Consider the following 225,330-nt stretch of genomic DNA (forward strand, 5'->3'; position numbering starts at 1 on the left):
ATGAAGATGGAGCAGCCGCTCACCGCCCACAAGGACGGCACCGTCCGCGGCCTCGCCGCCGAGGCCGGGACGACCGTGTCCTCGGGCCACGTGCTGTTGTCCATCGTCTGAGTCGTCTTCTGAGCCGCTCCCTGCGCGACTCAGCGCGGTCGGCTTCTCGAGGTGGGTCGCGCTCCGCAGAGCGAGTCGCGTCGCACTGCCTCGAATCGCTGACACGCGATTCTCGGTCGCGCGCTCGACCCGACGGTAGCGGCGGCCCGACGAGCGCAACGCCGCGCCCTCCACCCCGCTGGTCGAGTAGCCCCGCAGGGGCTCATCGAGGCTGCATCCCCTCTGCTCGCAGCGCCGGCCTTCTGACGGCCGTGGATCTCGATACGCCCGCTCCGCGGCCTACTCGATCACCAGGCACCGGACACGCACCTCGTCGGCCCGACACCCCGCTGGTCGAGTAGCCCCGCAGGGGCGCATCGAGACCCCACCCCTCCGGCGGGCGGGCCGACGAGCAGCAACCACTGACGGCGGATCTCGATACGCCCGCTCCGCGGCCTACTCGATCACCAGGCACCGGACACGCACCCTCCACCTTTCTCAGCGAAGGACGAGGGCGCGATCGAGAAACGCGTGTCAGCGTTTCTCGACAGCCCGACGCGACACGCTCCGCGGAACGCACCATCTCGACAAGCCGACTGCGCGGAGCCGCGCGGGGAGCGGCTCCGCGAGAGGCGCGGCCGTCGGCTTCAGCCGACGATGTGCATGGCGCGCGCCGCCTCCGAGATGGAGCCGGTGAGGCTCGGGTAGACGGTGAAGGCGCGGGCGACCTGGTCGACGGTGAGGCGGTGCTCGACGGCGAGGGCGAGGGGGAAGATCAGCTCGCTCGCCTTCGGGGCGACGATGACGCCTCCGATGACCGTGCCGGAGCCGGTGCGGGCGAACAGCTTCACGAAGCCGTCGCGGATGCCCATCATCTTCGCGCGCGGGTTCGCCGCGAGCGGCAGCTTGTAGATCTCTCCCTGCGCGATGCCCTCCTCGATCTCGCGCTGGCTCCAGCCGACCGTCGCGATCTCGGGCTGCGTGAAGATGTTCGCCGCGACGTTGCGCACCTCCGTCGGGTTGACCGCGTCGCCCATCGCGTGGAACACGCCGGTGCGGCCCTGCATGGCGGCGACGGAGGCGAGCGGCAGGAAGGTCGTGCAGTCGCCGGCCGCGTAGATCGAGGGCACGCTCGTGCGCGCGACGCGGTTGACGCGGATGTGACCCGACTCGGTGAGCTGGACGCCGGCGTCCTCGAGGCCGATGCCCGCCGTGTTCGGCACGGAGCCGACCGCCATCAGGCAGTGCGAGCCCTCGACCACGCGGCCGTCGGACAGCACGGCCCGCACGCCCTTCTCGGTGCGCTCGACCCGGTCGGCGCGCGACTTCGAGAGCACGACCATGCCGTTGCGCTTGAAGACGTTCTCGATCACGGCGGCGGCGTCGGCGTCCTCGCCGGGCAGCACCTGGTCGCGCGAGGAGATCAGGGTGACCTTCGCCCCCAGCGCGCGGTAGGCGGAGGCGAACTCGGCGCCGGTCACGCCGGAGCCGACGACGATGAGGTGCTCGGGCACCGACTTGAGGTTGTAGAGCTGGGTCCAGCTCATGATCCGCTCGCCGTCGGGAGCGGCGGTCGGGAGCACACGGGGGCTCGCACCGACCGACACGACGATGGTGTCGGCCTCGATGCGGTCGAAGTCCATGCCCTCGCCGCCGGCCGCGGTCGAGACGATCAGCGCGTTCGTGCCGTCGAGACGGCCGTCGCCCTGGATGATCTTCACGCCGTGGTGGACGAGGTTCGCGCGCATGTCCTCCGACTGCTGCCGCGCGAGGCCGAGGAGGCGCTTGTTGACGGTGGCGAGGTTCACGGCGACCTCGGGCCGGACCGGCTTGTTCGTCTGCTCCGAGCGGGTGAAGAACTGCACGCCCAGGTCGGACGCCTCGCCGATGGCGTTGGTCGCCTCCGCGGTCGCGATGAGGGACTTCGACGGGACGACGTCGGTGATGACCGCGGAGCCGCCGACTCCCACCCGCTCGACCAGGGTGACCTCGGCGCCGAGCTGGGCTCCGGCGATGGCGGCTTCGTAGCCACCGGGTCCTCCTCCGAGTACAGCGATCCTCTGCGCGCGCTCGAACTCGTAAGCCATGGCTCCATCATCCCTTCTCGCTGGGAATCCGCCCAATCGCCGAGCGTCCGGGGAGGCGGGCGCTCCGCTGCGCACCCTGGATAGGGTGGGTGGATGGCCGACCAGATCCCGAATCCGCTCGATTCCCCCGCCGCCGATCCGTTCGCGATCGCCGCCGACGCCGCCTCGCAGATCGCCGAGGCGACCGGAGTCGAGAGGCACGACATCGCCCTCACCCTCGGCAGCGGCTGGGGCAAGGCCGCCGACCTGATCGGCGAGACGACGGCCACGGTCGACGCCTCCGAGATCGTGGGCTTCTCGAAGCCCGCCGTGCACGGCCACGGAGGCACGCTCCGCTCGGTCCTGCTGCCCACCGGCAAGCGCGCCCTGATCATCGGCGCCCGCACCCACTACTACGAGGGCTACGGCGTCCGGCGGGTCGCGCACAGCGTCCGCACCGCCGCGGCGACGGGTGCGTCGGTGATGATCCTCACCAACGGCGCCGGAGGCATCAAGGAGCACTGGACGCCCGGCACACCCGTGCTGATCAGCGACCACATCAACCTGACGGCCGACTCGCCGCTCGAGGGCGCGACCTTCGTCGACCTCACCGACCTCTACTCCTCGCGCTTGCGCAGCCTCGCCCGCGAGACGCGGGCCGACCTCGACGACGGCGTCTACGTGCAGTTCCGCGGCCCGCACTACGAGACCCCCGCCGAGGTCCAGATGGCGCGGATCATCGGCGGGCACATCGTCGGCATGTCCACCGCGCTCGAGGCGATCGCCGCCCGAGAGGCCGGGATGGAGGTGCTCGGCATGTCGCTGATCACGAACCTCGCCGCGGGCATCCAGAAGACACCCCTCAGCCACGAAGAGGTGCTCGAGGCGGGCCGGAACGCGGAGGACGACCTCGCGCGCCTCCTCGCCGGGATCACGGGCGCCCTGTGACGGGCGATGTCCGGGCCCTGGCCGAGGACTGGCTCGCGCAGGACCCCGACGCCGAGACCCGGCAGGAGCTCGTCGGCCTGCTGCAGGCCGACGACGCCGGCGACCCGGCGGCCAGGACCGAGCTCGAGGACCGGTTCGGCGAGCGGCTCGCCTTCGGCACTGCGGGCCTCCGCGGCGCGATCGCCGCGGGCTCGAACCGGATGAACCGGGTGCTCGTCTCGCAGGCCGCGGTCGGCCTCGCCGATCACCTCCTCGCGCAGGGCACCGGACGACCGGTGGTCGTGATCGGCTACGACGGCCGCAAGAACTCCCGGGTCTTCGCCGAGGACTCCGCGGCGCTCATGGCGGGCGCCGGGGTCGACGCGGTGCTGCTGCCGCGCCTGCTCCCCACTCCGGTGCTCGCCTTCGCGGTGCGGCACCTCGACGCGGACGCCGGCGTCATGGTCACGGCGAGCCACAACCCGCCGCAGGACAACGGCTACAAGGTCTACCTCGGCGGCTCCGACGAGGGATCGCAGATCGTGCCGCCGGTCGACTCCGAGATCGCGGAGCGGATCCTCGCCGTCGCGCGCGACCGGCGCGTTCCGGAACTGCCGCGGGGCGAGTACCGGATCGCCGACGAGTCGGTCGTGGCCGCCTACATCAGCGCCACGGCCGCGGGCGGACACCAGAGCGCTCCGCTCCGCGTCGTCTACACCGCGATGCACGGTGTCGGGTGGGAGACGGCGCACCGCGTCCTCGCCGCCGCGGGCTTCGACGAGCCGGCGGTCGTGGTCGAGCAGATCGATCCCGATCCGGCGTTCCCGACGGTGGCGTTCCCCAATCCGGAGGAGGACGGGGCGCTCGATCTCGCCTTCGCGACCGCTCGCTCGGGCCGTGCGGACCTGATCGTCGCCAACGATCCGGACGCCGATCGCTTCGCCGCCGCGATCCCGGACTCCTCGGCGTCCGACGGCTACCGGCGGCTCACGGGCAACGAGGTGGGAGCGCTGCTCGGCTGGCGGGCGGCCGAGGCCGCGCGCCTCGACGGCCGCCCCGGTGGCGCCCTGGCCTGCTCGATCGTCTCCTCCCCCGCACTCGGTGCGGTGGCGGCCGACTACGGGCTCTCGTTCGTCGAGACGCTGACCGGCTTCAAGTGGATCTCGCGGGTGCCCGACCTCGTCTTCGGCTACGAGGAGGCGCTCGGCTACCTCGTGAATCCTGCGACCGTGCGCGACAAGGACGGGATCTCGGCGGCACTCGCGTTCCTCTCCCTCGCGAGCTCGCTCGCCGAGGAGGGCCGGACGATCGCCGACGAGCTCGACGCCTTCGCCGAGCTGTTCGGCCTGTTCGGGTCGGCGCAGATCTCGATGCGGGTCACTGACCTGTCCGAGATCGCGCGCATCATGGCGCGGCTGCGGGCGGAGCCGCCGTCGGCCATCGGCGGGCTGGCCGTCGAGCGCTCCGAGGATCTGCTCGCCGCCGGAGGTGCACTGCCGCCGACGGATGCGCTGCGCTTCACTCTCGACGGCGCGCGCCTCATCGCGCGCCCGAGCGGCACCGAGCCCAAGGTGAAGCTCTACCTCGACGCGTGGTCCTCCGCTCCCGATCCCGCTGCGCGCGCCGCCGCCGTCGACTCGCGCCTCACCGCCCTGCGCGCGGGCGCCGCGGAGCTGCTGCGCTGACCCCGCGCTGGCTCGGGAGTCGGCGGCGCCTCTGGCAGGACCCGGTCCCGAGCCTGCTGGTCGAGTAGCCGCACAGCGGCGTATCGAGACGCCACCTTCGCCAGGACGGCGAGCTCGCAGCTCCTCCTCCTGACGCCGGTGGATCTCGATACGCCCGCTGCGCGGGCTACTCGATCAGCAGGCACGGGTCGAGGCTTCCCTGGCCGCAGGCGGCGCCAGCAGCGCTCCCGAGCGCAGGGTGGAGCGCGCCGAACGAGAAACGCGTGTCAGCGTTTCGAGGCCGCGCGACGCGACTCGCTCCACGGAACGCACCACCTCGACGAGCCGACCGCGCTGAGCCGCGCAGGGAGCGGCTCAGAAGAGAGCACAGTCAGCCGAGCGCCTTCTCGATCTTCGCCGTGATCTCGGTCTGGTCGAGGTAGTTGTCGATGACGACGATCTCGGCGAACGTCCGGCCGATGCGGTCGACGAGTTCGCCCGAGGTCAGGATGACCTGGGCGTCGGCGGCGAGGGCGTCGACCGAGGCGAGGTCGGAGGCGATCACCTCCGCTTCGAGATCGAGGGCTTCGAGCGCGCGTTCGGCGCCGAGCTTCAGGATGGCCGAGGTGCCGATGCCGGCTCCGCAGAGCGTGATGATCTTCATGAGCTTCCTCCGTGGTCGGGGGCGTCGCCCGTGAGGACGGCGTTGATGCTGCGGGGTGTCCTGGCCGCGGCCAGGGCGCCGATCGCATCGGGTCGGCTGAGGACGTCGGCGAGCCCCGAGATGAACCCGACGTGTCCGTGCGCCCGGGTCGCGGCGATGCCGATGACGACCGACACGGGGTCGTTGGTCGTGTGGCCGAAGGCGACGGGCTCGGCGAGGGTCACGACCGAGAGCCCGTCGGCGAGGACGTCGTTGCCCGGGCGGGCGTGGGCCAGCGCGAGGCCCGGTGCGATGACGATGTAGGGACCGAGCACGTCGATCTGCTCGACCATGCGGCGCGAGTACGCCGGGTCGACGGCTCCGCTGCGCTCGAGGGCGCGCCCCGCCTCGAGGACGGCCTCGCGCCAGCTGGCGGCGGGGTGCCGCAGCGCGATGGCGTCGTCGGAGAGCGCGTCGAGCGGCACGGTCAGGCCGCCTCGAAGCCGGCGCTGATCGTCTCGATCAGGTCGCGGCGCTCATCGAGCGGCAGGAACGCGGCGTGCGCGGCGTTGAGCTGGAAGACCTCGAGGTCGTCGAGGTCGTAGCCGAACGCGTCCGACAGCAGAGCGAGCTCGCGGCTGAGGCTGGTGCCGCTCATCAGCCGGTTGTCGGTGTTCACGGTGACGCGGAAGCCGAGCTGGTAGAGCAGGTCGAAGGGGTGGTCCTCGAGCTCGGTGCCCCACGCGGCGACCGCGCCGGTCTGCAGGTTCGACGACGGGCTCAGCTCGAGCGCGATCTCGCGGTCCTTGACCCACTCGGACAGCTCGCCGAGCGTGACGTAGCTCGCGTCGTCGTCCTGACGCTCGATGTGGATGTCCTCCGCGATCCGCACGCCGTGCCCGAGCCGGAGTGCGCGGCCGTCGAGCAGTGCGGAGCGGATGCTGTCGAGCCCGTCCGCCTCACCGGCGTGGACCGTGGCCGGGAAGTGCGCGGCGGCGAGGAGCTCGAACGCCGGACGGTGCAGCGACGCCGGGAAGCCCGCCTCCGCCCCCGCGATGTCGAAGCCGACCGCGCCGCGCTCGCGGTGGCGGAGCGCCAGCTCGGCGATCTCGAGCGAGCGGTCGGTGTGGCGCATGGCGGTGATCAGCTGTCCGACCCGCAGCCGCGACCCGTGGACGGCCGCCTCCTGGACTCCCTGCTGGATCCCCTCCTGCACCGCCTCGACGGCGGCATCGAGGGTGAGGCCCTCGCGCTGGTGCTGCTCGGGTGCCCAGCGCACCTCGCCGTGGACGACTCCGTCGGCCGCCAGGTCGAGGACGAACTCGCGCGCGACGCGCTCGAGCGACGCCGCGGTCTGCATGACCGAGATCGTGGTCTCGAAGGTCGCCAGGTAGTCGACGAGCGAGCCGGAGTCGGCGGTCGTGGTGAACCAGGCCCGCAGCGACTCGGGGTCGGCGGCGGGCAGCGGGAGTCCCGCCGCTGTGCCGAGCTCGACGATCGTCTCGGGGCGGAGACCGCCGTCGAGGTGGTCGTGCAGCGAGACCTTGGGCAGGTCGTCGATGAGGATCCCCTCGCCCGGAAGGAGGTACTCCTCGGTGGTGTCGGTCACGGTGCTCCTCAGGTCGACGGCTCGCCGACCACCCTAGGGCTTCGGCCGCCCGGCCTCACCCGGCGGTCGCGTCCGGGGTGGTGTCCGGCTCGCCAGATCGGCTCAGGCGATGCGCTCGGCGACCAGCGGGCCGCCGTCGAGGACGGTGTCGCCCTCGTCGCCGATCCGGTAGGCGCCCTCGAGGGCACCCAGCGCGCGCTCGAACCGGGCCGGTTCGTCGGCGGACAGCGTGAAGAGCGGCTCGCCGGCGCGCACGCGGTCGCCCGGCTTCGCGTGCAGGTCGATGCCCGCAGCGTGCTGGACGGCGTCCTGCTGCCGCGCCCGGCCCGCACCGAGGCGCCAGGCCGCGATGCCGAAGGGCAGAGCCTTCTGCTCGACCAGGACACCGTCCCGCTCCGCGACGACCACGTGGGTCTCGCGGGCGACGGGCAGCGCCGCGTCCGGGTCGCCGCCCTGAGCGCGGATGACGGCACGCCAGGTGTCCATGGCGGCTCCTCCGTCGAGCGCGCCCTCGACGTCGGCGTCGGGCAGCCCGGCGAGGGCGAGCATCTCGCGGGCGAGCGCGAGAGTGAGCTCGCGGATGTCGGCCGGACCGCCGCCCGCGAGCACCTCGACGGACTCGCGCACCTCGTTCGCGTTGCCGATCGCGAGACCGAGCGGCACGTTCATGTTGGTCAGGAGCGCGGTCGTCTTCACGCCCGCGTCGTTGCCGAGGTCGACCATCGCGCGCGCGAGCTCGCGCGAGCGCTCGATGTCGACCATGAAGGCGCCCGAGCCGAACTTGACGTCGAGGACGAGCGCGTCGGTCCCCTCCGCGATCTTCTTCGACATGATCGACGACGCGATCAGCGGGATGGCCTCGACGGTGCCGGTGATGTCGCGCAGCGCGTAGAGCTTCTTGTCGGCGGGAGCGAGGCCGGAGCCGGCGGCGCAGATCACGCCTCCGACCGTGCGCAGCTGCTCGAACATCTCGTCGTTGCCGAGCTCGGCGCGCCAGCCGGGGATCGCCTCGAGCTTGTCGAGGGTGCCGCCCGTGTGGCCGAGGCCGCGACCGGACAGCTGCGGCACGGCCACGCCGAAGGAGGCGACGAGGGGCATCAGCGGGAGGGTGATCTTGTCGCCCACTCCGCCCGTGGAGTGCTTGTCGACGGTGCGCTTGCCGAGGCCGTCGAAGTGCATCCGCTCCCCGCTCGCGATCATCGCGAGGGTGAGGTCGCGGATCTCGTCGCGGTCCATGCCGTTGAGCAGGACGGCCATCGCGAAGGCGGCCATCTGCTCGTCGGCGACGTAGCCGCGGGTGTACGCGTCGATCAGCCAGTCGATCTCGGCGGTCGAGAGGCTGCCTCGGTCGCGCTTGGTGCGGATGATGTCGACGGCGTCGAAGCTCTCGACGGGGGCGGTGGTGCCGGTCATGGGGTCCTCCGGTTCGGGTGGTCGGCGGCGGGGGTCATTCCCCCGCGTACGCCTGCAGGGTGCGCGGGCCGAACGCGTCGGGGATGACCTCGTCGATCGTCCGCAGCCCGGAGACGGTCTCGAGGACCATCCCGTCGGCCGAGTGCTCGAAGAGGAGCTGGCGGCAGCGCCCGCACGGCATGAGCGTGGCGCCGTTGCCGTCGACGCACGTGAAGGCGACGAGGCGGCCTCCGCCCGTCATGTGGAGGGAGGAGACGAGCGCGCACTCGGCGCAGAGCCCGATCCCGTAGGAGGCGTTCTCGACGTTGCAGCCCGAGATCACCCGCCCGTCGTCGACGAGCGCCGCGGCGCCCACGGGGAAGTTCGAGTACGGCGCGTAGGCCCGGCCCATGGCGTCGAGGGCCGCGGCACGCAGCGCCTCCCAGTCGATGTCGGTCACGACGACTCCTCTCAGGATTTCAGGTACGGCTTGCCGGCGGCGGCCGGGCCGCGCGACTGACCGACGAGGCCGGCGACCGCGAAGATCGTGACCACGTACGGCAGCATGAGCATGAACTCGCTCGGCACCGGCGAGCCGATGACGCCGAGCACGTTCTGCAGGTTCGTCGCGAAGCCGAACAGCAGCGAGGCGAGTGTCGCTCGGATCGGGTCCCACCGCCCGAAGATGACCGCGGCGAGCGCGATGAAGCCCGCGCCGGCCGTCATCTCCTTGCCGAAGGCCCCGACGGCGTCGAGGGTGTAGTACGCGCCGCCGACGCCCGCGATCGCTCCGGCGAGCGAGACGTTCCAGAACCGGGTGCGCGCGACGTCGATGCCGACGGTGTCCGCGGCCTGGGGGTGCTCGCCGACGGCGCGCAGGCGCAGGCCCCACTTGGTCTTGAAGAGACCCCACCACACCGCGAAGATCGCGAAGTACATCAGGTAGACGATGACCGTCTGGTTGAAGAGCACCGCTCCGACGATCGGGATCTGGCTCAGGACCGGGATCGGCAGCCGGTCGAACTTGACCGGGGAGTTGAAGGTCGTCGCGTCGGCCGTGAGCACCTGCGAGTAGAGGAAGCTCGTGAGCCCGGTGACCAGCACGTTGAGCACGACGCCGACGATCACCTGGTCGACCAGGTACTTGATCGCGAAGGCGGCCAGCACGAACGAGACCAGCACGCTCGCCAGCATCGCGGCGAGGAGCCCGAGGACGGGCTGACGGGTCAGAGAGCCGACCATCGCCGCGGTGAAGGCGCCGGCGAGCAGCTGGCCCTCGATCGCGACGTTGACGACTCCGACCCGCTCCGAGATCACTCCGCCGAGCGACCCGAAGATCAGCGGAGTGGCGAGACCGACCGTGCCGAGCAGGAGGCCGGAGACGGGCAGTGTCGCCCCCGCCGAGGCCCACACGAGGAAGCCGATCAGGAACACCAGCGCGAACACGGTCGACAGCCAGAGAGGAATCTTTCGCGCGGCCCGCGCCATGAGGAACGCGAGGACCGTCAGCCCGACCGTGACGAGGGCCACGACGATCCCGGTCGCCCGGGTCGGGAACGGGATGTCGGGCAGCGCGAAGAAGTCGTTTCCGGCGGCGAGGCGGAACGAGCTCGTGCCGTCGCGCCCGAGGAGCACGAAGAGCACGACGGCGAGCAGCGCGAAGACGCCGAACGCGATCGGGGCCTTCCAGCTGCGGATCGCGACGCGCGAGGGCGCGGCGGAGGCGGTCACGGCGGTCACGCGGACACCTCCGAGGTGCGGCGCTTCGCACGGCGCTTCGGGGCGACCCCGGGCGTCGGGAGGCGGAAGATGGCGCGGACCAGGGGCGGCGCCGCGATGAAGAGGACGATGAGCGACTGCACGACGAGGACGACGTCGATCGGCACACCCTCGGCGGCCTGCATCGAGTACCCGCCGGCCTTGAAGGCGCCGAACAGGATCCCGGCGAAGAAGACGCCCCACGGACGAGAGCGGCCGAGCAGCGCGACGGTGATGGCGTCGAAGCCGATGCCGGCGTCGATGCCCGAGGTGAAGCCCGTGGTCACGGTGCCCATCACCTGCGCGCTCCCGGCGAGGCCGAGGAGTCCGCCCGAGAGGAGCATGGCCCACACGTAGCTGCCCTTGACGTCGATGCCGGCGACGCGGGCCGCGTGCGGGTTCTCGCCGACCGCGCGGAACTTGAAGCCGATGCTCGACCGGGTGAGGAGCCACCAGACGAACACGGTCGCGAGGATCGAGAAGACGAAGCCGAGGGTGAGCGAGTACCCGGAGCCGAGCAGGTCGGGGAAGACCGCCGTCTCCTTCATACCCGGCGACTTCGGGTTGTTCGAGCCCGGGGCCTGCAGCGCACCGGGTGTGCGCAGGAGGTAGGACACGAAGTAGAAGGCGACGTAGTTGAGCATGATCGTGAGGATCACCTCGTGCGCCCCGGTCCGCGCCTTCAGCAGTCCGACCAGGCCGCCCCAGAGCGCCCCGCCGAGGATGCCCGCGGCGAGCGTGATGACGAGGTGGACGCCCCACGGCAGATCGAACGAGAAGCCGACCCAGCCGGCGCAGGCCGCCGCGATCAGCATCTGGCCGCGACCGCCGATGTTGAACAGGCCGACACGGAACGCCAGGGCCACGCCCAGGCCGCCCGCGATCAGCGGAGTGGCGAACGCGAGCGTGTCGGTCAGCGGCTTGATGCCGTTCGCGAAGCCGTCGCGGCGGAAGTTGTAGACCGAGCCCTGGAACAGCGACGAGTACGCACCGGCGACCGACTGCCAGACCGCCTGCAGCGTGTCGAGCGGGCGGGCGAAGAAGTAGCCGGAGGCGGCCTGCACGTCCTTGTCGGTGGCGGCGATGAGCACACCGCCCGCGATCAGCGACAGCAGCACGGCGAGCACCGACATGAGCGCGGTGCCCGACAGGATCTCGCGCAGGACCCGCGACGCGCCGCTCTCGATCGGGCCGGGGCGCGCCTCCTGCCCGGGCTTCTGACCCGGCTCCAGACCGGGCGCCTTCTCGGACTCGGCGTCGGGGTCGACCGACGGCAGTTGCGCGTCGCTCACGCCGCCGCTCCCTTCTCGGCGGGCGACTGCCCGGCCATCATGAGTCCCAGGACTTCCCGGGGCGTGTCGGCGGGGACGATGCCGATGATCCCGCCCTTGTACATGACCGCGATGCGGTCGGCGAGCGCCGCGACCTCGTCGAGCTCCGTCGACACGACGATCACGGGGACGCCGGTGTCGCGCGTCTCGACGATGCGCTTGTGCACGAACTCGATCGAGCCGACGTCGATGCCGCGGGTGGGCTGCGCCGCGATGAACAGTCGCAGCTCGCGGCTGAGCTCGCGGGCGAGCACGACCTTCTGCTGGTTGCCGCCGGAGAGACGGCCCACGTGGGTGCCGATGCCCTGGGCGCGCACGTCGAACTCGCGCACGCGCTCCTCGGCGAAGCGGTCGAGGTCCTTCAGCCGCAGGCTGAGCCCCTTGACGAAGGGGCCGCCGTCGCTGCGGTCGAGCATGAGGTTCTCGGCGATCGTGAACTCGGCGACGAGACCGTCCTCGGTGCGGTCCTCGGGGACGAAGCCGACTCCGGAGTCGAGCACGCGGCGGACGGTGAGACCGTCGAGCCGCTTGCCGTCGAGGGTCACCGAGCCCTCGACGCGCTCCTGAAGCCCCATGATCGCCTCGGCGAGCTCGGTCTGACCGTTGCCCTGGACACCGGCGATGGCGAGGATCTCGCCGCGGCGCACCTCGAAGGAGACGTCGTCGACGACGGCCTGCCCGTTCGCGTCACGGACGGTCAGAGCGCTGACGACGAGAGCCTCGTCGCCGGCGCGGGCCGGCTCCTTCTGCACCGTCAGCTCGACGGCACGGCCGACCATGAGCGAGGCGAGCTCGGCGTTGCTCGCCGTGGGAGAGGCCTCGCCGACCACCTTGCCGAGACGGATGACGGTGATGCGGTCGCCGACCTCGCGCACCTCGCGCAGCTTGTGGGTGATGAAGACGATGGCGGTCCCCGACGCGCGCAGCTGGCGCATGATCGCGATCAGCTCGTCGGTCTCCTGCGGAGTCAGCACGGCCGTCGGCTCGTCGAACACGAGGACGCGGGCGTCGCGCGAGAGGGCCTTGATGATCTCGACCCGCTGCTGCACGCCGACGGGGAGGTCCTCGACGATCGCGTCGGGATCGACGTCGAAGCCGAAGCGATCGGAGATCTCGCGGACCCGCGCGCGGGCCGCGGCGAGGTCGAGACGCCCGCCCGCCCGGGTCTGCTCGTGACCGAGCATGACGTTCTCGGCGACCGAGAACACGGGGACGAGCATGAAGTGCTGGTGGACCATGCCGATGCCCGCCTTCATGGCGTCACCCGGCCCCGAGAAGCTCTGGACCACGTCGTCCAGGAGGATCTCGCCCTCCTCGGCCTGGTACAGGCCGTAGAGCACGTTCATGAGCGTCGACTTGCCCGCGCCGTTCTCGCCGAGGAGGCAGTGGATCTCACCGGGTTCGACGGTGAGATCGATGTGATCGTTGGCCACGAGTGCGCCGAAGCGCTTCGTGATGCCCCGGAGTTCGAGCTTCATGGGACCAATCTAACTTCGGCGCGGGCGGTACGGCCGCCGGAGGGAGCGGCACGGGGAGTGATCGCGGAGCGGATGCCTGTGGAGGCGCCCCGCTCGAACGCCAGAGGCCGGCCGGCTCCGAGATGCTCTCGGGCCGACCGGCCTCTGGCGGCTGCCGCTAGGAGGCGGCCGGAGCCGACGGCGACTCGACGGTGATCGAGCCGTCGATGATGCCCTCCTTGATGCTGTCGAGCTCGCCCTGCAGGTCGGCCGACACCTTGGACTCGAAGTCGTGGAACGGCGCGATGCCGACTCCGTCGTTCTCGAGCGTGCCCACGTACGGGGTCGCGTCGAACGCGTCGGCGCCCGCGGAGCTCGTCACATCGGACGTGCCCGCCTCGATCCCCTTGAGGATGGAGGTCAGGTACAGGTCGGCGCCGTCCGGGTAGGTCTCGTAGAGGTCTGCGTCGACACCGACCATCGCGATCTCCTTGCCGGAGTCGCGGATCGCCTCGATCGCGGACTGGAAGATCGGCCCGCCGACGGGGAGGATGACGTCGGCGTTCTGGTCGATCAGCGACTGCGCGGCCGACTTGGCCTCGACACCGGCGGCGAAGCCTCCGGTGAACGAACCGGTCTGCGCGTCGACGTCCCAGCCCACGACCTTGACGTCGGCGCTCTTCTGCTCGTTGTAGTACTTCACGCCGTCCGCGAAGCCGTCCATGAAGATGGTCACGGTCGGGTACTGCGCGCCACCGAAGGTGCCGACGACGCCGGTCTTCGAGTACGAGGCGGCCGCGTAGCCGGCGAGGAACGCCGACTGCGAGGTGTCGAAGGTGATCGGCTTGACGTTCGGCAGATCGATCGACGCGTCGTCGATGATCGCGAAGTCGATGTCGGTGTTCTCCTCCGCCGCGGCCGACGTGGCCTCGGCGAGCGCGAAGCCGACGGTGATGATCAGGTTGCAGCCCTGATCGACGAGGCTCGTGATGTTCGGCGCGTAGTCGGTCTCGGACTCCGAGGTGACCGTCTTCGGCGTCACGCCGAGCTCCTCGGACGCCTTCGTGAGGCCGTTGTAGCCGAGCTCGTTGAACGACTTGTCGTCGAACCCGCCCGCGTCCGAGACCATGCAGGGCAGGAAGTCGCCGCCGGCGGCAGCGCTCGAGTCGCTCTCCTCGGGGGCGGAGGCGCAACCGGCGAGAAGCGCGGTGACGCCCAGAGCGGCGAGACCGCCGAACGCAGCCTTACGCGTGGTGATAGTCAAGATTCGTCCTCCAAGATTCAGCCCGCGCGACCAGCGCAGCAGGCGTCGATGCCCTCACGTTACAGAGTGTGACGGAATGCTCAGCCGCCCCTGAGGCCCATCTCCGGAAGCGTTACACAGTGTTGATCTTGCGGAGGAGGCGCGAGCGCCTCCTCCGCCGCGGTCGGCTCGGGGAGGGGGGCGGGTGGGTGGAGCGTCCTGCGTCGGGCTGGCGGGAATCGCTGGCACGCGATTCCCGATCGCGCCCTCTTCCTTGAGCGGCACACCTCAGCACGCCGACCCGTCAGGGCGCACAACAGCACGGGTCGCGGTGTGCTCCGCGCTGCGCGCGATCGGGTGCTGGACAGGTGCACAACTCCGCGCTGCGCGCGATCGGGGGCTGGGCAGGTGCAGGGCTCCGCGCTGCGCGCGATCGGGTGCCGGAGAGGTGCACAACTCCGCGCTGCGCGCGATCGGGTACCGGACAGGTGCACAACTCCGCGCTGCGCGCGATCGGGTGCCGGACAGGTGCACAGCTCCGCGCTGCGCGCGGTCGGGGGCTGGAGGCGGGGGGCGGGAGGCGGGGGCGGGAACGGCGAAGCGCGGCGCCTCCGGGGGGAGGGCCGCGCTTCGGGAGGTGGGGTGGGGCTAGAGGACGTCGGTGCGGCCCGAGAGGCGGAGGGCGTCGACGACGCCCTTGACCTTCTGGGCGTTCTCGGTCGTCGTCACCAGGAGGGCGTCGGGGGTGTCGACGACGACGATGTCCTTCACGCCGATCAGGGCGATGAGGCGGTTGCCGCCGCTGACGACGATGCCGGTCGCGGAGTCCGCCAGGACCCGGACGTCCTCGCCGAGGATCGCGAGGTCGGAGCGCAGACCGCTCGCGTGCAGCTTGGCGATGGAGGCGAAGTCGCCCACGTCGTCCCACGAGAAGTGCCCGGGGATCACGGCGAGCTTGCCCGCCGCGGCCGCCGGCTCGGCGACCGAGTAGTCGATCGCGATCTTCTCCAGGCCCGGCCAGATGCGGTCGACGACCGCGCCGCGCTCGGGGGTGTCCCACGCCTCCGCGAGCTCGAGGAGACCCGCGAGCAGCTTCGGCTTCGAACGGCCGAGCTCCTCGAGGAGGCGGTCGGCGCGGGCGATGAACATGCCCGCGTTCCAGAGGTACTGACCGCTCGCCACGTACTCGCGGGCCGTGTCGGCGTCGGGCTTCTCGACGAAGGAGTCGACGGCGAGCGTGTGCGCGGCGCCCTCGATGCCGAGGTGGTCGCCGGTGCGGATGTAGCCGAAGCCGACAGCGGGCTCGGTGGGCGTGATGCCGATGGTCGCGATGTAGCCGGCGTCGGCGGCGACGACCGCCTCGGCGACGGCGTCGTGGAAGAGCGGCTGGCCGCTGATGACGTGGTCGGCGGCGAAGGAGCCGATGATCACTCCGGGCTCGCGGCGCTCGAGGATCGCGGCGGCGAGGCCGATCGCGGCGGAGGAGTCGCGGGGCTCGCTCTCGAGGACGACGTTGAGGTCCTCGAGGTGCTCGAGCTGCTCCTCGACCGCGGCGCGGTGCGCACGGCCCGTCACCACCATGATCCGGTCCGCACCCGAGATCGGCGCGAGACGGTCCCAGGTGTCGCGGAGGAGGGTCTGGCCCGAGCCCGTCAGGTCGTGCAGGAACTTCGGCGCGTCGGCCCGCGACAGCGGCCACAGCCTCGACCCGATCCCCCCGGCGGGGATCACGCTGTAGAAGCGGTCGAGCGGGGCGCGGCCATCGGTCTCAGGTGGTGTCATGTCCGCAGGATACAAGGGCACCCGAGGGAGACCGTCCGTTCACCCGGCCGCGCGCCGTCGTTCACACGGGCCCCGTAGCGTCCCGAGCGTGAGAGTCGCGGTCGTCACCGAGAGCTTCCTTCCGTCGTTGAACGGAGTGACCACGAGCGTCCTGCGGGTGCTCGACGAGTTCGCGGCGCGCGGCATCGAGGCGCTGGTGGTCTGCCCCGCCGCGGGAGCGCCCGCCTCCTACGCGGGGCACCGCGTCGTGGAGCACCCCGCGATCGCCTACCGCGACTTCCCGGTCGGCATCCCGACCCTCGCTCTGACCCGCGAGCTCGCCGACTTCGCACCCGACGTCGTGCACGTCGCCTCCCCCTTCTTACTGGGGGCACGCGCCATCGCCTCCGCGGGCCGGCTGGGAGTGCCCAGCGTCGCGATCTACCAGACCGATGTCGCCCGCTTCGCCGCCCGCTACGGCATCCGCGGGGCCCGCGCACTCGCCTGGAAGGTGATCCGGCAGATCCACGCCGGAGCCGACCTGACGCTCGCCCCCTCGAGCAGCGCGCTCGACGACCTCGCCGCCGCCGGCATCGAGCGCACCGCGCTCTGGGGGCGCGGAGTGCAGAGCGACCGGTTCCACCCGCGGATGCGCTCCTCCCCCTACGCGCTCGATCTGCGAGCGGCACTCCCCGACGGGGACGCTCTCGTGGGCTACATCGGCAGGATCTCGCCGGAGAAGCGGGTCGAGAGGCTCTCGGCCCTCACCTCGCTCCCGGGAGCCGAGATCGTCGTCGGCGGCTACGGCCCCTCCTCCGCCCGCGTCGCCTCGCGCCTCGGGACGCAGGCGCGGATGCTCGGGCGACTCGACGGCGAACGACTGCCCGCCACCTTCGCGGCGCTCGACGTCTTCGTGCACACCGGCACGGAGGAGACCTTCGGCCAGACGGTCCAGGAGGCGCAGGCCTCGGGCACCGCGGTGGTCGCGCCGCACGCCGGCGGGCCGACCGACCTCATCGAGCACGGCGTCGACGGGCTCCTCTACGCGCCCGAGAGCGACTCGGACCTGCGGAGGCAGGTGGAGCGGCTCGTCCGCGACCCGGGGCTCCGCGCCCGCCTGGGCGAGGCGGGCCGGCGCCGGGTGCTGCACCGCACCTGGAGCGCACTCACCGACGAGCTGCTGCTGCACTACGAGACGGCCGGCGCCGCCGCCGCGATGGCACCCCGCAGCTAAGGCTCGCCTAAGCCGCGGATGTCTGTGGGGCCGCCTAGAATTCGAAGGCGAGTTCCTCGCGCTCCCCCGCCCCGCCCGCGCCTCCGAGACGCGGATCAGGTCAGGCCGAAGGAGTCCACAACCAGGGAGGGTTGTCCGTGTCAGTTCAAGCTGCTCAGACCCTCGCACCCCGGAAGCAGGGGAAGATCCGGCGTCCGGCCGGCACCCTCTACCGCGGTCGCGAAGGCATGTGGTCGTGGGTGCTCCACCGCATCACCGGTGTCGCCATCTTCTTCTTCCTCCTCGTCCACGTCCTCGACTCGGCTCTCATCGCCGTGAGCCCCGAGGCCTACAACGCGGTCATCGGCACGTACAAGAACCCGATCATGGGTCTCGGCGAGACGGGTCTCGTGGGAGCGATCGCGTTCCACGCCCTCAACGGCCTGCGGATCATCCTGGTCGACTTCTGGAGCTGGGCGACCCGCAACCAGCGCGTGCTGTTCTGGGTCGTCATCGGCCTGTGGGTCGTGCTGATGCTCGGCTTCGCACCCCGCCACCTGATCAACGTCTTCAGCGAGTGAGGTCCCAGTGAGCACCGTCGCTTCCCCGCGAACCCCCCACACTCCGACCCGCTCCTCCGGCACCAACTGGGAGAAGTGGGGATGGATCTACATGCGCGCCTCCGGCATCGTGCTGATCGTCCTGATCTTCGGGCACCTGATCTTCAACCTGCTCCTCGGCGACGGCATCAAGGCCATCGACTTCGGGTTCGTGGGCGGCAAGCTCGCCAACCCGTTCTGGCAGTGGTGGGACGTCCTGATGCTGTGGCTCGCGCTGATCCACGGCGGCAACGGCATGCGCACGCTGGTCAACGACTACGCCACGTCGCCGCTGCTGGCCCGTGCCTTCAAGGGCGGCATCCTCGTCGCGGTCGTCTCGCTGATCGTCCTGGGCACCTGGGTCGTCTTCGCGTTCGACCCGTGCCCGCCCGGCGCAGACCCGTCGCTGCTGGCGTCGTTCTGCTCGGCCTGACCCCGTCGAGCCGCGCCACTCCCGTCCACGTCCCTCCCTTCCCGCACATCGGAGCATCTCCCCAGTGAGCACACCAGGCCACACCCACGGCGGCGCAGACCAGAGCGCCTTCACGCAGACCGTCGGCCCCGACGGCGTCCACTACCACCAGTTCGACGTGGTGATCGTCGGCGCCGGCGGTGCCGGGATGCGGGCGGCCATCGAGGCCGGTCCGAAGGCGAAGACCGCCGTGATCTCGAAGCTCTACCCGACGCGCTCCCACACGGGAGCGGCGCAGGGCGGCATGGCCGCCGCCCTCGCCAACGTCGAGGAGGACAGCTGGGAGTGGCACACCTTCGACACCGTCAAGGGCGGCGACTACCTCGTCGACCAGGACGCGGCGGAGATCCTCGCGAAGGAGGCCATCGACGCGGTCATCGACCTCGAGAACATGGGCCTCCCGTTCAACCGCACCGAGGACGGCAAGATCGACCAGCGCCGCTTCGGCGGTCACACCCGCGACCACGGCAAGGCCCCGGTGCGCCGGGCCTGCTACGCGGCCGACCGCACGGGCCACATGATCCTGCAGACGCTGTTCCAGAACTGCGTCCGCCTCGGCATCAACTTCTACAACGAGTTCTACGTGCTCGACCTCGTGATGACCGAGGTCGACGGAGTGAAGAAGCCGTCCGGCGTCGTCGCCTACGAGCTCGCGACCGGTGAGCTCCACGTGTTCCAGGCGAAGGCGATCATCTTCGCCACCGGCGGCTTCGGCAAGATCTACAAGACGACGTCCAACGCGCACACCCTCACGGGCGACGGCGTCGGCATCATCTGGCGGAAGGGCCTGCCGCTGGAGGACATGGAGTTCTTCCAGTTCCACCCGACCGGACTCGCCGGGCTCGGCATCCTCCTCACGGAGGGAGCGCGAGGCGAGGGGGCGATCCTGCGCAACGCCTCCGGTGAGCGCTTCATGGAGCGCTACGCCCCCACCATCAAGGACCTCGCGCCGCGCGATATCGTCGCCCGCTGCATGGTCCAGGAGGTGGCGGAGGGGCGCGGTGCGGGCCCGCACAAGGACTACGTGCTGCTCGACTGCACGCACCTCGGCGCCGAGGTGCTCGAGACGAAGCTGCCCGACATCACCGAGTTCGCCCGCACCTACCTCGGCGTCGACCCGGTCGTCGAGCCGGTGCCCGTGATGCCGACCGCGCACTACGCGATGGGCGGCATCCCGACGAACGTGAAGGCGGAGGTCCTCTCGGACAACACCACGGTCGTCCCCGGCCTCTACGCCGCCGGCGAGTGCGCGTGCGTCTCGGTGCACGGCTCCAACCGCCTGGGCACCAACTCGCTCCTCGACATCAACGTCTTCGGCAAGCGCAGCGGCAACAACGCCGCCGACTACTCCAAGACCATCGACTTCACTCCCCTGCCCGCCGATCCGGCCGGTGCGATCCGCGAGATGCTCACCTCGCTCCGCTCCGCCACCGGCACCGAGCGGATCGCCTCGATCCGCAAGGAGTTGCAGGACGAGATGGACAAGAACGCGCAGGTGTTCCGCACCGACGAGTCGCTGAAGTCGGTCACCGACACGATCCAGCGCCTCCGCGACCGGTTCCGCAACATCTCGGTGCAGGACAAGGGCAAGCGCTTCAACACCGACCTCCTCGAGGCCGTCGAGCTGGGCTTCCTGCTCGACCTCGCCGAGGTCGTCGTCTACTCCGCTCGCAACCGCAAGGAGAGCCGTGGCGGTCACATGCGCGACGACTTCCCCAAGCGCGACGACGAGGGATACATGCAGCACACGATGGCGTACCTCTCCGGTGACGCCCACTCCTCCGATGCGGGCGACCACATCCGCCTCGATTGGAAGCCCGTCGTGATCACCCGGTATCAGCCGATGGAGAGGAAGTACTAGCCATGTCGACCGCTACCCTCGAGCAGCCCTCCGCGGCCCCCGCGGCACCGGAGGCGTTCACCGTCACCTTCATCATCCGCCGCTTCGACCCCGAGGTCGACGCCGAGCCGCGCTGGCAGGACTTCGACGTCGAGATGTTCTCGACCGACCGCGTCCTCGACGCCCTGCACCGCATCAAGTGGGACCAGGACGGCTCGCTCACCTTCCGCCGCTCGTGCGCGCACGGCATCTGCGGCTCGGACGCGATGCGGATCAACGGCCGCAACCGCCTGGCCTGCAAGACGCTGATCAAGGATCTCGACATCTCGCAGCCGATCTACATCGAGGCGATCAAGGGCCTGCCGCTCGAGAAGGACCTCGTCGTCGACATGGAGCCGTTCTTCGCGTCGTTCCGCGAGGTGCAGCCGTTCCTGATCGCCAACACCCCGGCGCCCAAGGGCAAGGAGCGCGTGCAGTCGGTCGCCGACCGCGCCCGCTTCGACGACACCACCAAGTGCATCCTCTGCGCCGCGTGCACCTCGTCGTGCCCGGTGTTCTGGACCGACGGGCAGTACTTCGGCCCGGCCGCCATCGTCAACGCGCACCGCTTCATCTTCGACTCGCGCGACGACGCGGGTGGCGCGCGCCTCGACATCCTCAACGACAAGGAGGGCGTGTGGCGCTGCCGCACGACCTTCAACTGCACGGAGGCGTGCCCGCGCGGCATCCAGATCACGCAGGCGATCGCCGAGGTGAAGCAGGCGGTCATCCGCGGCCGCGCCTGATCACCCTCGGCTCGCAGAAGCACCTTCGGCTCGTCAGAATCCTCGGATTCGACGAGCCGAACGTGTTTCCGCGAGCCGGAGATGGTGTTGAGGTTCCTCCACAGGAGCTTCGCTCCTCATCTGTCCCCGGAACAGAGAGCGCGCGAGCCACGAAGGTGCCGGCGCCGCCAGAGTCGGCGCATGCAGTACGGCGTGCACCACATCGGGTATCTACGAGCCATCGGAGTCGATGCTCCGACAGCAGTGCGCCGTGGCGCACTGAAGCGGATCCGGCGGGGCTGGTACGCCTCGCCGGGCGCTTCCGACGAGGAGCTGCGCGCGGCCGACGCTTGCGGCTCCCTGACCTGCATCTCGTTGCTCGCCGAGGCCGGTGCCTTCCGTCCTCCGGACGACCGCCTGCACCTCGCGCTCACCTCGAGCTCACGCCCTCGGCCGCACGCCCTCGACTCCGACATCGTCACCCACTGGAGTCACCGGGTCCGGGAGGCTGAGTACCGCTCGATCCGGACGACACGCGAGGAGGCCCTCGCGCTCGTCGTACTGTGCCAACCGCTCGAGTACGCGATCGCCGTCATCGACTCGTGCCTGCACCTGCGCCTCATCGGCGCCGATCAGCTGGAACGAGTCATCCGTGCTCTGCCTCGTCGCTTCGTCGGTCTCGCTGCGCTCGTCGACGCCCGGGCGGAGGCGGGGACGGAGTCGATCACGCGCGTGCGGCTGCACTTCGGAGGGATCGGGTGCGAACTGCAGGTCGAGGTCCCGGGCCTCGGACGAGTCGACATCGTCATCGACGGGTGGTTGATCCTCGAGATCGACAGTCGCGCCTGGCACGACGACCAGCGGTCGTACCAGAGGGACCGCCACCGCGATCGCGTAGCGGCGGAGCTCGGGTACACACCCCTCCGACTCACCTACGCGGACGTGATGCACGACTGGCCCCACACCCTCGACGGCATCGTCGCGGTGCTCCTCCGCGGCCGCCCGCGCTGAGCCGCCACCTCCGGCTCGTGGAAACACCCTCGGCTCGTCAGGACCGCCGGATTCCGCGAGCCGAAGGTGCTTCGACGAGCCGGAGGTCCCCCGGATCCAGGTTCGGCTCGTGGAAACACCCTCGGCTCGTCAGAACCGCCGGATTCTGCGAGCCGAACCTCGTTCGACGAGCCGGAGGTCCCCCGGATCCAGGCTCGGCTCGTGGAAACACCCTCGGCTCGTCAGAACCGCCGGATTCTGCGAGCCGAACGTGATTCCACGAGCCGGAGTCGGTGGCCAGCACGTGCGCCGCGACCGGCGGCGGGCGGCCCTACGCTGGAGCCATGACGGAGGCGGCGACCGAGACACCGCGCGGCATCCCGGCGCTGTTCGAGCGGCTCATGAGCACCCGGCCGATGCGCGTGTTCCTGCACTACTCCGAGACGGGCGGGCCGCTGTTCGCCTCCGGGCTCGCGTTCCAGGCGCTGTTCGCCGTCTTCGCCGCGCTGTTCGTCTTCTTCGCCGTCTTCGGCTTCTGGGTGCGCGACAACCCGATCATCCGGGAGTCGCTGCTCGGCCTCCTCACCCGGTCCGTTCCCGGGCTGATCGGCGAGGGCGAGGGCTCGCTGGTCTCGATCGACACGCTGCTCGACTCGTCCATCCTCGGCTGGACCGGAGTCATCGCCGCCGCGGGCCTGCTCTGGACGGCCCTCAACTTCCTCGGGAGCCTGCGCCAGGCGGTGCGGATCCTGTTCACGCTCCCCGGCCCGACCACGCTCTTCGTGCTCCTCAAGCTCAAGGATGCGGGGCTCGCCCTCGTCTTCAGCGCGGTACTGCTCGTCTCGGCGGCGCTGTCGGTCTTCTCCACCTCCTTCCTCGACGTGGCGTTCGACTTCCTCGGCATCGGGAGCGACTCGGCTCTGAGCAAGGTCGCCGGTACCGCGATCGGTCTCGTGATCATGCTCGCGCTCGACACGGCGACCCTCGCGGGGTCCTTCCGCATCCTCTCCGGCATCCCGATCCCGTGGAAGAACCTCTGGGTCGGCGCCCTGATGGGCGGCGTCGCCCTGGGCGCCCTGAAGATCCTCGGGACGCAGCTGCTCGGGGGCGCCTCGCGGAACCCGCTGCTCGCCTCCTTCGCCGTGCTGATCGGTCTGCTGATCTGGTTCAACCTCGTCTGCCAGGTCGTGCTGATCGTCGCCTCGTGGATCTCGGTGGGGATGAGCGACGCGGGCATCTCCGCCCGCAAGCTGACACCGGAGGAGCGGGAGCGCGAGCAGCAGGAGCAGCTGCGAGCCGCCCGCCGCACGCTCGCCGAGGCCGAGCGCGAACGACTGCGCTCGGCGCTGCCCGAGGCCTCGCTGCTCAAGCGCCGGCGACTCGAGAAGCAGCTGGCGCGGCTCGAGGAGGAGCTCGACCAGCCCGCCGCGTGATCTCGCGCAGTCCGATGCCCGTCGGACTTGTCCGTTTGTGTTGACTTCCCACACGAACGGGTCTAAAAAGATGTAAACGCAGATCCGAGGTCGGCAACGACACCGCGGATCGCGAGCATCATCACGGCGAGACGACGGAGTCCACATGTACGCACCGGAGCGGCACCAGGCGATCCTGGACCGTGCCCGCTCGGACGGGCGGGTCGAGGTCCGCGACCTCGCGCAGTCCCTGGCGGTCACGCCCGAGACCATCCGCCGCGATCTCACGAGCCTCGAGAAGCGCGGCCTGCTGCGCCGGGCCCACGGAGGCGCGATCCCGGTCGAGCGGCTCGGCATCGAGCCCGAGGTCGCCGCCCGCGAGGGCCACCTCGCCGCCGAGAAGGACCGCATCGCGACCGCCGCCCTGGCCGAGGTCCCCGACGGCGGATCGATCGCCATCGACGCCGGGACCACCACGGTCCGCCTCGCAGAGCTGCTCCCCCTGGACCGCCGGCTGACGGTCGTCACCCACTCCCTCCCCGTCGCGATGGCGCTCGTCGGCCGGCCCAACATCGATCTCCACCTCCTCGGCGGCCACCTGCGCGGAGTCACGCAGGCCGCGGTCGGTCCCTGGGTCACCCAGGCGATCGCCTCCGTCTCGGTGGACGTCGCCTTCATCGGCACCAACGGCATCAGCCGGGAGCGCGGGCTCACCACCCCCGACCTCGACGAGGCCGTCGTCAAGACCGCGATCATCGCCTCCGCGCGACGCGTCGTCGTCCTCGCCGACCACTCGAAGTTCGGCCGCCAGGACTTCGGGCACGTCGCCCCGCTGTCCGCGGTCGACACCGTCATCACCGATCGCGAAGTCGACGACGAGCTCGCCGACGACATCGAGTCGGCCGGCCCGGAGGTCGTCCGCGCATGATCGTCACCGTCACCGCCAACCCCAGCATCGACGTCACCCTGTCGACCAGCGGCTTCACCCTCGGCGAGGTCAACCGCGCGCACGACGTGCGCCGCGACCCCGCGGGCAAGGGCGTCAACGTCGCCCGCGCCCTCGCCCGCAACGGAGTCGAGGCCACCGCGGTCTACCCGGCCGACGCCTCCACCGGTCTCGACCTGTCGACGATGCTCGAGGCGGCCGGCGTGCGCTCGGCCAGCGCCTCCATCGCGCAGCCCATCCGCACCAACATCACCGTCGTCGACGACCGCACCGGTCGCACCACCAAGATCAACGAGCCCGGCCCCGCCGTGACCCCGGAGGAGGCCAAGGCCCTCTCGCAGCTCATCTGCGACCACGTCGTCAGCGCCCCGCGCTGGCTGGTCGCGTGCGGCAGCGTGCCTCCCGGGCTCGGCGACGACTTCTACCCGGCCCTCGGCCGGCTCGCCCTGCACTTCGGCGTCCCGCTCGCCGTCGACACCTCGGGTGCCCCGCTGACCGCGATCATCGCGGCCGGCACCGCCACCCTGGTGAAGCCCAACCTCGAGGAGCTCGAGGAGCTCCTCGGCCGCTCCCTGCCGACGGTCGGAGACGTCGTCGCGGGAGCCCGTGCCCTGCTGAAGCTCCCGGACGCGCGAGCGCTCGTCAGCCTCGGCGAGCACGGCGCCCTCCTCGTCACGACGCAGTCGTCGTGGTGGGCGGGCGCCCCCGCCGTGGTCCCCCTCTCGACCGTCGGCGCCGGCGACAGCACGCTCGCGGGCTACCTGTCGGCGACCGACGCCACGGAGGCGGAGCGTCTCGCGACCGCCGTCGCCTGGGGCACCGCCGCCGTCCAGCTCCCGGGCAGCGAAGCCCCGGGACCCGATTCCCTCCGCCTCGGCGACGTCACCGTCGTCGAGAACCCCGATTCCCACCTCCCGATTGGAGAACTGAGCGCATGACTGCTCTCACCGAGGCGTCGACGGTCATCGTCGACCTCACCGCCGCCACGAAGGACGAGGCCACCGCACAGCTCGCGAAGACTCTCGCGGACGCCGGCCGCGTCACCGACCTCGACGGCTTCCTGGCCGACGTCCGCGACCGCGAGGCGCAGATGGCCACCGGCATGCCCGGCGGCATCGGGATCCCCCACGCCCGCTCGTCGCACGTCGTCTCGCCGAGCGTCGCCGTGGGCATCGCGAAGCAGGGTGTCGACTTCGGCGCCCCCGACGGCCCCGCCGACCTCATCTTCCTGATCGCCGCGCCCGACGGCGCCGACCAGGCCCACCTCAAGATCCTCGCCCAGCTCGCCCGGAAGCTGATCCACGAGTCCTTCACCGGGTCCCTCCGCGCCGCGACCAGCGGCCAGGAGGTCGCGGACATCATCGCCAGAGAGGTCGTCGTGTCATGAGGATCGTCGCCGTCACCAGCTGCATCGCCGGCATCGCCCACACCTACATGGCGGCCGAGGCTCTCGAGCAGGCCGCCAAGAAGAAGGGCTACGAGATCCAGGTCGAGACCCAGGGCGCGGCCGGCTCCGACCCCATGTCCGACCAGACGATCGCCGACGCCGACGTCGTGATCCTCGCCGCCGACCTCGAGGTCCGCGGCAAGGAGCGCTTCGCCGGCAAGCCGACCCTCGAGGTCGGCACCTCGGAGGCGCTCGCCAAGGCAGCGGAGGTCATCGACCGCGCCGTCGCGACGGTGCAGGACGCGCCCGCCGCGGCTCCCGCCGCCTCCTCCGACGCCCCCCGCTTCGTCGCGGTGACCAGCTGCATCGCCGGCATCGCGCACACCTACATGGCGGCGGAGGCGCTCGAGCAGGCCGCGAAGAAGCGCGGCTACCCGATCCACGTCGAGACCCAGGGCGCCGCCGGCTCCGAGGAGATGACCGCGGGCGACATCGCCGCGGCCGACGTCGTGATCCTCGCCGCCGACCTCGAGGTGCGCGGCAAGGACCGCTTCGCCGGCAAGCCGATCCTCCAGGTCGGCGTCGCCGAGGCGCTCGCGAAGCCCGACGAGGTGCTCGACCGTGCTCTCGCGCTGCGCTCCGCGAAGCCGGCCGGTGCCGCTCCCACCCGAGCCGCCGCCGCACCCGCGCCCGCCGCCGCACCGAAGAAGGTCGGCGTCGGCACGCGCATCCGCCAGAACCTGATGACCGGTGTCTCGTACATGATCCCGTTCGTCGCGGCGGGCGGTCTGCTGATCGCGCTGTCCTTCCTCTTCGGCGGATACCAGATCGTCAGCTTCACGCCGCAGCAGATCATCGACAACGGCTTCGACGCCTTCAACATCACCGACTGGGCCGGCGTGATGTTCCTGATCGGAGGCGCGACGTTCGCGTTCCTGGTCCCCGTGCTCTCGGGCTTCATCGCCTTCGGCATCGCCGACCGCCCCGGCATCGCGCCCGGATTCCTCGGCGGCGCGGTGGCGGTCACCGTCGGCGCCGGCTTCCTCGGCGGACTCGCCTCCGGCTTCATCGCGGGCTACGCCGCGCTCTACATCTCGCGCATCAAGCTGCCGGCGGCGTTCAAGTCGCTGATGCCCGTCGTGATCATCCCCCTGATCGCGACCTTCATCACCGGCTTCCTGATGTTCGTCGTCCTCGGCGCTCCCCTGCGTGCGCTGAGCGAGGGCCTGTCGGCCTGGCTCTCGGGCCTCTCGGGCGGCAACCTGATCATCCTGGGCATCATCCTCGGGCTGATGATGGCGTTCGACATGGGCGGCCCGGTCAACAAGGTGGCCTACGCCTTCGCGACCACCGGTCTCGCCTCCGTGCCTGCCGACGGCGATCCGAACTCGGTGCAGTTCAAGGTCATGGCGATCGTCATGGCCGCGGGCATGACCCCTCCGCTGGGCCTCGCTCTCGCGACCTCGCTGCGCAAGCGCCTCTTCACCGACGCGGAGCGCCAGAACGGCAAGGCGGCGTACCTGCTCGGCGCGTCCTTCATCTCGGAGGGGGCCATCCCGTTCGCGGCGGTCGACCCGCTCCGCGTGATCCCCTCGGCGATGATCGGATCGGCCGTGACCGGCGCGCTCGTCGCACTGTTCGGCTCGACCCTCCGGGCCCCGCACGGCGGCATCTGGGTGACCGGCCTCGTCGGCCAGCCGCTGCTCTACCTCGTCGCGATCCTCGTCGGAATGGTCGTCACCGCGATCTGCGTCATCATCGCGAAGAGCATCAAGCGCGCCCCGGTCGTCGCCGAGGTACCGGAGCCCGCCGCGGCCCGCGCCGTCGCCGTCTGATCGGCCGACTCCCCGAACGACCGTCCTGAGCGGTCCTGCCGGCGGTCCCACCCGCTGTCGCCCCTTCTTCTCCGAGAGGGACGGCAGCAGTGGGACCGCCGGCTGTGCTCGTCGTCCGCGGCGAGCGGGAACCGCCCCGGAGGAGCAGTGTCGGCTGCTCCAAATAGACTGACACGGTGACTCGCAAGCCTCTCCGCATCGCCACCGTCAACGTGAACGGCGTCCGCGCCGCCTACCGCAAGGGCATGGGCGACTGGCTCGCCGCGCGCGACGTCGACATCCTCGCCCTGCAGGAGGTCCGCGCCTCCACCGACGACCTGACCGGGCTCCTCGGCGATGAATGGGACGTGCTGCACGACGAGGCCACGGCGAAGGGCCGTGCCGGAGTCGCGCTCGCCTCGCGCAACCGCGCCGCGATCCACCGCGTGTCGTTCGGAGCCGAGGACTTCGACTCCGCCGGCCGCTGGCTCGAGGCCGACTACGAGGTGGGCGACCGCACGATCACCGTGGTCTCGACCTACGTGCACTCGGGCGAGGTCGACACCCCCAAGCAGGTCGAGAAGTACAAGTTCCTCGACGCCATGAAGGAGCGCCTGCCGCAGCTGCAGGAGCACAACGAGCTCGCCGTCGTGATGGGCGACCTCAACGTCGGCCACCGCACCCTCGACATCAAGAACTGGAAGGGCAACGTCAAGAAGGCCGGCTTCCTGCCCCGGGAGCGCGCCTACTTCGACGAGTTCGTCGGCGCCGAGGGCGACGACGACTACAACGCCGGCGGAGGCTTCGGCTGGGTCGACCTGGGCCGTCGCTTCGCCGGCGAGGTTCCCGGCCCCTACACGTGGTGGTCGCAGCGCGGCCAGGCGTTCGACACCGACACCGGCTGGCGCCTCGACTACCAGCTCGCCACGCCCGCGCTCGCCGAGCTCGCCCGCTCCTACGAGGTCGACCGGGCGGACGCGTACGACACCCGCTGGTCGGACCACGCTCCCGTGGTCGTCGACTACGCCCTCTGACCCTCTCCCTCCCCCGCGGCCCCACCGCTGCGAACCCGACACCTCGAGGCCTTCGATGACCCCCAGCACCCCGGGCGCCAAGCCCGTCATCCTCTCCGGCATGCAGCCGTCCTCCGGCTCGCTGCACCTCGGCAACCACATCGGCGCGCTCACGCAGTGGATCGCGATGCAGGAGACGTTCGACGCCTACTTCTGCGTCGTCGACCTGCACGCCATCACCGTTCCGCAGGACCCGGAGCAGCTGCGCGAGCGCACCCGCGCCACCGCGGCCCAGTACATCGCGGCGGGCATCGACCCGGAGCGGTCGACGCTGTTCATCCAGTCGCACGTGCCGGCGCACGCCGAGCTGGCGTGGGTGCTCAACACCCTCACCGGCTTCGGCGAGGCGAGCCGCATGACGCAGTTCAAGGACAAGTCGGCCAAGCAGGGCACGGAGGCGGCCTCGGTCGGCCTCTTCACCTACCCGATCCTCATGGCGGCCGACATCCTGCTGTACCAGACCGACGCCGTCCCGGTCGGCGAGGACCAGCGGCAGCACCTCGAGCTGACCCGCGACCTCGCCGCGCGCTTCAACTCGCGGTTCGGTGAGACCTTCACGATCCCGGAGCCGCACATCACCCGCGAGACCGCGAAGATCTACGATCTGCAGAACCCCGGCGCGAAGATGTCGAAGTCGGCGGAGTCCGACGCGGGACTGCTCAGCGTGCTCGACGAGCCGAAGGTCACCGCGAAGAAGATCATGCGCGCCGTGACCGACACCGAGTCGGAGGTGCGGTTCGACCGCGCCGAGAAGCCCGGCGTCTCGAACCTGCTCACGATCTACTCCGTGCTCGCCGAGCGCACCGTCGAGTCGCTCGAGCAGGAGTACGCCGGGCGCGGCTACGGCGACCTCAAGAAGGGTCTCGTCGAGGTCGTCGCGGCGACCTTCGACCCGATCCGCGCGCGCACCGCCGAGCTGCTCGCCGACCCGGCCGAGCTCGACCGCATGCTCTCCCGCGCGGCCGACCGCGCCTCCGAGACCGCGGAGCGCACGCTCGCCGCGGCCTACGAGCGCGTCGGCTTCCTCCGCCGCACCCGCTGACGTGAGCATCCGCGTCGCCCTCTTCGATCTCGACGACACCCTCTTCGCGCACGCTCACGCGGTGCGCGAGGGCATCGTCGACCGGGTCTCGGCACTCGGGGCGCCCTACACGGCGGCTCGAGAGGACGTGCAGCGGCGCTGGTACGAGCTCGAGGAGAAGCACTACCACCGCTACCTCGCCGGCGAGCTCGACTACGAGGGACAGCGCCGGGCCCGGGCGACCGCGTTCGCTGCGGAGTCGGGCGTCGACCTGTCGCCCGAGGAGGCGAGCGCGTGGTTCGCGGCCTACCTCGAGCACTACGTGGCCAACTGGACCTTGCACGACGACGCCCTGCCGACGCTCGACGCTCTGGACGCCTCCGGGGTGCGGATCGGCGTCATCACCAACGGCGATCTCGACTTCCAGCAGAACAAGGTGGAGCAGCTGGGCCTCACGCCGCGGATCGAGCGCCTCGTCGCCTCCGGGGAGGTCGGGGTCACGAAGCCCGACGCGCGCATCTTCGAGGTCGCGTGCGAGCGGTTCGGAGTCGCTGCCCAGGAGGCTCTCTACGTCGGCGACCGGCTCACCACCGACGCGATCGGCGCCGCCCGCGCCGGCCTCCGCGGCGTCTGGCTCGACCGCGTCGGCGGCCCCGAGCACCGTCGCGCCCTGCCCGAGGAGGCGGTCACCCTCGGCGTCCACCGCATCGGCTCGCTCGACCAGCTTGCGCGCCTGCTCTGACAGGGCGCGCATCGGCTGCTGACGGCGGCGGGTCTCGATAGGCCCCTGCGGGCCTCCTCGACCAGCAGGCAGCGGCGGGGCTCCCGAACAGCCTGCCGACGCCCCGGGAACGCCGAAGCGCCCCGGCCCGACCCGAAGGTCGACCCGAGGCGCTCCCCCGTTCAGCGACCGGACAGTCACCGATCAAGGCCGAGGCGAACGGCGAGATCGCGTGTCAGCGATTTCCCCTAGCCGGACGCGAGACGCTCTCTGGAACGCGACCACCTCGACGAGCCGACCGCGCCACGGCGGGCGATGACCGCCGTGGAAGGCTCACACCACGTCTTCGTCGACCCAGTCGAAGGTCTTGGTGACGGCCTTCTTCCAGAGGCGGTACTGGCGGGCGGCCTCGTCCTGGTCCATCTGCGGGGTCCAGCGCGAGTCCTCCTGCCAGTTCTGGCGCAGGTCGTCGAGGTTCTCCCAGAAGCCCACCGCGAGGCCCGCGGCGTAGGCGGCACCGAGCGCGGTGGTCTCGGCGACGACGGGGCGGACGACCGGGACGCCGAGGATGTCGGCCTGGAACTGCATGAGCAGGTTGTTGGCGATCATGCCGCCGTCGACCTTGAGCTCCTGCAGCGGCACTCCGGAGTCGGCGTTGACGGCGTCGAGGACCTCGCGGGTCTGGAACGCGGTCGCCTCGAGCGCGGCGCGGGCGATGTGGCCCTTGTTCACGTAGCGCGTGAGGCCGACGAGCGCACCGCGGGCGTCCGAGCGCCAGTACGGCGCGAAGAGCCCCGAGAACGCGGGGACGAAGTACGCGCCTCCGTTGTCCTCGACCGTGGCGGCCAGCGCCTCGACCTCGGGGGCCGAGCCGATGAGGCCCAGGTTGTCGCGCAGCCACTGGATCAGCGAGCCGGAGACCGCGATCGAGCCCTCGAGCGCGTAGTGCACCTCGCCGTCGCCGAGCTTGTAGCCGATCGTGGTGAGCAGACCGTTCTTCGAGTGCACGATCTCGGTGCCGGTGTTGAAGATCAGGAAGTTGCCGGTGCCGTAGGTGTTCTTGGCCTCGCCCGGATCGAACGCCGCCTGGCCGAAGGTCGCGGCCTGCTGGTCGCCGAGGATGCCGGCGATCGGGACCTCGCGCAGCAGCGAGGACGCCTCGACGTGGCCGTAGACCTCGGACGAGGAGCAGACCTCGGGGAGCATCGACTTCGGGACCCCGAAGGCCTCGAGGATGTCGTCGCGCCACTCGAGGGTCTCGAGGTCGAGGAAGAGCGTGCGGGAGGCGTTGGTGACGTCGGTCTTGTGGACGCCGCCGTCGGTGCCGCCGGTGAGGTTCCAGAGGACCCAGGTGTCGGTGGTGCCGAAGAGCAGGTCGCCTGCCTCCGCCTTCTCACGGGCGCCCTCGACGTTCTCGAGGATCCAGACGATCTTGGTGCCCGAGAAGTAGGTCGCCAGCGGCAGGCCGACGATCGACTTGAAGCGGTCGGCACCCTCGTCGCCCGCGAGGCGGTCGACGATCGACTGGGTGCGGGTGTCCTGCCAGACGATGGCGTTGTAGACCGGCTTGCCCGTGGTCTTGTCCCAGACCACGGCGGTCTCGCGCTGGTTGGTGATGCCGACGGAGGCGATGTCGTGGCGGGTCAGGTCGGCGCGGGAGAGCGCCTGGCCGATGACCTCGCGGACGTTGTTCCAGATCTCGATCGGGTCGTGCTCGACCCAGCCCGCGCGGGGGAAGATCTGCTCGTGCTCCTTCTGTCCCGTCGAGACGATCGAGCCCTTCTTGTCGAAGATGATCGCGCGGGACGACGTGGTCCCCTGGTCGATAGCGATGACGTAGTCAGCCATGAGTGATTACTCCTTCGTAATGGGGATGAGGTGGGTGCGGATCAGATGATCGGCAGGAGCGCGGTCGACGCGAGACCTGCCAGCACACCACCGACGACCGGTCCGGCGACCGGGACCCACGCATAGCTCCAGTCGCTGGAGCCCTTGCCCTTGATCGGCAGCAGCGCGTGCGCGATACGAGGGCCGAGGTCGCGGGCCGGGTTGATCGCGTAGCCGGTCGGTCCACCGAGCGAGGCGCCGATCGCGATCACGAGGATGGCGACGGGCAGGGCCCCCAGCGCGGCGAGTCCGCCGTCGCCCTGACGTCCGCCACCGAAGCCGATGACGACGAAGACGAGGACGAAGGTGCCGATGACCTCGGTGACGAAGTTCCAGCCGTACGAGCGGATGGCCGGGCCGGTCGAGAAGACGCCCAGCTTGTTGGCCGCGTCGGGCTCCTCGTCGAAGTGCTGCTTGTAGGCCAGCCAGCAGAAGACGGCGCCGATGATGGCACCGATCAGCTGGGCGAGGATGTACATCAGGATCGAGACGATGTTGACCGGCACGCCCGAGCCGAACTCGGTGGCTCCGCTCGCGACCAGACCGAGGGTGACCGCCGGGTTGAGGTGGGCACCGGAGTTGTACGAGACGATCACACCGGCGAAGACAGCGAAGCCCCAGCCGATGTTGACCATCAGGAACCCGCCGTTGAAACCCTTGTTCTTGACGAGAGCGACGTTGGCGACGACGCCGCAGCCGAGGAGCACGAGCATCGCCGTCCCCACGACTTCGCTCAGGAAGACCACTCCGAGATTGTCCACGTTGACCTTTTCCTCTGATTAGAACGGACGCACGCGGGCGTCCGCAGCGGGCATCGATGCCCGACGTGTGTGAAGTTATCCGCGCCTCGACGCTCCGACAAGGAACGACGCGTGCACGTTTGTGCGTAAAGACGACGGGAGCCCCGGTTCGAGTCTCACCTCGATCGGGACTCCCGTCGTTCTGCGCCAGCCGCCGGGTCTAGGACGCCGGGACGGCCGTCGGAGCCTGGACGGAGGAGCCTCCGACATCGACGCCGTTGTACTCCTTGAGGTGCGCGATGGTCGCGTCCACCTCGGAGGCGCGAGTCGCCTCGTCCCAGCCGAGGACGGCTCCGGTGTGCTCGGCGAGCTCCTCGAGGAGCTCGCGGCTCAGACCGCCGGTGAAGGCGTGGTTGGTGCGGCGCATCACGAGGTCGATGAGGTGCACGACGCTCTCGCGCTGGGCGAGGTAGCGGATCTCTCCGGTCGTGAAGTCCTTGTCGAAGTCGAGGGCCTCGTCGTGTCCGTCGGCGAGGGCCTCGATGACCTCCTGCGCGCGGGTGCCGTAGCGCTCGAGCAGCTGCCCGGTCCGGGCCGAGGAGAGGCCCGAGCGGTGCTGGCTGATCCACTGCGCGCGGGACGCGTCGGTGCGGGGGAAGCCCTTGCCGCCTCCGATGGGCGTCTTCACCGTGGAGACCCGGCGGGTGACGCCGATCCGCTTGAAGACCTCGTTGGAGAGGTGCTCCGAGAGGGCGCGGAAGGTGGTCCACTTGCCGCCGACCAGGCTGAGCACGGTCGCGCCGCCCGCTCCGGGGAGCGTGGAGGGCTCGATGCGGTAGTCGCGGGAGACGAATCCCGGCGCCTCGTCGTCGTGGCGGGGCAGCGGGCGGATGCCCGAGAACTTGAAGACGATCTGCGAGCGGTCCACGGGGATCGAGGGGAAGACGTGGCTGACCAGCTCGAAGAAGTAGTCGATCTCCTCCTCGGTGCAGACGGCCGGCTTGGTCGGGTCGGCGTCGATGTCGGTGGTACCGACCATGACGCGGCCCTTCAGCGGGTAGATCAGGACGATGCGGCCGTCGCTGTGCTCGAAGAACATCTCGCGACCCTCGCAGGCCTCGACCAGCTCGGGGTTGTCGAGGACGATGTGGGAGCCCTTGGTGCCGCCCATGAACTTCGTGGTCGTGCCGAGAGCCGTGTTGGTGAAGTCGGTCCACGGGCCGGACACGTTCACGACGATGTCGGCCTGGAAGGTGAACTCCTCGCCGCTCTCGCGGTCGCGGAGGACGACGCCCTTCTCGTCGGCGCCGACGGCCTCGACGTAGTTGGCCGCGCGGGCCTTCTTGCCGCCGATGAGCGCGTCGTGCAGCACGTCGAGCGCGAGGCGCTCCGGCTCGTGCACGGAGGCGTCGAAGTAGGTCGCCGTGTACTTGATCTTCGGGTCGAGCTTGGGCAGCTCCGCGAGCGAGCGCTTGCGGCCGTGGAACTGGTGACGGGGGACGGTGCCGCCGTCGCGCGAGAAGAAGTCGTACAGGGTGAGTCCGACCTTGATCAGCAGCGCGCCGCGCTCCTGGGGGGCACCCGACTTGTGGGTCAGGAAGCGCAGCGGGGCCGCGAGGATGCCCGAGAAGGTCGAGTAGATCGGGATGGTGGTCTGCAGCGGCTTCACGTAATGAGGAGCGATCTTGAGCAGACCGTTGCGCTCGTGCACGCCCTCGTTGACGAGCCGGAACTCGCCGTTCTCGAGGTAGCGGATGCCGCCGTGGATCATGTGGCTCGAGGCGCTGGACGCCCCCGAGACGTAGTCGCCGCGCTCGACGAGGGCGACATCGACGCCGTTGAGAGCCAGCTCGCGGAAGGTCCCGATGCCGTTGATGCCACCTCCGATCACGAGAACGGTGGCGCGGGGGTTGTCGCGCAGGGCGGAGACGCTCTCGCGGAGAGCGGTGTTTCCGGGAGTTCCGGCAGACTGTGCCACTTCGTACTCGCCTTCGTGTCGTAGGAGCTTCGTCGAGGCCTTCACGCAGTGTCCATCTCTGGGGTGGACGGTTGATATCGCGGAGGAATACAGCCATCCTTGACCCGACAACACATCCGGTCAAGACGGGTGGAAATACGTGCAAGGAGCGGCAATGACCCCAGTCCGACCGGTCGTCGAACTCGACGAGACGACGCACGCCACCCACCCGGACAAGACGCGGGACGCGCTCCGGGCCGCGCAGCTGTACTACATGCAGGATCTGACGATGGACGCCATCGCGCACGAGCTGCACACGTCCCGCTCCTCCGTCTCGCGGCTGCTCTCGCACGCTCGCGCGACCGGGCTCGTCGACATCCAGATCCGCTCCCCCCTCGACCGGGCGAGCGCGCTCTCGGCCGAGGTTCGCGCCCACTACGACATCACGGCGCACATCGTGCCGGTGCCGGATCACACCAGCGAGATCGACCGCCTCGAGCGGGTCGCGCTCTCGGCCGCGCGGATCCTCGGCCAGTTCATCGACTCGAACATGATCGTCGGCATCGCCTGGGGCTCGACGATGAGCGCGATCAGCCGGCACCTGATCGCGAAGGAGACGCACAACACCCAGATCGTGCAGCTGAACGGCGCCGGCAACACCGAGACGACGGGCATCAACTACTCCAGCGAGATCCTGCGGCGCTTCGGCGACGCGTACGCGGCGAAGGTCCAGCAGTTCCCGGTCCAGGCGTTCTTCGACGACCCGCTGACGAAGCAGGCCGTGTGGCGCGAGCGCTCGACGAAGCGCGTGCTCGAGCTGCAGCAGCGGATGGACGTCGCGCTGTTCGGCCTGGGCTCGCCGTTCGCGGCGGTGCCGTCGAAGGTCTACATCGGCGGGTACCTCGAGTCGAGCGACTTCACCTCGCTGAGCGCCTCCGGAGTGGTCGGCGATGTGGCGACGGTCTTCTACCGGGCCGATGGGACGTGGGACGACATCCCCATGAACGAACGTGCAAGCGGTCCGGACCTCTCCACCGTGCGCCGCGCGGCGCGCCGGATCTGCGTCGTGTCGGGCTCGTCGAAGCTGCCCGGACTGCGCGGGGCGCTGGCGGCCGGACTGATCACGGACCTCATCCTCGACGAGGGCACGGCGCGCGCGCTCATCTCCTCCTGACCCGGCCGCGGGATCTCGCCTGCCTGCTGATCGAGTAGCCCGCGCAGCGGGCGTATCGAGATCCCCCTGTCTCCAGGAGACGCGGACATCCCGCCGATCTACTGAAGCTGGTGGGTCTCGATACGCCCCTACGGGGCTACTCGACCAGCAGGCTGGGGGCCGGGCGCAACCTTCTCCCTCACCGCGGTGACGCGAGCGGGGGTCAGGACTCGCGGGCGTGGGCGTCGAGGAACTCGTACACCTCGGCGTCGTCGATCCCGGGGAAGGTCCCCGAGGGTAGGGGAGCCAGCACGTGCGCGTGCAGGCGCGCGCTCGGCCAGGCGTTGCCGTCCCAGCGCGCGGCGAGCTCGGCGGGAGCACGGCGGCAGCACGACTCGTCGGGGCAGCGGGAGAGCTCGCGGCGATCGGTGTCGCGGCCCCGGAAGAACCGCGCCTCGGCGAAGGGGACGCCGACCGTGATCGAGAACTCCTCGGTCGCGGTCGTGCCGGTCTGCGACGCCGACCAGAAGGTGCCGGCGGGCGTGTCGACGTACTGGTAGTACTCCGTCGTGCGGTTGGTACGGGTGAAGGCCGACCGCGCCGACCAGTACCGGCACACCGTCTGGCCCTCGACGGCACCGGTCACGTCCGTCGGCAGCGGCAGACCGTCGTTCTCGTACGCCTTCTGGATCGAGCCGTCGCCGAGGACCCGCAGGAAGTGCATCCGGATGTCGAGGTGCGAGGTCAGCAGGTTGGTGAAGCGCAGGGCAGCGGCCTCGTGCGTCACGCCGAAGCCGTCGCGGAAGTCCTCGACCGAGATGTCGCGCTCGCGCTTCGCCTCCTGGAGGAACGCGACGGCGGGCTCGAGCGGCATCAGGCAGGCGGCGGCGAAGTAGTTGATCTCGAGGCGCTGGCGGAGGAAGTCCGCGTAGGTCGCGGGGCGCTCGTGGCCGAGGAGGCGGTGCGCCATCGCCTGCAGCGCGAGCGCGCGCAGTCCGTGGCCGCCCGGGATCGAGGCGGGCGGGAGGTAGATCCGCCCGTTCGCGAGGTCGATCACCGAGCGCGCCGAGTGCGGCAGGTCGCCGACGTGGATGATCTCGAAGCCGAGGTGCCGCGCCATCTTCGAGACGGAGCTGTGCGTGAGGGCGCCGCCGCGGTGCCCCACGGTGCGCAGCATCTCGCCCGCCACCGCCTCGATCTCGGGCAGGTGGGCGTTGCGCTCGCGCAGCTGGAGGCGCTGGGCGGTGTTGGCCCGGCGCGCCTCCTCCGGTGTCGCGCTCGCCTCGCTCTTCCGGCGGGCGAGCTCGCGGTACACGCCGAGGAACGCCTCCAGGACCGGCGTCGTCAGGGCCTTGTTGACCTTGAACTCCTGCAGCCCGAGCGAACGGTAGAGCGATCCCTTCTGCACCCGCGCGAGCTCGATCTCGAGCGCCGCCCGCTCGCTCGGGGGCTCGTCGGAGAGCAGGGCGGCCAGCTCGACGCCGAGCGCGGAGGCGAGAGCCTGCATGAGCGAGAGGCGCGGCTCGCGGCGACCGGTCTCGATCAGCGAGAGCTGACTCCCCGACACGCCGACCTTCTCGGCGAGCCGGCCGAGCGTCAGGCCGCGTCGAGTGCGGAAGTGGCGGATGCGCTGCCCCAGCAGGGCGGCGTCGGTGCCGGCGGTATCGGTCACGGCGAGCTCCAGTGGTCGGTTGTGACGGAGGCGAAAAAACAGCGGTTCTTGACGGACTTCGGCCCGGAAATACGCCCTGATCCTCCCGCATTCTTGCTTCAGGCGCCACCGGGTGCCCCTCGACCGCCGTGACAGCGGGCTCGAGGCAGACTCCCCACCCGTCGACGACGACAGCCCAGAAAGCGGAGCCACCATGAGCATCTTCACCAACACCGTCCGGCTCGAACCGGCCACGATGACCGCCCCGACCGCGGTCCCGGCACCCACCGTCCCCGCCGCTCCCCTGGCGCTGCGCCGCTGGGTGCGCGAGATGGCGGCGGTCCTCGAGCCCGACGCGATCGAGTGGAGCGACGGCTCGCCCGCCGAGTGGTACCGCCTCACCGGCCGCATGGTCGAGGAGGGCAAGCTCATCGCGCTGAACCCGGAGTGGCGGCCCGGCTCGTTCCTCGCCCGCACCGACCCCGACGACGTCGCCCGCGTCGAGGACCGCACGTTCATCTGCACGAGCGACGATGCCGACGCCGGCCCGACGAACAACTGGCGCGAAGCCGCCTCGATGAAGGACGAGATCGCCCCCTACTTCGCCGGGGCCATGCGTGGCCGGACGATGTACGTGGTCCCCTTCTCGATGGGCCCGGTCGGCGGCCCGCTGTCTCAGCTGGGCGTGCAGCTCACCGACTCGGCCTACGCCGTCCTCAACATGCGGATCATGGCCCGCGTCGGCGCCGCACCGCTCGCCGCGTTCACCGAGGACACCGCGTTCGTGCGGGGTGTGCACTCGGTCGGGTTCCCCCTCCGCGACGCGGACGGCACGACGCGCGAGGACGTCGCTTGGCCGTGCAACGAGACGAAGTACATCACCCAGTTCCCCGAGACCCGAGAGATCTGGTCGTTCGGCTCCGGCTACGGCGGCAACGCGCTGCTCGCCAAGAAGTGCTTCGCCCTGCGGATCGCCTCGGCGATGGGCCGCGAGGAGGGCTGGCTCGCCGAGCACATGCTGCTCATCCGCATCGTCTCGCCCGAGGGCCGCCGCTACCACGTCGCCGCGGCGTTCCCGAGCGCGTGCGGCAAGACGAACCTCGCGATGATGCAGCCCGCGATCCCCGGCTGGCGGGTCGAGACCCTGGGCGACGACATCACCTGGATGAAGAAGGGCGAGGACGGACGGCTCTGGGCGATGAACCCCGAGACCGGCTTCTTCGGCGTCGCTCCCGGAACCGGGCAGTCGTCGAACCCGAACGCGGTGCACACCCTCTGGGGCAACACGATCTTCACGAACGTCGCGCTCCGCGAGGACGGCGACGTCTGGTGGGAGGGCCTCACGGACGAGACTCCCGAGCGCCTCACCGACTGGCGCGGTGAGCCGTGGACCCCCGCCTCCGGCACCCCGGCCGCCCACCCGAACGCGCGCTTCACCGCCCCGGCCCTGCAGTGCCCGTCGCTCTCGGAGGACTGGGACTCGTTCGAGGGCGTTCCGCTGGACGCGATCGTCTTCGGCGGACGCCGGGCGAGCAATGTGCCGCTCGTGACGCAGGCCACCTCGTGGCAGCACGGGGTCTTCATGGGGGCGACGATCGCCTCCGAGAAGACGGCCGCCGCCGAGGGCACCGTCGGCGAGCTGCGCCGCGACCCCTTCGCGATGCTGCCCTTCTGCGGCTACAACATGGCCGACTACTTCGCGCACTGGCTCTCGGTCGGCGAGGACCTCGGCGAAAGGGCTCCGGCGATCTTCCAGGTCAACTGGTTCCGCAAGGGCGCCAACGGGTCCTTCCTCTGGCCGGGCTTCGGCGAGAACGCCCGCGTGATCCAGTGGCTCGTGCGCCGCATCGAGGGGCTGGCGGAGGCGCGTCCCAGCGCGATCGGCGACCTCCCCATAGCGATCAACACGCACGGGCTGAACCTGCCGGCCGAGGTGAAGGAGGAGCTCTTCTCGGTGCCGGTCGAGGCGTGGCTCGACGAGTGCGATCTGACGGAGCAGTTCTTCGCGCGGTTCGGCGACCGCCTCCCGGCCGCCCTGACCGCCGAGCTGACCGCGCTGCGCCTCCGCCTGCTCGCCGCCCGGCTGCCCGTCGCCGCCTGACACCCTGAACCAGCCGGCATCCGTCGGCTCACCCTGTGGCCCGCGGAGGGGACATCCCCTTCTCGCAACCCTCTCCGCGGGTCCACTCCCCCTCCTCGATCGATGGACGTCATGGACCGCATCACCCTCCGCTTCCTCGCCGCTCCCCAGGACGCGACCGCCGACGGCACCAGCGCCCAGGCCGGCCGTGTGCTCGAGTGGATCGACAAGGCCGGCTACGCCTGCGCCGTCGGCTGGAGCGGCGGCTACTGCGTCACCGCCTACGTCGGCAACGTGCACTTCACCCGGCCCATCGTGGTCGGCAACCTCATCGAGGCGAGCGCGCGCGTCATCCACACCGGCCGCACGAGCATGCACGTGCTCGTCGAGGTCGCCCAGGCGGATCCGCGCACGGGACGCTACGAGGAGGCGACGCACTGCCTCCTGATCTTCGTCGCGGTCGACGAGGAGAAGCGGCCGCGCACGGTCCCGGAGTGGCGGCCGCGCTCGATCGAGGACCTGGCGCTCGCCGAGGGCGCCGCCGCCCGCATCGACGGGCGCCGAGCGCTGCACGAGGTGATGCGCGCGCAGGAGTACACGTCCGCGGGCACGGGGCCTCGGATCGTCTTCCGCTTCCTCGCCGCGCCCGGCGACGTGAACTGGGGCGGCAACGCGCACGGCGGCATCGTGATGCGCTGGATCGACGAGGCGGCGAACGCGGTGGCGCAGGGCTGGACCGGACGCGACGCCGTGGCCGTCTACTCCGGGGGCATCCACTTCTACCGGCCGGTGCGCATCGGGCACCTGGTCGAGGTGGAGGCGCGGCTCATCCACACGGGACCGCGCAGCATGCACCTGGCGATCCACGTGCGCTCCGGCGATCCGCGCACCGGCGAGCTCGAGCTGACGACGCAGTGCATGAGCGTGTTCGTGGTGCGCGGCGCCGACGGCTCGGCCGAGACAGTGCCGGCGCTCGCGCTCGAGGCCGACGAGGACCGGCGGCTCGACGCGCACGCCCGCGAGCTGATCCGGCTGCGCGCGGAGCTGCCTCCGCTGCCGATCGGTATCGCGGCGGCCTCGGTGCGCTGACCTGTCCCGGCGATAGGGTCGAGCCGTGACCCTCCCGATCCTCGTCGTCAACGGCCCGAACCTGAATCTGCTCGGCACCCGCGAACCCGAGCTCTACGGCTCCGACACGCTCGCCGATGCGGAGGCGCTCGCCGCCGATCGCGCGCGCTCCCTCGGTCTCGGGGTCGAGGTGTTCCAGAGCAACGCGGAGGGGGCGATCATCGACCGCCTGCACGCGGCGCGGGGCACCGCCTCCGGGATCGTGCTGAACGCCGGGGCCTACACGCACACGTCGATCGCGATCCGCGACGCCGTGCTCGCGACGGAGCTGCCGATGGTCGAGGTGCACCTCAGCAACGTGCACCGCCGCGAGGAGTTCCGCCACCACTCCTACCTCTCGGACATCGCGGTCGCCGTCATCGTCGGCGCGGGCATCGCCGGGTACGGCTACGCGGTCGACGTCCTCGCCCGGCGCCTGGAGGCCGCGACTCCCCAGGCGTAGCGTCGGGGGCATGACACCCTCCGATCTCTCCCGCTCCTTCGGCACCGCCGTCGACGCCTACGACCGCGGACGGCCCGGGTACCCGGACGACGCGGTGGACTGGCTGGTCGCGCACGCGCCGTCGCGGGCGGCGGGGGCCTACGTGCCCGAGCGGGCGCGGGCGGCGGGTGCCGACGCCTCCGACCGGGTGCGGGTGGTGGATCTCGGGGCGGGGACGGGCAAGTTCACGGCCTCGCTCGTCTCCCGCGGACTCGAGGTGACGGCGGTCGAGCCCGACCCGACGATGCTCGCGCGGCTCGGCGAGAACCTGCCGTCGGTCGCGGCCGTGGAGGGGACGGCGGAGGCGCTGCCGCTCGCCGACGCCTCCGTGGAGCTCGTGACGGCGGCGCAGTCGTGGCACTGGGTCGACGCCGAGCGGGCGAGCGCCGAGGTGGCGCGGGTGCTCGTGCCGGGAGGAGTGCTGGCGCTGGTCTGGAACATCCGCGACGAGTCGGTGCCGTGGGTGCGCCGGCTCGGCGAGGTCGCGGGCTCCTCGGCCGCCGAGCGGTTCGAGACGGTGCACCCGCCGCTGGGCGCGGCGCTCGAGCGGATCGCGTACGCCGAGTTCGACTGGTCGTTCGAGCTGGACCGCGCCTCGGTGCTCGACATGTTCGCGTCGCGGAGCTACGTGATCGCGATGCCGGAGGAGGAGCGCGCGGCGACGCTCGCGGCGGTGGCGCGGGTGGTCGACGAGGAGTTCGGCGCGCAGGCGCGCGTCGCCGTGCCGTACGCGACGCGGGTGACGATCGCGCGGCGCGCGGGCTGAGGACGGGCCCGCACGCCCGCTGATCGAGTAGGCCGGAGGTCGAGGACCTCGGACACGTCTGCGGGTGTCGGAGGGTCTCGATACGGCCCTGCGGGCCTACTCGACCAGCATGCGGGAGGCGCGTCAGACCTCGTTCGGGTCGCCGCCGACGCGACCGGCGCGCTCGAGGGCGGTGATCGCGTCGCGCTCGTCGGAGGTGAGCTCGAAGCCGAAGACGTCGATGTTCTCGGCGATGCGGGCCTTCGTCGACGACTTGGGGAAGACGATGTGGCCGCGGTCGAGGTGCCAGCGGAGGACGACCTGCGCGGGCGTGACTCCGTGCGCCTCGGCGGGGCCGGTGATCACGGGCAGCTCGAGCAGCGGGTACTTGTTCTGGCCGAGCGGGCCCCACGCCTCCGTCGCGATGCCGTGCTGGGCACCGAACGCCGTCACGGTGGGCTGCTGGTGGTAGGGGTGCAGCTCGATCTGGTTGACGGCCGGCACGACCTCGGCGGCCTCGAGCAGGCGCTCGAGGTGCGGGACGAGGAAGTTCGAGACGCCGATCGAGCGGGTGCGACCCGACTCGCGCAGCTCCTGCATCGCCTCCCAGCTCTCGACGTAGCGGTCCTGAGCGGGCTTGGGCCAGTGGATGAGATAGAGGTCGACGGAGTCGAGGCCGAGCTTGTCGAGACTCGCGTCGAGGGCGCCGGGCGCGGTCTCGCGGCCCTGGTCGTCGTTCCACAGCTTCGTGGTCACGTAGAGCTCGTCGCGCGGGATCCCGGAGGCGGCGATGGCGCGGCCGACGCCGACCTCGTTGCCGTAGATCGCGGCGGTGTCGATGTGGCGGTAGCCGATCTCGAGCGCCTCGGAGACGATCCGCTCGGTCTCCTCCGGATCGACCTTGAAGACGCCGAAGCCGAGCTGCGGGATGGTCGTGCCGTCGTTGAGCGTGAGGGTGGGGATGCTGGTCATGCCTCCACCCTGCCGCGAACCGCCGACATCCGACACCGCCTTGCGCCCGATGCGGGGCCGCTGATCAGGGCGACTACCCTCGAAGGGCGCCTGAGCGGGCGCACCGATCCACCCGAGGAGCACCACGTGAGCATCATCGCGGCCGCAGACGGCTCGGCACTGGGCAACCCCGGCCCCGCCGGCTGGGCCTGGTACGTCGACGACGAGCGCTGGGCCGCCGGCGGCTGGTCGCACGGCACCAACAACATCGGCGAGCTGACGGCCGTGCTCGAGCTGCTACGCTCCACGGCCGGCGAGACCGAGCCCCTGCACATCCTCTGCGACAGCCAGTACGCCATCAAGGCGTGCACCGAGTGGCTGCCGGGGTGGAAGCGGAAGGGCTGGCGCAAGGCGGACGGCAAGCCGGTGATGAACGTCGAGATCATCAAGGCGCTCGACGAGGCGCTCCAGGGCCGCGCCGTCACCTTCGAGTGGGTGAAGGGGCACGCGAACCACCGGATGAACGAGGCCGCCGACGTCCGCGCCCGCGCCGCCGCGACCGCCTACCAGCGCCGTCAGCCGGTCGACCCGGGTCCGGGCTGGCCGACCGCGCCCGCCCAGGCTCCCGCCCCGGCCGTCGACGAGACTCCCGCCACCCTCTTCTGAGCGCGCGAGGGGTCAGGGGAGGTGCAGCACTCCCGTCGCGATGAGCTCGCGCACGGGGGGCAGCACCGACTCGAGCACGGCCGCCTCCTCGACGTGCAGGAGCGAGGCCACCGCCGCCACGATCGCCGCGAGCGACAGCTCGCCGTCCGAGGCTCCCACGACCGCGGCGACCGCCGTGTCGACGTCCTCCACGCGGGCGAAGCCGCCGCCCTGCCGCAGCCGCAGCACCGTCGGGTCGTCGTTGCCCGGCCAGTAGTGCCGCTCCTCCGTCACGTCCCCCGCGACCGTGAGGGCGAGGCCGGTGAGCGCGTCGTCGTCGAGCGCGGCCAGCGCCTCCGCCGCGTCGAGGCAGTGCGCGAGGTGCCCGCCGAGCCCCGCAGTGGCGAAGGCCGCGTCGATCCGCTCGAAGCGCCGCAGCGGCGGGCGGGGCGTCGCGGGCAGGCGCAGCGTCACGTAGCCGAAGCCGACCCCCGTCACTCCGCGGCGCTCGAAGTCGCCGACCCAGGCGTCGACGAGCTGGTCGAACTCCGCGCCGCGGGTGGTGCCTCCGTCGCGGATCCACGTCTCGGCGTACACCGCCGGGTCCTGCCGCTCGCGTTCGACGATCCAGACGTCGAGCGGAGACGCGGCGGCCTCGATCCACGCGTCCAGGCCCTCGGGGCTCGGCTCGAGGGCCTGCGCGAGCGGGCTGCGCACGTCGTCGAGCCAGCCGCGCACGCGGTCGAAGGCGTCGGCCGACTCGCGGTACTCCCAGTTGCCGAGCAGCTGCGCGACTCCGCCCGGCACGAGGTGGTCGGCCGCCCCGACGATCACGCGGTGCACGATCTCGTCGCCCTCGAGGCCGCCGTCGCGGTACTCGTAGGAGGGGACGCCCTCGGTGCGCGGCGTGATCACGAACGGCGGATTGGTGACGATGTGGTCGAAGCGCTCGCCCGCGACCGGCTCGTAGAGGCTCCCGAGCCGGAACTCGATGCTCTCGATGCCGTTCAGCGCCGCGTTGAACGCGGCGAACGCGAGCGCCCGCTCCGAGATGTCGGTCGCGACGACCCGCTCCGCGTGGCGGGAGGCGTGCAGCGCCTGGATCCCGCAGCCCGTGCCCAGATCGAGGACGCTGCCGACCGGCCGCTGGATCATCAGCCCGGTCAGGGTGAGGCTCGCGCCGCCGACTCCCAGGACGTGGTCCTCGGAGAGGGCGCGGCCGAGCGCCAGCTCGCCCAGATCGGAGGCGATCCACCAGGAGGCGGCGCCACGCAGGTCGACGAGGTCGTACGGCCGCAGATCGATCGCGGCGGTCACGACGGCTCCCGCCTCCGACTGCACCAGGCCCAGGGCGATCGCGCCCTCGAGGCCGAGCGACGCGAACGCCGCTGCCGCCGCCTCCGTCGCGACCGGGTCGGCGAGGAGGAACAGCCGCGCGAGCGTGGCGAGCGGCGCGGAGTCGTCGGCGAGGGCGCGCCGGGCCGGGACGCGGTCGCCGCGGTGCAGCGCCTCGCCCGCCGCCTCCCCCCACAGCTCGCGGACGGCGTCGACGCCGTAGCGGGCGCGGGTGAGATCGTCGCGGAGGAGCGCCAGGAGCGCGCGGTCGAGCTGGTCTGCAGGCTGCACCGGACCATCCTCGTGCACGGGCGATCGAGAGGACGTCCGCCACGAGCGCCTCTCCGGCTTCTCGGCGTCGTCGTGCGGCACCCGGTCGTACGATCGGAGCATGCCCCTCACCGGAGAATACGAACCGAGCACGTCCGCCTGGGCCCGCGAGCAGGCGGAGCTGTACGAAGCCACGAACGGCGCGGAGGGCAATCTCCTGCGCGGCAAGCCGATCATCGTCCTGACCACGGTCGGCTCGAAGAGCGGCAAGCTCCGCAAGACCGCCCTCATGCGCGTCGAGCACGACGGCGAGTACGTCGTGGTCGCCTCGAAGGGCGGCGCACCGGAGCACCCCGTCTGGTACGGCAACATGCTCAAGGAGCCGCACGTCGAGCTGCAGGACGGCGCCGAGAAGAAGGACTACACCGCGAGCGTCCTCGAGGGCGAGCAGCGCGCGATCTGGTGGGAGCGCTCCGTCGCCGCCTGGCCCGACTACGCGACCTATCAGACGAAGACCGACCGGGAGATCCCGCTCGTGCTGCTCACCCCCTGGTCCTGATCACACCCCGTCGACGCGCGCGGCGATGAGGTCGAGCACCCGCGGATGCGACAGCAGCGCGAAGTGCCCGACGACCGAGACCGCGATGTTCTCGCGCGCGCCGACGAGCCGGCTCCCGCCCGGGATGTACTGATCGCGCATCCCGTAGATCGACGTGATGCGGGAGTCGGCGTCCCGCTCGGCGAGCAGCGTGCGGATCACGGGGCGGTGCGGGGCGAACTCCCGCAGCGCCCGCGCCGGGGCGATCCGGGCGAGCGGCGACCCGTTGAACGGGGTCGAGACCGCGATCATCCGCTCGATCCGCCGCTCGTCGCGATCGTCGACGACCATCATGTGCTTGCCGATCAGACCGCCCTTGCTGTGCGCGACGACCACCACCCCGCGGAGGGCGTTCTCGCGCAGGTACTCCTGGCCGAGTGCCGCGGAGGCGACGATCGGCCGCGTGTTGTAGCCGAGCGCCGGCAGCACGTGGATCGGGTGACCCGCCGCGTGCAGGCGGTCGGCGATCGGCTGCAGGAACTGCCAGGTCTCGTAGACGCCCGGGATGAGCAGCACGGGCGCCGCGTCTCCGGAGGCGTAGTGCGACACGTCCCAGCCGTCGCGGAGGTGCGCGAAGCGGGATCCGTAGGCGTAGCGGTAGTCGCGGAGGTAGGCGCGGCGCATCGAGGTGGAGCGTCGCGGGCGCCCGGACTCACGCGCCGGCATAGGCCTCTTCGAGTGTGCGGATCTCGAGGCGGTTCATCGCCAGCATCGCCTGCATGGCCCTGGAGGCGCCCTCGGGATCCGGCCCGCCGAGGAGCGATCCGAGCACGCGCGGCACGATCTGCCAGGAGAGCCCCCAGCGGTCCTTGAGCCAGCCGCAGCGGCTCTCCTGCCCGCCGTCGGCGACGAGCGCGTCCCACAGCCGGTCGAGCTCGGCCTGGTCGTCGACCGCGACGACGATCGAGACCGCCTCGGTGAACGGGAACCTCGGCCCGGCGTTCATCGCCTGGAAGCTCTGGCCGTCGAGCTCGAAGCTCACCGTCAGCACCGTGCCGGGCGACGGCGAGCCCTCGGGCAGCACCTGCCTGTCGAGGATCCGGGAGTTCGGGACGAGGCTCGTGTAGAGCTCGGCCGCCTCCCCCGCCCCGTCGTCGAACCAGAGGAACGTGCTGACTGCGCCCATCGGAGTCTCCTTCGTCGTCCCAGTGTGGTGCTGCCGCAGGCCTGCGGGAAGCGCGACTCGGTCGTTCCGGTCCGGCCGGCAGCGTGAGCCCCGGCTCCGAGCGGCGACCCTCCCGCAGACGCTCGAGAGACCTCAGAGCGGGTTCACGCCGAACGCCGCCGCGAGCTTGTCGATCTTCTTGGCCCGGCCCAGGCGCGGCAGGTCGCTGCCGTCGCGGATGACGCGGCCGCGCGCCTCGAAGTCGTCGAGGAAGTCGCGCGCCCAGGCGACGTCCGACGGGGTGGGGCTGATGACCTCGTTGATGACCGCGAGCTGCTCGGTGTCGAGGCACAGCTTGCCGGTGAGGCCGAGCGAGACGGTGAGCGCGGACTGCTCGCGCAGCACCGGGTGGCTGTTCGAGACGGTCGGGCCGTCGATCGGGCCGGGCAGGTCGCCGATGCGCGAGGCGACGACGAGGCGGGAGCGGGGGTACGCCATGGCCAGGTCGTCGGCGCTCGTACCCGTGTCGCGGCGGTAGTCGCCGCTGCCGAAGGCGAGCCGGAAGCAGCCGCGGGCGCGGGCGATCGAGACCGCCTCCTCGATGCCGAGCGCCGACTCGACGAGAGCCAGGACGGGGGTGGACCCGCCGAGACGGTCGAAGGTCTCGGTGACGTGCTCCGCCGCCTCCGTCTTGGCGAGCATGACGCCGGCGAGGCCCGGGAGGCCCTTCAGCGCATCGACGTCGTCCGACCAGAACGGGGTCGAGTGGTCGTTGATCCGCACCCAGGCGCGCTTGTCGCCCTTCAGCCACTCGACGACATCGGCCCGGGCGTCGGGCTTCGCCTTCGGGTCGACCGCGTCCTCGATGTCGAGCACGATCTGGTCGGCGCGCGACGCGTGAGCCGCGTCGAACGTCTCGGTGCGGGTCGCGTTCACCAGGAGCCACGAGCGCGCGATCTCGGGGGCGACGTCGCGCCCCTTGCGGACCGGGGCGGTGGTGGTGGGGATGGTCGACGTCACGTGGGTGTGTCCTCTCGGTGGCGCGGTCCTCGCTCCGCGAGCCCCGCCGCCGAGCGACGGTGCCGGGGTCCAGGGTAGCGGGAGCGGCGCGCGCCGGGCTCAGAGGCCCGCGCGCTCCGCGAGGCCCTTCACGAAGGCCGCCTGGCCCGCGTGCTGGATGTCGTCGTCGACGACCGAGACGAGGCGGACCGCGAGCGTCACGGGCGGGTCCCAGCGGGTGTCGACGACGCGCGGCAGGTCGTCGTCGTCGATCGTGCCGAGGTAGGCGAGTGTCTGCTCGTGCACGGCGTCGACGTACTCCGCGAGGAGATCGGCCGGCAGTGCGGCGAGCGCCGCCACCTCGGCGGGCGACTGGCCGTAGCCGCTCGCCTCCGGTGCGAACGGCAGCCCGGAGCGCTCGTGGAACCCTCCGGCGGTCCAGGTCTGCTCGCGCTCCGCGAGCGGCGCGAGGTGGTCGTCCTGCACCCGGGTGAGGTGCCAGATCAGCCAGGCGGCGGAGTTCGCCTGCGGATCAGCGCGGTACGCGAGCTGCTCGGGGGTGGCGTCGTCGAGGACGGCGTGCACGGTCTCGTGCACCCGTCCGAAGGCGTCGCGGAGGAGGTCGATGGCTGCACTCATCACGTCAGTCTGCACCCGGCCCCTTGCGGCATGCTCCGAGGCGAGTGCCGGATACTCGCTCGGGTGACTCCCGGAATCCCGAACCTGGCAACGAAGCCGTGGCTGTCCTCCTACGCGGAGGGCGTCCCCACCGAGATCGATCCGCCCACCCAGACGCTCGTCGATCTGCTCGAGGACTCGGTGGCCCGCTACCGGCGCGGCACCGCGCTCGAGTTCTTCGGCGCCGAGACGAGCTACGCCGAGCTCGGCGAGCAGGTGGCGCGCGCGGCGGAGGGGCTGCGCCGCCTGGGCGTCCGGTCCGGTGACCGCGTCGCGCTGGTGCTGCCGAACTGCCCGGAGCACGTGATCGCGTTCTACGCGGCGCTGCGGCTCGGCGCGATCGTCGTCGAGCACAACCCGCTCTACACGCCGCGCGAGCTGCGCCGGCAGTTCGAGGACCACGGCGCCCGCTTCGCCGTGGTGTGGGACAAGGTCGCCGACGTCGTCGCGTCCATGCCCGCCGATCTCGGCATCGAGCGTGTCGTCTCGGTCGACATGACGGAGTCGTTCCCCCTCGCCAAGCGCCTCGCGCTGCGCCTCCCGCTGCGGAGGATCAGGGAGACGCGGGCGAAGCTCACCGCGCGGCCCCGCTCGAAGACGCTCATCCCGTTCGACCGCCTCCTGAGCGGACGCCGCCTGTCGCGCTCGCACCCGCGACCCTCGCTCGGCGACATCGCGCTGCTGCAGTACACGAGCGGCACCACCGGCACTCCGAAAGGCGCGATCCTCTCGCACGCGAACCTCCGCGCCAACGCGATGCAGGGTCGCGCGTGGGTGCCGGGCCTGCGCGAAGGGGACGAGACCTTCTACGCGGTGCTGCCGCTCTTCCACGCCTACGGGCTCACGCTCTGCCTCACCTTCGCCATCAGCATCGGTGCGAAGGTCGTGCTCTTCCCGACCTTCGACGTCGCGCTGGTGAAGGCGGCGGCGAAGTCGTCTCCCCCCACGTTCCTGCCCGCGGTGCCGCCGGTCTACGAGGCGCTCGCGCGCGCCTCCGAGCGGGGCGAGCTCGATCTGCGCAGCATCCGCTTCGCGATCTCGGGGGCGATGGGCCTGCCCGTCGCGACCGTCGACCGCTGGGAGCGCGCCAGCCGAGGGCTGCTCGTCGAGGGCTACGGCATGACCGAGTCCTCCCCCGTCGCGCTCGGCAACCCGGTCGGCCCGACCCGACGCCCCGGAACGGTCGGAGTGCCGTTCCCGAGCACCGAGATCCGCCTGGTCGACCCGGCCGACCCCTCCGTCGACCGCGGGGCAGGCGAGTCGGGCGAGCTGCTGCTGCGCGGACCGCAGGTGTTCCAGGGTTACTGGAAGCGGCCCGACGAGACCTCGGAGACGCTGCTCGCCGGCGGCTGGCTCCGCACCGGCGACATCGCGACCGTCTCGGCCGACGGCTTCGTCACGATCGTCGACCGGGCGAAGGAGCTGATCATCACGGGAGGCTTCAACGTCTCGCCGTCCGAGGTCGAGGGCGTGCTCGAGTCGCACCCCGATGTGGTCCGCGCGGCCGTGGTCGGGCTCCCCCGCTCCGACGGCGGGGAGAGCGTGGCCGCCGCGGTCGTCCTGCGCCCCGGCACCGCCGTCGACACCGAGGCGCTGCGCGACTTCTGCCGCGTGCACCTCACTCCGTACAAGGTGCCCAAGCGCGTCGACATCGTGACCGAGCTGCCGACGTCTCTGATCGGCAAGGTGCTGCGTCGCGAGGTGCGACGTCAGCTGATGGACTGAGGAGGATCGCGTGGCGAGGATCGTGCAGTACCGCGGGATCGGCGGCCCCGAGGTGCTCGAGGTGGTCGACGCCCCGGAGCCCGTGGCGCCCGCCGACGGCGTCGTCGTCGCGATCCGCGCGGCCGGGGTGAACCCGATCGAGTGGAAGATTCGCTCGGGGCTGCGCCCCAGCCCTCCGATCACCTCGCCGCGCCGTCTCGGCGCCGACGGGTCGGGAGTCGTCACGGCCGTGGGCGCGGACGTCACCGGCTGGAGCACCGGGGACGAGGTGATCGTGACCGGCGCGACCGGGACGTACGGCACCTCCGTCGTCGTGTCGCCCGGCGCGCTCGACGCGAAGCCCGCGGGGCTGGGGTTCGAGGAGGCGGCGGCGCTCGGCATCCCGATCGGCACCGCCTACCAGGCCGTCGTCTCGCTCGGGGTCGCGGAGGGATCGACGTTCGTCGTGCACGCGGGCGCCGGAGCGGTCGGGCAGGCCGCGATCCAGTTCGCCCGCGAGCGCGGCGCCACGGTGATCGCCACGGCGAGCCCGGCGAACCACGAGCGGCTGCGCGAGCTCGGCGCCGTGCCCGTGGCCTACGGGCCCGGGCTCGAGGAACGGCTGCGCGACGCCGCACCCGACGGGGTCGACCGCGTGCTCGACGCGGCGGGCACCGACGAGGCGATCGCCGCCTCCCTCGCTCTGGTCGACGACCCGCAGCACGTGGGCACGGTCGTCGTGGGCGCGCGAGCGGCCGAGCTGGGCATCAGGGCCTGGATGGGCGGCAGCCCGGAGCCGCTGACGGACGAGGAGCAGCGCCTGCGCCGCGAGGCGGTGCCGCACGCCGCCCGGCTCGCCGCCGAGGGCAGCTTCTCGGTCGAGATCGGGCCGCGCTTCGCCCTCGACGACGTCGCCCAGGCGCATCGGCTGAGCGAGGACGGGCACGTCCGAGGCAAGATCCTCCTGGTGCCCTAGAAGCGCCTCACCGTCGACAAGGAGCCAGCTGTGCCGGATGACGCCACCACCCCTGTGATCCTCCACGGCGCGCGGACCCCGTTCGCCCGCTTCTCCGGAGTGCTCGCCCCGCTGTCGGCGGTCGAGCTCGGGGCCGCCGCCGTGCGAGCCGCCCTCGAGCGCTCGGGGGCCACCGCGAGCGACGTCGACGCGGTGATCCTCGGGCAGGTGCTCCAGGCGGGCGCCGGGCAGGGCCCCGCACGGCAGACCGCGATCCGCTCGGGGATCGGCTGGGACGTGCCGACCGTCACGATCAACAAGCTCTGCCTCTCGGGTCTCACCGCGGTGATCGACGCGGCACGCCTCATCCGCACCGGCGAGGCCTCGGTCGTCGTCGCGGGCGGGCAGGAGTCGATGACCGGTGCCCCGCATCTGCTGCTCGGGTCCCGATCGGGCATCGGAGTGGGCGCGCGACCCCTCGAGGACGCGCTGCTGCGCGACGGGCTGCTCGATCCCTTCGACGACCGGATCATGGGGCGGGTCACCGACGACGGGAACGCCGAGCGGGGCATCCGCCGCGAGCGCCAGGACGCCTACGCGGCCCTCTCGCACCAGCGGGCCGCCGCCGCCCGCGCCTCGGGCGTGCTGGCCGAGGAGATCGCACCGGTCTCCGTACCGCAGCGGCGGGGCGCCGACCTCGTGGTCTCGGAGGACGACGGCATCCGGCCCGGTACCACGGTCGAGATCCTCGCGGGTCTCGCACCGGCCTTCTCTCCGGAGGGGACGATCACCGCGGGCAGCTCCTCCCCGATCAGCGACGGGGCGGCCGCTCTCGTCGTCGTGTCCAAGGGGTGGGCGCAGGCTCGCGGGCTCCCGTGGATCGCCGAGATCCTCGAGCACGGGCAGGTCGCCGGGCCCGACAACTCGCTGCACTCCCAGCCGTCGGCCGCGATCCTCCGAGCCCTGTCGCGCCGGGGCGCCGAGGTCGCCGATCTCGACCTGATCGAGATCAACGAGGCCTTCGCCTCGGTCGTGCTGCAGTCGGCCGACGACCTCGGTGTCGCACCCGAGCGGGTCAACGTCGACGGAGGCGCGATCGCGCTCGGTCACCCCGTCGGCGCCTCGGGTGCCCGACTCGCCCTGCACCTCGCGCTCGCCCTCCGTCGCCGCGGCGGCGGCCTCGGCGTCGCGGCGCTCTGCGGTGGTGGCGGACAGGGCGAGGCGCTCCTCCTGCGCGCCTGACAGGGCCGGCGGCCCGTCATCGGCCCCGCATGGCCGCCAGCCCTCGGCCTCGCGGGGAGAACCCGAGGCCGACCAGCGGGATGAGCGCGGCGAGCGCCAGCAGTGCTCCGACATCGCTCGTCGCGAGCTGGAGTGCGAGCGGAGTCCAGGGGAGGACGACCGCCGCGGCGCCCACCCCGATCAGCAGACCGACTCCCGTCTGCAGCGCGGTCTCGACGGCGAGGGCGAGCGCGAGGCGCGGGCTCGAGAGGCCGAGACTGCGGTACAGCGCGAGGTCTCGGCGTCGAGCCAGCCAGGTCGCGCCGATCCCCATCGCGCTGAGCACCGCCCCCAGAGGGGGCCCGGCCGCGGAGAGGCGTTCGGCGAGGCGGGTGTCGAGCTCTCGCTCCTGACCGAGGGTGGGATCGAAGGGCGCGGTCGTCGTCTCGTACTCGGCGGGGAACCACGAGACGGCGATCGCTTCCACGCCCGCCAGAGCCTGGTCGTCGGCTTCGACCAGGCATTCGACGACCGTCCCGGACGCGGGTTCGGCGAGGACGACCGCTCGGTCGAGGAAGGACATGCGCGGCGAGGCGGCGGCCACCTGATCGATCTGCGCCGACCGGGTCTCGCCTGCGACGACGAGGCCCGCGAGAGTGCCCGGGCCGTCGAGTCCTGCGCGGGAGGCGAGGAGCACTCCCGCCACCGCGGACCTCGGCATGTCGCGACGGAGGGAGTCGCCCGGCCAGACCACCTCCGCGTAGCCCGGTGTCGCCGTGACGAGAGTGACCGACAGGCCGTCCGCCGAGGGCACGGTGGCACTCGAAGTGACCCCGCCCGCGCCGACCACACCGGAGACGGAGCGGAGCGCGTCGCACCGGTTCGCCGGAAGGGGGAGGCGGTCCTTCGCCGAGATCGTCAGGACGGTGGAGCCGGCGAGGACGCGCTCCGCCGCCGCCGACTCGATGGCGCCGACGTCGGCCGCGGTGAGTGCCGGCACCAGGAGACCCGCGAGGAGCGCGCTTCCCAGAGCGACCGCGCCCAGCGCCGGCTGCCCTACGACGGTACGGACCGCCTCCTGCGCGATCACGCCGAGACGGAAGCGGCGCCGGTCAGCCATGCCGTGCGGCCGGAGGTCCGACGAGGCGCCCCGCGTCGATCCGGATGATGCGGTCGCACGCCTCGGCGACGACGGTATCGTGGGTGGCGACGACGACGGCAGCGCCCGCCCCGGCCGCACTCATCAGGGAGCCGATCACCAGGGACCTCGAGACCGCGTCGAGCGCGGCGGTGGGCTCGTCGGCCAGGATCAGGTCGCTGTATGCGGCCATCGCCCGCGCCACGGCGATCCGCTGGCGCTCACCTCCCGAGAGCCGGTGGACGATCTGCCGGGCGAGGTGGTCGGCTCCGAGCGCCGTCATCACCTCCCACGCCGTCGCCTCCGCCGCGCGGCGGGAGGCTCCCGCGGAGAGGGGGCCCAGGGCGACGTTGTCGAGGGCGCTTCGGCGCGCGAGCACCGGGGTCGACTGGATGATCCAGGCCGACCGTGCCGCGGGCACCGTCTTCAGGACGCCTCGCGTCGGCCGGAGGTCACCCGCCATGATCCCGAGGAGGGTCGACTTGCCGGCTCCGGAGGGACCGACCAGGGCGACGGTCTCTCCGGCATCGACGGCGAGGGTCACATCGAGGAGGATCGGGAGGGACCCGAGGAGGACGTCGACTCCGTCGAGGGTCACGAGCACGGTGGGGCGCCCGTCCTGCTGGAGACGAGCACCTCGTCCTTGGCGCTGAGCGGGCCCGAGACGGTGCTGCGTCCGAGCGCGCTGGACTCGACGGTCACGGCGATGCGCTCCCGGGTCTCCTCCGCCCCGCGCCGGACCAGACAGGACGTACCCGACTCGCCCTCCCCGATGGCGGTGCTCGGAACCACCCAGGTTCCGGCCGTCGGCTCGGCGATCAGCAGGGCGTCGACCCTCGTCCGAGTGAGATCGATCATCCCGTCGAGTGCCTCCCACCCGGACGGATCGACTCCGAGACGGTCGGCAGCGAGGGGCAGCTCCCGCCCGCCGACCTCCAGCCGCTCCCCCGCTGCCGCGACGACCGCGCTCTGCACTGTCGCCGCGGCGCCCTCGCCCGCCTCGGACGCTCCGATCGCGTCGAGCAACGCGGTCGAGAGAGGCGGCCGACTCGTCACCACGACCTCTCCCGCGCCGGGAGCGGGCGCTCCGACGCGGAGAGTCGAGGTCGCGATACGCGTCTCGGCCTGCGGCAGGAAGACGACCCAGGCGGGATCGAAGGACTCGAGCGTCTCGGCGTCCGGCACCCCCAGCTCCTCCGCCAGGGCGCGCACTCCCGCGAGCGTCCACGCCGTGAAGTCGTCCGAATCGGAGGCGGGGAGATCGCGACCGACGAGGAGGCGATTGAGCGCCGCGACGTCATCCCCGTCATCGCCGCGCCTGAGCTCCCTGCCGAACGGACGACCCGACGCGACCGCCGGCCTGTCGATCCCGCCGACGGTCGCCACGATGTCGCCGTCGCGGAGGACGGCGCCCGGCGCGACCCCCGTCGCCTCGACGATCCCGCTCCAGGCCGGAGCGTAGAGCTCGATGGCAGCGCTCCTGCCGACGACGACGGCGACCGTCCGCCGCGACGCGGCTGTGCTCGCCCGCACCGGCGACCAGACGTCGATGCTCGGCGTCAGCCTCGCCGTTCGAGTCGACTCGGCGAGCACGATGTAGCCGCCGATCGGCAGCGCGATCCAGGCGAGCAGACCGAGCACGAGGAGGGCGCGGACGACGCCGGTCCCCGAGACGACCGGAGCTCGCCGCGTCACCCCTCGCGTCACGTCAGTACCCCACCGAGAGCGACGTCATCTCGGGGTAGAGCCGCGTGGCTTCGCTGAGCACGCAGTCGACCGCCTCCTCGGACTCGGACTCGCCGACGGAGTCGACGAAGTCGGCCACGTCAGTCTCCTCCCCCGTCACGGCCAGCCCCTTGCCGCGCAGGCACTCCGCGGCCGCCTCCGCCAGGGGAGCGTCCATCACCTGCGGCTGCGACAGCTCGTAGGCCTGGGCGACGCTCGTTCGGTACACGGCCTCGCACTCGTCGATGTCCGCGAGAGCGGCGGTCCGCTCGTGCGTGCCGATATCGGCGGTGGACTGGTAGCGCACCCCGTCGACCGGACTGATCTGCGGACCTTCGACCGTCAGACCCCTGTCCGTCAGGCATCGGGCGTAGAGGACGAACGATGCGTCGTACTCCTCGAAGGTCACGACGCCGTCCTCGAGGAACGCCGCCTGCTCTCCGTGCCCGGCGTCGCGCTCCTGGGCCGCGAGTGCCTCGACCTGAGCGGACGACATCGCCTCGTGACCGACGGAGTCGCCGGGGGCCCCTGATGCGCAGCCGGTGAGCGCGAGAAGAAGGGCGCCGACTCCGGCCCTGGCGGCGAGTGATCGCCGCATCAGGTGTTCCGCGAGTAGCCGCCGTTGATGGTGTGATTGCCGTACACCGTCGCCGACTGCGACCTCGACATGCTCGCCGTGACGCTGCCCCAGTTGTACTGCCACGACCCGACGGAGGCGCCGGCGATGGGGCGCGCTCCCGCGGTCTTGTTCCCCCAGCAGTAGCCGTCGAACGAGGTGAAGGCGTTCGCCCTGCCGTTGTTGCCGTCGCTCCGGTAGTAGTAGGTGCCGACGTTGCACCCGCCGCTCGGCGTGACCTGGCTCGATCCTGAGCCGTACGCGACAGCCGGAGTCGCGGCGAGACCGGCGACGAGTGCTGCGGCGGCGAGGGTGACGAGAGCTGTGCGAAGGGACCGATCAGACATGTTTCCTCCTTGGTGCTGAAGCGAGCCGATGCCGCTCCGAGGTGAGTAGTGCTCGAATCGTAGGACCCACACTCCCATACCGAGATGGCTCACGGTTCTTCTGTGGATGACTCGTCGTTGGATCGGCCTGTGGAGGAGGAGCGATCCGGGCGGAGTGCTCCTGCGCCGGTGAGGCCGCCCCGGATACGCTCGACCGATGAGCATCCTCAGCGCCGACGGCCTCGCCTTCGTGACCGACCGGCACCTGGCCACCCTGTCGACACCGTGGCAGCAGGGGCGACTGCACGTCGTCGCCGTCGGCTTCACCTACGAGGAGGGCGTCGTCCGCGTCATCACCTCGCGCGAGAGCCAGAAGGTGCTCAACGTCCGCCGCGGCGGCACCGCGACCGTCAGCCAGGTCGACGGGATCCGCTGGCTGAGCCTCGGCGGGCCGGCGACGATCGAGGAGGAGCCGGAGGCCGTCGCGCACGCGGTCGAGCTCTACTCGGCCCGGTACCGCACGCCGCGCCCCAACCCGCTCCGCGTCGCCATCCGCATCGACGTCGACTTCGCCCTCGCCTCTTCGGGCCTGCGCGCCTGATCGTGACTCGAAGCGATGCGCTCCGAGCAGCGGGCGGCACGTCATCCTTGCGCACCTACCGCTACGTGCGCCTCGCTCTCCTCGCCTCCGTCGTCTTCCTCTCCGTCGCGGTCGCGCAGCAGATCGTCGCAGGCGTGCCGTTGCGCTCCATCAGCGCGCTCTACTACACGCCGGGCCGCTCGGTCTTCGTCGGAGCCCTCTTCGCTGTGTCCCTCGCTCTCGTGGTGCTGGCAGGGAAGAGCCGCCGACGGTTCCTGCTGCTGCTCGCCGGGATGACGACGCCGGTCATCGCCCTGGTGCCCCCACCGCTACCGAGCGGCGAACTGCGCGCCCTCACCGGGTCGGGGTGCCCCTCCGGCATGGACCGCTGCCCACCCCCCGAGGCGACCGACGCCGCAGCCGTCGGCGTGCTCTCGTATCTCGTGGTCGCCGCGCTGGTGCTGACGGCCTCGATCGTGCTCGCGGCGGCCGAACGCAGGCTGGACCGCGCTCTCGCTGTCCGCACGGTCCTGGCGATCGCCCTGCTCGTCGCGCTCGGTGCGTGGTCGCCCTACCCCTCGTTCGACTACCTCGGACACTACGCCGCGGCCGCGCTGTTCTTCTTCTTCATCGCCGCAGCGGCCGGGGTGCATTCCGCGGCGCTGCCGGAGGAGGGAACGAGAGGGCCCGGATCGGCTCGCTTCCACTCGATCTCGAACGGCGTCCTGTCGGTGCTGATCTCAGGGGTCGACGTCGCGCTGGTCCTCCTGGTGCTCTCGGGTACCGCGGAACGGGTACTCGGTCCTCAATGGCTGCTCATCGGTGAGGCCGCGGGGCTGGGACTGTTCGCCGCCTTCTGGGTGCTCCAGACGGTCGAGAACTGGAATGAGTCGAACGCAGCGGCACGCTGAGACGCGGTCCTCGCACTCGTCGCCCTACCCTTCCTCCCCCCTACGCGGTCTCCAGACCCTCGAGAACGCGGACACCGGACGCCTCCCTTCGCTGCCCCCCGAATGCGGCGCAATATCTCGCACGGCAGGGTGAGCTGTCAACCTCCGTTACCCCGCGGAAACGCGGATCTACGGTCGGAACCGACGACGACGCTCACCCCACACCCCTACGGACGGACCCCCTCCGCCCGCTCTGCAGCGACGTCTCAGCGCGATCCCATCCCTCGACGAAGAAGGAAGTCACATGATCGACAGCACTGCGATCGACAGCATCATCGGTTCCCCCGTCCACGGCTCCGACGGAGACAAGATCGGCTCGGTCGAGCAGGTCTACGTCGCCGACGAGACCGGCACCCCCGTGTGGGCCACGGTCCGCACCGGACTGTTCGGCACCTCGGAGTCGTTCGTCCCGCTCGAGGGCGCGTCGTTCGACGACGGCCGCCTGAGCGTCGCCTACGACAAGTCCTTCGTGAAGGACGCGCCCCGCATCGACGCCGACGGCGCCCTCAACGCCGACGAGGAGGCGGACCTCTACCGCTACTACAACCTCACCGGTGCGGCCTCGGCCTCCGAGACCGAGAACGTCGACAGCGCGGCCGGCTTCGGCGGCGCCGACGCCGACCTCGACGCCGCGCGAACGACCGGCATCGACACGAACGTCGGCCACGACACCTCCGGACCCACGACCGACGACGCGATGACGCGCTCCGAGGAGCAGCTGCACGTCGGCACCGAGCAGGTGGAGGCCGGCCGCGCGCGCCTCCGCAAGCACGTGGTCACCGAGCAGCAGACCGTCACCGTCCCCGTCAGCCACGACGAGGTCCGTGTCGTCCGCGAGCCGATCACCGACGCCACCGTCGACTCGGCCACCGCCGGGCCGGAGCTGAGCGAGGAGGAGCACGAGGTCGTCCTCACCGAGGACCGCGTCGTCGCCGCCAAGGAGACCGTGCCCGTCGAGCGCGTCTCGCTCGGCACCGAGACGGTCACCGAGAACCGCCAGGTGACCGAGGACGTCAGCCACGAGGAGATCGAGCTCGACGACGACGGCGTGACCCCGCGCCGCTCGACCGACGGTCACTGACGACCCCGCAGTACACCACGCCGCAGCGGCGGGGGCGATGAGCGCCTCCGCCGCTTCGGCGTCCAGCACGTCCCGGCCGCGGAGCACCCCGCCGGGAGGACCACCGAGGAGAACCGTGTCCCAGACCAGCACCGAGCGCGAGCAGACCGCCCCCGACCCGGACGACGCGCGCAAGCCCGACGGACCGACGGAGGTCACCGCGCGCTCCTGGGGCTACGTCCTCAAGAAGACGCTGCGCGAGTTCGGCGCCGACCAGTGCACCGACCTCGCCGCTGCCCTCACCTACTACGCGGTCCTCGCCCTGTTCCCGGGGCTCCTCGCGATCGTCTCGATCCTCGGGCTCTTCGGCCAGGCCGAGTCGACCACGAGCACGGTACTCGAGCTGGCGGGCGGCTTCGTCTCGCCCGATGTGCTCGACACGATCCGCGGCCCGCTGCAGGAGCTGACCGCCTCGAACGCCGCGGGCGTCGCCTTCGTCGTCGGTCTGCTCGGCGCGCTCTGGTCGGCCTCCGGGTACGTCGGCGCCTTCGGCCGCGCGATGAACCGCGTCTACGGGATCGACGAGGGCCGCCCGGTCTGGAAGCTGCGCCCGACGATGCTCGGCATCACCCTGGTGACCGTCGCGCTGCTCGTCGTCGCCGGCCTGATCCTCGTCCTCAGCGGACCGATCGCCGAGACGATCGGCGACGCCATCGGCCTCGGCCAGGTCGCCCTCACGGTCTGGAGCATCGCCAAGTGGCCGGTGCTGATCGTGATCATGGTGGTCATCGTCGCCGTGCTCTTCCACTGGTCGCCGAACGTGAAGCAGCCGAAGTTCCGCTGGACGAGCCTGGGGTCGGTCCTCGCCCTCGTCGTCTGGGCCCTCGCCTCGGCCGGCTTCGCCTTCTACGTCGCCAACTTCAGCAACTACAACAAGACCTACGGCGCGCTGGGCGGCGTGATCGTCTTCCTCCTCTGGCTCTGGATCACCAACCTCGCGCTCCTGTTCGGCGCCGAGTTCGACGCCGAGCTCGAGCGCGGGCGCCAGCTGCAGGCGGGCATCGAAGCGGAGGAGGTCCTCCAGCTCCCGCCGCGCGACACCCGCCTCAGCGAGAAGAAGGCGAAGAAGCACGCGGAGGACGTCGCCGACGGCCGCGAGCTGCGCGAGAGCGCCGGGAAGCCCTCGACGTGAGCGACCCCGTCTCGGTGATCCGCTCGGAGGAGCGGCTCGAGGTCACGACGGTCCGCACCGCGACCGAGCGCGTGCGCATCCGCCGAGTGATCGTGACGGAGGAGCGCACGGTGACCGTCCCCCTCCGCCGCGAGGAGCTGGTCATCGAGCGCGAGCCCCTCGACGGAGCGGTCGGCGACTCCCCCGCCACCGACCCGATCACGCTGATCCTGCACGCGGAGGAGCCCGTCATCACCACACGCGTCGTCCCGGTCGAGCGCGTCAGCGTGATCGTCGACCGCATCACCGCGATGCGGACGGTGACCGACTCGGTGCGCAAGGAGCGCGTCGACGTGCAACGCTCGGTGTCCGCCCTGCTCGACGAGAACGCGGAGTAGGTTGGCCGGACGGGCGCCGCATCGCCACGACATCCGACGTGCACCAGCGAACGAGAGGCCGGCCATGCAGATCGACGACGAGCAGCAGCTGAAGCAGAGACTGGGCATCGACTCGTGGAGGAACGTCTCGAGGGACTCGTTCATCGACTTCGCGACGGTGCTGCCGAGCGTGAGCGAGGAGCTCGGCCGGAGGATCCTCGAGCAGTTCCCCGACTTCAAGGCCCTCGTCCTCGATTCGCTCGTCGGCCTCCGCGATCAGGCGGCGGAGGGCACGAAGGCGAACTGGCGGAGCCAGAAGAAGGTCCACAGGGCCTTCGCCGAGTACCGCGAGATGCTCACCCGTGAACTGGACCGCGAGGACCTCACCTCCGAGGACCGCTTCGCCGTCATGCGCCTGTTCTCGATGGCCGTCAACGACGAGGCGCTCAAGGACACCGAGCACAAGGAGTTCGTGCTCCGGGCTCTGGGCATGGTCGCCACCGTCGGGATCGTCGCGGTGACGGCGGGAGCCGCCGTGCTCAGCGGCCGGGGCGGCATCGGCGGGCGCTCCTGAACGGCGGCGTCCGCCCGCCACCGGCGGCTCCGACCCTGAGCATCCGGGAACGCAGAAGGCCCGCTCTCACGAGCGGGCCTTCTGCGGTAGTGGTGGATCCGAGGGGATTCGAACCCCTGACCTCTTCATTGCGAACGAAGCGCGCTACCAACTGCGCCACGGACCCGTGCCCTTCGAGCCGTCACCGGCCCGAACAACTCGTCAACACTAGCACGCGACGAGACGGGGAGCAGACGCCGCGTCAGGCTCCGCGACGGCGCTGCAGCGCCTGGTCGAGGTCGATGGCGTCGACGCCCTCGACGACGCCCATCGCGGCGAAGCGCGACGACGGGCGCGGAGCCTCGGGGGCCGGCGCCGCGGCGCGGGGGGCGCGGATCGGGGCGACCTCGGGGGCGGCGGCCGCGGCCCGCTGGGCGAGCTCCGCCTCCGCCGCTGCGGCGCGCAGGCGCTCGACGGCGTCGATGGAGGCCATCGCGCTGGCGGCGACGGTCCCGCGGGAGAGGTACAGGGGCTTCGGGAGCGGCTGCGGGGTCCAGCGGGCCTCGGCGGTGACGGGCGCCTCCTCCTCGGCCTCGGACTCCTCGGCGAGCTCCGCCTCGAACACCTCGGCGCGACGGCGGGCGATCTCGCCCGTGTCGGTGGCGACCGCAGCAGGCGCGGCCTGGCGGCGCCGGCCCGGCGCGAGCAGGATGAGCGTCCCGAGACCGGCCGCGAGCAGGAGCGCCCCGACCAGGGGGACCGCGCCGGTGCCGCCGAACGGCAGCATCACGAGCCCCACGAGTGCCGCGACGAAGCCCACGAGCACCGTCAGCGCCGCGCCCTGACGCCAGCGCAGCGCGCTCGGGCCCGTCTGCGTGCTCCGCCTCGTGCTCGCGGCCGCCCGCCGCAGCGCCTCGCGCGCCGCCTTCTCCGCCTGTGCCAGCTCCATCGCCTGTGCCTTCTCTTCGGCTCGTCGTCGTGTCTCGGTCACCCGGAGCCTGCGCTGCTGCAGCGCGACCTCTCGGGCCGTCGCCTCCGCACGCACGTGCTCGGGCACCTCCGCGGTCTCGGCGAGGATGCGCAGCGTCTGCTGCAGCCTCACCGCGTTGCGCTCGGTCGCGTTGTACGACCGGCGGCGCATCCACGTGGGGATCAGGTAGGCGACCCACAGAACGGCGGCGAGCGCCCAGACGACGCCCCCACCCAGCCAGTCGCTACTCATGGAGCCAACGCTAGGAGTACGCGGAGCTCCCGTCCGTGATTACGGGTAGGTGTGTCCGTGCGGATCGCGGATCAATCGGGCCCCCGAGGAGGGGAGGCCCGCGCCGTCGGGCGGGCCGGAGAGCCCGGAGCGGCGCGAGGCGCGGAGGTCGGCGTCGCTCGGCACGCCCACCTCGGCCGGCACCTGGCCGTCGAGGTAGCGGCGGAGGACCCCGCGGGGCACCTCCTCCGCCACGAGGGCGAAGCAGAAGTGATCGCGCCAGTCGCCGTTGATGTGGATGAACCGCCGGCGCAGACCCTCGTAGCGGAAGCCGAGCTTCTCGACCACGCGCAGGCTCGGCCGGTTCTCGGGGCGGATGCAGATCTCGATGCGGTGCAGACCGAGGTCGAAGAACGCGTGATCGGTCGCCAGTGCCACCGCGACGGGGGTGATGCCGCGACCGGCGAACCGCTCCGAGACCCAATAGCCGATGGAGCCGGAGGAGAGGGACCCGTAGCCGATGTTCGACACGTTGAGCTGGCCGGCGAGCTCGCCGTCCCAGTCGATGAGGAAGGGGGCTCCCCCGCCCGCCCGGGCGTTCTGCTGCAGCGCCCGGATGCTCGCTCGCACGTCGAAGGCCGCTCCGCCGCGGGGGTCGGACGCCTCCCACTGCCGGAGCCACGCGCGATTCGCGATGAGCTCCCGCTCGAGCGGACGGGCGTCCCTGACCCTGATGGGGCGGATGGTGACACGACCCTCGGAGAGCGTCGGTATCGGCAGTGGCATGAGCCGACCCTACTGCGCCGCCGCGGCCCGAGAAGGGGACTGGACTCGCGGGCGTTCCAGAGGGTCGTGGACGACGACGAACGGCCGGGATCCCGCCTCTCGGCAGCGGATCCCGGCCGTCCGGTCGCGTCTTGACGAGGTCAGAGGGTGGCGGCGAACTCCTTCAGCCACGGCTTGAGGTCGACGCCGAGGTCCTCGCGGTCGGAGGCGAGCTGCACGATCGCCTTGATGTAGTCGAGCTTGTCGCCGGTGTCGTAGCGACGGCCGCGGAACACGACGCCGTAGACGCCGCCGAACTCGGCCGGGTCCTGCGCCATGCGCTCGAGCGCGTCGGTCAGCTGGATCTCGCCGCCCTTGCCGGGCTGCGTCTCCTCGAGGACGCCGAAGACGTCGGGCTTGAGGACGTAGCGGCCGATGATGGCGAGATTCGACGGAGCATCCTCCTTCGAAGGCTTCTCGACGAGGCCGGTGATGCGCACCACGTCGTCCTCGTCGGTCGCCACGACAGCGGCGCAGCCGTAGAGGTGGATCTGGTCGGGGTCGACCTCGAGCAGGGCGACGACCGTGGTGTCGCGCTGCTCGGCGACCTCGATCATGCGGGTCAGGAGGGGGTCGCGGGCGTCGATCAGGTCGTCACCGAGGAGCACGGCGAACGGCTCGTCGCCGACGTGGCGCTGCGCCCGCGAGACCGCGTGGCCGAGGCCCTTCGGCTCGCCCTGGCGGACGAAGTGCACATCCGCCAGATCGCTGGCGTACTGCACGTGCGCGAGCTTGGCGTCGTCCAGCTTCTTGGCGAGGTTGTGCTCGAGCTCGGGGACCGAGTCGAAGTGGTTGGCGAGTGCGTTCTTGTTGCGGCCGATGATCACGAGGACGTCCTCGAGGCCGGCGTTCGCCGCCTCCTCGACCACGTACTGGATCGCGGGCTTGTCGACGACCGGCAGCATCTCCTTCGGGATGGCCTTGGTCGCCGGCAGGAACCGGGTGCCGAGACCGGCGGCGGGGATGACGGCTTTGCGGATTCGAGTGCCCATGGGGCGTCATCGTAGCGGAGGCGGTGGTCGAGGATGTTTCCACTGTCCGGTCGCCGTCGGGGGTCCGCGTACCCCCTTTCTCCGGGTCACGGACCCCCGGGGCGGGCGCACGACAGGCGCCGCGGAGCCCCGATCTAGACTGAGCGCATGCCCGCCGACATCACGCACGAGAAGCGCGCGCTCCGTGCCGAGCTGCGCGAGCGCCGACGGACGCAGACCGCGACCGCCCGCGAGCACGCAGCGGCCCGCCTCACCGAGCATCTGATCGAGCTGGCCACCCGCACCGGCGCCACCTCGATCGCCTGCTACCTCTCGGCCCCCGACGAGCCGAGCACCCGGCCGTTCCTGGGCTGGGCGGAGGGCCACGGCATCCGAGTGCTGTTCCCCATCTCCCGCCAGGACGGACTCCTCGACTGGGCGGTCGGCGACGGCCACACCGAGACGCAGGGCCTCTTCGGCATGCCGGAGCCGGTCGGCAAGCTGCTCGGCCCGATCGCCATCAACGACGTCGACCTGATCATCGTCCCGGCCGCCACGGTCGACCGCCAGGGCATGCGGATGGGCTGGGGTCGCGGCTACTTCGACAAGACGCTCGGCTCGATGGAGAAGTGCCCGCCGGTCTACGCGGTCGTCTTCGACAGCGAGTTCGTCGACCACGTGCCGAGCGAAGTGCACGACCAGGCCGTCGACGGAGTCGTGACCCCCTCCGGCATCGTCGACCTGCGCCGCTAGACCTCCCTCTTCCCCTGATCCGCCCTCCCGAGGAGCCCCCCTGTGCCCACCTACTCCTACCGCTGCACCCAGTGCGGCAACGCCTTCGACATCCAGCAGAAGTTCACCGACGACACGCTCACCGAGTGCCCGAGCTGCCAGGGGGCGCTCCGCAAGGTGTTCAGCGCCGTCGGCGTGACCTTCAACGGCTCGGGCTTCTACCGCACGGACTCGCGCTCGTCGGAGTCGAAGCCGAGCGAGAAGTCGTCGGGCGAGAAGTCGTCGTCGGGCGAGAAGTCCGGAGGCGCCGCCGCGCCGGCCTCGACCGCCGCGGCGTCCAGCGGGTCGGGTTCGTCGTCCTCTTCTTCGTCGTCGTCCTCGTCCTCGTCCTCGTCCTCGGGGTCCTCGAGCTCGGGATCCTCCTCCTCCGGGAGCTGACCCGACCCCGACCACCACCTCCGCCCGCCGGCAGAACGGAACAGACCATGATCAACGGCTTCAAAGAGTTCATCCTCCGCGGCAACGTCATCGACCTGGCTGTCGCCGTGGTCATCGGCGCCGCGTTCACCACCATCGTCAACGCGATCGTCACCGGGATCTTCAACCCGATCATCGGCGTGCTCTTCGACGCGTCCTCGCTCGAGGCGCTGAACTGGACCATCCGCGAGGGCACCGGAGGCGAGGACCCGACGGTGATCGCCTACGGCTCGGTGATCTCCGCGCTCATCCAGTTCGTGATCGTCGCCTTCGTCCTCTACTTCGCGTTCGTCCTCCCGATCAACCACCTGAAGAACGCGGCCTTCAAGAAGAAGATGGACGACGCCCCCGCCGCCGAGGACAAGGCGCCGACCGAGCTCGAGCTCCTCGCCGACATCCGCGACCTGCTCGCCAACGGCGGCACCGCCACCACCGCCAACTCGGGGAAGCACGTCGACTGATCCATCTCGTCTTCTTTCGCCGGAGGCGGAAGAAGACCGCGGTCGGTTTTCAGAGGTGGGGCGTTCTGCAGAGCGTTGTGCGGACGGCGCGTCCGAAACGCTGACACGCGTTTCGGACGACGCCTACCCCTCAGGCAGGCTCGACTCACGGCCTTCCGAGGGGCCGCCTCGGCGGAGAGGTCTGCGAACACCTCTCCTGGAGGTGAGGATCTCGATACGCCCGCCCCGCGGGCTACTCGATCAGCAGGCAGTCCGTAGACAGTCCGACCGCCCGCCCACCCGCCCGCTGGTCGAGTAGCCCCGCGGGGGCGTATCGAGACCCACCACCGCAGGCGGGAGAGCCGGCGGCCCCCTCTCCTGGAGGTGAGGATCTCGATACGCCCGCCCCGCGGGCTACTCGATCAGCAGGCAGTCAGCAGACAGTCCGCCCGCCCGGCCCGCCCGCTGCTCGAGTAGCCCCGCAGGGGCGTATCGAGACCCACCACCGACAGCGGGAGAGCCTGCGGACCCGTCCACTGAAGACGGGGATCTCGATACGCCCACTCCACGGGCTACTCGATCAGCAGGCAGTCCGCAGACAGTCCGCCCGCCCGGCCCGCCCGCTGGTCGAGTAGCCCCGCAGGGGCGTATCGAGACCCACCACCGCCGGCGGGAGAGCCTGCAGATCCGTCCACTGAAGACGGGGATCTCGATACGCCCACTCCACGGGCTACTCGATCAGCAGGCAGTCCACCGACAGTCCGCCCGCCCAGCCCGCCCGCTGGTCGAGTAGCCCCGCAGGGGCGTATCGAGACCCACCACCGCTCGCGGGAGAGCCTGCAGATCCGTCCACTGAAGACGGGGATCTCGATACGCCCACTCCGCGGGCTACTCGATCAGCAGGCAGTCCGCAGACAGTCCGCCCGCCCGGCCCGCCCGCTGGTCGAGTAGCCCCGCAGGGGCGTATCGAGACCCACCACCGCCGGCGGGAGAGCCGGCGGACCCCGCTACTGGAGGTGAGGGTCTCGATACGCCCGCCCGCGGGCTACTCGATCAGCAGGCAGTCCGCAGACAGTCCGCCCGCCCGGCCTGCCCGCTGGTCGAGTAGCCCCGCAGGGGGCGTATCGAGACCCACCACCGCCGGCGGGAGACCCTGCAGATCCGTCCACTGAAGACGGGGATCTCGATACGCCCACTCCGCGGGCTGCTCGATCAGCAGGCACCGGAGACCCTGCCCGCCGGACCCCTCTCCTGAAGGCGGGGATCCCGACGCGGCTCGATCAGCGGGCGCAGCGGTCAGTAGTGCGGCGGCACGTCCTGACGCAGGCGGGCGTCGTTCGGGCCGGTGTCCGGGCGAGCGGGCGGCGCCTCCGGATCGGGGATCGGGGTGTCGTGAGGCGACGGATCGGTGCCGGGCTTCGCCGGCAGGGTGGCCCGCCGGCCGCCGCGCGACCGCCGCAGCGGTCGGTCGGAACCGGCGGGCGACAGGCCCTCCCCCACGGTCAGTCGCGCGGCAGCGGCGCGATCGGCTGCGTCTCGTTCGGGCCGGCACCCGCGGGCACCGCGATCGGACCGGTGGACGCCTCGTCGGTCGGTGCGCCGATCAGACCCGCGACGCGCGCGGCCACGGCCTCGGGGTCGGCGAACAGCTCGAAGTTGTGCACCCGCAGGTAGTGCCAGCCGAGGCGGCGCAGCAGCTCGGGACGCAGCCGCAGCGACACCCGCAGGCTCTGCGTGCTGACGTCGCGGTCGGTCTCGACGACGACCGCGCGCGTCCCGTGGGCCGCGACGAGCGCGAGCTTGCCCTTGTGCCCGATGTTGACGCGGAGCCCGCGGCGCTCGAGGCGGGCGGCGAGGTCGACGAGCATCGGCTCGGAGTAGTCGTCGCGGTCGCTGGGCTGGACGCGGTCCTCCGCCTCCTGCAGCACCTGCGCGAGCGCGACCATGCCGTAGCGCATGCGCGACTCGTCGATGTCTCCCGGACGGAAGCACGAGACGATGTCCATCGAGCGCCGGGCCCGCGTCATGCCGACGGCGAGCAGGCGCTCTCCCCCGGGCTCCGCGAGGGCGCCGAAGTTCGACAGCAGGCGGCCGTGCGGCGTGCGCCCGTAGCCGATCGAGAAGATGACCCGGTCGCGGCTCTGCGCGACCGACTGCTCGAGCGTGACCACCGCGAACGGCTCCGGCCGGTCTCCGAGGATGAAGTCGTTGAGGTCGGCGCGCTTGGCGAACGCGGTGAGCACGGCCTGCTGCACCCGCACCGCGTGGCGCGGGCTCGCGGTGATGACCATGAGCGACTCGCGCGGGCGGATGACCGCGTGCTCGAGGACCAGCTCGACGACCTTCGCGACCTCGGCATCGACGGACTCGACGGCTCCGGAGTCGTTCTCGGGCATGCCGTGGCCGCTGGCGATGTAGTGGAACCGGAGCGAGTCGTGGCCGAGGAACGAGCCGGCCCACGGCAGGGAGTCGATGCGCCCGCCGTAGAAGCGGCGGTTCACGAGCTCAGCCAGATCCTCGCCGCCGGCCCGGTAGCTGCGGGTCAGGGTGACGGTGTTGAGCAGCTCGCCGAGGCGGGCCAGCGCCGACTGCGCGTGCAGAGCCTCGACATCGGTGCGCGATGCGGCGTTGCCGAACTCGACCGCCTCGTCGACCCGCAGGCCGAACGGAGTGGGGGTCTGCGTGACGGGGTCGCCGAACGCGACGATCTGCTTCGCGCGGCGGATCGCTCCGACGTTCTCGGCGAGGGTCGTGGCACCGGCGTCGACGAGGAACACCGCGTCGAACGTGGTCTCGGTGCCGATCCTGTGCACCTCGTACGGCGAGGCGAGCCAGGCCGGAGCGAGCACCCGCGAGAGGTGCGGCGCCGCCTTCTGCAGCTCCTGGGGCGTGGTCGCCGCCTCGGTGCGCAGCAGCGCCCGCAGCGCGTCGCGCTCCTGGGGCCAGTCGACGAGTCCGATCTTCCAGGTCTCGGACAGCTTCCAGGCGAGCAGCTCGGCGCTCGAGGCGGCGTGCGCCTCGTCGACGAGCTTGAAGTCGGCCTCGAGGCGGTCGAGCACCCCGGTGTTGCCGCCGAGGAGCGCTCGCTCGTCGGTCAGCATGATCTCGAGGGCCGAGCGCCACCAGGCGAGGTCGAGCTCGATCGCGACCAGCTCCGCCGGCACGTGGCGGCGCGAGAGGTCGGTCAGCAGCGGGTCGAGGCCCCACTCGCGCAGCGTCGAGAGGAGCGTCGTGCGCTCCTGGAGGTTCGCCAGCACCTCGCTGTCCTCGGCGAGACCCGAGACCATCGAGAGCAGCTCCGCGAGGGGCAGCGACGCGAGCTGGCTGGTGCTCCCCAGGCGCCCCAGCGGCTCGTCGAGGCGCCCGAGCTGGTCGGAGACGTGCTGGAAGGCGACCTGGACGTCGGCCACGCCGACCGGCACCTCGGGAACGGTGCCGGCGACCGCGTAGCGCTGCCACAGCGTCCGCTGCTGCTGCACCCGGCGCAGTGCCGCGTTGAGGTCGGTGACGTGGGCACCCGGGCGCATGTACTCGCGGGCGAGCTTCTTGAGGCGCCGGCGGTTCGTCGAGGACATCTCGGCGGCGTCGCGGCGCGGCGACGTCGCGACGATCAGGTCCTGGATCGAGCGGTCGAAGACGGCGGGCTGGAACTTGTCGAGGGTGTCGCGGACGTCCTGCAGCAGGCGCAGGTAGATGCCGAGCTCGGCGACCGACTCGAACGGGCGCATCCTGGTCTGCCCGATGACGTCCTGCGCGCGGTCGAGCAGGCGCGGCAGGTCGCGCAGGTGCAGGCGCTTCGCGAGCTCGTGCGCGGCCTCGGCGTCGGCGGTCGACTCGAAGTGCGCGCCGTACCAGGGCGAGTCGCCCGGTCCGTAGCGGAACTCGCCGAGGCGGGCCGACTCGATGAGCATGCGCGTCGCCTCGGGGCGGCTGTGCGCGAGGGCGGTGACGGCGCGGCGGTCGAGGCGGGCGGTCGTCGACGGAGGCGTGCGCAGCTGCGAGAGCCGCGCCAGCTCCTCGAGGGCCTGCAGCGCCGACACTCCGAAGCTCCCGTCGCGGCGCGAGAGCGCGCCTCGGTAGTCGAGCAGCACCTTGCGCAGGCGCAGCAGGGCGTCGTCGATCTCGCTGACGGAGGGGCGTGCCGCCTTCTCGTTGCGACCGATCGACTGGATCAGGTCGCGGCGCAGCGTCCGCGGGCCCACCGCGATGCCGCCGAGGCCCGCCGAGAGCAGGCGCTGGTGGATGCTGTCGAGGCTCGAGCGACGGGCGCTGACGACGAGGACGCGCTTGTGCTGAGCGGCGAGGGCGCCGATCGCGTTGACGATCGTCTGCGTCCCGCCGGTGCCGGGGAGCGTCTTCACGACGAGCGAGTTGCCGGCCGCGATGTTCGCGATGACCTGCTCCTGCTCGGCGTCGGCGTCGAGCAGGAGGTTGTCGGTCGCGGGAGGACGCTCGTCCTGCGGGATGATCGACGCCACCTTCTGCGACTGCTGCAGGGCGCGCTTCGCGGCCGGGTTGCCGGCGACGGCGTCGAGCACGGGGTGCTCGAGCATCCGGGCGTCGCGGAGCATGTCGCCCGCGACGTCGGCGAAGCTCGACACGACGAGGCGGGGGTGCACGGCGAACCACGGCAGGTGCGACGTCGACCCGCGCAGCTGGTCGATGACCGGCTGCGGCTTGAAGACGCCGTTCTGCACGGCGAGCTCGACGAACTGCTCGGGGTCGATCGTGATGCCGAACTGCTGCTTCAGGGCGCGGGCGAGCTGCGGGTTGAAGTAGGGCTGGCCCTTGAGCTTCAGCTCGAAGTCGCGGCCGTAGCGGCGGATCGCGAGCGGACGCAGGAGGACGGGAGCGGTGAACTCCGTCTCTCCAGCGCGCCACTGCGCGAGGCCGATGGCGAGGTGGACGCCCTCGATGCCGCGCACCGAGCGCAGCTCGATCCCCTTGTCGGTGATCGCCGCCGCCGCGTTCTTCGCCGTGCGCAGAGCCAGCTCGTCGCGGATCAGCGAGGACAGGAGCGTCGTCTTGCCCGAGATGAAGGGCGGCAGGCCGCCGGGGTGCGTGGTCGAGAGCTCGATGCGCGTGCGCGGCGAGTCGACGAAGTGCAGGAGCGGCGAGGGACCGCCGACCTTGGCGAGCTCCTCGCGCCACGACTGCCACACGGGGTCGGCGACGTTGCCTCCCTGATAGCCGGCCTCGCCGCTGGTCACCTGACCGGGGGTGGTGGCGGTGGGCGGGAGCTGGAGGGAGGACGCCTCCCGCGGGTCACCGGATTCGGGTGAGGTCGCCACCGGTCCGGCTCCTGGGAAATCGTCGACACGTTGCACACGGACACCCTAAACCGGGTACATCCGAAAGACCGTAGCGACGCGGAGGGGCGTCGATCCTGTCCTGGGGAGCGGGCGTCAGAGCGTCCAGGCGGCCAGCGGCGGCGCGATCTCGACGCGGCGCTCGCCGTCGACGACGCGGATCCGGCTCGCCGCACGGTCGTGTCCGCCGGCGCACGCGACCGCGGTCATCACCAGCTCGGCGTGGTCGCGGGTGAGGTAGCCGAGGGCGCTGCGCAGGTCGACGGGGCGGCCGGTCGCGAGCGAGAGCGCGATGCGCACGACCGCCTCCTCCGACAGATCGAGGAGCCCCGCGTGCGTCTCGAGGAGGGCGAGGTCGACGACCGGCGAGCCGGCCGCGCCGCGGACCCAGGGGTACCCGAGGCGGAGACAGCCCGCGCGGGCGAGGAGCTCCTCCGCGACTCCGAGCGCCGGGCCGGCGACGGCGGGCCTCGTCGACGCGATCACTCGGCGACCTCCCGGCGCTCTGACGGGCGACGGGCGAGGACTCGCGCACCGACCGAGACCGCCGGGGCGAGGACGCAGAGGGCGCCCGCGAGCAGCGGAGCGAGCCAGCCGAGGGTGCTCACGCTGTCGACGTCGGGGCCGAGGTACTGCCACTGGGTGACGGCGAAGACGAAGAGCGAGTAGAAGGCGAGGGCGACGCCGGTGAGCGCCGAGACGAGGTCGGCGGGGCGGACGACGCGCCGCTCGGCACCGTCGAGGTCGGGCTCGAGGTCGTCCGCGGGAGCCGGAGGCACCAGCGGCAGCGTGCCGGTGGTCGGAGAGATGCTCATGGAGTCGAGACAAGCAGCCCGGACCGGGCGACGGCGTCCTCCGCTGGCATGACGCCGCGCGACTCCGGGAGGGTGTCGACGCTGTAGGCGCGCTCCACCGGCCTCCGCGACAGCGGCGACTGGAAGCGGAGGAGGTAGCCGTCGGGATCGGTGACGAGGACCTGGCGGACGCCCGCCTCCTCCTCGCCCACCCGGTACCAGCGGGTCTCGGGCGGCGCGAAGAGCTCGATGCCGGCCGCGGCGAGCGCATCGGCGATCGCGTCGGCGTCGGCGACGCGGATCTGCAGGTTCAGGCCGCGGCCGAGAGGACGCTCGAGCGGCGCGGTGATCCAGTCGCGGGTGAGCCCGATCCGGTCGAGCATCACGTGGGCACCGCCCGAGACGAGGTAGGCGAAGCCCTCCTCGGGACGGGAGTAGCGGACGGTGAAGCCGCACGGCCCGCACCAGAAGGCGAGGCTGCGGTCGAGGTCGCCGACCAGCAGCTCGGGGACGAGGTCGGGATCGGAGTCGGGCACGGGACCTCGGATCAGTCCTTCTTGGTGCGGCCCGGCAGGAGCAGGAGGCCCGAGACGCCGACGACGATGAGGAGGATCGCGACGACGGTGACGAAGGAGGCCAGCGCGAGCACCGGCATGATGATCGTGAGCACGCCCGCGATCACCGAGGCGATGCCCGCCGCGATCGGCAGCCATGCGGGGCCGGCGACCGTGCGTCCGCTCGTGATGCTCGAGACGCCGTCGAGGATCCAGCCCACACCGATCACCAGGCCGAGCACGCTGAGCGACTCGAACGGGTTCGAGAGGCACAGGATGCCGGCGACCAGGATGAGCGCGCCGAGGAGCCCCGCGACCCAGCGGACGCGCGCCTCCAGCCGCGACGCGGTGAACGCGAGCAGGAGGCGGAACACGCCCGCCGCGATCAGGTGGATGCCGAAGACGATGGCGACGGTGAGCAGCGTCGGCCCCGGGATGAGGACGCCGATCACCCCGAGGACGATGGCGATCAGGGAGACGCCGATGATCCAGCCGCGCTCGACGGCGGTGCGGGACATCGTGGGCGCGGGGGTGGTCTCGGACATGGAGTTCCTTCGCGTCGGAGGGGGCTGACACGTCGAACGTTAGGGCACGGGGACGCCGCCCGACACGGCCTTGCGCGCGTCGGCTCCGACCGCGTCGCCTCCGCCCGGGCGGGCCCGAGGGCCCGTCGAGCACCTGGTCAGTGCCGGCGGCCGGCCTTCGCGGCCCGGTGGCGACGGACGCTGCGGAGCACCAGCAGCAGGAACAGGACGCCGATCGCTCCGTAGATGATCGCGTCGAGCACCCCGGCGTACTGGTCGACGAGCTCGTACTGCGTCCCGAGTGCGGCGCCGAGCCCGATCAGCAGGCCGTTCCAGACGCCGGAGCCGAGGATCGTGAGGCCCGAGAAGAGGAGGAGGTTCATCCGCTCCGATCCCGCGGGGAGCGAGATCAGACTCCGGACGCCCGGGATCAGCCGGCCGAACAGCACCGCCCAGGTGCCGTGACGCCGGAACCAGCCGACCGCCTTCTCGAAGTCCTCGCGGTCCACGAGGGGGAGCTTGGAGAGCAGGCGGATCGAGCGCTCGGTGCCGATGCGGTAGCCGAGCCAGTACAGGACCAGCCCGCCGAGGTAGGCACCGAGGGTCGCGGTCACGATCACGAGCACGAGGTTCATCCGCCCCTGCTGCGCGAGGAACCCCGCGAGCGGCAGCACCAGCTCGCTCGGGATGGGCGGGAACACCGTCTCGATCAGGGTCAGCAGACCGACGCCGACCTCGCCGAGCGCGGCGATCACCCGGGCGGCGATGCCGACGAGTCCGGAGAGCTCGTCGATGCTGTCGGAGGAGGAGGCGGTGGCCAGGGACGCCGGGGCGAGGGCGAGGGTCGCGATCGTCATGACTGAGAAGCTACTCAGTGTCGGGTGTCCTCACCTGGGAATCCGGCCGCACCGGTCAGGGCGATCCGGTCAGGATGACGTCGCCGGAGTCCTGCACGCGGACCTCGACAGCCGCGATCTCGGCGAGGGCGAGGCCGGTGGCGAGGGTCGGGTGCATGGTGCTGCCCGGCGTGCTGGTCCACGATCCGACGGGCTCGGTCGCGCCCGACGTGTCGGTCACGTACATGACGTAGCCGACGCCTCCCGGGTACGAGCCGGTGTCACCGGCCGGCGCGCCCCAGCTGCAGTCCATGTCGATCCGCGTGCCCCACTCCTCCGAGACGAACTGCACCGTCGCCTCGACCGGCACACCGGGGGCGCTCGCCAGCGAGACGGTGGCGCCCGCGGTCTCGACGGACGGGAGCGACGGGCCGACCACGAGCGGGAGCGCGAGGGCGGCCGCGGCCGAGACTCCGGCCGCGGCGAGGACGAGACCGGCGATCCTCCAGTGCGTTCGCCGGCGGACGGAGGCGGCGGTCGCGGCGAGTCTCGGCAGGAGCGCGGGCGGCGCGGCCTCGAGCCGGCGCTCCTCGGGTGCCTCGAGCAGGCTCAGAGCCTCGTCGTGCGGGAGGTGGGCGAGCAGCCCCGGCAGGGGGACGAACTCGGCGAGCCCGTCGCGGCAGCCCCGGCACGCGCGCAGGTGCAGCTCGTAGGCCCGGCGGTCGCTCGCCGAGAGCGCGCCGAGCAGGTAGGCCGCGTCCCAGTCGCGGTACTCGTCCTCGTGCTGGATCTCGTCGCTCACAGCTCGGTCACCCCCCGCTCCTGCAGGGCGAGCTTGAGCGCCCGCATCCCGTAGTGCATCCGCGACTTGACCGTGCCGGGAGCGATACCGAGCAGCTCGGCGATCTCGCTGACGCTGCGCCCGCCGTAGTAGGCGTGCACGATGACGGCGCGGTGGTCGTGGCTGATCCCGCTCAGCGCGTCCGAGAGCAGCCAGGCGTCGAGCACCTGGTCGGTGCGGTCGGCGTGCGCGCGCTCGGGGACCTCGTCGGTGCCGAACTCGCGGGCGTGGCGGGCGCTCCGGCGGTCGTCGATGACGAGGTTGCGGGCGACGGTGTAGAGCCAGGAGCGGGCTGCGGACTCGCCCTGAGCGAGGATCTCGGGGTGCTTCCAGGCGCGCAGCAGCGCCTCCTGGACCACGTCCTCGGCGAGATGGCGGTCTCCGGTGAGCCGGAGGACGAACCTCCACAGCGCAGCGGAGTGCTCGTCGTGCAGCGCACGCAGCATCTCGGCCTGATCCTCGGACATCTCCACCTCTCTCCTTTCAACGTAGCGGGGGGCCCGGCGGTTCAGTCCGGGGCGCCCGGTTCGCGCCGGCGCGCCCACTCTGGTACTCCGGGTACGGTGACCTTCCCCGATGCCGCCGACGCCGCGCGCGTGCGCACCTTCCTCCGCGACAACCGCGGCCACATCCTCGACGACATCCGCCACCTGGTCATGATCGAGAGCCCCAGCGACTCGCTGGAGGCGCTCGAGGAGCTGCACGCCTACCTCGTGCACTGGGTCGGCGAGCGCCTCGGCCACGCGGCCGAGGTCGAGCACCTCCGCGAGCAGGACGCTCCGCGCGCCACCAGCTGGACCTTCCAGGGCTCGTCCCCCGGCCGCGGCGCCCGCGGCTCCCGCCCGTTCCTCGCGCTGCTCGGCCACTACGACACCGTCTGGCCGCTCGGCACCACCCGCTCGTGGCCCTTCGCCGTCGACGGCGACCGGCTGAGCGGACCCGGCACCTACGACATGAAGGTCGGCCTCGTGCAGATGGTCTGGCTGGTCGCGGCGCTGCGGCACGCGCGCCTCGACCACCCCGCCGTGCGCCTCGTGGTCAACGGCGACGAGGAGGTGGGCAGCCTCTCCTCCCGGGGGTTCCTCGAGCGCCAGAGCAGGGGGGCGGAGGCGGCACTCGTCTTCGAGGGCGCCATCGGCGACGCGGTGAAGACCGCGCGCAAGGGCATCGGCAACTTCGTGGTCGACATCGTCGGGGTGGAGGCGCACGCGGGGGTCGAGCCCGAGAAGGGCGCGAGCGCGATCCACGAGCTCGGCGAGCTCATCCCCCGCATCCTGGCCATCGCACGGCCCGACGCCGGCACCACCGTCAACATCGGGCTGGTCGGCGGTGGCCAGCGCGTCAATGTCACGACCGGGCGGGTGCGCCTCGAGCTCGAGGCGCGGATCCGCGGCTCGGCGGAGGCGGCGCGGGTGGAGGCCGAGATGAACGCGCTCGAGGCGTCGGACCCGCGGATCCGGATCGAGGTGCGCGGCTCGTGGCAGCGCCCGGTCTTCGAGCGGACGGCCGCCGTCGCGGCGCTGTTCCGCCGCGCCGAGCGGATCGCGCGCACCATCGACCTCCCGCTGACCGAGACCGCGGTGGGAGGCGCCAGCGACGGCAACCTGATCGCGGCGCTCGGCATCCCGGTGCTCGACGGACTGGGCGCTCCCGGCGAGGGTGCGCACGCCCGCGGCGAGTCGGTGAGCATCGAGGGGATCCTCGAGCGGATCACCCTCGCCTCGCTCCTGGTCGCGAGCTTCGCGGCCGAGGCCGACGACGAGAGGACACTCCGATGACCCTGTTCGAATCCCGCCCGGTGGGCGTCGTGATCGACGCCCCGGCCACCGAGGTGTACGACTTCGTCGTCGACCCCGCGAACCTGCCGCTCTGGGCCGAGGGACTCGCCTCCGCGTCGGTCGAGGAGGCGGACGGCCGCTGGTTCGCCGACTCGCCGATGGGGCGCGTCGAGGTGCGCTTCGCTCCGCGCAATCCGTTCGGCGTGGCGGATCACGTGGTCACGCTGCCCGACGGGACCTCGGTCGACAATCCGCTGCGGATCCTGGTGAACGGCGACGGGGCGGAGGTCGCGTTCACGGTCCGCCGGCGGCCGGGGATGACCCTCGACGAGTGGGATGACGACTGCGCGCGCGTGGCCGACGACCTCGAGACGCTGCGCCGGCTGCTGGATCGCTCCTCCACAGGCGACTAGACGCCCCTGATCGCGGACTCCGGCCGATCGGCCGCCCCGGCGGGGATAGATTCGATGCACCGTCGGCGCTCCGGCGCCACTCCGCGCGAGAACGAGGGATGCGATGACCTCTCCCGAACCGTCCGTCCGCCCCGCAGGCGGCATCGAGCTCAACGGGCTCGACACGATCCAGGAGTCGGAGCGGCACGGCCGCCCGCGCGACCTGTTCTGGCCGTGGTTCGCCTCCAACGTGTCGGTGCTCGGGCTGAGCTACGGCTCGTTCCTGCTCGGCTTCGGGCTCTCGTTCTGGCAGGCGACCGCGGTGAGCGTGGTGGGCATCGTGCTCTCCTTCCTCTTCTGCGGGTTCGTCGCGGTGGCGGGCAAGCGCGGCTCCGCCCCGACGATGGTGCTCAGCCGGGCGGCCTTCGGCGTCGACGGGAACCGCCTGATCGCGGTGATCTCGTGGCTGCTCACCGTGGGCTGGGAGACGGTCCTCGCCTCGCTCGCGGTGCTCGCGACCGCGACCGTGTTCGAGGAGTTCGGCTGGGACGGCGGCGTGCTGACCAAGGTCGTCGCGCTGATCGTCGTCGCCGCCCTGATCGTGGTCGCGGGGATCGCAGGCTTCCGGCTGATCATGCGGCTGCAGCTCGCGATCACCATCGCCACCGCGGTGCTCACCGTGGTCTACGTCGTCCTCGTGCTCGACCGCATCGACCTGGACGCGGTGGCGAGCCTCCCCGCCGGCTCGGGCGCATCCGTCATCGGCGGCCTCGTGTTCATGATGACGGGCTTCGGGCTCGGCTGGGTAAACGCGGCGGCCGACTACTCCCGCTACCTGCCCCGCACGGCGCGCACCGCGGGCGTGATCGGCTGGACCACCGTCGGCGGCGCGGTCGCGCCGGTCGTGCTGGTGGTCGTGGGCCTGCTGCTCGCGGCGTCGTCGAGCGATCTCTCGGACGCGATCGCCGCCGACCCGATCGGCGCCCTCGCGAGCATCCTGCCGACCTGGTTCCTGCTCCCGTTCATCGTCGTGGCGCTCCTCGGGCTGATCGGCGGCGCGGTCATGGACATCTACTCGTCGGGCCTCGCGCTGCTGAGCACCGGCCTCAAGGTCTCGCGCCCGGTCGCCGCCGGCATCGACGGCGTGCTGATGGTGCTCGGCGCGATCTACGTGGTGTTCATCGCGGGCGACTTCCTCGGCCCGTTCCAGGGCTTCCTGATCACCCTCGGCGTCCCGATCGCCGGCTGGCTCGGCGTGTTCCTCGCCGATCTGGTCCTCCGCCGCCGCGACTACGACCAGGAGGCGCTCTACGACTCCCGCGGGCGCTACGGCAGCGTCTCGATCGCTCCGGTCCTGCTCGTCGTGATCGGCTCGGTCATCGGCTGGGGGCTCGTCGTCAGCTACGCCCCCGGCTTCGAGTGGGAGGGCTACCTGCTCGGGCCCATCGGCGGTCGCGACGGCGCGTGGGCGGGGGCGAACCTCGGCGTGCTGGTGGCGCTCGTCATCGGCTTCGCGGGCACGCTCCTGCTCTCGCGGTCGGCCGTGCGCCGGCAGGAGCGCGACGCATGAGCCTCCTGGTCGCGATCGACCTGCAGCACGTCTTCGCCGATCCGGAGTCGCCGTGGGGTTCCGGCGAGTTCGCCCGGGCGGCGGAGGGCACCCGGCGCCTGATCCCGGCCTTCGGCGAGCGCGTCGTGACGACCCGCTTCGTCGCGCCGGCCGAGCCGACCGGCGCGTGGATCCCCTACTACCGCGACTGGCCGTTCGCACTCGTGCCGGAGGGCGACCGTCTCTACGAACTGGTCGACGGGTTCGAGGGGCACCGGACGGTGACGGCGACGACGTTCGGCAAGTGGGGGTCCGAGCTCGAGTCAGCCCTCGACGCGTCCCGCGAGCTGGTCCTCACCGGCGTCTCGACCGACTGCTGCGTGCTGTCGACGGCGCTCGCCGCGGCGGACGCGGGAGTCCACGTGAGGGTGGTGGCGGACGCGTGCGCGGGCGCCTCCGAGGCCGACCACCGGCGGGCGCTGGACGCCATGGCCCTGTACGCGCCGCTGATCACGCTCACGACGGTCGACGAGGTGCTCGCCGGCGCCGGCGACCGAGGCTGACCGGCGGAGTCGCCGCTCGCGCGATCGCGTGCGCACGGCCTCTCACCCCGATGCCGCGCGACGCGGCATGATGGCGGCATGTCCTCCGACAACGGCCGCGACAGCGCGGCGCCCCGAGTCCTCGTCATCGGCGAAGCGCTGATCGACATCGTCGAGCGCGACGGCGCGAGCACCGAGCACGTGGGCGGGTCTCCCGCCAACGTCGCGCTGACCCTCGCCCGGCTCGGGCGCGAGGCGACGCTCGTCACCGACATCGCCGACGACACCCGCGGCCGGCGCATCGCCGAGCACCTCGGCGCCTCGGGGGTCGAGGTGCTCCGCGGCGACTCCGAGCGCACCTCGACCGCCCGCGCGGTGCTCCGCGAGGACGGCTCGGCCGAGTACGTCTTCGACCTCTCCTGGAACCCGCCCGCCGCGGACCCGACCCGGGCCTCCCACGTGCACACCGGGTCCATCGCGGTCTACCTCGAGCCGGGCGGCTCCGCGGTGCTCGAGCTCCTCGAGGCGCTGCCCGCCGGCGTCACGGCGAGCGTGGACGCGAACATCCGCCCCGCCCTCGTCGGCGAGCACCGTGACGCCCTCGCGCGCTTCGAGCGCGTCGCGGCGGCCTGCGAGATCGTCAAGCTCAGCGACGAGGACGCCGAGTGGCTCTACCCGACGATGCAGCTCGACGAGGTGCTGACGCGCCTGCTCTCGCTCGGCGCGCAGCTCGCCGTGGTGACCCGCGGCGCCGACGGGCTGCTGCTCGCCTCCGCCGGCGCCCGGGCGACCGTGCCGGCCGCGCGGATCGTCGTCGCCGACACGATCGGCGCGGGGGACTCCGCGATGGGGGCGATCCTCGACGAGGCGTTCCGTCAGGGCCTGGGCGCGCCGAACGGGATGCTGCTCGACGAGCCGTCGCTCCGGGCGATCGGGCACTGGGCGGCGCGGGTCGCCGGCATCACGACGTCGCGCGCGGGCGCGAACCCCCCGACACGCGCGGAGGTCTGAATCGGGTCGTTGCCCGCGGGCTCGGCCGGGTCGATACTGGGCGCGTTCCCGACAGGAAGGCGCCCCATGTCCACCAGTCTCAGCCCCTACATCGGCTTCCGCGACAACGCTCGCGAGGCGATGGAGTTCTACCGATCGGTCTTCGGAGGGGAGCTGCAGTCGAGCACCTTCGCCGACTTCCACGCGAGCGAGGATCCGGCCGAGCAGGACCTGATCATGCACTCGCAGCTGACCACGCCGAACGGCCTGATCCTGATGGCGTCCGACACCCCGAGCTCGATGACCTACGAGGAGGGCTCCCGGATCACCGTCTCGCTGTTCGGCGACGACGACGCCGAGCTGAGCGGCTACTGGGACTCCCTGGCCGACGGCGGCTCCGTCTCGATGCCGCTCTCGGACTCGCCGTGGGGCGACCGGTTCGGGATGCTCACCGACCGCTACGGAGTGAACTGGATGGTCAACATCGCCGGTCCGTCCGCCTGACGCGTCCCGATCGCCTCCCGCACAGGCGCAGAATGGAAGGGCCGCCTCGAGTCGGGGCGGCCCCACCCTCTGACGAAGGCTGCAGATGACGATCACGCTCGGGTACAAGGCATCGGCGGAGCAGTTCGGGGCGCGTGAGCTCGTCGAGCTCGCGGTCGCCGCCGAGCGGCACGGCTTCGAGAGCGCCGTCGTCTCCGACCACTTCCAGCCCTGGCGCCACACCGGCGGCCACGCGCCGTTCTCGCTCGCGTGGCTCGCGGCGGCCGGGGAGCGGACGTCGACCATCCGCCTCGGCACCTCCGTCATGACTCCGCACTACCGCTACAACCCGGCCGTGATCGCGCAGGCCTTCGGCACGCTCGGCGTGCTCTACCCCGACCGCATCATGCTCGGCGTCGGCACCGGAGAGGCGCTCAACGAGGTCGCCACCGGCTACCAGGGTGCGGGCGAGCAGACCTGGCCCGACTTCAAGGAGCGCTTCGCGCGCCTGCGCGAAGCCGTGCGCCTCATGCGCGCCCTGTGGGCCGGCGACCGCGTCACCTTCGACGGCGAGTACTACTCCACCCACGAGGCGTCGATCTACGACAAGCCCGAGGACGGCGTCCCGGTCTACATCGCCGCGGGCGGCCCTGTCGTCGCGAAGTACGCCGGCCGGGCGGGCGACGGCTTCATCTGCACCTCCGGCAAGGGCATGGAGCTCTACACCGAGAAGCTGCTCCCCGCGGTCGAGGAGGGCGCGGCGGCCGGCGGGCGCGACTCCGCGGGCATCGACCGGATGATCGAGATCAAGCTCTCGTACGACACCGACCCCGCCCTCGCGCTCGAGAACACGCGCTTCTGGGCGCCGCTGTCGCTGACTCCCGAGCAGAAGCACTCCCTGACCGACCCGGTCGACATGGAGAACGCCGCCGACGAGCTGCCGATCGAGCAGGTCGCCAAGCGCTGGATCGTCGGCTCCGACCCCGACGAGACGGTCGCGCAGATCAAGCCCTACGTCGACGCCGGCTTCACCCACCTGGTGTTCCACGCGCCGGGCGACGACCAGCAGCGCTTCTTCGACGCCTTCGAGCGCGATCTGGCGCCGCGACTGCGCGCGCTCTGAGCCGCCCGACCTCCTCCCCCGCCGACTCCGCGTCGGCCGACCCCTCCGGAAGAGCCGCATGACCGCCCCCACGGCCGACGTCCTCGCCCGCCTCGCCGAGGGCGAGCCGATCACGCGCGCCACGGCCGAGATCCTGCTCTCGGCGCGCGGCGCCGATCTCGACGCGCTCCTGGACGCCGCGGGGCGCCTGCGCGACGAGGGGCTCGCCCGCCGCGGCCGCCCCGGCGTGATCACGTACTCGCGCAAGGTCTTCGTCCCGCTGACCAAGCTGTGCCGCGACCGCTGCCACTACTGCGTGTTCGTCGAGACTCCCGGCGGCCTCGCCGCCAAGCGCGAGTCGACGTTCATGGAGCCGGAGGAGATCCTCGAGGTCGCGCGCGCCGGAGCCGCGCTCGGCTGCAAGGAGGCGCTGTTCACCCTCGGCGACCGCCCCGAGGACCGCTGGCCGGTCGCGCGGGCCTGGCTCGCCGAGCACGGCTACTCGTCGACGCTCGAGTACGTGCGCGCCATGGCGGTGCTCGTGATGAGCGAGACGGGCATGGTCACGCACCTCAACCCCGGCGTGATGTCGTGGGCCGAGCTGCAGCGCCTCCGGCCGGTCGCGCCGTCGATGGGCATGATGCTCGAGACGACCGCCGGTCGGCTGTGGTCCGAGAAGGGCGGCGTGCACTACGGGTCTCCCGACAAGGACCCCGCGCTCCGCCTCCGGGTGCTCGAGGACGCCGGCCGCAGCCGCATCCCCTTCACCACCGGCGTTCTGCTGGGCATCGGCGAGAACGACGCCGAGCGCGCCGACGCGCTGTTCGCGATCCGCGAGTCGCACGAGCGCTGGGGTCACGTGCAGGAGTGCATCGTGCAGAACTTCCGCGCGAAGCCGCGCACGGCGATGCAGAACGAGGTCGACCTCGAGCTGCAGGAGTACGTCGCCAACGTCGCCGTCGCGCGGCTGGTCGTCGGCGCCGACGTGACGATCCAGGCGCCGCCGAACCTGACCGACGAGCAGGAGCTGGGGCTGCTCATCCGCGCCGGGATCGACGACTGGGGCGGCGTCAGCCCGCTGACCGCCGATCACGTGAACCCCGAGCGCCCCTGGCCGAACATCGACGACCTCGCGCGCCTGACCGCGAACGCGGGGTACACGCTGCACGAGCGTCTCACCGCGCACCCGCAGTACCTCCGCGACGCCGCGACCTGGATCGACCCGCGCGTCGAGCCCTACGTGCTCGCGCTCGCCGACCGGGAGTCGTGGCTCGCCGACGAGGCGGCCGCGGTGCTGCCGCGGGCGTACCGCGAGTCGCTCGACGCGCCGACGCGCGTGCAGGCTCCGACGCTCTCCGCTGTCCTCGCGCGCGCCGCTCTCGACCCCGCCGGACTCGACGACTCCGACTACCTGGCCCTGCTGGCCGCCGACGGCGACGACCTGGAGGCGCTCGCCGCGCTCGCGGACGACGTGCGCCGCGAGGCGGTCGGGGACGCGATCAGCGTGGTCGCCAATCGCAACGTCGACACGTCGCTGTGGGGCGCGGGAGGTCTGAGCACCGAGCGGCTCGGATCCCTCGCCGACGAGGCCGTGTCGCTCGGCGCGACCGAGCTCTGCCTCCAGGGCGCCCTGCCGGCCGAGCACTCGGGCGACGACCTCCTCCTGATCGCGCGGACGCTGAAGGCGCGCCAGCCCTCGCTGCATCTGCACGCGTTCCGGCCGGCCGAGATCCTCGACGCCGCTGCGCGGACGGGGCGCACCGTGCCCGCGATGCTCGCGGCGCTGCGCGGAGCCGGAGTCGACTCGGTCCCGGGCACCGCCGCGCGGATCCTCGACGACGACGTCCGCCGCCTCCTCAGCGAGGGGACGGACCCGAGCGTCGCGGCCTGGCGGGAGTCGGTCACCGCCGCCCACCGCGCCGGGCTGCGCTCGACCGCGACGATGGTCTACGGCCACGTCGAGACGCCGGAGCAGCAGATCGCGCACCTGCGCACCCTCGCCGGGATCCAGGACGAGACGGGCGGCTTCACCGAGTTCATCGCCATGCCGTTCGTGCCGGCGGAGGCGCCTCCCGCGGTCGTCCGCGCGACGCGCGGCGGGCCGACCCTGCGCGAGACGCGGGCCGTGCACGCGGTGGCGCGCCTCCTCCTGCACGGCCGCATCGCCCACGTGCAGACCGCGTGGACCAAGCTCGGACTGCACGCCTCGCAGGTCCTCCTGCGCGGCGGGGCCGACGACCTCGGCGGCCTGCTGCTCGACGGGTCGACCCCCGAGCTGGGCGCGGAGGCGCACCGCTCGCTCGACATCGCGACCGTGGCCCGGATCGCGGGCGAGCTCGGCCGGCCGTGGCGGCAGCGGACCACCGACTACGGGAGCGTCGCGGCCGAGCGGGTGCTGCGGCCGGTCGTGCGACCGCTGCTCCCGGTGCGCGAGTCGCGGATCCGCCGCGTGTCATGACCCGGCGCGCCGAGTTCCTCGAGCGCCAGGCCTCGGTCGTCAGCGACGAGTCGATCCTCGTCGGCGGGCGTCCCGTCCGGCTGCTCACCGCGGGGCGTCCCGACGCGTCCGTCGTGCTCCTGGTCACCGGGCCGGGCCGGGGCCTGCAGGACGACACGGCCCTGCTGCTCCCGATGCTCGCGCGTCGGCGGAGGGTCGCGGCCCTCGATCTCGAGGGGCTCGACGATCACGCGGGCGCGGTGAGCGCGGTGCTCGACCACCTCGGCGCCCGCGAGGCGGTCATCATCGGCCACTCGCTCGGCTCCGCGGTCGCGATCGCCGCGGCCGGGGCCGATGCGCGCGTCCGGGCCCTCGCCCTCGTCGCCGGCTGGCTGCGGCCGACCGAGCGGCTCGTCACGCTGGCCCGGCTCTGGCGGACGCTGCCTGCGGAGGCCCGCGCGGATCTCGCGCGCCTGGTCGCCGTCCGCTCGCCCGCCGCGCTCGGCCCCGGACACCCCTCGCCGCTCGCCGTCGACTCCGACCTGCTCGTCGAGGCCGCCCGCGCCGACTCGAGCGCGGCGGCCGGTCGCCTCCGCATCCCGGTGCTCGTGGTCGGCTGCACCGCCGACTCCGTCGTGGGTGTCGAGGGCGCGGAGGCGCTGCTCGGTGCGATCGACGACGCCCGGTACGCGGTGGTCGACTCCGGCCACGCGGTACTCGCCGAGCGCCCCGCCGAGCTGCTCGCCGTGCTCGAGCACTTCCTCGCCGACCCGCGGCGCGACCCGGCAGGCTCCGTCCTGCCGCGGATGAGGGTCTGATGGACGTCGACGTCCTGATCATCGGCGCCGGGTTCGCCGGGATCGGCGCCGCGACCCGCCTCGCGCGCCGCGGCGGCGCCTCCTTCGCGGTGCTCGAGCGCGCCGAGCGCGTCGGCGGGACGTGGCGCGACAACGACTACCCGAACGTCTCGTGCGACATCCCCTCGCACCTCTACTCGTACTCCTTCGCGCCGGAGCCGGACTGGTCGGCCTTCTACGCGCCGGGCGCCGAGATCCAGGGCTACCTCGAGCGGGTCGTCGAGCGCGAGCGGCTGACCGCGCACCTGCGGCTCGGCACCGAGGTGCTCGAGATGGTGTTCGACGAGTCGTCGCGGCGATGGCGCGTGGACACCTCGCAGGGCGAGTGGACCGCCGCGGTGCTCGTGGTGTGCGCGGGGCGGCTGTCGGAGCCGCGGCTGCCGGCGATCCCGGGGCTCGACGCGTTCGCGGGGCCGGCGTTCCACTCCGCTCGCTGGCGGCACGACGTCGACCTCGACGGCGCGCGGGTCGGCATCGTCGGCTCGGGGGCGTCCGCCGTGCAGATCGTGCCGCACCTGGCCGAGCGGGCGGCGTCGGTCGTGCTCTTCCAGCGCTCGGCGCCCTACGTCGTGCCGCGGCGCAACCGCGAGTACCCGCTCGAGGAGCGCCGGACGCTCGCCCGCGTGCCCGGCGCGCTCGAGCGCCTCCGCGAGGACCTCTTCTGGCGGGCCGAGCTCGGCTTCGCTGGTCGCGTCGGCGTGCCCGCCGCGATCGACCGGCTGCGAGCGGAGGCGTTCGGCCACCTCGCCGGGCAGGTCGCCGACCCGGACCTCCGCGCCGTGCTCACGCCCGACTACGAGATCGGCTGCAAGCGGGTGCTGCTCTCGGACGACTACTACCCCGCGCTGACCGGGCCGCACGTCCGCGTGGTGCCGAGCCCCCTCCGCCGCATCGAGGGCTCGTCGGCGATCGGCGACGACGGGGCCGCCCACGAGGTCGACGTGCTGGTCTTCGCGACCGGCTTCCACTCCACGCGACCGCCCTTCGCCCGCCGGATCCGCGGCCGCGACGGACTGCTGCTCGCCGACCGCTGGGCCGATGGGATGTCGGCCTACGACTCGACCACGGTCCACGGCTTCCCGAACCTCTTCGTGATCAACGGGCCCAACGCGAGTCTCGGCCACAACTCCGCGATCCACATGATCGAGACGCAGATCGACTACGTGCTCGCCGCGCTCGATCACCGGGAGACCTCCGGGATCGACGTGCTCGAGGTCACCGCCGAGGCCGAGGCCGCCTCCGTCGCGCGGGTGGATGCGCTGAGCGCCGACACCGTCTGGACGAACGGCGGCTGCGAGAGCTGGTACGTCGACGCGGCGAGCCGCCGCCTGACCCTGCTCTGGCCCGACTTCGCCTTCGCGTTCCGCGAGGAGCTCGGGCGCTTCGACCCGGCGGCGTACGCGCCGGCCTAGGCGCGGGCACTCGTCCACCCGGTCCGCGCCCGGTCGATCCGTCGCGGACGGCCTGTCCGACCGGCCGGCGGGAGCCGTTCGCGACCGATCGATCGCCGCGCGCGGCCGTCACGCGCGATCATGGAGGCACCCGCTCCCCGCACGACAGGACTCCGCATGCCGTCCGATCCCTTCGCCGCCCCGCCGCCCCCTCCGCCGCTCGACGAGCGCGCCGCCGCCGCGTTCCTCCGCGACCGCTACGCCGTGGAGGGACCGCTGCGCGAGCTCGGCAGCAATCAGGACCGCAACGTGCTGGTCGGCGACCGCCTCCTGCTCAAGATCGCGAACCCGGCGACCCCGCTCCGGGTCGTCGCCGCGCAGACGGAGGCGGTGGCTCGGCTCGCCGAGCACCTGCCCGACCTGCGCCTGCCGCGCGCCCGCCCCGACCGCGACGGCCGGGCCCTGCACGAGGAGGGCGGAGGCGTCGCTCGGCTGCTCGACTTCGTGCCCGGCCGTACGCTGTCCGGCTCGGGCTACCTCTCCCCCGCCGTCGTCCGCGCGATGGGGACGCTGGCCGCGCAGGTCGATCTGGCGCTCGCTGTGCAGCCGCTCGACGACCTCGACGAGCCGGGCCAGTGGGATCTCCGCCGGGCGGTCGACGTCGTCGACGCCCTGATCTCCCGGGTCCCGCGGCGCTCCGCGAGGGTGATCCGCGACGCGGTCGCCCAGGCGCGCGCGGTGGTGGACCCGCTCGCGGAGGCGCTGCCGGTGCAGCTGATCCACGGCGATCTGACCGACGACAACGTCGTGGTCGACGGCGGTCCGCTGCCCGACGGAGTGATCGACTTCGGCGATCTCGGCGCGGGCTGGGCGGTCGGCGAGCTGGCGATCACGATCTCCTCGCTCCTGCACCACGCCGACGCCTCGGCACCGACGGTTCTCCGCGCGGCGGCCGCCTACGACGCCGAGCGCCCGCTGTCCAACCCCGAGATCGAGGCGCTCTGGCCGCTCGTGATCCTGCGCGCCGCGGTGCTGGTCGTCAGCGCGCACGACGTGCTCGCGCAGGACCCGGGCAACGACTACGCCCGCGAGAACCTCGAGCACGAGCGCCTCATCCTCGAGCGCGCGACCGCCGCGCCGCTCCCGGTGCTGCAGGCGCTCGTCCGCCGAGCCCTCGGACGCGAGACCCCGGCCCCGACCATCGCCGGCACGACGCCCGCGCTCGGCATCGATCCCGTCGTCGTCGACCTCTCCCCCGAGAGCGCCCTCCTCGACGGCGGGCGCTGGCTCGACGACGACGCCGAGAGCACCCTCGCCCGAGGAGGTGACGCTGTCCTCCGCTACGGCGAGCGCCGCCTGACCCGCGCCCGCCCGCACGCGGCGCACGAGCCCGCGACCACCGCGCTGGGCGTCGAGGTGCACCTCGCCGAGCCGTCGGCCCTGGTCTCGCCGTTCGACGCCGAGATCGTCGCCGCCGCTCCCGGCAGCGTCACCCTGGTCGCCGCCGACGTCCGCCTGGTGCTCAGCGGAGTGGAGACCGCGGCGACCGGCACCGTCGCGGCGGGCGATCCGCTCGGCACCGCCTCCGGGATCCTCCGGGCCCAGGCCCTGCCCCTCGCGATCGACGATGCGCCGTTCTTCGCCGAGCCCTCGTGGGCCGACGCGTGGCTCGACGTCCTGATCGACCCGACGCCGCTGCTCCTCGGCCGCGAGCTGCCCGCCCCGCGGCCCGACCGCTCCGTCCTCGAGCGCCGCGTCGCGCACCTCGCCGACGTGCAGGAGCACTACTTCGCCGAACCGCCGACGATGCTGCGCGGCTGGCGCGAGCACCTGGTCGACGACTCCGGCCGCGTGCACCTCGACGTGCTCAACAACGTCTCGTCGATCGGGCACGGGCATCCGCTGCTCGCCGAGCGCGTCGAGCGGCAGTGGCGGCTGCTCAACACCAACTCGCGCTTCTCGTACCCGGCGATCGGCGAGTTCTCCGAGCGCCTGGCGGCGCTGCTGCCCGAGGGTCTCGACTCCGTCCTCCTCGTCAACAGCGGGACGGAGGCGACCGATCTCGCCCTGCGCATCGCCCGCGCCTGGTCGGGCCGCGACGACGTCCTCGCGGTCCGGGAGGCGTACCACGGCTGGTCCGGGCTCTCCGACGCCGTCTCCACCTCCGTGGCCGACAACCCCGACGCGCTCGCGACCCGACCGCCGTGGGTGCACACCCTCGACGCGCCCAACAGCTACCGCGGCACGCACCGCGGCGCCGACGCCCACCGCTACGCGACGGAGGCGGTGGAGCGCATCCACGCGCTCGCGGCGGACGGCACTCCCCCGGGCGGGCTCATCGCCGAGACCTACTACGGCAACGCGGGCGGCATCCCGCTGCCGGACGGCTACCTCGCGGCGGTGTACCCGGCCGTCCGCGCGCACGGCGGGCTCTGCATCGCCGACGAGGTGCAGGTGAGCTACGGCCGGCTCGGCGAGTGGTTCTGGGGGTTCGAGCAGCAGGCCGTGGTCCCGGACGTGGTCGCCGTCGCGAAGGCGATGGGCAACGGGCATCCGCTCGGCGCGGTGATCACCACGCGCGAGATCGCCGAGCACTACCGCTCGCAGGGGTACTTCTTCTCCTCCGCGGGAGGCAGCCCCGTCAGCTCGGTGGTCGGCCTCACCGTGCTCGACGTGATCGAGGGCGAGCAGCTGCAGCAGAACGCGTCCGTCGTCGGCGCCCACCTCCGGGCGCGGCTCGAGGAGCTGGCCGAGCGGCACCCGCTCATCGGCGCCGTGCACGGACACGGCCTCTACCTCGGCCTCGAGCTGGTGCGCGACCGCGAGACGCTCGAGCCCGCCACGGAGGAGACCCGCGCGATCTGCGAGCGCCTCCGCGAGCGCGGCGTGATCGTGCAGCCCACCTCCGACCGTCAGTGCGTGCTCAAGATCAAGCCGCCGCTCTGCTTCACCGCGGAGAGCGCGGACTTCTTCGCCGACCAGCTCGACGAGGTGCTGACGACGGGGTGGTGAGTCCTCCCGGCTGCGCCGGGCGAGGCCGCCCAGGGTAGGCGCCGGAGGCCCCGCCCACCAGCGGTCGCCGGGCGGCGGAGGCGCCGGGATAATCGGAGGCATGCGCGAAGACGACGATGTCGATCTGGTGATCGACGCGTGGGCCGACGCCCTGCCCGATCTCGACTTCGCTCCCCTGGACGTCGTCTCGCGGCTGCGGCGCCTCAGCCCGCGCGTGCAGGAGATCCGCCGTCAGTCCTTCGCCGCCAGCGACCTCGCCCCGTGGGAGTTCGAGCTGCTCTCGATCCTGCGGCAGACCGGGGCGAGCGGCGTGACCCCGTCCGTCCTCTCCCTCCGCCTGGGCATCTCGAGCGGCAATCTCGCGAGCCGCGTCGACCGCCTCGGCGCCCGCGGTCTCGTGGTGCGCGAGCAGAACGCGGCCGACTCGCGGAGCAAGATCGTCTCGCTCACCCCCCGCGGCACCAAGCGCGTCGACGAGGCGATGCGCCACCTCGTCGCCGCCGAGAGCGAGATCCTCGCGAACCTCGACGGCCGGCAGATGTCGGTGCTCATCGAGTGCCTGCGCACCATCAGCGACACCCTCGACCACCTCGACTGACACCCCGAGCGGCGATACTCGAGGGATGCGCATCCTGGTGGTCGACGACGAGGTGCGCTTCGCCGACGGCGTCCGGCGGGGGCTCGAGGCCGAGGGCTTCTCGGTCGATCTGGCGCATGACGGGGTCGACGGGCTCTGGCGCGCGCGCGAGACCGCCTACGACGCGCTCGTCGTCGATCTGATGATGCCCGGGCTCAGCGGGTTCGCCCTCTGCCGCACGCTCCGCGACGAGGGAGTCTGGACCCCGGTCCTCCTGCTGACGGCCAAGGACGGCGACGGCGACCAGATCGAGGGGCTCGACGCCGGCGCCGACGACTACGTCGTGAAGCCGCTGGAGCACTCGGTGCTGGTGGCGCGCCTCCGGGCCCTCGTGCGCCGCGGCCGCCCCGAGCGACCCGTCGTGCACCGCCTCGGCGATCTCGTCATCGACCCGACGGTGCGCGAGGTGTCGCGCGGCGGCGTCCCCGTGCGGCTGACCTCGCGCGAGTTCTCGGTGCTCGACTTCCTCGCCCGCAACCGCGATCGCGTCGTCGCCAAGCGCGAGATCCTCGAGGGGGTCTGGGACGACCAGTTCGACGGCGACATGAACATCGTCGAGGTCTACGTGGCGCGGTTGCGCGCGAAGCTCGACCGGCCCTTCGGCACGGAGTCGATCACGACCCTCCGCGGGGCCGGCTACCGCCTCGTCGAGGGCGGCGGTGCCTGAGCGCGGCCGGCGCGAGTGGAGCATCCGCGTGCGCCTGACGGCCTTCGTCGCCGCGGCGATCCTCGCGGTCCTCGTCGTGGGAGCGGTCGCCTTCGTCGGGCTGCTGCAGCGCTCGCTCGTCGACGCGGAGGCGTTCACCGCCGGCCAGCAGGCGTCGCAGATCGCGAACGACACCGAGAACGCCGGCCGCCTCCCCCGGTACAACGCCGACGAGGTGGTGATCCAGCTGCAGCGCGAGGGCTCGGTGATCGCCGTGGCCGACGACGACTTCGTCTACGCCGTGCCACTGCCCGTGGCCGACGAGCCGACGATCACGAGCATCGGAGGCACGCGGTTCGTCGTGCGGTCCGCCGGCCTCCAGCTCGGTGCCGACCCGCGCGAGACCGTGGTCGTCGCGCGCACACTCGCGGGTGCGGACGACGCCGCGGCCTCGGCGGCCGCGCTGCTCGCCGTCGCCGTGCCCCTGGTGACCGTCGTCGTCGGCGCGCTGGTGTGGTTCGTCGTCGGCCGGTCGCTGCGGCCGGTGGAGCGCATCCGCTCCGACGTCGAGGCGATCGAGACCGCCGATCTCGAGCGGCGCGTGCAGGAGCCGCACGGGCGCGACGAGATCGCCCGCCTCGCGCGCACGATGAACGGCATGCTCGAGCGGCTGCAGCGCTCGCAGACGGCGCAGCGCGCCTTCGTCTCGAACGCCTCGCACGAGCTGCGCTCTCCCGTCGCCGCGATTCGCCAGCACGCGCAGGTCGCCCTGAAGCATCCGGGCGCGGTGCCGCTCGCCGAGCTCGCGCAGGTCGTGGACGACGAGGCCGAGCGGATGCAGGCGCTGGTGGCGGGCCTCCTGCTGCTCGCCCGTGTCGACGAGGGCGCCCCCGGTGCGGAGGAGGTCGACCTCGACGATCTCGTCCTGCTCGAGGCGCGACGCCTGCGCGCTCTGGGCGTGGACGTGCGGACCGACGGCGTCGGGCCCGCCCAGGTGCTCGGCGACGAGCTGCTGCTGCGCAGCGCCGTGCGGAACGCGGCGGACAACGCGCGCCGGCACGCCGCCTCCGCCGTGGCCTTCACCGTGTGCCAGCGCGCCGGAGAGGCGGTCGTCTGGGTCGACGACGACGGCTCCGGGGTCCCGGAGGAAGACCGCGAGCGCGTCTTCCGCCGCTTCGAGCGGCGCGACGACGCCCGCGCGCGCGACACCGGCGGCACCGGGCTCGGGCTGGCGATCATCGCCGAGGCCGCGAGGGCGGGCGGAGGCTCCGCCCGGCTCCTCGACGCGCCGCTCGGCGGGGCGCGGCTCGAGATCAGGCTCCCGGTCGCGCACGACGTCGACTGAGACGGCTCCTCTCGCGCTGCTCGCCGATGTCGCACGAGCGGCAGGCTGTTCAGGCTGGCGAAAGGCGCCGCCCCGCAGGCTGTGCCCGTGGAAATCCCGGCCTACCTCCGTGTCCTCTGGCACTACCGCCCCGCCGTCCTGGGCGCCGTGGTGCTCGCCGTCGTCGTCGCCCTCGTCGCCCACTTCGATCTGAAGGACGGTGCACTGGAGTACCGCGGCGACCGCGAGTACAGCTCCGGCGTGACCGTGCTCCTCGGCGGCGGGCCCCGCTCGCCGTACGCCGCCGCGGCCCCGGGTGTCGAGGCGGAGCCGGGGACGAGCGCAGCGCAGACCGAGGACCTCAGCGCCACAGCGGCCGTCTACGCCTATCTCGTCAGCGGCACGGCCGTGCGCGCCCAGGTCGCTGACCGCGTGGGCCCGCTCGGCGAGCGCGAGAGCATCGGAGCCGTCCGCCGCACCTCCCAGCCCTACCGGACCGAGAGCAACCCCGGCCGCATGTCGCTCCCCATCCTCACGATCATCGGCACGTCGCTCGACCCCGACCGGGCCGTCGAGCTCTCGCGCGCCACGGTCTCCTTGTTCCTCGACGAGGTCGCGCAGCAGCAGGACGCCGACGGCATCCCCGCCGACGCCCGCGTGACCCTCACCGTGACGGACGAGGCGGGCGCGGTCGCGGGGGATCTGGGCACGGTCGCCCTCCCGATCGGAGCGACCGGGCTCGCCGTCTTCGCCCTGGCGATCCTCGCGATCCTCGCGGTGCACAGCCGGCGGAAGCGCGGCGTCGTCCCGCCCCGGGGCTCCGAGCCCGCCGACACGGACCTCGAGGACGAGCTCGCCGCGGCCCTCGAGCGCGAGGGCGCCGCCGTCCGGGGAGCGCACCGCGCACTCTCCGGACGGTGACCGAGTTACTCCGCAGATGTCGGGAGGTCAACCCCGTTCGCGCATCCCGTCTCGCGACATAGCGTGAGTGAGCGCGGTCGAGGCGGAAGCCACCCGCGCACGATGCACGCGAAAGAGCACCATGACACAGATCCCCATCATCCAACCCGCGCGATGGAGCCGGAACGGAGTCAGGATCGTGGTCGTCCCCGGGGCAGAGCTGCCCCGGTTCCGCCTCGAGATCGACCCCTGCCTCGCCTCCGACCCGCGCCTCGTCTCCGACGCCCTCTTCACGACCGTCGAGGAGGCCGAGCGCGCCGCCGAGGCCGCGGCCGCACGCCTGATCCGTCCGCTCGCCGTCAGCTGACGAGTCCGTCGAGCGGCCCGGTCGGCAGCGCGATCCAGCCCTCGGCCTCGGCCGCCTCGCGCAGGTGCTCGGGCACCGGCAGCGTCTCGCCCAGGGCGTGCGCGCGCGCGTTCAGCGCGGCGATCACCGCATCGAACGCGTCGTTCGAGCGAGACATCAGGGCGAGCACACCGGCGGAGGCGTCGAGCCACGGCGCCGCTCTCCGTAGCGCCTCGACGGCGAGCGCGACCGCCTCCGGTCGCGTCTTGTAGCCGGTCGTCTCGATCCCCCAGTGCCGCAGCGCCGCCGCCGGGTACGCCTCGACGAGCCGCCCCGCACCCGAGCGGTCGACCTCCTCGCCCGCGGCCGCGAACGCGTCGAGCAGCTCCGCGCAGCGCATCGCCGTCATGCCGAGACGATCGGTGGAGACGCTGAGCGGCCAGCGGCCGGTCACCTCGCGGGCGGCGCGATCCGTCTCCCGGTACGCGAGGCGGCGGCGCCAGTCGCGGCCGGCGAGCGTGCGCGGAGCGATCTCGCGGCGAGTGTGCGCCGAGACGAACGCGGCGAACTCGAGCGGCCAGCCGAAGGCGCAGTCGATGCCGATCGTCGTCGCGGGCCGCGAGAGCGCGACGATCTCGTCGTCGCCCGCGTCGAGCGAGAGCGAGAGCACCCGCGCGCGTCCGTCCCGCCACTCGAGGGCGGCGAGCGCCGTGCGGGCCGGCTCGGCGGCGAGGTCGACACCGATGGTCAGCATCGGATCAGGCTAGCTAGGCTCGGGGAATGACGCCGCACCCCTCCGCCGCCGGACCGCGCAGAGGCGTCGCGGCCCTCCGGATCGTGGTCGCGCTGACCGTGCTCACCGCGGTCGTCGCGACCGCCGTCGACACCGCGTCGCGAACTCCCCTGCTGCCGTTCAACTTCTTCGGCTTCTTCACGATCCAGGGCAACATCCTCCTGGCCGTGCTCCTGCTCGCGACGGCCGTGACCGGGCGGAGTCTGGCGATCGCCCGCGGTGCCGCCACCGGCTACATCGTCGTCGTCGGCCTCGTCTACAACACGCTGCTCGTGGGTCTGGCCGGCGGAGTGGCGCTCCCCTGGGCGAACACCGTCATGCACCTGCTCTTCCCGATCTACGGACTCCTCGACTGGATCCTGTTCGCCGACCGTCCGGCCCTGCCCTGGCGGCGCCTCTGGATCGTGATCGTCTATCCGATCGTCTGGCTCGTCGTCGTGCTCGTCCGCGGGGCGACCGACGGCTGGGTGCCCTACCCGTTCCTCGATCCGGCGAACGGCTACGGCACCGTCGCGGTCTACGTCGTCATCATCGCGGTCGCCTTCCTCCTCTCCGGCGCGCTGGTCTGGGCGCTGAGCCGCGTGCGCGTGCTCCGGCCCACGCGATAGAAAGCCCCCTTCTGGGGTCAATCGCGCAGGTCCGCTCGGATTCGCGCTCCCCTAACGTCGGCAGCGGCGGCCCCTACCGCCGACCCCCGACCGAGAGCGGTTCCCCATGCGACTCCCCCTGCCCACATCGCCGCGCCGCCCCGGGAGTCGCCGCCTGCGCGCTCTCGCCACCGGCGCCGTCCTCGCCCTCGCGGCGGCACTGGTGCCCACCGGCGCCGCCTCAGCCGCCACGGGGCCCCTCTCGGTGCTCAGCCTCGGCGACTCGATCACCCAGGCCTACGGCACCTGCGGCCAGTTCGCCGACTGCCCCCGCAACAACTGGTCGACCGGCACCAACACGACCGTCGTCTCGTTCGCCTCGCGCCTGCGCACCGCGAACCCGGGCACCACGGTCACCACCGCGAACTTCGCGCAGACGGGCAGCCTCGTCGCCGGAGTCCCCGCCCGCATCGACGCGGCCGTCGCCGCGGGCGTGCGCCCCGACGTCGTCACGCTCCTGATCGGAGGCAACGACCTCTGCTCCGCCAGCAACCCCGTCGCCGCCGACGGCTACACGATGACCACCGCCGCGACCTTCAGCACCAACGCCAGCGCCGCGATCACCAAGATCCGCACGACCTGGCCCAGCGCGAAGATCGTGCTCTCGTCGATGCCGAACGTCGCCGCGGAGTGGGCGGTCGTCAAGGGCGGAGTCGGCTCCGTCATCTGGGCCTCCGGCAAGCTCTGCCGCACGACCCGCGGGGTGAGCGCCACCGGCGGCCGCCTCAGCACCGCCGCGGCCGCCGCCTCCGCGACCGCCGCCAAGACCCGCACCACGCAGTACAACAGCGCTCTGCAGAAGGCGTGCGCCGCCGCCGGCCCGCTCTGCGACTACGACGGAGGCGCGCTCACGGCGACCCCGGTCACGAAGGCGCTGATCGGAACGGTCGACTACTTCCACCCGAGCATCGCCGGCCAGGCCAAGATCGCGTCGGTGCAGTGGAGCGCGTCGAACTTCGCGACGACCGGCTGAGCGAGACGCCGGGAGGTCAGGCGTCCTGCGGGCGCTCGCCCTCCCGGCGGCGGCGCTGCTCCTCGGCGAGACGCGCGTAGTGCGCCTCCTCGCGCTCGAGGTCGGCGAGCTGCTCCTCGGTGCTCTTCGCAGCCGGGCGCATCACGATCGTGGGCGGCGGCGTCTTCGGGCGGCGTAACCGCGTCCTCTGCCCACCGGGCACGAAGGAGGCGCCGTCGCCCTTCTTCCAGTCGTGTCCGAGCACGAACCACAGCGTCACGCCGATCAGCGGGATGAAGACGATCAGCAGGATCCAGAAGATCTTGGGCAGGTTGCGGACCACATTGTCCGGCTGACGCACGACATCCACCAGCGCCAGCACCATCAGCACGACGGTCAGCAGCGAGAACAGAACTCCCATGCGTTCGAGGGTACGGTGCGCGCGCGCTGAGCACCCTCGAAGTGCGCGAGACGGTGCGGTCCGCAGGCGATCGTGCGGTCTGCAGGCGACAGTGCGGTCTGCAGGCGATCCGGCCTCGCCGCTCGACGTCGCGCGGCGGAATCGGCCTTCGGACTCGGATCTCCTGCAGATCGAACGCGCGGCCGCCCGTGACACCATCGAGAGATGACCGAGCCGACCCCCGCCAGCACGGCCGCCCCCGAGCCTGCGCGACACAGGCGCCTCACTCCGCGCCGCCTCGCCCTGATCGCCGGCGCCGTGCTCACGATCGCCGGCCTGGCCCTCGTCGCCCTGATCCCCCTGCAGTACTGGAGTCTCGCGCAGCAGGGCTTCGACGCCGTCTGCACAGCGAGCGTCGGTGGCGTCCCGCCCGGCGAGGGCACCCTCGTGGGCGGATCATGGTCGTGGTGGCCGCTCGGCGCCTCCTGCGAGTGGCAGGCCCTCGACGGCAGCGAGCTCGTCGAGCAGCCCGACTGGTCGAGCACCGCGGTCGCGATCACCGGGGCCGCGATCCTGCTCATCGGGCTGGTCACGCTGCTCGTCGCCGCGCTGCGTCGCCGCCGCTGACCGCTCAGCGGTCGAACAGGTTCCCCAGGTCGCCGAGCCCGGGCATCTCGAAGTTCGACCCGAAGTCGGACACCTGCTCGCCGAGCCCCGACACCTGCTCGCCGGCCCCGGACACGAACTCGCCCGCCCCGCCGGTGATGTCGCCGAACTCGCCCAGATCGCCGAAGCTCCCGGTCAGCCCCTCGAGGTCGACACCCTGCAGCAGCGGCCCGGCGACACTGCTGAGCACCGCGCCGCCCGCGACCGCCGCGAGCAGGCCGCCCGCAGCGCCCAGACCGACTCCGGCGACCGCTCCCACTCCGGCGCCCGCGAGAGCACCGCGAGTCCCCGGCGTCGAGAACATCTTCTTGAGGAACCCGGGCTGCTGCGCCTCGCCCCGCGTCGCTGCGCGCGCAAGGTCGTCGGGGTTCGACGACCGCGGCTGCTCGTTCGCCGGCAGCTCCTCGCGCAGCCGCGCCTCGACCTGACCGCGCTGCGTCGGCGTCAGCTTCGCGAACGCGTCGCGGTGCACCTGCTCGAGCTGCTCGGGGTCGGCGGTGCGGAGGAGGTAGTCGTAGCGCGCGATCGCGGCCCGGTCTTCCTGGGACACGGCGGGCTGTCCCGGTCGTGCGTCCTGCGGGCGCACCGGGGTCCGCGGCGTGCCGTAGGCGGGAGGGGTCTGCGCCGGTCGCGCGTCGCCCGTCACCTTGTCGGCGGCGGTGCGCACCAGGTCGCGCCAGTCGGTGGTGCCGCCGCTGCTCGACGACCCCTTCGAGTCGAGCGCCTTGGACGCCATGCCGATGACTCGCTTGAACATGCTCACAGAGAACCTTCCGTCGGGTATCAGTCTCGATCATCCCGGCGGAGCCTGAGCGGAACCCGTCCGGAAGCCCTCCGGATGCTCGGAGACGCCCCCGTCCTGAGGCCCCAGGTCCACCTCCGCCGAGGTCGATCCGTCGCGAACGGCTCCCTCGAGCGCGGTCGGACAGCCGTTCGCGACGGATCACTGCCGCGCGCGGCCGACGAAGCACTCCCGATCGACCCGAGCGCCGCGGCCGATCGGTCGGATCCTGCGGCCGTCCGGTCGGGCGCCGCCCGCGTGCCTCCGCCAGGCTGGCTGCATGCCCTCGACCGCGTCCGTCCCCGTCGTCCGCCCCGATCAGGCGACGAGGCGCTTCCCCTACATCCCGCTCATCACCCTGATGCTCCTGAGCTTCCTGCTCGTGACCGCCGAGTTCCTGCCGAACGGCGTCCTCACCGAGATGGCGGCCGGTCTCGACGTCACCCCCGGGCAGGCGGGCCAGACCGTCACCGTGACCGCGCTCGTCGGCCTGATCGTCGCCCCCACGGTCGGCCTGATGTTCCCCCGGCTCGACCGCCGCACCCTCTTCATCGGGACGGCGATCGCCGCCGGCGCGTCCAGCGTGCTCGCAGGCCTCGCGCCGAACCTCGCCCTGGTGCTGCTCTCGCGCCTCCTGCTCGGAGCGGCCATCAGCGCCTTCTGGTCGATGTCCATCACCGTCGCCGCCCGCGTCGCAGGCCCGGACCGCGTGGGTCGCGCGACCATGTTCACCAGCGCCGGCCTGTCGCTCGCGACCGTCGCCGGAGTCCCCCTCGGCGTGATCCTCAGCGAGCTCGTCGACTGGCGGGCCGCCTTCGTCCTGATCGGCGTCCTCACCGCCGTGCTCGCCGTCCCCCTGCGCCTGCTGCTGCCGCGCGTCCCCGCTGCGCCGGCCGCCGGCCTCGGCGTCCTCCTCGACACCGTGCGCCGCCGCGGTGTGCGCCAGGGCTTCGCGGGCCACATCCTCGTCGTCCTCGGCCACTTCCTCGCCTACACCTACATCCGCCTGGCCCTCGAGCGCACCGAGGGCACCGACGCCGCCACCATCGTCGCCCTGCTGGCGCTCTTCGGCGCGGGCGGCCTCGTGGGCAACATCGTCATCGGCTCCGTGATCGACCGCTCCTTCGCGTTCTTCGGCATCGTGGCGCCCGTCGCGATCGCGGTCGCCGTCGGAGGCGTCCTGCTGCTGCCGGGTTCCGTCGCCGCGGTCGCGGTGGCCGTGTTCGTCTGGGGCTTCTTCTTCGCCTCCTGGCTGATCATCGTCAACACCTGGGTCGGCCACCGCATGACCGACCGCCTCGAGGCCGGCGGGAGCCTCGTCGTCGTCGGCTTCCAGGCCGCGATCGTCGTCGCGGCCGGCCTCGGCGGCGTCCTCGTCGACGCTGTCGGTGTCGAGACCGACTACGTGATCGGCGCCGTCCTGCTCCTGGTCGGTGCGGCCCTCTTCGGCTCGTCGAACCGGACGCGCACGGCCTGAGCGCTCACGCCGCGCGTCGTGCCGTCCGCCACTGCGACGGCACGACGCCGACGTGCCGTCGGAAGGCCCGGCTGAACCCGTCGTCGGAGGAGTAGCCGAGCGCCCGCGACGCCTCCGAGACGCTTCGCCCCGCCTCCAGCAGCTCCTTCGCCCGCCGCATGCGCACCTCGGTCACGTAGCCCGCGGGCGTGCGCCCGAACGCCGCCCGGAACCGCTCCGTCAGCACCGTGCGCGACATCGCGCCGACGCTCGCGAGCTGGTCGACCGTCCACTCCCGGCCCGGCTCGCCGGCCACCGCCGCGGCCACCCGGTCGAGGTAGACGTCACCCGTCACCGGAGGCACGCTGCTCGCATCGCCGAACGCCCACGCCCGCACCACCGAGAGCAGGACCGTCCGCACCATCAGGCGGCAGATCACCGGGTCGCCCGACCGTGCTGACCCGTCGTACGCCGGCCCGAGGGTCGCCGCGAGCGCCGCGGCCGCCGGCTCGAGCCGCGCGAACCCGCTCGCGAACACCAGCCCCGGCAGCGAGCTCGGGCACGATGCGGTGTCGAGCTGCACCTCGACGACGGTCAGCCGAGCACCCGACACCGACGCGAGCGTCGCCGTCCGCCGCCCGAACGTCAGGAGCGCGTCCCCCGCCAGCAGGGTTCTGGGCACGGAGGCGGCGACCGCGTCGCCCGCGCACACATCGAGCGCGCAGGCGGTCCCCTCCGGCGCGAGCGCCGTGACCTCCCCCTCGACGACGTAGACGAGCACGACGGTGCCGGCCGCGAGCACGGTCCGCTCACCGGAGGCGAGGGTCGCGCGCCGGATCGCCCCGAGCGTCACGTCCAGCGAAGCAAGGACATCCTCGAGCACTGCCGGTTCGATCGTCATTCTCGAGGCAACGCGCACTGCTCCGCCGCCATTCCGGAGTCGCGCCCGCCCGGGACACCCCGTCCGAGGGGACCGCACTACCCTGGCCCGATGAGGCACGCCAGCATCCCGACGGTCCTCGGCGACCTGCTCCTGGTGGCCGACGGCGACGCCCTCGCCGGACTCTACTTCCCGGGCCACCGCTACCCGCCCGCGGCCGGATCGATAGGCGACGAGGACCCCGCGGCCGCGATCTTCGGAGACGTCGCGCACCAGCTCGACGAGTACTTCGCCGGCTCGCGCCGCGCCTTCGACGTCCCGCTCGCCCTGCACGGCGACGACTTCTCGCAGTCGGTGTGGACGACCCTGCGGGCGATCCCCTTCGGCGAGACGACGACCTACGGCGCGATCGCCCGCGCCCTCGGCAACCCGCATCTCGCCCAGCGCGTCGGCCAGGCCGTCGGCCACAACCCGATCTCGATCATCGTCCCCTGCCACCGCGTCCTCGGCGCCGATGGCGCCCTCACCGGATTCGCGGGCGGTCTCGCCCGCAAGCGCCACCTGCTCGACCTCGAGGAGCCGGATGCGGTGAGGGCCACCCGCCTGTTCTAGACGGCCACCGGTCCGGACGACCCGGCTCGGACCCCCTGCGATGGGAGGCGCGCTGCAGACGTCCGACGGTTAGCGTGAGCACATGCGCACACCCGCCACCCTCGCGCTCAGCGCGCTCGTCGCCTCCTCCCTTCTCTTCGCCCCCGCCGCCGCGGCGGCCACCGCCACCAGTACAGGGCCCGTCGACGGTGGCACCAGCGCCGGCGACCCGTACTTCCCCGGTCTCGGCAGCACGGGCTTCGACGCCCTCTCCTACAGCCTCTTCCTGAAGTACGACCCGGCCTCGCGCGCCCTCGGCGGCCGAGCGGTCGTGACGCTGACCCCGACGCAGGACCTCCGCTCGTTCTCCTTCGACCTCACCGGCCTGACGGTCTCCAAGGTCTCGGTCAATGCGCGCGCCGCCGTGGCCACGCAGTCCGGCGACGAACTGACCATCACTCCCGCGCGCACGCTCAAGAAGGGCGTCCCCGCGCTCGTGAGCATCGAGTACGCCGGCACGACCGGCAACCCGGTGGACGACACCGGCGCACCCTTCGGCTGGTGGTCGACCAGCGACGGCGCTCTCGTCGCCAGCGAGCCGAACGGCGCCTCCACCTGGTACCCCGTCAACGACTCCCCCGCCGACAAGGCGCTGTACTCCTTCAGCATCACCGTTCCGCAGGGGAAGACGGTGGTCGCGAACGGCGTCCCGATCGGCTCCCCGATCACCGCGAAGGGCTGGACCACGTCGAGCTGGGTCGAGACCAGCCCGATGGCGAGCTACCTCGCCATGGTCAACATCGGCGACTACGACCTGGTGACCTCGAAGAAGGGCGGCGTCACGACGATCGACGCGATCGACCGCGACATCACCGGAGACACCAGGGTCCAGACCGAGGCCGCCCTGGCGAAGCAGGGCGAGATCATCGACTTCTTCGCGGCGACCTTCGGGCGCTACCCGTTCCGCTCCGGCGGCGCCGTGGTCGACGACGAGCAGATCGGCTACGCGCTCGAGACGCAGGGCCGCTCCTTCTACTCCGGCGGGGCCGACGAGACGACCGTCGCCCACGAGATCGCGCACCAGTGGTACGGGAACAGCGTCACCCCGGGCGTCTGGTCGGACATCTGGCTGAACGAGGGCTTCGCGACGTACGCGGAGTGGCTCTGGGAGGAGCACGCCGGCCGATCCACCGTCGCCGAGTCGGCCGGGCAGATCGCCGCGATCCCCGCCGAGGACGAGTTCTGGTCGACGAAGGTCGCGGACCCGGGCGCGACCGGTCTGTTCGACGGCCCCGTCTACGCCCGCGGTGGGCTCTTCCTCGTCGAGCTCCGCGACGAGATCGGTGCGGAGGCGTTCGACACGATGCTCAAGCGCTGGGCATCCGAGAACCGCTACTCCACGGTGAGCACCGGCGACCTCGAGGACCTCGCCGAGGAGATCTCGGGCCAGGACCTCTCGGCCTTCTTCCAGGCCTGGCTCTACACCCCGGAGAAGCCGGCGGGCCTCTGAGACGGCGCGGCTCGCTCGTCACGCGCAGCACTCTGCAGGACACCGCCTTCCAGGCCCTCGCGGGCGCTCTGGGCGGAGCGACGGCCGCCGCCGCGCCTCGATCCACCTCGTCGAACGCGACTGCATCCCGGAGTGCACCGCTGACCAGGTGCTGCATCAGCACCTCGACCGGCTGACCCTGCTGGGTGGCGAGCCGGTGCCGCCCGAGACCTCATCGACCGGAGGCTCCGGCGGTTCCGTGCCGTCCGCTCCGGCACGATTCCTCACGGCGACTCTTCGGTGCCCCTGTCTGGAACCAATCAAAAAAGATGGGAGCGCGCGCTGGTGGCCGCCAGGACTGGAATCAACAGGGGTGACGAGCCTGAAACGGTGGCTCCCCCGGTCGGCGTGCAGGCCCTCCGTCAGCGCCAGGTGCGGCTTTCCGACGAGCAGAAGGCCAAGCTGGCAGGCTGAGTACCTGGCAGGCGGGAACATCCGCCAGCTCGCCACGTCGTGGGGCGTGAGCCGGGAAGCGGTGCGCTCCGCGCTCAGGCAGCAGCACATTCCGGTGCGACGGGTGACACTAACTCCTCGGCAGCTGGCGGATGCTGCGGAGCTGAAAACACAGGGCAGGTCAGAACCAACTTGGTTCGCTCTACGGCGTCGATCCGAAGACGATGAAGGCGAGGCTCCCGGCTCGGGCTCGAGAATCGGAGTAGAGGCAACTGCCGCTTTGCTGTCGTCACGCACATAGGCAGGCTGCTCCATCTTCCACCGGACGTACGCGAGCACCGCACGGACGAACTTCTTCTTGTCGATGCGCTGCGCGATGGGCACGATCCTCACGTTGCTGGACGCTCCCCCGCCGCGCTTCGAGTCGTGCTGCTTCGCCTCCGAGACAGACGCGTAGGCCGGTGGTGGGGATCGGTGCCGGCCAACGACCTCCTCGCGCTGCTCGTCCGTGATGCCGTGGGCACGGGATGCAGTGATGAAGGCACCCTCGATCAGCTTGAAGCTCTTGACTGCTTCGTTGCGCATCGAGGGGTGGGCTGCATCGAGCTTCTTACGGTGCTCGAGGAACTCCTGCTCGCCGTAGTCACGGCCTGTGGCGTAGTACTCGTGGAGATCGAACTGCTTCGTCGGCTCGAGCAGCGCGAAGAAAATCTGCAGACTCTGGTCTTGGAAGACAAGGCGAAGGAATTGATGGCGGCGGAAGTACTCAGCATTTGTAACCCTTGGCATCTACACAACCATTCGGACCGCCCCGCCAGCCTCAGTATTGGTCCAGTTTGAGTACTTTGGTCCGTCGGAAGCGGGCGGACTCACAGGTTTACGCATTTTCACACTGACTGGCACCGGAAAATCGACACCCATAAGGATGGCCTCGCCAGGAACAAGCCCGGGTAACAACTTGGTTGCCGAATGATCTAGTTCGGCTGCAGCCTGCTCGACACGTTGGCGGTCTCGACCGTCTGCAAGGCGGTGCACAATTGTCATTCCCACCTGGCTCAGTACGCCTGCTGGCAAGTCTCCTGGACGCTGAGTAGCTACGCAAACCGTCAAGCCGTATTTCCTGCCTTCTTTCGCAATGGAATCGAAGGCGTTCAAGCGCGTGCTTGCAAAATCATCTCCGACAGTAACATCGAAGAACTGATGCGCTTCGTCAATGGCAACTACGACCGGTCGTTCTTTAAACTTGTTGCCTCGCGCCTCAGCGAGAAGAGCTTGGCCAATGATATTTACTACGATCTCCCTCAGGTTGTTCGCGAACGTGAGATTCTTGAGCGAAATGCGAAGTACATGCTCCATCGGGTCTTCCACCCAGTCTCGTATGACATCAACCGCATTTTCAGTGCTTTCCGAAGAACTTATAACACCCATTATCTCCGGGATTTGCACCAGATCATTAACCCGGCTTATCAACGACGAGACATATCCGAGCTCGTTGTTATTCACATTGCCGAAGTTTCCACCTTGTGACCCCGGAGGAAAGACACATTCGAGAGCGATTTGGTCCGCGAGCTTAGTAAAGTCAAAGGGTGCGTTCGCGCCTTCGACTTGTTTCGTGTATTTTGCAAGTGCTCCTCGGAACGTCGCCGAAGGGCGCCCGGACTTACTTACTACTCCAGTTCCATCGACTATTGGCGCGTGCGCGGCAGTAGCACTGGCGTCGCTTTTTATCGCTTCGATTAGCCGCAATGAACGCACCGCTTCTCGCAACTTCGGCAACTGTGTCCCCGATGAAGGATTAAGGAAAGCGTTTCGATCTGATTCTCGCATCATATAGTGCGGGAGCCCGACAAGACGAGTGCCCTCCGGCTCATCCACAGCAGACCCAAAAGCAAGATGAGTTGCCGTGACTCCTAATGTCCTAAACTCTCCAGTGGCGTCAATCAGAATCATCTTCCCAAACGAATCCGCAACTCCTTCAACTAATCGCGCTAAAGTCCAACTCTTTCCAGATCCTGTTGCTCCAACTACTGCAAGGTGGCGTCCAAACAGCCGAGACATGGGTACCGCTACCGGAACCGACTCGTCAATAGAAAGTCTACCGAGCTCGAGACTCTTCTCATCCGCATGCACCCCTGCACCGATCACCGCAAGGATCGATTCTGAATTCGCTGCGTACACTGCGTCACCGATCTTTGGGTAACGTGCAAGCCCGCGGTTAGATTTGCCGTCTAGATAGAGGGTTGATAGAAGTTGTATCCTTCCCTCTACCTGAACTCGCCGATCCAGTTGTGACACAACATCATCTGCGCGGCTGGGCGGTGTACCAACCCTGAGCAGACGGCCAAACGCCGCAACGCCCCCTACATCAATTAATACGAACTCGCCCACCTCGCCGCGTCCAAGGTACTCTCCGAAATGTGAGCGAGGCAGCTTATTAGCGGCAGTGAAAGCGACGTCAGCAAACGAACCCTCAACCTGAAATATGTGACCAATGCGTCGCTCAGCACTGAACGGATGAGTTTGCATACTCAAGTCCGGCCTCCAGCCGCCAGTACCCGCAGTGCGTGTGCTTCCCGCTCTTCTTTCGCAGGGGTATCAGGGAGTAGACGCACCAGTTCCTCAAATGTCGCAGCCAGAAGAGTAATCCGACGATCTCCCTGATCGACGAGCCGCTCGATCCAACCGAGCGACGCTGATCGACCCGCCGCTCGTATGCCGGGCGAGACAATGGCGATGCGCAATCCGACGTTGCTACGCAACGCAGCCTCAAGTGGCGCAACGAGATGTTCGTCGTTGAAACCAAAGCCAACAATCAAAACTCCAACATCTGGTTGACGTAAAGCACTTTGAAATCGAGACATGAATTCGAGATATGGTTGGCGGAATGAGAGTTGATATTTCGCCGCCGACGGGTAGATAAGCACGGGATCAGCCGGCCGCATTCCGCCGCACACCCGCCGCACCCGATCGCCATCTGCGTTCCAGTCCACAGATCCGTGGAGCTTTAGGAGATGAAAGACGTTTGGTTCGAGCGACAGCGGCTCATTTTGCCGCCGACGAACAAAATCAAGATCGAAGGATGCACCATCAAACTCTTGCGAGCTGAATCCAAACCCGTCGATAACGTTGAAATGAGCTCTCGCTGCAGCGGTTTCAAAGGCGAGATCGTAATTTGTCGTGTAGAGCTGCGCTCGCTGCATCCTCGTCGATCGGCGTGCAACTTTCCGAAGGAACAACTCGTGAACTTCTAAGCCTGATCCTTCGTCGACAAAATTGCAGCGCTTCCAGATGATATCCTCAGCAGCAGAAATAAAGGCTTGCAATTCTGGATCACCAGGAGCAGTCGCGAGGGCAGCTCTCGCCTGAGCGTCAGACAAGACATATTCGAGATTTTCTGTAGCGAGGATAGCAGGATTAAGTGTTCCACGAATAGCATTGAGTTCCGGTAGAACAACAACATCTCTCCACAGGTCCGACATCGTTGGAGCACCTAGGTGTCCTGCCTCGTAATTAGGGATGCTCAAAGAAGTTCCCAGCCCCGCGAGTACTACGAGGTTTTCCGCTCCTAGAATAGCCCCTAGCTCATCTTTGAGCGCAGATCCGACCGCAAGAATTCCTGCTTTCTCTGCATCCGTTGATTCATCTTCCGGCTCAAGCGGTTTCCACCCGCCAACAAACGCACCCTTAACTTCTTTTGTGGCTACCATACCCGCTACTCCTCCAGTCTAATCTGATTATGACAGAACCAACGGAGCCGTCAAAGAGTGGATTCTTCGATCCTTTTACTTCGAGCATGAGGATGAATCATCCGACCGGTACAGGTGTGGATAACTCAACAGGGGTGGGAGAGCCCATCACCTACCTTCATTCTTGTACCGGCGTCAGCCGTCAGCCTCAGGCGCTCGTGCCCGCAACGGGGGTGGCGGACTGACGCGAAAATCCGCGTAATTCTACCCAGGTACAGGGAGCAATAAAAAAGGGCCGCTCGCTGGTGCGAACGGCCTCTGTTAAGATTTGCATAATAATCATAGTCGCTATGGTGCACCTTCTGCAACTACAAAAACAGATGGGAGCGCGCGCTGGTGACTGCAAGGACCGGAACCTACAGGGGAGACGAGCCGAAGACAGCCACTCCTCCGGCGGGGTGCGGCCCTCCGTCGGCGCCAGGTGGGGCTATCCGACAAGCAGAAGGCCAAGCTGGCGTCTGAGTACGCCGCAGGCGGGAACATCCGCCAGCTCGCCATCTCGTGGGGCGACAGCCGCGAAGCCGTCAGGTCTGCCCTTTGGCAGCAGCACGTTCCATCAGGTTGTGTTGACGGCTCGACAGTTGGCGGATGCTGCGGAGTTGAAGACCCAGGGCTGGTCGTTGAGCCAGCTTCGTGCTCTCCACGGCGTCGACCCGAAGACGATGAAGGTGAGGCTCCAGGGTCGGGTTCGAAAATCCGAATAGAGACGACCGCCGCCTTGCAGGCCGCCCCACACGTAATCCGGGTCATCCAACTTCAACGGGGCGTACGCGAGTACCGCACGAACGAGCTTCTTCTGGTCGACACGCAGCGCGATGGGCACGGTCGCCACGTTCTTCTGGATTCCCCCACCGGGCTTCGAGACCCGCGACCTCGCTTCGGAGAACACAGGACGTCGCGACGAGTCGTGCGGGCGACCTTCTCGCCAAGACGGAGCGGTCGATGCCCCTCGGACGAGACACCAACGCGAGAGACTGCGATGCCACACCCTCGGGCCCCATGCCATAGATTAGGTCGCTATGAGCGCCCAGTCAGGTCTGTCGCTGTCCAGATTCACGCGAACGACCCTAGGGGTCATAGCGACACTGCTGAGCGCAGTTAGTTCTGTAGTCATGTACCGAGAGGGGTCTCCGGAGGTCGGAGGCGTAGCGTTTGTGGCCGTCGCGGGTGCTCTCTTTGTACTGGCTGCTGTTGGCCGCGTCCCGTCCAAAATTGGCTTCGGAGCGAGCGGAACAGTGGAGTTCGACGCGCAAAGGGCGGACGACCTCGCTGACATCTTGTCACGACTCGATTCCGCTGATCGAGCGACACTCTCCAGCCTTCTTAGTGCAACAAGAGATGAGACGGTTCAGAGCGCGCTTACGCAGGCGAACGAAGAAGCGAACTTCGAAGAGCGCGTGCTTGCCGAGGTGGAGCAGGTCCGCGGAGTATCCGTTGACCGCGATGTGTCAGTACCAACAGGAGGGCGCGGACGGCCGATGATCCTTGACGCCGTTATTAACTTGAACGGACAGAAACTCGCTGTGGAAGTGAGAGATAAGTGGTCCGAGTCACCAGCCGCGCGCCGCTCGATCGACCGCCTTGCACGAGCGGTACAGCTAAACGAGTATCGACAAGGTTTTCTCGTACTCCCCAGCAAGCACGTGGAGCGAGTTCACTTGCTAGAGGAGGACATCCGCGTACTCGACCCGGGATCCCTTATCCAGCTTCTCAAGACAGTAGACAAATAACGAGGCGTTGAGCAATCATCACCGGAGAATCCGACTACCCAGTGACGCGCAATCTCGACCTTGATACCTGGTAGCTGCGCGTGAAAATCAAGTGCAGTCGAATCGGACGATGTCGAGTTCTTGACACTGAGATCAGGTCGGTCGACGCGAACGGACACTTCATAAGGGAAGAATCCCGCGCACGGACCGCATTTGTAGCCGTTCCGTCACGAGCAAGACCGCATCCGCTCAGAGCGCGCGATCGCCGAGTGCGACGAAGCACGGCTCACTCAGGACGTCACGGACGTCGAGCACGCCATCCAGCTCACCCTCGACCTCACCATGAAGTGAGCCACCCAGTACGAACGCGCTCCCGATCAAATCAGGCGTCTTTCAACCAGGTCTTCTTCGAGCGGGACCTCGTGCACACGGACGAGACGGTCACGGCAGAACCGCGCAAGCCGTTCGCGGCGATCACGTCGCAGGTGGTCCAGTCGAACGCGCACGAAAAAAGCACCACTCGTAGGAGTGGTGCTCGGACCCTCACCAGCCATACGGAGGCCAGCGATGGCGTGAACGCTCCGATCTTCTATGGCAAGGGTTTTAGTAACGACACTTCGGTGCCCCTGGAGGGACTCGAACCCCCAACCTGCTCCTTAGGACGGAGTCGCTCTTCCATTGAGCTACAGAGGCTGGCCGGTCCAGTGTACCGACGCCCGCCCACCCCGCCACCGCGCAGGCCGGCAGCGGCGCCGCGCCGATGCGCCCTTGACACCCGCCCCGCACCCTGCTTGGTTAGTTACTGCACCAACTAACCAACACACCCACGCAGGGAAGGAGGCCCCCATGGACGACTCCCGCCCGATCTTCCTGCAGATCGCGGAGCAGATCGAGAACGACATCATCGCCGGGGCGCTCCCCGAAGAGACCCAGGTCCCCTCCACCAACGAGTTCGCCGCGTTCCACCGCATCAACCCGGCCACGGCCGGCAAGGGCGTGAACCTGCTCGTCGACGACGGGGTCCTCTACAAGAGACGGGGGATCGGCATGTTCGTCGCCGAGGGCGCCCGCGACCGGCTGGTCGAGAAGCGCCGCACGCAGTTCCGCGACCAGTTCGTCGCACCGCTGCTCGCAGAGGCCGCCAAGCTCGGCCTCACCACCGAGCAGCTCGCCGCCATGATCAACGAAGGGGGATCGCGATGAGCGCGGTCATCGAGGTCTCCGGCCTCAGCAAGCGCTACGGCAGCATGCACGCCGTCAGCGACGTCAGCTTCACTCTCGACGAGAACCGGATCCACGGCCTCCTCGGCCGCAACGGCGCCGGCAAGACCACCCTGATGTCGCTGCTCACCGGCCAGGAGTTCGCGAGCGCGGGCGACATCCGCGTCTTCGGAGCCTCGCCCGTCGAGAACGCCGCCGTCCTCTCCCGCACCTGCTTCATCAAGGAGAGCCAGAAGTACCCCGACGACTTCAGGGTGAAGCACGTCCTCCGCAGCGCCCGCTGGTTCTTCGAGGGCTGGGACGAGGAGTTCGCCCAGGAGCTCGTCGTCGACTTCCGCCTCCCGGTCGATCGGCGCGTCAAGAAGCTCAGCCGCGGCCAGCTCTCGGCGATCGGCGTGATCGTGGGGCTCGCCTCCCGCGCCCCGCTCACGTTCTTCGACGAGCCCTACCTCGGCCTCGACGCGGTCGCCCGCCAGCTCTTCTACGACCGCCTGCTCGCCGACTTCGCCGAGCACCCCCGCACCGTCATCCTCTCCACCCACCTCATCGACGAGGTCAGCGACCTCCTCGAGCACGTCCTCGTCATCGACGACGGCCGCCTCCTCATCGACAGCGACACGGAGGAGCTGCGCGGCTCGGCCGCGACGGTCGCCGGCCCGCGCGCCGCGGTCGACTCGTTCGTGCAGCACCGCGAGGTCCTCTCGCGCAGCGGGGTCGGCGGGCTCGCCACCGCGACCCTCCCCCGCCTCGACGCCGCGGACCGCGCCGACGCCCACCGCCAGGGTCTCGAGCTCGAGCCCGTCTCGCTCCAGCAGCTCGTCGTCCAGCTGACCTCCGGAAAGGCCGCATCATGACCGCTCTCGCCCCGCGCCACTCGACGGCGCGCGACCGCCTGCTCAGCATCGTCCGCCTGCACTTCGCGAATCCGGCGACCCTGCTCTACACACCGCTGGCCATCCTCGGTGCGATCTTCGCCGGGAGCCTGATCATCTGGCTGCTCGTCCTGCGGATGGTCGGCGTCGACACCGCGGGCGGCGACTCCGGTGTGCAGATCACCGGAGGCACGACCTTCATCTTCATCTACATGCTGGTCGTCGCGATCCAGGCCACCAACGTGACCTTCGCGCTCGCGCTCGGCTACGGCTCGACCCGCCGCGACTACTACCTCGGCAGCGCACTCACCTTCGTCGGCCTCTCGGCCGCGTGGACGGCGCTCTACTCCGGGATGTCCGCGCTCGAGAACGCGACGAACGGCTGGGGCCTGGGCGGCTACATGTTCCGCGCCTCCTCGTTCGACGACGTCTCGTGGCTCGAGCAGGCCTTCTCGACCTTCAGCCTGTTCCTCTTCTTCTTCTTCGCCGGGTCAGCCGTCGCGTCGGTCTACGTCCGCTGGCGGGCGACGGGGATGACCGTGTTCTTCCTCTCCCTCGGCGCCCTGATCGTCGGCCTGATCGCCCTCTTCACCCTCACCGAGAGCTGGGACGCCGTCTGGCTCTTCGTCGAGGCGATCGGGTTCACGGGCGCCTTCGCGCTCCTGCTCATCCCGACCGCACTCTCCGCGGTCTTCGGCTACCTCATCCTCCGCCGCGCGACTCCGCGGGGCTGACTCCCGACACGACGTCAGCGGAGAGCGGGTCTCGCGTCCCCTGGTGGACGAGACCCGCTCTCGACTGATGTCGTGCAGGAGATTCCCGCCCATTCACGCTCCTGCCGACGATGACGACACAAGACCCTTCCGCCCCGCTCCCGGTGCTGCCAGCGTTGCCTCATGGCCGCATCCGAGATCACCACCGCCGCCCAGCACGTCTGGGCCTCCCGCGACGACGCTCCCCTCGACCCCGACACCCTCGAGACCATCGACGCCTGGTGGCGCGCCGCCAACTACCTCGCCGTCGGCCAGATCTACCTGCTCGCGAACCCCTTGCTGCGGACGCCGCTCAGCCGCGACGACATCAAGCCCCGCCTCCTCGGCCACTGGGGCACGACGCCCGGCCTGAACCTGATCTACGCGCACCTCAACCGAGCGATCCGTGAGCGCAGCCAGCCGACCCTCTACATCACCGGTCCCGGCCACGGTGGCCCGGGCATGGTCGCCAACGCCTACCTCGACGGCACCTACAGCGAGATCTACTCGCACATCGACGAGACCGAGGACGGCCTGCGCCGCCTCTTCCGCCAGTTCAGCTTCCCCGGCGGCATCCCGAGCCACGCGGCCCCCGAGACACCCGGCAGCATCCACGAGGGCGGCGAGCTCGGCTATGCGCTGAGCCACGCGTACGGAGCCGCCTTCGACAACCCCGACCTGCTCGTCGCCGCGGTCGTCGGCGACGGGGAGGCCGAGACCGGGCCGCTCGCCACCAGCTGGCACTCGAACAAGTTCGTGAACCCCGCGACCGACGGCGTGGTGCTGCCGATCCTGCATCTCAACGGCTGGAAGATCGCGAACCCGACGATCCTCGCCCGCATCCCCCAGGAGGAGCTCGAGAGCCTCCTCCGCGGCTACGGCCACGAGCCGTTCCTCGTCGAGGGCGGCTTCGACGGCGAGGACCCGATGCGCGTGCACGAGCGCTTCGCCGCCGTCCTCGACACGGTGCTCGACCGCATCGCCGCGATCAAGAAGCGCGCGGCCGAGGGCGACCTCACCCGCCCGGCCTGGCCGATGATCATCCTGAAGACCCCCAAGGGCTGGACCTGCCCCGCCGAGATCGACGGCGTCCAGGTCGAGGGCACCTACCGCGCCCACCAGGTCCCGCTGGCCAACGCCCGCGACACGGAGGCGCACACCCGCCTCCTCGAGGAGTGGCTGCGGTCGTACCGCCCCGACGAGCTCTTCACGGCCGACGGAGGCGTCTCCGACCGCGTCCGCTCGCTCGCTCCCGAGGGTGAGCTGCGGATGAGCGCCACGCCGCACGCCAACGGCGGTCTGCTGCGACAGACCCTCCGCCTTCCCGACTTCCGGAAGTACGAGGTCGTCGTCGAGCAGCCCGGCGGCACCATCGCCGAGGCCACCAAGGTCCTGGGCGAGTGGCTGGCCGACGTGATCCGCGCCAATCCCACCAACTTCCGCATCTTCGGGCCGGACGAGGTCGCGAGCAACCGCCTGCAGAGCGTCTACGCCGCCACCGACAAGCAGTGGGACGCCGAGCTCAGCCCGCTCGACGACCACCTCGCCCGCGCCGGCCGGGTGATGGAGGTGCTCTCGGAGCACCAGTGCCAGGGCTGGCTCGAGGGCTACCTGCTGACCGGCCGCCACGGGCTCTTCACCTGCTACGAGGCGTTCATCCACATCATCGACTCGATGTTCAACCAGCACGCCAAGTGGCTGAACGGCACCCGCGAGATCGAGTGGCGCCGCCCGATCGCGAGCCTCAACTACCTGCTCTCGAGCCACGTCTGGCGCCAGGACCACAACGGCTTCAGCCACCAGGACCCCGGCTTCATCGACCACGTCGTCAACAAGAAGCCCGAGGTGGTGCGCGTCTACCTGCCGTTCGACGCCAACACCCTGCTCTCGGTCTACGACCACTGCCTCCGCAGCGTCGACTACGTCAACGTCGTCGTCGCCGGCAAGCAGCCCGCCCCCGCCTGGCTCACCATGGCGGAGGCGGTCGCCCACTGCACCCGCGGTCTCGGCATCCTCGAGTGGGCCAGCAACGAGCGCCGGGGAGAGTCTCCGGACGTCGTCGTCGCCTGCGCGGGCGACGTGCCCACCCTCGAGGCCCTCGCCGCCGTGAGCATCCTCCGCGAGAAGCTCCCGGACCTGGCGATCCGCACCGTCAACGTCGTCGACCTGATGCGCCTGATGTCCGAGTCCGAGCACCCGCACGGACTCTCCGACCGCGAGTTCGACGCGATCTTCACGCCCGACCGCCCCGTGATCTTCGCCTACCACGGCTACCCGTGGCTGATCCACCGCCTCACGTACAAGAGGACGGGCCACCAGAACCTGCACGTCCGCGGCTACAAGGAGAACGGGACGACGACCACTCCGTTCGACATGGTGATGCTCAACGACCTCGACCGCTACTCGCTGGTCATCGACGTCATCGACCGCACTCCGGGGCTCGGCGCGAAGGCCGCCGGTCTCCGCCAGGAGATGCAGGACGCCCGCATCCGCGCCCGCGCCTACACCCGCGAGTTCGGCGAGGACCTCCCCGAGGTCGCCAACTGGACCTGGGCCGGCGAGCGCTCCGGCAACGCGAGCGATGCCACCGGAGGCGACAACGAGTGACGCGGCGCGTCACCTCATGGAAGGGGAATCAGGCGGCTGAGGCCACCAGGTAGTCGTCCCACTCCGGCTGCGTGCGCTCCGCCCCGCGCACCAGCCAGGAGCCGGCCCGCGGCACCCGCGGCACCGTGCGCAGCCGCCACCCCATCTCGAGCGGCGTGCGGTTGCTCTTGACGTTGTTGCAGCGGTGGCAGCAGGCCACGAGGTTCTCCCAGGTGTCCCGTCCGCCGCGCGACTTGGGCTGGATGTGGTCGATCGTGTTCGCGTGCGATCCGCAGTACCCGCAGCGGTGGTTGTCGCGCCGCAGCACCCCGCGGCGCGAGACCGGCACCGTCCGCGAGTTCGGGATGCGCACGTAGCGCGTCAGCAGGATCACGGAGGGTCGCACGTAGTCTCCGGCCGCCCCGTGCACCGGATTCTCGTCGTCGGCCGCGATGATCGTCGCCTTCTCGGTCATCAGCAGGACGAGCGCCCGCTTGAACGACACGACCGCGAGCGGCTCGTATCCGGCGTTGAGAACCAAAGTGCGCATCACTGACCTCCGGGCTGTCGCACTCGGCCCCGCTCCCCCGCGGCGGACGCGAAAAAGGGCGCCGTCGTCATGACAGCGCCCTTCGAGTCCATCGCGCGCAGGCGCGTGACGTCGTGGTGTCGTATCCGCGTGTCGGCGGAGTGCACCGCGGCGGAGAGGATCCCCGCCCGGATCGAGTCGGTCCGCCGCACGCGCCAACGCAGCCCCACGCAGTGGTGCCCGTTCCGCTCGGCCATCCGGCACTCCGTCCCTCGACGAACCGGTCCGCTCGCCACGAGCGGACTGGGGTTCAGATTAACCCTTCACGCCCCGAACACCAGAGGAACTCCCGGATTCGTTACCCGCAGTTCACACCGGGAGACCGCCGCCGAAACGCGTCGAGCCCGCCCCGGAGTGCGGGACGGGCTCGACGAGCTTCAGAGGAGGATCAGCCGGGGATGCGGACGATGCTGTAGTCCGACGTCCAGATCGGCTGCACCCGGACGCTCGCGCCCTCGTAGGGCGCGTGCAGGATGTTGCCGTTGCCGGCGTAGAAGCCGTCGTGCCCGTCCATGATGACGAGGTCGCCGGGCTGCGCCTCCGCGAGCGAGACCGGGGTGCCCATGGCACCCTGAGCGGTCGACGAGTGCGGCATCGAGATGCCGTACTGAGCGAAGACGTACATCACGAAGCCGGAGCAGTCGAAGCCGCTCGGGTCGGCGCCGCCGAAGACGTAGGGCACGCCCTGGTACTGCATCGCCGTGCCGAAGACGGCGGAGAGGCTGTAGCCGGTGGTCGGCGCCGATGCGGCGAGCTCGCTGGCCGAGGCGCCCTCGTAGGAGTTGAACTCCTCGGCGGTCTCGGCGCGGGCGGCGGCGACGTCGGTCGTGTCCGCGACCGGCTCGACCACGGGCTCCGGCTCGGGCGGCGGAGGAGCCGCCTCGGCCGAGAAGCCGTCGCGGGCGATCGCGGCGAGCACGACGCTCCCGGCGACGTCGACGCTCTGCGCGTCACCCTGTCGCAGAAGGTCGGCCTTCGAGGCGGCGAACAGCCCGTCGTCCTCGCTGCCGGGCGAGAAGGCGTAGGCGGGGAGGGCCATCGTCGCCACAAGCGCGCCGGCGAAGCCGACGATCGCGATCTTGCCGAGCTTCCGGCCGCGGCGCTTGCGGGGCGCTCCGAGCGGAGTCGGGACGAAGTCGGTGACATCGCCCTGGCGCGCAGGGGCGACCGGGACCGCACGGCGGGCGGCGGGCGCCTCGTCGTGGAACCGGGCCCTGATGACGGGCGGCTGGTTCTCGAACGAGGCGGCGTTGCGGTCGGGGTGGGTGGATCGGAACCGGTCGGGTGTTCCGGATGAGGTGTTCTGGGGCAAGGGGGAGGTCCTCCGACGTCCCGTCAGCCCAGGCAGCTGTCCCGTCTCATGCACGAAGCATCGAAGTTCACAGAGGTCCGAGACGGGCGAGGGGGCGTCGGACTCCGCGCCCGGCGTCCGGGGTTCGGGCGACGGGCTCCCCAGAGCGTAAGCGACCGTTACCGATTTGTCACCATTCGGCGCAGACGATCTCCGCGCGGATGATGCGGTCGCCTCCGTCGATCCGGTAGGGCGGCCGGATCGTGCAGACGTCAGACGACGACGAAGATGTGCGCCGCGACCTCGTTCGGCAGCTCGATGCCGGCTTCGACGTCGTCGATGCGCACGAGCACGTAGCCGCTGAGCGCCGAGAACTCGCCCTCGGCGCCGGGGACGACGCCGGCCTGCTTGAGCTGCAGCAGGAGCTCCGGGTCGACCTGCGCCGGCTCGCCCAGGCGGCGGACGACGCCGCGCTTGGGCTCCGCCGACCCCGCGACGAAGCGCGGCAGGCTGATGACGCCGTCGGCGAAGCGCGACGCGGGAGAGTCTCCGAGCTCGTCGAGCCCCGGGATCGGGTTGCCGTACGGCGACTCCGTGGGGTGGTCGAGCATCTCGAGGAGGCGGCGCTCGACCTGCTCGCTCATCACATGCTCCCAGCGGCATGCCTCCTCGTGCACGAACTCCCAGTCGAGCTTGATGACGTCGTGGAGGAGGCGCTCGGCGAGGCGGTGCTTGCGCATCACGTGGATCGCCTTGCGGCGTCCGTCGGTCGTGAGCTCGAGATGGCGGTCGCCCGAGACGACGACGAGTCCGTCGCGCTCCATGCGGCCGACGGTCTGCGAGACGGTGGGGCCGGAGTGGCTGAGGCGCTCCGAGATGCGCGCGCGGAGGGGGATGATGTTCTCCTCCTCGAGCTCGAGGATGGTGCGCAGGTACATCTCGGTCGTGTCGATCAGATCCGTCATGACAGCCTTCCCGTCTCGGCGCGCTCAACCTTAGTGGGCGCCGTGACACCTCCTCCGCGAGGGGGCACAGCGCTCCGGCCTTCGTGACTCGAAGGCGGGGCGAGCCGGGAACCCTAGTATTAACGCATGCCGTACGTCACCATTCCTCGCGAGCTCCTCCCCCACGACGGACGATTCGGCTGCGGCCCGTCCAAGGTGCGGCACGACCAGCTCGCGCACCTCGCGACCGAGGGCGCGCACCTGCTCGGCACCTCTCACCGGCAGGCTCCGGTGAAGAACCTCGTCGGCCGTGTGCGCGAGGGTCTCGCGACGCTGTTCGACGTCCCCGAGGGCTACGAGGTGTTGCTGGGCAACGGAGGATCGACCGCGTTCTGGGACGCGGCCGCCTTCTCGCTCATCGAGCGCCGCGCCGAGAACCTCACCTTCGGCGAGTTCGGTCAGAAGTTCGCCACCGCCGCCGCCGCCCCCTTCCTCGAGCCGCCGCACGTCGTGTCGGCCGCCGCAGGCTCGCGCAGCGAGGTCGAGATCGTCGAGGGCGTCGACGTCTACGCCTGGCCGCACAACGAGACGTCCACCGGAGTGATGGCGCCGGTCCGCCGTGTCCACGGCGACGACGGAGCGCTCACGGTCATCGACGCGACCAGCGCCGCCGGAGGCATCGCCTTCGACACCGCCGAGACCGACGTCTACTACTTCGCGCCGCAGAAGAACTTCGCCTCGGACGGCGGGCTCTGGTTCGCCCTCTTCTCCCCCGCCGCGATCGAGCGCGTCGAGCGGATCGCCGCGAGCGGTCGCTACATCCCCGAGTTCCTGAGCCTCAAGAACGCCGTCGACAACTCGCGCCTGAACCAGACGCTCAACACCCCGGCCCTCTCGACGCTCCTCCTCATGGAATCGCAGCTCGAGTGGATGAACGCGAGCGGCGGTCTGCCGTGGGCGTCGGCGCGCACCGCGGAGTCCTCCGGTGCGATCTACGACTGGGCCGAGGCCTCGTCGATCGCCACTCCGTTCGTCGAGGTCGTCGAGCACCGCTCGCAGGTCGTCGCGACCGTCGACTTCGACGCCTCCATCGACGCGGCGCTGATCGCGAAGATCCTCCGCGCCAACGGCATCGTCGACACCGAGCCCTACCGCAAGCTCGGGCGCAACCAGCTGCGGGTGGCGACCTTCGTCGCCATCGAGCCGGACGACGTCCGCTCGCTCCTCGCCTGCATCGACTACGTCGTCGAGCGCCTGGCCGACTGAGACGGCGGCGATCGGGATGCGGCTGTGGCTGAGGCCGGACGAGCGGCGCCCCAGCCCGCCGCCGTACCCGAGCGACGACGCGACGGCCCTCCTCGTCGGCTGCCTCGCCTGGGCGCTCGCGCTCATCGGCGTGCTGATCGCCGTCGCTGTCGGCGCCGCCGTGCCCCCGATCGTGCTCTCGACGGTCGTGATCGGCTTCGTGCTCGGCACGATCGGGCTGTTCTACAGCCGCAACCGCCGCTGATCAGCGGGCGGCGACGGTCTCCATCCGGAGGGAGGCGCCGTCGTCGTCGAGCGCCAGCGCGACGCTCACCCGTCCGAGAGCGGAGAGCCGCCCGACGTGCGTTCCCCCGCACGGGATCGTGGCGTCGCCGTCGGGCGTCACCTCGCAGCGCCAGCTCCGGCGGGTGCTGAGGCGGGAGTCGTCCCGCTCGATGCGCACCTCGGCGTCGGCGCCGATCCAGCCGGCCAGCAGCGCGTCGATCCGCGCGGTGATCGAGGGCAGCTCGTCCCGGAGGCGCGCGGTGTCGAAGCCGCTGCGCCGGAGCGACTTGCCGAGACGGTAGACGTCCGTCGACCCGGAGCGCCGGATGACCGAGCTCTGGATCGCCGCCTGATCGAAGTCGGGGCGGCCGAGGGAGTCCTCCCGCGCAGGCTTGCTCCACAGGTCGGCGACCGCCGCGTTCAGCGCGAGCGACGCGAGGTGGCACGCGGTGTGACCGCGCGAGAGCTCCTCGCGGTACTCGGCGTCGATCTCGACCGAGACCGGAGCGCCGAGGGGCAGCGGATCGGCCAGCACGTGGACGACGACGAAGCTCCAGTCGGGAGTGCCGAGGCGGGCCGGCAGCCGCTCGCCCACGTGCAGCGCGCCGTCCTGCCACGCGCCGATCCGTGCGTCGAGCAGCGGATGGCGGACGCCGTCGGCGACCAGCGCGCCCTGGTCGGGCCCCTGATCGGGCCAGGTGGGGTCGACCGGGTGCGCGGGAGTCTCGGCGAGCACCACGCCCCAGCGGCCGTCGGGCAGCTGCTCGGCGTGCACGACGGTGCTGCTACCCGCCGTCGCCCCGTCGGGGTAGGTGATCAGGGTGTCGGAGTCGATCATCACCGGCCGAACGGTCGTCGCGCCCCGCCGTCAGCGACGGTCGAGAGCGTCCTCATCGTCGGAGTCGTCGTTGTCCTCGTCGGAGTCGTCCTCGTCGTCGGAGTCGTCCTCGTCGTCGGAGTCGTCCTCGTCGTCGGAGTCGTCCTCGTCGTCGGAGTCGTCCTCGTCTGAGTCGTCATCCTCGTCGGAGTCGTCGTCCTCGTCGTCCGCATCGGCGTCGAGCACAGCCGTCTCGTCGAAGTCGTCGTCCGGGTCGTCGTCGTCGGAGTCCTCATCGTCGTCCGACTCGTCGTCGTCCTCGTCCGACTCGTCGAACCCGCCCTCACCGTCGACCGAGTCCTGCGCCGCCTCGTAGTCCGCCAGGCGGACCGACCACGGGACCCAGTCGGGAGCCAGGACCGAGCCCTCGCCCGGAAGCAGCTCGACCTCGAGCACGTTGACGTCCTCGCTCTCGTCGATCCGCGAGAGCGTCGCCGTCCACAGCCACCCGGGGTAGCCGCGCATCAGGTTCGCGAACTGCAGCGAGACGACGTGCTCGCCCTGCGCGAGCGTCGCGACGAGCGCGCCGATCGTCTCGGGAGGCGTGATCTCGGCGAGAGCGGCACGGGCGCGCTCCTCCGACGCGGCGAGCACCGCGTCGACCTCGTACACCCGCTCCGGCTCCGCCGGGGCGGACTCGGCAGCGTCGGACGAGTGTCCGTCGGACTCGACCGCAGCCGATCCGGGCGCGCCGTCGCTCTCGGAGTCGCGGGCCGGCTCATCCGCCGGCGACGAGCCGTCGCCCGAGAACGTCAGCGTCTGATCGTCCGTGCGCGCGGCGGAGTCGCCGCTCGTTCCGTCGGAGTCAGGCATCCAGCTCGTCCGCCACTCGGCGCAGCAGCGCCGCGATCGTCTTGCCGTGCGCCTTGTCGGGGTAGCGGCCGCGCTTGAGGCCGGTCCCGATGCCGTCGAGCAGCTTCACCGTGTCCTCCACGATGACCGACATGTCGTCGGCCGACTTGCGGTTCAGCTTGACCATGCTGGGCGGCGCGTCGAGAACGCGCGCCGAGAGGGCCTGCGCACCGCGCTTGCCGTCGGCGATGCCGAACTCGAGGCGCGTGCCGGCCTTCACCGCGGTCCCCGAGGGCAGCGCGGAAGCGTGCAGGAAGACCTCCTGGCCGTCATCAGTGCTGATGAAGCCGAAGCCCTTCTCCTCGTCGTAGAACTTGACCTTGCCGGTAGGCATGCAGAACCCCTCCTGAAATGAAGCAACCATCAGTTTAGACGACACAGCGCCGCCCTATCCTTGACGGGTGAAGCCACAGGAGCCCGCGGGCATCGGACGCGTCGAGCGCACGCTCGCGTACATGTTCATCGCCATCATCGTCGTGACCGTCCTCGCGTTCCTCGCCATCCTGCTCGCCCCGGTGATGGGGATCCGCGAGTACAGCGGTCCGCTGTGGCAGTTCGTCTTCGCGCTGCCCCTCGTCGGCCTGCCGATCGCCTTCCTGATGATGATCGCGATGCTCATCGTCGGCGTCCGGCGCCGCCGCGCGTCCTGACCGAACGGCTCACGGGAGGGGTCGAGGCGGCGTTGATAGCTCAGCCATGCGACTCCCAGACTTCGTACAGCTGACGCGCAGATACTGTCGTCCATGGACGGACCCCGCATTCTCATCGTCGACGACGAGCCCAACATCCGCGACCTGCTCACCACGAGCCTCCGCTTCGCCGGCTTCGCCGTGCGTGCGGTCGGCAACGGCGCGCAGGCGATCTCCGCAGTCCTCGAGGAGGAGCCGGACCTCATCATCCTCGACGTGATGCTGCCCGACATGAACGGCTTCGGCGTCACGAAGCGACTGCGCTCCGCCGGCTACACCTCGCCGATCCTCTTCCTCACGGCGAAGGACGACACCGAGGACAAGATCACCGGCCTCACCGTCGGCGGCGACGACTACGTCACGAAGCCGTTCAGCCTCGACGAGATCGTCGCGCGCATCAAGGCGATCCTCCGTCGCACGATGCACGCCGAGGAGGACGCGGTCATCCGCGCCGGCGAGCTCACCATGGACCAGGACACCCACGAGGTCCTCGTCGGCGACGACCCCGTCGAGCTCAGCCCGACCGAGTTCAAGCTGCTCCGCTACCTGATGCTCAACCCCAACCGCGTGCTCAGCAAGGCGCAGATCCTCGATCACGTCTGGGAGTACGACTTCAACGGCGATGCGGGCATCGTCGAGTCCTACATCTCCTACCTCCGACGTAAGCTCGACACGCATTCGGAGGAATCGCTCATCCAGACCAAGCGAGGATTCGGATACATGCTGAAGGTCGCCAAGGTCTGACCTCCGGCCCGGCGGCGCCTTTCTCGAAAGGAGCCGCCGCCCGCTTGATCTCGAGGGAGTTCCACCGCCATGCACCAGGGTCTGGCCGAGCGGTGGAACTCCATCTCGTTGCGCACGAAGATCACCGCCGTCACCGTCCTGCTGCTGACGCTCGGTCTGCTCGTCTCCGGCATCGGCACGATGACGATGCTGAAGCCCCAGCTCATCTCGCAGCTCGACGACACACTCGAGCAGAAGGCGCAGGAGATCGCCACCACGCTGAGCACCGACGGTGAGGCGCAGGTGAACGACTCCGACGCCGCGTACGAGGGCGCCGTCTACGACGCAGCCGGGAGGCTCAGCAATTCGACGGCCGGCTCGGTGGGCTCTCCCGATTTCCCCCAGACCTTCACCATCGAGCAGGCGCTCGCGTGGGCCGAGACGGGAGAGGCTCACCCGGTCGAGAGCGTGAACGGCCGGACCGAGTACCGGGTCGTCGCCACGACCTTCTCGAAGGGCAACCAGGTCGCGACCCTGCTCCTGGCCACCTCCACCCGCAGCGTCGACACGATCATGACGCTGTACCTGACGATCTTCCTCGGCTTCGGAGTCGCGATCGTCGTCATCGGCGCGATGCTCACGCGCCTGCTCGTGACGACCACGTTCGCGCCGCTGCGCGAGGTCGAGCGCACCGCGGCCGCCATCGCCGACGGCGACTTCAGCCAGCGGCTCGACGGCACCACGCCCAACACCGAGGTCGGGCGGCTGAACCGCTCCCTCAACGCCATGCTCGGGCGCATCGACACCGCCTTCCGCGACCGTGCGCGCACCATCGACCAGATGCGCCGCTTCGTCGGCGACGCCAGCCACGAGCTGCGCACTCCCCTCGTCTCGGTCCGCGGCTACGCGGAGCTCTACCGGATGGGCGCGCTCCAGACCCCCGAGGCCGTCGGCCAGGCGATGGAGCGCATCGAGAAGGAGGCGATCCGCATGGGCGGGCTCGTCGAGGACCTCCTCGAGCTCGCGCGACTCGACGAGACGAAGCCGCTCGCGCTCGCGCCCGTCGATCTGATGCCGCTGGCGAGGGACGCCGCGATGGACGCGATGGCGTCCTGGCCCGACCGCGACTTCGGCGTCGAGACCCGCGACGACACCCCGATCGAGACTCCGGCGCTCGACACCGAGGAGGCCGACGGCTCGGCGACGCAGACGATGGAGATCGCCTCCCCCGGCCTCACCGGCCCGATCGCCGCGGCGGGCGCCAGGCTCGCGCGCCTGCGTCGCCGTCCTCGCCGCCTGAAGGCCGAGGACATCGCCGCCGGAGCCGCCGTCGCCGCCCCCGAGGAGCCGGGTGTGCCCGCGATGGTGATGGCGGAGGAGAACAAGATCCGCCAGGTCCTCACGAACCTCATCGGCAACGCGGTCCGCTACACGCCCGAGGACACCCCGATCGAGATCGGCGTCGCCGTCGACCGGTCGCGTCGCCTCGCGCTGCTCGAGGTCATCGACCACGGAGACGGCATCCCGCCGCAGATCCGCGAGAAGATCTTCCAGCGCTTCTGGCGCGCCGACACCTCGCGCACCCGCGAGACCGGAGGCAGCGGCCTCGGCCTCGCGATCGTCGCCTCCATCGTCAGCGCGCACAAGGGCCGGGTCGACGTCGTCGAGACCCCGGGCGGAGGCGCCACCTTCCGCGTCGCGCTGCCTCTCCTCACCATCGGCCCGAACGGCGAGTCCTCCCCAGCTTCGGTCTGAGGGCCCCCGGACGCGATCGCATCGGCCATAGGTTTCTCGCACGCGCCGGCCGGCGCGCAACCGAGCGAGAGGACCCTCCGATGACCCACTACCAGACCGACGCCGACGCGATCGAGTCCATGACCGGCACCGCCCACGGCTACGCGGAGCGCATCCAGGCCGAGGTCGCCGGCCTCCTCGGCCAGCTCACCAGCCTGGAGACGGTGTGGACCGGTCAGGCGGCGACCGCGTTCCAGGGAGTCGTCGGCCTCTGGCGCACGACGCAGAGCCAGGTCAACGACGGCCTCGCCTCGATCACGCTCGCGCTCGGGACCGCCGGGCAGCAGTACATGGAGACCGAGCAGGCGAACGCCCGCCTCTTCGCCTACTGAGCGGCCCTCGCGGGAGGAGCGCCCCGTCGGGCGGCTCCTCCCGCAGCCTCCGTCGCCCCTGTGGGCCGACTCCCCCCGGGAAACGCCGAAGGCGGCTCCCCGGAGGGAACCGCCTTCTGCGTGGAACGAGTCGGACTAGAAGTCCATGCCACCCGTGGGGTCTCCGCCACCGACGGCCGGGTTCTTCTCCGGCTTGTCGGCCACGACGGCCTCGGTGGTGAGGAACAGACCGGCGATCGAGGCCGCGTTCTGCAGAGCGGAGCGCGTGACCTTGACCGGGTCGATGATGCCCGCGGCGATGAGGTCGACGTACTCGCCGGTCGCGGCGTTGAGGCCGTGTCCGGTGGGCAGCTCGCGGACCTTGGCGGCGACGACGCCGGGCTCGAGGCCAGCGTTCAGCGCGATCTGCTTGAGCGGGGCGTCGATGGCGACCTTGACGATGTTCGCACCGGTCGCCTCGTCTCCGACCAGCTCGAGCTTCTCGAACGCGAGCTTGCCGGCCTGGATGAGGGCGACGCCACCACCGGCGACGATGCCCTCCTCGACGGCGGCCTTCGCGTTGCGCACGGCGTCCTCGATGCGGTGCTTGCGCTCCTTGAGCTCGACCTCGGTCGCCGCTCCGGCCTTGATGACCGCGACTCCACCGGCGAGCTTCGCGAGGCGCTCCTGGAGCTTCTCGCGGTCGTAGTCGCTGTCGGTGTTCTCGATCTCGCCGCGGATCTGCGCGACGCGACCGGCGATGGCCTCGGCGTCGCCGGCACCCTCGACGATCGTGGTCTCGTCCTTGGTGATGACGACCTTGCGGGCCGAGCCGAGCAGGTCGAGGGTGACGTTCTCGAGCTTGAGGCCGACCTCCTCGGAGATGACCTGGCCGCCGGTCAGGATCGCGATGTCCTGGAGCTGGGCCTTGCGACGGTCACCGAAGCCCGGAGCCTTGACGGCGACCGACTTGAAGATGCCGCGGATCTTGTTGACGACCAGGGTCGCCAGCGCCTCGCCGTCGACGTCCTCGGCGATGATCAGCAGCTGCTTGCCCGCCTGGATCACCTTGTCGACGACGGGGAGGAGGTCCTTGATGTTCGAGACCTTGGAGTTGACGATGAGGATGTAGGGGTCCTCGAACACCGCCTCCTGGCGGTCGGGGTCGGTCACGAAGTACTGCGACAGGTAGCCCTTGTCGAAGCGCATGCCCTCGGTCAGCTCGAGCTCGGTGCCGAAGGTGTTCGACTCCTCGACGGTGACGACGCCCTCCTTGCCGACCTTGTCGATGGCCTCGGCGATGATGGCGCCGATCTCGGGGTCGGCGGCGGAGATGGAGGCGGTCGCCGCGATCTCCTCCTTGGTCTCGATCGCCTTGGCGCCCGCGACGAGCTCGGCGGTGACGGCCTTGACGGCCTTCTCGATGCCCTTCTTGAGGCTGATCGGGTCGGCGCCGGCCGCGACGTTGCGCAGGCCCTCGCGGACGAGTGCCTGGGCGAGCACGGTGGCGGTGGTGGTTCCGTCGCCGGCGACGTCGTCGGTCTTCTTGGCGACCTCCTTGACGAGCTCGGCGCCGATGCGCTCGTAGGGCTCGTCGAGCTCGATCTCCTTGGCGATCGACACGCCGTCGTTCGTGATGGTGGGGGCGCCCCACTTCTTCTCGAGCACGACGTTGCGGCCGCGCGGGCCGAGGGTCACCTTGACCGCATCGGCCAGGGTGTTGAGTCCACGCTCGAGGCCACGGCGGGCTTCTTCGTCAAAAGCAATGATCTTGGCCATGTGTGTTTCTCGTCCCTCCCGGACGTCAGGAAAATTCTCGATTGGCACTCAGCCGGAGCGAGTGCCAAGAGCGATTCTGGCACTCGCGGGTGACGAGTGCAAGTGAGCCCGACGCCCGGCGCAACGACAGGAGCCGCCGTCCGCGCAGTGCGGACGACGGCTCCTGGAGCGACGAGGGACTCAGACCACGCGCACCGATTCGGCCTGCGGACCCTTGGATCCGCTGCCGACCTCGAACGCCACGTGCTGACCCTCTTCGAGGACCTTGTAACCGGACATGTCGATCGCGGAGTAGTGGACGAAGACGTCCTGCCCGCCGCCGTCGACCGTGATGAAGCCGTAGCCCTTCTCAGCGTTGAACCACTTGACGGTTCCGTTCGCCATTTCCACTCCCCAGTGCTGTGCTGCCCGCGACACGTGCGATGCGCAGGTGCCTGGTTGGGAATACTAATGGAGCCGTTCAGGCCCGAAAGGGCCGATCCGGGCCTCGGGGAAAGAGTTGCCCGGGATTCAACATGGATTAAACGTGCCCGAAACAGAACGGCCGTTCGGAGGCGTGGAAACGCCTCTCGGAGAGGCCTATGGGGCGGTGTAGTCGGCCCCGAGGACCACGACCAGGTTCGCCGTCTCGACGAAGTCCTGCGTGAGGGCGAGCGTCCCGGTGCCGAGCGAGGCGACGAGTCCGAGCGCCGCGCCCTCCTGCGCCGGATCGGAGTAGTAGACGGTCGTCACGGCCTCGTCCTCGGTGCTCGCGTTGGTGACCGTCGGCACGTTCCAGCCCGCCGTCGTGAGGACCTGCCCCGCGCTCGCAGCGAGACCGGCGGTCGGAGTGCCGTTCAGGACGGCGACGGTGAGAGCCGGGTCGACGGTCGGTGCGACCGTCGGGGTGGCCGTCGTCTCGGCGATGCCCGTGGGAGCCGTGAAGACGTCGTTGAACTCGACGCGGTTGTCGATGACCAGGAGCCCGATGAAGCCGAGCAGCACGATCACGCCGGTCGCCAGCGCCGCCCAGGCGAGCGCGATGATCCCGGCGTGCGGAGCCGGCGGCCGCCGGTGCGCGCCGACGCGGCCGTCGCCGGCCGGGATCTCGTCGAATCGGTCCTTCTGGTGGGTGTTCGACATCGGGGTGACGGCCGGCCTTCCGTTGCAGTGGGCTCGAGCAGCGGGTCTACTCGGGTCGCCCGAGTCGTCGCGCCGCGCGGGCGCCGGCGCGTCCGTCGCGGATGCGCTGCAGCCGCGTGACGAGCATCGGGTCGTGGGCGAGGGCCGCCGGAGAGGCGAGGACCGCGCCGAGGACCTGATAGTAGCGGGCGACCGAAAGACCGAACTGCGAGCGGATCGCGTCGTCCTTGCCACCGGAGCGCGCGGTCCACTCCCGCTCGAACTCGAGCACGCGCCGATCGCGATCGGACAGGGGGGTGCCCTGCCTGCTGCCCGTGCCCGCGGTTCCGCTCACCCGTCCAGGGTAGGCAGACCGGCGCCGGGAGCCGGGGAGGCGCTCCGGAGCATGCTGACGTGCGCGATGCCCGCCTCGTCGTACTCGGGGCCGAAGGCGACGAATCCGGATCGCGCGTAGAGCCCGGTGACGTGCGCCTGCGAGTGCAGGAGGATCGCCTCGTCCCCGTACCGGGCGACGACCGCCTGCACGAGGCGGTGCGCCAGACCCTCGCCGCGGCGGTCGGCGCGCGTGACGACGCGGCCGATGACGCGGTGGGCGCCGGCGTGCTCCGGCTCCTCGTCGTGCAGTGTCCGGAGGTAGGAGGCGACGCCCCGCTCGTCGGCGATCCACCAGTGCCGCGCCGAGGGCTCGAGATCCCGCCCGTCGAGCTCGTCGTCGTCCACCCGCTGCTCCCGGAGGAAGACGTCCGCGCGCAGTCGCGCGATGCCGTAGACCTCCTCGGTCGAGAGTTCGCTCCACGCCTTCGAGATCACGGAATTCGCCTGCACGGCTGGGAGTTTACGAGAGAGGAGGGGATGCCCCTCCCCCGTAAACTGGCGAGGAATCCAAGGGAGACCCATGTCGTATTCCGTGAACAAGACCGATGCCGAGTGGCGCGAGGAGCTCGACCGCGACAAGTACGCGGTCCTGCGCGAAGCCGCCACCGAGCGTCCGTGGACCGGCGAGCTGCTCGACGAGCACCGCTCCGGCCTCTACACCTGCGCCGCGTGCCACGCGGAGCTCTTCAAGAGCGGCACGAAGTTCGACTCCGGCTGCGGCTGGCCCAGCTTCTACGAGTCGGTGAATCCCGAGGCCGTGCAGCTCATCGAGGACAGCACCCTCGGCATGGTCCGCACCGAGGTGCGCTGCGCCAGCTGCGGATCGCACCTGGGCCACGTCTTCCCGGACGGCTTCGGCACGCCGACCGGCGACCGCTACTGCATGAACTCCCTCGCTCTCGACTTCCAGGCCGAGGGCGAGTGACGATGGCGTCGGCACCCGTTCTCGAGGCCGTCCTCGCGCGCCGCTCGCGCTCGAAGGTGACCCCGGAGGCGCCCGGGCACGAGGAGATCGCCGCGCTCGTCTCGGCGGCCTCCCGCCTGGCCGACCACAGCTCGCTCCGCCCGTGGCGCGTCATCGAGATCCGCGGTGCCGCACGCGATCGCATCGGCCGCAGCTTCGCGGCCGCTTCCGGGTCGAAGAAGGACCCGCGCAAGTACATCGAGAAGACCCACCGGGCCTCGCTGCTGCTCGCCGTGGTGGTGAGCGTCAAGAAGTCGTCCGTGCCCGCGTGGGAGCAGGAGGCGGTCGCCTCCGGGGTCGCGCACCTGCTGAGCCTGCTGCTCGACGAGGCCGGCTGGGGTGTCTTCTGGCGCACCGGCTCGTACACGCGCGCCAAGCAGGTCCGGAAGGCGCACCGGCTCGAGAAGGGCGAGGAGCTGCTCGGCTGGCTCTACGTCGGGCGCCCCGACGGCAAGATCGGCGGGCCCAAGCGGCCCACTCCGGCAGCGCGGCACCTCAGCATCCTGGAGCCGTGATCCACCCTCGCGGGCGGGAGCCGATCGGGCTCCGACGCCCGCGATAGGGTGATCCGAGGCGCGGCGACGCACCTGCCGACGTGGCGCAATTGGTAGCGCACCCGACTTGTAATCGGGCGGTTACGGGTTCAAGTCCCGTCGTCGGCTCCCCCGCTGCACGAGGACCGGACCCGCACGGACCCCCCTCGACCAGAACGGCCCGCTCACGATGAGCGGGCCGTTCCTGTATCCGGAGTCCGGGCGGTCAGCCCGCGGGGGTCGCGCTCGGCGTGGCCGACGAGTACGAGTCCGCGGCGGCCGAGAGGACGAACGAGCTGAAGGCGTCCGGGTCGGTCAGCGACCCGGAGTACGCCTCGCCGTTCACGAGGACGGTCGGAGTGCCGGTGACGGCGGCGACCTCGGTGCCCGGGAGCGGGCCGGCGGTCGCGCGCTCGGTGGCGGCGCGCACCCAGCTCACGAACGACTGGTCGTCGATGCAGGTGTCGATCGCGGCCGTGTCCTCGACGCCCGCCTGCGAGACGTAGTCCTTGAGCTGGTCGTCGGAGAGCCCGTCGGTCCCCTCCTCCGGCTGGTTCGCGAAGAGCAGGGCGTTGAAGTCGAAGAAGGAGTCGGGCGCGGTGTCGGCGACGCACGCCGCGGCGTTCGCGGAGCGCTCCGAGTACTTGGTGCCGTTGGAGCGCGTGGTGAGGATCGCGATCGGGTGGATCTCGACCGTGGCGGCCCCGCTCGAGACCCACTCCTGGATCTGCTCGCCGTTGGTCTCCTCGAACTGGCCGCAGTAGGGGCAGAGGTAGTCGAGGTAGACGCGGATGTCGACCGTGCCGGTCGACGTGTCGAGGGCGGTCGGGCTGGGAGTGCCGTCGGCCGGGATCGCCGCGCTCGTCTGCGCGACCATGCCCTCGCCGATCACGATGCCGTCGCTCGCCATGTTCGCGGGGCCGGGGCCGGCGGGGCGGATGCTCGAGGTGACGGCGAAGACCACGACGGCCACGATCGCGATGACCACGACGGCGAGACCGCCCTGCAGCGCGATGCGGCTCACCTTGTCGCGGCGCTTCTGCTGCTCCCGGAGCCGCCGGGCCTTCTCCCTGGCGGCCTCTCGACGCTGGTTCTTCGAGAGACGGTCGTTGGCTCCGCCGTTGGTCATGACAAGGACACTCCGAGTGAGAGGGGAAGGCTGTCGCTCGGGCAGCGACTCGCCGGAATCCTACGCGCGAGCCCTGGGAATCCTCCAAACGGCGGAGACGACCGCGGGCCGCCCCGCCTCCGGTGCCGGACCCTCCCGGAATCACCGCCCATGGCATACTGTGACGGTTGGTCACTGTCGTCCAGACGGCGATGGCCATCACTTCCATTCACTCGGATCGTCCGGCACGTACCTGCCGGTGAAGGAGCAAGCACAATGGCGTCCGTAACTTTCGACCACGCGTCCCGCGTCTACCCCGGGGCCACGCGTGCCTCCGTCGACAAGCTCAACCTCGAGGTCGGAGACGGCGAGTTCCTCGTCCTCGTCGGCCCCTCCGGCTGCGGCAAGTCCACCTCCCTCCGCATGCTCGCAGGCCTCGAAGAGGTCAACGAGGGCCGCATCCTCATCGGCGACCGCAACGTTACGGACGTTCCGCCGAAGGACCGCGACATCGCGATGGTGTTCCAGAACTACGCGCTCTACCCGCACATGTCGGTCGCCGAGAACATGGGCTTCGCGCTCAAGATCGCCGGCGTCAACAAGGACGAGCGCGCCGCCCGCGTCCTCGAGGCCGCGAAGATGCTCGACCTCGAGCCGTACCTGAACCGCAAGCCCAAGGCCCTCTCGGGTGGTCAGCGTCAGCGCGTCGCGATGGGCCGCGCCATCGTCCGCAAGCCCCAGGTCTTCCTCATGGACGAGCCGCTGTCGAACCTCGACGCCAAGCTCCGCGTCTCGACCCGCACCCAGATCGGCACCCTCCAGCGCCGCCTGGGCATCACCACGGTCTACGTCACCCACGACCAGACCGAGGCGCTCACCATGGGCGACCGCATCGCGGTCCTCAAGGACGGCCTCCTCCAGCAGGTCGGCACCCCGCGCGACCTCTACGAGAACCCGAACAACGTCTTCGTGGCCGGCTTCATCGGCTCGCCCGCGATGAACCTGTTCCACGCCGACGTCACCGACGGTGGCGTCAAGTTCGGCGACACCGTCCTCCCGATCGCCCGCGAGGCGCTCGCGAAGACCTCGCAGAAGGTCGTCACGCTCGGCGTCCGCCCCGAGGACGTCACCGTCTCGACCCAGCCCGGCGGCCTGCCGATCGAGGTCGACCTCATCGAGGAGCTCGGCTCGGACGGCTACCTCTACGGCCACACCGAGGTCGAGGGTCGCCGCACCGACATCGTCGCGCGCGTCGACGGCCGCGTGCACCCGACCGCGGGCGACCGCGTCTACGTGACCGCGAACCACCGCGTGCACATCTTCGACGGCGAGTCGGGTCTGCGCCTCTCCTGACCTCGCGTCACCCCGCCACCACCACTGCCGCCGTCTCCTCCGGGACGGCGGCAGTGGTGTTCGCGGCCTCCCACCGTCCGAACCACCACACGAACGGCGCAGAATGTCCGGCTCCCTGAACATCACCTCGGCCACTGTCGACCCGGCCCTCCTCGATCTGCCCTGGAATCTGAGGCTGAACGACTGGCCCGACGAGTACATCGCCGCACTGCCCAAGGGCATCTCGCGGCACACCGTCCGCTTCGCGCACCTCTCGGGGCACGTCGTCGCCGTCAAGGAGACGACCGCCGAGATGGCGCGCCGCGAGTACGAGATGCTCAAGACCCTCCAGCGACTCGACGTCCCCTGCGTCGTCCCCGGCGCGGTCATCACGAACCGCAGCGACGACGAGGGCGGTGAGCTGCCCGCCGTCCTCGTGACGCGGCACCTCAAGTTCTCGCTCCCCTACCGCGCGCTGTTCTCGCAGACACTGCGCCCCGACACGGCGACCCGCCTCGTGGACGCGCTCGCGCTGCTCCTGGTGCGCCTGCACGTCATCGGGTTCTTCTGGGGTGACGTCTCGCTCTCGAACACCCTCTTCCGTCGCGACGCGGGCGCCTTCGCCGCCTACCTGGTCGACGCCGAGACCGGTCAGCTCTACACGGGCGGGCTCTCGAACGGGCAGCGCGAGAACGACCTCGAGATCGCCCGCGTGAACATCGCCGGCGAGCTGCTCGACCTCGAGGCGGGCGGGCGCGTCGACGACGATCTCGACCCCATCACGGTGTCGGACGGGATCGTCGCCGCCTACCGGAGCCTCTGGAAGGAGCTCACGGGCGTCGAGTCCTTCGCGACCTCGGAGCGCTGGCGCATCAACGACCGGGTGAACCGCCTCAACGACCTCGGCTTCGACATCGAGGAGCTGGCGATCAAGACCGACGAGGCGGGCTCGACGGTGCGGATCCAGCCCAAGGTCGTCGACGCCGGCCACCACCAGCGCCGCCTGCTCCGCCTGACGGGGCTGGACGCCCAGGAGAACCAGGCGCGGCGCCTGCTGAACGACCTCGACTCGTACACGGCGACCTACGACAAGCAGGGCCTGGACGAGGAGATGGTGGCGCACGAGTGGCTCGCCCAGGTCTTCGAGCCGGTCATCCGCTCGATCCCGCGGGATCTGAAGGGGCGTCTCGAGCCGGCGGAGATGTTCCACCAGCTGCTCGAGCACCGCTGGTTCATGTCGCAGCAGCAGGCGCGCGATGTGCCGCTGGCGGAGGCGGTCACCGCGTACGTGAACGACATCCTCCGCCACCGCCGCGACGAGGCGACGATCATCGCGCCTCCGACCGAGGCGCTCACCCTGCCCAACCTCGTCATCGACGAGGCGGGCGACGCCGAGCTGACCGACGAGGACGCCGACGTCGACTGGACGAAGAACGTCTGACCCCTCTCACGCCGAAGGGCTCGTGCGGATCACCGATCCGCACGAGCCCTTCTGTTCTGCGCAGCATGCCTGCGTTGGACGTCAGCTACTCCGAAGAGGCGCGGAGCTTCGAGATCTCGTAGAGGGCTACGGAGGCCGCGATGCCCGCGTTGAGCGACTCCGCCGCCGAGCTGATCGGGATGGAGACGACCGCGTCGCACTGCTCGGTGACGAGGCGCGAGAGGCCCTTGCCCTCGCTGCCGACGATGACGAGCAGCGGGCGGTCGGCGAGCTCGAGACCCGGCAGCATGGTGTCGCCGTCGCCGTCGAGGCCGATCACGAAGACGCCCTCGCGCTTGTAGTCCTTGATCATCTGCGTGAGGTTCGCGGCCATCGCCACGGGGACGCGCGCCGCCGCTCCCGCCGACGTCTTCCAGGCGGCCGAGTTGAGGCCGACCGAGCGGCGCTGCGGGACGATGACGCCCTGTCCGCCGAACGCCGCGACCGAGCGGATGATCGCTCCGAGGTTGCGGGGGTCGGTGATGCCGTCGAGCGCGACGAGCAGCGGCAGGGCACCCCGCGAGACGCTCCGCTCGAGCAGGTCGCTCGGGTGCGCGTACTCGTACGGCGGCACCTTCAGCACGAGGCCCTGGTGCACCGAGTCGGGGCCGGCGAGGCGGTCGAGCTCGGGACGCATGACCTCGAGCACGGGGAGGCCGCGCGCGGTGGCGAGCTTGAGCGCCTCCTTCACACGGTCGTCCATCTCGATGCGGGTCGCGAGGTAGAGGGTCGTCGCGGGGATCTTCGCCCGCAGCGCCTCGAGGACGGAGTTGCGGCCCGTCACCATCTCGGACTCGTCGCCGCTCTTGGGCTTGCGGGGCCCGGTGGGCCGGCCCTGTCCGCGGGCGGCGGCGGAGAGCGCGCTGCCCGGACGGCCCTTGCCGCCGGCGGCGATGAAGCGCTCGCGCGCCGCCTTCGCCTTGCCTGCGGGGTGGTACGGGCGGTCCTCGGCCTTCGGCGTCGGCTTCTTGCCCTCGAGCGCCTGTCGGCCCTGGCCGCCGGAGCCGACGGCCTTGCCCCTGCTCTTCTTCCGGACCGCTCCTGGGCGGTTGTCCTTATTCGCCATCGAGACTCCAATGTGCACCCGTCTGGGTGTCTTCGATCGTGATTCCCGCCGCGGCGAGATCGGTTCGGATGCGGTCGGCGGCCGCCCAGTCGCGCTGCTCCCGCGCGGTCTGGCGGTCGGCGACCAGCCGGTCGACCAGGACGCTGAGCGCCCGGTAGGTCGGCTCGTCGTCGGAACGCGCCCACTCGGGCGCCTCCGGATCGATGCCGAGGACGGACGCCATCGCGAGCACCTGCGTGCGCAGCGACGACACCGTCCCGAGGTCCTCGGCGTCGAGGGCGGCGTTGCCGGCCCTGACCGTCTCGTGCAGGACGCCGATGGCCTGCGGGATCGAGAGGTCGTCGTCCATCGCCTCGGCGAACGCCTCGGGGACCACGGGCTCGCCGAGGGTCGCGAAGCGGGTGCCCTCGAGGCGTCGGCGCGAGCGGTCGAGGAAGCCCTCGATGCGCTCGAGCGCCGCCTCCGCCTCCTCGAGCGCCCCGTCGTGGAACTCGAGGGTCGACCGGTAGTGCGCCGAGCCGAGGTAGTAGCGCACGACGAGCGGGCGCGCCGAGCCCAGCAGCTCGGAGGCGAACACGGAGTTGCCGAGCGACTTGCTCATCTTCTGACCCGTCACCGAGACGAGCCCGTTGTGCAGCCAGTAGCTCGCGAAGGCGTAGCCCGCGGCGCCCGACTGCGCCAGCTCGTTCTCGTGGTGCGGGAAGCGCAGGTCGAGCCCGCCGCCGTGGATGTCGAACTGCGTGCCGAGGTACTTCGTCGACATCGCGGAGCACTCGATGTGCCAGCCCGGGCGGCCGGCGCCCCACGGCGACGCCCACGAGGCCGACTCCGGCTCGTCGGGCTTGATGCCCTTCCACAGGGCGAAGTCGTGCGGGTCGCGCTTGCCGCGCGGATCGGCGTCGGTCGCCGCCTCCATGCTCTCGAGGCGCTGGTGGGTGAGCGAGCCGTAGTCGGGCCACGAGCGCGTGTCGAAGTAGACGTCGCCGGACTCGTCGGGCGCGGGGTAGGCGTGGCCGAGCTCGATGAGGCGCTGGACCAGGGCGATCATCTCGGCGATGCTCGCCGTCGCGCGCGGCTCGTAGGTGGGGGGCAGGATGCCGAGGGAGTTGTAGGCCGCCGTGAACTCGAGCTCGACGCGGTAGGCGAGCGCCCACCACTGCTCGGACGGGGCGCCGACGGGAGCGGAGCGGCGCGACTCCTCGGCGATCGCGAGGATCTTGTCGTCGATGTCGGTGACGTTGCGCACGAGGGTCACCCGGAAGCCGCGGTAGTGCAGCCAGCGCCGCAGCTGGTCGTAGACGAGCGCGGAGCGGAGGTGTCCGATGTGGGGAGAGGACTGCACGGTGGGTCCGCAGACGTACATCCCGACCTCGTTCGTGCGGAGGGGGACGAAATCGACGAGGGCCTGGGCCTTCGAGTCATGCAGTCGCAGAGTCACGGTGGGGAGTTTACCGGGCGACCGGCTCACGGCCCGGCCCGGAGACCTGCCCTGGGGATCAGACGGCGGCTGCGCGGCGGGGTAGGACGAGCGCCGTCGCGACGGCGGTGACTCCCTCGCCGCGTCCGGTGAAGCCGAGCGCGTCCGACGTCGTGGCGGCCACGCTCACCGGAGCGGCGAGCAGAGCGGAGAGGAGCGCCTGCGCCTCCTCGCGCCGCGGGGAGAACTTCGGGCGGTTGCCGATCAGCTGGACCGACACGTTCCCGATCGTGAACCCGGCGGCCTCGACGAGCTCGCGGGTCGCACGGAGGAACACCTCGCCGTGCGCATCGCGGAACCGCGGATCGTCGGTGCCGAAGCGGGAGCCGATGTCTCCGAGCCCCGCCGCCGAGAGCAGGGCGTCGCAGATCGCGTGGGCGACCGGGTCGCCGTCGCTGTGCCCCGAGAGCCCGCGCTCCCCCGGCCAGTGCAGGCCGGCGAGCCAGAGCGGCGACGTCTCGTCGAAGGCGTGCACGTCGATGCCGACGCCGACCAGCGGCACGGCGACCGCCGCAGGAGTCGCGAGCAGCTGCTCCGCGCGAGCCAGATCCCAGGGGGTGGTGATCTTGAAGGCCAGGGCGTCGCCGGTGACCACGACGGAGGGGTGCCCGTGCGCGGCGAGCAGCGCGGCGTCGTCGGTGAACTCGCGCCGGGCTGCGGCGTAGGCCTCGTCGAGCAGCGCGCGGGGGAAGCCCTGCGGGGTCTGCACCGCGGCGAGCTCCGAGCGGTCGACCGTGTCGAGGATCGTCCCGGCCGCGTCGACGCGCTTGATGGTGTCGGTCACGGGGAGCCCGGGAATGACCCCGCCGCCCGTCGTGCGGACCGCCGCGATCACGCGCTCGAACTGGTCGACGGGAGTGAGCGCCCGCGCCGCGTCGTGCACGAGGACCGTCTCGATCGACGGGGCGAGGAGCGCGAGACCGCGAGTCACCGACTCCTGCCGGGTCGCGCCTCCGGCAGCGACGGTGACGGAGTCGGCGGCGAGGCCCGCTGCCGCGGCGCAGAGCCGGACGGTCTCCTCCACCAGCTCGGACGGTGCGACGACGACGACCTGCACCGGCTCGGAGAGCGTCAGCGCCGTGCGGAGGCTGCGCTCCAGGATGGTCACGCCGGCGCACTCGACGTAGGCCTTCGGACGCTCGCGCCCGAGGCGCGTCCCGCTGCCCGCGGCGACGATGACGACGGCGGCGCTCGGCGCCAGAGGCGTCCCGCCGGGCTCGAACTGCATGCGTGGTCCTCTCAGCGGCGGTCAGAGTAGCACGGGGCTGGGCGCAGGAGGCACCCTCGGGCGGGCGTGGGCTGCGACCTCGCTACGCTAATCTGGTGTCCGGCTCCAGCTCCGTGGATCCGCCCTGTCCGGGGCGAGCAGGGCCGACGATCTGGAGGTACCTGTGAAGGCGCGAATCGCTGCATCCGTCGTTCTCGCGGTCGGCGTCGCACTCGCAACCGCCGGCTGCAATCTCGTCGCCCCTCAGGCGACCCGCAACCTCTACGACCCGAGCGACGGCGTGGGCGCGACCATCGGCGACCTCGCCCTGCGCAACGCCTTCATCGTCTCGGACGACGGCGAGCTGGGCACGCTGGTCGTGACCGTCGTGAACTCCGGCGACGAGACGCAGACCCTCGAGGTGCAGTACGAGTCGACCACCGGGCGCACCGACGCCGAGGCCGAGATCGTCCCCGGCAACAACGAGATCGGCCCGCAGAAGGACGCCTCCGTGACCATGTCGGATCTCGACACCGTCCCGGGCAGCCTCTTCCCCGTCTACTTCCAGTACGGCTCCGAGGAGGGCAAGGAGCTCCTGGTCCCGGTCCTCACCTCGGCGCTCGAGGCCTACTCGACCCTCACCCCGGCCCCGTCGGCCACTCCGACGCAGACCGCGACCCCCGACCCGGCGAACACCGCTCTGCCGACTCCGACCACCGAGCCCGGCAACTCGATCGAGCCCTCGAACGAGTAGCCCCGACTCCTCGAAGGGCCGTCCGCTGAAGCGGGCGGCCCTTCGTCGTCCTGCTCGCGGCTCCCTCGTCGCTGGTCTCGATGCGCCGCCTCCGCGGCCACTCGACCAGCCGGCAGTCGCCACCTCTCCCCGGCTCCCCCGCCCGTCGCGCAGCGACGGCCCGGTCCGCGTGCACGTCGTGCAGCGACGGCCCCACCCGAACCCGCACGCCCTCCCCACAGACGCCCTCACGCCGCTCGTCGCGCAGCGGCGGCCCCGTCAACGTGCTCGTCGCGCAGCGACGGCCCCACCCGAACCCGCACGCCCTCCCCACAGACGCCCTCGCGCCGCTCGTCGCACAGCGACGGCCCCATCAGCGTGCTCGTCGCGCAGCGACGGCCCCATCAGCGTGCTCGTCGCGCAGCGACGGCCCCACCCGAACCCGCACGTCCCCCAGCCGCCGCACCCTCCACACCTACCCCCTGCAGAACGGGATCGCGGGGGCTGGTGGGGGCAGGTGCAAGGCGGAGGAGGGCGCGATACTGGAAGTATCGCAACCGACGACAACGCCGCAGATGCCCCCACCAGCCCCCGCGATCATGCGTCGAAGCGGTAGCCGAGGCCGCGGACGGTAACCAAGAGCATCGGCTCCTTAGGCGTCTTCTCGATCTTCGAGCGGATGCGCTTCACGTGGACGTCGAGGGTCTTGGTGTCGCCGAAGTAGTCGCTGCCCCAGACGCGGTCGATGAGCTGGCCGCGGGTGAGGACTCGGCCGGCGTTGCGGAGGAGCATCTCGAGGAGTTCGAACTCCTTGAGGGGCATGGGGGTCTCGACTCCGTCGACCTCGACCGTGTGGCGTTCGATGTCCATCTTGACGGGGCCGGCGACGACGATGCGCTCCTCTCCCGGGTCCTCTGTGCGGCGGCGGAGGACCGCGCGGATGCGGGCGAGCAGTTCGCGGGTCGAGTAGGGCTTGGTGACGTAGTCGTCGGCGCCGAGCTCGAGTCCCACGACGATGTCGACCTCCGAGTCCTTCGCGGTGACCATGATGATCGGGATGGAGGAGCGGGTGCGGATCTCTCGGCAGACCTCCGTTCCGGGCATGCCGGGGAGCATCAGGTCGAGCAGGATCAGGTCGTAGTCGCCCTCGTCGAAGGCGGCGACGGCGCGCGTGCCGTCCTCGGCGACGGTGACGTCGTATCCCTCTCGTTCGAGCAGGTAGCTGAGGGGCTCGCTGAGGGCGCTCTCGTCCTCGACGAGCAGGATGCTGGTCACGCGGTGTCTCCTATCGGTGCCGTCGACGCGAAGGGCGTCCGGGCCGGGTCTACTTCGGGAAGTCGGATGGTGAAGGTGGAGCCGCGGCCGGGCTTGGACCAGACGCGGACGTCTCCGCCGTGGTTCTGGACCGCGTGCTTGACGATGCTGAGGCCGAGGCCGGTGCCTCCGGTGTGGCGCGAGCGCGCCTGGTCGACGCGGTAGAACCGTTCGAAGACGCGGTCGAGGTCCTCCTCGGGGATGCCGATGCCCTGGTCGGTGACGGCGATCTCGACGACTCCCCCGGTCGAGCGGACGCCCACTCCGACCCGGGAGCCGGGGGGCGAGTACTGGATCGCGTTGGAGAGCAGGTTGTGCAGGGCCGAGACGAGCATCTTCTCCTGGCCTGCGACGTAGGCCTTCTTCATGCCGCCCTTGACCAGGGTCACGTCGTGCGACTCGGCCATCACGTGCGTCGTCTCGAGCGCTGCAACGACGATGTCGTCGACGCGGACGACCTCGGCGGTGCCGGCGACGTCGGTCGACTGCAGGCGCGAGAGCTCGATGATCTCGCGGGTGATCTTCGCGAGGCGGTGCGACTCCTGGGTGAGACGGTGCGCGAAGCGGCGGACCTGCACCGGGTCGTCGGCGGCGGAGTCGAGCGCCTCGGCGAGCAGCCCGACCGCGCCGATCGGAGTCTTCAGCTCGTGGGAGATGTTGGCCACGAAGTCGCGGCGCACCGCTTCGAGCCGGCGCGCCTCGGTGTGGTCCTCGGCGAGCACGAGGACGAAGCGGGAGCCGAGGCGGGTGGCGTGCACCACGAGGGTGACGGCCGCGTCCGAGAGCGGACTCGTCGGCAGTTCGAGGTCCTGCTCGATGTCGTCGCCGAAGCGGCGGACGCGGTCGACGATGGCGACGAGGTCGGGGTGCAGCAGGGTGTCCTGCGAGACGAGCCCGAGCGAGATCGCCCGCGTCGACGCCTTCAGCACGTTGTGGGAGGGGTCCGTCACGAACGCGGGAGCGCCGACGGCGTCGATGATGGCGTCGATCCCCTCCGGCAGCCCGACCGCGGCGACGTCCGCGGCGATCCGGCCCTGACGGGCGGCGAGCGTGACGACGACGGTCATGGCGACGCCGATGGCCAGCCCGAGGACGAGCGCCAGAACAACGTACAAGCCCGTATCCACGGACCCAGGCTAGCCATCCACCGGCCGTCTCCCTACCGGACGCCGATCGAGCGGCTGGGGGTCGAGTACTGTTCAAACCCCCGGCACCGTCCGTTAACCTGCCGTGGTCATCATTGCTGCGCTTGCGCCGACTCGGTGCAGGCGCAGTGTCGTGCGTGGTGCGCGACGCAACACCGGCACCGGGACTCCGTGCGTGCCGCAGAGAGGGTCGATCAGAAGATGCGCGAAGTTTTCCAGCAGGAGCTGGCCGAAGTCCAGGACCGCCTCGTCGAGATCTCGGGACTCGTCGAGATCGCGATCGAGAAGGCGACCCAGGCGTTCAACCACTCCGACGTCTCTCTCGCCGAGGAGGTCATCGCGAGCGACGCGCGCATCGACGAGCTGGCGATCAGCCTCGACGAGCTGGCGATCGACATCCTCGCCCGTCAGGGACCGGTCGCGCGCGACCTCCGCACCGTCGTCTCCGCCCTCCGCATCAGCGCCTCCCTCGAGCGGATGGGCGACATCGCCGAACACATCGCGCAGCTCTCGCGCTACCGCTTCCCCGACAAGGTCGTGCCCAAGAGCCTCCGCCCGACCTTCGTCGAGATGGGACGCCTCGACGTCGTCGTCGCGCACAAGCTCACCGAGCTCCTCCGCTCGCAGGACGCGCGCATCGCGGAGGAGATCCGCGACGAGGACGACAAGATCGACGAGCTGCACGTCAGCGTCTTCGACAAGGTCCTCAGCGAGGCCTGGAAGGGCCAGGCCGCCGACACCGTCGACGCCACCCTCGCCAGCCGCTACCACGAGCGCTTCGCCGACCACGCCGTGTCGATCGCCAAGAAGGTGCAGTACCTGATCTCAGGCGACTACGCCTGAGTCCATTCGTCGATATCGCGCGAAGCGCGATATCGACCGCGGTCGGCTCTCCAGCGGGGTCGCGTTCCGCAGAGCGGGGTGCGTCCGGCTAGATCGAATCGCTGTCACGCGATTCGATCGTTCGCCTCGTGGACGGCTGGCTGGTCTGCAGGCTGACCCCCGAAGAGTGTCGGCCGACTGTCACCGACATTCGAATGAGGAAGACGAACCGGCCTGACTTCGGCTCGCGGAATGTGCTTCGGCTCGCAGGAATCTCGTGTTCCTGCGAGCCGAAGGTGTTTCTGCGAGCCGGAGGACGGGCTGAGGCACGGTCGGCTCGCGAGAAGGGGCTCGGCTCGTCAAAGGCGGCGATTCCTGCGAGCCGAAGGTGTTTCTGCGAGCCGGAGGACGGGCTGAGGCACGGTCGGCTCGCGATAAGGGGCTCGGCTCGTCAGAGTCGGCGATTCCTGCGAGCCGAAGGTGTTTCTGCGAGCCGGAGGATCGGCACGCGGGACTTCGGCTCGTCGCCTGTGCTTCGGCTCGCAGGAATCGGGTGATCCTGCGAGCCGAGCGTGGTTCTGCGAGCCGGAGGTGCTCCGAGGCCGGGCGCGGATGCGGACGGCCCGCGAGAACCGGGGTTCCGCGGGCCGTTCGAGGAGGGCGAGGGCTACTTCTTGGCGCCCTGGGCGGCGACGGCGGCGGCACCCGCGGCGGCCGCCTCCGGGTCGAGGTAGCGAGCCGGCTCGGTCGGCTCGAAGTTCTCGTCGAGGGTGTAGACGAGCGGGATCCCCGTGGGGATGTTGAGCTCGGCGATGTCGGAGTCGGAGATGCCGTCGAGAGTCTTCACCAGAGCGCGCAGCGAGTTGCCGTGCGCAGTGATCATGACGGTCTTGCCCGAGGCGAGGTCCGGCTTGATGTCGGACTCCCAGTACGGGAGCATCCGCTCGATGACCAGCTTCAGCGACTCGGTGCGCGGGAGGGCGTCGCCGAGGTCGGCGTAGCGCTCGTCGTGGGCCTGCGAGTACTGGTCGTCGTCGTCGAGCGGGGGCGGCGGCACATCGAACGAGCGACGCCAGGTCTGGAACTGCTCGGGGCCGTACTCGGCGAGGGTCTGCGCCTTGTCCTTCCCCTGCAGCGCGCCGTAGTGGCGCTCGTTGAGGCGCCAGGAGCGCTTGACGTCGATCCAGAGGCGGTCCGCGGTCTCGAGGGCGATGTTCGCCGTCTGGATCGCGCGCGTCTGTCGGGAGGTGTAGACGATGTCGGGGTGCAGCCCCGCCTCGGTCAGGAGCTCGCCGGCGCGGGTCGCCTCGGCGATGCCCTGCTCGGTCAGTCGCACGTCGACCCAGCCGGTGAACAGGTTCTTCTGGTTCCACTCGCTGTTGCCGTGGCGCACGAGGATGAGGGTGTAGGTCTCGGACATGCGCCCAGTGTAGAGGTGGCCCCTTTCGGGCGCGGATACGCTGGACGGCATGCCGATCGGAGCCGTGACCCGCGGGACGACCGGCACCAACAGGCTCCGCCGGGTGGACCGCTGGATGACCGAGCTGCCCGTGCTCCGCGGCACGGCGGACCCGCTCGTCGTCGACCTCGGGTTCGGGGCGAGCGCCGTCACCACGCTCGAGCTGCACCGCCGCCTCGTCCGCGTGGCGCCGGGAGTCGAGGTCGTCGGCCTCGAGATCGAGCCGGCGCGCGTGAGCACCGCCCGCGAGCAGCTGGCGGGTGTGCGGCGCGGAGGCACGGCCTTCCCGAGCGACGCGCGCGTGCGCTTCGAGCGCGGCGGGTTCGAGATCCCGCTCCCGGAGGGTCGGCGGGCGAGCGCGATCCGTGCGTTCAACGTGCTCCGCCAGTACGACGAGTCGGCCGTCGCCGGCGCCTGGCAGACCATGATCGAGCGGCTCCGCCCCGACGGTGTGCTCGTCGAGGGCACCTGCGACGAGATCGGGCGCATCTGCACCTGGATCGAGATCGGCCGGGAGGGGCCCCGGTCCCTGACGCTCTCGCTGCGACTGGGTGCCGTCCCCTCGCCGATGATCGCGGCCGAACGCCTCCCGAAAGCGCTGATCCACCGCAACGTCCCCGGCGAGCCGGTGCACGCGTTCCTCCAGGCGCTCGAGCGGGCCTGGACCCTGAACGCTCCGCTCGCGGTGTACGGGCCGACCCAGCGCTGGCAGGCGTCGGTGCGCGCGCTCCGCGCCGAGTGGCCGATCCTCGACGGGCCGCGGCGGTGGCGGCTCGGGGAGGTGACCGTCGCGTGGGACGCGGTCGCGCCCGCGGGCCCGGCCCCGTCACTCCTCTGACGGACCGCGTCAGCGCAGCTCGGGCAGCGCCGCTCTCGCCTCGGCGGAGTCGGTGCCGGCCGCCGTCAGCAGGTCGACGACCAGCGGTCGGAGGATGACGAGGAGCGTCTTCTCGGCGAGGCGCGCCTCGGGGATCAGTCGCTGCGGGTCGAGCGTCGTCGCGAGCAGCACCAGATCCTGACGGGCCAGCGCGAGCACGGAGGCGTCGGTCAGCGAGCGCCCGAGCAGCGCGATCCCCGGGCCGAACGAGGCGACGACCTCGGCGAGCGCCGGGCGCGGGGCGCCGTCGCCGACGAGGAAGTCAGTGCGCCGCGCGACGATCCGGAGGTTGCGGGTCGCCAGGTCGAGGGCGGCCAGCATCGCGCGCTGCCGCTCGAGCTCGCCGCGGTGCCGCCGGACGAACGGCGAGATGCGCGCGACTCCCAGGGCCGACTCGAGGGCCGCCGACCAGCCGTCGATGGTCGGCTGCGTCGAGCGGATGCGCTCGAGCGCCGCACGGGAGGCGCCGGCGTCGCCGTTCCGGAGCGCCTCGGACAGTCCCTCGATCGTCTCCGCCAGTGCGGCGACGAGGCGGCGGGCCTCCGCCCTGGCCGTCCGGAGCGGGCTCCGCGGCACGATCGCGGTGCACAGCAGCGCCGCGAGGCCGCCGACGAGACCGTCGAGACTGCGGGTGAAGACTCCTCCGTCGGGCGCGGGGAGGACCATCACGAGCATCGCCTGGGTGCCCGCCGCGACGGCGAAGCCCGGCGACGGCGACAGCGCACGACCGACGGTGAAGACGATCGCGAGCACGACGGCCAGCTGCCAGACCCCCGTGCCCCAGAGGAGGAGGAGGACCTCGCTCGCCGTGATCCCGATGAGCATGCCGACGGCCGTCTCGGCCACCTGCTTCGGGCGGGTGTCCCGCGCGATGCCCAGACTCGAGATGGTCGCCGTCAGCGAGAGCACCGGAGCCGGATGCCCGAAGACGAACCTCGACACCGAGTAGGCCAGGATCGCCGCGAGCACGATCTGCAGCACCGCGGGCAGCGATGCCACCGCGCGGGCGAGCCCTCTGCCCGGGCGGAGCCCGTCGACGCGGACGAGCCGCCGGAGCCGCTCGGCCGCCCGATCCGGCCCGTCGGATCCTGCGGCCACCACGGCGTGGCCTATCTGGTCGTGGCCCCGAGCCGGGGCAGGCGGGGCACTCCCGCCTCCGCACCGGCTCCGGGCGGGACGACGACCTCCTGCGAGGCGGCGACACGGATGTCTCCCGCGATCACGGTGAGCTCGTGGTCGACGGGCACCGAGCGCTTGACGACGGCGAGCGCGATCGGCCCGTCCTCGTAGTGCCAGGCGCTCGAGGTGACGGTGCCGACCTCGACCGGCTCGCCACCCTTCAGCGCGGTCACGACATCGCCGTGCGCCGGGAGGGCCGAGTCGGAGCCGTCGAGCTGCAGCAGGACGAGGCGGCGCGGCGGATGCCCGAGGTTGTGGACCTTGGCGACGGTCTCCTGCCCGCGGTAGCACCCCTTCGCCAGGTGCACGGAGGAGCGCAGCAGGTCGAGTTCGTGCGGGATCGACCGGTCGTCGACCTCGGTCGCGTGACGCGGTCGCCAGGCGGCGATGCGGAGCGCCTCGAGGGCGTCCGCTCCCGCGAGGGCGACTCCGGCCGAGGCGGCACGGGAGGCGAGCTCGGCGAGCACGGTGCGCGGCACGAGAGTCTCGCGGTAGTGCCAGAGAGCCGCGGGGTGGCCCTCGACGGCCGCGTACTGCCAGCCGCCCGGCTGCACCTGCGACCACGGGTCGAGCCAGCCGACCTCGCCCAGCGAGAGGGCGAGAGCCGTGGCGGAGGCGTCGCCCAGCGTCCCGAGGGTCGCGAAGTCCTCGGTGCGGTCGGTGATCTCGACCCGGAGCATGAAGCGCATCCGGTCGAGCCAGGCCGCCAGGCCCGCGGTCTCGTCGCGGTCGAGGAGGAGCCACGCCGTCTCTCCGTCGTCGACGACGCGGAGGACGTGCTCGATGCGCCCGGACGGATCCAGCAGGAGGGTCTCGGCCGACGCTCCCGGAGCGAGTCGCGCGAGCGACTGGCTGGTCAGGGAGTCGAGCCAGGTCAGCCGGTCGGGGCCGGTGACGGTGACGACTCCGCGACCGGAGAGGTCGACGAGCGCGGTGCCCGCGGCGAGCGCGCGCTGCTCGCGGAAGGGCTCGCCGTAGTGCGCCGCGACTCCCGGCTCGGCGATGCTCGACGTGGCGACGGCTCCCTCGACCGAGAGGAGCGGCGAGACCTCCGCCTCAGTCGACACGGGCGAGCCGTCCGGAGGCGTGGGTCCGCAGACCCTGACCGAGCGCGGCGATGTCCCAGGCCCAGAGCAGGTGGTCCTCGACGAGGCCGTAGAGGCGGGTCGCGGCGGCGTAGTCCTTCGCGGCGGCCGTGCGCATGACGGCATCGGTCGCGAGATCGATGCGCGGGCCCTTGACCTGGCCGAGGTAGAGCTCGCTCACGCCGTCGGGGTGCACGAGCGAGACCTCGATCTCGAAGCCGCCGGCGGCGTTGCGGAGCGTCTCGACCGACTCCGCGTCGGGGTACGCGGGAGCGCCGCGGCCGGGCAGCATCGCCGGGCCCGCATCCGCGTCGGTCAGCGGGCGGCTGAGGCGCCAGTAGCCCGTCTCGCTGACGAGGGGGCGGTGGCCGACCTCGCTCTCGTCCTCGATCAGCCAGGTGTACGAGCTGTAGTTGAGGTACGGCAGCCCGTCGTAGCTGAAGCTGATGCGGTGGCCGAACTCGGCCTGGACCGAGTCGTCGCCGACGGCGTAGTCGACGACTCCCGAGCCCTCCCAGACGCCGAGCAGCCAGGAGAGGGGGACGAGTTCGGGCGGCAGGCCCGACGGCAGCGAGATCAAACCGGCTCTGACCCGGCGACTAGCGCTGGCCGCGGTAGAGCTTGAAGACGACCACGCCCGACACCCACGCGATGGCGAGCGAGGCGAGCCCGAGCAGTCCGAGATAGAAGAGTTCGAGGGCGAGAAGCATGGCCCCATCCTATCCGCCGGTACCGACGCGGAGTCGGGCCCCGCGGAACTCAGCGGGAGGCGAGAACGGCGATCCCGGTGGCGATGCCGACGATGACCATCGCACCGACCATGCTCGTCATCGTGCGCAGCAGATAGCCGGAGGCGCGGGCGACGGCGAGCTGCACGGCGAAGGTGGCGAGGACGCATCCTCCGAAGGTCAGCGCGAGCCAGAGCTGCGCGGAGCCGGCCGGGGCGACGACCAGCGAGAGGACCGAGCCGACGAGGGCCAGCGCCCAGACGATCCCGACGCCCACCTGGTCCCTGCTCATCCGTCAATTGTGCCCCAGGCGATCGGCCCTCCCGGCCCGCCGCTAGTATTGCGGCACAACAGTTCTGGAGGATCCGTGGCGCAGTTGCTCATACTGACCTCTGCGGGGGGCGCCGAGGTACTGCCCGCGCTGGGGCTGCTCAGCCACAAGACCCGGCAGATCCCGGCCGAACCCGCTCATCTCGTGAACGCTCCGAGCTGCGACCTCATCTTCGTCGACGCCCGTCAGGATCTCGCCAGCGCCAAGTCGCTGTGCAAGATCCTCACCACCACCGGCATCAACGTCCCCCTCATCCTGATCCTCACCGAGGGCGGCCTCACCGCCGTGAGCGCCGACTGGGGCGTCAACGACGTGATCCTCGACTCCGCCGGCCCCGCCGAGGTCGACGCGCGCATCCGCCTCGTCATCGGGAGGCTCGCCCAGGAGCAGTCCGCATCGCGGATCCAGGCGTCCGGCGTGGTCATCGACGAGGCGAGCTACTCCGCGAAGGTGCACGGGCGCCCGCTCGACCTCACCTTCAAGGAGTTCGAGCTCCTGCGCTTCTTCGCCACCCACCCGTCCCGGGTCTTCACCCGGGAGCAGCTGCTCAGCGAGGTCTGGGGCTACGACTACTTCGGCGGCACCCGCACCGTCGATGTGCACGTCCGGCGCCTGCGCGCGAAGCTCGGCGACCTCGAGTCGCTCATCGGCACGGTCCGCAACGTCGGATACCGCTTCAACGTCTACGAAGAGGACAATGAGCGAGTCGCTCAATCTCTCGGTTGAGAACCTGTCCGATCCCGCGGTCGCGGCCGGACTCGAGCACCTCATCGGCCGGGCGACCTGGTTCGACGAGCAGCCCCCCTTCAGCGATCAGACGCTCGTCGACGCCCGGGCGGGCTCGCGCACGCTGCTGATCGGCCTGCGCGCCGACGTCGTCGTGGCGGCCGCGGTGCTCGGCCAGGGCGAGCTCGAGTTCGTCGTCGATCCGGAGTGGCGAGGAGTCGGATTCGGCCGGGCGACGCTCGAGCAGGTGCTCGCGAGCGGCCGCACGGGGCTGCTCGCCTGGGCGCACGGCGACCACCCGGCAGCCAGGGCCCTGGCCGCCTCCCACGGGTTCGCGCCGATCCGGACCCTCCTGCACCTGGCCCTCGAGCCGCTCGCCGCGCCCGACGTCGTCGTCCCCGACGGCTACGCGCTCTCGGACGCCCGCGATCTCGACCCGGCCGAGTGGGTGGCGCTGAACGCGCGGGTCTTCGCCGCGCATCCGGAGCAGGGACGGCTCACCGAGGACGACCTCGCCGCGCGCCGCGCCGAGCCGTGGTTCGACGAGGGCGACTTCCTCCTCCTCCGCGACGCCGACGGGACCCTCGTCGGCTACGACTGGCTCAAGATCGAGCCCGGATCCACGACCGGCGAGATCTACGTGCTCGGCGTCGCCCCCGAGGCGGCGGGTCGCGGCCTCGGCCGGGCCCTGCTCGGCGCCGGGCTCGCGCGGATGCTCGAGCGCGGCTGCACCACCGCCGATCTCTACGTCGAGGCCGAGAACCGCTCGGCCGTCGCCCTCTACCGCTCGCTCGGATTCACGGACGCCTCCGTCGACGTGCAGTACCTGCAGCGCCGTCCGGCGGTCCGCTGACTCCGAGGCTCCTCCCCCGGCCGCGTTCACCCCGCATTCACCACCGGCGGCGCGAGGCGGCCGGAGGCGGTGCCAGGATGGTCGCATGGACGGCGACAACCTGATTCTCGAGGACGGCCTGAGCGACGAGCTCGACGACGACTTCGACGACGAGGAGGAGGAGCACTCGGATCCCCTGCTCCCGGACAACCGCTACCTCGATCGCGAGCTGAGCTGGCTGGCGTTCAACCAGCGCGTGCTCGAGCTGGCCGAGGATCCGCTGGTGCCGGTGCTCGAGCGGGCCAACTTCCTGGCGATCTTCTCCTCGAACCTCGACGAGTTCTTCATGGTCCGCGTCGCGGGTCTGAAGCGCCGCATCCTCACCGGTCTGGCGCTGCCGACGAACATCGGCCGCGTGCCCGTCGACGTGCTGACCGACATCTCCGAGAAGGCGCACCTGCTCCAGCAGCGGCACTCGCGGGCGTTCAAGGACCTCGTCGAGCCGGCCCTGCGCGACTCCGGCATCGACATCGTGCGGTGGAGCGAGCTCAGCGACGCCGAGCGCGCGGTGCTCGACGACTACTTCTCGGCGCAGATCTTCCCGGTTCTGATGCCGCTCGCGGTCGACCCGGCGCACCCGTTCCCCTACATCTCGGGCCTGTCGCTCAACCTGTCGGTGCGCGTGCGCAACCCCAAGACGCAGAAGACGGAGTTCGCCCGCCTCAAGGTGCCGCAGATGCTGCCGCGGTTCGTCCGGATCGCCGGAGTGGCCGCTCCCGGCGAGCCCATGCGCTTCATCTCGCTCGAGGACCTCATCGCGAACCAGCTCGACGACCTCTTCCCCGGCATGGAGATCCTCGACCACCACGTCTTCCGCATCACCCGCAACGAGGACGTCGAGGTCGACGAGGACGAGACCGAGAACCTGATCAAGGCGCTCGAGAAGGAGCTCCTCCGCCGTCGGTTCGGCCCGCCCATCCGGCTCGAGGTCACCGACGACATGGACGACGAGACGCTCGGGCTGCTGGTCCGGGAGCTCGACATCACGACGCAGGAGGTCTACAAGCTCCCCGCGCCGTTGGATCTCGGCGGGCTCTTCAGCCTGCAGAAGATCGACCGGCCCGATCTCAAGTACCCCAACCACGTCCCGACGACGGCCGTGCAGCTCTCGCCGAGCGAGCCGAACCAGCGCCAGGACATCTTCAAGGCGGTCTCGCGCGGAGACGTGCTGCTGCACCACCCGTACGAGTCGTTCGCGACCAGCGTTCAGGCGTTCCTCGAGCAGGCGGCCGCCGATCCCGACGTGCTGGCGATCAAGCAGACGCTCTACCGCACGTCGGGCGACTCCCCCATCGTCGAGGCGCTGATCGACGCGGCCGAGTCCGGCAAGCAGGTGCTCGCGCTCGTCGAGATCAAGGCGCGCTTCGACGAGCAGGCCAACATCTCGTGGGCGCGCAAGCTCGAGAAGGCCGGCGTGCACGTGGTCTACGGGCTCGTCGGGCTGAAGACCCACTGCAAGCTCGCGCTCGTGATCCGCCAGGAGAAGGGCGGCGTCCTCCGCCACTACTCCCACATCGGCACGGGCAACTACAACCCGAAGACCTCGCGCATCTACGAGGACCTCGGGCTGCTCACCGCGGACGCCGAGGTGGGCAAGGACCTGACCCGGCTCTTCAACGAGCTGTCGGGCTACGCGATCGAGAAGAAGTTCAAGCGCCTGCTCGTCGCTCCCCGCCACCTGCGCAAGGGCCTGCTCAAGCGGATCGACGCCGAGACCGAGAACGCCCGCAAGGGCCTCCCGTCCGGGATCCGGATCAAGGTCAACTCGATCGTGGACGAGGCCGTGATCGACGCGCTCTACCGCGCCAGCCAGGCCGGAGTGCCGGTCGACGTCTGGGTCCGCGGCATCTGCGGTCTGAAGCCCGGGCAGGAGGGTCTCTCCGAGACCATCCGCGTCCGCTCGATCCTCGGCCGCTACCTCGAGCACTCGCGCATCTTCAGCTTCGTCAACGGCGGCGAGCCCGACGTGTTCATCGGCAGCGCCGACATGATGCACCGCAACCTCGACCGCCGCGTCGAGGCCCTGGTGCGCATCGTCGAGCCCGCGCACCTCGCCGAGATCGACGACATGTTCGTGCGCGCCATGGACGAGAAGACGGCGTCGTGGTGGCTCGGGTCGGACGGCACGTGGACCCGGCACCACCTCGACGAGGACGGAGCGCCGCTGTCCGACCTGCAGAACCGTCTGATGCAGCACATCTCGCACCGCAAGCGCGCCGCTTCGCGGTCCGCCTCGCGCGTGTCGAGCCGCTGACACCGTGACGGGGACCGTCTTCGCCGCCGGGGCCGTGTGCTGGCGACTCATCGAGGGTCGTCCGCACATCCTCGTGATCCACCGGCCGCACCGGAAGGACGTCAGCCTGCCCAAGGGCAAGGTCGACCCGGGCGAGTCGCTGCCCGAGACCGCCGTCCGCGAGATCCGCGAGGAGACCGGGCTCGCCGTAGCGCTCGGCGTGCCGCTCGGCTCGACCGAGTACACCCTCCCGAACGGCCGGCCGAAGGCGGTGTACTACTGGGCCGCGCGGGTGACCGAGAAGGCGGTGCTCGCCTCCGACTTCCTCCCCAACCACGAGGTCGAGGCGCTCGAGTGGGTGACCGTCAAGAAGGCGCGCACCTACCTGACCTACCCGCACGACGTGTCGATCGTCGACGAGTTCGCCCGGATCGCGGCGCGCGGCACGCTCGACACCTTCGCGATCGTGGTGCTGCGGCACGCGAAGGCCGTTCCCCCCTCCTCGTGGGAGGGTCGAGACTCGACCCGCCGGCTGAACCGCCGCGGCACCGAGGAGGCAGCGGCCGCGGCACGCGCGGTCGCCGCCTGGCGTCCGAGGCGCCTCGTCTCGAGCACCGCCAAGCGCTGCCGCGCCACGATCGCCCCGCTCTCCTCCCTGCTCAAGCGTCCCGTCCGGCTCTCGGAGGACATCAGCCAGGAGGCGTTCGAGCGCGACGCGGCCGACGTGCGCGCCGTCGTCGGAAAGCGGGTGCGCGCGCGGAAGTCGGCCGTGCTGTGCAGTCACGGACCGGTCATCCCCGAGATCCTGCGCGAGCTCGCCCTGGCGACGGCCACTCCGATCGGCGCCTACCTCGAGGAGGCGTCCACCCTGCCCACCGGGGGCTTCACCGTGGTCCACCTCTCGACCGAGCACCCCGGTTCGGGCATCGTCTCGCTCGAGACGCACGCACCGCTCACCTGAGCCCCGGCGCGAGGTGCGAAGCGTCCTCCGCCTCCGCTGATCGGGCAACGGGCCACCCCGTCGTTCATCCTGCGTTCACCGAGCGGTCGGTGCCAGGACACGACCTCTCCGTACTCTCGCCTGCGGGCCGCACCAAGCCCTGTTCTGTTCTCATGCTTTCCTACCCGAAAGGGATACTTGTGCGTTTCTCGCGTCTCGGCCAGGCGGCCGTCATCGCCGCCGTCGCAGCTATCACGCTGACCTCCTGCGCCTCCAACGAGGCCCCCGCGGGCGGCGGCGAAGGCTCCGCCTCCGCGTCCTCGCTCTCCGGCACCATCACCGGCATCGGCTCCTCCGCTCAGGGCACCGCGCAGACCACCTGGGCTGCCGCGTTCCAGACCGCGAACCCCGAGGTCACGGTCAACTACGACCCCCAGGGCTCGGGTGCAGGCCGCACCAGCTTCATCGACGGCGCCGCCGACTTCGCCGGCTCCGACGCCGCGCTGAAGGACGAGGAGCTCGCGGGCACCTTCGCCTCCTGCGCGCCCGACACCAAGCCGATCGACCTCCCGGTCTACATCTCGCCGATCGCGGTCATCTTCAACGTCGAGGGCGTGGACGAGCTCAAGCTCGACGCCGCGACCATCGCCGGCATCTTCAAGGGCACCATCACCACGTGGGACGCCCCGGAGATCGCCGCCCTCAACCCGGACGCGACCCTGCCCAGCGCCCCGATCACCTCCGTGCACCGCTCGGACGACTCCGGCACCACGCAGAACTTCACCGACTACCTCGCGGCCTCCGCGAGCGACGTCTGGGACGCCCCGGCCGCGCAGACCTTCCCGTACCAGAGCGGTGACGGCGCCAAGGGCACCTCCGGTGTCGTCGACGCGGTCAAGAACGGCACCAACACGATCGGCTACGCCGACGAGTCCGGCGCCCAGGGCATGGACATGGCTCAGCTGAAGGTCGGCGACGCGTTCTCGACCATCTCCGCCGACGGAGCGGCCGCTGTCGTCGCCGCGTCGCCGGTCGCCGAGGGCCGCGAGGAGAACGACCTCGCCATCGCGATCGACCGCACCGGCACCGAGGCCGACGCCTGGCCGATGGTCCTGGTGAGCTACCTCATCGTGTGCCAGGAGTACTCGGACGCCGAGAAGGGCGAGGTCGTCAAGGCCTTCGCCTCGTACATCGCCAGCTCGGAGGGCCAGGAGGCCGCTGCCGCTCAGGCCGGTTCCGCTCCCCTGAGCTCGGACCTCGCCGACAAGGTCGCGACCGCGATCGAGTCCATCAAGTAATCCACAGGCCGGGCCCGTTTCGCCGCATCATGCGCGAGACGGGCCCGGCCTGTGACCGGGGTTCGACCTGCCGGATGCGCGCACCCGAGCCCTACGATCTCCCCGTGAGCACTGTCGAACCCCCTCGTCTGAAGAGAGTCCCCTGGAATGGCAACTGAGACCGTCGTCCGCCCGAAGGCGAAGGTGCGCGTCGGAGACCGGGTCTTCTCGATCTCGACCGTCGCCGCCGGCTCCCTCATCCTCCTCGTGCTGGCCGCCGTCGCGATCTTCCTCATCGCGCAGTCGATCCCCGCGTTCACCGCGACCTCCGATGAGCTGCCCGGGGAGGCGACCAACTTCTGGTCGTACGTCGGCCCCCTCGTGTTCGGCACGATCTGGTCGGCCGTCATCGCCCTCGTGATCGCGCTGCCCCTGTCGGTCGCGATCGCCCTCTTCATCTCGCACTACGCACCGCGCCGCATCGCCATGGCGCTCGGCTACATCGTCGACCTGCTCGCCGCGGTCCCGTCGGTCGTCTTCGGCCTCTGGGGCGCGACGGTCCTCGCGCCGATGGTGCAGCCCTTCTACCTCTTCCTCAACGTCAACGTCGGCTGGTTCCCGCTGTTCAGCGGCCAGGCCTCCGGAACGGGCAAGACGATCCTGACCGCGTCCGTCGTCCTCGCCGTGATGGTCATCCCGATCATCACCGCGGTCTGCCGCGAGATCTTCCTCCAGGCCCCTCGCCTCCACGAGGAGGCGGCGCTCGCCCTCGGCGCGACCCGCTGGGAGATGATCCGGATGGCGGTCCTCCCCTTCGGAGCCCCCGGCATGGTCTCGGCCGCGATGCTCGGCCTGGGACGCGCGCTCGGAGAGACCCTGGCCGTCGCGATGGTCCTCTCGCCCGCCACGGTGGTCTCGTTCCTCCTGCTGACCTCGCAGAACTCGAACACCATCGCGGCCAACATCGCCCTGCAGTTCCCCGAGGCGAGCGGCGTCGGTGTCAACGTGCTGGTCGCCTCCGGCCTCATCCTCTTCGTCATCACCCTCATCGTGAACTCGATCGCGCGATTCATCGTGAATCGTCGCAAGGCCTTCTCTGGAGCCAACTGATGTCCGCCGCCACCTCGACCGCCGTCGTCCCTCCCGTCACCCTGGTCACCGGCAGGCTGCCCAAGGGGACGCCCTGGATGCTGCTGGTCGGCAGCTGGGTCGTCTTCGCGCTGGTCTTCCTGATGCTCCAAGCCGCGGGCATGATGAACGACTTCAGCCTCGTCGGAGCGATCTTCTGGGGCACCGTCCTCTTCGACATCGCCATCTACGTCGTCTCGCGCCTCGTCGAGGGCGGCCGCAAGGCGGTGGACCGCCTGGTCACCTCCCTCGTCGCAACGGCGTTCATCATCGCGCTGCTCCCGCTCGTGTCCCTGCTCTGGACGGTCGTCACCAACGGCACGGCACGCTTCGACCCGCTGTTCTTCAGCTCCTCGATGCGCAACGTCATCGACGCCGGCGGTGGAGCGCTGCACGCGATCATCGGAACGCTCGAGATCACGGCCATGGCCGCCGTCATCTCGGTGCCGATCGGACTGCTCACCTCGATCTACCTCGTCGAGTACGGCCGCGGCCACCTCGCCCGCGCGATCACCTTCTTCGTCGACGTGATGACGGGCATCCCCTCGATCGTCGCCGGTCTGTTCGCCTACGCGCTCTTCGCGCTGATCCTCGGCCCCGGCGTCCGCATGGGCTTCGCCGGCTCGATCGCCCTCGCCGTGCTGATGATCCCCGTGGTCGTCCGCTCGTCCGAGGAGATGCTGAAGCTCGTCCCGAACGAGCTGCGCGAGGCCTCCTACGCGCTGGGCGTGCCGAAGTGGCTGACCATCGTCAAGATCGTGCTGCCGACCTCGATCGCCGGCATCACCACCGGCATCACGCTGGCCATCGCCCGCGTCATCGGCGAGACCGCGCCGCTGCTCATCGTCGCCGGCTTCACCGCCTCGATGAACTACGACCTGTTCAGCGAGCGGATGATGACCCTCCCGGTCTTCGTCTACACGCAGTACGCGAACCAGGGCCCCGACTCGGAGGCGTTCCTCAACCGCGCCTGGACCGGCGCGCTGGTGCTCATCCTGATCGTGATGGCGCTCAACCTGAGCGCCCGGCTCATCGCCAAGGCGTTCGCCCCCAAGCTCGGCCGCTGACACCCACCACTCGGCTCCGGCCGCCACTCCCGAAGGAAGCAATGTCCAAGCGCATCGAGGTCAACGACCTCAACGTCTACTACAGCCAGTTCCTCGCGGTGGAGGGTGTCTCGCTCACCATCGAGCCGCGCACCGTCACGGCGTTCATCGGCCCCTCCGGCTGCGGCAAGTCCACCTTCCTCCGCACGCTGAACCGCATGCACGAGGTCATCCCCGGCGCTCACGTGCAGGGCGAGGTGCTGATCGACGGCAACAACCTCTACGCTCAGGGCGTCGATCCCGTCCAGGTGCGCCGCCAGGTCGGCATGGTCTTCCAGCGCCCCAACCCGTTCCCGACGATGTCGATCCGCGACAACGTCCTCGCGGGCGTCAAGCTCAACAACCGCCGCATCTCGAAGTCGGACGCCGACGCGCTCGTCGAGCGCTCGCTGCAGGGCGCCAACCTCTGGAACGAGGTCAAGGACCGCCTCGACAAGCCCGGATCGGGCCTCTCGGGCGGCCAGCAGCAGCGTCTGTGCATCGCCCGCGCGATCGCCGTCTCCCCCGACGTCCTGCTGATGGACGAGCCGTGCTCGGCCCTCGACCCGATCTCGACGCTCGCGATCGAGGACCTCATCGAGGAGCTGAAGAACGACTACACGATCGTGATCGTGACCCACAACATGCAGCAGGCCTCGCGCGTCTCGGACCGCACCGCGTTCTTCAACATCGCGGGAACCGGCAAGCCGGGCAAGCTCATCGAGTACGACGACACCGCGACGATGTTCTCGCGCCCGTCGGTCCAGGCGACCGAGGACTACGTGTCGGGCCGCTTCGGCTGATCCGTCCCCTCGACGCAGAAGAGCCGCACTCCTCGGGGAGTGCGGCTCTTCTGCGTTCTCGTGCCGGAGTCAGGCAGTCGCGATCGCGAGGATCGGATCGGTCGTCGGGGCGTCGGATCCGCCCGCGTCCTCGACGGTGACCGCCACGACGGCGCCCTCGGACAGCGTGCCCTCGAGCGGAGCGACCGTGCGGCCGTCGCCTCCGTCGAAGGTGCCGGCGGGGACGGCGCCCGAGCTCCCGATGTACCAGAGCTCGTAGGTCTTGTCGGCCGGCAGTGCCGCGAGGTCGTCGACGACGAGCGCCGAGCGGCCGAGCGAACTCGACCAGACGAGGGTCGCCGCTTCTCCGGTGGCCAGCGCGCCGACGGTCTCCCGCACATCGGGAGCGCTGCGGATCTCCTCGAGGGCGGTGAGCTGCTGGGTCTGCCCCGCGTCGGGCGTCAGCAGCGGCGGGAGGGTCACTCCCCCGACCACGATGACCGCGGCGGCCGCGGCCGCCGAGAGGTAGACGGCGGGACGAGCGAACCAGCGGCCGCGGCTGCGGGCCTCTGCGCTGTGGCGTGCGGGCGCCGGTGCCTCGTCGACCGGAGCGACGGCCGCCAGTCGCGGGGGCCGGGTCGCCTCCGTCGCGGCACCGGCGTCGACGGGCAGCTGCGGCGTGGTGGCGATGAGGGCCATCAGGTCGGCCTTGAGGGTGGGAGACGGTGCGACGGACGGCGCACTGGAGGCGAGCGCCTCGGCGACCGCCGAGAACTCCTCGGCCTCGCCGCGGGCCTCCGGGTTCTCGAGGAGGTAGCGGGCGAACCGCTCCTCCTCCTCGGGGGTCAGAATGCCCAGCGCGTGGCCGGCCGCGAGGTCACGCGGATCGGCGGCGCCATCGGGATCGTTCATGTCGTTCACAGGGCCACCCCCATCTCTTCTCGAAGTCTGATCATTCCATCGCGGAGGCGCGTCTTGACGGTGCCGATGGGGCACTTCAGGATCCCCGCGATCTCACTGTGCGAGTACCCGCCGTAGTACGCGAGCTGCAGCGCCTGACGCTGGAGCTCGGTGAGGCGCTCGAGAGCGGCTGCGACCTTCTCATGCTCGAGGGACACCTCCGCCTGCTCGGCGACCTGGTCGTACTCACGGCCGAGGTCTCGGATACCGATGCGCACGTCCCGGTCGCGGCCCGCCTGGGCCGCGCGTACCCGATCGATGGCCCTGCGGTGTGCCATCGTGAGGATCCAGGTCGTCGCGCTTCCTTTATTCGGAGCGAATCGTCCAGCGGTTTGCCAGATCTCGAGGAAGACCTCCTGGGTGACCTCCTCGGACTGGGCGCGGTCGACCAGGACCCGGGTGATGAGTCCGAGCACCCTCGAGGCGAAGAGGTCGTAGAGCTCGGAGAAGGCGCGCTGATCGCCGTTCGTGATGCGCTCGAGGAGCGCTCCGGCCTCGGCCGTCGTGTCGTCGGTCATCCGCGTTGCCCCGCTCGTGCCCGGCTCTTGAGGTTCCGGGTCATCCAGAAGGCTGCCACGGCGACGCCCGCGATCACGACCGACACTTCGAGGGGGAGCGTCACGAACCGCACATCGAGCGAGACGACGCCCAGGTCGAGGAGCGCCGGAGCGGACAGCCGCGGCGCCAGCCACAGCGAGATCACGCCGACGAGAGCGGCCGTCAGACCGGGGTAGCTGCGAGGGCGGACGAGCACCCACAGCCCCGCACCCAGGCCGAGGACGGCGAGGGTGCGCATGATCGCGCCCTGCGACAGGACGACTCCGGCTCCGAACTGCGCACCCTCCTGGGAGTCGACGCCGGGAGCGGCGAGGAAGTACAGGACCGCGACGAGGAGGAGGCCGAGACCGGCGACGAGACGCGCGCCGATCCGGAGTGCCTTCGGACTCTTCATGCCGGATCTCGCCTGTCTGTCGGGGATCGGGACCGGAGCCGCCGATCACTCGCCGCGGGCCCTCGACCGGCCGCTCCGACGCGGAGATGAGGGGGCCGGACCGCAGAAACGCCTCTCGGCGCGAGGCCGCTCGAAGCGGCTATAAGTGGAGCCCGGGGTTACTGCGATCCGGCCTCAGCCAGTGTAACCGGTGCCCCCCGGGTGCCCGCGAGGAGCGTTCGCGGTCCGAGAACGCCGGGCGCGGTGGGCTTGCGGCGGGCTCGCTCTACTCGAGGGAGTCGCTGCGCCACAGCCGCGCGCAGCTCACCAGCTCGGCCGCGGTCGTCGAGAGCCGCAGCGCGCGCGTCGTGAGCTGGCTCGCGCGCGCCTCGTCGGTGAACTCGACGTCGTCGGCGACCGAGGCGGCACCGGACGCGCTCACCCGGCAGAAGGCGGCCGCGCGGTCGAGCGCCACCGCGAAGTCGCCGTCGAACACCCCGCGGAGGATGCGGTCGGCGAGCTCGGTGATCTCTGCCGGCCCGGTCGGAGTGACGGCGCCGGCGACCACCGGGTCGATCGTGGCCGACAGCTCGACTCCCCGCTGGTAGAGGAAGCTCGTGCTCTCGGGGTCCTGGCGGATGACGAGGCGGAGCAGGTAGATGCGCCAGAGCGCACCGGGCAGGCTGGCGGCGCTCGAGCGGGCCCACAGCTCGGCGAGCGCGTCGATGCCGTTGTGGTCGGTGTACTCGACGAGGCGGTCGATGACCACGGGGTCGGGGTCGCTCCGGACGCGGCTGAGCAGCGCGACGGCCGTCTCGTGCGCGACACGGCTGATCTGCGCCGGGTCCTCGCCTCCCTGGAACGCCTCGAAGACGTGGGAGGGGAACTTGGTCGGCTTGTGGAAGCCGTCTGTCATGGGGCCGCCTTCCGCGGTGGGGGGTGCTCGGTCCTGTCGATCACTCGTTCGCGTCGACACGGTTCGAGGAGGGTAACGCGCGGGCATGCCGAGGTATGCCCCGCGCCGCCCCCGCGCCGCCGGGCGCTACCCTGGATGCCGCGGGCCTCTAGCTCAGTTGGCAGAGCAGCGGACTTTTAATCCGCGGGTCGTCGGTTCGAGCCCGACGGGGCCCACCAGTAACGGCGCGGAAGTAGCCTCCCCGGGCCGCCGCCGTCGAGGCCGAACCCCTCCGGAACCCCTCCGCTTCAGGTTCCGCTAGCGTCATGACGATGACGAGCAGATATCCCCTCAGAGCGAATTCCGAGCAGCTTGCGCTGAAGGCAGGCATGCGGCGAGTGGAAGTCAAGACCGAGTCTGCACCGGAACTCAAGGACCTGGCGAGCGTGCGCGCAGACTTCAGCATGGCGAAAATGCTCCTCAGTTGTTACCTCGAGAAAGACTTAGAGCACTCTGCTCCTGAGCCTGGCGAGAGTGATGCCCTCTGGCTAGCAGCCGTAACACTATATGGTCGTGCTTTCTCAAAGGGGGTTCGGCGCCATGGTCGCGCGGAACTGAACGCCTTCGGTGCCGACTCACGAGCCTCCCACGACTTCTTCCTGGACTTGCGAAACAAGTTCGTCGCACACTCCGTGAATGCGCTCGAAGCTGGCGCCGTATTCGCGGACCTCTATTCGCCGGATGGCCCGCTCGGGATTGCCAGCATCGGCGAAGCCTATGTGAGCGTTACGCGAATGTCACGATCAACGGCACAGGACCTTCATGACTTGTGTGCGCAGCACGAAGAGGCCCTCACCCGACGGATCGAGGTGCTGCATCAGAAGATTGGGCAGGAGCTTTCCGCGCTCGGACCGGAGCTGCTCTACGCACTACCAACGTTCGTTCATCCGGAGCCTGACGCTTCGGACCCCGCGGCCGCGCGGAAATAACTGAAATCAGGAGGAAAGTTGCGGCGTGTCGTAGGCAAGCGTTCGCCGGTCGTGTCGATGATTCTCCATGGTCTCTCCTAACACGTCGCTTCCTGCCGATACATACGTACCGATCCTCAAGGGCAAGCGAGCTGAGCTCGACGCCGTCTCGGGAGCCCCTTCTGACCGTCTCGTCCCGCTGTTCGAGTTTCTCGATCCGGCTCTAACGAAAGATCTGCTCGCGCGCGCGTGGGCCAACCCGAGTGATGTCGTCTGGATACAGATACTCAATGCCGACGGTGTCGAAGATGCCGCTTTCGCATCCTCGCTAACGGATCTCTTTGCGAGTCTGCGCCCGGACTACCTCGCAGTCCCCGTATTGACCACGACAGAAGAGCCCAACACGCTCGCCGCTATCGCCGCTATCGCCGCCACTGACGGGCGGGGCGTAAGCCTGCGGATTGATGTCGAGGAGCTCGTCGACGAGAATGTGAATAGTTCCGCAGACATCAACGCCACGCTCGATGGCCTCGCGCTTACCGTCGCGGACGTCGACCTTGTCCTGGATGCTGGTTTGATCAGTGGCTCGGCTACGATCCGGGCAGCGGTCGTCAGTCAGGCCATCCGAGAACTACCTGAAACCGGCTGGCGCTCAATTGTGGTTTCGTTCTCGGCCTTTCCCCCGGCCGTTGGGGAAGTCGTCCCGAAGGGAACAGTAGTTGCACTTCCGAGGACCGACGCGGCAGCATTTGTAGCACTGCGCCGGTCCACAGACCTCGAGCTGGTATACAGCGACTACGCAATTGGTGTCCCAACCTACGCCGCAGCCGCCTTCACACCGATTCCCAACATGAAATACGCATCCGATAATGAGTGGTTCGTACATCGCGGCACGGAACGAAGGAACCCGGCGCCGCAGTATCGAGCACTAGCTCGCGCAATCGTCGCCGCCACGTACTACTCAGGAACCGCCTTCAGCCCCGGCGACCAGCAGATCAGCGACGTTGCGACAGAAACCTCCGGGCCAGGAAACGCGACGACACACCTGCGGATTGCGATGTCTCGTCACCTGCATGTGGTGCTTTCGCGACTCGCCACCCTTGGCGCGCCGTGAGTGCGCTCGTCACGAGGGACCTGAGCTGATCGCGCTCGGTCATTCGAGCGAGGCGTTCGGCCAGCTCATAGCGGGTACGGCTCCGATAGCCGGTCGACGCGTCGAGGGAGTCCAAGGCGCGAAGTAGCTCGTCGCGCCAGAGCAAGCTGGCTAGCGCTAGGTTGTCGCTGAACCTACGCTGCTGAGCTCGCCGAACCTGGCGATAGATGAGTGTGTCCTCGGCCGTGCGATCAACTACCGCTAATCCCCAGCCTCGATTGAGGACCTGGCGGGCTTTTGTCAGGTGACGTGACGTTACTACGAGAGTGCAGTAGTCGAAGACGTCACCAAAAACGTCCATTTGACGGGGCAGGCGTGCAAGAGTATCCAGATCGCTTTTCAACTCGTACCCAATGAGATGATCGCCAATAACCGCGATGTCGATGCGCCCGCGTTCACCGATGACGAACTCGTCGATGACCAATTCGTGGAGGCTTCCTCCGCGGACAACGGCCTCGTGGACGGCGGACCGGATTTCGAGTTCGGTCACCGGAGCCATGCCCACGATGCTAACTCCCTTCGGCCTCCGCGAAGGCGGTGAACCGCGCGACGTGCGAGGTGTAGTCGGTGGCGTAGAGGCGGGCGTAGATCGTGTCCGTCGTGGTCACGCTCGAGTGCCCGAGCCACCGACTCACCTCGTACGGCTGGAACCCGGCGGCGAGCCAGAGCTACGCGGCCGTGTGACGGAGGTCGTGGACCCGCATGTCGGGGAGTTTCGCGGCGGCGAGCGCGGGGCGGAAGTAGTTCCGGCGGAAGCTCGCGTTGTCCATCACCCTTGAGTAGTCGGGCGAGTGCTTCCCGCCGACCGCTCGTCCCGGCCAGAACAGCGCCGACGGGTCGCCGGAGCGCGGGTGTTGGAGGAGGTACCGGCGGAGGTCGCGGATGAGCCCGCTGTGCATGAGCGGAACATCGCGGGTCGAGCGCTTGGACTTGGGTGTGCCGACTACCCACTCCCCCGCTACGTGCTGCATCGTCTGGCGGACCTGTACGTGGCCTCGAGCGAGGTCGACGTCCTGGACGCGAAGCCCGGCCAGCTCGCCCGCTCGGAGGCCCGTATACGCGGCGAAGCGGACGAGGAGGTCGTACGGCGCCGAGTCCGTGAGCTTCACAGCGAGCGCCTCGACCTGAGCCGTGGTGAGGAAGGTCGGCGCGAACTGTCCGGCATCGTGGTTCTTCGGCAGCTTCACCCCATCGCAGGGGTTGTAGGAGATGAGCCGGTCGTGGAGGGCGTGCTTACAGACCTTCCGGAGCGCGACGTAGCAGTGGTGAACCGTCATCGGCGCCAGCCCCTCGGCGTGCAGCTCCCCGATCCACGTCTGGACGTCGGCGCGGGTGAGCGTCGCGATCCGGCGCTTCCCGAACCGCGGCAGCACCCGCCCCGAGTAGAGCAGCTCGGCCGACCGGTAGGTGCGGGGCTTGAGCTCCGGCTTGCTCGCGGCGAGGGACGCCACGACGACCTCCGCGACGGTCTTCGAGTTCTTCACGAGGGGCTCGGTACTCGCGCCTCTCTCCAGCTCCGACTCGACCTTCAAGGCGAATCGCTCGGCCTCGCGCTTCGAGGTGAAGGTGCGCTGCTTGAAGCCGCCGTTCCCGTCCCGCCACCGGCACTCGTATGCGGTCCCGGTCTTCCGTTCGACCGCTCGAAGATACGCCCGGCGGATCTCGTCGTCGCGTGGACCCCCCTGAGCGCGATTGTCGAGCGCCGGTGTCAGAGCTCGCACCGGATCGCCCATTCGACGTCGCCGGCGAGCTTGGCGGCCTTCTTGGTCCGCTGATGGGGTCACCATCCCCCTGGGTGAGAGGGGGTGCCACCCTGGCTGGGGGTCAGCCTGACGGTCTCCATCCGCTCGGGGCAATGATCGGGAGTTGCTGTGCCCCCGCTGGCGGCGTGGGGTCGTCCCCGTCGCTTCGCTATCGGTTGCACCAGCCTTCGGCGCAAGACACGGGTGTAGTCCTCTTGCCAGCGGGTCACCGCCACAGCTAACGTCCCGGATCTCATCGACGACAGGGAAGCGTGGCTCGTCTAGGTTGAGGTCTCGAGCCATCGCTGTGCCAAGCAACTTGGTGGGCGACGTGCAGTGGGCGCCGGCTGCGATTAGGCGTAGGCGGAGCTCTCTGCGTTGGCGTACTTGGGGTTGGTGGCCACGGTCGCCTCGCGATCAGCTGTGGACTCCTATTCGGCTGGGTAGCAGCTCTGGTGCTGAACGCCCCGGCCCGGTGGGCAAGAGGCGGTCAGCGATCGGTGGCGATCAGTCGCCGTTGAAGATGCGGGCGGCCTGCGCGAAGAGGAGGAGCATCAGCGGTGCGGCGTTGAGCCAGAAGCCCCAGTTCGCCATGACTCGACCGTGACCGCCGATCTCCCTTGAGCGTCGGCCACCGACTATGGCGCAGATCAGGCCGGGGATGGCGGGGATCCAGGCGATGAAGATGCCGATGATCGTCAGGGTCGGGAGAATGGCGCAGAGGCCGAGGATGAGTGATGCGACCGAGGCGCCGTTCCCGGGTGGCCGTTGTAGCTGCACGACTGTGGGAGTGAGCGGTGCGCGTTGCTCGGTCCATGCGATGCCGTCCCAGTAGCGCTGAGTGGCGGGCTGTGTCGGGTCCGGGTACCAGCCAGGCGCGGCGTTGTTCATGCCCGGAGTGTGCCAGGTCGGGCGCACGTACGCCACTATCCGCGCTGCGTTGCTCCCGGTTGTGTGGGGTGCGGCGCGTGTCGATGCTTCCATTGCTCCGAGTTCGGCGATGACATCGGAATACTTCCGTGCTCAGTGGCGTGTGGTCACAGCCTCGGCTGCACGTTGGACAGCGTCAGCTCGGTGGTCAGCGGGTCGGGACGTCTGTGGGGCGCCGCACCGCAGACGGGCGAATCTGTTCGTCATCCCGATAGGAGCGATTGACAGTTCCAGGAGCGCGGGGGATCGGCAAGAGGACCGGAATGCCGCACCGCACGACGGCACCGGAGTCGGTCGGCGGGCTGCACCGCCGTCGCGAACCACGGCATGCCGGCTCCCTCACAGCACATCGGTCGCGATTCGGCGCAGTCCTCACACGAGGCTGTCGGGGACAGGCGCTACTCGTGGCAGAGGGACCAGTCGGAGTCGGGGTAATCGCGGGTGACGGTGCCGTCGAGGAGGCGCCAGACGCCTCCGTGGTGCTCGAGGAGGCGGCCGTGGACGATCTCGGACTCCCAGCCGTCGTCGGTGCGGTACCAGCGGACGAGGCGGACGGTCACGGCGCTGCGGGTGCCGACACGAGGGGACATCGTCGTCCTTTGCGGTAGAGGGGTCGTGGAGTGGTGAGGGCTCCAGCTCGTCTGCTGACGGAGGTGGGTCTCGATACGCCGCCTCCGGCGACTACTCGATCAGCGAGGGCCGGTCAGCGAACAGTGGGGGCGGACGACGGGGGCGGGACGGCCGGCGGAAAGGGGTCGCCGACCGCCCCGCGCTGATCACCGGGTCGGGTCGTCGGGCCAGAAGCAGACCATCGTCATCGTCGAGCGGTAGAAGAGGGTCTTCGCGTCGACCTTGTCGACCGGGCGGTTCTCGTCGTCGGGGTAGAGCTCGCCGGCGGAGTCCACGCCGGGCGGGAGGCAGGCGTCCTGCGCGGTGTAGCGGGTCGGCTTCTTCGGGGCGTACCAGTCGCCTCCGTCGCCCTGCTCGGTGCCGGGGATGAAGGACGGGATGCCCGTGTAGGAGCAGACGAGCGTCAGCGAGGCACCGGCCCGGACGAAGCGGTAGCTCGTCGTGCTGAGACTGATGTCGGGCGAGCCGGGCAGCAGGGCGCCGTAGTAGCAGGAGCCGTTCGACGAGATGTCGGACGAGGCGTAGCCGTCGAGGTTCGCGCCGGCGTTGTGGTCGGCGAGGGCGGGAGTCGCGGCAGCGCCGACGAGGGCGGCAGCGGCGGCGAGGGCGAGGACGGTGGAGCGGAAGGACGGCATGGACGGTCTCCTCATCGAGACGGCGTCGGCGCAGTGCGTCGGCAGTGGCGGGTGCTCGACGAGCGAGCGGCGGGGCATCGGCGCTTCGGGGCGACAGCTCTGTCTCCCGTTCGGATGCTCCGCGGGCGTCCGGCGGACCGGATGCCCCGAACTCTAGACCGCCGACCGGCGGGTGTCTGCCCCCTGTGAGGTCACGAAGAAGCGGCGATGACCGGCCTCTCGGGAGGAGGCCGCGGCGCGCATCCTCCGGGACCGCCTGCGCAGCACCCGATCGCTCGGGCCGAAGGTGCCCGCCTCGAGCAGCTGCCGTAGCGAGGAGGCGACCTGCCGGGCCAGCCGGGGATCGATCCCGCCGGGCACCCGCAGGGCGTCGATCAACTCGAGGGCCGTCCGCGTGGTGCGAGAGATCGCCATCCCCGAACCCTATGAAGACTCTGAGAAGCACGGTGCGCCCCGGGCCGGGGTCGCGCGACAGGACCATTGCTCAGCTGTCGCGCGACTCCGCTCGGAACGCTCGGGACTAGCTCGAGCTGCCGTCGCCGCGGCCGGTGGCCGACTGGAGGCGGTCGATGTGCTCGGAGGCCTGAGCCTTGGTGAGGTCGGCGGGAAGGGTCTCTCCGGCCTCGCGGGCGAGGGTGTCGAGGTAGCTGCGCTGCGGGCCGGTCATCGGCTCGTCGCCGGTGACCCAGTCGGACGGGTCCTTGCTGGCGCTGGTGTCGCTGGTGTCGTCGGCTCGGGCGCCGAGGACGTCGCCCTCGGTCTTGACGTCGGGATCGGTGGTGTTGTCATCGCTCATGCTGCGACGCTACGCCCGACCACCGACACGGACGAGGGCTTGCGGATCGCCTCCGGGAGGCCCGCTCTCCGGGCTCAGGACCCGAGCAGCGCGTGGGCCACCGTGAAGATGACCAGGCCGGCGAGCGAGCCGACGACGGTGCCGTTGATCCGGATGAACTGCAGGTCCTTGCCGACCTGCAGCTCGAGCTTCTCGGAGGTCTCGCGCGGATCCCAGCGCTGGATCGTCTCGCCGATGATGCTCGCGATGTCGGTGCGGTAGCGGTCGACGAGATTCGCCGCGACCGTCCCGATCCAGGTGTCGACGGTCGAGGCGAGCGCCTCGTCGGTCGAGAGACGCCGACCGAGGTCGACCACGATCGACTCGATGCTCGCCCGCAGCGGGCTCGCCGGGTCGTCCATCGCGCCGAGCAGCGACGACTTCGTGGTCTCCCAGACGTCGCCCGCCAGGTCGCGCACGCGCGGGCTGTCGAAGGCGCGGTTCTTGATCTCCTCCACGCGGGCGATCAGATCGGGATCGGTCCCCAGATCCCGCGCGAGGGTCGCGAGGTAGCCGTCGATCGCGATCCGGAGCGGGTGGCCCTGGTCGTCGCGGACGGCGCCGACGAAGACGAGGGCCTCGTGGTAGAGCCGCTCGTCGACCACCCGGCTGACAGCCGAGGGCAGCCAGCTCGGGAGCCGGCCGCTGACCATCCGGGTGAAGCTCTCCGGATTCGCCGCGAGCCACGCCTCCGCCTGCTCGACCAGCGTGTCCACGAGCCGGCGGTGATGACCCGACTCGACGATGCCGCCGACGAGCGAGCCCAGCGGCGGCCCCCACTGCGGGTCGAGGAGGTGCCGACGGGCGAGCGCCTCGATCACGCGCTGGACGTCGGAGTCGTCGAGCAGCGCGATCGCCGCGCGTGCGGCCGCTGCGCTCTCGCCGCCCACGCGCTGGGCGTTGACCGGGTCGGAGAGCCACTGCCCGGCGCGGTGCGCGATGCCGAACGAGTCGAGCTTCTCGCGCACGATCGCGCCGCGGAGGAAGTTCTCCTCGACGAACTGCGCGAGGCTCGCGCCGATCTCGTCCTTCTTGGTCGGGATGATCGCCGTGTGCGGGATGGGCAGCCCGAGCGGCCGGCGGAACAGGGCCGTGACCGCGAACCAGTCGGCGAGCGCGCCGACCATGCCGCCCTCGCTGGCCGCGCGGACCCACTGCAGCCACGGGTAGCGGTCCTGCAGCGCGAACGAGACGGCGAAGACGACCGCCATGACCACCAGCAGCCCCGTGGCCAGGCGCTTCATGCGGACGAGGGCGGCCCGCTTCTGCTCGTCGTCCCGGCCGACGGAGGTGGCGACCGTCATGACGAGGCGGGGAACCCCTCGTGCCGGATCCCCCAGGCGACGCTCCACTCCTCGCCGGGCTCGAGCCAGCGGAGGCCCTGCCCGGAGTTGAGCGCATCGGCGGGAGCGGTCATCGGCTCGACGGCGATCGCGGTCTTGACGTCGTCGCCGTCGGGGAAGATGCGGGTGATGAAGACCTGGATGTAGTTGTGCGACGCGTCCGCCCACATCAGCACGCGGCGGCCGTCGGCGGCGCTGACGCCGTGGACGCTCTCGCCGTCGACGACGGTGACGTCGGCCCAGGCGTCGTCGAGCTCGAGGTCGCCGATGCGCCGGCCGCCGCGGAGATCCCAGTCGGTCCCGTCGACCGGGCTCTGGCCGGTGGGGTTGAGGCGCTCGTCGACGTCGATGTGCACCGCCGCGTCCACGGTGATCGTGAGCTCGTCGGTGGGGACGTCGCCGATCGCGAGGAAGGGGTGGGTCCCGATCGCGACCGGGGCCTCCTCCGCTCCGACGTTGACGACGCGGTGCACGACCTTCAGCCCGTCGGCCTGCAGCTCGTAGCGGACGGTCGTCTCGAGGTGGAACGGCCAGCCGCGCTGCGGGACGACCGGGGCGGCGAGCTCGACGAAGGACTCGCCCTGCTCGACGAGCCGGTACGAGGTGTGGGTGAGGAGCCCGTGGAGGGCGTTGTGGTACTTGGGCTCGGTGATGTCGAGCTGGAGGGTGCGACCGCCGTGGTGCCACTTGCCGTCCTTGACGCGGTTGGGCCAGGGCATCAGGACGATGCCCGAGCCGAACGGCGGGACGACGCTCTCGGGGTAGGCGGCGGTGATCTCGACTCCGTCGACGGAGAGGTGGCGCAGCCCTGCGGCCACCTCCGTGACGACGGCGTGCAGGGTGCGTCCCTCGGCGGTGAGGTCGAGTGCGAACTGGCGCCCGGTTGCGGGGGCGGGGGTGAAGTCGGCCATGGCTGAATCCTACGGACTGACGCCGCGACGCACGGCCGCCCCGGACCCTCCGCAGCGCGTGACGGCCAGGCCCGCCTCCTCGAGGCGCGCGACGACGTCGTCGGGTGCGGCCTCCCCCGTCAGCAGGCGGTCGAACTCGGCGGTCGCGGCCACCCGGCCGAGGTCGACGACTCCGAGCTTGCGCGAGTCGGCGACGACGACCCGCCGCGCGGCCGCGTGCAGCATGCGCCGCTTGAGCGTCGCCTCCGGGAGGTTGACGTTCGTGACGCCCGCCTCCGGATCGACGCCGGTGCAGCCGATGAAGACGACGTCGGCGCGGAGGCGCTCGAGCACCTCGGAGGCGAGCGGCTCGACGAGGGAGTGCTGCAGCGGGCGCAGCGTGCCGCCCGTGACGACGACGGTGAAGCGCGGGATCGCGGGCTCGAGGGCGAGGGCGGTGGACAGCCCGTTGGTGATGACCGTCACATCGCGCAGGTCGTCGCGGGCGACGAGGGCGTGGGCGATGGCGAGCGGGGTGGTCCCCACATCGAGGATGACGCTCTCCCCCGACGAGACGGACGCGGCGGCCTCGCGCCCGATCGCGGCCTTCTCGTCCGAGGCGGCGGCCAGGCCCTCCTCGAGGGAGCGCTCGCCGACGCGTTCCGCCGCCGGGATGGCACCTCCGCGGACCCGCTGCACCGAGCCCTCGCCGGCGAGGACATCGAGGTCGGAGCGCACGGTCACGACGGACACGCCGAGACGCTCGGAGAGCTCGGCGACGGAGACGAAGCCCCGCTGCTGGGCGAGCACGAGCATGCGCAGCCGGCGCTCGAGCGCGGAGTGGCCCTCGGTCTCGCGGTCGGCTGCCATCCGCCCATCGTGGCCCGGGAGTGAGGACTTGTCAAAGAGAAAACCGTCTTTCCTTTCCGAAGATCGGGCGATACTCTCTTGCCTGCCATGAATGAAGCGATCACCCTCACCGCCGGCGTCGTCAAGCGCCCGCACACGCTCGCGGACGGCCGCGAGCTCCTCTACTTCGACGACGCCGACACGACGCTGCCGCCCGAGCGCGCCGCCGATGCGCGGGACCTCGATCCCCGCCCGGCCACCGCGCGCATGCGGCAGGACCCGCTCACCGGAGAGTGGGTGTCGATCGCGGCCTCGCGGCAGAACCGCGTGTTCCTGCCCCCGGCCGAGCTGGACCCCCTGGCGCCGGCCTCGCCGACGAACCCGTCCGAGGTGCCGAGCCGGTACGACGTGGCGGTCTTCGAGAACCGCTCTCCGTCGTTCGGGCCGCTGCTCGAGGACGCCGACGCCCCCGCCTCCCTCGACGATCTGCGCACGCTCGGCCTCGGCCGCACGCTGACGAGCGTCGGCCGCTGCGAGGTCGTGTGCTTCAGCCCCGAGCACGAGGGGTCGTTCGCGACCCTGAGCGCCTCGCGGGCCCGCACGGTCGTGGAGGCGTGGGCCGACCGGGTCGCCGCGCTCTCGGCGCTCCCCGGAATCCAGCAGGTCTTCCCGTTCGAGAACCGCGGAGAGGCGATCGGCGTCACCCTGCACCACCCGCACGGCCAGATCTACTCCTACCCCTACGTCACGCCCCGGACGACGCGGCTGCTCGCCTCGCTCGACTCCTACGGCCCCACGCTCTTCGCCGACATCCTGGCGTTCGAGCAGGCGGGCGAGCGCGTGCTCATCCGCGGCGAGCACTTCACCGCCTTCGTGCCCTTCGCGGCGCGCTGGCCCATCGAGGTGCACCTGCTCCCCCACCGCCACATCGCCGATCTCAGCGAGACGACGCCCGAGGAGCGCGACGAGCTCGCGACGATCTACCAGCGCCTGCTCCGCGGCATCGACGCCCTCTACGACTCGCCGACGCCCTACATCAGCGCCTGGCACCAGGCTCCCGTGCACGAGCGCCGCGACGAGGTGCGGCTGATGCTGCAGATCACCTCGCCCCGCCGCGCCGAGAGCAAGCTCAAGTACCTCGCGGGCAGCGAGGCCGCGATGGGCGCCTGGATCGGCGACATCGCCCCCGAGACGAGCGCCGCCGCCCTGCGCGCCGCGATCGAGCGCGCCGACGCGGCGACCCTGGCCGCCGAGGCCGCCGACAACCCCGAGGCCTCGGTCTCGAGCAGCACCGAGGAGACCCGATGACCGACACGAGCGCCTCCCTGGACTCCGTCGCCGAGCGCGCCGCCCGCGACTTCGAGCGCGCCTACGACCGCGAGCCCGCCGGCGTGTGGGCCGGGCCCGGCCGGGTGAACCTCATCGGCGAGCACACCGACTACAACGAGGGCTTCGTCTTCCCGTTCGCCATCGACCGCGCGACCGCGATGGCCGTCGCTCCCCGCGAGGACAGGGTCATCCGCATCGCGAGCGCCTTCTCCCCCGAGATCGTCGAGACCACCATCGACGAGCTCGGCCCGGGAGCCCTCGCGGGCTGGTCGGCCTACCCGCTCGGCGTCGTCTGGGCGCTCTCGGAGTACGGCGTCGACCTCGACGGCCGCGCGGGCTTCGACGCCTTCGTCGACTCGGATGTGCCGGTCGGCGCCGGGCTCTCGAGCTCGGCCGCCCTGATGTGCGCCATGGCCGTCGCCCTCGACGAGCTGTGGGAGCTCGGCCTCGACCGGGCCACCCTCGCCCGCGTCGGACGCCGAGCCGAGAACGTCGCCGTCGGCGCTCCGACGGGGATCATGGACGAGTCGGCCTCGCTCTTCGGGGCGCGCGACTCCGCCGTGTTCCTCGACTGCCGGAGTCTGGACACCGAGGTCATCCCGCTCGGCTTCGAGGAGGCGGGGCTCGTCCTGCTGGTCATCGACACCCGCGTCGAGCACGCCCACGCCACCGGCGGCTACGCCGAGCGGCGCGCCTCGTGCGAGCTCGGCGCCTCGATCATGGGCGTGGAGTCGCTGCGCGAGCTGTCGGTCGACGACCTGCCGCAGGCCGAGGAGCTGCTCGACGACGTCACCTTCCGCCGGGTGCGCCACATCATCACCGAGAACGCACGCGTCCTCGCGACGGTGCGCACCCTCCGCGAGGAGGGGCCCCGCGCGATCGGCACGCTGCTCGACGAGGGCCATCTCTCGCTCCGGGACGACTTCGAGATCTCGGTCCCCGAGCTCGACACGGCCGTGGAGTCCTCCCGCGGCGCGGGTGCGATCGGCGCGCGGATGACCGGCGGCGGCTTCGGCGGCTCGGCGATCGCGCTCACCCCGGTCGAGAAGGAGGCGGAGGTGCGCGCGGCCGTGCTGGCCGCCTTCGCCGAGAAGGGCTTCCGCGAGCCCGAGCTGTTCCTCGTCACGGCGGCGGACGGCGCGGGTCGCGTGCGCTGAGCGGCGCGACCCCTCGGGCGATCCGCGAGGGCGCTCCCTCACGAGCAACCCGGGGGGCGCACCGAGACCCCGCCTCCGCCGGGCGGAGGAGTGTCGAGACCTCGTGTGCTGATCCCGGCGGATCTCGATACGTCCGCTGCGCGGCTACTCGATCAGCGAGGAACCCTGACCCTCCTGTGTGAGCGGCGTCACGCGGAGGCCGGCGGCACGACCGCGTGCGGCGTGCCTCCGGTGACGGCGACGAGCTCGGCGAACGTCGTCGGGTAGACGGTGTGGGCGTGCCCCGCCGCCGCCCAGACCGCGCCGTAGCGTGCGAGCTCGTCGTCGACCACCGTGCGGAGCGGCCTCGGATGGCCGACCGGCGCGACGCCTCCGATGGTCTGTCCGGTCGCCGCCTTGACGACGGAGGCGGACGCCCGCGTGATCGCGCCGCCGAGCGTCTCCCCGAGCCACTCCGTGTCGACGCGGTGGCCGCCGCTCGTGAGAACGAGCAGCGGCTCACCGTCGAGCAGGAACACCAGCGAGTTCGCGATCTGACCGACCTCGATGCCGAGCGCCGCCGCGGCGAGCGCCGCCGTCGACGCCGCCTCGTCGAGCCAGCGGACCGGTGGACGGACGTCGTGCTCCGCCAGATCGGCGAGGACGCGGTCGACAGCGGGGTGGCTTCGTTCGCTCATGTCGCCGAGGCTAGCGCCAGGGTCAGTCCTTGAGCGTCGCGATGTCGATGACGAAGCGGTAGCGGACGTCGGAGGTGAGCACGCGATCGTAGGCCTCGTTGATCTGCGACGCCGAGACGACCTCGACCTCGCTCGCGATGCCCTTCTCGGCGCAGAAGTCGAGCATCTCCTGGGTCTCGCGGATGCCTCCGATGCCCGAGCCCGCGAAGGAGCGGCGGGCGCCGAACAGCGTGAAGACGTGCAGCGGCAGAGCCTCGGCGGGGGCGCCGACGTTGACCATGGTGCCGTTGCGACGCAGCAGTCCGAGGTAGGCGTCGAGGTCGAGCACCGCGCTCACCGTGTTGATGATGAGGTCGAAGGTGTTCGCGAGCGTCGTGAACGTCTCCTCGTCCTTCGTCGCGTAGTAGTGGTCGGCTCCGAGACGCAGGCCGTCCTCCTTCTTGCTCAGCGACTGCGAGAGCACCGTGACCTCGGCGCCCATCGCGTGCGCGAACTTGACGGCCATGTGGCCGAGCCCGCCGAGCCCGACGACGGCGACGCGCTTGCCGGGGCCCGCCTCCCAGTGCGACAGCGGCGAGTAGGTGGTGATGCCGGCGCACAGCAGCGGCGCGGCGGCCTCGTAGGGGATCGACTCCGGGACGCGGAGGACGAAGTCCTCGACGACCACGATGTGGGTCGAGTAGCCGCCCTGGGTGATGGTGCCGTCGCGGTCGACCGATGCGTAGGTGCCGGTGTTGCCCTTCAGGCAGTACTGCTCCTCGCCGGCGAGGCAGTTCTCGCACTCGCGGCAGGAGTTCACCATGCAGCCGACGCCGACGCGGTCGCCGACGGAGTGCTGGGTGACCTCGGACCCGACCTCGGCGACGACGCCGACGATCTCGTGGCCGACGGTCAGCGGGTACGTCACGGGACCCCACTCGCCGCGCACGGTGTGGATGTCGGAGTGGCAGATGCCGGAGTAGGCGATCTCGATCAGCACGTCGTGCGGGCCGACGTCGCGGCGCTCGATGGTGGTGGGGATCAGCGGCTCGGTGGCGGAGGGGGCGGCGTAGGCGTTGACGGTGAGCATGTGTTCTCCTCGTGGGGCGGGCGCACGCGAACGACGGGGTCGTGCGGGGGGGGTGGGGACGCGAGTGCGCATCACCAGGCTATCGATCGGGTCTGGGCGCTCCCCGTAGGCTCGGAGGATGCGGAGTGCGATCGACCTCAACGCCGATCTGGGCGAGGGCTTCGGCGTCTGGGAGCTCGGTGACGACGAGGCGATCCTGGGCGTGGTCTCGAGCGCCAGCATCGCCTGCGGATTCCACGCCGGCGACCCGTCGATCATGCTCGCGCGCTGCCGCTCGGCGGGTGAGCGCGGCGTCTCGATCGGTGCCCACGTGTCGTACCGCGACCTCGCCGGCTTCGGCCGCCGCGAGATCCCTGTGGGCCGCGACGAGCTGTACGCCGACACGGTGTACCAGATCGGCGCGCTGCAGGCGGCTGCGCGTGCGGCCGGCACGCGGGTGCGGTACGTCAAGCCGCACGGCGCCCTCTACAACCGCATCGTCCACGACGAGCTCCAGGCGGAGGCGGTGGCCGCCGCGGTCCGCGACACCGCGCCCGAGCTCCCCCTGCTCGGGCTCGCGTCCTCCGCCGTCGAGCGAGCGGCCGCCTCGGCCGGGCTGCGCTTCCTCCGGGAGGCGTTCGTCGACCGCGGCTACCGGGCCGACGGATCGCTCGTGCCTCGCGGCGAGGCGGGAGCGGTCCTCTCGGATCCGGCGCTCGTCGCCTCCCGAGCCGTCCGCATGGTCGTGGAGGGCGTCGTCGCCGTGGGCACGGGCGAGCTCGTCGCCGTCGACGTCGACTCCCTCTGCGTGCACGGCGACTCTCCGGGCGCTCTCGCGATGGCGGAGGCGGTGCGCGCGGCCCTCGCGGACGCGGGCGTCGACCTCGCCCCCGCCGTGCCGTGATCGTCGCGCGGCTCCTCCCCTCCGGCGACCGGGCCGTGCTCGTCGAGGTCGCGGATCTCGACGACGCTCTCGCGCTGGCCGCAGCCCTCGACCGCGACCGGCCCGCCGGCGTCGTCGACCTGATTCCGGCCGCCCGGACCGTGCTGGTGGTGATCGATCCGGAGCTCCTGGCCGTCTCGACGGCCGCGCACTGGATCCGGGACACCGCCGCCACGGCCACGGCCCGTGATGCGGACGTCTCGAAGGGGCGGCACGAGATCCCGGTCCGCTACGACGGCGCGGACCTCGGTGCGGTCGCCGAGGCGCTCGGCTGGAGCGTCGACGAGCTCGTCCGGCGGCACACTGCGACGCCGTGGCGCGCGGCCTTCGGAGGCTTCGCTCCCGGCTTCGCCTACCTCGCCGCCCTCGCTCCCTGGCCCGAGATCCCCCGGCGGTCCGAGCCGCGCACGAGCGTCCCCGCGGGCTCCGTCGCGCTCGCGGGCGCCTGGTCGGGCGTCTACCCGCGCTCCTCCCCCGGCGGCTGGCAGCTGATCGGCTCGACGGAGGCGGTGCTCTGGGATGTCCGCAGGACGCCGCCCGCGCTCCTCGTCCCGGGCGACGAGATCCGGTTCCGGGCCGTGCCGTGAGCGTCCGCGTGCTGGATCCGGGGCCGCTCGCACTGGTCGAGGACGGCGGCCGTCCGGGCTACGCCGCGCTCGGAGCCGGTCGTTCCGGAGCGATGGACCGCGGGGCGCTGCGGACCGCGAACCGGCTGCTCGGCAATGCCGGGGACGCCGCGGTGCTCGAGCTGCTCGGCGCGGGCTTCACGGCGCTCTTCGAGGCGGCCGCGTGGATCAGCCTCGGGGGCGCGGCGGGGCTCGCGACGCTCGACGGACGGGAGATCGACCGCGTCCTCCCGACGCTCGCGCCCGCCGGCTCGGTGCTGCGGCTCGGACCGCTGCGCGCGGGTCTCCGGCGCACTCTCGGAGTGCGGGGCGGATTCGCAGTGCCTGCGGTGCTCGGCTCCCGCTCGAGGGACACCCTCTCGGCACTCGGGCCGGAGCCGCTCCGCGCCGGGGACGAGCTGCCGATCGGATCCGCTCCCGGCCCGGTGCGGCCGGTCGACTGGTGGCCGTTCGACGGTCCGGGTCCCTGGGCGACGCTCGAGGTGCATCCGGGACCGCGGCTCGAGCGCCTGCCTGCCGGCACCTGGCAGCGCCTGCTCGCGGGCCCGTGGACGGTGAGCGGCGAGGCCGACCGGGTCGGGATCCGCCTCCGGGGCGGACCGCTGCCCACGGGCGACGCGGGTGAGCTGCCCAGCGAGGGACTCGTGCACGGTTCGGTGCAGCTGCCGCCGTCGGGCCTGCCCGTGGTGTTCGGACCGGACCACCCGGTGACGGGCGGCTACCCCGTCATCGCCGTGGTCGACTCCGCCTCGCTGGATCTGCTGGCGCAGCTCGTGCCCGGCAGCTCGGTGCTGCTGCACGCCGCACGGCGCCGAGGGTGACGCGCGATCTGCAGGTGACGGCGCTCGCGGACCGCACGCTCCGGCTAGCGCAGAGCCCGCTCCGCCGCCGACACCACGTTGTGGATGAGCATCGCGCGGGTCATCGGGCCGACGCCGCCCGGCACCGGCGACAGCCAGCCCGCGACCTCGGCGACTCCCGGAGCGACGTCGCCCGTGAGCTTCGCCTTGCCCGTCTCGGGGTTCTCGACGCGCGTGATCCCCACGTCGAGGACGGCGGCGCCGGGCTTCACCCAGTCGGCCGCGATCAGGCCGGGCACGCCGACGGCCGCCACCACGATGTCGGCGCGGCGCACCTCGGCGGCGAGATCGGTCGTGCGGGAGTGGGTCAGCGTCACGGTCGCATCCAGGCCCTTGCGCGTCAGGAGGAGTCCGAGCGGGCGCCCGACCGTGAGACCCCGGCCGACGACCACGACGTGCCGGCCCTGCAGGGGGATGTCGTGGCGCCGGAGCATCTCGACGATGCCGTTCGGCGTGCACGGCAGGGGGCTGTCGAGCTCGCCCTCGACGCCGAGCACGAGGCGCCCGAGGTTGGTGGGGTGCAGGCCGTCGGCGTCCTTGCCGGGATCCATCAGCTCGAGCATCGCGTTCTCGTCGATGCCCTTCGGCAGCGGCAGCTGGATGATGTAGCCGGTCACCGCCTCCGACTCGTTGAGATCGCGGATGGCCGCCCGGATGTCGTCGGCCGACGCCGTCGCCGGCAGGTCGACGCGGATCGACTCGATGCCGACCTCGGCGCAGTCGCGGTGCTTGCCGGCGACGTAGGAGCGGGAGGCGGGGTCGTCGCCGACCAGCAGCGTGCCGAGGCCGGGAACGACGCCCTTCTCGCGCAGGGCGCTGACGCGCTCGGTGATCTCGGCCTTGACCGCGGCCGCCGTCGCGACTCCGTCGAGTACCTGTGCCGTCATCGTGGAACTCCTCGTTGGGTGTCGCTGAGAATCGGTGTCGCGGGGCGCGGGTCGCGCCGGTTCCGGGCGCCCGGGAGCACCGGGAACAGGTCCCGGTGCTCCCGTCGCCGGGTCTAGAGGCCCGGGTAGAGGGGGAAGTCGTCCGTGAGCCTGCCGACGCGGGCGCGCAGCGACGCGAGGTCGGCCGAGGGCTTCAGCGCCTCGGCGATCACGTCGGCCACCTCGGCGAACTCGGTGTCGCCGAAGCCGCGGGTCGCGAGTGCGGGCGTACCGATGCGCAGGCCCGAGGTGACCATCGGCGGGCGGGGATCGAACGGCACCGCATTGCGGTTCACCGTGATCCCGACCTCGTGGAGGCGGTCCTCGGCCTGCTGGCCGTCGAGCGGCGAGTTGCGGAGGTCGGCGAGCACGAGGTGCACGTCGGTGCCGCCGGTGAGCACGTCGATGCCCTCGGCCTTGGTGTCGGCGGCGACGAGGCGCTCGGCGAGGATCTGGGCCCCGCGGATGGTGCGCTCCTGACGGTCGGCGAACTCGGCCTCGCCCGCCAGCTTGAAGGCGGTGGCCTTCGCGGCGATGACGTGCATCAGCGGTCCGCCCTGCTGGCCGGGGAAGACGGCGGAGTTGAGCTTCTTGGCGTACTCCTGCTTGGCGAGGATGAGACCGGAGCGCGGACCCGCGAGCGTCTTGTGGACCGTCGAGGTGACCACGTCGGCGTGCGGCACGGGCGACGGGTGCAGACCCGCGGCGACGAGGCCGGCGAAGTGCGCCATGTCGACCCAGAGCTTCGCGCCGACCTCGTCGGCGATCGCGCGGAAGGCCTCGAAGTCGAGGTGGCGCGGGTAGGCCGACCAGCCGGCGATGAGCACCTGCGGGCGCACCTCGAGGGCCTTCTCGCGGACGACGTCCATGTCGATGCGGAACGTCTGCGGGTCGACTCCGTACGCCGTGGCGTTGTAGAGCTTGCCCGAGAAGTTCAGCTTCATGCCGTGGGTCAGGTGGCCGCCGTGCGCGAGCTCGAGTCCGAGGATCGTGTCGCCGGGCTGGATCAGCGCGGCGAGCGCCGCCGCGTTCGCGGTCGCTCCCGAGTGGGGCTGGACGTTGGCGAACTCGGCACCGAAGAGCGCCTTGGCGCGGTCGATCGCGAGCTGCTCGGCGACGTCGACGAACTCGCAGCCGCCGTAGTAGCGGCGACCCGGGTAGCCCTCGGCGTACTTGTTGGTGAGGACCGAGCCCTGCGACTCGAGGATCGCGCGCGGCACGAAGTTCTCGCTCGCGATCATCTCGAGGTAGCCGCGCTGGCGGTCGAGCTCCTGCTGGAGGACGGCGGCGATCTCGGGATCGACGACCGAGACGGGCTGGTCGAACGTGGCGGCGAGGCTGGTGCTCGCGGCGGAGGAAGAGGACACGGACGCTCCTTGACGGCGAAACGGATGGTGCCCGTGCCGTCGCAGCGAGGCGACGAGGCTCGTTCGGGCGACCGGGACTACGGTATCCGTTCCGGCCCAGGCGTGCGGCAGGAAAAGTGTCCGGCGAGAGTGCACCGGAGGAGGTGTCGCTCCCTGATGGTCACCCATCCGAACGCCAGTCGCGACGCGGCCAGTGTAGCAAGTGCCGGGCGCTGAACCTCCCTCACCTCTGTGCGAGGATCTCTCGAGTCGTCCTCCGTTTCGGACGAGGGAGGGACCATCGTGGGACGCAGGGCGGGCTCTCGCGGCGCCGTCGACCCGCTCGGCGACGCCGAGCTGATCGAGCTGGTCCGCCGCGGCGAGGCGACGGCGACGGCCGAGCTGTGGCGGCGGCACGCGGCGGCGGCGCGCACCGTCGCGCGAGCGTGGTCGAGCTCGCTCGATCCCGACGATCTCGTCTCGGAGGCCTTCCTCCGGGTGCTCTCGACGATCGAGCGGGGCGGCGGCCCGGAGGGCGCGTTCCGGCCCTACCTCTTCACCGCGGTCCGCAACGTCGCCGCCTCCTGGGGGCGACGACAGGATCGGGAGCGCCCGCTCGCCGCGGAGGAGGACGTCGTCGCGCCGGGACCGGGGCCGGAGGAGACCGTGCTCGCCGCGCTGGATCGCGATCTCGGGGTCCGCGCCTTCCGGGCACTGCCCGCGCGCTGGCAGGAGGTGCTCTGGTACACGGAGGTGGAGGGGCTCTCCCCCGCAGAGGCCGCGCCCCTCCTCGGCCTCCGGCCCAACTCGGTCGCGGCCCTCAGCCACCGCGCCCGCGAGGGCCTCCGCGGGGCCTGGATCCAGGAGCACGTCACCGACGTCTCGGCCGAGGGCGAGTGCCGGTGGGTCCTCGAGCGCGCCGGATCGCACGTCCGCGGTCGCCTGCCGGCACGCGATCGGCTCCGGGTGCGCTCGCACCTCGGGGAGTGCGTCGGCTGCCGGGTGGCGCTCCGCGATGCGGAGCAGTCCGGCGCACGCCTGGCGACGGTGCTGCTCCCGCTCGTCGCCGGCGTCGGAGGCTCTGCCGCCTACGCCGCCGGAGGCGCGGTTCCCGGGGTGTCGGGCGGTGGCGGGGCGGCAGTGGGAGGCTCTGCGGCGAGCGCCGGGTCCGTGGCCGGAGGCGCCTCCGCCGCGACGGTCGCCGTCGTCGCGGCCGGGCTGGTGCTCGTGGCGGGAGTCGCGGTGGCGGCGCTGCTGCCGATCGCCGGTCCTGAGACGACCCGGGTGCCGGACGCGTCGGAGAGCGCACCGGAGTCGACGCCCACCGAGGAGGAGACGCTCGCGCCCGTGGCGACGGTGGAGCTCACGCCGTCGCCGGCACCCGACCCGTCTGCGACCGCGCCGTCGACGGAGCCTTCCCCGACGTCCGGTCCCGACGCGTCGGCCGTGCCTGCACCGGTGCTCGCACCCCCGTCGCGCGAACCGCTCCAAGCGACCCCCGTGCCGACCACGACTCCCCCGGCGGCACCGGCTCCCCCTCCGGATCCCACGCCCGGTCCGACACCCACGGCCACCCCCGGTCCGACTCCCACGCCCACTCCCCCGGTGACGCCGACCGCCACCCCCACCCCGCCGGTCCCGGCCACGTCGACCCTCGAGACCGACCCGGACGAGCGCCTGCTCCCGGGCGCGACCGGCACCGCGGCTCCCGGTGCGGCGGTATCGGTGGAGGACGCGCGGTCGGGACTCGTCTACGCGAGCACTGTCGCCGGGACCGACGGCACCTGGTCGCTCGAGAGCCTCGACCTGCCGGTCGGCGACACGGCGGTGACCGTGCGCACCACCGCGCCCGACGGCACCGAGACGCTCAGCGCCTCCGAGACCGTGCGGCTGAGGGCGCCCAGCGTGCTCGCCCCGTCGACGGCGAGCGCCTCCTCCGGAGTCCCCGTGCTCGTGCTCTCGGACCCGGGGGCGGTCCAGCTCCTCGTCGACGGGGAGGTCGCCCTCGAGCGGACGGTCTCGAGCGCGGGCTTCGTGGCGACGCTCGATCTCGCGGCCGGAGAGCACGAGATCGGCGTGCGCTACGCCTCCGCGGACGGCCGTGTCGGGGCGGTCGCGTCGACCGCCGTCGACGTGCGCTGAGGGCCTCGTCGGCGGCCGATATCCTGAGCGGATGCAGTCCGACTCCGCCGCGCCCTCCTCCGCTCCGCCCGCGTCCGTGGGCTCCGCCGAGAACGCCGCACCCGGTCGGGACGAGCCCGCCAACCACTGGACGCTGACCTTCACCTGCCCCGATCTGCCGGGCATCGTGCACGCCGTCTCGGGAGCCGTGGTGCAGGCGAACGGGAACATCACCGAGAGCCAGCAGTTCTCGAGCGCCGACACCGGCCGCTTCTTCATGCGGCTGCAGGTCGCGTCGGCGGTCACCCGCGACGAGTTCGAGCGGGCGCTGCTGCCCGTCACCGAGCACTACGGGATGACCTGGCGCCTGGACGTGGTGGGCCGCCCGCTCCGCACCCTCGTGCTCGCCTCGACCGCCGCGCACTGCGTGAACGACCTGCTGTTCCGCCAGCGTGCGGGGCAGCTCGCGATCGACGTGCCGCTGATCCTCTCGAACCACGGCACCCTCCGCGATCTCGCCGAGTTCTACGGCGTGCCGTTCGAGTCGCGACCCGTGGTGTCCCCCGAGACGAAGCGCGCCTTCGAGGAGCGCGTGATCGAGGTCGTCGAGCAGCACGACATCGAGCTCGTCGTCCTGGCCCGCTACATGCAGATCCTCTCGCCCGAGCTCTGCGCGCGTCTGGCCGGCCGCGCGATCAACATCCACCACTCCTTCCTGCCCGGCTTCAAGGGCGCGAACCCCTACAAGCAGGCGCACGCCCGCGGCGTGAAGCTGATCGGAGCGACGGCGCACTTCGTCACGAGCGACCTCGACGAGGGCCCGATCATCGAGCAGAACGTCGTCCGGGTGGAGCACTCGCGCTCGGCGGCCCAGCTGGTCGCGATCGGGCAGGACGAGGAGAGCCGCACCCTCACCCAGGCGGTCAAGTGGTTCGCGGAGGACCGGGTGCTGCTCGACGGCGCCCGGACGATCATCTTCCGCTAGGGCCCGCCTCCGGCTCAGGACGGCGGAGATACGATGGTCGGCGTGAATCGAGCAGGAGCGGGTGCCGCGGGCACCGAGGTCAGGATCGGCCCCAACGACGTCCTGCGGTTCGTCCTCGAGCTCTTCGCACTGGTGACCTTCGGCATCTGGGGCTTCACGACCTGGGCGCTGCCGCTGAGCATCGTCTTCGGGATCGGCGCGCCCGTGCTGGCCGCCCTGGTCTGGGCGCTGTTCCTCTCACCCCGCGCCGTGTTCTCCCTCGACGTCTACGGCCGCTCGCTGATCGAGCTGCTGGTGATGGGCGCCGCCGCGGTGGCGTGGCTCGACATGGGCCAGCCGATCGTCGCCATCGTGTTCGGCGTGGTCGCCGTCGTGTCCGGCGTGATCGCCGGGCGTCGCGCCGTCTCCTGACGCCGCGCCCGCGTCCCGCCAGGGCCGCGGGGACCTCCGGCTCGTCGCACCGCGTCCGGCTCGCCGGAATCCGCGATTCGAGCGCGCCGGACGCGATTCCGCGAGCCGGAGGTGTGCCCGGCGCGAACGCGGACGGCCGCCCCGCCGCTCCGGAGGGAGCGAGCGGGGCGGCCGTCGGTGCGAGCGCGGAGGGCTACTCCGCGGCTGCTCCCTCACGCTGAGCGAGGGCCCGGCGGCGGACGCCGGAGATCACGACTCCGGCGCCGATCAGCGCCAGGGCCGCAGCCCCGAGCAGACCGCCCTCGAAGCCGGTGGAGGGCAGGCCGCCCGAGCCGCCACCGTGGCCGGGCGCACCCGGTCCGGCGGTCGGCGAGCCGGTCGGCGCGGACGTCGGCGACGTGGTCGGCGCAGGTCCCGCGGTCGGCGTCGGCTCAGGGGTCGCCGTCGGCTCCGGGGTGCCCGTGGGCTCCGGAGTCGCGGTCGGCGTGGGAGTCGGGGTCGCCGCCTCCGTCACGTCGACGCTCACCAGAGTCGCGAGACCCGAGTCGGAGTAGGCCACCCGGCCGAGGTACTGGGCGGGGCCGGCCAGGTCGCTCCACGAGATCGCGTAGCTCGTGGGCTCGCCCTGCGTCGCGTCGATCACCGCGGGCTCGGTCGTCAGCGAGCCGACGCCTCCCTCGGGCGTGATCACGAAGCTGCGCAGGTCGAAGGTGACCGTGGGCTCCGCACCGACCGCGTAGATGTCGGCCGTGACGCGGTAGGTGCCCGCCTCCGGCTCCGCGAGGTCGACGCGCTCGTCGGCGGAGGCCGTCGCCGAGACGGCCTGCGAGACGGGCTCGCCCGCCGCGTCGAGCAGCTCGACGTAGAGGTCGAGGTCGGCCGTGTCGTCGATCGAGTCGAGATCGAAGCGGGCGAAGTCGGCGCCCTCGGGCACCTGGACCTCGGTGATCAGGGTCGTGCCCGCCGGCAGCGTGCCGGAGTGTCCGTCGGCCGCGGTGGCGTCCTCGGCGAGGACTCCCTGCGCGAGACCGGTGGTCGACAGCGGCAGCGCGCCGTCGATGCCGGGCGTGATGGTCGCCGTCGTCGAGCCCGTCGAGCCGGAGCCCGAGACCTCGTACGGAGCGTCCAGCAGGACGGGTCGCACCGCGACGGGGCTGCGCACCTCGTGGTCGGCGCTCGACCAGGTGAGGTAGCCGGTCGCGAACTCCGAGAGCTCGGCGTCCGCGGTCGTGAAGGTGACCGTGTACTCGGCCGTCTGGCCCGCTGCGGTGAAGGAGAGCGTGGACGGCGACACCACGGTGTCGACACCCGGGATGTCCAGCGACGCGGTGTACCTGCCGGGAGCGGTCGACGTCACCGTGCGGGTGACCGTCTGCGTTCCGGCGAGCGCGCCGATCGCGATCGACGCCTGGTTGAGGTCGGAGGGGTCGATCGCCTCGATCGGGTCGATCGCGGGATCCGGGTTGAACACGTAGCCCGCGCCCTTGAGGAACGCGATCCAGTCACTCGGGCCGCTGTCGTAGATCAGTCCGGGGTCGAGGAACGCGGTCGGGTCGACGTGGCCGGCGCCCTGCGCGAAGACGTCCTCGGAGGCGGTGCCCGACTGGTCGACGCTGTCGTACGAGGTCGTCATCATGGCCGACTTGACGGCCGACGGCGACGCGTTCGGGGTGGCGCCGAGGATCAGCGCGGCGAGGCCGGCGATGTGCGGCGACGACATCGAGGTGCCCGACTCGAACGCGAAGGCGGGGTCGTCGCCCTCGGCGTTGAAGCTGTCGGCCAGGATCGCGACGCCGGGCGCCGTGATGTCCGGCTTCAGCACGTCGCTGCCGTCGGCCTCGGCCGGACCGCGCGACGAGAAGCCGGCGACCTGCGGGACCGCGATCGCGATGCCGGAGGTGTTGCCCTCGCTCAGCGTCGCGGTCGCACCGGCAATGGACGCGTAGGCGGTGATGGCGTCGTACGCCTCCGAGTCGATCTGGATGCTCGGGACGGAGTGGTCGTCGACGTGCAGCGCGTTCGGGAACGGGTTGAGCAGCAGCATGCCGATGCCGCCCGCCCGCTCGACCTCGGCCGACTTCGACACGCGGGCGGTGACGCCCGCGGTGCAGGCGACGATCTTCCCGGCGACCTTCTCGGGGTCGAGGGTGCCGGTCTCGCAGATCTCCGGAGTCTCGGCCCCGGCGAGGACGACGTCCGCGCTGTTCACGAGGGGTCCGGTGATCTCGTCGTGCACGGTGATCGATCCGCCGGGGAAGGCCTGGCCGTCACCGAGGGTGGCGGTGGCGGTGTAGGTCGGGATCGAGGAGGCGGCGACCGTCGTGTACCACGGCGAGGCGTGGTCGAGGGTCGAGTCGCCGGGGCCGGAGTTGCCGGCCGAGGCCGCCACGAAGACGCCCGCGGCGGCGGCGTTGAGGAACGCCTCGTCGATCAGCGTGAGCGTGGAGGTGGCCGAGCCGCCGCCGATCGAGAAGTTGATCACGTCGACGCCGTCGCTGGTCGCCGCATCGATGGCGGCGAGGATGCCGGGGCCGGAGCAGAAGTCGTCGTCGTCGGTGCCGTCGACGTCGCCGTTCCAGCAGACCTTGTACGCGGCGACCTTGGCCGCGGGCGCGACGCCCGAGATCAGTCCGTAGTCGTAGCCGTCGACGCTCGCGTCGACGCCCGCGTTGCCGGCGGCGGTCGACGCCGTGTGCGAGCCGTGGCCGTCCGCGTCGCGCGGCGAGAGGTACTCGGGGTTGTCGGGCGAGCCCGCGGGCTCCGAGGCGCCGAGGAACCAGCGCGCACCGATCAGCTTCTGGTTGCACTCGTCGCCGGTCCACTGCTGCGACGCGTCGGCTCCGCTCGCGCAGGCTCCCACGAAGTCGTTGCCGTCGGACTTCGGGTAGGTGATCGTCGTGCCGTTCGTGGAGGGGGCGGCTCCGGGGCTCGTCGCGAGCGGAGCACCGGCGAACGAGGGGTTCTCGGGCGCGATGCCGGAGTCGATGACTCCGACCACGACGCCCTCGCCCGCCTCGTCGACACCGCCGAGCTCGTTCCAGACTCCGTCGGCTCCGTCGAGGCCGAGGAAGCTCGTCGAGGACTCCTGACCGGTGTCGGGGACGGGGATACCGGCGGCGGCCGGCGCCTGCAGCGTGGTGGGCTGCACCGCGCGGTCGAGGGTGAGGTCCTCGATCTCGCGCACCTGGGCGACGTCCTTGCGGTTCGCGAGGCGGCTGGCCTGCGCGCCGGTCAGCTCGGCCGAGAAGCCGTTGAGCGTGACGGTGTAGTGGTAGCCGATCTCGGCGTCGACAGCGGCGGCGACGTCGTCCTGGCGCTGCTCGAGGTGGGCCGAGTAGTCCTCGACGGGGGCGGACCGCGCCTGCAGCTGGGAGCCCGCGTCGGGAGCCGTCCGGGCGAAGCGGGCGTCGGTGCCCTCGTAGGTCGCCGCGGCGGGCTCGATCAGGGTGACGACGTAGTCGCCGTCGTCGAAGCTCTGCAGCGACGAGAGGCCGCCGACGAGCGAGGCGCTGCCGACGACGGGGGCGGCGGAGGCGCCGGTCGCCGCGAAGGCGGCGGAGGCGGCGACCCCGATGACGGCGAGGCCCGCCAGGATGCGCCGATCGGCGCGGCGGACGGGTGGACGGTGGGACGGGTGGATCGGCAATCGATGTCCTTACTCACGCTCGCTGGGAACCGGATCCGGTTCAGCTCTGAATCAGTACTGACGACCCTACGAAATCGATCGCCCGGCTCTGTTTCCAACAGATTACGAAGTAGTCGATCCTGGGACGGAGGTGCTTGGCACTCTCGAGGGTGGAGTGCTAAATTCTTCACAGTTGAGTCGATGAGGCTCAACTCTGAGAAGTCCTTCGTTGCTCGACTGAATGGAGTGATCATCATGGCCGTGACCTACGACCCCATCCGCGAACTCGACCGCGTCGCCTCCGCCCTCCTCGGCTCCGGCCAGGGCCCGCGCCGCATGCCGATCGACCTGTACCGCGACGGCGACCACTACGTCCTCACCGCCGACCTGCCCGGGATCGATCCCGGATCGGTCGACGTCGACGTCGACGGTCAGCTGCTGACGATCCGCGCCCAGCGCACGGTCGCCAGCGGCGACGACGTCACGTGGATCACGCGCGAACGCCAGTCCGCCACCTTCGTCCGCCAGCTGAGCCTCGGCCAGGGCGTCGACACCGAGCGCATCTCGGCGTCGTACGACAACGGCGTGCTCTCGGTCACCATCCCCGTGAGCGAGAAGGCGAAGTCGCGGAGGATCGAGGTGGTCTCGAGCGCGAGGCCCGAGCAGGTGCAGCTCAGCGAGTCCCGCTCCGAGTGATCCGGACGACGGAGGGCCCGCCCGCTCCCGAGCGGCGGGCCCTCCGTCGTGTCACGGCGCGACCCTAGGCTGGGAGCCATGCGCGCCTCCACGCCCGACGCCGCCGTCGGAATCCTGCTCCCCCGCGATCTCCCCGCCGCCGAGGTCCTCCCCTACGCCCGACGCGCCGAGGCGCTCGGCTTCGACGAGCTGTGGGTGATCGAGGATCTCGGCTTCCGCGGCGGCATCGCGCAGGCCGCCGCCGTGCTCGCGGCGACCGAGCGCATCGTGGTCGGGATCGGCATCCTCCCCGCCGCCGCACGGACGGCCGCGTTCACCGCCATGGAGCTCAGCACGCTCGCCGAGCTGTTCCCCGGTCGCCTGCACGCCGGGATCGGCCACGGCATGCCGCACTGGATGCGCGGGCTCGGCGTGTGGCCGAAGAGCCCGCTGACCCTCCTGGAGGAGCAGTTCGACGCCCTGCGCTCGCTGCTCGCCGGCGACGAGACGACCCGCGACGGCCGCTACGTGAAGGTCGACGGCCTCCGGCTCGAGTCACCGCCCGCCGTCGTGCCGCCGCTGCTCGCCGGCGTGCGGGGCCCGAAGTCCCTCGAGCTGGCCGGCCGGATCGCGGACGGCGTCGTCCTGGCCGAGCCCGTCACTCCGGAGTACCTCGCCGCGGCCCTGGAGCAGATGGCCGTGCCCGGCCGCGTGGTCGCCTACAACGCCGCGGCGGTCGACGACGACGCCGCCCGCGCGCGCGATCTCGTGCGCCCCGGTCTCGAGTGGATCGGCGACCCCGACTGGGCCCCGCACATCGCACCGCTGCCGTTCGCGGACGACTTCGCCGGGCTCCGCGAGCGCAGCGCCGACCGCGCCTCCTTCGCCCGCGACCTGCCGGACGAGTGGGTCGACCAGCTCGCCGTCGTCGGCACTCCCGACGACGCGCGGGCGAGGATCGGCGAGCTGCACCGGGCGGGCGCCTCGAGCGTGGTGCTGATCCCGGCCGGCCCGGACGCCGGCACCGCGATGGAGTCGCTCGCCCGCGTGCTCTGACCGGCGCCACGCAGGAACGGCTCCGGCCCGCAGGATCCGAGGATCCCTGCGGGCCGGAGCCGTTCCGATGCGCCGGAGGTCAGGCCGACATGCGCGCCTGGAGGTTCTCGTCGAGCGTCGCGAGGAACTCCTCGGTCGTCTGCCAGCCCTGGTCGGGGCCGACGAGGAGCGCGAGGTCCTTCGTCATCTTGCCCGACTCGACCGTCTTGATGACGACGTCCTCGAGCGTGAGCGAGAAGTCGATCAGCTCCTGGTTCCCGTCGAGCTTGCCGCGGTGCGCGAGGCCGCGCGTCCAGGCGTAGATCGACGCGATCGGGTTGGTCGAGGTGGGCTTGCCCGCCTGGTGCTGGCGGTAGTGGCGCGTGACGGTGCCGTGCGCCGCCTCCGCCTCGACGACGCTGCCGTCGGGCGTGGACAGGACGGAGGTCATCAGGCCGAGCGAGCCGAAGCCCTGCGCGACCGTGTCCGACTGCACGTCGCCGTCGTAGTTCTTGCAGGCCCAGACGTAGCCGCCCTCCCACTTCATGGCCGAGGCGACCATGTCGTCGATCAGGCGGTGCTCGTAGGTGAGGCCGGCGGCGTCGAAGCGCTCCTTGAACTCGGTCTCGAAGATCTCCTCGAAGATGTCCTTGAACCGGCCGTCGTAGGCCTTGAGGATCGTGTTCTTCGTCGAGAGGTAGACCGGGTAGTTGCGGCTCAGGCCGTAGTTGAGCGACGAGCGGGCGAAGTCGCGGATCGACGCGTCCTGGTTGTACTGGACCTGCGCGATGCCGTCGTCGGGAGCCTTGTAGACCTCGAACTTCATCGGCTCGGAGCCGTCGTCCGGGGTGAACTCGACGGTGAGCGTGCCCTTGCCCTTGAAGACGAAGTCGGTGGCGCGGTACTGGTCGCCGAACGCGTGGCGGCCGATGATGATCGGCTTGTTCCAGCCGGGGACCAGGCGCGGGATGTTGGAGATGATGATCGGCTCGCGGAAGATGACGCCGCCGAGGATGTTGCGGATCGTGCCGTTGGGCGACTTCCACATCTTCTTCAGGCCGAACTCCTCGACGCGCGCCTCGTCGGGCGTGATCGTCGCGCACTTGACGCCGACGCCGTGCTTCTGGATGGCGTGCGCCGCGTCGATCGTGACCTGGTCGTCGGTCTCGTCGCGGTACTCGATGCCGAGGTCGTAGTACTCGAGGTTCACGTCGAGGTACGGGTGGATGAGGGTGTCCTTGATCTTCTGCCAGATGATCCGCGTCATCTCGTCGCCGTCGAGCTCGACGACGGTTCCCTCAACCTTGATCTTGGACATTGCTCTCCCATGGTCTCGATGCAACCCCGCTCCTGCGCGGGACGAGCGGCTGCGCGGCCGCTCCGGATGGCCTCCACCAGCCTACCCGAGGGCTGAACTGTCTCGATGTCGAGAGAGTTCGGCCCTCCGGTGCTCTCGATCGGCGCCGGTGGGGGCGCTGTCGTCCTGGCGGCGGATGACGCCCCGGGGTCCGGCCGCTAGATTGGCCGCATGAGTGCACTCCGCCTGGAAGAGCTGTCGGCCTCGAACATCTCCGCCGTGAACGGGCTGAGCCTCAAACCCGGTCAGGAGCAGTTCGTCGCCCCGGTGTCGTACTCGGCCGCCGCCGCCGTGATCGACCCGGGTGCCGCCTGGCAGCGCGCGATCCTCGACGACGACGCGCTCGTCGGCTTCATCCACGCGCACTTCGACGAGGACGCTCCGGAGGAGTTCCGCAGCTGCATCTGGCGCATCAACATCGACGCGTCGAAGCAGGGGCGCGGAGTCGGCACCTTCGCGGTCCGCGCGGCGGCCGACGAGGCCCGCCGCCGCGGGTTCGACACGCTCACCGTCATCTGGGAGTCGGGCGAGGACGGTCCCGAGCAGTTCTTCCGCTGGATCGGCTTCGAGGTCGTCGGCGAGACGCAGTACGGCGAGAACATCGGGGCGCTGAAGCTCTGAGCCCTCGCGCTCGGACCGGCGAGCCGTCCTCGTCCGGGGCGGGCCCCGACTCCCCCGACTTCGTCTCGGCGGTGCTGGCCGTCGTCGACGGCATCCCCCCGGGGCACGTGATGGCCTACGGGGAGATCGCCGCCGTGCTCGGGACACGCGCCGCGCGCGCGGTCGGCACGGTCATGGCGCGCTACGGCTCCGACGTCGCGTGGTGGCGGGTGGTGCGCTCGGGAGGCGCTCCTCCCCTCGGACACGAGGACCGCGCGCGCGTCGAGTACGACCGCGAGGGGACGCCGCTGGTGATCACTCCCGGCGGCTACCGCGTCGACGTGCGCGCGGCGCGCTGGCGGCCCTGAGGCGCGACGGTCCGCGGGCGGGTCCCCCTCCGCGGACCGCCCGCGGCCTCACACCAGCGAGTCGCGCCAGGCCGCGTGCAGCGTCGCGAACCGCCCGGCGCCGGCGATGAGCGCCTCCGGAGTGCCGTCCTCGACGATGCGGCCGTGCTCCATCACGAGGACGCGGTCGGCGATCGCGACCGTCGAGAGCCGGTGCGCGATGATCACCGCCGTGCGGTCGGCGAGCAGCGTCTGCAGACCCTGCTGCACCAGGCGCTCGCTCGGGATGTCGAGCGACGACGTCGCCTCGTCGAGGATGAGCACCGCCGGATCGGCGAGGAACGCGCGCGCGAACGAGATCAGCTGGCGCTGGCCCGCCGACACGCGGCCGCCGCGCTTGTTCACGTCGGTGTCGTAGCCGTCGGGCAGCGCCCGGATGAACTCGTCCGCGCCGACCGCCTGCGCGGCCGCCACGATCTCGTCGTACGACGCCGACGGCCGCCCGATCGCGATGTTGTCGGCGACCGAGCCCGAGAAGAGGTACGCCTCCTGGGTCACCATCACGATCGCGCGCCGCAGATCCTTCGGGTGCAGCTGACGCAGGTCGACGCCGTCGAGGGTCACCACGCCGTCGCTCGGGTCGTAGAACCGCGAGATGAGCTTGGCGAGCGTGGTCTTGCCGGCGCCGGTCGATCCGACGAGGGCGATCGTCTGGCCGGCCGGCACGTCGAGGTCGAAGCGCGGCAGGACCTCGCGGTCGCTGGTGTACGCGAAGCGCACACCCTCGAAGCCGAGGTGCCCGCGCGCCTCGCGCAGATCCGTCGGATGGGCGGGATCGGGCACGCTCGGCTCCTCGGCGAGGACGCCCGAGATCTTCTCGAGCGCCGCCGCCGCCGACTGGTAGGAGTTGTAGAACATCGCCATCTCCTGCACCGGGTCGAAGAAGCGGCGGGTGTAGAGCAGCACCGCGAGCAGCGCGCCGATCTCGAGTCCGCCGTCGAGCACGCGGACTCCTCCGACGAACAGCACGACCGCGACGGTCACGTTGCCGATCAGCACGAGCCCCGGGTCGAAGGTGCCGAAGACTCCGAAGACCTTCTTGTACGCCACCCGGTACTTCTCGACGACTCCGCCGAACACCTCCTCGTTGCGCTTCTCGGCGCGGAAGGTCTGCACGGCGCGGATGCCCGTCATCGTCTCGACGAACTGCACGATCAGGCGCGAGGAGGCCACGCGGGTCCCCCGGAACAGGGCCTGCGACCTCTTCTGGAACCAGCGCGTCAGGATCGCGAGCGGGACGAGCGAGCAGGCGAGCACGATCCCGCTGACCCCGTCGACCGACACGAGTGCGATCGCCACGAAGCCCATGTAGAGCGCGCCCTGCACGAGCTGGTTGATCCCGGAGTCGAGCAGCTCGCGGATCGAGTCGAGGTCGCTCGTCTGGCGCGAGATGATGCGGCCCGACGTGTAGTTCTCGTGGAACTCCAGGCTCAGCTTCTGGGTGTGCAGGAACACGCGCTTGCGCAGGTCGATGAGGATCGCCTGGCTCACCCGCGCCGAGAGCACCGTGTACCAGGCGACCAGCACGGCACCGATCACGCCGGTCAGCACGTAGGCGCCGACCGTCAGCGCGAGCGGAGTCGCGTCGCCGTCGAGCACCGCGGGCAGCCCGTTGTCGATGCCCAGGGCGATCAGGGCGGGCCCGGCCACCTGCGCGGCGGTCGAGACGACGACCACGATCGCCGTGAGGACGAGCCGCAGACGGAGGGGGCGCAGCAGCGTCCCCAGCAGTCGCAGCGACCGGCGGCGCATCTGGGCGGACTCGGCGCGCGTGAGGTCGTCGCGCTCCTCGGTCGAACCGAGCGTGCTCATGATCGGGTCTCCTGGTCGATGGTGTCGGTGGCGTCGCCGCTCGGGCGGGAGCCGACGCGCTCCGTGCCGGGCGGACGGCTCAGCTCGTCCTCCTCGAGGCTCGAGATGACGAAGCGGTAGTGCGGGCTGCTCGCGAGCAGCTCGCTGTGGGTGCCGACGGCGGTGACGCGTCCTTCTTCGAGGAGCGCGACCCGGTCGGCGAGGGCGACCGTGGAGGGACGGTGCGCCACGATCAGCGCCGTCGTGTCCCCGAGCACGCGGCGCAGGCCCGCCTCGACGCGCGCCTCCGTGTCGACGTCGAGTGCCGACAGGGGGTCGTCGAGCACGAGCACGGAGGGACGCGCCGCGATCACCCGGGCGAGGGCGAGGCGCTGGCGCTGGCCGCCCGAGAGGCTCATGCCCTCCTCGCCGACCGTGGTGTCGAGTCCGTCCGGGAGGGAGTGCACGAAGCCCGCCTGGGCGATCTCGAGCGCCTCGAGCAGCTCCTCCTCGCTCGCGTCCGGCCGACCGAGGAGCACGTTCTCGCGCACGGAGGTCGAGAACAGGGTCGCGTCCTCGAAGGCCATGCCGATGTGCGAGCGCAGCTCGGCCCGCCGCATCCGCCGCACGTCGACTCCGTCGATCTCGATCGCTCCGCCGGTGACGTCGTAGAGGCGCGGCAGCAGGGCGGTGAGCGTGGTCTTGCCGGAGCCGGTCACGCCGACCAGCGCCATGGTCTCGCCGGGCTCGACCTCGAGGTCGACGCCGTCGAGCAGATCGGGGAAGCGCTCGGGAGCGTCCTGGTAGCGGAAGTGCACGTCGCGGAAGCGCACGCGGCCGCGGGGGCGCTCGATCGTCTCGGGCGACTCCGGGTCGGTGATCGCGTTCCTGCTGTCCATGACCTCGAAGTAGCGGTCGACGGCGGTGCGGGTGTCGAAGGTCATCGACAGGAGGAAGCCGATCGACTCGACGGGCCAGCGCAGCACGGTCGCGGTGGCGAAGAAGGCGAAGAGCTCGCCGACGCTCAGCTGGCCGTCGGCGGCGAGCCACACCCCGCCGAGGAGGCACAGCGCGAACGCGATGTCGGGCACGAGGAGCAGGACGAGCCAGATCCCCGCGATCGCCTTGGCCTTGTCGATCTCGGTGCCGCGCAGCTGCTCCGCCTGATCGGCGAAGCCCGCGAGAGCGTGCTTGTGCCGGCCGAACGCCTTGAGCACGCGGATGCCGTGCACCGACTGCTCGACCGTCGTGGCGAGGTCGCCGGCCTGGTCCTGGCTGCGGCGGGCGATGCTCGAGTAGCGCTTCTCGAAGGCGAAGCCGTAGATCCAGACCGGGATCGAGCAGACGATGAAGAGGACGCCGAGGATCGGGTTCCAGTACACGAGCACGCCGAAGCCGACGACGATCGTCAGGGTGTTGACGACGAGCAGCACGAAGCCGAAGGCGATCCAGCGGCGGGTGAGGCTCAGATCGCTCATGGCGCGCGACAGCAGCTGTCCGCTCTGCCAGCGGTCGTGGAACGACACCGGGAGATCCTGCAGCTGCCGGTACAGGGCGCCGCGCATCCGCGCCTCGATGTGCGTGCTCGGGGTGAGCACCATGCGCCGGCGGAGCGCGATGGCGACCGCCTCGAGGACGCCCAGGGCGAGCACGATGCCGACCGGGGCGATCAGCGGACCGAGGTCACCGGAGCCTGCGGCGGTGGCTCCGTCGCCGAGCGGACCGTCGACCAGCTGCTGCAGCACGATCGGGATCGCCAGCGAGACGAGGCTCGCGACGAGGGCGACCGCGATGCCCACGCTGAGGCGCGGCAGGGCGTCGCCGACGAACGGGAGCAGTCGCAGCAGGGTGCGCAGGGTGCTCGGGCGCTTCGGCTCGACCGGAGGGCCGTCGATCGGAGGGGTGTGTGCGGACACGGTGCAGAGCTTTCGCGAGGAGGGGGTGGGTGGGATCGCCACGGGCCCGTCCCGGGCGCTGCGCAGCCTTGAAGGCTATACCCCGGCTATGCGTCGCGTCCACCGTGTCGCGAGGTCTCCCCCTCGCGCTCCCGTCAGCGCACGCGCACCGAGAGGCAGGTCACGCAGCCCTCGAGCTTCTCGAACTCCGAGATGTCGACGGTGACCACGGTGTAGCCGAGATCGCGGAGCAGCGCGGCGCTCTCCGGAGCCGACGCCGCCATCAGCAGCGTGTCGGGGTCGAGGACGACCACGTGGGCGCCCGGCTCCTCGGGCATCGGCAGGAACGACGGGAACAGGCGCGGCTCGTCGACCACCGGCTCCCAGCCGATGACGGTGCCGTCGGGCAGGGCCGTGACGGCGCTCTTGAGGTGGAGGGCGCGGGTCAGCGGCACGGCGACGACGGTGAGACCGAGCGGGCGGAGGAGCGCGCGGAGCTGGGCGATGCCCTCGGCGTTCGTGCGCCCGCCGCGCCCGACGTAGACCGTCGAGCCGACCGTGAGGACGTCGCCGCCCTCGAGGGTCCCGGGCGCCTCGATGCGGTGCAGGGTGAGGTCGAGGGCGAGCGCCGCCTCCTCCGCCGCGGCCGTCTCGCCGCGTCGCGACTCGGCGCCCGGGCGGGTGAGGACGGCGTGGTCGCCGAAGACGACCACGGCGTCCTCGAGGAACACCGAGTCGGCCATCGCGGGGGCGGGGGCGACCTCGACGGTCTCCCAGCCGGCCTCGTCGAGCGCCTCGACGTACGCCTCCCACTGCTGCTGCGCCTTCTCCTGGTCGACGGGCACGCGCTCGAGGTGCGTGAGCTCGCCCGCGTCGAGGTTCTGCGCCGGGGCGCGGACGAGGGCGATGCGGCGGGCGCGGGGCGAGGCCGCGTTCGCCGGAGCAGTGGTGGCGCGCGCGATGCGGTGCCCGAGGGTCGCGGCCGCGAGGGTGAAGGCGAGGAGGAAGACGAGGTTGAGCCCGCCGAAGGTCGCGACGATCGACGCCCAGACCTCCCCGGTGATCGCCGTTCCGCTCGCGCTCGCCTGCACGAGGGTGCCGAAGGTCGCGCCGACGAGGCCGGCGACGAGACCGGCGATCGCCGCGGTCCAGGCCCGGTTCAGCATCCCGGCGACGGCGAGGACGAGGACCACCACGAAGGCGAGCGCGCTCGAGAGGAGGAAGTAGGCGTTGACCTGCGGGAGCGAGGACGCCGCCAGCTGGTTGCCGATGAAGAACGCGAGCAGGTTGCTCAGGTGGGCCGCGACGGCCGTCGCGGCGGCGGCGGCGAGGGCGGTGAGGAGGCGGCGGGCGAGGCGGGGGGCGGGCGCGGAGGCGAGCGTCGAGTCGGAGGGCACCCGGCGACCCTACGCGCTCCGACCGGTGTGCCCCCTTGCCGCGACCTTGCCGCCCGCTGTGAGCGCGCATCCGCACCGCCCGCTCGAGAACGCAGGAGTTGTCGCACTCGACACTCGAGAACGACAACTCTTGGACTCTCGGATCCGGCCCCCGCGGCGTCTCTCGAGAACGCAGGAGTTGTCGTACTCGACACTCGAGAACGACAACTCCTGGACTCTCGGATCCGGCCCCGCCCTCCGCGTCTATCGAGAACGCAGGAGTTGTCGCACTCGACACCGACGACGACAACTCTTGGACTCTCGAGTCCGGGCCCCGTCCTCCGCATCGCTCGAGAACGCAGGAGTTGTCGCACTCGACACTCGAGAACGACAACTCTTGAGCACTCGCCTCGACGCGCACCGACGAGATCCCGCGCCCGCACCGCGACTCCCGAAGGGAGGGGGCCGCTCAGCGGGGATCGCGTGCCAAGCGATTCCCGCGACGACCGACGCAGGACGCTCTGCGAATCGCGACCACCTTGGGAAGCCGACCGCGCCACGCCGCGCAGGGAGCGGCGTGGAAAACGAGCACCCCAGAGGCCGCTCAGCGGGGATCGCGTGCCAAGCGATTCACGCGGCGACCGACGCAGGACGCTCTGCGGATCGCGACCACCTTGGGGAGCCGACTGCGCCATGCCGCGCGAGGAGCGGCGTGGAAGACGAGCACCTTCTTCCTCTGAGCGCTGCGCGCTCAGTGGAAGAAGTGCCGCTCCCCCGTCGTGTACATCGTGATGCCCGCGCGCTTGGCGGCCTCGATGACCTCGGCGTCGCGGACGGAGCCTCCGGGCTGCACGACCGCCTTCACTCCGGCGGCGAGGAGCACCTCGAGGCCGTCCGCGAACGGGAAGAACGCGTCCGAGGCGGCGACCGATCCGGGGGCGCGGTCGCCGGCGCGGGTGACGGCGAGGTGGCAGGAGTCGACGCGGTTGACCTGGCCCATGCCGACGCCGACGGAGGCGCCGCCCTTGGCGAGGAGGATCGCGTTCGACTTCACGGCGCGGCAGGCCTTCCACGCGAACTCGAGGTCGAGGAGCGTGTCGGCGTCGGCGGCCTCGCCCGCGACGAGCGTCCAGCCCGAGCTGACCTCGCCCGGGCCGCCCGTGAAGCGGTCGGGCTCCTGCAGCAGCACGCCTCCCGAGATCTGCTTGAACTCCGTCTCGACGGGCGCGTAGTAGTCGGGCAGCTGCAGCAGGCGCAGGTTCTTCTTGGTCTTCAGCACCTCGAGCGCCTCGGGCTCGAAGGAGGGGGCGACGAGCACCTCGGTGAAGATCTCCTTGACCGTCTCGGCCATCGCCAGGGTGACGGGGCGGTTGGCGGCGATGACGCCTCCGAAGGCCGACACCGGGTCGCACTCGTGGGCGCGGCGGTGGGCGGAGGCGATGGGGTCGATCGCCTTGCTGCCGGCGATCGCGATGCCGCACGGGTTGGCGTGCTTGATGATCGCGACAGCGGGCAGGACGAAGTCGTAGGCCGCGCGCACGGCGGCGTCGGCGTCGACGTAGTTGTTGTACGACATCTCCTTGCCGTGCAGCTGCGTGGCCTGGGCGATGCCCGTGCCGTCGGGCGAGACGTAGAGCGCTGCCTTCTGGTGCGAGTTCTCGCCGTAGCGGAGGACCTGCTGCAGGGTGCCGCGGATCTCGACGGCGCCCGGGAACCCGGCGTCCGCCTCCTGGCCGGCGAACCACGCGGCGACGGCGGAGTCGTAGGACGCGGTGTGCGCGAAGGCGCGGGCGGCGAGGGTGCGCCGGGCGGCGAGGGTGGTGCCCCCCGCGCCGAGGGCGGTGATGACACCGGAGTAGTCGGCCGGGTCGACCACGACCGCCACGTTCGCGTGGTTCTTGGCCGAGGCGCGCACGAGGGCCGGCCCGCCGATGTCGATGTTCTCGACCACGGTCGCCGCGTCGGCGCCGCCCGCGACGGTCTCGCGGAACGGGTACAGGTTGACGACGACCAGCTCGAAGGCAGCGATGTCGAGCTGCTCGAGCTGCTCGCGGTGCGAAGCGAGGCGCAGGTCGGCGAGGATGCCCGCGTGCACGGCAGGGTGCAGCGTCTTCACGCGGCCGTCGAGCGACTCCGGGAACCCGGTGACGGCCGAGACGTCGGTGACGTCGAAGCCCGCCTCGCGGATGGTCGCGGCGGTCGATCCGGTCGAGACCAGCTCGACGCCGGAGCCGGCGAGCGCCGACGCGAGCTCGAGGAGCCCGGTCTTGTCGCTGACCGAGATCAGGGCGCGGCGGACGGGGACGACGTCGCGGTCGTCGTAGCTGCTGGGGTCGTGTGCGGTGATGCTCATGCGCGGGAGAGGTCCTCGAGATCGACGGTTCCGTGGGCGATGTCGAGCACCGTCTGCACCAGCAGGCGACGCTCGATGGTCTTGATGCGCTCGTGCAGCGCGTGCTCGCTCTCGCCGGGGAGCACGGCGAGGCTCTCCTGGGCGATGACCGGGCCGGTGTCGACTCCGGTGTCGATGACGTGGACCGTCACTCCGGTCTCCACGGCTCCGGCGGCCAGCGCGTCGCGGACGGCGTGCGCGCCCGGGAACAGCGGGAGCAGCGCGGGGTGCGTGTTGATCATCCGCGGGCTGAGCGCCTCGACGACACCGGGCGGCAGGATGCGCATGAAGCCGGCGCAGACGACGAGGTCGGGCTCCCACTCGCGGATGCACGCGAGGAGCTCGTCGCCCCAGGCGTCACGGGTCGGGAACGCGTGCGGCGAGACGAGGAACGAGGGGACGTCGAACGCCTCGGCGTGGCGCAGCCCCTCGGCCTCGGTGTCGCTTCCCACGGCGACGACGCGGGCCGGGAAGTGGGCGTCGCTCGAGGCCTCCAGGAGTGCGCGGAGGTTGGAGCCGCCGCCGGAGATGAGTACGACCAACTTCAGCACTGCGCAAGTCTAGAGGAGGCCCGCGGGCCGGGGGTCAGTCGCGCGACGAGCGTCCGGAGGCGAGCCCGATGCCCGCGGCGACGGCCAGCTCGAGAGCCGCGACCGCGCCCACCAGGAGCGGATCCGGACCGACCTGCACGAGGCGCCCGGGCCCCGCCGACCCCGCCGAGAACCAGGCGAGCAGGCCGAGCAGCAGTCCGCCGACGACGCCGATGCCGCCCGCCGCGGCCGCCCCCCAGCGCAGCAGCGACCGGCCGTCGAGACCCTCGATGACGGCGCGGCGCAGCCGCCAGCCGGCGACGAAGCCCGCCAGCAGCGGCACGAGGACTCCGAGGAAGCCGAAGGCGAGGTCGCCCTGCGGCAGCGCGGCGAGCATCGGGATCGAGGGCACCGGCCCGAGGAGCGTTCCCGCCGGGCCGACCGACGAGCCCGCGCCGATCGCGAAGCCCGGGCCCACGAGCCAGCTCGCCGCCCAGACCACGAGGTTCGGGAGGAACTCCAGCTGCCCCAGCGTGAGGGCGAGGCCGCCGAGCGCCTCGCCGCCCAGGCCCTCGTAGAGCGCGACGACCGACGAGTAGTTCACGACGAGGAGGACCGCCACGACCACTCCGGCCACCCCGATCACGGCGGACGCCGCGAGCGCCCCGCCCCGCAGCGACGCGAGCACCAGCGACGGCCCGGGAGCGGGCACCCGCTCGAGCGTCTCGCGGGCGAGCTCGCCCAGCCGGTCGGGCTCGCCGCTCCGCGCCGAGTGGGTCACGGCACCGAGCGCGACTCCGAGCGCGAACACCAGCGCCGGCAGGACCGTGCCCTGCACGACGTCGATGGACGCGACGCCGGTCGAGGAGCCGACGCTCACCAGGAACGCGAGGAGGAGGTAGGTGCCGACCGCCACGACGAAGCCGATGAAGCGGAACGGCGACTCCTGCGCCCGCCGCCCGGTGCGCGCGCCCAGGAGGACCGTGAGGAGCGCGAAGGCGAGGGGCGCGATGGTGACGGTGAACGCCTCCGTGCCGCCCGGCAGCGCGAGGGCGAGCGGTGAGTCGGGGGCGAGGCTCGCCCGCAGGTCGGCCCCGTGGCCGAGCAGCCAGGAGTCGGCGGCGATGCGCCAGAAGACGCCCCAGTCGATCGCGGTGTCGTACTGCACCGCCCAGAGCACGGTCAGCGGGACGAGCGGAATCGCGATCCCGATCAGTGCCGAGAGCGCGGCGTCGAAGGCGGCGAGGAGGGCGACGGTGATCCGGTTCATGGGCCTGACGAGCCTAGCGGCGGGGTCGGGGCCGGACGCTCCGGGGCGCGCCCGTGTCCTATACGGTCGCTGCATGACGAGGGCATCGGACGGCCGGCGGACCGAGCGCGGGCTCGACCGGCTCGTCAACTTCACCGACGCGACCGTCGCCATCGCGATCACCTTCCTCGTGCTCCCGCTCGTCGACGTGGTCGAGGAGGGCGGCTCCCCCGACCTCGGGACGCTGCTGTCCGAGAACTGGGGCACGCTCTCGGCGTTCTTCATCACGTTCGCGGTGATCGGCCGGCTGTGGCTGGTGCACCACGCGGTGTTCGAGGGAGTGGCGCGATACTCCGCAGCGCTCGTCACGGCGAACTTCGTCTGGCTCGCCGCGATCGTGCTGCTCCCCTTCGCCGCGAACCTGCTCTCGAACGTGTTCGAGACCGACCCGAGCGTCTTCGCCCTCTACATCGGGACGATGATCGTCGCGAGCACGGCGACCCTGGCGATGCAGGTGATCCTCCGGCGCGACCCCGAGCTGCTCGTGCCGGGAGTGGATCCACTGCGCTCCTCCGCGCGCTCGGTGATCGTGATCGCGCTGCTCGCCGCCGCGCTGGTGCTCGCCGTGACGGTGCCGGCGGTGAACATGCTCGCCCTGCTCCTCCTCCTGCTGTCGGGCCCGATCGAGCGGCTCGTGCGCCGCGGCCGGGCGTCGGAGGCGCTGCGGCAGACCCGCACGGAACGCGGGCTCGACCGCCTCGTCAACTTCTCGGACGCCACCGTCGCCATCGCGATCACGATCCTCGTGCTGCCGCTCGTCCAGCTCGCCCCCGAGATCGGGCGCGAGGGCGGAGGCGTCGGTGCGCTCCTCGATCAGCATCGCGACTCGCTGCTCGCCTTCGCGCTGTCCTTCGGCCTGATCGCCGTGTTCTGGGTGCCGCACCACCGCGTCTTCGAGCTCGCGCGCGACTACGACGCGGGCCTGGTCTGGCTCGACCTGCTCTGGCTCGCCTCGATCGCGTTCTTCCCGTTCGCGACGAGCGCGCTCGCGCAGCTGCCCGACTCGCGGGCGACCATCGGGCTCTACATCGGCACGATGGTGGTGATGAGCGGCGCACTCGTGCTGATCGAGTGGCGACTGCTGCGTCGGCCGGGGCTGCTGCGCGAGGGAGTCGGCCCGGTGCGGCTGACGCACGCGCTCGTCCCGTTCGGCCTGCTGTCGCTGGCGCTGGCGCTCGCGCTGCTCGTTCCGGCGGTCGGGCTGTGGTGGCTGCTGCTGCTCACACTGCAGCGGCCGCTGTGGCGGCTGACCGCGCGCCGCGGCGACCGCTAGCGCAGGCGGGGAGCGATTTCCTCCGCGACCGCGCGGAGGATCCTCCGGTGCGACTCGACCCCGCCGACCGCGGGCAGCGTGATCGTGAGGGCGTCCGCCTCTGCGAGGGCCGGATCGGCGTTCAGGGACGCGACGATCTCGTCGACACCGCCGAGGTGGAGCGGGCTGAAGCGCATCGGCGCGGCGATGATCGAGCGGTCGGCGGTGCGGGGGCGGCCGTCCTCGTCCATCCGCCCGAGGTAGCCGTCGATGAACGGCCGGTGCGCCTCCTCGTCGGCCGCGCTGAGCAGCGGGAGGACGATGCGCCCGGCGGTCACCCGCGACGTGCGGCCGGGGTGGGCCGCGGCGAAGGCCTCGCGGTAGGCGCGGATCTGCGCGGCCTGCTGCTCGGCGAACGGCAGCCCCGTCTCCTCCGTGTTGAGCGTGGAGACCTGGAGGTGCATGCCCTGCTCGCCCGCGCGCACCGCGGACGACGTGGTGCCCGCGCCGTACCAGAGGCGGTCGGCGAGTCCCGGGGCGTGCGGCTGTTGGATCAGCGGATCGCCGACCGGCACCGACATCAGCGCCGACTCGGCGATGCCGAGCGTCGCCCCCGAGAGGGCCTCGCGCAGGCGCACGATCCGCTCCTGCGCCTCGGCGCGGAACTCGCGGTCGGCCTGGCCGAACACGCCGTCGAAGACGGAGGAGAGGTGGGCGAAGCCGCCGCTCACGCCGAGGTCGAGCCGGCCTCCCGAGAGCAGGTCGACGGTCGCCGCGTCTTCGGCGAGCCGCACCGGGGACTCGTAGCGCGCCCCGATCACCGCGGTGCCCAGGCGGAGGCGGCGCGTGCGCTGCGAGGCGGCCGCGAAGAAGGTCATCGGCGAGGCCAGGAAGCGCTCGAAGTGGCGCACGCGCACCCAGCCGGTGTCGTAGCCGAGCTCCTCCGCCAGCTCGAACAGCGCGAGGCCGTCCTCGAGGCTCTGCGCCGCGTCTCCGGGCCGCTCGGGCCCCTCCGGGTACGGCACGAAGGTCAGGAAGTCGAGTCCGAGGCGGCGGGTCACCCGATGACGCTACCGCGCCCGCCCGGAACGACGGATCGGCCGGGGCCCGCTGCCGGAGCAGCGGACCTCGGCCGATGACCGCGGAGCTCCGCGGGGTGAGATGCAAGGCGGAGGGGGGCGCGATACCGGAGGCATCGCAACCGAGGACAACGCCGCAGACCGCCCCGCGGAGCTCCGCGGTAGGCCTAGAGGGTCGCGAAGACCTCGCGCAGGAGGTCGGCCGTCTCGGACGGCGTCTTGCCGACCTTCACGCCCGCGGCCTCGAGGGCCTCCTTCTTGGCCTGCGCGGTGCCCGCCGAGCCCGAGACGATCGCGCCGGCGTGGCCCATCGTCTTGCCCTCGGGAGCCGTGAAGCCCGCGACGTAGCCGACGACCGGCTTGGTGACGTTGGCCTTGATGAAGTCGGCGGCGCGCTCCTCGGCGTCTCCGCCGATCTCGCCGATCATCACGATCGCCTTCGTCTCGGGGTCGGCCTCGAACGCGGCGAGCGCGTCGATGTGCGTCGTGCCGATGATCGGGTCGCCGCCGATGCCGATGGCGGTCGAGAAGCCCAGGTCGCGCAGCTCGTACATCATCTGGTAGGTCAGGGTGCCCGACTTCGAGACGAGGCCGATCGGTCCCTTGCCCGTGATGGTCGCGGGCGTGATGCCGACGAGCGACTCGCCCGGCGTGATGATGCCGGGGCAGTTCGGCCCGATGATGCGGGTCTTGTTGCCCTTCTCCTGCGCGTAGGCCCAGAACTCGGCCGAGTCCTGCACCGGGATGCCCTCGGTGATGACGACGAGGAGGCCGATCTCGGCGTCGATCGCCTCGATGACGGCGTCCTTCGAGAAGGCGGGCGGGACGAACGCGATCGAGACGTCGGCGCCGGTGGCCTCGATGGCCTCCTTGACGGTGCCGAAGACGGGCAGCTCGACGTCGCCGTGGGTGACGGTCGTGCCGGCCTTGCGGGCGTTGACGCCGCCGACGACGTTCGTGCCGGCCTTGAGCATCAGCGCGGTGTGCTTGGTGCCCTCGCCGCCGGTGATGCCCTGGACGATGACCTTGGAGTCCTTGTTGAGGAAGATCGACATGCTTGTTCTCTGATTCCTTGAGTCGTCGGGGTCGTTACGCGGCGGCGAGTGCGGCGGCCTTGTCGGCGCCCTCGTCCATCGTCGCGGCCAGGGTGATGAGCGGGTTGGCGGCGGCCTCGAGGATCGCGCGGCCCTCCTCGACCTTGTTGCCGTCGAGGCGCACGACGAGCGGCTTGGTCGCCGAGTCGCCGAGGATCTCGAGCGCCTGCAGGATGCCGTTGGCGACGGCGTCGCAGGCGGTGATGCCTCCGAAGACGTTGACGAAGACGCTCTTGACCTGCTCGTCGCCGAGGATCACGTCGAGGCCGTTCGCCATCACCTGGGCGGAGGCTCCGCCGCCGATGTCGAGGAAGTTGGCCGGCTTCACGCCGCCGTGGCGCTCGCCCGCGTAGGCGACGACGTCGAGCGTGGACATGACGAGGCCCGCGCCGTTGCCGATGATGCCGACCTCGCCGTCGAGCTTCACGTAGTTGAGGTCGTTCTCCTTGGCCTTCGCCTCGAGCGGGTCGGCGGCGTCCTTGTCCTCGAGCGCAGCGTGCTCGGGGTGGCGGAAGCCGGCGTTCTCGTCGAGCGAGACCTTGCCGTCGAGCGCGACGATGTCGCCCTCCTCGGTGAGGACGAGCGGGTTCACCTCGACGAGGGTCGCGTCCTCGCCGGTGTAGACGTCGTAGAGCGTGACGAGCACGGGGGCGACCTTGGCGATCAGCTCCTCAGGGAACTTCGCCGCGCGGGCGATCTCCTCGGCCTTGGCGAGGTCGATGCCCTGGCCGGGGACGACCTCGACGCGTGCGAGGGCGTCGGGGCGCTCGACGGCGAGCTGCTCGATCTCCATGCCGCCCTCGTAGGAGGTGAGCGAGAGGTAGGAGCGGTTGGCGCGGTCGAGCAGGACCGAGAAGTAGAACTCGCGGTCGATGCGGGCGCCGCCGGCGACCATGACGCGCTTGACGACGTGGCCCTTGATGTCGAGTCCGAGGATCGACTGCGCGGCCGCGAAGGCGTCGTCGGCGGTCTTCGCGACCTTGACGCCGCCGGCCTTGCCGCGGCCGCCGATCTTCACCTGCGCCTTGACGACGGTGACGCCGCCCAGCTTCTCGGCCGCGGCGCGCACCTCCTCGGGCGTATCGGCGACGATGCCCGGGAGCACGGGGACGCCGTACTTCTCGAACAGATCACGGGCCTGGTATTCGAAGAGATCCACGCTGCATTCCCATTCCGCGCCGAGCGCGCTTGCGTTTCGAGTCCGGAGGTGGCCCGGAGCTCCGCGCGCGACGGCACGGTCCTGGGCCGCGCCGAGTCTACTCCGCACTCTCGGGGCGCTTCCCGCGCGGCGTAGCGTGGGACGGTGCCCTCCTCCGCCCGACCTCCCGCTCAGCGCGACGTCTTCCGCGAGGGCGTCTTCCTCGTCGCGGGGGCGCGGGCGATCCTGCTGCAGGTGGCGCATCCGTCGGTCGGCGCGGGCGTCGCCGAGCACTCCGACTTCGCGCACCGCGCCCTCGGCCGCCTCCACGGCACCCTCGGCTACCTCTACGCCCTGCACTACGGGTCGGAGGAGGACGTCCGCACCGTGCGCAGGCGCGTGAACCGCGCCCACGGGCCGGTCCGCGGTGCGGGCTACACCGCGTTCGACCCCGAGCTGCAGCGCTGGGTGGCCGCGACGCTCACGCAGTCGATGCTGCAGCTGCACGAGGGGGCCTTCGGGCGGCTGAGCGCCGAGGAGGCCGACGAGATCGTGCACCGCTCGCGCGTCGTCGGCACGGCGCTGCAGATGCCCGAGGAGCTCTGGCCCGCCTCGCGCGCCGCCTTCGACGCCTACTGGGAGGCGGAGGTCGCACGCCTCGAGGTCACCCCCGCGGCGAGGCGGGTCGCGCACGACCTGCTCGGCGGCGGCATCGCGGCCCGGTGGCTGCGCCCGTTCGGCCCCTACCTCCGCCTGATGACCGCCGGGCTCCTGCCGCCCGCCGTCCGCGCCGGCTTCGGCTTCCGCTGGACGCCGCGCCAGGAGGCGCGGTTCGAGCGCGCCCTCGAGCGCACCTTCGCGGTCTACCGCCTACTGCCCGCGGCCGTCCGGACGGCACCCAGCCGCTACTACCTGGCCCGGGTGCGGGCCGAGTCGCTCAGAAGCCGGGAGTGACGGTCCAGCCCGCGTAGGCCGCGAGCTCGAGTCCGAGCGCCTGCGCCGCCGCGCGCGCCTCCTTCTGGCCGCGCTCATCGCGGACGTCGACCGTGATCGGCACGCTGTCGCCGAAGCCCGCGACCGAGACGCGCGCGCTGGTCGGGCCGCTGTAGAGGGGCACGTGCGCGTCGGACGTGCGACCGCCCACCACCCGCGAGCCGGTCGCCTCGGCGATGACCGCGAGGGCGAACGGGGCCGTCACCACCGCGTCCGTGTACAGGGCCGCCTCGCCCCAGTGCCGACCGTCGTCACCCATGCTCCGACTGTACGTCGAGACCGCGACCGGACATCGAGACTCCCGCTCCGCCGCCCCGGAGAGGAGGATGGACCTGTCGTGGCACTCGATGAGGAGGCGCACCATGGACGCGGTCGTGGTCGGAGTCAGCGGTTCGGATCGGAGCGTCGACGCCCTGCGCTGGGCGCTGGACTTCTCGAGGGCCCATCGGCTGCCGGCCGATCTGGTGACGGTGGTCGAACCGGTGCGGGCCCGCCTCGCCGGCGCGGATGCGGAGCACCGACGGCTCGCGGGCGAGATCCTCGAGGAGGCGCGAGCCCTCGCCGTGGCCGAGTTCCCCGAGGTGCGCACCCGGACGCGGCTGCTCGAGGGCGAGCCGGTGCACGCGCTCGCCGACGCGGCGCCCGCCCGTGCCCTGCTCGTCCTCGGCGCCCACCCGCTGGCCCGGCGCGGAGGCGCGGTGAGCGCTCCGATCGCGATCCGCGTGGCGGCGGCGTCGCGCTCGGCCGTCGCGCTGATCCCCGGTGCGACGGCGGAGCCCCGGGTCGGCGTCGCGGTCGGCGTCGACGGCTCCGAGGTCTCGCTCGAGGCGATCCGGCTCGCCGCGACCGAGGCCGATCGCCTCGGCGAGCCGCTCCTCGCCCTGCACGCGTGGCAGCTGCCGGGCGCGTGGGCCGACTCGGTGCCGGTCGAGCGGATCGTCATCGACGCGATCGAGGAGGACGAGAACCTCGTGCTCGCCGAGTCGCTGGTGGGCCTTCGCGACACGTGCCCCGATCTCGAGGTGCGGCCGATGCTCGTGCGCGGCGATCCGGTCGAGCGGCTCGCCGCGCTGGCCGCCTCGAGCCGGCTGCTCGTGGTGGGGAGCCACGGCCGCGGTGCCTTCCTCCGTCTGCTGCTGGGCTCCGTCAGCCACAGCCTGGCGCTGACGGTCCCCGGCCCCCTCGTGATCCTCCGGCACCGCTCGCTCACTCGCTGAGCATCCGGTGCGCAGCGCTTGAAGGGCGGCGGAGCCGGATCTACCGTGGAGGACCGCACCCGCGGTGGTCGACGACGACTGGAGCACCGATGAGCATCACCGACACCCGATCCGCCGACGCTCCCGCCGCTCCCCCGCCCACGACGGGGTTCGGCTCGGTCTCGGTCGCGGCGATCCTCTCGGAGGCGGCCCGCCGCACCCCCACGACGATCGCGATCCGCGTCGGCCCCCTCGCCGTCGACTACGCCACGCTCTGGGACCAGACCCGCGCCTACGCCGGCGCGCTGCGCGCCCGCGGCATCGGTCCGGGCGACCGCGTCGCCCTCCTGATCCCCAACGTCCCGGACTTCCCGCGCGGCTACTTCGCGGTGCTCGCGCTCGGCGCGGTCGTCGTGCCGGTGCACGCGCTGCTCAAGCACGACGAGATCGCGTACGTCCTGCGCGACTCCGGGGCGAAGGCCCTCGTCTGCGCCGCGCCGCTCCTGGCCGAGGGCGCGGCCGGCGCGGCCCTCGCGGGCGTACCGGTGCTGAGCGTGCTGGTGCCGGAGGACGCCGGCACTCCGTTCCCGCGCCTCGAGGACCTCGCCGCCGAGGCGGAGCCCATCGACGGCTACGTGCCGCGCTCACCCTTCGACACCGCCACGATCCTCTACACGAGCGGTACGACCGGCCGGCCCAAGGGAGCCGAGGGGACGCACTTCGCGATCGTGTCGCAGTCGGACGTGCTGCTGATGAACACCTTCGACCTGCACCAGGGCGACGTCGTGCTGGGCGCACTGCCGCTGTTCCACACCTTCGGTCAGGTCTGCGCGATGAACACGGCGTTCCGCACCGCGGCGACCGTGGTGCTCGTGCCGAAGTTCGACGGCGACGCGGCGCTCGAGGCGATGATCGCGCACGGCTGCACCGTGTTCGAGGGCGTCCCCACGATGTACGTGGCACTGCTCGACGCGGCGACGCGGCGCGAGGACCGCCCGCCGCTGCGCTACGCGGTGTCGGGAGGCGCGGCGCTGCCGGTCGCCGTCATCGAGCGGTTCCGCGAGGTCTTCGGTGTCGAGATCTACGAGGGCTACGGGCTCACCGAGACCTCCCCCGTCGCGACGTTCAACCACGTCGGAGTCCCGCCGCGGGCCGGCACCGTGGGCACGCCGATCTGGGGCGTGGACGTCGAGGTCGCCCGAGCCGAGGTGACGGACCGGGTGGAACTGCTCCCCCGCGGCGAACTCGGCGAGATCGTCGTCCGCGGGCACAACCTGATGAAGGGCTACCTCGGCAACCCGGCGGCGACGGCGGAGGCGGTCGTCGACGGCTGGTTCCGCACGGGCGACCTGGGCACGAAGGACGAGGAGGACTACATCCGGATCCTCGACCGCACGAAGGACATGATCATCCGCAACGGCTACAACGTGTATCCCCGCGAGGTCGAGGAGGTGCTCATCGGGCACCCCGCTGTCGCGAACGCCGCTGTCTTCGGGATCCCCCACGACACGCACGGCCAGGAGATCCTGGCCGCCGTGGTGCTCGGGTCCTCGGCCTCGGCGAGCGCCGACGAGCTGATCGCCTACGCGAACGAGCACCTCGCCGCCTTCAAGTACCCGCGTCGCATCGAGTTCGTGGAGGCGCTTCCGCTCGGTCCGAGCGGCAAGGTCCTGAAGCGCGAGCTCGTCGTGCGCTACTCCTGAGCCCGGCCCCAGCGGGCCACGCGCGGTCGCCTCCGCCCGCCGCGCACCGCGCTCCCGGCGTGTGGACGGGATGTCTCCAGCCCCGAAAGGGGGCCAGGCGATTCGGCGCGCGTGACGCATGCTGAGGCAGCTCTCAGCCCGCTCGAGGAAGAACCCGCCTGTGACCCGCCAGACCCCTCCCCCACTGCCGTCCGCCCGCCGGACGCAGGATCGACGCACACCGCTGCGTCTGGGCTCCCACCGGCTGACGCGCCTCCGCCTCACGCCCCTGCAGTGGATCGGAGGCGGAGCGACCGCGTTCGTCGCTCTGATCGGCCTGCTCACGGGCGGGATCTGGTCGGCCGTCATCATGACCGGGCTGATCCTCCTGGTCACCGCGCTGTACGGAGTCGCCCTCCGCCGCCCCACCTGGCTCGGGCTGCCGAGGAGGCGGGGAGCGTCCGGCATCGCCGTCGCCGCAGCCCTCGCCGCTCTCGTCCTCGGATCGGCCGCCTACGGTGCAACCGCCCCGGCGCCCGTCGCGCAGACCGAGGTCGCCGCGAGCACTCGGACTCCGGAGGTGCCCGCTGCCCCCGCCGCGCAGCCGACGGCGGCACGCACCGCGACGCCCACTCCGACCCCGACGCCGACGCCGACCGTGGTCGTCACCACCGAGACGGTCACCGAGACGGTCGTGATCCCGCGGGCGGCCCGCACGGAGGACGACCCGAACGCCGACCAGGGCACCAGCACCTTCGCGGCCGGCGTCGACGGGGTGCTCACGCGCACCTTCGAGGTCGTGAAGCACGACGGCGCCGAGGTCTCGCGCTCGCAGACCTCGGAGGCGGTCACCACCGCGACCATCGACGACGTCACTCGCGTCGGGACGAGGGTCCCGCCCCCTGCACCGGCACCGGAGCCCGACACCGCTTCGGGGTGCGATCCCCACTACTCCGGTGCCTGCGTCCCCATCGCATCCGACGTCGACTGCGCCAGCGGCTCCGGGGACGGGCCTGCCTACGTCCGAGGTCCCGTCACCGTGGTGGGAGCCGATCCCTACCGTCTCGACAACGACGGCGACGGGATCGCCTGCGACTCCTGATCCCCCGCTCGACCCTCAGCCGAGCAGCGACCAGACGACGGAGGCGAGCACCGCGCCGACGAGTCCGCCCGCGAGCACCTGAGCCGGGGTGTGCGCGCCGAGGCGGACGCGCGACCAGCCGGTCCACAGCGCGATCGGCACGGTGACGACCAGCGACCACGGACCGTAGGCGATCAGCACCACCACCGCGCAGGTCGCGACGACGGCGGCGTGCCCCGACAGCTTCCAGGCGAGGTTGACCACTCCGACGGCGACGACGACCGCGACGGTCACGAGGCCGAACGTCGTGACGGCCGGAGGCGCGCCGAGCGCGGCGAGCAGCACCAGCCCGACGGCGATCGAGACCAGGGCCAGGCCGATGGGCAGCGCCCGCTCGCGCCGGTCGGGCACGTGGTGGTCACCGCGGATCCGGCCCGAGCGCATCAGCAGCCGGATCACGAGGTAGGGCAGCACGCCGACGAACAGCGCGGCGAGCGCGCCCCAGGCGACGCCGAGCAGCGGAGGATCGGCCACCCTCGCGCCGACGACGACCGGCACGAGCACGGCCAGCACCGCCGGAGAGAACGCCTCCGTCGCGATCCGCGCCGCGAGCGGCCCACGGACCTCACCGCTCACCGGCGGCACCGCCACGACCTCAGATCTTCTCGATCGGCGCGACCTTGATCAGCAGCTTCTTCGCACCGACTTGGTCGAACAGCACGTGGGCGACCCGCTTGCTGCCCTCGCCGGTCACCGCGTTCACCCGGCCCTCGCCGAAGTCGGTGTGGCGGATGCGGTCGCCCGCGATCAGCTCGAGATCGCCGTTGTCGCGGACCATCCCGGTGATGCGGTTGGGGAACTCGCCCTTGGCCTTCGGAGCCGCGGCGAGCGCCTCGCGGAACTCGGCGTTGGAGCGCGACTTGCCGAACCCCGGCCGCTGAGCGTTGAGGGCCCGCGGCTGGGTGCCGCCCCGCGACGTGGCCGCACCGGGCGACTGCCGCCACTGGATCAGCTCGGCCGGGATCTCCTGGAGGAACCGGCTCGGCATCGCGACCGAGGTCTCGCCGTACTGGGCGCGGGTCATGGCGAGCGAGAGGTAGAGGCGCTTGCGCGCCCGCGTGATGCCGACGTAGAAGAGCCGCCGCTCCTCGGCCGGCCCGCCGGGCTCGTTCGCCGAGATGCGGTGCGGCAGCAGGTCCTCCTCGATGCCTGTGAGGAACACGGCGTCGTACTCGAGGCCCTTGGCCGTGTGCAGGGTCATCAGCGAGACGGTGCCGGAGTCGTCGTCGAGGTCGTCCGCGGCCGCGACGAGCGAGACCTCGGTGAGGAAGTCGACGAGTCCGCCGTCGGGGTTGTTGCGCGCGAACTCCTTCGTCACGGCGATGAGCTCGTCGACGTTCTCGGCGCGTGCCTCGTCCTGCGGGTCGCGGCTGGCGCGCAGCATGTCGATGTAGCCGCTGCGGCTGAGCAGCGACGAGAGCACCTCGTGCACCTTCGCCTCGCCCTCCGGTCGCGAGGGGTCGAGCATCATCGCGCACTCGTCGAGGAGGGTCGCCAGATCGACGATCGCCTTCGTCACCTTCGGGCCCATGCCGAGCGAGCCGGCGTTGCGCATGGCCTCGCGCAGGGTCACGCCGTTGGTGTCGGCGAACGACTGCAGCTGCGCCTCCGTCGCCGGGCCGATGCCCCGCTTGGGCGTGTTCATGATCCGCCGCAGCGCCAGCACATCGGCCGGGTTCGCGACCGTGATCAGGTAGGCGAGCGCGTCCTTGATCTCGGCGCGCTCGTAGAACTTGGTGCCGCCGAGGATCCGGTACGGCAGCGCCGAGCGGATGAAGATCTCCTCCAGCGCACGGGTCTGAGCATTGGTGCGGTAGAACACCGCGATCTCGTCGTAGCCGGTGCCGGCCGCGTGCAGCCGCGCGATCTCGTCGACCACGAACTGGGCCTCGTCGTGGCCGGAGTAGCCCGTGTAGCCGATGATCTTCTCGCCGTCGCCGCTCGAGGACCAGAGGTTCTTGGCGCGGCGGTCGAAGTTGTTCGAGATGACCGCGTTGGCCGCCGAGAGGATGTTCTGGGTCGAGCGGTAGTTCTGCTCGAGCAGGATCACGCGGCAGCCCGGGAAGTCGCGCTCGAACTCGACGATGTTGCGGATGTCGGCTCCGCGGAACGCGTAGATCGACTGGTCGGAGTCGCCCACGACCGTGAGCGAGGCGCCGGGGATCGAGCCGTCGGCCGTCACCGGCCCGCGGTAGGGCCGGTCGAACTGCGCGGCGTCCATCGTCGCCCGCGGGACCGGCCGGGTCAGCTCGTGGATGAGCGAGTACTGCGCGTGGTTCGTGTCCTGGTACTCGTCGACCAGGACGTGGCGGAAGCGCCGCTGGTACTTGGCCGCGACGTGCGGGAAGGCGCGGAACAGGTAGACCGTCTGCGCGATCAGGTCGTCGAAGTCGAACGCGTTGGCGCTCTCGAGGGCGCGCGAGTACGCGCGGAAGACCTGGAGGAACATCTCCTCGTTGGGGTCGCTCATGTTCGCGGTGCGCGCGTACGAGTCGACGTCGGCGAGCTCGTTCTTGAGCTTGGAGATCTTGGCGGAGGCGCTCGCGACGGTGATCCCGAGCGAGTCGGCCTCCAGGTCCTTCACGATGCGCTTGAGCAGCGCGCGCTGATCGCCCGAGTCGTAGATGGTGAACGACGAGGTCATGCCGAAGTTCTCGGCCTCGCGGCGCAGGATGCGCACGCACGCCGAGTGGAAGGTCGAGATCCACATCCCCTCGGCGCTCGCCCCGACCAGCTTCTCGACGCGCTCGCGCATCTCGGCGGCGGCCTTGTTGGTGAAGGTGATCGCGAGGATCTGGCTCGGCCACGCCTCCGCGTTGCCGAGGAGGCTCGCGATGCGGCGGGTGAGCACGCTCGTCTTGCCCGACCCGGCGCCGGCCACGATCAGGAGTGCATCGCCGCGGTACTCGACCGCCTCGCGCTGCTGGGGATTGAGGCCCGCGACGAGCTGCTCGTGAGCGGGGTCGCTGCGCGGAGCGTCGCTCCCGGAGCGCGCGGGGACGCCGACGACGACGGGGGTGGCGCGGGAATCGCTCGGATCGAAGAGGAAGCTCATGGCCCTTCGAGTGTAGATCGCACCTCCGACACCGGAGTCGGCGTCAGGCCGAGCGCGGGCGCGGCACGGGTGCCGTGAGCGAACCGCCCACGTCGATCCCCCGCCAGGCCACCGAGAAGCCCACGACCGCCACCGTCGAGGTCGACACCGCGAGCAGCTGGAGCAGCGCGAACGCCGTCAGATCCTTCGTGTCGTCGGGGTAGTACTGGATCCCCTGCACGGCGAGCGCGCCGAGCACGAGCACGACGACGACCGAGCAGACCACGAGCAGGCGGTTCACGCCGCGGCGGGTCGACCGCTTCGGCGCCCGCCCCACCTGTGCCCGCCCCGAGAGCCACGCGCACGCGACGGAGGCGGACGCCAGCGCCACGAGGTCGGCGCCGAGCACGTCGCTCGCCCGGTGCCAGGAGGCGGCCATCGTCAGGTTCCCGACCAGCACCACGACGGCTCCGCCGACCAGGAGGACGACGGTCCTCGCGCGGGCCGGCACCACCATCGCCAGGGCGAACACCACCGAGATCGCCGCGGCGGTGTGCCCGCTGGGGAAGCTGCCGCCGGTGTACCAGGCGTCGGTCTCGACCAGGATCGGCCGCTCGAGCACGACGTTCTTGAGGAGCTGGGTCAGGCCCGCCGTGAGCACGATCGAGCCGACGGAGGCGAGGGCGAGCGCGGGGCGCCTCCGGACGAGGGCGATCGCGGCGACGAGCACCGCTCCGGCGAGCATGGACGCCGGAGTGACGTCGGCGAGCGTGCCCGCGGCGGTGCCCGTCGCGCGGCCGAAGACGAGATCGGCGCCGCGGAGCCCGGAGTTCTCGGCGGCCTGGCCCTGCGGCGTGAGCACGGCGAGCCAGTACACGGCCGCCACTCCGAGGGCCGCGAGGACGGCGAAGGTGATCCAGCGTCGGGTGATGCGCGCACGGGTCTTCACGGGCGGACTCCTCTCGCTCGGGCGGTGACGGGCGCTGCGCCGACGACGCAGTCGGGCCGATGATGCCAGCGGAGCCTCCCCGTTGCCTCCGCACGCGCCGGGAGGCGGCCGATCAGCCCGAGGGCGCGTCGAGCTCCGACTGGCGGATCTCGACCGCCAGGTCGGGCTGGTCGGCGAAGACGCCGTCGATGCCGGTGCGGAGGATCGCGCGGAACTCGTCCTGCCACGCGCCGAACGCGGCCGCGTCCTTCCCCCTCCGGTGGACCTTCTCGAGGAAGCGGTTCTCCGCGCGGAGCGTCCAGCAGTAGACCTCGAGGCCCACGGCGTGGGCGTCCGCGACGAGCGAGTTCGTCCCGGTCGCACGGCCCGCGCCGTCGCGCGCGAAGAGCATGCTCTTGTCGACGCTCACGCCGTCCACCGTGCCGGCGAGCCCGCGCAGACCAGAGGGAGTGACGAAGTCGGCGTACGGGGTCGCCCGCGCGCCGTGCGCCGCGACGAGATCGGGCGGCGTGCCCCGCGACTCGATCAGGAACACCCTCCGCGTGCCGATGCCCCGCACCGCGAGGCGCTCGAGCACGGTCTTCTCGAAGCTCTCGATCGTCAGCCGCGGGTCGCGCGGCGACCAGCCGGCCGTTGCGAGCTCCTGCTGCATCAGCAGGTCGAGGGGGAGGCCGATCGAGTCGAAGTAGTCGGCGTGCTTGATCTCGGCGACGAGCCCCGGAGGCGCGTCCGGTGCGTCCTCGGCCGCCCGGTCGAGCAGCGCCAGCAGATCGCGGAAGCGCAGCAGGGGGAACTGCCCGTCGAAGGTGGCGCTCGCGGGTCGCACCGCCGCGAGCCGCTCGCGAGCCCGCAACCGCGACAGCTCGTCCCACGTGAAGTCCTCGGTGAACCAGCCGGTGACGTCGCGGCCCTCGATCCGCTTCGTCGTCCGGCGGTCGGCGAACTCCGGTCGGCGCTCGACGTCGGTGGTCCCCGAGATCTCGTTCTCGTGCCGCAGCACCAGCACGCCGTCGCGGGTGGCGACCAGGTCGGGCTCGACGGCGTCGGCGCCGAGGGCGAGGGCGAGGTCGTAGGCGGAGCGGGTGTGCTCGGGTCGGTAGCCGCTCGCTCCGCGATGGCCGATGACGAGCGGAGTGGGGCGCGCGAGCATGCGGCGATCCTACGGGCGGCGCGGGGAGACTCCGGGTGAAGGCGAGGTTCTCTCTTGGGGAATAGCCAGACTCTGAGAGAGGTTCTCAGATACTGTTGATCCACCGTCGGAAGTCCCGAGAGGGAACCGGCGGACCCGTACACACAGCGACTCAGAACCGCGAGTTCCGTCGGGCCGATCCATCACGAGCAGTCCGTCGCACACCAGCGCACCTGAGAGAAGAGGAACCATGGCAAGCAGCAACCCGGCGTTCGGACGCCCGGAGTTCAGCAACCGCGGCTACGCCGGCCGCGTGCAGGACGTCCCGGACGTCTCCCCCGACGCTCTCGACCAGATGTACAACCGTCCGGCCGCCAGCTCGGTCGAGACCGACCGGATGACCGTCGAGGACACCCTGGCGAAGACGGCCCTCGCCTTCGTCGTGCTCCTCGCAGGTGCCGCTGTCGGCTGGTTCGTCCCGCAGCTCATGCTCCCGGCCGTCCTCGTGGCGCTCGTGCTGGGCATCGTCAACGCCTTCAAGAAGGTCCCGTCGCCCGCCCTGATCCTCGGCTACGCCGCGACCCAGGGCATCGCGGTCGGCGCGATCTCGGGCATCTTCGAGAACGTCTACGAGGGCGCGGTCGTCCAGGCCCTCCTCGCGACCGTCATCGTGATCGGCGTCACCCTGGCGCTGTTCATGAACGGCAAGATCCGCACCTCGCCGAAGCTGAACAAGATCTTCTTCATCGGCATGATCAGCTACGCGGTCTTCTCGCTGGTGAACCTCGGCCTCGGCCTCTTCGGGGTCGGCGGCGGCTTCGGCCTCCGCACGGGCTTCATCGGCATCGTGATCGGCCTCATCGCCATCGCGCTGGCGACCTACTCGCTCGTGATGGACTTCGAGTTCATCCAGCAGGGCGTGCGCAACCGCGCCCCGCGCATCTACGGCTGGACGGGCGCCTACGGGATCCTCGTCACCGTCGTGTGGATGTACCTCGAGATCCTGCGACTCGTCGCGATCTTCCGCGAGTAGTCCTCCCTCACCACGCCGACGGGCGCTCGACCTCCGGGTCGGGCGCCCGTCGTCGTTCCCGCCCGATGTCAGGAGCACCTGAGACCATGGATCCCGTGACCGCCTCCGGCTCCTCCTCCCGCATCGCCGGCCTCGACGTCGCGCGCGGGATCGCGGTGCTGGGCATGTTCGCCGCCCACCTCGCCCCCTCGAGCCGCGAGATGCTGTGGGACGGCCGCAGCTCCGTGCTGTTCGCGGTCCTGGCCGGTGTCTCGATCGGCCTGATGACCGGGGGCGCCGGACGCTCCTCGCACCGCCTCCGCGACACCGCCTCGATCCTGCTGCGGGGCCTGTACCTGCTCGTCATCGGGGTGCTGCTCGCCTTCCTCGAGACGCCGATCGCGGTGATCCTGCCGCACTACGGAGTGATGTTCGCGGTCGCCGCGCTCCTCCTCTTCCTCCCCCGGGCGGCCCTCGCGGCCCTCGTCGTGCTCTTCGCCGTCATCGGGCCCGTGGTCGTCGACCAGCTCACCGTCTCGGGGAACGACTGGGTCGCCGGGCTCACCCCCGATCAGGCGCTGCTCGCCGGGATGCCGCTCACCTGGCTCACGCAGTACTACCCCGTGCCCTCCTGGCTCGCGTACGTCGTCCTGGGGCTGCTCGTCGCCCGCTGCGACGTGCGCTCGCCGACGACGCAGCGCTGGCTGGTCCTCGGCGGATTCGCGGCCGCCGTCCTCGGCTACGGGGGCGGCCTGATCCTCGGCGGCCCCGAGAGCGTCGAGGCCCACTCGAGCACCACCGCCGAGCTCCTCGGGGCGGGCGGAGTCGCGGCGGTGGCCATCGGCTCGCTCACGGCCCTCACGGCGCGGATCCCGGCCCTCCGCCGCGCCACCGCTCCGATCGCGGCCGTCGGCGCCATGCCGCTGACGATCTACTCGGTGCAGCTCGTGGCGCTGGCGGTGTACCTGCTGCCCTACGAGCCGTTCGACTTCGACGCCTGGCGCAGCTGGGGCCTCCTCGCCGCCTTCGTCGTCTCCTCGGTCGCCTTCGCCCTGCTCTGGCGCCGCTTCGTCGGGCAGGGTCCCCTCGAGTGGCTGCTCGCCCGGGCCTCCCTCCGCCCCCGGCCCCGCGTCGTCGCAGGATCGCTGGGCTAGGGTGGCTCGATGATCACGCGACGCGAGGCCGCCCAGCGCCTCGACATCCCCGTCGAGATGGCGACTCGGCACGGACTGCCGACCCGCCTCTCCGAGGAGGAGTTCGCCGCCCTCGAGCAGGAGCCGCCGCCCTGGCTGGTCCAGTCCCGCGCGAACCGCACCGGCAAGCGCCCCGTCTGGGTCACCCTCGACTGCGCGATCTGCGGCCGCTCCGAGGCCGCGCGCCCCAAGAAGTGGTGGCCCGACTTCACGTTCCTCGTCTGCGAGGACCACGCTCCCGGCGAGTGGCCGCACCACCCGGAGGCGCACCGCCGCGACGAGTACGACGGCATCGGCACCCGCTTCGTCGGCGTGCTCGACACCCCCGTCTAGAGGACGCGCCCCGCTGGGAGCGACGAACGGGCCCCCGCGAGGAGGCCCGTCGGTGCACGGACGCGGGTCTCCGCGCGGTCAGCTGCAAGGCGGAGGAGGGAACGATACCGGAGGTATCGCGACCGACGACAACGCCGCAGATGGCCGTGCGGAGGCCCGCGTCACTCCCACTCGATGGTGCCCGGGGGCTTGGACGTGACGTCCAGCACGACGCGGTTCACGCCGCTCACCTCGTTCGTGATCCGGTTCGAGATGCGGGCCAGCAGGTCGTAGGGCAGTCGCGTCCAGTCGGCGGTCATCGCGTCCTCGGAGGAGACGGGGCGCAGCACGATGGGGTGGCCGTAGGTGCGGCCGTCGCCCTGCACGCCCACCGAGCGCACGTCGGCCAGCAGCACGACAGGGCACTGCCAGATCTCGTTGTCGAGGCCCGCGGCGGTCAGCTCGGCGCGGACGATCGCGTCGGCCTCCTGGAGCAGGTCGAGCCGCTCCTGGGTGACCTCGCCGACGATGCGGATGCCGAGGCCGGGGCCGGGGAACGGCTGGCGGCCGACGATCGCCTCGGGGAGTCCCAGCTCGCGGCCGATGGCGCGGACCTCGTCCTTGAACAGGGTGCGCAGCGGCTCGACGAGCGCGAACTGCAGGTCCTCCGGCAGGCCGCCGACGTTGTGGTGCGACTTGATGTTCGCCGTGCCGGTGCCCCCTCCCGACTCGACCACGTCGGGGTAGAGCGTGCCCTGCACGAGGAAGTCGATCGACGCTCCGTCGCCCTGTGCCTCGAGGACGAGCGCCTCGGCGGCGCCCTCGAAGCTGCGGATGAACTCGCGGCCGATGATCTTGCGCTTCTGCTCCGGGTCGCTGACGCCGGCGAGGGCGTCGAGGAACTGCTCGCGCGCGTCGACGGTGACGAGGCGGACGCCCGTCGCGGCGACGTAGTCCTCCTCGACCTGGCGGCGCTCGTCCTTGCGGAGGAGTCCGTGGTCGACGAAGACGCAGGTCAGCTGGTCGCCGACCGCGCGGTGCACGATGGCGGCGGCGACGGCCGAGTCCACGCCTCCGGAGAGACCGCAGATGACGCGGCCCGAGCCGACCTGCTCGCGGATCAGCGCGACCTGGTCGTCGATGACGTTCGACGAGTTCCAGTCGGCCGGGATGCCCGCGGCGCGGTGCAGGAAGTTCTCGATGACGGCCTGGCCGTACGCGGAGTGCTTGACCTCGGGGTGCCACTGCACGCCGTACAGGCGCCGCTCGTCGCTGCCGAACGCCGCGACGGGGGTCGAGGTGGTCGAGGCGAGGACCTCGAAGCCCTCGGGAGCCTTCGCGACCGAGTCGCCGTGGCTCATCCACACGGTCTGGTCGGCGGGCTGGTCGCCGAGGAGCACGCCGCCCTCCTGCGACAGCGCCGCATCCGTGGCCCCGTACTCGCGGAGCCCGGTGTTGGCCACCTCGCCGCCGAGCGTCTTGGCCATCACCTGGAAGCCGTAGCAGATGCCCAGGACGGGCACGCCGAGATCGAAGATCGCGGGGTCGAGCTGCGGGGCCCCCTCCTCGTAGACGCTGGAGGGGCCTCCCGAGAGGATGATGCCGACCGGCGACTTGGCCGCGATCTCGGCGGCCGTCGTGTTCGAGGGCACGATCTCGGAGTAGACGTTGGCCTCACGGACGCGCCGCGCGATCAGCTGGGCGTACTGGGCGCCGAAGTCGACGACGAGGACGGGCTGGGCGGCGAGGTGCGGGAGCGCCGCCTCGGGGCCGGGCTGCTTCTCACTGATGGGGGGCCTCCACGGAGTCGGTCGGGGTCTGGGGGGTCGTCGGATCGGCGCTGCGGCGGGCGAGGTACTGCTCGACCTCGCGAGCGATGCGGCCCTCGACGAAGAAGGAGAGGGTGGGGATCACACCGCCGAGCGCGATCAGGATGAAGCGGCTGAACGGCCAGCGCATCAGGCTCCACAGGCGGAAGTCCGAGAAGAGGTACACGACGTAGAACCAGCCGTGCGCGATGAGGATGCCGGTGGACACGTTCGCGCCCGTGCCGCTCGACTCGAACTCGCCTCCGGGCACCTCGTACATCGGTGCGAAGTGCAGCACGCCCTGCTGGCCGAACGCGAACAGCTCGAGGTGGAACACGTACTTCAGCAGCATCTCGGCGCAGAGCAGGAGCAGCATGACGCCCGTGATGATCGAGGTCACCCGGTAGAAGCGCAGCGCGCTCCGGATCGCAGGGAACTGCGCGGGCTTGGGCTCGAGGGGCATGGGCTCCAGTTTACGACGCGGCGGAGGGGGCGGTGGCCCGGGCGAGCGCCTCGGCGTCGAGGGCCTCCTCGGTCTCGCGCTCCCACGCGTCGCGCACGAGGCGGTACCAGAGGTAGAGCGCGAAGCCGGCGAAGACCACCCACTCGACGGCGTAGAAGACGTTGAGCCAGTTGAGCGAGACGTCGGTCTGCCGCGCCGGCGAGTCGATGGCCTCGAGCCCCTCGACCGGCTGGTCGACGACGACGTAGCCCTGGTAGACGTCCTCGGGAGGGTCGGGCCAGCGGTTGATCAGGGCGGGGATCGAGAGCGCGGTGAGGGTCAGCGGATCCGCGCCCTCGGCCGGCGCCTCCGCCGCCTCGTTCGCGACCAGCCGGCCCTCGAACGACGACGGAACCGTCTCGCTCCCGCTGTTCAGGCGCTCGGCGACCTCGCGGGCGGTGCCCTCGTCCGGCGTCCAGCCGTAGGCGACCACGAGATCCGCGGAGTCGGTGCGCGTGCGCGCGATCACCCACCAGCCCTCGTCGCCGCCGTTCAGGCGTCCGCCGAGCACCTCGGCGCCGCCCGGGACGAGAGTGGAGGAGGCCGCCACGCGCTGGCCGTCGGCGGTGGCGGAGATCGGAGCGGAGGGCGCCGCGACCTCGTCGAGCGGCAGCACCGTCTCGGAGACACCGGAGTCGGGCGCCGCGGCGTCGACCGCGCGCCCGATCTGCCACTGGCCGAGCGCGGCGAAGAGGGCGGCGATCACGAGCGCGAGCAGCAGTGCGCCGATCCAGCGCGGACGCCGCGCGACCTGCCAGACCGTGCTCTGCGTCATGCGTCCCTCGTTCGTGCCGGATCCGCTCCCGAGCGCGGACCCGACGAGCCTAGCCGTCGCGGATGGGAGCTCCCGGGGATCAGTAGTCGGGTTCGACGGGGCGGCGCGGACGGATCGGCTCGCCTCCGTCGGACTGCTGCATCGCCTGGTCGATGAGGGCCTGGCGCATCGGGTCGGGGAACTCGTCGTCGAGCTCGTCCCGCTCGATCGGCCTCACCGGGACCGGGGTGGTCGCGACGCCGGAGGTGTCGGTGCCCTCCTGCGGAGCCGGCGCGCCCATCGCCGCCTCGACGAGCGCGAACTCCTCGTCCGCCATCGTCGTGCGTGCGGCCGGTGCCGGCCGGTGACGGCGCCGCGACAGGAGGAGTCCGATGCTCTCCGACCGCGACGCGAGGATCGGCCCGACGATCGCCATGATCAGCACGTAGAGGCCGGCGAACGGCTGGATCCGCTCGTCGAGGCCCGCCGAGAGCGACAGCGTCGCCAGGATCAGCGCGAACTCGCCCCGGTTGTGCAGGATGAACGCCGCGTTCAGCCCGGCGCGCGGACCGAGCTTGTTGAGCCAGGCGACGAACTGACCGGCGCCGAGGTTGAGCACGATGGTCATGACGGCGGCGGCGATCACCGGCACGACGACGGCCGGGAACGCGCTCGGGTCGAGGCCGAGGCCGAAGTTCACGAAGAAGAACGCGCCGAACACGTCGCGGAGCGGGATGGCGATGTGCTCGACGCGCGAGCGGAACCGCGTGGCTCCGATCACCAGCCCGATCAGGAACGCGCCGATCGCGTCGGTGACGCCGAGCACCTCGCCGATGCCGCCGAAGAGCAGGGCGAGGCCGAAGAAGAGGATGGTGAACAGCTCGTCGTCACGGGTGCGGAACAGCCTCGAGACGACGCGCCCGCCCCAGCGCGCGATCGTGAACATCACGACCAGGAACGCGAACGCGATCAGCAGCTTGAGGACGACCGGCCACGGCTCGGTCTCGCCCGAGAGCACGACCGACACGATCGCGAGGTAGACCGCGATGAAGATGTCCTCGACGACGGTGACGCCCAGGATCATCGGAGTCTCGGGGTTGGCCAGCCGCTTGAGCTCGATCAGCAGCTTGGTGACGATGGCACTGGAGCTCGTCGCGGTGATGCCGGCGACGACGAGCGCCTCCTGACTCCCCCAGCCCAGCAGGAACCCGAAGCCGAGCCCGGCCGCCATGTTGACGCCGATGTAGGTGCCGCCGGAGAGGATGAGCCGCCCGGCGTTGCCGAAGAACTCGTCCTGGTCGAACTCGAGTCCGAGGTTGAAAAGCAGCAGGATCAGACCGAAGACGGCCGTCAGCTCGATGTAGGTGGAGTCGAAGTCGAGCGGGAACCAGTGGAAGTTCGGGCTCGCGAGGAGGCCGACGACCATGTAGATGGGGATCGCCGGGAGCCCGATCGTCCGCCCCAGGCGGCCGAGGACGTAGGCGACGACGAACAGGATGCCCAGGACGATGAGGTCTTCGCCGTGGTGCATCCTCAGACCCCGGGCGGCGTCTCGGGGGCCTTGGCGAAGACGCCGGAGCGGAAGAAGGAGAACGCCTTGGCGACCTTCTCCGGGCTGCCCGCGACCACGAGGGTGTCGCCGGGGAACACGCGGAAGTCGGGCGCCGGCGCGGGGTTGGCCGCGTCGCCGCGGACCACGGCCACCACCGTGAGCCCGACGATCCCGCGGTCGGCGGGCTTGCCGAGCTGCTGCCCGGCGATGTGGTCGTCGTAGTCGACGGTGAACCAGTCGATCGAGAGGCCGGGGATCTGGTCGAGCGCGGTGAGCGACTCCGTGATCTGGGTGCCGCCGAGCAGCTCGGCCAGGGTGTGCGCCTCGTCGTCGTTGAGGCGGAGGCTCACCTTGGCGCCGTCCTGGTCGCCCTCCGCGAACGTGATCAGGTCGCTGTGGCCGGAGCGGTGGGCGATGACGCCGACCTTGCCCCCGTCGGCCGTCAGGAACGTGTGCAGAACGCCGACTCCGGGCAGCTTGACCCTGCGGACCTCGACCATGCGTGCTCCATCCGCGCCTCGCGGCGCTCCTACCTCGGGGACCCTCCCAGCTTAGGCGCGCCCACCGTCGCCCCCGCGGCCGTTCGCCGGAGGGGAACGCCGAGGGAACCCCCATCCGTCGAGGCCGCCCGTTGCAGCGGTCCCTCTCGACGGTCCGGGGTTCCCTCGAGCGGTGAGGCGTCAGCTGGGCTGGTAGGGCGCGACGACGACCTCGACGCGCTGGAACTCCTTGAGGTCGGAGTAGCCGGTGGTCGCCATCGAGCGGCGGAGCGCTCCGATCAGGTTGGCGGTGCCGTTCGAGTCGGTCGCGGGGCCGTAGAGGACCTGCTCGAGGGTGCCGACCGTGCCGACCTGCACGCGGCGGCCGCGGGGAAGCTGCTGGTGGTGCGCCTCCTGGCCCCAGTGCCAGCCGCCGCCGGGAGCGTCGGTGGCGCGCGCGAGAGCCGATCCGAGCATGACGGCGTCGGCGCCGACCGCCACGGCCTTCACGATGTCGCCGGACGTGCCGAGGCCGCCGTCGGCGATGACGTGCACATAGCGTCCGCCCGACTCGTCGAGGTAGTCGCGGCGAGCGCCGGCGACGTCGGCGACCGCGGTCGCCATCGGAGCCTGGATGCCCAGCGTGGCGCGCGTGGTCGACGCGGCGCCGCCTCCGAAGCCGACGAGCACGCCCGCCGCTCCGGTGCGCATGAGGTGCAGGGCGGCCGTGTAGGTCGAGGCCCCGCCGACGATCACGGGCACGTCGAGCTCGTAGATGAACTTCTTGAGGTTGAGCGGCTCCTTGTCGCGCGAGACGTGCTCGGCCGACACGGTGGTGCCGCGGATGACGAACACGTCGACTCCCGCGTCGACGACCGTCTGGTACAGCTCGGCGGTGCGCTGCGGCGACAGGGCGCCGGCGACCGTCACGCCCGCGGCGCGGATCTCGTTGAGGCGCGCCGTCACCAGCTCGGGCTTGATCGGCTCCGAGTAGATCTCCTGCATGCGCTGCGTCGCGCGCTCGGCGGGCAGCTCGCGGATCTCGGCGAGCAGCGGCTCCGGGTCCTCGTAGCGCGTCCACAGACCCTCGAGGTCGAGCACCCCGAGCGCCCCGAGCCGCCCGAGCGTGATGGCCGTCGCGGGCGACACCACCGAGTCCATCGGCGCCGCGAGGATCGGAGTCTCGAACTGGTAGGCGTCGATCGCCCACTTCACCGACACCACTTCGGGATCCCTCGTCCGCCGGCTCGGGACGACGGCGATGTCGTCGAAGGCGTAGGCACGGCGGGCGCGCTTGCTTCGCCCGATCTCGATCTCAGTCACCGGACGAGTTTACCGGTGCTCGCCGGCCACGCGCCTCACTGCGCTCGTTGCACGGCCGCGGTCGGCCTCCCGACGTGGTCACGTGCGCCCGTTCGGCGCACGCCCGGACGCAGTCGCGGTGGGCGAAGCCCACTCGCGCTGCCGAGAGCAGACGCAGTCGCGGTGGGCGAAGCCCACTCGCGCTGCCGAGAGCAGGCGCAGTCGCGGCGAGGCTCCGCCTCGCTCGCGCTGCGTCCCTCGGTCACCAGCAGGCTGCCGCGCCTCCGGGAGAGGTGGCGGATCGCGACGGCGGCCCCTCCGGCGTGGTGGGCGTATGGGCCGAAGGCCCATCGGGCAGAGGGGCCGCCGTCGCGATCCGCCGCCGGCCCCTCACCAGAAGCAGACCCTCAGCGCCGGTAGTTCGGCGCCTCCACCACCATCTGCACATCATGCGGATGCGACTCCTTGAGCCCCGCCGCCGTGATCCGCACGAACTTCCCGCGCTCCTTGAGCTCCGAGATCGTCCGCGCCCCCACGTAGAACATCGACTGCCGCAGCCCGCCGGCGAGCTGGTACGCCACGTTCGCGAGCGGTCCGCGGTACGGCACCTGCCCCTCGATGCCCTCGGCGATCAGCTTGTCGTCGGTCGGCACGTCCGACTGGAAGTAGCGGTCCTTCGAGTAGGAGGTGCGCTCGCCGCGGGTCTGGAGGGCGCCGAGGGAGCCCATGCCGCGGTAGTTCTTGAACTGCTTGCCGTTCTGGAAGACGAGGTCGCCGGGGCTCTCCTCGCAGCCGGCGAGGAGCGAGCCGAGCATGACGGTGTCGGCGCCGGCCACGAGGGCCTTGGCGATGTCTCCGGAGTACTGGAGGCCGCCGTCGGCGATGACCGGGACGCCGGCCTCGCGGGCGGCGAGGGACGCCTCGTAGACGGCGGTGACCTGGGGCACGCCGACGCCCGCGACGACGCGCGTGGTGCAGATCGAGCCGGGGCCGACTCCGACCTTGATGGCGTCGGCGCCGGCGTCGACGAGCGCCTGGGCGCCGGAGCGGGTGGCGACGTTGCCGCCGATGACGTCGACTCCTGCGAAGGCGGGGTCGGCCTTGAGGCGGCGGATGATGTCGAGGACGCCGGCGGAGTCGCCATTGGCCGTGTCGACGACGATCACGTCGACTCCGGCCTCGAGGAGTGCGGTGGCGCGCTGCCAGGCGTCGCCGAAGAAGCCGATGGCGGCCCCGACGCGGAGGCGTCCGGAGGCGTCCTTCGTGGCGTTGGGGTACTGCTCCGACTTGTCGAAGTCCTTGACCGTGATGAGCCCGGCGAGCTTGCCCTGCTCGTCCACGAGGGGCAGCTTCTCGATCTTGTGCTGCGCGAACAGCGCGATGACCTCGCTGTCGGGGATGCCGACGCGACCGGTGATGAGTCCGGAGCTGGTCATCACGTCGCGGACGAGGGTCGAGGCCTTCTCGAACGGCGAGACGAAGCGCATGTCGCGGTTGGTGATGATGCCGACGAGGACGCCGGTGGAGTCGACGACGGGGAGTCCGCTGATGCGGTACTGCCCGCAGAGCTCGTCGACCTGGGCGACGGTCGCGTCGGGGGTCGTGGTGACGGGGTTCGAGACCATCCCCGACTCGCTGCGCTTCACGCGGTCGACCTGGTCGGCCTGGTCGGCGATCGAGAGGTTGCGGTGCAGGATGCCGATCCCGCCCTGGCGCGCCATGGCGATCGCCATCCGCGCCTCGGTGACCGTGTCCATGGCCGCCGAGAGGAGGGGGGTGGCGACGGTGATCCGCTTGGTGAGCCGGGAGGTCGTGTCGGCCTCGCTCGGGATGACGTCGGTGTGCCCGGGGAGGAGCATGACGTCGTCGTAGGTGAGTCCGAGGAATCCGAAGGGATCCGGCTGGTCCATCAAGGCCCCTTAATCAGGTCGACAGCGGCTGCCCGGGAGGAGGGAGGAGGGCGTCCGGTCCCGAGTGCCCGGATGCTCAATCTTAAGCGCCGGGGCGGGCCGTCTATTCCGCAGGGACGGAGGGCCAGGAGCGCAAGCACTGCGGTTCCCGCACGCGGGAGCGCTCTCCGCCCCGCATAATGTCGTCACGCGTACGTGCCGACGGGGAAACACCACCGACACATGCGGAACGTATGGTCAACCAACGTTGTTTGACGACGGCGATTCGGCCCTGCCCGGAGACCCCATCCGTCTGTGCACCCTGACGAGAGGTAGACGTCTTGCTCACAGCCAGCCGTTCGACGCGCCACAAGCGCTCGACGACCCTGCATCCGACGGACCGGGAGGCGCCCCGTGGATAGGAGACCCCCGCGATTCCGCGTCGTCCGCGACCGCCTGCTCGCGCTCGGCCTGCTCGCCGCGACCCTCACCGGTCTCGCCGCCGCCGCGCCCGCCGCACTCGCCGAAACGACCGCCGACCAGTCGATCATCGCCTGGGTCCGCGTCCAGGGCACGAACGAGAACCTCGCCGGCGTGACCGTCGAGATCGCCGGTGACGCCTCCGCGACGGTGACCACCGGCGACGACGGCCGGGCCACGTTCCCGCTCGACGCCGCGGGCACGTACACCGTGACGGTCGACGAGCAGACGCTCCCCGCCGACAAGGGCTACCCGGCCGCCGGTCAGAACCCGAAGGAGGTGAAGATCGTCGCCTCGCAGAACCAGATCGTGAACTTCATCGTCTCGACGGCGAACCCGATCGGCTCCGGGGCGACCGCACCGGTCCCGACGGACTCCGCGTCCCCCACCACTCCCGCCACCGAGGGCACCACCGGCAACGGCGCGACCAACCCCGACGGCACCTCGAACGCGATCACGCCGCCCGTGTCGGCCGACACCTTCTGGATCATCTTCTGGCCCAAGGTCGTCACCGGTCTGATCTTCGGCCTCCTGATCGCCCTCGCCGCGATCGGCGCCTCGCTGATCTACGGCGTGACGGGGCTGAACAACTTCGCCCACGGCGAGCTGGTCACCTTCGGCGCCCTGATGGCCTACCTCTTCTCGGGCGTCTTCGGGCTGCCCGCGCTGCTCGCGATCCCGTTAGCGGTGATCCTCGGAGGCGCCTTCGGCTTCGCGCAGGACGGCCTGCTCTGGAAGCCGCTGCGCAAGAAGGGCATCCAGCTGATCCCGCTGATGATCGTCACGATCGGCCTCTCGCTCGCGCTGCGCTACACCTTCGTGTTCTTCTTCGGCGCCGACCGCCTGTCGCTCCCCAACAGCACCGCTCCGTTCTTCACGGTGCCCGAGCTCGGGATCAGCCTGAAGTTCACCGACCTCGTCGGTGCGGTCGTCGGGGTCATCTGCATCGTGGGCGTCGCCCTGGTGCTGACCAAGACCAAGATCGGCAAGGCGATGCGCGCGGTGTCCGACAACCGGGCCCTCGCCTCCGCCTCGGGCATCAACGTCGAGCGCGTCATCCGAGTGGTCTGGGTGCTCTCGGGCGCCCTGGCCGCACTCGCGGGCGTCTACATCGGCTACTACCAGTCGCTGCGCTGGGACACCGGAGCGTCGATCCTGCTGCTGATCTTCGCGGCGATCACGCTCGGCGGGCTCGGCTCCGCCTACGGAGCGCTGGTCGGCTCGCTCATCATCGGCCTGATGATGAACATCTCGACGATCTGGATCCCGGAGAACCTCAAGTACGTGGCTCCGCTCGTCCTCATGATCATCATCCTGCTGGTCAGGCCGCAGGGAATCCTCGGTCGCAAGGAACGGATCGGCTGACACCATGAATCTCAACTTCATCTGGCTGGCGATCGGGCAGATCGTCGACCCCACCGTCGCCGCGTACGCGCTGGCGACCATCGGCCTGGTCATCCACTTCGGATTCACGGGACTGCTCAACTTCGGACAGGCCGGCTTCATGGCGGTGGGCGGCTACGCCTTCGCCATCACCTCGGTCAAGTTCGAGTGGCCCGTCTGGGGCTCCCTGCTCGCGACGATCGTCGCGGCGACGGTGTTCGCGCTGATCCTCGGCATCCCGACGCTGCGCCTGCGCGCCGACTACCTGTCGATCGTGACGATCGCGGCGGCCGAGATCATCCGGCTCTCGGTCAAGACGCCCGAGTTCTCGGCGGTCACCGGAGGCTCGGAGGGCATCAACGGCGCCGCCCGCGCCTTCAACGACCTCAACCCGCTCCCGGAGGGGCGCTGGGGCATCGGTGTCCTGACCTACTCCCAGGACCAGTGGTGGGTGCGCATCGTGGGCTGGACCCTCGTCCTGCTCGCCTGCCTCCTGGTGTTCCTCCTGATGCGCAGCCCCTGGGGCCGTGTCATCAAGGGCATCCGCGAGGACGAGGACGCCGTGCGCTCGCTCGGCAAGAACGTCTTCTCGTACAAGATCCAGGCACTGATCCTCGGCGGCGTGCTGGGCGGCCTGGCCGGAGCGCTGTTCATCCTGCCCCGCTCGCTGCAGCCCGACAACTACGGCACGCAGCTCACGTTCTTCCTCTACACGATCATGCTGCTGGGCGGTGCCGCGACGGTCTTCGGACCGGTCGTCGGCTCGATCATCTTCTGGGTCGTGCTGGGCCTGACCGACGGTCTCCTCACGCTCGGGATCGACACCGGGGTCCTCAACAACGACCTCATCCGCCTCACCACCGTGCAGACCGGCCCGATCCGGTTCATCGTGGTGGGGGTCGCGCTCATGCTCCTGGTGATCTTCAGACCCCAGGGGATCTTCGGCAAGAAGAAGGATCTCCACTTTGCCTAAAACGCCTGTCTCGGACATCACCGAGGACGAGATCGTCCCCGGGGTCAAGAAGAAGGACCCCATCGTCGTCGCCGACAGTGTCAGCCGGCGCTTCGGCGGCCTGACCGCGGTCGACGTGGCTCACGTCGAGATCCCCCGCGGCTCCATCACCGCCCTGATCGGCCCGAACGGTGCCGGCAAGACGACGTTCTTCAACCTGCTGACGGGCTTCGACAAGCCCAACACGGGCCGCTGGAACTTCAAGGGCAAGAACCTCGCGAACGTCCCCGCCTACAAGGTGTCGCGGATGGGCATGGTGCGCACGTTCCAGCTCACCAAGGCCCTCGGCGGCATGACGGTGCTCGAGAACATGCTCCTCGGGGCCAAGGGGCAGAAGGGCGAGAACATCTTCACCTCGCTCATCCGCCCGCTGTGGTCGAAGGAGGAGGAGTCGATCGAGGAGCGCGCGATCCGCCTGCTCGAGAAGTTCAAGCTCGACACCAAGAAGGACGACTACGCGTCGAGCCTCTCGGGCGGCCAGAAGAAGCTGCTCGAGATGGCGCGCGCGCTGATGTCGGATCCCGAGCTGGTCATGCTCGACGAGCCGATGGCCGGCGTGAACCCGGCGCTGACGCAGTCGCTCCTGGGGCACATCGTGAACCTGAAGGACGAGGGCATGACCGTGCTCTTCGTCGAGCACGACATGCACATGGTCAACACCATCGCCGACTGGGTGATCGTGATGGCCGAGGGCAAGGTCGTCGCGGAGGGTCCGCCCTCCACAGTCATGAACGACCAGGCCGTCATCGACGCCTACCTGGGCGCCCACCACGACACCGATCTCGGCACCGTCGAGGGACAGCTCGAGATCGCCGAGGAGATGGAGTCGGACCTCGTGCGCGAGGACGTCGAGAAGCAGGCGCAGGAGGCCGGCATCGTGCCGCCCGCCACGGCGCCCGCCTCTCCGGCGGTCGACTTCGGGAAGGACGAGAAATGAGCGTCGACACGCAGAACACCCTCGAGACGCACGACCTCCACGCGGGGTACGTGCCGGGAGTGAACATCCTGAACGGCTCGAACGTCTACGTGAAGAAGGGCGAGCTCGTCGGCATCATCGGCCCCAACGGCGCCGGCAAGTCGACCCTCCTGAAGGCGATGTTCGGGCTGGTCAACATCCGGCAGGGCACGGTGATCCTGAACGGCGAGGA

217 protein-coding genes and 4 tRNA genes (2 of these 221 only partly in view) are annotated in these 225,330 nt (G+C 71.1%); 112 read left to right on the plus strand and 109 right to left on the minus strand.

Annotated features, from left to right (window positions below):
* A protein-coding gene (locus tag GSU68_RS12325) for a biotin carboxylase N-terminal domain-containing protein (protein WP_159908731.1) crosses the window boundary here: on the plus strand, nt 1–111 show its end. 1,650 nt of this gene lie to the left of the window's left edge; 111 of the gene's 1,761 nt are visible here — the last part of the coding sequence; its start codon lies off the left edge, out of view; its stop codon occupies nt 109–111.
* A 626-nt stretch (nt 112–737) separates the two neighbouring features.
* Here the strand turns inward: GSU68_RS12325 and GSU68_RS12330 are convergent.
* Nucleotides 738–2,177: an NAD(P)H-quinone dehydrogenase gene (locus tag GSU68_RS12330; RefSeq protein WP_159908733.1), complete on the minus strand. Its 1,440-nt coding sequence runs from the start codon at nt 2,175–2,177 to the stop codon at nt 738–740.
* Between the two features lie 93 nt (nt 2,178–2,270).
* On the opposite strand from GSU68_RS12330, the gene GSU68_RS12335 reads away from it, so the two are divergent.
* Together GSU68_RS12335 and GSU68_RS12340 are read left to right on the plus strand one after the other, a co-directional pair.
* A complete protein-coding gene (locus GSU68_RS12335) occupies nt 2,271–3,104 on the plus strand; it encodes a purine-nucleoside phosphorylase (RefSeq protein WP_159908735.1) in 834 nt (277 codons plus the stop codon).
* Nucleotides 3,101–4,768 (plus strand): phospho-sugar mutase, encoded by a 1,668-nt coding sequence (locus GSU68_RS12340; RefSeq protein WP_159908737.1) that lies wholly within the window; start codon nt 3,101–3,103, stop codon nt 4,766–4,768. The genes GSU68_RS12335 and GSU68_RS12340 overlap by 4 nt, the downstream gene beginning before the upstream one ends.
* 370 nt (nt 4,769–5,138) lie before the next feature.
* On the opposite strand, the gene GSU68_RS12345 is transcribed toward GSU68_RS12340, so the two are convergent.
* The 10 genes from GSU68_RS12345 to GSU68_RS12390 form a co-directional block, all read right to left on the minus strand.
* A complete protein-coding gene (locus tag GSU68_RS12345; RefSeq protein ID WP_159908739.1) occupies nt 5,139–5,411 on the minus strand; it encodes a PTS sugar transporter subunit IIB in 273 nt (90 codons plus the stop codon).
* Nucleotides 5,408–5,875: a PTS sugar transporter subunit IIA gene (locus tag GSU68_RS12350; RefSeq protein WP_159908741.1), complete on the minus strand. Its 468-nt coding sequence runs from the start codon at nt 5,873–5,875 to the stop codon at nt 5,408–5,410. Before GSU68_RS12350 ends, GSU68_RS12345 begins: the two co-directional genes overlap by 4 nt.
* 2 nt (nt 5,876–5,877) lie before the next feature.
* Nucleotides 5,878–6,999, minus strand: a complete 1,122-nt coding sequence (locus GSU68_RS12355; protein WP_159908743.1) for an adenosine deaminase — start codon at nt 6,997–6,999, stop codon at nt 5,878–5,880.
* Nucleotides 7,000–7,101: 102 nt separating this feature from the next.
* Nucleotides 7,102–8,412 carry a thymidine phosphorylase gene (locus tag GSU68_RS12360; RefSeq protein WP_159908745.1) on the minus strand — a complete coding sequence of 437 codons (1,311 nt, stop codon included), beginning with the start codon at nt 8,410–8,412 and terminating at the stop codon, nt 7,102–7,104.
* Between the two features lie 34 nt (nt 8,413–8,446).
* Nucleotides 8,447–8,851, minus strand: a complete 405-nt coding sequence (locus tag GSU68_RS12365; protein WP_159908747.1) for a cytidine deaminase — start codon at nt 8,849–8,851, stop codon at nt 8,447–8,449.
* 11 nt (nt 8,852–8,862) lie between these two features.
* Nucleotides 8,863–10,131 carry an ABC transporter permease gene (locus tag GSU68_RS12370; RefSeq protein WP_208544565.1) on the minus strand — a complete coding sequence of 423 codons (1,269 nt, stop codon included), beginning with the start codon at nt 10,129–10,131 and terminating at the stop codon, nt 8,863–8,865.
* A complete protein-coding gene (locus tag GSU68_RS12375; RefSeq protein WP_244259497.1) occupies nt 10,128–11,381 on the minus strand; it encodes an ABC transporter permease in 1,254 nt (417 codons plus the stop codon). The genes GSU68_RS12370 and GSU68_RS12375 overlap by 4 nt, the downstream gene beginning before the upstream one ends.
* Nucleotides 11,382–11,437: 56 nt before the next feature.
* Nucleotides 11,438–12,958 carry an ABC transporter ATP-binding protein gene (locus GSU68_RS12380; protein ID WP_159908749.1) on the minus strand — a complete coding sequence of 507 codons (1,521 nt, stop codon included), beginning with the start codon at nt 12,956–12,958 and terminating at the stop codon, nt 11,438–11,440.
* A gap of 157 nt (nt 12,959–13,115) precedes the next feature.
* Nucleotides 13,116–14,201: a BMP family ABC transporter substrate-binding protein gene (locus tag GSU68_RS12385; RefSeq protein ID WP_159908751.1), complete on the minus strand. Its 1,086-nt coding sequence runs from the start codon at nt 14,199–14,201 to the stop codon at nt 13,116–13,118.
* Between the two features lie 627 nt (nt 14,202–14,828).
* Nucleotides 14,829–15,962 (minus strand): mannose-1-phosphate guanylyltransferase, encoded by a 1,134-nt coding sequence (locus GSU68_RS12390; protein ID WP_159908753.1) that lies wholly within the window; start codon nt 15,960–15,962, stop codon nt 14,829–14,831.
* Nucleotides 15,963–16,050: 88 nt separating this feature from the next.
* On the opposite strand from GSU68_RS12390, the gene GSU68_RS12395 reads away from it, so the two are divergent.
* The 14 genes from GSU68_RS12395 (at nt 16,051) to GSU68_RS12460 (ending at nt 30,214) form a co-directional block, all read left to right on the plus strand.
* Nucleotides 16,051–17,175, plus strand: coding sequence for a glycosyltransferase family 1 protein (locus GSU68_RS12395; protein WP_159908755.1), 1,125 nt, complete (start codon nt 16,051–16,053; stop codon nt 17,173–17,175).
* A gap of 137 nt (nt 17,176–17,312) precedes the next feature.
* Entirely contained in the window at nt 17,313–17,735 is a 423-nt protein-coding gene (gene sdhC, locus GSU68_RS12400) for a succinate dehydrogenase, cytochrome b556 subunit (RefSeq protein ID WP_279631035.1), read from the plus strand.
* 7 nt (nt 17,736–17,742) lie between these two features.
* Nucleotides 17,743–18,186 carry a succinate dehydrogenase hydrophobic membrane anchor subunit gene (locus GSU68_RS12405; RefSeq protein WP_159908757.1) on the plus strand — a complete coding sequence of 148 codons (444 nt, stop codon included), beginning with the start codon at nt 17,743–17,745 and terminating at the stop codon, nt 18,184–18,186.
* Nucleotides 18,187–18,343: 157 nt separating this feature from the next.
* A complete protein-coding gene (sdhA, locus tag GSU68_RS12410; protein ID WP_244259498.1) occupies nt 18,344–20,086 on the plus strand; it encodes a succinate dehydrogenase flavoprotein subunit in 1,743 nt (580 codons plus the stop codon).
* A gap of 2 nt (nt 20,087–20,088) precedes the next feature.
* Nucleotides 20,089–20,850: a succinate dehydrogenase iron-sulfur subunit gene (locus tag GSU68_RS12415; protein WP_159908761.1), complete on the plus strand. Its 762-nt coding sequence runs from the start codon at nt 20,089–20,091 to the stop codon at nt 20,848–20,850.
* A 180-nt stretch (nt 20,851–21,030) separates the two neighbouring features.
* Nucleotides 21,031–21,840, plus strand: a complete 810-nt coding sequence (locus GSU68_RS12420; RefSeq protein WP_159908763.1) for a hypothetical protein — start codon at nt 21,031–21,033, stop codon at nt 21,838–21,840.
* Between the two features lie 323 nt (nt 21,841–22,163).
* Complete coding sequence (locus GSU68_RS12425) at nt 22,164–23,252, plus strand: YihY/virulence factor BrkB family protein (RefSeq protein ID WP_159908765.1); 1,089 nt, start codon at nt 22,164–22,166, stop codon at nt 23,250–23,252.
* 145 nt (nt 23,253–23,397) lie between these two features.
* A complete protein-coding gene (locus GSU68_RS12430; RefSeq protein ID WP_159908767.1) occupies nt 23,398–24,159 on the plus strand; it encodes a DeoR/GlpR family DNA-binding transcription regulator in 762 nt (253 codons plus the stop codon).
* Entirely contained in the window at nt 24,156–25,115 is a 960-nt protein-coding gene (locus tag GSU68_RS12435; RefSeq protein ID WP_159908769.1) for a 1-phosphofructokinase family hexose kinase, read from the plus strand. The genes GSU68_RS12430 and GSU68_RS12435 overlap by 4 nt, the downstream gene beginning before the upstream one ends.
* On the plus strand, nt 25,112–25,564 hold the full coding sequence (locus tag GSU68_RS12440) for a PTS sugar transporter subunit IIA (RefSeq protein ID WP_159856791.1): 453 nt from the start codon (nt 25,112–25,114) through the stop codon (nt 25,562–25,564). The genes GSU68_RS12435 and GSU68_RS12440 overlap by 4 nt, the downstream gene beginning before the upstream one ends.
* Entirely contained in the window at nt 25,561–27,399 is a 1,839-nt protein-coding gene (locus GSU68_RS12445; protein WP_159908771.1) for a PTS fructose-like transporter subunit IIB, read from the plus strand. The genes GSU68_RS12440 and GSU68_RS12445 overlap by 4 nt, the downstream gene beginning before the upstream one ends.
* Before the next feature lie 176 nt (nt 27,400–27,575).
* Nucleotides 27,576–28,412 (plus strand): exodeoxyribonuclease III, encoded by an 837-nt coding sequence (locus tag GSU68_RS12450; RefSeq protein WP_159908773.1) that lies wholly within the window; start codon nt 27,576–27,578, stop codon nt 28,410–28,412.
* Nucleotides 28,413–28,467: 55 nt separating this feature from the next.
* Nucleotides 28,468–29,493: a tryptophan--tRNA ligase gene (gene trpS, locus GSU68_RS12455; protein WP_159908792.1), complete on the plus strand. Its 1,026-nt coding sequence runs from the start codon at nt 28,468–28,470 to the stop codon at nt 29,491–29,493.
* 1 nt (nt 29,494) lies between these two features.
* Nucleotides 29,495–30,214, plus strand: a complete 720-nt coding sequence (locus tag GSU68_RS12460) for an HAD family hydrolase (protein WP_159908794.1) — start codon at nt 29,495–29,497, stop codon at nt 30,212–30,214.
* Between the two features lie 312 nt (nt 30,215–30,526).
* On the opposite strand, the gene glpK is transcribed toward GSU68_RS12460, so the two are convergent.
* The 3 genes from glpK to GSU68_RS12475 all read right to left on the minus strand — a co-directional run bounded on the left by glpK (nt 30,527) and on the right by GSU68_RS12475 (nt 34,798).
* Complete coding sequence (gene glpK / locus GSU68_RS12465; protein ID WP_159908796.1) at nt 30,527–32,041, minus strand: glycerol kinase GlpK; 1,515 nt, start codon at nt 32,039–32,041, stop codon at nt 30,527–30,529.
* Between the two features lie 41 nt (nt 32,042–32,082).
* On the minus strand, nt 32,083–32,841 hold the full coding sequence (locus GSU68_RS12470; RefSeq protein ID WP_159908798.1) for an MIP/aquaporin family protein: 759 nt from the start codon (nt 32,839–32,841) through the stop codon (nt 32,083–32,085).
* Nucleotides 32,842–33,040: 199 nt separating this feature from the next.
* Entirely contained in the window at nt 33,041–34,798 is a 1,758-nt protein-coding gene (locus GSU68_RS12475) for a glycerol-3-phosphate dehydrogenase/oxidase (protein WP_159908800.1), read from the minus strand.
* 154 nt (nt 34,799–34,952) lie between these two features.
* Here GSU68_RS12475 and GSU68_RS12480 point away from each other — a divergent pair, with 154 nt between their 5' ends.
* Entirely contained in the window at nt 34,953–35,951 is a 999-nt protein-coding gene (locus tag GSU68_RS12480) for a sugar-binding domain-containing protein (RefSeq protein WP_159908802.1), read from the plus strand.
* A 202-nt stretch (nt 35,952–36,153) separates the two neighbouring features.
* Here the strand turns inward: GSU68_RS12480 and GSU68_RS12485 are convergent, their stop codons facing one another.
* A complete protein-coding gene (locus GSU68_RS12485; RefSeq protein WP_244259268.1) occupies nt 36,154–37,602 on the minus strand; it encodes a helix-turn-helix transcriptional regulator in 1,449 nt (482 codons plus the stop codon).
* 235 nt (nt 37,603–37,837) lie between these two features.
* Between GSU68_RS12485 and GSU68_RS12490 the strand changes: the two genes are divergently transcribed.
* The 4 genes from GSU68_RS12490 (at nt 37,838) to GSU68_RS12505 (ending at nt 42,036) form a co-directional block, all read left to right on the plus strand.
* Entirely contained in the window at nt 37,838–39,682 is a 1,845-nt protein-coding gene (locus GSU68_RS12490; RefSeq protein ID WP_159910284.1) for a phosphoenolpyruvate carboxykinase (GTP), read from the plus strand.
* A 111-nt stretch (nt 39,683–39,793) separates the two neighbouring features.
* Nucleotides 39,794–40,750 (plus strand): acyl-CoA thioesterase, encoded by a 957-nt coding sequence (locus GSU68_RS12495; protein ID WP_244259269.1) that lies wholly within the window; start codon nt 39,794–39,796, stop codon nt 40,748–40,750.
* 25 nt (nt 40,751–40,775) lie between these two features.
* Nucleotides 40,776–41,231, plus strand: a complete 456-nt coding sequence (gene aroQ, locus GSU68_RS12500) for a type II 3-dehydroquinate dehydratase (protein ID WP_159908808.1) — start codon at nt 40,776–40,778, stop codon at nt 41,229–41,231.
* 10 nt (nt 41,232–41,241) lie between these two features.
* Complete coding sequence (locus tag GSU68_RS12505; protein ID WP_159908810.1) at nt 41,242–42,036, plus strand: class I SAM-dependent methyltransferase; 795 nt, start codon at nt 41,242–41,244, stop codon at nt 42,034–42,036.
* Between the two features lie 123 nt (nt 42,037–42,159).
* Here the strand turns inward: GSU68_RS12505 and GSU68_RS12510 are convergent, their stop codons facing one another.
* Nucleotides 42,160–42,987: an aldo/keto reductase gene (locus tag GSU68_RS12510; RefSeq protein ID WP_159908812.1), complete on the minus strand. Its 828-nt coding sequence runs from the start codon at nt 42,985–42,987 to the stop codon at nt 42,160–42,162.
* 126 nt (nt 42,988–43,113) lie between these two features.
* Here GSU68_RS12510 and GSU68_RS12515 point away from each other — a divergent pair, with 126 nt between their 5' ends.
* Nucleotides 43,114–43,632 carry a ribonuclease H gene (locus tag GSU68_RS12515; protein WP_159908814.1) on the plus strand — a complete coding sequence of 173 codons (519 nt, stop codon included), beginning with the start codon at nt 43,114–43,116 and terminating at the stop codon, nt 43,630–43,632.
* Between the two features lie 12 nt (nt 43,633–43,644).
* Here the strand turns inward: GSU68_RS12515 and GSU68_RS12520 are convergent, their stop codons facing one another.
* The gene (locus tag GSU68_RS12520) at nt 43,645–45,237 is read right to left on the minus strand and encodes a methyltransferase (protein ID WP_244259270.1); all 1,593 of its coding nucleotides are present in this window, start codon (nt 45,235–45,237) and stop codon (nt 43,645–43,647) included.
* Nucleotides 45,238–45,337: 100 nt separating this feature from the next.
* Between GSU68_RS12520 and GSU68_RS12525 the strand changes: the two genes are divergently transcribed.
* On the plus strand, nt 45,338–45,775 hold the full coding sequence (locus GSU68_RS12525) for a nitroreductase family deazaflavin-dependent oxidoreductase (RefSeq protein WP_159908818.1): 438 nt from the start codon (nt 45,338–45,340) through the stop codon (nt 45,773–45,775).
* Here GSU68_RS12525 and GSU68_RS12530 read toward each other — a convergent pair whose 3' ends face one another.
* From GSU68_RS12530 to GSU68_RS12545, 4 genes are all read right to left on the minus strand, one after another.
* On the minus strand, nt 45,776–46,438 hold the full coding sequence (locus GSU68_RS12530; protein ID WP_159908820.1) for an alpha/beta hydrolase: 663 nt from the start codon (nt 46,436–46,438) through the stop codon (nt 45,776–45,778).
* A gap of 28 nt (nt 46,439–46,466) precedes the next feature.
* Nucleotides 46,467–46,940 (minus strand): VOC family protein, encoded by a 474-nt coding sequence (locus tag GSU68_RS12535; RefSeq protein ID WP_159908822.1) that lies wholly within the window; start codon nt 46,938–46,940, stop codon nt 46,467–46,469.
* 132 nt (nt 46,941–47,072) lie between these two features.
* Nucleotides 47,073–47,939, minus strand: a complete 867-nt coding sequence (locus GSU68_RS12540; RefSeq protein ID WP_208544566.1) for a CoA ester lyase — start codon at nt 47,937–47,939, stop codon at nt 47,073–47,075.
* A gap of 99 nt (nt 47,940–48,038) precedes the next feature.
* A complete protein-coding gene (locus GSU68_RS12545) occupies nt 48,039–48,557 on the minus strand; it encodes a DUF664 domain-containing protein (protein WP_159908824.1) in 519 nt (172 codons plus the stop codon).
* A 63-nt stretch (nt 48,558–48,620) separates the two neighbouring features.
* On the opposite strand from GSU68_RS12545, the gene GSU68_RS12550 reads away from it, so the two are divergent.
* The 3 genes from GSU68_RS12550 to GSU68_RS12560 are packed head-to-tail and all read left to right on the plus strand — an operon-like array spanning nt 48,621 to nt 52,497.
* On the plus strand, nt 48,621–50,321 hold the full coding sequence (locus tag GSU68_RS12550; protein WP_244259271.1) for a long-chain-fatty-acid--CoA ligase: 1,701 nt from the start codon (nt 48,621–48,623) through the stop codon (nt 50,319–50,321).
* A 10-nt stretch (nt 50,322–50,331) separates the two neighbouring features.
* Nucleotides 50,332–51,276 (plus strand): NADP-dependent oxidoreductase, encoded by a 945-nt coding sequence (locus GSU68_RS12555; protein WP_159908828.1) that lies wholly within the window; start codon nt 50,332–50,334, stop codon nt 51,274–51,276.
* 30 nt (nt 51,277–51,306) lie between these two features.
* Nucleotides 51,307–52,497, plus strand: coding sequence for an acetyl-CoA C-acyltransferase (locus tag GSU68_RS12560; RefSeq protein WP_159908830.1), 1,191 nt, complete (start codon nt 51,307–51,309; stop codon nt 52,495–52,497).
* 16 nt (nt 52,498–52,513) lie between these two features.
* Here the strand turns inward: GSU68_RS12560 and GSU68_RS12565 are convergent, their stop codons facing one another.
* From GSU68_RS12565 to GSU68_RS12585, 5 genes are read right to left on the minus strand one after another with little or no spacing between them, the layout of a single operon-like run.
* Nucleotides 52,514–53,596 carry a hypothetical protein gene (locus tag GSU68_RS12565; RefSeq protein WP_159908832.1) on the minus strand — a complete coding sequence of 361 codons (1,083 nt, stop codon included), beginning with the start codon at nt 53,594–53,596 and terminating at the stop codon, nt 52,514–52,516.
* Entirely contained in the window at nt 53,589–54,218 is a 630-nt protein-coding gene (locus GSU68_RS12570; protein ID WP_159908834.1) for an ATP-binding cassette domain-containing protein, read from the minus strand. The genes GSU68_RS12565 and GSU68_RS12570 overlap by 8 nt, the downstream gene beginning before the upstream one ends.
* Nucleotides 54,209–55,309 carry a hypothetical protein gene (locus tag GSU68_RS12575; protein WP_159908836.1) on the minus strand — a complete coding sequence of 367 codons (1,101 nt, stop codon included), beginning with the start codon at nt 55,307–55,309 and terminating at the stop codon, nt 54,209–54,211. The genes GSU68_RS12570 and GSU68_RS12575 overlap by 10 nt, the downstream gene beginning before the upstream one ends.
* A gap of 13 nt (nt 55,310–55,322) precedes the next feature.
* The gene (locus GSU68_RS12580; RefSeq protein WP_159908838.1) at nt 55,323–55,937 is read right to left on the minus strand and encodes a hypothetical protein; all 615 of its coding nucleotides are present in this window, start codon (nt 55,935–55,937) and stop codon (nt 55,323–55,325) included.
* Nucleotides 55,937–56,302 carry a hypothetical protein gene (locus GSU68_RS12585; protein WP_159908840.1) on the minus strand — a complete coding sequence of 122 codons (366 nt, stop codon included), beginning with the start codon at nt 56,300–56,302 and terminating at the stop codon, nt 55,937–55,939. The genes GSU68_RS12580 and GSU68_RS12585 overlap by 1 nt, the downstream gene beginning before the upstream one ends.
* 196 nt (nt 56,303–56,498) lie before the next feature.
* Between GSU68_RS12585 and GSU68_RS12590 the strand changes: the two genes are divergently transcribed.
* The 6 genes from GSU68_RS12590 (at nt 56,499) to GSU68_RS12615 (ending at nt 60,993) form a co-directional block, all read left to right on the plus strand.
* Nucleotides 56,499–56,882, plus strand: a complete 384-nt coding sequence (locus GSU68_RS12590; RefSeq protein WP_159908842.1) for a pyridoxamine 5'-phosphate oxidase family protein — start codon at nt 56,499–56,501, stop codon at nt 56,880–56,882.
* A gap of 47 nt (nt 56,883–56,929) precedes the next feature.
* A complete protein-coding gene (locus GSU68_RS12595) occupies nt 56,930–57,772 on the plus strand; it encodes a hypothetical protein (RefSeq protein ID WP_159908844.1) in 843 nt (280 codons plus the stop codon).
* 283 nt (nt 57,773–58,055) lie between these two features.
* Nucleotides 58,056–58,892, plus strand: coding sequence for a PRC and DUF2382 domain-containing protein (locus tag GSU68_RS12600; RefSeq protein WP_159908846.1), 837 nt, complete (start codon nt 58,056–58,058; stop codon nt 58,890–58,892).
* 115 nt (nt 58,893–59,007) lie between these two features.
* Nucleotides 59,008–60,063: a YihY/virulence factor BrkB family protein gene (locus GSU68_RS12605; protein WP_159908848.1), complete on the plus strand. Its 1,056-nt coding sequence runs from the start codon at nt 59,008–59,010 to the stop codon at nt 60,061–60,063.
* Nucleotides 60,060–60,440 carry a YsnF/AvaK domain-containing protein gene (locus GSU68_RS12610; RefSeq protein ID WP_159908850.1) on the plus strand — a complete coding sequence of 127 codons (381 nt, stop codon included), beginning with the start codon at nt 60,060–60,062 and terminating at the stop codon, nt 60,438–60,440. Before GSU68_RS12605 ends, GSU68_RS12610 begins: the two co-directional genes overlap by 4 nt.
* A gap of 64 nt (nt 60,441–60,504) precedes the next feature.
* Nucleotides 60,505–60,993 carry a hypothetical protein gene (locus GSU68_RS12615; RefSeq protein WP_159908852.1) on the plus strand — a complete coding sequence of 163 codons (489 nt, stop codon included), beginning with the start codon at nt 60,505–60,507 and terminating at the stop codon, nt 60,991–60,993.
* 90 nt (nt 60,994–61,083) lie between these two features.
* On the opposite strand, the gene GSU68_RS12620 is transcribed toward GSU68_RS12615, so the two are convergent.
* From GSU68_RS12620 to galU, 4 genes are all read right to left on the minus strand, one after another.
* Nucleotides 61,084–61,159, minus strand: a tRNA-Ala gene (locus GSU68_RS12620).
* A 75-nt stretch (nt 61,160–61,234) separates the two neighbouring features.
* A complete protein-coding gene (locus GSU68_RS12625; protein ID WP_159908854.1) occupies nt 61,235–62,194 on the minus strand; it encodes a hypothetical protein in 960 nt (319 codons plus the stop codon).
* A gap of 39 nt (nt 62,195–62,233) precedes the next feature.
* Nucleotides 62,234–62,959: a GNAT family protein gene (locus tag GSU68_RS12630; protein ID WP_159908856.1), complete on the minus strand. Its 726-nt coding sequence runs from the start codon at nt 62,957–62,959 to the stop codon at nt 62,234–62,236.
* A gap of 140 nt (nt 62,960–63,099) precedes the next feature.
* Nucleotides 63,100–63,990, minus strand: a complete 891-nt coding sequence (gene galU / locus GSU68_RS12635; protein WP_159908858.1) for a UTP--glucose-1-phosphate uridylyltransferase GalU — start codon at nt 63,988–63,990, stop codon at nt 63,100–63,102.
* Between the two features lie 147 nt (nt 63,991–64,137).
* On the opposite strand from galU, the gene GSU68_RS12640 reads away from it, so the two are divergent.
* Genes GSU68_RS12640 through mscL form a run of 3 tightly spaced genes read left to right on the plus strand, consistent with a single transcriptional unit; the run spans nt 64,138 to nt 65,639 of the window.
* Nucleotides 64,138–64,722, plus strand: coding sequence for a 5-formyltetrahydrofolate cyclo-ligase (locus GSU68_RS12640; RefSeq protein WP_159908860.1), 585 nt, complete (start codon nt 64,138–64,140; stop codon nt 64,720–64,722).
* A 42-nt stretch (nt 64,723–64,764) separates the two neighbouring features.
* The gene (locus GSU68_RS12645; RefSeq protein WP_159908862.1) at nt 64,765–65,139 is read left to right on the plus strand and encodes an FmdB family zinc ribbon protein; all 375 of its coding nucleotides are present in this window, start codon (nt 64,765–64,767) and stop codon (nt 65,137–65,139) included.
* A 47-nt stretch (nt 65,140–65,186) separates the two neighbouring features.
* The gene (gene mscL, locus GSU68_RS12650) at nt 65,187–65,639 is read left to right on the plus strand and encodes a large conductance mechanosensitive channel protein MscL (protein ID WP_208544568.1); all 453 of its coding nucleotides are present in this window, start codon (nt 65,187–65,189) and stop codon (nt 65,637–65,639) included.
* 1,481 nt (nt 65,640–67,120) lie between these two features.
* Here the strand turns inward: mscL and GSU68_RS12655 are convergent.
* The 8 genes from GSU68_RS12655 to GSU68_RS12690 form a co-directional block, all read right to left on the minus strand.
* Nucleotides 67,121–70,828: an AAA family ATPase gene (locus GSU68_RS12655; protein WP_244259501.1), complete on the minus strand. Its 3,708-nt coding sequence runs from the start codon at nt 70,826–70,828 to the stop codon at nt 67,121–67,123.
* A 195-nt stretch (nt 70,829–71,023) separates the two neighbouring features.
* Nucleotides 71,024–71,413, minus strand: a complete 390-nt coding sequence (locus GSU68_RS12660) for a hypothetical protein (RefSeq protein ID WP_159908864.1) — start codon at nt 71,411–71,413, stop codon at nt 71,024–71,026.
* Nucleotides 71,410–71,742 (minus strand): hypothetical protein, encoded by a 333-nt coding sequence (locus GSU68_RS12665; RefSeq protein WP_159908866.1) that lies wholly within the window; start codon nt 71,740–71,742, stop codon nt 71,410–71,412. The genes GSU68_RS12660 and GSU68_RS12665 overlap by 4 nt, the downstream gene beginning before the upstream one ends.
* Nucleotides 71,739–72,257, minus strand: coding sequence for a VOC family protein (locus tag GSU68_RS12670; protein WP_208544569.1), 519 nt, complete (start codon nt 72,255–72,257; stop codon nt 71,739–71,741). Before GSU68_RS12670 ends, GSU68_RS12665 begins: the two co-directional genes overlap by 4 nt.
* 11 nt (nt 72,258–72,268) lie before the next feature.
* The gene (locus GSU68_RS12675; protein WP_159908868.1) at nt 72,269–72,820 is read right to left on the minus strand and encodes a DUF308 domain-containing protein; all 552 of its coding nucleotides are present in this window, start codon (nt 72,818–72,820) and stop codon (nt 72,269–72,271) included.
* A gap of 137 nt (nt 72,821–72,957) precedes the next feature.
* Nucleotides 72,958–73,656 (minus strand): DedA family protein, encoded by a 699-nt coding sequence (locus GSU68_RS12680; RefSeq protein WP_159908870.1) that lies wholly within the window; start codon nt 73,654–73,656, stop codon nt 72,958–72,960.
* A 55-nt stretch (nt 73,657–73,711) separates the two neighbouring features.
* A complete protein-coding gene (locus GSU68_RS12685; RefSeq protein ID WP_159908872.1) occupies nt 73,712–74,437 on the minus strand; it encodes a zf-HC2 domain-containing protein in 726 nt (241 codons plus the stop codon).
* Entirely contained in the window at nt 74,434–74,943 is a 510-nt protein-coding gene (locus GSU68_RS12690; RefSeq protein ID WP_159908874.1) for a sigma-70 family RNA polymerase sigma factor, read from the minus strand. Before GSU68_RS12690 ends, GSU68_RS12685 begins: the two co-directional genes overlap by 4 nt.
* 96 nt (nt 74,944–75,039) lie before the next feature.
* Between GSU68_RS12690 and GSU68_RS12695 the strand changes: the two genes are divergently transcribed.
* The 16 genes from GSU68_RS12695 to GSU68_RS12770 all read left to right on the plus strand — a co-directional run bounded on the left by GSU68_RS12695 (nt 75,040) and on the right by GSU68_RS12770 (nt 92,883).
* A complete protein-coding gene (locus tag GSU68_RS12695) occupies nt 75,040–76,254 on the plus strand; it encodes a M20/M25/M40 family metallo-hydrolase (protein WP_159908876.1) in 1,215 nt (404 codons plus the stop codon).
* Complete coding sequence (locus GSU68_RS12700) at nt 76,251–76,667, plus strand: SRPBCC family protein (RefSeq protein ID WP_159908878.1); 417 nt, start codon at nt 76,251–76,253, stop codon at nt 76,665–76,667. Before GSU68_RS12695 ends, GSU68_RS12700 begins: the two co-directional genes overlap by 4 nt.
* Nucleotides 76,668–76,770: 103 nt before the next feature.
* Nucleotides 76,771–78,216 carry a cytosine permease gene (locus tag GSU68_RS12705; protein WP_159908880.1) on the plus strand — a complete coding sequence of 482 codons (1,446 nt, stop codon included), beginning with the start codon at nt 76,771–76,773 and terminating at the stop codon, nt 78,214–78,216.
* Nucleotides 78,213–78,758: a cysteine hydrolase gene (locus GSU68_RS12710; protein ID WP_159908882.1), complete on the plus strand. Its 546-nt coding sequence runs from the start codon at nt 78,213–78,215 to the stop codon at nt 78,756–78,758. Before GSU68_RS12705 ends, GSU68_RS12710 begins: the two co-directional genes overlap by 4 nt.
* A 78-nt stretch (nt 78,759–78,836) precedes the next feature.
* On the plus strand, nt 78,837–79,748 hold the full coding sequence (locus GSU68_RS12715; protein ID WP_159908884.1) for a carbohydrate kinase: 912 nt from the start codon (nt 78,837–78,839) through the stop codon (nt 79,746–79,748).
* A gap of 66 nt (nt 79,749–79,814) precedes the next feature.
* Nucleotides 79,815–80,231: a VOC family protein gene (locus tag GSU68_RS12720; protein WP_159908886.1), complete on the plus strand. Its 417-nt coding sequence runs from the start codon at nt 79,815–79,817 to the stop codon at nt 80,229–80,231.
* A gap of 85 nt (nt 80,232–80,316) precedes the next feature.
* Nucleotides 80,317–81,333: a glucose-6-phosphate dehydrogenase (coenzyme-F420) gene (gene fgd / locus GSU68_RS12725; RefSeq protein WP_208544570.1), complete on the plus strand. Its 1,017-nt coding sequence runs from the start codon at nt 80,317–80,319 to the stop codon at nt 81,331–81,333.
* Nucleotides 81,334–81,391: 58 nt separating this feature from the next.
* On the plus strand, nt 81,392–83,770 hold the full coding sequence (cofG, locus tag GSU68_RS12730; RefSeq protein ID WP_159908888.1) for a 7,8-didemethyl-8-hydroxy-5-deazariboflavin synthase CofG: 2,379 nt from the start codon (nt 81,392–81,394) through the stop codon (nt 83,768–83,770).
* Nucleotides 83,767–84,567 carry an alpha/beta hydrolase gene (locus GSU68_RS12735; RefSeq protein ID WP_159908890.1) on the plus strand — a complete coding sequence of 267 codons (801 nt, stop codon included), beginning with the start codon at nt 83,767–83,769 and terminating at the stop codon, nt 84,565–84,567. The genes cofG and GSU68_RS12735 overlap by 4 nt, the downstream gene beginning before the upstream one ends.
* Nucleotides 84,567–86,018: an NAD(P)/FAD-dependent oxidoreductase gene (locus GSU68_RS12740; RefSeq protein ID WP_159908892.1), complete on the plus strand. Its 1,452-nt coding sequence runs from the start codon at nt 84,567–84,569 to the stop codon at nt 86,016–86,018. Before GSU68_RS12735 ends, GSU68_RS12740 begins: the two co-directional genes overlap by 1 nt.
* A 156-nt stretch (nt 86,019–86,174) precedes the next feature.
* Nucleotides 86,175–89,009: an aminotransferase gene (locus GSU68_RS12745; RefSeq protein ID WP_208544571.1), complete on the plus strand. Its 2,835-nt coding sequence runs from the start codon at nt 86,175–86,177 to the stop codon at nt 89,007–89,009.
* A 100-nt stretch (nt 89,010–89,109) separates the two neighbouring features.
* Nucleotides 89,110–89,607 carry a MarR family transcriptional regulator gene (locus GSU68_RS12750; RefSeq protein WP_159908896.1) on the plus strand — a complete coding sequence of 166 codons (498 nt, stop codon included), beginning with the start codon at nt 89,110–89,112 and terminating at the stop codon, nt 89,605–89,607.
* 25 nt (nt 89,608–89,632) lie between these two features.
* Nucleotides 89,633–90,313 (plus strand): response regulator transcription factor, encoded by a 681-nt coding sequence (locus tag GSU68_RS12755; protein WP_159908898.1) that lies wholly within the window; start codon nt 89,633–89,635, stop codon nt 90,311–90,313.
* Nucleotides 90,306–91,637 (plus strand): HAMP domain-containing sensor histidine kinase, encoded by a 1,332-nt coding sequence (locus tag GSU68_RS12760; RefSeq protein WP_159908900.1) that lies wholly within the window; start codon nt 90,306–90,308, stop codon nt 91,635–91,637. Before GSU68_RS12755 ends, GSU68_RS12760 begins: the two co-directional genes overlap by 8 nt.
* A gap of 87 nt (nt 91,638–91,724) precedes the next feature.
* Nucleotides 91,725–92,537 carry a hypothetical protein gene (locus GSU68_RS12765; protein WP_159908902.1) on the plus strand — a complete coding sequence of 271 codons (813 nt, stop codon included), beginning with the start codon at nt 91,725–91,727 and terminating at the stop codon, nt 92,535–92,537.
* Nucleotides 92,538–92,658: 121 nt separating this feature from the next.
* The gene (locus GSU68_RS12770; RefSeq protein WP_159908904.1) at nt 92,659–92,883 is read left to right on the plus strand and encodes a hypothetical protein; all 225 of its coding nucleotides are present in this window, start codon (nt 92,659–92,661) and stop codon (nt 92,881–92,883) included.
* On the opposite strand, the gene GSU68_RS12775 is transcribed toward GSU68_RS12770, so the two are convergent.
* Nucleotides 92,876–93,616: a DUF429 domain-containing protein gene (locus GSU68_RS12775; RefSeq protein ID WP_159908906.1), complete on the minus strand. Its 741-nt coding sequence runs from the start codon at nt 93,614–93,616 to the stop codon at nt 92,876–92,878. The genes GSU68_RS12770 and GSU68_RS12775 overlap by 8 nt on opposite strands.
* Before the next feature lie 26 nt (nt 93,617–93,642).
* Between GSU68_RS12775 and GSU68_RS12780 the strand changes: the two genes are divergently transcribed.
* Both GSU68_RS12780 and GSU68_RS12785 read left to right on the plus strand, forming a co-directional pair.
* Entirely contained in the window at nt 93,643–94,263 is a 621-nt protein-coding gene (locus GSU68_RS12780; RefSeq protein ID WP_159908908.1) for a Pr6Pr family membrane protein, read from the plus strand.
* A gap of 106 nt (nt 94,264–94,369) precedes the next feature.
* Entirely contained in the window at nt 94,370–95,275 is a 906-nt protein-coding gene (locus tag GSU68_RS12785) for a GDSL-type esterase/lipase family protein (protein ID WP_159908910.1), read from the plus strand.
* A gap of 16 nt (nt 95,276–95,291) precedes the next feature.
* On the opposite strand, the gene GSU68_RS12790 is transcribed toward GSU68_RS12785, so the two are convergent.
* Entirely contained in the window at nt 95,292–95,675 is a 384-nt protein-coding gene (locus GSU68_RS12790; protein ID WP_159908912.1) for a PLD nuclease N-terminal domain-containing protein, read from the minus strand.
* Between the two features lie 204 nt (nt 95,676–95,879).
* Here GSU68_RS12790 and GSU68_RS12795 point away from each other — a divergent pair, with 204 nt between their 5' ends.
* Complete coding sequence (locus GSU68_RS12795; RefSeq protein ID WP_159908914.1) at nt 95,880–96,281, plus strand: hypothetical protein; 402 nt, start codon at nt 95,880–95,882, stop codon at nt 96,279–96,281.
* Between the two features lie 4 nt (nt 96,282–96,285).
* Here GSU68_RS12795 and GSU68_RS12800 read toward each other — a convergent pair whose 3' ends face one another.
* Complete coding sequence (locus GSU68_RS12800; RefSeq protein WP_244259272.1) at nt 96,286–97,077, minus strand: hypothetical protein; 792 nt, start codon at nt 97,075–97,077, stop codon at nt 96,286–96,288.
* A gap of 304 nt (nt 97,078–97,381) precedes the next feature.
* Between GSU68_RS12800 and GSU68_RS12805 the strand changes: the two genes are divergently transcribed.
* Nucleotides 97,382–98,578, plus strand: coding sequence for an MFS transporter (locus GSU68_RS12805; protein ID WP_159908918.1), 1,197 nt, complete (start codon nt 97,382–97,384; stop codon nt 98,576–98,578).
* 4 nt (nt 98,579–98,582) lie between these two features.
* Here GSU68_RS12805 and GSU68_RS12810 read toward each other — a convergent pair whose 3' ends face one another.
* Nucleotides 98,583–99,458: an AraC family transcriptional regulator gene (locus GSU68_RS12810; RefSeq protein WP_159908920.1), complete on the minus strand. Its 876-nt coding sequence runs from the start codon at nt 99,456–99,458 to the stop codon at nt 98,583–98,585.
* 90 nt (nt 99,459–99,548) lie between these two features.
* Between GSU68_RS12810 and GSU68_RS12815 the strand changes: the two genes are divergently transcribed.
* Entirely contained in the window at nt 99,549–100,049 is a 501-nt protein-coding gene (locus tag GSU68_RS12815; protein ID WP_159908922.1) for a methylated-DNA--[protein]-cysteine S-methyltransferase, read from the plus strand.
* A gap of 82 nt (nt 100,050–100,131) precedes the next feature.
* Complete coding sequence (locus tag GSU68_RS12820) at nt 100,132–101,538, plus strand: M1 family metallopeptidase (RefSeq protein WP_159908924.1); 1,407 nt, start codon at nt 100,132–100,134, stop codon at nt 101,536–101,538.
* 156 nt (nt 101,539–101,694) lie between these two features.
* On the opposite strand, the gene GSU68_RS12825 is transcribed toward GSU68_RS12820, so the two are convergent.
* The 4 genes from GSU68_RS12825 to GSU68_RS12840 all read right to left on the minus strand — a co-directional run bounded on the left by GSU68_RS12825 (nt 101,695) and on the right by GSU68_RS12840 (nt 106,548).
* Entirely contained in the window at nt 101,695–102,759 is a 1,065-nt protein-coding gene (locus tag GSU68_RS12825) for a hypothetical protein (RefSeq protein ID WP_159908926.1), read from the minus strand.
* Nucleotides 102,760–104,358, minus strand: a complete 1,599-nt coding sequence (locus GSU68_RS12830) for an ATP-binding protein (RefSeq protein ID WP_159908928.1) — start codon at nt 104,356–104,358, stop codon at nt 102,760–102,762.
* Between the two features lie 140 nt (nt 104,359–104,498).
* Complete coding sequence (locus GSU68_RS12835) at nt 104,499–105,677, minus strand: SIR2 family protein (RefSeq protein WP_159908930.1); 1,179 nt, start codon at nt 105,675–105,677, stop codon at nt 104,499–104,501.
* Nucleotides 105,678–106,272: 595 nt separating this feature from the next.
* Nucleotides 106,273–106,548: a hypothetical protein gene (locus GSU68_RS12840; protein ID WP_159908933.1), complete on the minus strand. Its 276-nt coding sequence runs from the start codon at nt 106,546–106,548 to the stop codon at nt 106,273–106,275.
* Nucleotides 106,549–106,735: 187 nt separating this feature from the next.
* Here GSU68_RS12840 and GSU68_RS12845 point away from each other — a divergent pair, with 187 nt between their 5' ends.
* Nucleotides 106,736–107,446 (plus strand): hypothetical protein, encoded by a 711-nt coding sequence (locus GSU68_RS12845; protein WP_159908935.1) that lies wholly within the window; start codon nt 106,736–106,738, stop codon nt 107,444–107,446.
* A gap of 600 nt (nt 107,447–108,046) precedes the next feature.
* On the opposite strand, the gene GSU68_RS12850 is transcribed toward GSU68_RS12845, so the two are convergent.
* Nucleotides 108,047–108,118 (minus strand) — tRNA-Arg (locus GSU68_RS12850).
* Between the two features lie 153 nt (nt 108,119–108,271).
* Here GSU68_RS12850 and GSU68_RS12855 point away from each other — a divergent pair.
* From GSU68_RS12855 to GSU68_RS12870, 4 genes are all read left to right on the plus strand, one after another.
* The gene (locus tag GSU68_RS12855) at nt 108,272–108,628 is read left to right on the plus strand and encodes a GntR family transcriptional regulator (RefSeq protein ID WP_056036893.1); all 357 of its coding nucleotides are present in this window, start codon (nt 108,272–108,274) and stop codon (nt 108,626–108,628) included.
* The gene (locus tag GSU68_RS12860) at nt 108,625–109,500 is read left to right on the plus strand and encodes an ABC transporter ATP-binding protein (RefSeq protein ID WP_159908937.1); all 876 of its coding nucleotides are present in this window, start codon (nt 108,625–108,627) and stop codon (nt 109,498–109,500) included. The genes GSU68_RS12855 and GSU68_RS12860 overlap by 4 nt, the downstream gene beginning before the upstream one ends.
* The gene (locus GSU68_RS12865; RefSeq protein WP_159908939.1) at nt 109,497–110,252 is read left to right on the plus strand and encodes an ABC transporter permease; all 756 of its coding nucleotides are present in this window, start codon (nt 109,497–109,499) and stop codon (nt 110,250–110,252) included. The genes GSU68_RS12860 and GSU68_RS12865 overlap by 4 nt, the downstream gene beginning before the upstream one ends.
* A 162-nt stretch (nt 110,253–110,414) precedes the next feature.
* Nucleotides 110,415–112,877: a phosphoketolase family protein gene (locus GSU68_RS12870; RefSeq protein WP_159908941.1), complete on the plus strand. Its 2,463-nt coding sequence runs from the start codon at nt 110,415–110,417 to the stop codon at nt 112,875–112,877.
* A 28-nt stretch (nt 112,878–112,905) separates the two neighbouring features.
* On the opposite strand, the gene GSU68_RS12875 is transcribed toward GSU68_RS12870, so the two are convergent.
* The 3 genes from GSU68_RS12875 to GSU68_RS12885 all read right to left on the minus strand — a co-directional run bounded on the left by GSU68_RS12875 (nt 112,906) and on the right by GSU68_RS12885 (nt 115,701).
* A complete protein-coding gene (locus tag GSU68_RS12875) occupies nt 112,906–113,406 on the minus strand; it encodes an HNH endonuclease (RefSeq protein WP_056036907.1) in 501 nt (166 codons plus the stop codon).
* Between the two features lie 427 nt (nt 113,407–113,833).
* On the minus strand, nt 113,834–114,757 hold the full coding sequence (locus GSU68_RS19705) for a C40 family peptidase (RefSeq protein ID WP_244259273.1): 924 nt from the start codon (nt 114,755–114,757) through the stop codon (nt 113,834–113,836).
* A 251-nt stretch (nt 114,758–115,008) separates the two neighbouring features.
* The gene (locus GSU68_RS12885; protein WP_159908943.1) at nt 115,009–115,701 is read right to left on the minus strand and encodes a metal-dependent transcriptional regulator; all 693 of its coding nucleotides are present in this window, start codon (nt 115,699–115,701) and stop codon (nt 115,009–115,011) included.
* A gap of 126 nt (nt 115,702–115,827) precedes the next feature.
* Here GSU68_RS12885 and serC point away from each other — a divergent pair, with 126 nt between their 5' ends.
* Nucleotides 115,828–116,946 (plus strand): phosphoserine transaminase, encoded by a 1,119-nt coding sequence (gene serC / locus GSU68_RS12890; protein ID WP_159908945.1) that lies wholly within the window; start codon nt 115,828–115,830, stop codon nt 116,944–116,946.
* Between the two features lie 16 nt (nt 116,947–116,962).
* Entirely contained in the window at nt 116,963–117,190 is a 228-nt protein-coding gene (locus GSU68_RS12895) for a DUF2530 domain-containing protein (RefSeq protein ID WP_159908947.1), read from the plus strand.
* Here GSU68_RS12895 and GSU68_RS12900 read toward each other — a convergent pair whose 3' ends face one another.
* The 3 genes from GSU68_RS12900 to GSU68_RS12910 are packed head-to-tail and all read right to left on the minus strand — an operon-like array spanning nt 117,191 to nt 119,273.
* On the minus strand, nt 117,191–118,048 hold the full coding sequence (locus GSU68_RS12900; RefSeq protein WP_159910289.1) for a metal-dependent hydrolase: 858 nt from the start codon (nt 118,046–118,048) through the stop codon (nt 117,191–117,193).
* 30 nt (nt 118,049–118,078) lie between these two features.
* Entirely contained in the window at nt 118,079–118,900 is an 822-nt protein-coding gene (locus GSU68_RS12905) for a DUF3027 domain-containing protein (RefSeq protein WP_159908949.1), read from the minus strand.
* Complete coding sequence (locus tag GSU68_RS12910; protein ID WP_056036929.1) at nt 118,893–119,273, minus strand: cold shock domain-containing protein; 381 nt, start codon at nt 119,271–119,273, stop codon at nt 118,893–118,895. The genes GSU68_RS12905 and GSU68_RS12910 overlap by 8 nt, the downstream gene beginning before the upstream one ends.
* A 67-nt stretch (nt 119,274–119,340) precedes the next feature.
* On the opposite strand from GSU68_RS12910, the gene GSU68_RS12915 reads away from it, so the two are divergent.
* The 4 genes from GSU68_RS12915 to GSU68_RS12930 all read left to right on the plus strand — a co-directional run bounded on the left by GSU68_RS12915 (nt 119,341) and on the right by GSU68_RS12930 (nt 122,477).
* Nucleotides 119,341–119,589, plus strand: a complete 249-nt coding sequence (locus GSU68_RS12915; RefSeq protein ID WP_244259274.1) for a hypothetical protein — start codon at nt 119,341–119,343, stop codon at nt 119,587–119,589.
* A gap of 93 nt (nt 119,590–119,682) precedes the next feature.
* Nucleotides 119,683–120,372 carry a response regulator transcription factor gene (locus tag GSU68_RS12920; protein WP_056036932.1) on the plus strand — a complete coding sequence of 230 codons (690 nt, stop codon included), beginning with the start codon at nt 119,683–119,685 and terminating at the stop codon, nt 120,370–120,372.
* 69 nt (nt 120,373–120,441) lie between these two features.
* Nucleotides 120,442–122,106 carry a HAMP domain-containing sensor histidine kinase gene (locus tag GSU68_RS12925; RefSeq protein WP_159908951.1) on the plus strand — a complete coding sequence of 555 codons (1,665 nt, stop codon included), beginning with the start codon at nt 120,442–120,444 and terminating at the stop codon, nt 122,104–122,106.
* A gap of 80 nt (nt 122,107–122,186) precedes the next feature.
* Nucleotides 122,187–122,477: a WXG100 family type VII secretion target gene (locus GSU68_RS12930; protein ID WP_159908953.1), complete on the plus strand. Its 291-nt coding sequence runs from the start codon at nt 122,187–122,189 to the stop codon at nt 122,475–122,477.
* 135 nt (nt 122,478–122,612) lie between these two features.
* On the opposite strand, the gene groL is transcribed toward GSU68_RS12930, so the two are convergent.
* The 5 genes from groL to GSU68_RS12955 all read right to left on the minus strand — a co-directional run bounded on the left by groL (nt 122,613) and on the right by GSU68_RS12955 (nt 126,182).
* Nucleotides 122,613–124,235 (minus strand): chaperonin GroEL, encoded by a 1,623-nt coding sequence (gene groL, locus GSU68_RS12935; RefSeq protein ID WP_159908955.1) that lies wholly within the window; start codon nt 124,233–124,235, stop codon nt 122,613–122,615.
* Between the two features lie 180 nt (nt 124,236–124,415).
* The gene (locus tag GSU68_RS12940) at nt 124,416–124,619 is read right to left on the minus strand and encodes a cold-shock protein (RefSeq protein ID WP_056036943.1); all 204 of its coding nucleotides are present in this window, start codon (nt 124,617–124,619) and stop codon (nt 124,416–124,418) included.
* Between the two features lie 195 nt (nt 124,620–124,814).
* A complete protein-coding gene (locus GSU68_RS12945; protein WP_159908957.1) occupies nt 124,815–125,357 on the minus strand; it encodes a LytR C-terminal domain-containing protein in 543 nt (180 codons plus the stop codon).
* 46 nt (nt 125,358–125,403) lie between these two features.
* On the minus strand, nt 125,404–125,691 hold the full coding sequence (locus GSU68_RS12950; protein ID WP_159908959.1) for a DUF3263 domain-containing protein: 288 nt from the start codon (nt 125,689–125,691) through the stop codon (nt 125,404–125,406).
* On the minus strand, nt 125,688–126,182 hold the full coding sequence (locus GSU68_RS12955) for a GNAT family N-acetyltransferase (RefSeq protein ID WP_244259275.1): 495 nt from the start codon (nt 126,180–126,182) through the stop codon (nt 125,688–125,690). The genes GSU68_RS12950 and GSU68_RS12955 overlap by 4 nt, the downstream gene beginning before the upstream one ends.
* A gap of 70 nt (nt 126,183–126,252) precedes the next feature.
* On the opposite strand from GSU68_RS12955, the gene msrB reads away from it, so the two are divergent.
* The 3 genes from msrB to GSU68_RS12970 all read left to right on the plus strand — a co-directional run bounded on the left by msrB (nt 126,253) and on the right by GSU68_RS12970 (nt 127,358).
* Nucleotides 126,253–126,657 (plus strand): peptide-methionine (R)-S-oxide reductase MsrB, encoded by a 405-nt coding sequence (msrB, locus tag GSU68_RS12960; protein ID WP_159908961.1) that lies wholly within the window; start codon nt 126,253–126,255, stop codon nt 126,655–126,657.
* Nucleotides 126,658–126,659: 2 nt separating this feature from the next.
* Complete coding sequence (locus tag GSU68_RS12965; protein WP_159908963.1) at nt 126,660–127,211, plus strand: nitroreductase family protein; 552 nt, start codon at nt 126,660–126,662, stop codon at nt 127,209–127,211.
* 74 nt (nt 127,212–127,285) lie between these two features.
* A tRNA-Thr gene (locus GSU68_RS12970) sits at nt 127,286–127,358 on the plus strand.
* 97 nt (nt 127,359–127,455) lie between these two features.
* On the opposite strand, the gene GSU68_RS12975 is transcribed toward GSU68_RS12970, so the two are convergent.
* Complete coding sequence (locus GSU68_RS12975) at nt 127,456–128,358, minus strand: thioredoxin domain-containing protein (RefSeq protein ID WP_159908965.1); 903 nt, start codon at nt 128,356–128,358, stop codon at nt 127,456–127,458.
* A 255-nt stretch (nt 128,359–128,613) separates the two neighbouring features.
* Between GSU68_RS12975 and ugpC the strand changes: the two genes are divergently transcribed.
* Together ugpC and GSU68_RS12985 are read left to right on the plus strand one after the other, a co-directional pair.
* Nucleotides 128,614–129,690: a sn-glycerol-3-phosphate ABC transporter ATP-binding protein UgpC gene (gene ugpC / locus GSU68_RS12980; protein WP_159908967.1), complete on the plus strand. Its 1,077-nt coding sequence runs from the start codon at nt 128,614–128,616 to the stop codon at nt 129,688–129,690.
* 103 nt (nt 129,691–129,793) lie between these two features.
* Nucleotides 129,794–131,110, plus strand: a complete 1,317-nt coding sequence (locus GSU68_RS12985) for a DUF4032 domain-containing protein (RefSeq protein WP_159908969.1) — start codon at nt 129,794–129,796, stop codon at nt 131,108–131,110.
* Between the two features lie 85 nt (nt 131,111–131,195).
* Here the strand turns inward: GSU68_RS12985 and rlmB are convergent, their stop codons facing one another.
* From rlmB to ispD, 3 genes are read right to left on the minus strand one after another with little or no spacing between them, the layout of a single operon-like run.
* Nucleotides 131,196–132,215 carry a 23S rRNA (guanosine(2251)-2'-O)-methyltransferase RlmB gene (gene rlmB, locus GSU68_RS12990; protein ID WP_159908971.1) on the minus strand — a complete coding sequence of 340 codons (1,020 nt, stop codon included), beginning with the start codon at nt 132,213–132,215 and terminating at the stop codon, nt 131,196–131,198.
* Entirely contained in the window at nt 132,205–133,653 is a 1,449-nt protein-coding gene (cysS, locus tag GSU68_RS12995; RefSeq protein ID WP_159908973.1) for a cysteine--tRNA ligase, read from the minus strand. Before cysS ends, rlmB begins: the two co-directional genes overlap by 11 nt.
* A gap of 58 nt (nt 133,654–133,711) precedes the next feature.
* The gene (gene ispD, locus GSU68_RS13000; protein ID WP_159908975.1) at nt 133,712–134,920 is read right to left on the minus strand and encodes a 2-C-methyl-D-erythritol 4-phosphate cytidylyltransferase; all 1,209 of its coding nucleotides are present in this window, start codon (nt 134,918–134,920) and stop codon (nt 133,712–133,714) included.
* 163 nt (nt 134,921–135,083) lie between these two features.
* On the opposite strand from ispD, the gene GSU68_RS13005 reads away from it, so the two are divergent.
* Nucleotides 135,084–135,653 carry a hypothetical protein gene (locus GSU68_RS13005; protein ID WP_159908977.1) on the plus strand — a complete coding sequence of 190 codons (570 nt, stop codon included), beginning with the start codon at nt 135,084–135,086 and terminating at the stop codon, nt 135,651–135,653.
* 576 nt (nt 135,654–136,229) lie between these two features.
* Here the strand turns inward: GSU68_RS13005 and GSU68_RS13010 are convergent.
* Together GSU68_RS13010 and GSU68_RS13015 are read right to left on the minus strand one after the other, a co-directional pair.
* On the minus strand, nt 136,230–136,907 hold the full coding sequence (locus GSU68_RS13010) for a response regulator transcription factor (protein WP_159908979.1): 678 nt from the start codon (nt 136,905–136,907) through the stop codon (nt 136,230–136,232).
* Nucleotides 136,904–138,073, minus strand: a complete 1,170-nt coding sequence (locus GSU68_RS13015; RefSeq protein ID WP_159908981.1) for an ATP-binding protein — start codon at nt 138,071–138,073, stop codon at nt 136,904–136,906. The genes GSU68_RS13010 and GSU68_RS13015 overlap by 4 nt, the downstream gene beginning before the upstream one ends.
* A gap of 219 nt (nt 138,074–138,292) precedes the next feature.
* Here GSU68_RS13015 and phoU point away from each other — a divergent pair, with 219 nt between their 5' ends.
* Nucleotides 138,293–138,934 (plus strand): phosphate signaling complex protein PhoU, encoded by a 642-nt coding sequence (phoU, locus tag GSU68_RS13020; protein WP_159908983.1) that lies wholly within the window; start codon nt 138,293–138,295, stop codon nt 138,932–138,934.
* A 646-nt stretch (nt 138,935–139,580) separates the two neighbouring features.
* On the opposite strand, the gene GSU68_RS13025 is transcribed toward phoU, so the two are convergent.
* Nucleotides 139,581–140,333 (minus strand): phosphoglyceromutase, encoded by a 753-nt coding sequence (locus GSU68_RS13025; RefSeq protein ID WP_159908985.1) that lies wholly within the window; start codon nt 140,331–140,333, stop codon nt 139,581–139,583.
* 49 nt (nt 140,334–140,382) lie between these two features.
* Here GSU68_RS13025 and GSU68_RS13030 point away from each other — a divergent pair, with 49 nt between their 5' ends.
* Nucleotides 140,383–141,210: a class I SAM-dependent methyltransferase gene (locus GSU68_RS13030; RefSeq protein ID WP_159908987.1), complete on the plus strand. Its 828-nt coding sequence runs from the start codon at nt 140,383–140,385 to the stop codon at nt 141,208–141,210.
* 9 nt (nt 141,211–141,219) lie between these two features.
* Here the strand turns inward: GSU68_RS13030 and GSU68_RS13035 are convergent, their stop codons facing one another.
* From GSU68_RS13035 to GSU68_RS13050, 4 genes are all read right to left on the minus strand, one after another.
* A complete protein-coding gene (locus tag GSU68_RS13035; RefSeq protein ID WP_159908989.1) occupies nt 141,220–142,347 on the minus strand; it encodes an FUSC family protein in 1,128 nt (375 codons plus the stop codon).
* Between the two features lie 11 nt (nt 142,348–142,358).
* On the minus strand, nt 142,359–143,432 hold the full coding sequence (locus GSU68_RS13040) for a glycine cleavage T C-terminal barrel domain-containing protein (RefSeq protein WP_244259502.1): 1,074 nt from the start codon (nt 143,430–143,432) through the stop codon (nt 142,359–142,361).
* 52 nt (nt 143,433–143,484) lie between these two features.
* Nucleotides 143,485–144,093 (minus strand): FABP family protein, encoded by a 609-nt coding sequence (locus tag GSU68_RS13045; protein WP_159908993.1) that lies wholly within the window; start codon nt 144,091–144,093, stop codon nt 143,485–143,487.
* Between the two features lie 179 nt (nt 144,094–144,272).
* Nucleotides 144,273–144,533, minus strand: a complete 261-nt coding sequence (locus GSU68_RS13050; protein WP_159908995.1) for a hypothetical protein — start codon at nt 144,531–144,533, stop codon at nt 144,273–144,275.
* 75 nt (nt 144,534–144,608) lie between these two features.
* Here GSU68_RS13050 and GSU68_RS13055 point away from each other — a divergent pair, with 75 nt between their 5' ends.
* From GSU68_RS13055 to pstB, 8 genes are all read left to right on the plus strand, one after another.
* Nucleotides 144,609–145,298, plus strand: coding sequence for a response regulator transcription factor (locus GSU68_RS13055; protein ID WP_159908997.1), 690 nt, complete (start codon nt 144,609–144,611; stop codon nt 145,296–145,298).
* Nucleotides 145,270–146,151: a mycothiol synthase gene (gene mshD, locus GSU68_RS13060; protein WP_159908999.1), complete on the plus strand. Its 882-nt coding sequence runs from the start codon at nt 145,270–145,272 to the stop codon at nt 146,149–146,151. The genes GSU68_RS13055 and mshD overlap by 29 nt, the downstream gene beginning before the upstream one ends.
* Nucleotides 146,152–146,236: 85 nt before the next feature.
* Complete coding sequence (locus GSU68_RS13065) at nt 146,237–148,444, plus strand: RNA degradosome polyphosphate kinase (RefSeq protein WP_159909001.1); 2,208 nt, start codon at nt 146,237–146,239, stop codon at nt 148,442–148,444.
* A gap of 4 nt (nt 148,445–148,448) precedes the next feature.
* Nucleotides 148,449–149,384, plus strand: coding sequence for an NUDIX domain-containing protein (locus GSU68_RS13070; RefSeq protein WP_159909003.1), 936 nt, complete (start codon nt 148,449–148,451; stop codon nt 149,382–149,384).
* Nucleotides 149,385–149,563: 179 nt separating this feature from the next.
* A complete protein-coding gene (gene pstS, locus GSU68_RS13075) occupies nt 149,564–150,661 on the plus strand; it encodes a phosphate ABC transporter substrate-binding protein PstS (protein ID WP_244259276.1) in 1,098 nt (365 codons plus the stop codon).
* Between the two features lie 147 nt (nt 150,662–150,808).
* The gene (pstC, locus tag GSU68_RS13080; RefSeq protein WP_159909007.1) at nt 150,809–151,750 is read left to right on the plus strand and encodes a phosphate ABC transporter permease subunit PstC; all 942 of its coding nucleotides are present in this window, start codon (nt 150,809–150,811) and stop codon (nt 151,748–151,750) included.
* Complete coding sequence (gene pstA / locus GSU68_RS13085; protein WP_159909009.1) at nt 151,750–152,835, plus strand: phosphate ABC transporter permease PstA; 1,086 nt, start codon at nt 151,750–151,752, stop codon at nt 152,833–152,835. Before pstC ends, pstA begins: the two co-directional genes overlap by 1 nt.
* 41 nt (nt 152,836–152,876) lie before the next feature.
* Nucleotides 152,877–153,656 (plus strand): phosphate ABC transporter ATP-binding protein PstB, encoded by a 780-nt coding sequence (gene pstB, locus GSU68_RS13090; RefSeq protein WP_159909011.1) that lies wholly within the window; start codon nt 152,877–152,879, stop codon nt 153,654–153,656.
* Between the two features lie 69 nt (nt 153,657–153,725).
* Here the strand turns inward: pstB and GSU68_RS13095 are convergent, their stop codons facing one another.
* From GSU68_RS13095 to GSU68_RS13110, 4 genes are all read right to left on the minus strand, one after another.
* On the minus strand, nt 153,726–154,547 hold the full coding sequence (locus GSU68_RS13095) for an anti-sigma factor (protein WP_159909013.1): 822 nt from the start codon (nt 154,545–154,547) through the stop codon (nt 153,726–153,728).
* A gap of 5 nt (nt 154,548–154,552) precedes the next feature.
* Complete coding sequence (sigK, locus tag GSU68_RS13100; protein WP_159909015.1) at nt 154,553–155,113, minus strand: ECF RNA polymerase sigma factor SigK; 561 nt, start codon at nt 155,111–155,113, stop codon at nt 154,553–154,555.
* Nucleotides 155,110–155,547 carry a hypothetical protein gene (locus GSU68_RS13105; RefSeq protein ID WP_159909017.1) on the minus strand — a complete coding sequence of 146 codons (438 nt, stop codon included), beginning with the start codon at nt 155,545–155,547 and terminating at the stop codon, nt 155,110–155,112. Before GSU68_RS13105 ends, sigK begins: the two co-directional genes overlap by 4 nt.
* Nucleotides 155,548–155,812: 265 nt before the next feature.
* Nucleotides 155,813–156,442: a DNA-directed RNA polymerase subunit beta gene (locus GSU68_RS13110; protein ID WP_159909019.1), complete on the minus strand. Its 630-nt coding sequence runs from the start codon at nt 156,440–156,442 to the stop codon at nt 155,813–155,815.
* A gap of 142 nt (nt 156,443–156,584) precedes the next feature.
* On the opposite strand from GSU68_RS13110, the gene GSU68_RS13115 reads away from it, so the two are divergent.
* From GSU68_RS13115 to GSU68_RS13125, 3 genes are all read left to right on the plus strand, one after another.
* Nucleotides 156,585–156,660, plus strand: a tRNA-Lys gene (locus GSU68_RS13115).
* A gap of 87 nt (nt 156,661–156,747) precedes the next feature.
* Nucleotides 156,748–157,410: a hypothetical protein gene (locus tag GSU68_RS13120; protein WP_159909021.1), complete on the plus strand. Its 663-nt coding sequence runs from the start codon at nt 156,748–156,750 to the stop codon at nt 157,408–157,410.
* Nucleotides 157,411–157,477: 67 nt separating this feature from the next.
* Nucleotides 157,478–158,503, plus strand: a complete 1,026-nt coding sequence (locus GSU68_RS13125; protein ID WP_159909023.1) for a hypothetical protein — start codon at nt 157,478–157,480, stop codon at nt 158,501–158,503.
* Nucleotides 158,504–159,210: 707 nt separating this feature from the next.
* On the opposite strand, the gene GSU68_RS13135 is transcribed toward GSU68_RS13125, so the two are convergent.
* The 9 genes from GSU68_RS13135 to GSU68_RS13175 all read right to left on the minus strand — a co-directional run bounded on the left by GSU68_RS13135 (nt 159,211) and on the right by GSU68_RS13175 (nt 166,417).
* Nucleotides 159,211–160,026, minus strand: coding sequence for a tyrosine-type recombinase/integrase (locus GSU68_RS13135; RefSeq protein ID WP_159909027.1), 816 nt, complete (start codon nt 160,024–160,026; stop codon nt 159,211–159,213).
* Between the two features lie 765 nt (nt 160,027–160,791).
* Nucleotides 160,792–161,175: a DUF2510 domain-containing protein gene (locus GSU68_RS13140; protein ID WP_159909029.1), complete on the minus strand. Its 384-nt coding sequence runs from the start codon at nt 161,173–161,175 to the stop codon at nt 160,792–160,794.
* A 437-nt stretch (nt 161,176–161,612) separates the two neighbouring features.
* A complete protein-coding gene (locus GSU68_RS13145; protein WP_159909031.1) occupies nt 161,613–161,804 on the minus strand; it encodes a hypothetical protein in 192 nt (63 codons plus the stop codon).
* Nucleotides 161,805–161,990: 186 nt separating this feature from the next.
* A complete protein-coding gene (locus GSU68_RS13150; protein ID WP_159909033.1) occupies nt 161,991–162,479 on the minus strand; it encodes a hypothetical protein in 489 nt (162 codons plus the stop codon).
* Nucleotides 162,480–162,632: 153 nt separating this feature from the next.
* Nucleotides 162,633–162,893, minus strand: a complete 261-nt coding sequence (locus GSU68_RS13155) for a hypothetical protein (RefSeq protein WP_159909035.1) — start codon at nt 162,891–162,893, stop codon at nt 162,633–162,635.
* Between the two features lie 106 nt (nt 162,894–162,999).
* Complete coding sequence (locus tag GSU68_RS13160) at nt 163,000–163,275, minus strand: DUF3072 domain-containing protein (RefSeq protein WP_159909037.1); 276 nt, start codon at nt 163,273–163,275, stop codon at nt 163,000–163,002.
* Nucleotides 163,276–163,349: 74 nt separating this feature from the next.
* On the minus strand, nt 163,350–164,618 hold the full coding sequence (locus tag GSU68_RS13165; RefSeq protein WP_159909039.1) for a DUF445 domain-containing protein: 1,269 nt from the start codon (nt 164,616–164,618) through the stop codon (nt 163,350–163,352).
* Entirely contained in the window at nt 164,615–165,568 is a 954-nt protein-coding gene (locus tag GSU68_RS13170) for an aldose 1-epimerase family protein (RefSeq protein WP_159909041.1), read from the minus strand. The genes GSU68_RS13165 and GSU68_RS13170 overlap by 4 nt, the downstream gene beginning before the upstream one ends.
* A gap of 9 nt (nt 165,569–165,577) precedes the next feature.
* On the minus strand, nt 165,578–166,417 hold the full coding sequence (locus GSU68_RS13175; protein WP_159909043.1) for a DeoR/GlpR family DNA-binding transcription regulator: 840 nt from the start codon (nt 166,415–166,417) through the stop codon (nt 165,578–165,580).
* A gap of 87 nt (nt 166,418–166,504) precedes the next feature.
* Here GSU68_RS13175 and galT point away from each other — a divergent pair, with 87 nt between their 5' ends.
* A complete protein-coding gene (gene galT / locus GSU68_RS13180; RefSeq protein ID WP_159909045.1) occupies nt 166,505–167,704 on the plus strand; it encodes a galactose-1-phosphate uridylyltransferase in 1,200 nt (399 codons plus the stop codon).
* Nucleotides 167,701–168,882 (plus strand): galactokinase, encoded by a 1,182-nt coding sequence (galK, locus tag GSU68_RS13185; protein WP_159909047.1) that lies wholly within the window; start codon nt 167,701–167,703, stop codon nt 168,880–168,882. Before galT ends, galK begins: the two co-directional genes overlap by 4 nt.
* 188 nt (nt 168,883–169,070) lie before the next feature.
* Here galK and GSU68_RS13190 read toward each other — a convergent pair whose 3' ends face one another.
* Both GSU68_RS13190 and GSU68_RS13195 read right to left on the minus strand, forming a co-directional pair.
* Complete coding sequence (locus GSU68_RS13190; RefSeq protein ID WP_159909049.1) at nt 169,071–169,559, minus strand: YbaK/EbsC family protein; 489 nt, start codon at nt 169,557–169,559, stop codon at nt 169,071–169,073.
* Between the two features lie 22 nt (nt 169,560–169,581).
* On the minus strand, nt 169,582–170,628 hold the full coding sequence (locus tag GSU68_RS13195; protein ID WP_159909051.1) for an NAD(P)-dependent alcohol dehydrogenase: 1,047 nt from the start codon (nt 170,626–170,628) through the stop codon (nt 169,582–169,584).
* 118 nt (nt 170,629–170,746) lie between these two features.
* On the opposite strand from GSU68_RS13195, the gene GSU68_RS13200 reads away from it, so the two are divergent.
* The 3 genes from GSU68_RS13200 to GSU68_RS13210 are packed head-to-tail and all read left to right on the plus strand — an operon-like array spanning nt 170,747 to nt 172,997.
* Complete coding sequence (locus GSU68_RS13200) at nt 170,747–171,511, plus strand: 5-oxoprolinase subunit PxpA (RefSeq protein ID WP_159909053.1); 765 nt, start codon at nt 170,747–170,749, stop codon at nt 171,509–171,511.
* Complete coding sequence (locus GSU68_RS13205) at nt 171,508–172,137, plus strand: allophanate hydrolase subunit 1 (protein ID WP_244259277.1); 630 nt, start codon at nt 171,508–171,510, stop codon at nt 172,135–172,137. The genes GSU68_RS13200 and GSU68_RS13205 overlap by 4 nt, the downstream gene beginning before the upstream one ends.
* The gene (locus tag GSU68_RS13210) at nt 172,134–172,997 is read left to right on the plus strand and encodes a biotin-dependent carboxyltransferase family protein (RefSeq protein ID WP_244259278.1); all 864 of its coding nucleotides are present in this window, start codon (nt 172,134–172,136) and stop codon (nt 172,995–172,997) included. The genes GSU68_RS13205 and GSU68_RS13210 overlap by 4 nt, the downstream gene beginning before the upstream one ends.
* Nucleotides 172,998–173,041: 44 nt before the next feature.
* On the opposite strand, the gene GSU68_RS13215 is transcribed toward GSU68_RS13210, so the two are convergent.
* A complete protein-coding gene (locus GSU68_RS13215; protein ID WP_159909055.1) occupies nt 173,042–173,923 on the minus strand; it encodes a bifunctional methylenetetrahydrofolate dehydrogenase/methenyltetrahydrofolate cyclohydrolase in 882 nt (293 codons plus the stop codon).
* Nucleotides 173,924–174,036: 113 nt separating this feature from the next.
* A complete protein-coding gene (gene glyA / locus GSU68_RS13220; RefSeq protein ID WP_159909057.1) occupies nt 174,037–175,329 on the minus strand; it encodes a serine hydroxymethyltransferase in 1,293 nt (430 codons plus the stop codon).
* A gap of 282 nt (nt 175,330–175,611) precedes the next feature.
* Here glyA and GSU68_RS13225 point away from each other — a divergent pair, with 282 nt between their 5' ends.
* Genes GSU68_RS13225 through GSU68_RS13235 form a run of 3 tightly spaced genes read left to right on the plus strand, consistent with a single transcriptional unit; the run spans nt 175,612 to nt 178,825 of the window.
* Nucleotides 175,612–177,450 carry a sigma-70 family RNA polymerase sigma factor gene (locus tag GSU68_RS13225; protein WP_159909059.1) on the plus strand — a complete coding sequence of 613 codons (1,839 nt, stop codon included), beginning with the start codon at nt 175,612–175,614 and terminating at the stop codon, nt 177,448–177,450.
* A gap of 31 nt (nt 177,451–177,481) precedes the next feature.
* A complete protein-coding gene (purU, locus tag GSU68_RS13230) occupies nt 177,482–178,414 on the plus strand; it encodes a formyltetrahydrofolate deformylase (RefSeq protein ID WP_159909061.1) in 933 nt (310 codons plus the stop codon).
* A 42-nt stretch (nt 178,415–178,456) separates the two neighbouring features.
* Nucleotides 178,457–178,825, plus strand: a complete 369-nt coding sequence (locus GSU68_RS13235; protein ID WP_244259279.1) for a YrdB family protein — start codon at nt 178,457–178,459, stop codon at nt 178,823–178,825.
* Between the two features lie 193 nt (nt 178,826–179,018).
* Here the strand turns inward: GSU68_RS13235 and GSU68_RS13240 are convergent, their stop codons facing one another.
* Nucleotides 179,019–182,471 carry a S8 family serine peptidase gene (locus tag GSU68_RS13240; protein WP_159909065.1) on the minus strand — a complete coding sequence of 1,151 codons (3,453 nt, stop codon included), beginning with the start codon at nt 182,469–182,471 and terminating at the stop codon, nt 179,019–179,021.
* A 234-nt stretch (nt 182,472–182,705) separates the two neighbouring features.
* Here GSU68_RS13240 and GSU68_RS13245 point away from each other — a divergent pair, with 234 nt between their 5' ends.
* Together GSU68_RS13245 and GSU68_RS13250 are read left to right on the plus strand one after the other, a co-directional pair.
* Complete coding sequence (locus GSU68_RS13245) at nt 182,706–183,146, plus strand: Hsp20/alpha crystallin family protein (RefSeq protein WP_056040292.1); 441 nt, start codon at nt 182,706–182,708, stop codon at nt 183,144–183,146.
* A 78-nt stretch (nt 183,147–183,224) separates the two neighbouring features.
* Nucleotides 183,225–184,181: an LLM class flavin-dependent oxidoreductase gene (locus GSU68_RS13250; RefSeq protein ID WP_159909067.1), complete on the plus strand. Its 957-nt coding sequence runs from the start codon at nt 183,225–183,227 to the stop codon at nt 184,179–184,181.
* Nucleotides 184,182–184,260: 79 nt separating this feature from the next.
* Here the strand turns inward: GSU68_RS13250 and GSU68_RS13255 are convergent, their stop codons facing one another.
* Nucleotides 184,261–185,478 carry an NADP-dependent isocitrate dehydrogenase gene (locus tag GSU68_RS13255; RefSeq protein ID WP_159909069.1) on the minus strand — a complete coding sequence of 406 codons (1,218 nt, stop codon included), beginning with the start codon at nt 185,476–185,478 and terminating at the stop codon, nt 184,261–184,263.
* Nucleotides 185,479–185,688: 210 nt separating this feature from the next.
* On the opposite strand from GSU68_RS13255, the gene GSU68_RS13260 reads away from it, so the two are divergent.
* Nucleotides 185,689–186,138, plus strand: a complete 450-nt coding sequence (locus GSU68_RS13260) for a GNAT family N-acetyltransferase (RefSeq protein ID WP_159909071.1) — start codon at nt 185,689–185,691, stop codon at nt 186,136–186,138.
* A gap of 71 nt (nt 186,139–186,209) precedes the next feature.
* A complete protein-coding gene (locus tag GSU68_RS13265; RefSeq protein ID WP_244259280.1) occupies nt 186,210–186,485 on the plus strand; it encodes an MGMT family protein in 276 nt (91 codons plus the stop codon).
* A gap of 48 nt (nt 186,486–186,533) precedes the next feature.
* Here GSU68_RS13265 and GSU68_RS13270 read toward each other — a convergent pair whose 3' ends face one another.
* The 6 genes from GSU68_RS13270 to GSU68_RS13295 all read right to left on the minus strand — a co-directional run bounded on the left by GSU68_RS13270 (nt 186,534) and on the right by GSU68_RS13295 (nt 195,778).
* Entirely contained in the window at nt 186,534–188,336 is a 1,803-nt protein-coding gene (locus GSU68_RS13270) for an ABC transporter ATP-binding protein (protein WP_159909073.1), read from the minus strand.
* The gene (locus tag GSU68_RS13275; RefSeq protein ID WP_159909075.1) at nt 188,333–190,231 is read right to left on the minus strand and encodes an ABC transporter ATP-binding protein; all 1,899 of its coding nucleotides are present in this window, start codon (nt 190,229–190,231) and stop codon (nt 188,333–188,335) included. Before GSU68_RS13275 ends, GSU68_RS13270 begins: the two co-directional genes overlap by 4 nt.
* A 134-nt stretch (nt 190,232–190,365) precedes the next feature.
* Nucleotides 190,366–191,607 carry a dimethylargininase gene (ddaH, locus tag GSU68_RS20075; protein ID WP_159909077.1) on the minus strand — a complete coding sequence of 414 codons (1,242 nt, stop codon included), beginning with the start codon at nt 191,605–191,607 and terminating at the stop codon, nt 190,366–190,368.
* A 730-nt stretch (nt 191,608–192,337) separates the two neighbouring features.
* Entirely contained in the window at nt 192,338–193,939 is a 1,602-nt protein-coding gene (gene purH / locus GSU68_RS13285; RefSeq protein WP_159909079.1) for a bifunctional phosphoribosylaminoimidazolecarboxamide formyltransferase/IMP cyclohydrolase, read from the minus strand.
* Nucleotides 193,936–194,529 (minus strand): phosphoribosylglycinamide formyltransferase, encoded by a 594-nt coding sequence (gene purN, locus GSU68_RS13290; RefSeq protein ID WP_159909081.1) that lies wholly within the window; start codon nt 194,527–194,529, stop codon nt 193,936–193,938. Before purN ends, purH begins: the two co-directional genes overlap by 4 nt.
* Nucleotides 194,530–194,563: 34 nt before the next feature.
* Nucleotides 194,564–195,778: a DUF6350 family protein gene (locus GSU68_RS13295; RefSeq protein WP_159909083.1), complete on the minus strand. Its 1,215-nt coding sequence runs from the start codon at nt 195,776–195,778 to the stop codon at nt 194,564–194,566.
* Nucleotides 195,779–195,851: 73 nt separating this feature from the next.
* Between GSU68_RS13295 and GSU68_RS13300 the strand changes: the two genes are divergently transcribed.
* Nucleotides 195,852–197,090 (plus strand): TMEM175 family protein, encoded by a 1,239-nt coding sequence (locus GSU68_RS13300; RefSeq protein ID WP_159909085.1) that lies wholly within the window; start codon nt 195,852–195,854, stop codon nt 197,088–197,090.
* Here the strand turns inward: GSU68_RS13300 and GSU68_RS13305 are convergent.
* The 3 genes from GSU68_RS13305 to sucC form a co-directional block, all read right to left on the minus strand.
* On the minus strand, nt 197,087–198,130 hold the full coding sequence (locus tag GSU68_RS13305; RefSeq protein WP_159909087.1) for an LLM class flavin-dependent oxidoreductase: 1,044 nt from the start codon (nt 198,128–198,130) through the stop codon (nt 197,087–197,089). The genes GSU68_RS13300 and GSU68_RS13305 overlap by 4 nt on opposite strands.
* Nucleotides 198,131–198,315: 185 nt before the next feature.
* Nucleotides 198,316–199,203, minus strand: a complete 888-nt coding sequence (gene sucD / locus GSU68_RS13310; RefSeq protein ID WP_056037124.1) for a succinate--CoA ligase subunit alpha — start codon at nt 199,201–199,203, stop codon at nt 198,316–198,318.
* Between the two features lie 34 nt (nt 199,204–199,237).
* Nucleotides 199,238–200,401, minus strand: coding sequence for an ADP-forming succinate--CoA ligase subunit beta (gene sucC, locus GSU68_RS13315; protein WP_159909089.1), 1,164 nt, complete (start codon nt 200,399–200,401; stop codon nt 199,238–199,240).
* Between the two features lie 144 nt (nt 200,402–200,545).
* Between sucC and GSU68_RS13320 the strand changes: the two genes are divergently transcribed.
* Nucleotides 200,546–201,334, plus strand: coding sequence for an oxygenase MpaB family protein (locus GSU68_RS13320; RefSeq protein ID WP_159909091.1), 789 nt, complete (start codon nt 200,546–200,548; stop codon nt 201,332–201,334).
* Here GSU68_RS13320 and GSU68_RS13325 read toward each other — a convergent pair.
* Nucleotides 201,318–201,632, minus strand: coding sequence for a hypothetical protein (locus tag GSU68_RS13325; protein ID WP_159909093.1), 315 nt, complete (start codon nt 201,630–201,632; stop codon nt 201,318–201,320). The genes GSU68_RS13320 and GSU68_RS13325 overlap by 17 nt on opposite strands.
* 103 nt (nt 201,633–201,735) lie before the next feature.
* Here GSU68_RS13325 and GSU68_RS13330 point away from each other — a divergent pair, with 103 nt between their 5' ends.
* The 3 genes from GSU68_RS13330 (at nt 201,736) to GSU68_RS13340 (ending at nt 205,353) form a co-directional block, all read left to right on the plus strand.
* A complete protein-coding gene (locus GSU68_RS13330; protein WP_159909095.1) occupies nt 201,736–202,590 on the plus strand; it encodes a universal stress protein in 855 nt (284 codons plus the stop codon).
* An 89-nt stretch (nt 202,591–202,679) separates the two neighbouring features.
* Nucleotides 202,680–204,272, plus strand: coding sequence for a long-chain fatty acid--CoA ligase (locus GSU68_RS13335; protein WP_159909097.1), 1,593 nt, complete (start codon nt 202,680–202,682; stop codon nt 204,270–204,272).
* Nucleotides 204,273–204,432: 160 nt separating this feature from the next.
* A complete protein-coding gene (locus tag GSU68_RS13340; RefSeq protein ID WP_159909099.1) occupies nt 204,433–205,353 on the plus strand; it encodes a G5 domain-containing protein in 921 nt (306 codons plus the stop codon).
* Between the two features lie 15 nt (nt 205,354–205,368).
* Here the strand turns inward: GSU68_RS13340 and GSU68_RS13345 are convergent, their stop codons facing one another.
* The 4 genes from GSU68_RS13345 to GSU68_RS13360 all read right to left on the minus strand — a co-directional run bounded on the left by GSU68_RS13345 (nt 205,369) and on the right by GSU68_RS13360 (nt 210,525).
* A complete protein-coding gene (locus GSU68_RS13345) occupies nt 205,369–205,968 on the minus strand; it encodes a phosphatase PAP2 family protein (RefSeq protein WP_244259281.1) in 600 nt (199 codons plus the stop codon).
* 19 nt (nt 205,969–205,987) lie between these two features.
* A complete protein-coding gene (locus GSU68_RS13350; RefSeq protein ID WP_159909103.1) occupies nt 205,988–208,447 on the minus strand; it encodes a UvrD-helicase domain-containing protein in 2,460 nt (819 codons plus the stop codon).
* A gap of 43 nt (nt 208,448–208,490) precedes the next feature.
* Nucleotides 208,491–209,375 carry a phosphatase PAP2 family protein gene (locus GSU68_RS13355; RefSeq protein WP_159909105.1) on the minus strand — a complete coding sequence of 295 codons (885 nt, stop codon included), beginning with the start codon at nt 209,373–209,375 and terminating at the stop codon, nt 208,491–208,493.
* Nucleotides 209,376–209,487: 112 nt separating this feature from the next.
* Nucleotides 209,488–210,525, minus strand: a complete 1,038-nt coding sequence (locus GSU68_RS13360; protein WP_159909107.1) for a glycerophosphodiester phosphodiesterase family protein — start codon at nt 210,523–210,525, stop codon at nt 209,488–209,490.
* A 229-nt stretch (nt 210,526–210,754) separates the two neighbouring features.
* Between GSU68_RS13360 and GSU68_RS13365 the strand changes: the two genes are divergently transcribed.
* The 3 genes from GSU68_RS13365 (at nt 210,755) to GSU68_RS13375 (ending at nt 213,042) form a co-directional block, all read left to right on the plus strand.
* Nucleotides 210,755–211,537: a Bax inhibitor-1/YccA family protein gene (locus GSU68_RS13365; protein WP_159909109.1), complete on the plus strand. Its 783-nt coding sequence runs from the start codon at nt 210,755–210,757 to the stop codon at nt 211,535–211,537.
* A gap of 86 nt (nt 211,538–211,623) precedes the next feature.
* A complete protein-coding gene (locus GSU68_RS13370) occupies nt 211,624–212,670 on the plus strand; it encodes a DUF418 domain-containing protein (protein WP_159909111.1) in 1,047 nt (348 codons plus the stop codon).
* 9 nt (nt 212,671–212,679) lie between these two features.
* Nucleotides 212,680–213,042 (plus strand): hypothetical protein, encoded by a 363-nt coding sequence (locus tag GSU68_RS13375; RefSeq protein WP_159909113.1) that lies wholly within the window; start codon nt 212,680–212,682, stop codon nt 213,040–213,042.
* Between the two features lie 161 nt (nt 213,043–213,203).
* Here GSU68_RS13375 and guaA read toward each other — a convergent pair whose 3' ends face one another.
* The 7 genes from guaA to guaB form a co-directional block, all read right to left on the minus strand.
* Entirely contained in the window at nt 213,204–214,811 is a 1,608-nt protein-coding gene (gene guaA, locus GSU68_RS13380) for a glutamine-hydrolyzing GMP synthase (RefSeq protein ID WP_159910295.1), read from the minus strand.
* Complete coding sequence (locus tag GSU68_RS13385) at nt 214,804–215,292, minus strand: DUF3817 domain-containing protein (RefSeq protein WP_159909115.1); 489 nt, start codon at nt 215,290–215,292, stop codon at nt 214,804–214,806. The genes guaA and GSU68_RS13385 overlap by 8 nt, the downstream gene beginning before the upstream one ends.
* Nucleotides 215,293–215,302: 10 nt before the next feature.
* Complete coding sequence (locus tag GSU68_RS13390) at nt 215,303–216,106, minus strand: SURF1 family cytochrome oxidase biogenesis protein (protein ID WP_159909117.1); 804 nt, start codon at nt 216,104–216,106, stop codon at nt 215,303–215,305.
* A gap of 79 nt (nt 216,107–216,185) precedes the next feature.
* A complete protein-coding gene (locus GSU68_RS13395) occupies nt 216,186–217,616 on the minus strand; it encodes a cation:proton antiporter (protein WP_159909119.1) in 1,431 nt (476 codons plus the stop codon).
* Between the two features lie 2 nt (nt 217,617–217,618).
* Nucleotides 217,619–218,137, minus strand: a complete 519-nt coding sequence (locus GSU68_RS13400) for a TrkA C-terminal domain-containing protein (protein WP_159909121.1) — start codon at nt 218,135–218,137, stop codon at nt 217,619–217,621.
* Nucleotides 218,138–218,317: 180 nt separating this feature from the next.
* Nucleotides 218,318–219,439 (minus strand): GuaB3 family IMP dehydrogenase-related protein, encoded by a 1,122-nt coding sequence (locus tag GSU68_RS13405; protein ID WP_159909123.1) that lies wholly within the window; start codon nt 219,437–219,439, stop codon nt 218,318–218,320.
* 386 nt (nt 219,440–219,825) lie between these two features.
* Nucleotides 219,826–221,328, minus strand: coding sequence for an IMP dehydrogenase (gene guaB / locus GSU68_RS13410; protein WP_159909125.1), 1,503 nt, complete (start codon nt 221,326–221,328; stop codon nt 219,826–219,828).
* A gap of 393 nt (nt 221,329–221,721) precedes the next feature.
* Here guaB and GSU68_RS13415 point away from each other — a divergent pair, with 393 nt between their 5' ends.
* The 4 genes in view from GSU68_RS13415 to GSU68_RS13430 are tightly spaced (at most 4 nt apart) and all read left to right on the plus strand, a layout consistent with a single transcriptional unit that may run on beyond the window.
* A complete protein-coding gene (locus tag GSU68_RS13415) occupies nt 221,722–223,152 on the plus strand; it encodes a branched-chain amino acid ABC transporter permease (protein ID WP_244259282.1) in 1,431 nt (476 codons plus the stop codon).
* A 4-nt stretch (nt 223,153–223,156) separates the two neighbouring features.
* Nucleotides 223,157–224,143, plus strand: coding sequence for a branched-chain amino acid ABC transporter permease (locus GSU68_RS13420; RefSeq protein ID WP_056037184.1), 987 nt, complete (start codon nt 223,157–223,159; stop codon nt 224,141–224,143).
* A complete protein-coding gene (locus GSU68_RS13425) occupies nt 224,136–225,119 on the plus strand; it encodes an ABC transporter ATP-binding protein (RefSeq protein ID WP_159909128.1) in 984 nt (327 codons plus the stop codon). Before GSU68_RS13420 ends, GSU68_RS13425 begins: the two co-directional genes overlap by 8 nt.
* A protein-coding gene (locus tag GSU68_RS13430; RefSeq protein ID WP_159909130.1) for an ABC transporter ATP-binding protein crosses the window boundary here: on the plus strand, nt 225,116–225,330 show its start. It continues 556 nt past the right edge of the window; the window shows 215 of its 771 coding nt (coding positions 1–215); it begins with the start codon at nt 225,116–225,118; the stop codon falls past the right edge of the window. The genes GSU68_RS13425 and GSU68_RS13430 overlap by 4 nt, the downstream gene beginning before the upstream one ends.

It is taken from the genome of Rathayibacter sp. VKM Ac-2759 (genome assembly GCF_009834225.1).
GTDB lineage: Bacteria > Actinomycetota > Actinomycetes > Actinomycetales > Microbacteriaceae > Rathayibacter.

What these genes read in the sequence shown, in the direction of transcription:
- GSU68_RS12330 (WP_159908733.1), bottom strand. Translation starts at nt 2,177, where the DNA reads ATGGCTTACGAGTTCGAGCGCGCGCAGAGGATCGCTGTACTCGGAGGA.
- GSU68_RS12335 (WP_159908735.1), top strand. Translation starts at nt 2,271, where the DNA reads ATGGCCGACCAGATCCCGAATCCGCTCGATTCCCCCGCCGCCGATCCG.
- GSU68_RS12345 (WP_159908739.1), bottom strand. Translation starts at nt 5,411, where the DNA reads ATGAAGATCATCACGCTCTGCGGAGCCGGCATCGGCACCTCGGCCATC.
- GSU68_RS12360 (WP_159908745.1), bottom strand. Translation starts at nt 8,412, where the DNA reads ATGACCGGCACCACCGCCCCCGTCGAGAGCTTCGACGCCGTCGACATC.
- GSU68_RS12380 (WP_159908749.1), bottom strand. Translation starts at nt 12,958, where the DNA reads ATGAAGCTCGAACTCCGGGGCATCACGAAGCGCTTCGGCGCACTCGTG.
- GSU68_RS12390 (WP_159908753.1), bottom strand. Translation starts at nt 15,962, where the DNA reads ATGACACCACCTGAGACCGATGGCCGCGCCCCGCTCGACCGCTTCTAC.
- GSU68_RS12415 (WP_159908761.1), top strand. Translation starts at nt 20,089, where the DNA reads ATGTCGACCGCTACCCTCGAGCAGCCCTCCGCGGCCCCCGCGGCACCG.
- GSU68_RS12420 (WP_159908763.1), top strand. Translation starts at nt 21,031, where the DNA reads ATGCAGTACGGCGTGCACCACATCGGGTATCTACGAGCCATCGGAGTC.
- GSU68_RS12425 (WP_159908765.1), top strand. Translation starts at nt 22,164, where the DNA reads ATGACGGAGGCGGCGACCGAGACACCGCGCGGCATCCCGGCGCTGTTC.
- GSU68_RS12430 (WP_159908767.1), top strand. Translation starts at nt 23,398, where the DNA reads ATGTACGCACCGGAGCGGCACCAGGCGATCCTGGACCGTGCCCGCTCG.
- GSU68_RS12435 (WP_159908769.1), top strand. Translation starts at nt 24,156, where the DNA reads ATGATCGTCACCGTCACCGCCAACCCCAGCATCGACGTCACCCTGTCG.
- GSU68_RS12440 (WP_159856791.1), top strand. Translation starts at nt 25,112, where the DNA reads ATGACTGCTCTCACCGAGGCGTCGACGGTCATCGTCGACCTCACCGCC.
- GSU68_RS12445 (WP_159908771.1), top strand. Translation starts at nt 25,561, where the DNA reads ATGAGGATCGTCGCCGTCACCAGCTGCATCGCCGGCATCGCCCACACC.
- trpS (WP_159908792.1), top strand. Translation starts at nt 28,468, where the DNA reads ATGACCCCCAGCACCCCGGGCGCCAAGCCCGTCATCCTCTCCGGCATG.
- glpK (WP_159908796.1), bottom strand. Translation starts at nt 32,041, where the DNA reads ATGGCTGACTACGTCATCGCTATCGACCAGGGGACCACGTCGTCCCGC.
- GSU68_RS12480 (WP_159908802.1), top strand. Translation starts at nt 34,953, where the DNA reads ATGACCCCAGTCCGACCGGTCGTCGAACTCGACGAGACGACGCACGCC.
- GSU68_RS12490 (WP_159910284.1), top strand. Translation starts at nt 37,838, where the DNA reads ATGACCGCCCCGACCGCGGTCCCGGCACCCACCGTCCCCGCCGCTCCC.
- GSU68_RS12495 (WP_244259269.1), top strand. Translation starts at nt 39,794, where the DNA reads ATGGACCGCATCACCCTCCGCTTCCTCGCCGCTCCCCAGGACGCGACC.
- GSU68_RS12505 (WP_159908810.1), top strand. Translation starts at nt 41,242, where the DNA reads ATGACACCCTCCGATCTCTCCCGCTCCTTCGGCACCGCCGTCGACGCC.
- GSU68_RS12510 (WP_159908812.1), bottom strand. Translation starts at nt 42,987, where the DNA reads ATGACCAGCATCCCCACCCTCACGCTCAACGACGGCACGACCATCCCG.
- GSU68_RS12525 (WP_159908818.1), top strand. Translation starts at nt 45,338, where the DNA reads ATGCCCCTCACCGGAGAATACGAACCGAGCACGTCCGCCTGGGCCCGC.
- GSU68_RS12530 (WP_159908820.1), bottom strand. Translation starts at nt 46,438, where the DNA reads ATGCGCCGCGCCTACCTCCGCGACTACCGCTACGCCTACGGATCCCGC.
- GSU68_RS12535 (WP_159908822.1), bottom strand. Translation starts at nt 46,940, where the DNA reads ATGGGCGCAGTCAGCACGTTCCTCTGGTTCGACGACGGGGCGGGGGAG.
- GSU68_RS12545 (WP_159908824.1), bottom strand. Translation starts at nt 48,557, where the DNA reads ATGAGTGCAGCCATCGACCTCCTCCGCGACGCCTTCGGACGGGTGCAC.
- GSU68_RS12565 (WP_159908832.1), bottom strand. Translation starts at nt 53,596, where the DNA reads ATGGCTGACCGGCGCCGCTTCCGTCTCGGCGTGATCGCGCAGGAGGCG.
- GSU68_RS12580 (WP_159908838.1), bottom strand. Translation starts at nt 55,937, where the DNA reads ATGCGGCGATCACTCGCCGCCAGGGCCGGAGTCGGCGCCCTTCTTCTC.
- GSU68_RS12585 (WP_159908840.1), bottom strand. Translation starts at nt 56,302, where the DNA reads ATGTCTGATCGGTCCCTTCGCACAGCTCTCGTCACCCTCGCCGCCGCA.
- GSU68_RS12590 (WP_159908842.1), top strand. Translation starts at nt 56,499, where the DNA reads ATGAGCATCCTCAGCGCCGACGGCCTCGCCTTCGTGACCGACCGGCAC.
- GSU68_RS12600 (WP_159908846.1), top strand. Translation starts at nt 58,056, where the DNA reads ATGATCGACAGCACTGCGATCGACAGCATCATCGGTTCCCCCGTCCAC.
- GSU68_RS12615 (WP_159908852.1), top strand. Translation starts at nt 60,505, where the DNA reads ATGCAGATCGACGACGAGCAGCAGCTGAAGCAGAGACTGGGCATCGAC.
- GSU68_RS12625 (WP_159908854.1), bottom strand. Translation starts at nt 62,194, where the DNA reads ATGAGTAGCGACTGGCTGGGTGGGGGCGTCGTCTGGGCGCTCGCCGCC.
- GSU68_RS12630 (WP_159908856.1), bottom strand. Translation starts at nt 62,959, where the DNA reads ATGCCACTGCCGATACCGACGCTCTCCGAGGGTCGTGTCACCATCCGC.
- galU (WP_159908858.1), bottom strand. Translation starts at nt 63,990, where the DNA reads ATGGGCACTCGAATCCGCAAAGCCGTCATCCCCGCCGCCGGTCTCGGC.
- GSU68_RS12640 (WP_159908860.1), top strand. Translation starts at nt 64,138, where the DNA reads ATGCCCGCCGACATCACGCACGAGAAGCGCGCGCTCCGTGCCGAGCTG.
- mscL (WP_208544568.1), top strand. Translation starts at nt 65,187, where the DNA reads ATGATCAACGGCTTCAAAGAGTTCATCCTCCGCGGCAACGTCATCGAC.
- GSU68_RS12665 (WP_159908866.1), bottom strand. Translation starts at nt 71,742, where the DNA reads ATGAGCATCTCTCCGACCACCGGCACGCTGCCGCTGGTGCCTCCGGCT.
- GSU68_RS12675 (WP_159908868.1), bottom strand. Translation starts at nt 72,820, where the DNA reads ATGTCCGAGACCACCCCCGCGCCCACGATGTCCCGCACCGCCGTCGAG.
- GSU68_RS12680 (WP_159908870.1), bottom strand. Translation starts at nt 73,656, where the DNA reads ATGACGATCGCGACCCTCGCCCTCGCCCCGGCGTCCCTGGCCACCGCC.
- GSU68_RS12690 (WP_159908874.1), bottom strand. Translation starts at nt 74,943, where the DNA reads ATGTCCGAGGATCAGGCCGAGATGCTGCGTGCGCTGCACGACGAGCAC.
- GSU68_RS12700 (WP_159908878.1), top strand. Translation starts at nt 76,251, where the DNA reads ATGACCCTGTTCGAATCCCGCCCGGTGGGCGTCGTGATCGACGCCCCG.
- GSU68_RS12705 (WP_159908880.1), top strand. Translation starts at nt 76,771, where the DNA reads ATGACCTCTCCCGAACCGTCCGTCCGCCCCGCAGGCGGCATCGAGCTC.
- GSU68_RS12710 (WP_159908882.1), top strand. Translation starts at nt 78,213, where the DNA reads ATGAGCCTCCTGGTCGCGATCGACCTGCAGCACGTCTTCGCCGATCCG.
- GSU68_RS12715 (WP_159908884.1), top strand. Translation starts at nt 78,837, where the DNA reads ATGTCCTCCGACAACGGCCGCGACAGCGCGGCGCCCCGAGTCCTCGTC.
- GSU68_RS12720 (WP_159908886.1), top strand. Translation starts at nt 79,815, where the DNA reads ATGTCCACCAGTCTCAGCCCCTACATCGGCTTCCGCGACAACGCTCGC.
- fgd (WP_208544570.1), top strand. Translation starts at nt 80,317, where the DNA reads ATGACGATCACGCTCGGGTACAAGGCATCGGCGGAGCAGTTCGGGGCG.
- cofG (WP_159908888.1), top strand. Translation starts at nt 81,392, where the DNA reads ATGACCGCCCCCACGGCCGACGTCCTCGCCCGCCTCGCCGAGGGCGAG.
- GSU68_RS12735 (WP_159908890.1), top strand. Translation starts at nt 83,767, where the DNA reads ATGACCCGGCGCGCCGAGTTCCTCGAGCGCCAGGCCTCGGTCGTCAGC.
- GSU68_RS12740 (WP_159908892.1), top strand. Translation starts at nt 84,567, where the DNA reads ATGGACGTCGACGTCCTGATCATCGGCGCCGGGTTCGCCGGGATCGGC.
- GSU68_RS12745 (WP_208544571.1), top strand. Translation starts at nt 86,175, where the DNA reads ATGCCGTCCGATCCCTTCGCCGCCCCGCCGCCCCCTCCGCCGCTCGAC.
- GSU68_RS12750 (WP_159908896.1), top strand. Translation starts at nt 89,110, where the DNA reads ATGCGCGAAGACGACGATGTCGATCTGGTGATCGACGCGTGGGCCGAC.
- GSU68_RS12755 (WP_159908898.1), top strand. Translation starts at nt 89,633, where the DNA reads ATGCGCATCCTGGTGGTCGACGACGAGGTGCGCTTCGCCGACGGCGTC.
- GSU68_RS12770 (WP_159908904.1), top strand. Translation starts at nt 92,659, where the DNA reads ATGACACAGATCCCCATCATCCAACCCGCGCGATGGAGCCGGAACGGA.
- GSU68_RS12775 (WP_159908906.1), bottom strand. Translation starts at nt 93,616, where the DNA reads ATGCTGACCATCGGTGTCGACCTCGCCGCCGAGCCGGCCCGCACGGCG.
- GSU68_RS12780 (WP_159908908.1), top strand. Translation starts at nt 93,643, where the DNA reads ATGACGCCGCACCCCTCCGCCGCCGGACCGCGCAGAGGCGTCGCGGCC.
- GSU68_RS12785 (WP_159908910.1), top strand. Translation starts at nt 94,370, where the DNA reads ATGCGACTCCCCCTGCCCACATCGCCGCGCCGCCCCGGGAGTCGCCGC.
- GSU68_RS12790 (WP_159908912.1), bottom strand. Translation starts at nt 95,675, where the DNA reads ATGGGAGTTCTGTTCTCGCTGCTGACCGTCGTGCTGATGGTGCTGGCG.
- GSU68_RS12795 (WP_159908914.1), top strand. Translation starts at nt 95,880, where the DNA reads ATGACCGAGCCGACCCCCGCCAGCACGGCCGCCCCCGAGCCTGCGCGA.
- GSU68_RS12800 (WP_244259272.1), bottom strand. Translation starts at nt 97,077, where the DNA reads ATGTTCAAGCGAGTCATCGGCATGGCGTCCAAGGCGCTCGACTCGAAG.
- GSU68_RS12805 (WP_159908918.1), top strand. Translation starts at nt 97,382, where the DNA reads ATGCCCTCGACCGCGTCCGTCCCCGTCGTCCGCCCCGATCAGGCGACG.
- GSU68_RS12810 (WP_159908920.1), bottom strand. Translation starts at nt 99,458, where the DNA reads ATGACGATCGAACCGGCAGTGCTCGAGGATGTCCTTGCTTCGCTGGAC.
- GSU68_RS12815 (WP_159908922.1), top strand. Translation starts at nt 99,549, where the DNA reads ATGAGGCACGCCAGCATCCCGACGGTCCTCGGCGACCTGCTCCTGGTG.
- GSU68_RS12820 (WP_159908924.1), top strand. Translation starts at nt 100,132, where the DNA reads ATGCGCACACCCGCCACCCTCGCGCTCAGCGCGCTCGTCGCCTCCTCC.
- GSU68_RS12825 (WP_159908926.1), bottom strand. Translation starts at nt 102,759, where the DNA reads ATGCCAAGGGTTACAAATGCTGAGTACTTCCGCCGCCATCAATTCCTT.
- GSU68_RS12835 (WP_159908930.1), bottom strand. Translation starts at nt 105,677, where the DNA reads ATGGTAGCCACAAAAGAAGTTAAGGGTGCGTTTGTTGGCGGGTGGAAA.
- GSU68_RS12845 (WP_159908935.1), top strand. Translation starts at nt 106,736, where the DNA reads ATGAGCGCCCAGTCAGGTCTGTCGCTGTCCAGATTCACGCGAACGACC.
- GSU68_RS12855 (WP_056036893.1), top strand. Translation starts at nt 108,272, where the DNA reads ATGGACGACTCCCGCCCGATCTTCCTGCAGATCGCGGAGCAGATCGAG.
- GSU68_RS12860 (WP_159908937.1), top strand. Translation starts at nt 108,625, where the DNA reads ATGAGCGCGGTCATCGAGGTCTCCGGCCTCAGCAAGCGCTACGGCAGC.
- GSU68_RS12865 (WP_159908939.1), top strand. Translation starts at nt 109,497, where the DNA reads ATGACCGCTCTCGCCCCGCGCCACTCGACGGCGCGCGACCGCCTGCTC.
- GSU68_RS12870 (WP_159908941.1), top strand. Translation starts at nt 110,415, where the DNA reads ATGGCCGCATCCGAGATCACCACCGCCGCCCAGCACGTCTGGGCCTCC.
- GSU68_RS12875 (WP_056036907.1), bottom strand. Translation starts at nt 113,406, where the DNA reads ATGCGCACTTTGGTTCTCAACGCCGGATACGAGCCGCTCGCGGTCGTG.
- GSU68_RS12885 (WP_159908943.1), bottom strand. Translation starts at nt 115,701, where the DNA reads ATGACGGATCTGATCGACACGACCGAGATGTACCTGCGCACCATCCTC.
- serC (WP_159908945.1), top strand. Translation starts at nt 115,828, where the DNA reads ATGCCGTACGTCACCATTCCTCGCGAGCTCCTCCCCCACGACGGACGA.
- GSU68_RS12895 (WP_159908947.1), top strand. Translation starts at nt 116,963, where the DNA reads ATGCGGCTGTGGCTGAGGCCGGACGAGCGGCGCCCCAGCCCGCCGCCG.
- GSU68_RS12900 (WP_159910289.1), bottom strand. Translation starts at nt 118,048, where the DNA reads ATGATCGACTCCGACACCCTGATCACCTACCCCGACGGGGCGACGGCG.
- GSU68_RS12905 (WP_159908949.1), bottom strand. Translation starts at nt 118,900, where the DNA reads ATGCCTGACTCCGACGGAACGAGCGGCGACTCCGCCGCGCGCACGGAC.
- GSU68_RS12910 (WP_056036929.1), bottom strand. Translation starts at nt 119,273, where the DNA reads ATGCCTACCGGCAAGGTCAAGTTCTACGACGAGGAGAAGGGCTTCGGC.
- GSU68_RS12920 (WP_056036932.1), top strand. Translation starts at nt 119,683, where the DNA reads ATGGACGGACCCCGCATTCTCATCGTCGACGACGAGCCCAACATCCGC.
- GSU68_RS12925 (WP_159908951.1), top strand. Translation starts at nt 120,442, where the DNA reads ATGCACCAGGGTCTGGCCGAGCGGTGGAACTCCATCTCGTTGCGCACG.
- GSU68_RS12930 (WP_159908953.1), top strand. Translation starts at nt 122,187, where the DNA reads ATGACCCACTACCAGACCGACGCCGACGCGATCGAGTCCATGACCGGC.
- groL (WP_159908955.1), bottom strand. Translation starts at nt 124,235, where the DNA reads ATGGCCAAGATCATTGCTTTTGACGAAGAAGCCCGCCGTGGCCTCGAG.
- GSU68_RS12940 (WP_056036943.1), bottom strand. Translation starts at nt 124,619, where the DNA reads ATGGCGAACGGAACCGTCAAGTGGTTCAACGCTGAGAAGGGCTACGGC.
- GSU68_RS12945 (WP_159908957.1), bottom strand. Translation starts at nt 125,357, where the DNA reads ATGTCGAACACCCACCAGAAGGACCGATTCGACGAGATCCCGGCCGGC.
- msrB (WP_159908961.1), top strand. Translation starts at nt 126,253, where the DNA reads ATGTCGTATTCCGTGAACAAGACCGATGCCGAGTGGCGCGAGGAGCTC.
- GSU68_RS12965 (WP_159908963.1), top strand. Translation starts at nt 126,660, where the DNA reads ATGGCGTCGGCACCCGTTCTCGAGGCCGTCCTCGCGCGCCGCTCGCGC.
- GSU68_RS12975 (WP_159908965.1), bottom strand. Translation starts at nt 128,358, where the DNA reads ATGACCAACGGCGGAGCCAACGACCGTCTCTCGAAGAACCAGCGTCGA.
- ugpC (WP_159908967.1), top strand. Translation starts at nt 128,614, where the DNA reads ATGGCGTCCGTAACTTTCGACCACGCGTCCCGCGTCTACCCCGGGGCC.
- GSU68_RS12985 (WP_159908969.1), top strand. Translation starts at nt 129,794, where the DNA reads ATGTCCGGCTCCCTGAACATCACCTCGGCCACTGTCGACCCGGCCCTC.
- rlmB (WP_159908971.1), bottom strand. Translation starts at nt 132,215, where the DNA reads ATGGCGAATAAGGACAACCGCCCAGGAGCGGTCCGGAAGAAGAGCAGG.
- ispD (WP_159908975.1), bottom strand. Translation starts at nt 134,920, where the DNA reads ATGCAGTTCGAGCCCGGCGGGACGCCTCTGGCGCCGAGCGCCGCCGTC.
- phoU (WP_159908983.1), top strand. Translation starts at nt 138,293, where the DNA reads ATGCGCGAAGTTTTCCAGCAGGAGCTGGCCGAAGTCCAGGACCGCCTC.
- GSU68_RS13025 (WP_159908985.1), bottom strand. Translation starts at nt 140,333, where the DNA reads ATGTCCGAGACCTACACCCTCATCCTCGTGCGCCACGGCAACAGCGAG.
- GSU68_RS13030 (WP_159908987.1), top strand. Translation starts at nt 140,383, where the DNA reads ATGCCGATCGGAGCCGTGACCCGCGGGACGACCGGCACCAACAGGCTC.
- GSU68_RS13050 (WP_159908995.1), bottom strand. Translation starts at nt 144,533, where the DNA reads ATGAGCAGGGACCAGGTGGGCGTCGGGATCGTCTGGGCGCTGGCCCTC.
- mshD (WP_159908999.1), top strand. Translation starts at nt 145,270, where the DNA reads ATGAGCGAGTCGCTCAATCTCTCGGTTGAGAACCTGTCCGATCCCGCG.
- GSU68_RS13065 (WP_159909001.1), top strand. Translation starts at nt 146,237, where the DNA reads ATGGACGGCGACAACCTGATTCTCGAGGACGGCCTGAGCGACGAGCTC.
- pstC (WP_159909007.1), top strand. Translation starts at nt 150,809, where the DNA reads ATGGCAACTGAGACCGTCGTCCGCCCGAAGGCGAAGGTGCGCGTCGGA.
- pstA (WP_159909009.1), top strand. Translation starts at nt 151,750, where the DNA reads ATGTCCGCCGCCACCTCGACCGCCGTCGTCCCTCCCGTCACCCTGGTC.
- pstB (WP_159909011.1), top strand. Translation starts at nt 152,877, where the DNA reads ATGTCCAAGCGCATCGAGGTCAACGACCTCAACGTCTACTACAGCCAG.
- GSU68_RS13095 (WP_159909013.1), bottom strand. Translation starts at nt 154,547, where the DNA reads ATGAACGATCCCGATGGCGCCGCCGATCCGCGTGACCTCGCGGCCGGC.
- sigK (WP_159909015.1), bottom strand. Translation starts at nt 155,113, where the DNA reads ATGACCGACGACACGACGGCCGAGGCCGGAGCGCTCCTCGAGCGCATC.
- GSU68_RS13105 (WP_159909017.1), bottom strand. Translation starts at nt 155,547, where the DNA reads ATGAAGAGTCCGAAGGCACTCCGGATCGGCGCGCGTCTCGTCGCCGGT.
- GSU68_RS13110 (WP_159909019.1), bottom strand. Translation starts at nt 156,442, where the DNA reads ATGACAGACGGCTTCCACAAGCCGACCAAGTTCCCCTCCCACGTCTTC.
- GSU68_RS13120 (WP_159909021.1), top strand. Translation starts at nt 156,748, where the DNA reads ATGACGATGACGAGCAGATATCCCCTCAGAGCGAATTCCGAGCAGCTT.
- GSU68_RS13125 (WP_159909023.1), top strand. Translation starts at nt 157,478, where the DNA reads ATGGTCTCTCCTAACACGTCGCTTCCTGCCGATACATACGTACCGATC.
- GSU68_RS13140 (WP_159909029.1), bottom strand. Translation starts at nt 161,175, where the DNA reads ATGAACAACGCCGCGCCTGGCTGGTACCCGGACCCGACACAGCCCGCC.
- GSU68_RS13145 (WP_159909031.1), bottom strand. Translation starts at nt 161,804, where the DNA reads ATGTCCCCTCGTGTCGGCACCCGCAGCGCCGTGACCGTCCGCCTCGTC.
- GSU68_RS13150 (WP_159909033.1), bottom strand. Translation starts at nt 162,479, where the DNA reads ATGCCGTCCTTCCGCTCCACCGTCCTCGCCCTCGCCGCCGCTGCCGCC.
- GSU68_RS13155 (WP_159909035.1), bottom strand. Translation starts at nt 162,893, where the DNA reads ATGGCGATCTCTCGCACCACGCGGACGGCCCTCGAGTTGATCGACGCC.
- GSU68_RS13160 (WP_159909037.1), bottom strand. Translation starts at nt 163,275, where the DNA reads ATGAGCGATGACAACACCACCGATCCCGACGTCAAGACCGAGGGCGAC.
- GSU68_RS13165 (WP_159909039.1), bottom strand. Translation starts at nt 164,618, where the DNA reads ATGACGGTCGCCACCTCCGTCGGCCGGGACGACGAGCAGAAGCGGGCC.
- GSU68_RS13170 (WP_159909041.1), bottom strand. Translation starts at nt 165,568, where the DNA reads ATGGCCGACTTCACCCCCGCCCCCGCAACCGGGCGCCAGTTCGCACTC.
- GSU68_RS13175 (WP_159909043.1), bottom strand. Translation starts at nt 166,417, where the DNA reads ATGGCAGCCGACCGCGAGACCGAGGGCCACTCCGCGCTCGAGCGCCGG.
- galT (WP_159909045.1), top strand. Translation starts at nt 166,505, where the DNA reads ATGAATGAAGCGATCACCCTCACCGCCGGCGTCGTCAAGCGCCCGCAC.
- galK (WP_159909047.1), top strand. Translation starts at nt 167,701, where the DNA reads ATGACCGACACGAGCGCCTCCCTGGACTCCGTCGCCGAGCGCGCCGCC.
- GSU68_RS13190 (WP_159909049.1), bottom strand. Translation starts at nt 169,559, where the DNA reads ATGAGCGAACGAAGCCACCCCGCTGTCGACCGCGTCCTCGCCGATCTG.
- GSU68_RS13195 (WP_159909051.1), bottom strand. Translation starts at nt 170,628, where the DNA reads ATGCTCACCGTCAACGCCTACGCCGCCCCCTCCGCCACCGAGCCGCTG.
- GSU68_RS13200 (WP_159909053.1), top strand. Translation starts at nt 170,747, where the DNA reads ATGCGGAGTGCGATCGACCTCAACGCCGATCTGGGCGAGGGCTTCGGC.
- GSU68_RS13215 (WP_159909055.1), bottom strand. Translation starts at nt 173,923, where the DNA reads ATGACGGCACAGGTACTCGACGGAGTCGCGACGGCGGCCGCGGTCAAG.
- purU (WP_159909061.1), top strand. Translation starts at nt 177,482, where the DNA reads ATGCAGTCCGACTCCGCCGCGCCCTCCTCCGCTCCGCCCGCGTCCGTG.
- GSU68_RS13245 (WP_056040292.1), top strand. Translation starts at nt 182,706, where the DNA reads ATGGCCGTGACCTACGACCCCATCCGCGAACTCGACCGCGTCGCCTCC.
- GSU68_RS13250 (WP_159909067.1), top strand. Translation starts at nt 183,225, where the DNA reads ATGCGCGCCTCCACGCCCGACGCCGCCGTCGGAATCCTGCTCCCCCGC.
- GSU68_RS13255 (WP_159909069.1), bottom strand. Translation starts at nt 185,478, where the DNA reads ATGTCCAAGATCAAGGTTGAGGGAACCGTCGTCGAGCTCGACGGCGAC.
- GSU68_RS13260 (WP_159909071.1), top strand. Translation starts at nt 185,689, where the DNA reads ATGAGTGCACTCCGCCTGGAAGAGCTGTCGGCCTCGAACATCTCCGCC.
- GSU68_RS13270 (WP_159909073.1), bottom strand. Translation starts at nt 188,336, where the DNA reads ATGAGCACGCTCGGTTCGACCGAGGAGCGCGACGACCTCACGCGCGCC.
- purH (WP_159909079.1), bottom strand. Translation starts at nt 193,939, where the DNA reads ATGAGCATCACCGCACACGACCCCAGCAGCTACGACGACCGCGACGTC.
- GSU68_RS13295 (WP_159909083.1), bottom strand. Translation starts at nt 195,778, where the DNA reads ATGAACCGGATCACCGTCGCCCTCCTCGCCGCCTTCGACGCCGCGCTC.
- GSU68_RS13300 (WP_159909085.1), top strand. Translation starts at nt 195,852, where the DNA reads ATGACGAGGGCATCGGACGGCCGGCGGACCGAGCGCGGGCTCGACCGG.
- sucD (WP_056037124.1), bottom strand. Translation starts at nt 199,203, where the DNA reads ATGTCGATCTTCCTCAACAAGGACTCCAAGGTCATCGTCCAGGGCATC.
- GSU68_RS13325 (WP_159909093.1), bottom strand. Translation starts at nt 201,632, where the DNA reads ATGGGTGACGACGGTCGGCACTGGGGCGAGGCGGCCCTGTACACGGAC.
- GSU68_RS13330 (WP_159909095.1), top strand. Translation starts at nt 201,736, where the DNA reads ATGGACGCGGTCGTGGTCGGAGTCAGCGGTTCGGATCGGAGCGTCGAC.
- GSU68_RS13335 (WP_159909097.1), top strand. Translation starts at nt 202,680, where the DNA reads ATGAGCATCACCGACACCCGATCCGCCGACGCTCCCGCCGCTCCCCCG.
- GSU68_RS13350 (WP_159909103.1), bottom strand. Translation starts at nt 208,447, where the DNA reads ATGAGCTTCCTCTTCGATCCGAGCGATTCCCGCGCCACCCCCGTCGTC.
- GSU68_RS13360 (WP_159909107.1), bottom strand. Translation starts at nt 210,525, where the DNA reads ATGCTCGCGCGCCCCACTCCGCTCGTCATCGGCCATCGCGGAGCGAGC.
- GSU68_RS13365 (WP_159909109.1), top strand. Translation starts at nt 210,755, where the DNA reads ATGGCAAGCAGCAACCCGGCGTTCGGACGCCCGGAGTTCAGCAACCGC.
- GSU68_RS13370 (WP_159909111.1), top strand. Translation starts at nt 211,624, where the DNA reads ATGGATCCCGTGACCGCCTCCGGCTCCTCCTCCCGCATCGCCGGCCTC.
- GSU68_RS13375 (WP_159909113.1), top strand. Translation starts at nt 212,680, where the DNA reads ATGATCACGCGACGCGAGGCCGCCCAGCGCCTCGACATCCCCGTCGAG.
- GSU68_RS13385 (WP_159909115.1), bottom strand. Translation starts at nt 215,292, where the DNA reads ATGCCCCTCGAGCCCAAGCCCGCGCAGTTCCCTGCGATCCGGAGCGCG.
- GSU68_RS13390 (WP_159909117.1), bottom strand. Translation starts at nt 216,106, where the DNA reads ATGACGCAGAGCACGGTCTGGCAGGTCGCGCGGCGTCCGCGCTGGATC.
- GSU68_RS13395 (WP_159909119.1), bottom strand. Translation starts at nt 217,616, where the DNA reads ATGCACCACGGCGAAGACCTCATCGTCCTGGGCATCCTGTTCGTCGTC.
- GSU68_RS13400 (WP_159909121.1), bottom strand. Translation starts at nt 218,137, where the DNA reads ATGGTCGAGGTCCGCAGGGTCAAGCTGCCCGGAGTCGGCGTTCTGCAC.
- guaB (WP_159909125.1), bottom strand. Translation starts at nt 221,328, where the DNA reads ATGGACCAGCCGGATCCCTTCGGATTCCTCGGACTCACCTACGACGAC.
- GSU68_RS13420 (WP_056037184.1), top strand. Translation starts at nt 223,157, where the DNA reads ATGAATCTCAACTTCATCTGGCTGGCGATCGGGCAGATCGTCGACCCC.